This is a genomic window from Nesterenkonia sandarakina, from assembly GCF_014138825.1.
Classification (GTDB): Bacteria; Actinomycetota; Actinomycetes; order Actinomycetales; family Micrococcaceae; genus Nesterenkonia; species Nesterenkonia sandarakina.
On the sequence record NZ_JACJIH010000001.1, the window covers coordinates 1,023,623 to 1,254,308 of the forward strand.

The following is a 230,686-nucleotide window of genomic DNA, read 5'->3' on the forward strand; positions in this document are numbered from 1 at the left end:
CTGGATCCCTCCCCATTCGTCCAGACGAACTTGTTGGGAACCTACACGCTCCTCGAAGCGGCGCGGTCACATGGCACGCGCTTCCACCACATCTCCACCGATGAGGTCTATGGAGACCTACCCCTGGATGATCCATCGAAGTTCACCGCAGACACTCCGTACAACCCCTCTTCTCCGTACTCCTCGACGAAGGCAGGGTCCGACCTGCTGGTGCGCGCTTGGGTCAGATCATTTGGGCTCGAAGCCACCATTTCGAACTGCTCAAACAACTATGGTCCGCGTCAGCATGTCGAGAAATTCATCCCTCGTCAGATCACCAACGTGATCGATGGGGTGCGTCCACGTCTATACGGCAAGGGCGAGAACGTTCGCGACTGGATTCACGCAGACGATCACTCCTCGGCCGTCCTCAGCATCTTGGAGCGAGGCCGGACAGGTGAGACGTATCTCATCGGCGCCGATGGCGAGAAGAACAATAAAGAGGTCATCCGGGCGATCCTCACGGAGATGGGCCAAGACTCCGATGCCTACGACCACGTGGCCGACCGTCCGGGACACGATCTGCGGTACGCGATCGACGCCAGCAAGCTGCGGGACGAACTGGGCTGGACGCCGGAGTTCACCGACTTTGAGGCGGGGCTCAGGGATACGATCAGGTGGTACCGGGAGAACGAGGCCTGGTGGCGAGAACAGAAGGCTCTCGCGGAAGCCAAGTATGCGACCACCGGCCATTGATCTCGCCTGAGCTGAACGAAAGCGTCCACAACATGACTGAATCGCACACACCCAAGCCCTTGTCCGTGCGGGACACCCCTATCCCGGGGTTCAAGGTGATCGACCTCCCAGTACATGGGGACAAACGCGGCTGGTTCAAGGAGAATTGGCAGCGCGAGAAGATGCTGGAACTGGGCCTGCCCGACTTCGGGCCCGTGCAGAACAACATCTCCTTCAACGCTTCTCCCGGGGTGACCCGCGGAATTCACGCTGAGCCCTGGGACAAGTACATCTCGGTGGCTACCGGTCGAGTGTTCGGCGCATGGGTGGACTTGCGCGCAGGCGAGTCCTTTGGAGCGACGTACTGGTGTGAGATCGATCCGTCCGTGGCGGTATACGTTCCCCGTGGGGTTGGGAATGCTTTCCAAGCACTGGAGGAGAACACCGTCTACACGTATCTCGTCAACGACCATTGGTCGGCGGAAGCGCAACGCGAATACACTTTCCTGAACCTGGCCGATGAGACTGTAGCGATTCCTTGGCCGCTCGGCCTGGACTCCGGTGAACTTTCACCGAGGGACCTCTCACATCCGAGGCTAGAGAGCGTCACGCCGATGAAACAGCGCAAGATTCTCGTTATAGGTGCCAATGGTCAGCTCGGCAGAGCCCTGAGAGATAAATGGACCGAGCGCGAAGATGTGGAGTTCGTAGGGCGAGATGCTGTTGACCTGGCTCACCCAGAACACCTTGAGCGAGTCGACTGGTCAACCTACAGCACCATAGTGAATGCTGCTGCCTATACCGCTGTGGACGCTGCAGAGACTCCTGATGGGCGGGCCCAGGCGTGGACAGTCAATGCCGCCGGGCCCTCCAGATTGGCTCGAATCGCCGCAGACCACAACTTGACGTTAATACACATCTCTACGGACTACGTCTTTGACGGGACACAGGCCATCCATACAGAAGACGAGAGCTTCACTCCCCTTGGCGTGTATGGTCAATCCAAAGCTGCCGGCGACTACGCCGTCAGCACCATCAAAAAGCACTATATTCTTCGTACCTCGTGGGTAGTAGGAGAAGGCAAGAACTTCGTGAAAACGATGTCATCTCTCGCAGAACGTGGCATAGACCCAGCCGTAGTCGACGATCAGTACGGAAGACTCAGCTTTGCATCAGAAGTCGCGCGAGCCATTGAGCATGTCTTGACAGTCGGAGCGAAGTATGGAGTGTACAACGTTAGCAACTCAGGGGACATCCTTAGCTGGTGGGAGTTGGCAAAGAGGATCTTTGCATATACAGGTCATGATCCACATCGCGTGAGACCTGTGACGACGGAGAGCTACCACTTAGGGGAAGCGCAAGTTGCCCTGCGCCCCACCAACAGCGTGCTAGATCTACAGAAAATCCAAAAGACTGGATTCCGTCCGTTAGATCAGATGGAAATGCTCAAGGAATATCTCCATTCCTAGCCAACCAGGGAAAGCTATCGAGCAAATGCTCGGGAGTTTACGAGTACTCCGGCGGTGTCCCAGTGACTATGCGGTTACGAGCTGGGAAGGTGCCGCCCATGGGTGGGCCGATCCGCCTCTCGCGCAGACAATCCGAAGGTTGCGTGGGGAACGTCCCGCCCCATGGACATGCCGGGTTCCACCCCCGTGTCTAGACGCCGCGTCCTTTCGTGATCACGAGAGGTTCTGCACAATTCGTGCCGGGACTCTAGGCATCTCGCCGCCACAACTATGGTCGCACCGATCGTCATGCATCTACACGATCGTTTCTCAAAGAGAACGAAATCATGTTCGACATTTCAAGTCATGGGCTCCATCAGCAGACTCGAGTTCGTCGTTGCAGCCCTCAACCGATAGCCCCAATTACACATCGGCCTAGTTTCGCTAACCCAGCCCGCTGCACGTTCGAATCGGCGATCTAGACCTCCCACGAGAGCTAGCCATCCAGAAGTTCCCGCCGGTTTCGTCATTAGCCCGGGGGTGGGGTAGTCTCCAGAACGATTTACCGTAGAGGACTGGCCTAATGCTAACTCTAAAGATTTTCTTCCCAGAGGACCCTAAAGCAATGAATCGAATTTAGGTATCGAATGTACGCAAATGAACCACTAGTACTCGAACTGATGTCACTTCTTAGATCTCACGAAGTTAAACATATTGTTATATCTCCAGGGAGTCGCCACTATGCGTTCACTAGGAGCTTCGAGAATGATGATTACTTCTCCCTATACTCGATAGTTGACGAGCGGTCTGCCGCTTTTTTTGCGCTTGGATTAATCCAAGCGACGGGCGAATCTGCTGCAGTGATATGTACCTCCGGTACCGCCTCGATAAACTATGGTTCTGCCATCGCGGAAGCTTACTACCAAAAACTTCCCCTAGTCGCTATAACAGCGGACAGGCTGCCTGATTTTCTTCATCAAATGGAAGATCAAATGCTCGATCAACGCCAACTCTTTGAAGGTTTTGTACGCCTAACAGTGCAGCTCAGACCCATCACAAGTGAACGCGACAGGTGGTACTGCAACCGAGTGATTAACGAAGCACTACTCGAAGCCCAAGATGAGGGAGGCGGTCCTGTCCACATCAACGTCCCAATCGAGAGTCACACCAACGTGCAGTTCGATACGGTCGCGCTTCCGGACGCACGCGTCATCAAGAGACATCGCCCGGGCGCGGATGAAGGCGCCTGGAGTGATATCGCGTCGCGCCTAACAGGGAAACGAGTACTTCTTTTGTGGGGTCAAACAGCGGAGGTCTCGGAACGAACTCTGACCGCACTAACTTCGTTCGCCAGCATCCTCGATGTGTCAGTATTCGCAGACCATCTATCAAACGTGCACCATCCTATTCGAGTCACTAATCCACTAGGTTTGCTTAAGTCTCTGAGTCCATCATCGACTGATATGAGGCCCGATATAGTAATCACACTTGGTGGAAATATAGTTTTCAAAGAGGAGTCTAAATCATATCTAGCTGGAGTAGATTTTGAGCACTGGAGAGTAGACTCCGACGGCAAGGTGTCAGATCTGTACCGCAAACTTACCGATGTTATCGCAACCAAGCCTTACGTATTTTTTGAACAAGTGGTTGCTGCGAGTGAAAGCGTTGAAGAAGAGCATACATTTGCAAAACGCATGCTCAACGCGGGCTCCTCGATCGACTCTCCTAAAGCTTCATATGGCGAACTGGCAATCATCGGAGAGCTCATGAAGCGCCTGCCAGTAAATAGCGCGCTTCACATTGCAAACAGCGCACCCATTCGCATGACGCAGCTTTACCCCTTGGACAGTTCGATCGCCGTTTTCTGCAACCGAGGGGTGAACGGAATCGATGGCTGCATGTCCACCGCCATAGGGTATGCAGCAGCGCGGCCCGATCGTCAGGTTTTTCTGATTATCGGAGACTTGACGTTCTTCTACGATATGAACTCGCTTTGGAACCGGCACTTGCCAACAAACCTCAGGATTCTCCTCATCAACAATGACGGTGGAGCCATTATGCATTCTCCTTTGCCAAAGGACTACAACGACAGAGCAAGTCGCCACGTATCCGCGGGTCATCACACAAGCGCTCAAGGTTGGATAGAATCCCTAGGTTTAGCCTACTCTTCCGCAAGGACGGCGGGCGACGCAAAGAGTCAGCTCGACTGGCTCGTTAATCCGAGCGCTGACGAATCTCGGGTCGTGGAAGTCTTCACGGAGAAAGTCTCAGACATCCAACAGTTGCGAAGCTACTATGGACGTCTACACGAAGTCACCGGTGCCCAAAGATTCAAGGGACGTGCCAGACGTTCCGTGGGTCGCGTCCTGCGAACGCTCCACTTGCGATAGTTACATACATAATACCGACCGGTTCGAGGATCCTACGATGTTGATTGCACGCCGCCTCCGCGCACGAATTACCTCGCCCATAAAGAGGCGACTGACCAAAGTCTCGATGGCTCGCGTATACGAGGTGAATGTATCACCCAACCGTCGCGAGTTGGATGGGAAAGTGGCATTAGTGACTGGGGCGACAGGCACCATTGGAAGAGCGATAATCCTCAGATTAGTTCTGGAGGGGGCGACAGTTATTGGAATCGGTCGCTCGCTCGAAAAATTGAATTCTCTGTCAGATGAAGTGTCGTCGCTAGGAGGAACTTTCACCCCGATGCAGGTCGACCTTGAGGATGACGCGGCCTTATCGGTCGCTCTCTATAGTGTCGCTCGGATTGACATCCTCGTAAACTGCGCAGGTGGAAGTACCAGAAGCGAGCATGCCCCAGTGTGGGAGCAATCTCTGGATGTCGTTGATCGCATTCTACGAATCAATCTCCGAGCTGCAATTACATGCACCCGTGCCGTAGCTGCCAAGATGGTAGACCAGGGATACGGTCGCATAATCAGTATAGGCTCAATCATCGGCGATCACGGAAAAGCCCGGTTCTCCGAGTACGCGGCTTCTAAGGCGGGACTTCGCGGCTACATGAAGTCTGCCGCTATCGAGCTCGGCGCCCACGGTATTACCGCCAACTTGGTCTCACCCGGAATCGTGCCTCGAGGAGCTCGGTCGCATGACGAACTTGCACGTATACGCGAAACTAACGTGATGGGGGCCATTTGCAGTGAGGAAGACATCGCGGAAGCGGTGTTGTTCTTTGCTAGCGATCGTAGCTCCTTCATAACTGGCCAGGACTTGGCAGTAGATGGCGGTCGTTCTCTAGGGCTTCGTGGAGATGACTGACCTCTCAGTTTCAAGTCTCTGGGACGAAATGAGCTCAACATGAGCACGAGCCCTCTCTCTCGTGGAGCGCGGGGCGCGGGCGTTACCGTAGTCGGGCAGATCGCCACCATCGGCATCCAATTCTTGAGCATCGTAGTCCTATCACGATTACTCACGCCAACGGACTTCGGTCTAGTGGCGATGGTCGTGGTATTCATGGGCGTCGGTGAGCTGCTTCGGGACTTCGGTCTTCCGACGGCCGCACTACAGGCACGCTCGCTAAGTGGGCAACAGGCGTCCAATGTATTCTGGGCTACTGCGGCACTAAGTCTTCTGGCGGCTCTGCTTCTGGTTGTGTCGACCCCGTGGATAGTGGAACTCTATGATGAGCCTCGTCTCGCCTCGATCATCCCAGTGATGGCCGCTGCGTTGGTGATCAGTGGCCTGCAAGCCCAGTATCAGGTGCACCTAGCTCGGGCAATGCGTTTCACGGCACTAGCTGCTACTGCCGTAGTAGCTCGCTTCGCCGGCTTCATTGCTGGCCTAACTGGGGCCTTCTTGGGCTGGGAATATTGGGCTCTGGTCGCCCAGTTAGTAGTCACCGCAGCGGCGACACTGCTCGGAAACGCGATCCAGGCGCGCTGGTTACCAAGCAGGCCCCGCCGTGGGCACGGGTCGCTGGACTTATTTCGTTCTGGAGGACATTTCGGGGCCGCCCAGGTGTTGTCCTTTGGTGCCGACAACGTCGATACGCTTGTAATTGGATCCATGTGGGGTGCCGGGCCGCTTGGGATTTACAACCGGTCCTTTCAGCTGTTCATGGCCCCAATATCCGCAGTGTTAAGCCCCCTGACTCGAGTCGTAGTCCCTACTATCAATAGGGCATCCGAGCATGCCGCCGAAATCGGCTACGCGCACAGCTCTGCTGCGGTGCTGCTCCGACTGCAAACCGCAGTGTCCGGTCTGACCATCTGGATCTTGCTCGTAACGGCAGCGACTGCTGATTGGCTTGTACCTTTACTCCTTGGTGATCAGTGGTTATCTACGGTGCCAATTATCCAGATTCTGGCCCTGGGAGGGGCGATTCGGGCGCTTAGCCAGGTCAACTACTGGTCATACATTGTGAATCAGCAATCGAAGCAACTTTTTTATAGCAATTTGGTTACTAAGCCTTTCCAGATTTTACTTATAATTGGAGGCGTCTTCTTTGGTATCGAGGGAGTTGCTTGGGCATTCGTTGTGGGGCGCGCAGTGACGTGGCCAATAAACTTGGTCTGGCTCTATCGAACGGCTGGACAACCCTGGGGTGTTTTTCTGTGGAATGGGCTGCGTCTCCTCGGTGCCGGCGGGTTGGCATTTTTATTTGTGAATTGGACAATGCACTTGATCGACCTTACTTCACCTCTCGCCACGGTAATCTTGGGGACTGTTTTTGCCACGAGTTCTTATGTCGCAGCCATAGCGGCAACGCCAGGAGGCCTGAAGGAGATCCGAGGGGCGGCATCAATAGCTCGTGCTGTTGCTCGTCGCCGGTGAGGGACGGCCACGCACTTGACTGGCGAACCTTGCGGGGCGAACTGAAACGCTTATCGCAGGCACCGTGCCGTGCGAAGAATTGCCTGTCAGTGCAGGCGGGAGGAGAACCATGTTGAGAAGAATCAAATCCACCATGAGCCTAATGCGGGACCGCCTGTCACCGGCGCTATCGCACCCCGCGCTACTGGACATGTCCCTGAGCGTCGTTACACGCGGTGTTAGACCAACTAGAGCCGGTAAGCACATCCTTGTGGCAGCCCCCGGAAAGGGGAACATCGGCGACGTAGCAATGCTCGAGGCTTTCGTTGAGCGAATCGGCGAGCGGGCCGTGGTTATTCTCGGGGATCGGTCAGACTATCCCGGAATTCCTGACTCTGTCCATGTGGTCGCTCTCCCAGGTCTTATCTATGGCGGTGGACGAAGCATGGTCCACGATGCTTTTTGCTTGGCAAACTTGATGCGTGGGGCAAGTTCATTGTCAGTAGTAGGCGCAGATATTATGGACGGGGCTTACAACTCATCGGCCTCTGCACGTCGATCAATAGTGGCTAAGTGGGCTGCACTCTCAGGACTAAATAGCAGAGTGCTTGGGTTCTCCTGGAACGGATACCCTCATCCTCATGCGATCCGCTACTTGCGCCAGGCCGACGGAGCAGGCACACGGATCCTGGCCAGGGACCCAGAATCTCGTCGTCGCCTAGACCAAGAAGGACTCCGTGCCGTGGAGAGTGTTGCAGACATCGTCTTCACTGCGACGTCAGTTGCCCAACTCCCCAGTTCCATCAAGATGCCGCACGGTGCATACGCGGTGGTAAACGCCAGTGCACTTCTTGGTGGTGACCCTAAGAACACTGAGTCGTATGCAGAACTCGTGACAGAGCTCGTGACTGATGGTGTTCGAGTAGTGCTACTTCCTCATGTTGTTCGCGCGGGCGGCGATCAAGACGAGCTGGTCAAAATCTATGATGCACTTCACGGAGACATCCGAGCGCACGTTCAACTCGTTGAAGAGGAATTGACGCCATCTCAGGTCAGGACCGTGGTCCAGGGTGCCACGTTTGTTGCAACGGCCCGTATGCACCTATCAATTATGGCACTTCGCCAGGGGGTTCCAGCGGTAGTTGTAGCAACCCAGGGGAAAGTTGAAGGTCTTATGACGCTGTTCGGAATTTCGGAATTTTTGGTTCATCCAAGTGATGTGTCGTCTGGAGGACTTAGTCAAGCGGTGAGATCCCTGAGAAAACAGCTTGCTCCTGTGCGTGAAAAAGTGCACGAATCACTGACGGAAGTCTTGGAACTCGCTTCCGATAATTTTGACGGACTGGAACCCCATAACGGTATGTAATCGCGACTATAAATTGGATTGCTACAGTAACTGTCGACGCCAATCATTCCTAGGATACGTGCCGCGACCTGTCGTCTTAGTCGTGTAGATCCAGCAACTCCATTATAACTAACACCCCGTGGGCGACCGTTAGGGTACTGAGAAGTCAGCTGCAGGAGCGTGGCGATCGGCAACCTCCATGGGGATCCATCAGTTGCTTCTTTCCATCAACTGGATGAGAGTCTTGTTAGACCCTCAACCAACCAAAACTGAACTGCAAACCCGCGCGCGACTTTTGATCGATACGTCGCAGAGCGGTTCCATTAGCGAGTTTGCCGCAGCGCACTATTATTAATTCTGGTCTGGCCAAGTCTGCAGGCATCGGCGACCACAAGCTGACTGAGCCGTTTCCTTAGTATCAACTGGTGGATACCCAATTCGTGACTATCAGTTCAAGCTTAGCTCCGACTTCGCGCACAACAGCCAAACGGGTCGACTAGGTACTCAGCGATGTGGGGCTAGGACACGACGGCATCCTCACCGCTGCCGAGAGCGCGCCTGTTCAAATTCACCAACACGAAGGGTCTCAGTGCAGACCGAAATGGCCCACCCAGATCTAGCCTTAGTCCGCTCAACACGCCTGCGGGAGGCAAAAGCCAAGTCATGGCCACGACGTCCCGGCCACAGTTCATCGTACTGAGAATCGGTCGGTCAGACTGCGAACCGGGGTGGGAGTTACAACTTTATAGCGGATCAATCGAACCGCGAGCAGATTCCGAAGCTAATCTGTCATAGAGGTGATCCTGGCAGAAGTCCCCCAGCCAAGTCCTATAGACCCAGAGGTTCAAAATCAACCATGCTTCCCCTTCAGACAAGTGAATCCTCAAAAATTTTTATAGAACAGTTCGCTTAAAACATCCGATACAAACAGAAGTATCGACGTTCCTTAGAATCTCAGAGACTGTATCAAACATGGGAAGAGTCACATCGCGCGACACGCTCATATACCGCAGCCAAAGCCTCGCCAAGCTTGGGCCAATCCCTAGCGGACAAATCCGGCTCGCTGTTACCAGCAAGGGACCCATCTTGTGCCCGCCTGACTGCGTCCGCTAGTTTGGACGGATCAAGAGGAGACTCATACGTGATGATCCACTGGTTACCAAACTCAGACGCAAGTCGTTCCGTAGTTGGGCTGGAAGGACAAACCACGGGACGACCCAAAGATAGTGCAAGGAGCGCAGCGCCAGAGTTGTGGAGCTGGCGATACGGCAATACAACTAGCTCAGCATCCATAATCATGCCCGCCAGCTCAGCGTCCGGGACAAACCTAGTTTGCAGGTCAACTCGATTGTCACCGCGTGCGGCCTCACGAACACTCTCCGCAAGTTGCGGGTCGTCGGCCCTCCCCGCAACACACAACGAGAACTTGCCCGGCATTGACCCGAATACGCGTACAAAGTCATCTATGCCTTTGTACTCCCGAATAAGACCAAACACGATTAGTCGGCCCGATTGAGGCGAGCGAGGGTCGGCTCGATACCAACCACGGTAATGTCCGTGAGGGATCAGGGTTGTTCGTGTGCGGTCAGGTGTCGGAGTTACCTCGTTTAAGACAACCCAGTGCGAAGTCTCAGCACCGAGCATACCAACCAGAGCGGCCGAGACGCCCGACGTAGACTCGTGTGGCTCCAGATTGTGCACTGTGCGTACTACCCGGACGCGGGTGGCGCGTATTCGGAAGATTAGTAGGGCTAGACAAAAGCGTTTGCTCCACCTCTGGAGTCTGCCACTCGCATGAGCGAGCTCATCGGGCCAATGCAAGTGTAGGAGGTCATACCGCCCGAAAATTGCACGTGACCAAGACCAGTAGAGGTTACTCACCCTGTCGCTGGGTAATGACTGAATAGTGAGCTCGAGGTAAGGATTCGCAACCGTACCGTCGGTTGGAACGAGTCTTTTACGCACTGGATGCAACACAGAGACCGTGGAACTAGATCTGCGCATGAATTTAAACCTCAAACCTGTAGTTACCTAAATACGAGAACGTCACCTAGTTGTCCTTTATCGCGTAGCTGAAGTACGTTTGCACGCTTGGATCTGTTTTGGAGCACCAGAGTATAGATGAGTTGATCTAGACAGCCCTCCTGTAGCAACAACTTGCGCGAGCAAGAATGTGTAAGGCGCCCACGACGTGATAGAGACGAAAATGCCAGTAAACAATAGAACAGCCAGCAGGGCCATAGCAGTTAAGTCCGGAGACGACCGTTGACCTGAGAGGGCGGCCCAGACGAAGACAAACAAAAGTATCGTTGTTGGGACCCCATACTCGAAAGCGAGCAGAAGAAAACCATTATCTATACTTTGCGACAGGTCGAGCACCCCATAGATCGAGTCCACAAGAAGAACTCCAGCTGGCACCTGGCCAGGACCAAAGCCGAAGGGATTCTCCGCTATCGCGGCTGTTCCGGAGGTAATTAGGGCCAGTCTATAATTCGCACTAGCTTGTGCCTCATTAGAACCACCGATATAAGTTGTTGCAACGGTGCTTAGAAGGAACGCGACTACTGCAACCCCAGCCAAGACGAGTGCACCGAGGAGGTACCTCCGTCCCGATGGACTTTTCCCCACCCACCGGAGGAGTACCGCAACTGCCAACCCGACCAGCCCAGCGACAAGCGGCCCCCTACTTTGAGTGCTCAATGATCCGCCCAGAGCCACCACAACCAACGCGACGCGCGAGAAGAACGCTAGTCTTGGCGTAATTATTGCCCAAACAGCAACCGTCATACAGATCACACCCGCGACAATCGGATGAGGGAAGAGTCCCTGAGCGCGAATCTCCCCATTCCTATGCGGCGAATGAAAAAAAGCGGACGATTCGGGAATCACTAGTCGTCCAGCTACTACCTCGACGAGCTGTAGGGCAGACGTCAGCAGAACGAGCATCACCCATGGCTTTATGACGTCTCGGAGTCCCAGCCCGTATCGCGGCATAGCAATCAGGTAGACAACTACGGCGCAGATGAACCCTACGGCTAGAGAGCTGATACTACTTATAGAGCCCTCTCTCACGCCGAACGTGAGAAGCGTGGCGAGCAACGCGCAAGACAGCGCCAACAGGGCAAACGTCTGCCGGACACTCAGCCCTCCGCCATCTTGCGACGCCGTTTTACCACCCGCCAGGCGGATTAGGGAAACCAAGATCAGTATATTGAGCGGTGAGGCGACGGTTCCGCCCAAAAGATTCGCGGCGATAGGAGTAATTACCGCCGCAAGCGGAGCTCCCCAGACTAGGATCCACCTGAAGGGAAGAACCAATGCAGCTAGTGCGCAACTAGCGAGGATGACAAGAGTTAGAGTCACTTAGGACCCCTCACATGAGACAGGCCGCAGTCGCGGGACCGCTGAAATTGAACCGTGCTCGATAATTCGTGGAAGCCTCCCTCGGAGGATGCTGTTTGTACTGCTGAAGTCAGCACGCACCATCTCCCAAGCCCATCTGGCTGCGTCGAGAAACCTGGCGTTTCGGAGGCTAAGTGCGAGCGCTGAACGAGACCAGTGCGCTAGGGCTTCCTTGTCTTCGCGGAAATACGACCGATGCTTTTTAATAATCTGAGGGAGTGCGACCGCGTAGAGAGTCGGATTTGTACTAATACTTACCTCCGTCTCGCGACTAATTACAAGCGCACAATCCACCCCCATGAAATCAGCGTCTCCTGTCATGCGAATCCAAGCTTCCCAGTCCTGCAGTCTAGGCAATGACTCGTTAAACCTATGCCTAATAAGGAGAGCACGGCTCGCCAATACAGTTTGGGTGCTGATGAAATTTCCTCGACGCAACTGTTTGGGGACGTCTGTTCCAACCGGAAGTAAGCCGCTAGGCGGGAACTGGAATACACGCCCATCTGCAAGACGTCGCTCAACTGGGCAATAGACAAACGCTTGGTTCGCTCGGGCAGCTGTCGCGGCTCGCAGTTGATGCTCAAGTTTGTGTGGCTGCCAGATGTCATCAGAATCCTGAAAAGCGACGAAGTCCCCAGTCGCCGCAGAAACACCAACGTTACGCGCATGGTTCGCACCACGGCCGGTTTCCAACCGGATAATTCGCAAACCAGCGGAGGAAACACCTCTGGCTTTGAGGCCAGTCGCGACGGGGATAGCGGACCCGTCGTCTACAACGATGACCTCAAGTGGCTGGATCGTCTGGCTGAAGACTGATTGCAAAGACTCCAAAAGAAGCTCTAAACGGTCTTTTACCGGTATTACGACTGAAATAGAGTATCTCATTTTATACCTGCATTTAAGTGAGCAGATAGAGACGCGTCAATTTCGGCAATGAGAGTTTGCTTTCGACGAAGTAGGCCAGCTTCAGTATCGTTGCCCAGAGTTTGCTCAACTGCCGACCCCCAATCAGCGTCTTGCACGGTTCCGGGCCAGGTCTGACCGTAGAGCTGGGCTAGCTGGGGATGTGGCGTTCCAACGACCGGTATTCCTAGTTCGAATGCCCGAACCATCACTCCGCTTTGTTGATAAAACTTGTAAGGTAATAAGACTGCGTCTGCTTCTTGAAGCTCCCGCGTGAATTCGCTCTCAGTTACAAAATCATCGCGAACGTCCCACCCCGGTATTGCAGGCCACCCTCTCCCGACTGCTCGCAATTCAACGCGCCCCCCAATCTTGCGCCCCAATTCCACCATTGGGTCGATGGCGCGCGCCTCCTTGTACTGGCCGAGCACCAGCAGACGCTTGGTGTTCCTCTGCGGAAGGGTCTGACGAGCAGCTTTCGATCGGATGGGATGCGGTATGCACGTCGCATCAACTCCGGTCAACTCCCGTAGGCGGCGGGTTGCGTCCTCCGTGTGTGTAATGGCAGCGATGTTTCTCTTCGAAACTGCGGTCGCGAAAGCCCGCCTCGCCGTCCGCCCGTACCCAAACTGCTTACGAAGGGGATCTACGTCGTGAACAACTATCGATATTGGAGTGTGGCGTGCGTAGTGGGCCCAAGTTGCCGCATCGAAGTAGCCGAACGCCGGCCATGAGACTAGAACGTGGTCTAGCGATACTGGACGCCTCCGACGCCCGATAGCCACCGTGGAAGCTGTCACCAATTTTCGCGGTAGTGTCAATCCCTCGATAGAAACGTCGCCCACCGCTACTGGTTCGCACTCTATGCGCCTCAGGTGCTCCGACAGCGCAGCCTGATAGTACGCGAGCATCTTCGGTAGTGGGTTGACGATTCCTACTGTGTGCGCCATGCTTCAATGCTCCCTTATCAGCGACTGCGGTACATTCAAACGGCCTGTCCATCCGTCTCGAACTCCACTCAACCGCGCAACGGCGGCCTCGCGCCGCGAATGATCACGAACTATTACCTTGGCGAGCGAAAGAACCGTCGCTGCAGCCGCTGCGATATAGCTGCGCCTAGCTCGCCAGTAGACGATGGCATTGCGCGCACCAAAGTACACTGGTGTCCGGGCAGTTTCCTGGATCACACGCACTTCCGGGGTAACTACTAGCGCTCCTAGCTTGGACAGTCGGTGGCCCAGGTCAACATCCTCCCAGTACAAGAAGTAGCGCTCGTCGATTCCAGAGACCTCACGCAAAGCCCATGTGCGAACAAAAATGCAACACCCGTCGAGCCACTGAGCCTCAATGGGCCTATCTGGCACCTTTGTGGTGTGGCGCGGTCCGCGCATGCCGATCGTGCCTCCGGCTGACCATGTCGAATTGTCAACCTCAAGAATCGGACCCACTGCCACTGTCGACGGAACTGCAGCCACGGCGCTCAGCGCACTGGTCGCGGCACCGGATGGCAATAGGATGTCGTGAGTAGCGAGCAGCACCCAAGATGCGTCGCCTAGGGCTGCAACCCCACAGTTCATGCCGCCCGCGTAGCCCTTATTCTCAGACAATTGAATAAGGCGTGCCCCATGCGCTCGTACGTTCTCTGCGTTGAGCGTGCCATCGTGCGACGCGTTATCTACAATCACCACGTCTTTCGGCGGGGGGTCCTGACTAACGATCGAATCGATCGTCTCCCAAATCTCCTCACCTCTACGGTAGTAAAGGACGACTGCCGCCCAATCGGGATTTGGGTGCTGGTATGGTGACGTCACCAATTCATTCCTTGGAGTCGAAGGCGGACGAGTTCACGGCTGGACTCTTCGTACTGGCGGTTAACTCTCGGCCATGTGTAGTTAGCGCGCGCTCTTTTCGTACCGGCGGTCGCCATGATCTCAGCAGTCTTTCTGTCCCGCAACGTCGATCGAAGTGCGTCAACGATCAGTCGCGCTTCCGGCATCACAAAGACCGCGGCTTCACCGAGCACCTCGCGATTAAACACAGTGTCACGTGCAACTACAGGAGCGCCAAGCGCCATGGCTTGAACTAGGGCAGGGTTTGTTCCGCCGACAGAGTGTCCATGGAAATACACTCCTGCGTGCTGCCAAAGCGCATGTAGACGGTTGTCATCGTCCACGTGTCCCAGCCATCGCACCCGGGGGTATCGGTCAGCCAGTTCACAAGCGAGCTCATCGAACGTCCCGCCATACCCGCTCGACCCAACGATCACAACATCCGTATCTTGTGCCAGTTCTTGAACAGCGTCTAAGAATTCGCGGATGGAGTTTTCTGGCACAAATCTAGCAACATACAGTACGTATGACCTTGACTCAAGGTCTTCCTCTAGGGGCAGCTCTTCGCGAAAGTCACCCCCATAGGGAATGACTACTCCTTCACGCTTGAACTCCGTTTGCCAGCGCCTTGCGATCTCGTGCGCATCAAACACCAGTTGGGTTCCAAACCAAGCACAGAACCTAGCGCCGAGCTTAAAAACAAACTTTGCCGTTCGACCCCACTTCGCGCGCTCCCATTCCATCCCGTCGACGTTAACGAGGGTCGGGATACCACGAAGCTTCAATAAGGGCAGAATGAAACCATTCGCGCAGTTCATGACGATGGCGACATCAGGCTTGCGCTTCCAAGCGTCAAGGGCTGAAAAGAAGCCATAAGACAGGGTACTCAGAGACTTAGTTTCAAGCCCTCGAGTAACCACTGAGGTCACTCGAGGGTCGATGTCCGGATCATTCGGGCGACTCGTGCCATCACGCCCATAGACCACGACTTCCCAACCGCTGTTCGTCAAATACGGGGCGAGCTTCCGGACCGCCGTCTCAAATCCCCCGTAGTAGCTGGGATACCCCCGAGTACCAACAATCACGATCGTCTTGGGCTCATGAGGGATCTCATTTATTGGCTTGTCGTTCATTGTAATTAACGGCTCCCTAAGTCGCATGACTATCGGCACCTCAGCTATCGCAACCCATGGACGCTGCGGGCTAAGTTCATATGGCAATGTGATCGGTCGATCAGACCCTGGATCTGTGGGCAAACCTTCCAGAAAGGCTCAGATAAGACCTCAGCCTGATTCGCCTTGGTGAGAGATGCCGTTCCGCAACTGGCCATAGCTACCTCACCACCTTCCGCCCCTCCCCCACACGAGCCCCTCTGCTCAGACTGCAGAAGCCAAGCGGTCTGGTCATCTTTAACGTGCTTGAAAGTTGGGCGTATGTCCAGGATTCAATACGCACCAGAGCCCCGGATGACGACGTTCGCCGTCCGCCAGAGGATGACAAGGTCTGCAGTCATCGACCAGTTCTCCACGTAATACAAGTCCAGCCTGACAGCTTCGTCCCACGGAAGGTCGGAACGACCACTGACTTGCCAGAGCCCAGTAATACCGGGTTTAACCAAGAATCTCCGGTGGACGTGGTGTTCGTATTGGGCAACTTCTCGGGCCAGCGAGGGCCGCGGCCCCACAAGGGACATGCTGCCCGTCAGGACGTTAAACACCTGCGGCAGCTCGTCGATGCTGTATCGACGAATGAACCGACCTACCGCTGTCACGCGGGGGTCATCCTTCATCTTGAACAGAATGTTCCCCGGGTCCATCCGGTCCGCAGCGTCCAGTTGGGCAAGCACCTGCTCTGCATCCCTGCGCATCGACCGGAACTTCCACATCCGGAACTCTTTCCCATCAAGCCCGACTCGATGCTGCTTAAAGAACACCGGACCAGGGGAAGTGGTTTTGACCAGTATCCCGACGATCAACATGGGGATCCACAGGAGGGCAATGATCGTGAGAGAGCCCACGATGTCGAACGAACGCTTCATCGCGGCCCGCAGACCCGTATACCGTGGAGTCTCAACATGCATCAGCGGTAGACCCGCGACTGGCCGGCTGTGTATGCGAGGGCCACTGATGTCGGTCAGGCTCGGCGCCATGACCAGCGAGTACTCGCCCTTCTGAAGTTCCCAGCTCAGCTCTCTCACTCTCTTTGGGTCGAGGTGGTCTGCTCCAGTGATGATGGCTGTATCAGCGCCGATGATGTCCATAGCCTCGCGCACACCGTCGAAATCACTGATGACAGGGATGTTGCCTATCGCAAGGATCCCGCTATCCCTCGGGTCCTGGGCTAAAGCCGCTCCCACAACGTTGTAACCTGCCCAGGGTTGTTTCGCCAATTCGTCCGAAATATGGCGAATCGACGACCGGGACCCCACCAGGACTACCTGGTTTGAATAGTCTCCTCGGGTTCGATGCTTTTTGAGCCACTTGCGCCAGACCATCCGAGCGAAAAGCAATCCAACGGTGCCAAGCGCGAAAGTTAGGAGGAGGTAGCCGCGGGCCACATCAAGCTTGAGCAAGAACATCACGCTGGCTACCCCAGCAAAAAGAGCGATGCCGCTGTCGGTAATCTTTCGGTACTCGGTGTGCCCGACGCCCATCACGCGGGAGTCGACACTTCCGACCGCTATGAGGACCAACATCCAGACGAAGAGTATGGCGCCGGAGACTACGCCGTAACTGACTTCCCCCCCGTACTGATCCCCGCTACTGCTAGGGAATCCAAAGTGCGCGGTATTGTCTATGCCAAGCCACAAAATTTGGATAGCGCCAATAACCAGTGCTAGCACAACAAAGTCAGTGATGAGCAATCGAGTCGCGTACCGCCTCTGCCACTCCTTTCGAGGTAAAACGTCTTTCGTCACAGCCTGGATACCCGTATACGTGGCATGCATGTCTGGAGCTTCTGCAGCTGACATCAGTTGAAGCTTCTTCCAAAGTCTGTGGAGATCATGACCTGGTCCCCCGACCATAGCCAGAGGGCGTTACCCGACAGATCGATGGCAACTTCCGCTGCAGCTTCTGCAGGTGCGCAGGCATAGGACTCGGCGGAGGCATCATCAAATTCGACGAGCCTGAGCCCCTGACAGTCAGCAGATTCAACTGCAGCCATCCATCGACCATCTGAACCGCTCAGCGCCACAGCAGCCTCGATACTAGACTCAGACCAGCCCGTGCTGCCCATTGGAGTAGTCCAAACTGAGCCATCACTGCAAACCGCAGCCGCGACTCCACCTGTAACGGCAACCTGATGCGTGTCATCACATGGCCCCTCAACGGCGTCGCCGCCCCAGATCACGAGAGAAGGATCGCCAGGGTCCACAAGCACGGAATTGGTCACCACCTGATCGTCCTGTGTCCAAGAGGCCCCGGAGTCGTAGGTGCGAATGCCTTGACGCTCACAATCAGGTCCAGAGGCAATTGCCGACTGAACGGCAAGGTAATCAGCCCCCGATAGCCAGAGCGGGCGTCCCAATCTGTCTACCGCGGGGTATGCAGAACCCCAGGTTTGTCCCCCATCCACGGTCAGTTCGATCTCGCTTCGTTCAGCGCAGGCACCTCCTTCGGAACGCCATGCAACGGTCTCACTGACGGCAGAGATCAAGCGTGGTGCAACTCTTGGTTCTTCCGGCGCGGCTGACTGCAGCGGCTCGTCCAAGGTCTCCTCGGAATCATCTTCAGCCTGAAAAGATGATTCAACAGACGCACCCCGCTCGACAACCCGTGGTGCGTCTCGACCCCATCCAAGCGCGAGCGCGATAAGAACGATATCGACGGCGACGAAGACCGCCAGCCCCGCCACAACCCACGCCGTGCGAGGCATCGACCATAGACGCTGGGGCGTTCTCTCCATTCGGCTCATCCGTTAACCCGCCCGGAGATACTCACCGCGGCTCGCTGGGTACGGTCAAGCGCCTGAACGATCTGTTGCGCGGAGTCCTCGTAGACGTCCTTCGAGCGGCGGTATGGGTCGACGACATCGATCAATTCTGAATCTTCTAAGGGCAAATACCCTCGACGCACTGACGCGGACTTCACTGCCGCACGCAGTCTGTCCAACATGGAAAAACTCAAGAAGTTCTCGGTCTGACTCTCGATGTTTTGCTCCGCGTTCTCGAGCAAGGCTGCAAACTCTGTGAGAAGGAATGTGTTCCGCGACGCACGAGGCAGAAGTCGGACGACCGCACTGCGGTGCTCTGCAGCCATCACCAGGACGAGATCTGCCGCTCTCACGTGTTGGACCTCGAGTTGACGAGCGCGGTGAAAGGTGGGGTCGCCACCATTCTGCTGGGAGAGTTCAGCTGCTTCCACGGGCATTCCGGCCCCAACAAGGGCCCCGGTGCCCGCGCTCTCGACCTCTACGACTGGCGCGAGCGCTGGGCACTCCTGAGCAATCCTGGCGCGGATGAGCTGCTCGGCCTGGGCCGAGCGGCATATATTGCCGGTACAGACCACCAGGATCCGAAATGCATCCGACATGGCTACGCCTTTCGGTCGTCTTCGTAGGTGTATGAGTGTCCGTAGCGCCCATACCCGTATGCGTCAGGACCCTTGGTGGGGAGCATGGTGGGAATGAGGCCAAAGAGTTTGGCGCCGACGTTCTCCAGCGAGGTGACAGCGCCCTTAAGCTGGTGCCGATCGGTCTTTCCTGCGGCCACGACGACGATCGCGCCGGTGGCACGTGTAGCCAACACGGCCGCGTCGGTCACGGGAAGCAACGGAGGTGCGTCGATGAGGACCACATCAAACTGGTCCTCCACGAACCGAAGCAGTGCATCCATACTCGGCGACCCGAGAAGCTCACTGGGGTTCGGCGGGATGTCTCCAGCAGGCAGCACGGCGAGATCGTGTGGACCCCAGTACTGGACGACGTCCGCCAGATCCACCTTGCCGATCAGGACGTTAGTCAGACCAACTGCGCCTTCGAGCCCAAAGTAGTCCGCGACCCTGGGCCGGCGAAGGTCGGCGTCGATCACCAGCACGCGCTGGCCAGCTTCCTGCATGGTGATGGCTGTGTTCGCCACCGTGGTGGACTTGCCCTCGCCCTGAATCGAGGAGGTAAACACGAAGCTTCGTTTCGATTCTCCAACCTCGAGGAACTGGAGATTGGTACGCAGAGTCCGGAATGATTCGGCACGGGGGCTCTTCGGGTCCACCTGGACCACGAGCGGCCGCTTCTGCGCCTCAGCGTCATAGACGATCCCGCCAAGAACAGGCGCTTCAGTCACTGCCGAGATGTCATGCTCTCCGCGGATCCGAGTGTCCAGGACTTCACGCAGGACCGCGATACCAACTCCGAAGCTCAAACCAACGAGGAATCCGAGAGCCAGGTTCAACGGCACCCGGGGGGAAACCGGGGTCTCCGGTGCCACGGCCTCTTGAAGGATCTCGACGGAGACCGAGCTGGCGTCATCGTCCGACCCTGGCGTAATCTCACCGACGACTCCGATCAAGCTCTCAGTGACCGAGTTCGCGATCGCGGCCGCACCGCTGGGATCCTCACTGGTTGCCGTCACTTGCATCAGCACGGTGTTCGCCTCCGTAGAGACGGAGATCGACTCCGCCAGCGCTGAAGGTGTCTGCTCCAGCCCCAACTCCTCGATTACGGGCTGCAGGACCCGCGGAGTGGTGGTGACTTCTGCAAAGCTGGCCACGATCTGCTGGGTGTAGCTGGTGCCCTGCCCCAGCTCTGCCACAGTGGAGGCAGAGTCCGTGGAGACGTACACCCTGGTACCCGCTTCATACTGCGGGCTCTGCAGCAGTGAGTAGGTGGCTGCGGCGCCGATACCGGCGAGGGTCGCCAACACGATGATGAGCCATCCGCGATGGACGATCCTTAAATATTCACGCAATTCCACGTACTGATGCCCCTAGACTTCCTCGGATATGACCTAGGCAAGCATAAGGGATTCACAGCAAAAACTCAGAGTTGGCTTGAATGAATTCTTTGTTTCGGACGTAGCGGGACCACCCTCACATCTGGTCGTGCCCGGCGTTTTGCATCTGCCGCAGCTCCTTCTTCAGCTCCCCGATCTCATCGCGCAATCGGGCCGCGACCTCGAAGTTCAGCTCCTCAGCGGCATGGTGCATCTGGTTGGTGAGCTGCCCGATCAGGTCCGTGAGGTCCTTGGCCGGGGTCTGGGATGCAAGCGACTTGCCGGACTTCGTGTCCTCGCTCTCATCCCCCTCCTCGCTCTCGAAGCTGGTGTAGCCGCGGTGTCCCTTGCCGTACTGGAACCCGGTGGCCAGGCCACCCATCCCCTGCAGCAGCTCGGCGGTGTCCGCGTCCTCCCGGGCCAGCTGGTCCGTGATGTCCGCGATCTTCTTCTGCAGCGGGGTGGGGTCGATCCCGTGCTCGGTGTTGTACGCGATCTGGCGGTCCCGGCGGCGGTCGGTCTCATCGATCGCCCGGCGCATGGAGTCGGTGATCCGGTCCGCGTACATGTGCACCTCGCCGAAGACGTTACGCGCGGCACGCCCGATGGTCTGGATCAGCGAGGTGGTGGAGCGCAGGAAGCCTTCCTTGTCCGCATCGAGGATCGCCACCAGGGAGACCTCGGGCAGGTCCAGGCCCTCACGGAGCAGGTTGATCCCCACCACCACGTCGTGGACGCCGCGGCGCAGGTCCCGCAGGATCTCGATCCGCTTCAGCGTGTCCACATCCGAGTGCAGGTACTCCACCTTGATGCCGTTCTCCAGCATGTACTCGGTCAGATCCTCCGCCATCCGCTTAGTCAGCGTGGTGACCAGGACGCGTTCGTTCTTCGCGGTGCGGGTGCGGATCTCCCCCAGCAAGTCATCGATCTGACCCTTGGTCTTCTTGACCACGATCTTCGGATCCACCAGCCCGGTGGGACGGATGATCTGCTCCACATAGCCATCGGCCTGGTCCAGCTCATAGCGGCCCGGGGTGGCGGAGAGGTAGACGGTCTGCCCGATCCGCTCCAGGAATTCATCCCACTTCAACGGCCGGTTATCCATAGCCGAAGGCAGCCGGAACCCGTGATCCACCAGGGTGCGCTTCCGGGACATGTCTCCTTCATACATCCCGCCGATCTGCGGGATGGTCACATGGGACTCATCGACGATCAGCAGGTAGTCATCCGGGAAGTAATCCAGCAGACAGTGCGAGGCGGAACCGGGGCCGCGCCCGTCGATGTGCCGGGAGTAGTTCTCGATGCCGTTGCAGAAGCCCATCTGCTGCATCATCTCGAGGTCGTAGGTGGTGCGCATGCGCAGCCGCTGGGCCTCCAGCAGCTTGTCCTGGGACTCCAGCTCCTCGAGCCGGACCCGCAGCTCATCCTCGATCCGGCTGATCGCGCTGGCCATCCGCTCATCGCCGGCCACGTAGTGGCTGGCGGGGAAGATGTACATTTCTTCCTCCTCCCGGACCACGGTGCCGGTGAGCGGGTGCAGGGTGGAGATGGATTCGATCTCATCGCCGAAGAACTCGATGCGCACCGCGAGCTCCTCATACATCGGGATGATCTCCACGGTGTCCCCGCGCACCCGGAAGGTGCCGCGGTGGAAGTCGGTGTCATTGCGGGCGTACTGCATCCCCACGAAGCGGCGCAGCAGCTCATCGCGCTCGATCTTCTCCCCCACCTTCACCGCGACCATCTGCCGGATGTATTCCTCCGGGGTGCCCAAGCCGTAGATGCAGGAGACCGTGGCGACCACCACCACGTCCCGCCGGGTGAGCAGCGCGTTGGTCGCCGAGTGGCGCAGCCGCTCCACCTCCTCATTGACCGAGGAGTCCTTCTCGATGAAGGTGTCCGTCTGCGGCACGTAGGCCTCGGGCTGGTAGTAGTCGTAGTAGGAGACGAAGTACTCCACCGCGTTATTCGGCAGCAGCTCCCGGAACTCGTTGGCCAGCTGCGCGGCGAGGGTCTTGTTCTGCACCATGATCAGCGTGGGCCGCTGGACCCGTTCGATCAGCCAGGCCGCCGTCGCCGACTTGCCGGTGCCGGTGGCGCCCATGAGCACCACGTCCTTCTCGCCGCCTTCGATCCGCTCGGCCAGCTCCTCGATCGCCTTGGGCTGATCCCCCGAGGGCTGGAAGGGGCTGATGACCTCAAAGGGGGCGACGGTGCGGCTGATCTTCTGAGCGAGACTCATGGATCCATGCTACTGCGCGGCTATGACACGCCTGCGGAGTTTCTCGTACAGCTCATCGACCTGGACGTAGAGCTCTTCCAGGGTCCCGGAGTTCTCCAAGACGACGTCGGCCACGGCCTTGCGCTGCGCCTCGGTGGCCTGGGCGTCGATCCGGGACTGGGCGTCCTCGGGGGTGCTGTTGCGGTGCTCCACCATGCGTTGCAGCCGCTGCTCATCGGGGGCGGAGACCACCACCACGACGTCGAACCGGCCCGCCTGGCCGGTCTCCACCAGCAGGGGGATGTCCTCGACCACCACCGCGCCTTCTGGGGCCTGCTCGCGCAGCGCGTCCCGGGCTTCCCGGACCCGCGGGTGGACGATGGCATTGAGCTGGTTCCGGGCGTCCTCGTCGGCGAAGACGATCTTGCCCAGCGCCTCCCGGTCCAGCGCGCCGGAGGCGGTGAGGACCTCGGGGCCGAAGGTCTGGACCACCTGATCCAGCCCCTCGGTGCCGGGTTCCAGCGCCTGCCGGGCCAGCAGGTCGGCGTCGATGATCAGGGCGCCGTGTTCGGCCAAATGTGCGGAGACCGCGGACTTGCCCGAGGCGATGCCACCGGTCAGGCCCACTGAGAGGATCTGATGCATCCCTTGAGTTTAAGACACCCGCGTTCGGGGCGGTCTGCGTCGCAGCGACTCAGCGCCTCAGACATTCAGCGGCTCAGTCACTCAGCAGCTAGGTCAGCCTCCGGTGCGCCGGGGGTGATCCGGCCGGGTGCTCCGCCATCAGCTCCGCGCCGATGCTGACCAGGTGCTCGGTGACCGTTCCGACGGCGAGCCGTTCGTGGCGGTCGGGCCGGCTCAGTGCGACGATGCTGCGGGCCGCCCGGACCCCGGTGAGCGGGCGCAGCACCACGGCGGGGCCGGGCCGGGTGCTGAACCGCGGGAGCAGGCCGATCCCGGCCCCGGCGCCCACCAGCGACTCCAGCAGGTGATTGTCCCGCAGCCGCAGGGTCCGGTGCACCGGACGCCCGGTGAGCTGCTCGATGGCCACCGGGATGGCGTCGAACGGGTAGCCCTCAGGGACCCCGACCCAGTCTTCGTCGACCACATCGCACGGGCGCAGCTCGGTCTTGGCCGCCAGCGGATGATCCGCCGGGAGCACCACGTCGATGGGCTCCCGGGTGAGCACCGTGGCCACCAGTCCTTCGGCCCCGCCGGGGACCTCACCGCTGAGGCTGTGACTGATCACCAGGTCCGCGTCCAGGGCGCGCGCCGCGAAGTCTGCCTCGGCGATGTCGAAGTCATCCAGGCTCAGCGTGATCGCGGTGCCGCGCAGCCGGTGCAGCAGCTGCGGCAGCAGCACCTGACCGCCACTGGGCAGGGTGCCGATGCTGACCTCCCCGCGGGGTTCCCCAGTGGCAGCGTCCAACCGAGCCTGCACCCGGGCCAGGCTGGAGAAGACCTCATCGGCGCCCTCGGCAAGCAGCTGCCCCGCCGGGGTGAGCCGCACCCCGCGGGAGTCCGGCTCCACCAGCTTCACCCCGAGTTCCCGCTCCGCGGTGCGCAGCTGCTGAGACAGCGCCGAGGGGGTGCGGTGCACGGCCTGCGCGACCGCGGTGAGCGTGCCGCGCGCGGCGATCTCCCGAAGCAGCTGGAGGTGGCGCGGCTGCAGGGTCCGGGTCTGCAGGCTCGGGTTCTTCGTTCCAGGCATCGCCAAAGAATCGTCCATGTAGCCAAGCTACATGCCTAGTGCAGAATCATTCAGTAGACCTGAAGAGTGGATCGGCGCGAGGATGGACCCATGCCGCTGCGTCACACCCTCCTCGCCCTGTTGGTCGCCGTCCTGTGGGGGCTGAACTTCCTGGCCATCCGGATCTCGCTGGATCAGTTCCCGCCGCTGTTCCTGGCCGGGCTGCGCTTCTTGATCCTGGCGCTGCCGGCGCTGTTGTTCGTGCCCTGGCCCGGAGTGAAGGTCCGCTACCTGCTCGGCTACGGGCTCGGCTTCGGGACGCTGCAATTCTTCGGGCTCTACCTGGGGATGTCCGCAGGATTCCCCACCGGGCTGGCATCTTTGGTGCTGCAAGCCTCCGCCCCGTTCACCGTGCTGCTCGGCGCCCTGGTGCTCAAGGAGCACATCACCGGACGGCGGGCGCTCGGCGTCGGCGTCGCCGTGGTGGGCCTGGGACTCGTCGGACTCTCCCGCGGCGTCCTGGACGGATGGACCCCGTTCCTGCTGGTGCTCTTCGGGGCCTTCGGCTGGGCACTGGGGAACCTGGCCTCGCGGAAGGCGCAGACCGACCGGCCGATGGCGCTGGTGCTGTGGATGGCCGTGGTCCCGCCGATCCCGCTGCTCACGGTGGCGTTCCTGGTGGAGGGACCCGAGCAGATCGGGGCGGCCATGGCGGGCTCGTTCAGCCTGGCCGCGGTCCCGGCCTGGCTCGGGCTGAGCTACACGATCCTCTTCGGCACCGTGGTCGGTGCCGGGATCTGGGTCTGGCTGATGCGCCGGCACCCGGCGGGCACCGTGGCGCCGTTCTCCATGCTGGTCCCGGTGGTCGGGATCCTGGCCGCCTGGGCCGCCCTGGGTGAGGTGCCTACCTGGCTGGAGCTCGCCGGCGGGGTGCTGGTGGTCGGTGGAGTCATCTACGCCTCGGTGCGCGGCGCTCCCCCGGCACAGCCCGCGCCAGAACCTGAACTGGAGGCTGGGGCTGAGCCTGGGGCCAGAGACGTTCAGTCATCCGCGGTGGCCTCGCCGTCGAGGTAGTCGGCCACCGCCTCACCGAACTGCTGCTGCGCCTCAGGGGTGAGGTGGATCCCGTCATAAGTCATCCCCTCGCGGAAGCCGCCGTCGGGGCTGCGCACGAACTCGAAGCCGTCGAAGAACTCCCATCCCCTGTCCCGAGCAAGGTCCTGCAGAGACTCGTTGTACTGGCCGCTGGTGGGCCGGAACTCCCGGTCCAGCGGGGGAATGGCCAGCACCAGCACACGATCCGTCGGTGCCTTGGCGACGATCGCGTCGAGGCTGGAGGCGGTCTGTTGGAACGGGACTCCTTGGGCGAGGTCGTTAGTACCGGTCAGCAGGATCAGGGTGTCTGCCCCGGTGACGCCATGGAAGCTCTGCGCCTGGAGATCCGTGGTCGCTCCGGTCACCGCCCACCCGCCGGCGAATAGGTGGCCCTCGGCGAGCAGGGTCGAGACCCAGGAACCATTCCCGATCTGCCCGGCGCCGAAGTCCGGTGAGTTGGCCTGGGTATGGGAATCCCCCACCACGACGACGCCGCCGTCCTCTGCCACGGCAGGGGCCTGCGCGGCAGCCTCAGGCTCCCGCGTGACGGCAAGGATCACCAGCAGCGCACACACGCCGATGGCTAGCAGAAGCACAGATACGGACGTGACGACGCGTGAGGTGCTTCGGGTCCGGCGCTGCTGGTTCACAGGCGCCAGGCTATCGCAGCCGGTGCGGATGACTTGGCCGCAGACACAGCTGCCCGGCTCCTCCGAGGAAGAGCCGGGCAGCTGTGAGCGGATCACACCGGATCAGCGGGTGCTGATCAGCGGGCGTTGATCAGCGCGTGCTGATCAGCGGTTGTTATACGATCCCTCCGGCTGGGTGGGATCCACGGTGGGAACATCCCCGGTGCGGACCCGGTACTCCTCCACGATCGGTGGCTGCTCGGCGTGGTCCACATCCGGGGCGTTCTCCGGCTGGGTGCCCTCGTGGTAATCCGGGGCGACCACGGCTTCGCTGAGCGAACCGTCGGGCTCCTCCATGCGGCGCTCGTACTCCTCCGGGGGCAGCGTGCGCAGCCAGCGGCGGGTGCGCAGGAAGCCGACCTCGCCGGCGTCCTCGCGCATCGCCCGGGAGAGGTTGTACATCATGAAGTAGCCCAGGATGAAGAACGGCAGACCCAGCACCAGGGCCACGTTCTGCAGCGCCTCGAGCCCGCCCTCACCGGTGGCGGTGAGCAGCACCGCGGCGATCAGACCGATGGAGATGGTCCAGAAGGCCCTCTGGTGCAGCGGCGCCTTGCCCTCGTAGCCGTTGCACATGTCGTCGAGGACCAGGGAGCAGGAGTCCATGGAGGTGATGAAGAAGATGCCCACCAGCATGATCGCGATCGAGGAGGTCAGGGTGGCCAGCGGGAACTCCGCGAGGAACGCGAAGAGCGCGCCCTCCACGCCCTCGTCGAGCACGGTGTCCACCACGCCGCCGTCCCCGTTGAGCTCGATATCGAACAGGCCGGTGCCCCAGATCCCGAACCAGATGATGGTGAACAGGGTGGGCAGCCCGAGCACACCGGCGACGAACTGGCGCACCGAGCGGCCGCGGGAGATCCGGGCGATGAAGATGCCGACGAACGGCGCCCAGGCCACGGTCCAGGCCCAGTAGAAGATGGTCCAGCTGTCCTGCCAGCCGGTGTTCGACAGCGTGTCATTCCACAGCGCCAGCTCCGGGAGCATGGTGGCGTAGGTGCCGGCGAACTCGACCACGCCGCGCAGCATGAACACAGTGGGGCCGGTGGCCAGGATGAAGATCAGCAGCAGGATGGCGGTCCAGATGTTGAAATTCGAGAGCCGCTTGATCCCCTTGTCCACACCGAGGACCGCGGAGATCGTGGCAATCAGGGTCACCACCGCGATGATCAGGATGAAGTTCCAGGCCGCGTCGCTGATGCCCAGCAACCTGGCGAGGCCGGCCTGGATCTGCAGGGTGCCCAGACCGATCGAGACGGCGACGCCGAAGATCGTGCCGACCACGGCGAAGATGTCGATGGCCTTGCCGGCGGGGCCGTGGATCTTGTCACCAAGCATCGGCTGGAAGATCGAGGAGACGCGCGGGGGCAGGTTCCTCTTGTAGATGAAGTAGGCGAAGGCCAGCCCGGGCAGCGCGAAGATCGTCCAGGTGTGCAGGCCGAAGTGATACAGCGTGAAGCCCATGGCCTCATTCGCGGCCTCCATGGAGCGCGGTTCGATGCCCTCCTGGGCGCCGCGCGGCGGCTCCGCGAAGTGGTAGGCGGGCTCGGCCACGGCCCAGAACATCAAGATGGTGCCGATGCCGGCGGCGAAGAGCATGCCGAACCAGGCGAGGTCGGAGTGTTCTGGTTCGTCGCCGTCGTTGCCCAGCTTGATCCGGCCGAAGCGGCCGGCGGCCTTATAGACCAGGAAGATCAAGAAGATCGTGACTCCGGAGATGTAGAACCAGCCGAGGTGGTCATAGATCCATCCGGAGCCTGCACCGAAGAACTCGCCCATCCCGGTGGGCATGATCAGGGTCAGGATCACGAATCCGATGACGATCGCGGCGGATCCGAAGAAGACGATCGGGCTGGTTCGCAACCTCAAGAGGTCGTGGAGCCGTTGCAGCATCATTGCCTTTCGTGGGAGTTGTCGCCGCCCACGCCCGCCAGATGCTGCAGCGCCTGGCTCGCCCCAGGAGCACGAGTCTGACGGTCTGACCGCCTGACAGGCGGGATGATCGTCACTACGCTATGGAATTTGCGCCGCCGATGCACACTCATCCCCCGCGGATCGGCGGTATTTCAGGCTCTTCAGCGCGGTTTGCGCGTCCCCGCGGCAGCTTCTCTCCCGGCATGACCAGCATTCACACTGCGGCATCTCATTCCAGTAACGATTCTGTGTAGAACCTGGTGTGGACCTGTTCGGGAGCCTGGATTCGGTCGCTGCGCGCGGCGGCAGCATCGGCGCCGGGTCGCAGAAGGCGCATCCTCTAAGCTTGCTGCATGCCTTATCCCGCGGGTCAGACCCCCGATGTCCAGCCCTCCCCGCTCACGCAGAACTTCGACTTCACCCCGATCAGTCCCCCGCCCGACGCCGCAGACCTGCTGCTGCTCGATACCGCCGCCGCCTGGTGGGCCCAGGGGCACCCGCGGGAGGGTGTGCTGATCCTTGATGACCGCTCCGGGGCGATCACGCTGCCGATTCTTCACTCGCTGATCTCCGAGGCCGGCAAGCCCGGCGCCGCGTGTGCTCGGGCGGAGGACGCGGTCGCTGCGGTGCGGGTGCTCGCCGATGAGCTCGGCGCGGAGCGCGCGCTGCAGGGCAACGCCCGCCGCGCGAACCTGCCCGCTCCGGTCCCTGCTGAACTGCCAGAGCTGACCGAGCAGGCCCCTGACGCGTTCACCGGGGTGCATACGGTGCTGATGCACCTGCCGCGGTCCTTGGAGACGCTCACCGACTGGGCGTGGCTGATCCGCGAGCACGCGGCGGCCGACGTCGTCGTCCTGGCGGTGGGCCGGGACAAGCATATGAACCATTCCATGAACCAGGTGCTGGAGAAGCACTTCCAGGACGTCTCTGCCGGCCGTGGCCGGTCCAAGTCCCGGGTGCTCACCGCGCGGGCACCGCGCGACGGCGTGCCCAGCTCCGCGCCGCGGAAGAACACGCACAAGGTGTCGATCCCCGGGAAGGGCACCACCGAGCTGACCCTGTGCAGCCTGGGCGCCACCTACGGCGGGACCAAGCTGGACCCCGGCACCCGGCTGATGCTCGAGGCGGTGGAGGCCCACCCGGAGTTCCCTGGCGCGGAGTACGTGCTGGACTTCGGCTCCGGCAACGGCACGGTCAGCGCGTTCCTGACTCTGCGCCACCCGCAGCTGCACGTGGTCGCCACGGATCATTCGGCCTCCGCGGTGCAGTCCACCCAGCTCACCGCCGAGGCGAACGGGGTCACGGACCGGGTGGAGACGGTCCGCGATGATGCGCTCTCCCGCTTCGAGTCCGGCTCCGCCGAGGTGATCCTGCTCAACCCGCCGTTCCATCAGGGCAACGCGGTGGATCCTGGTGCGGCGCACCGGCTGATCCGCGCCGCCGGGCGGGTGCTGGCGCCGGGCGGGCGGATCTACAGCGTGTGGAACTCCCACCTGAAGCACCGCAGTGTGCTCTCCAAGGAGGTCGGGCTCACCGAGCAGCTGGCCCGGGACGCACGGTTCACGGTGACGGTCTCCACCAAACGCTGAGGCCGCTGCCGCGCCGGGCATCGGGCGCAGGCGGAACGTCACAGACGCAGAGAAGGCCGGTTCCACCCGAGGGTGGAACCGGCCTTCTTCGTCTCACTCAGGCGGGATCAGTGATCCGCCCGCGTGGTTCAGCTGTTTCCGGTGAGCTTCTCGCGCAGCGCAGCCAGCGCCTCGTCGGAGGCCAGCGTGCCGGCATCCTCAGAGGAGGTGTTCTGCGAGGAGGAGTAGTTCGACGGAGCAGGCTCAGACTTGCTGGAGCTGCTCGAGGAGCTGGAACCGACGGTCGCCTGTGCGGCGGCCTCGGCGTCGGCCTCGACTGCTGCCAGGACCTGCTTCTTGTGAGCTTCCCAACGCTCCTGGGCCTTGGCGTACTGAGCCTCCCAGGTGGAACGCTGCTCGTCGTAGCCTTCCATCCACTCGTTGGTCTCCGGGTCGAAGCCCTCGGGGTACTTGTAGTTGCCGGCGTCGTCGTACTCGGCGTCCATGCCGTAGACGGCCGGATCGAACTCGGCACCCTCGGGATCGACACCCTCGTTGGCCTGCTTCAGCGAGAGGCTGATGCGGCGGCGCTCGAGGTCGATGTCGATGACCTTCACGAAGAGCTCGTCATTGACGGAGACGACCTGCTCGGCGAGATCAACGTGGCGCACTGCCAGCTCGGAGATGTGCACCAGACCCTCGATGCCGTCTTCCACGCGGACGAATGCACCGAAGGGCACCAGCTTGGTGACCTTGCCGGGGACGACCTGGCCCAGCGCATGCGTGCGGGCGAAGGTCTGCCACGGATCCTCCTGGGTGGCCTTCAGGGACAGCGAGACGCGCTCGCGATCCATGTCCACCTCGAGGACCTCCACGGTGACTTCCTGGCCGACCTCGACAACCTCGTTCGGGTGATCGATGTGCTTCCAGGAGAGCTCCGAGACGTGGACCAGACCGTCGACGCCGCCGAGATCCACGAACGCACCGAAGTTCACGATCGAGGAGACGGTGCCGGTGCGGACCTGGCCGCGCTCGAGCTTGTTCAGGAAGGAGGAGCGGACCTCGGACTGGGTCTGCTCCAGCCATGCACGGCGGGAGAGGACCACGTTGTTGCGGTTCTTGTCCAGCTCGATGATCTTGGCTTCGATCTCCTGGCCGATGTACGGCGCGAGATCGCGCACACGGCGCATCTCGACCAGCGATGCGGGCAGGAAGCCGCGCAGGCCGATGTCGAGGATGAGGCCGCCCTTGACGACCTCGATGACGGTGCCCGAGACGACGCCGTCCTCTTCCTTGATGCGCTCGATGTCGCCCCAGGCGCGCTCGTACTGTGCGCGCTTCTTGGAGAGGATCAGGCGGCCTTCTTTGTCCTCCTTGGTGAGGACCAGAGCCTCCACCAGATCGCCGACGGCGACGACCTCGTCCGGGTTCACATCATGCTTGATGGACAGCTCGCGGGACGGGATGACGCCTTCGGTCTTGTACCCGATGTCGAGGAGGACCTCATCGCGGTCGACCTTGACGATGGTGCCCTCAACGAGGTCTCCGTCGTTGAAGTACTTCATAGTCGCGTCTACCGCGGCGAGGAACTCTTCTGCGGTGCCGATGTCATTGACGGCGACCTGTGGGGCAGTGGTGGTGGGGGTCATGTAGTAGGGGCTCCGATATGGATTGTGGCTGGCTTGGTCAGTGCACGGGCTTGCCATGCAAGATGGCACTCTGGTGCACACAGTGCTGGACAGATGAACAGGGGTAGCTCGACTGGTCCCGATTCCGGCGGTGACGCCGAAGGGCGGACCCTCGAGCATGATCTGCATCAGATGTCGGGGTCGACTCTGTGCGTAGAACGCGCTGGTTCAGTTTATACCGGTGATCCAACCCGAATCAACCGAGGTTGCTGGCTTGAGGCCCGCTCAGAAATGCGTGGCGCAGAAGGGCGGTGCCGACAGGTCCATGATCCGGGAGATCCGCTCCACGTCTGCTGCGGTGGTGTCCCCGAGCCGCCCGGCGGCGTGCAGCGTGCGCACCGAGACGTCGCCCAGGTAGAGCGAGCCCAGGGTTTCCACGCTGACCTGGAGCGTCGGCAGTTCCGCTGAGTGATCCTCGGCGGTGGAGCCGGCGGCTGGGGCGACCGGCGCGTCAGCCGCAGCGGCGCGGGTGACGGTGGCCGCGCCGTCGTCGACCTGGACCGTGAAGCTGCCGCCGGTGATGCCCAGTGTGTCCTCAACTTCGAGGCGGAAGGCGCCGTCGACGGACCAGGCGCGACCTTCCAGGGCCTGGACCACGTCGAGGATCCGGACCCAGAGCAGGTCGCGGAGCCCGGTGACCTTGTAGCTGCGCGGGTTCACCAGCGCGTGCTGCAGCGGATCGGCCAGTGGCGCGGTGCGCATGGTTGCCCGGCGGACGATGTCGAGCCCGGCGATGTAGTCCCACAGCGCCAGGTGGCTCTGGTCGTCGGCGGCGATCAGGTCGCCGATGCGGATGGTGCTGGGTTCGGTTTCCCAGCCTTCGTGCCGGTAGGTCACGTAGCCGCCGATGCTGCCGTCCTCGCGGACGTGGACGGCGGCGCGGAGCTTGCGGTTCCAGGAACTGAGGTCCTCGGGGTTCCAGCGCGCTGTGGCGGCCTTCTGGTAAGTCTGCTGCCGACCGATGGAGCCGCGGGTTCGGTTGTGGAAGGCTTCGAAGCTGGTACCGATGACCTCGTCGAGCTTGACCGGGTCTGCGGAGATGACCCGTCCGGCCGGCTCGCGGCGCAGCACGGAGCCCTCACCGTGGCCTTCTCCGAGGTCCACCTGGATGTTGGCCTCGCGGGTGGCGCAGCCGAAGCCGAACCGGCCGTAGATGCCACCCTCGGAGACGGTGAGCGCGGCCACGGGCACGCCGTCCTCCACCGCGCGGGCCAGCGCGGAGGTCATCATGTGCTTGAGGATGCCACGGCGGCGGAAGCTCGGGCTCACCGTGACCACGGTGATCAGCCGGGCAGGCACCGGGCCGGCCGGTCCCCCGGCGTTGAGCGTCTTGTCATAGTCCACGAAGGTGCCCACCGGGTGGGCGGGTTCGAAGCCGACCTCACCCAGCGCGGCACCCCAGGGCTCCTGCGCGGCGGCGTCCTGGTCCACGTAGACCGCGGTGAGGGTCTGCTCGTCCTTGATCAGGACCTGTCCGATGTGGTTGATCTGCTCGTCGCTGAGCCAGGGCTCATAGAACCCCTGCTCGGCGGTCCGGATGAAGGCCGCGATCTTCGCGTTCACCGTTTTGCCGTCCGGGTTCATGGCCACGGGGAAGGTCTCGCTGCGCAGGCCTGCGGCGAGCGGAGCGATCTGGGGCTTCTGGGGGGAGGTATGGTCTGCCACGATTCACCACATTATCGCTACGGTGCGGCCGGGGCCAGATGGAGCTGGTCGTGTGGTCCGGAGGTCTAGTGGCCGCGCTGTCCCCTGAGTGGGACAGGGCGGAGACTCCAGGGCTCCTCGTGCTTCCTGGGGCGGGCGGGCCGAACCTGGGAGTCCCATGCTCCGGACCAGGACTGCACGGTGTCCCCTCGGGCCTCTCCCAACCTGACCCGGGACGGACGGGGCTCCGTGGGGTTCCATGGGGTTCCCGACACAGACTGACTCTCACTCTTTCCCCATGGTCGGAACCACTGCGGCCCTGACTGGCGTTCTCCCCAACCCGTGTTCTTAAGAAGCCACCTTTCCGTTGCGGGCCCACGCTGAGGGGATGGAACCTCACCGTGCGGAGATCACCCTCGTCCGGGCCGAGCTGGATGCCCGGGGCCTGCACACCGGGACATCGCTCTCTCGGAAGGTCAGTCAGGGCAGTCAGCTCCGGATCCGGCGTGGGGTCTACGTGGAGAGTCAATCCTGGTCCGCAGCCCTGCCCTCGCACCGGTACAACGCATCCATGGCGGCTGTTGCGCTCGCCGGCTCTGCTGGGGTCTTCTGTCGCGAATCAGCGCTGATTCTGCACGGGCTTCCGCTGCTGAAGCTGCCTTCGGAGGTGCACCTGCGCACGCTGCATCGCAGTCAGGTGGGAGTGCACCGAACACCTGAGCGGTTGAGTTATCCCACCCGCTTGCATGAGCCACCGCTCCCCCGCGGGGTGACGCGAGCGCAGCTGCGCGCCACGCTCGCTGCGGGGAGCGCAGGGGCACTGGCCTCGGAGAACGCCGGGGTGTTGGGCCCGGGGGTGTTGGGCCAGGGTGCACCTGGCGCTGCGGCATCACCGGGCGAGCCACTCATCGACGGGTCCCCAGCCGGGTTCGCCCGGCAGATCCTCACTCCGGACTGCCTGCGCAGCTTCACTGCGGACCACGCCGGACTGATCGTGTCCGTGGAACCACTGCCCCTGGCACTGTTGGACACCGTTCCCCGGATGCCCTTCGATCAGGCTGTCGTGGTGTTAGATGCAGCGTTGGCACGAATGGCCGAGGCAGGGGTCAGCGTGGATGAGGCGCTGCACTGCTGGTGGCCGTATCTTCGGGGGTCCCGGCTGCAGAAGAACTGGACCCGCGCCGTCGTCTTCGCGGATCCCCGAGCAGCGTCGGTGGGCGAGTCTCTCTCCCGCGTGCGGATCAGCGAGTTCGGATTCCAGGCTCCGGAGCTGCAGAACTGTCTCTGGGTGGAGGGACGCCAGTACTGGGTGGACTTCGAGTGGGACGGCATCGTCGGTGAGTTCGACGGCAGGCACAAGTACCTCCGCTCCCAGGAGCTCTTCGGCATCTCCGCCGAGGAGGCGCTGTACCGAGAAAAGCGGCGCGAGGACGCTATCCGAAGCACCGGTCGACGCGTCGTGCGCTGGAGCTGGGACGACCTGTACCATCCCCACGCGCTGCGCGACCGGTTGACCCGGTTCGGCGTGCCCCGAGCGTAGCCTCGCTCCCCCTCCTCGAATTTGTCGCATGCCGTTGCCATGTCCCACCGTTATTTCCGTCCATAGCGATGGGACATGGCATAGGGATGCGACAGACTGCGGTGGGGGCTGGGCGCGGGGCGGGGCAGGGCGGGGCGGGTCCCTTGCGGGCAGGATTCACGCCGCGAACAGGTGCATCGCCGCGAAGGTCGCTGCGGTGAGTAACAGGGTGCTGCCGGTCATCCAGCACACCCGACCTGGCCCGACGTCCTCCGCTTGCCGCGGCGCCGTCGCCATCACCAGCACCGCGCCCACAGAGATCAGCGCCGCCATGACGATGTACCACGGCGTCTGGTAGAGCCAGGCGTACATCACGAAGTGCATGCTGATGATCGAGGCGAACGCCACGGGCACCAGCGTGTAACGCCGCGTGATGACCAGGTAGATCAGGAAAGGCAGCCCAAGCAGCTGCGAGGTGCCGATCAGAATGGACAGCTCGGTGATGAGGTCGGGAACGGGGCGGGGTTCACCGAGTGCTCCGATCAGGAAAGAGAGTCCGATCGCCGCGGGAAACGCGAGCGCACCTTGGAACAACGTCGCCAGCGCAGCAGTCCGGGGCGTTGCCCTGCGCCAGATCAGCGCGCACACCAGCCACGTCATGCCGTAGGAAACGAGAAAGGCCGCGCCAGAGATGTTCTGCTCGGCCAGCTGCTGCAGGGAGCCCGCGAGGTCCATGGCTGCACGCTCCGTTCGGTGATCAGCGGTCCAGCGGGTACTTGCGTCGTGGGTTTCGCAGCGATGCCTCCCGTGGACCTGCACTCAAGCCCCGGCGCGCTCCCCTACTCAGAACTGTCGCACGCCTTTGCCATGTCCCACCGTTATTTCCGTCCATAGCGATGGGACATGGCATAGGGATGCGACAGACCGAGGGAGCAGGGGTAACGGGGGCCCGGTGGGAGGTGGCGGGTGCCCGAGGGCGGGTGCGGGGCCTTCAGGACTCAGCGGCGTCAGTGCTGTCGGGTGAAGAAGGGGATGCTCAGCGGGTACCGGTAAGGGCGCCGGTTGAAGGCCGCGATGGCGCCGCGGATGGCGAAGATCAATGCCAGGAGCATCAACAGAGCGGTAAGCAGCCACACCACAAGGAAGAGCATCGGGTCGATGAACACGAGCACCGCGCCGACGAAGGCAAGAGGCACCCCTATGACGATGAAGGTGAGGTGCCAGTTCAGAGTGGCCCGCCCGTGGTCATCCAGCATCCGGCTGCGCGAGCGGAAGACCAGCCAGAGCACCAGCGGAGCGAGGAACCATGCGATGAAGCCACCGAGATGGATCCCAACGCCCCACCCCTGCTCCTCCCCTTCGGTCATGGGTTGCGGTGCCGGGGCCGGCGCGGTCGAGTAGTCCACAGTCACTCCAGAATGTTCAGGATGTTTTAGTTTCCCAAGGACACTAACAGGGACTCACATCCCAGAGACAGGGAGCTGCTTGTCAGAGCGGGGTCAGAGACCGGGAAGCTCAGCATGTGCCGGAACATGCAGCAGCGACTGCCGCTCCCCATTGGAGAGCCGCCCCAGACGCCGGAGCCCGGCCCACATGGTGGCCTGATTGGCGGTGACGATGGGCTTGCCCAGTTCAGCCTCCAACGGTGCGATGAGGTCATAAGTGGGCAGATTGGTGCAGCTGACCACGATCGCCTCAGCCTCAGGCGCATCGGCCTGCCGGATCAGCTCCGCCGTCTGGGCGTAGGGCACCTCCCAGATCCGCTGGTCGAGCCCCAGCGCGGCATGACCGGCCATGGTGACGCCGTACTCGTTGAGGAAGGATCCCAGCAGGAGCGAAAGCGCCGAGGTGTAGGGCGTCGCGATCGAGACATGACGAATTCCGAGGACCTCGAGAGCTTCCACGATCGCGCCAGAGGTGGTCACCGCGTCTCGCGAACCGGCAGCAGCCATCGCGCGGACAAGATCTTCCTGCCCTGCCCGGCCATGCACAAAGCTCCCCGAGGCGCAGGCATAGAGCACGGCTTCCGCACGACCGGCGGTGACGCTGCGGACGCCGTCTGTGACCACCCGCGTCTGCGCCACTTCCCGGGCGAACTCCACGGTGACCACGTCGTCGAAGAACGGGGTCCGGGTGACCAGCAGGTCGACGCCGTTCGGCAGCCAGCGCCACAGCTCGGCGTCAAGCTCCATATCGAAGGGCACGACGACACCGAGCGCCCGGCGGGCCGGTGCATGGGGCAGGACTCCCTGAGCCTCCGGTGTCATCTCTGCTCCTCCAAACTCTGGGGCGGTTGGGTGTGGCGAGCCTGGGCGCGTGCCGTGGCCGGGATTCTCAGACCGTCTCGGCGCGGTCGAAGCTGAGCGTCTCCCCGCGAGCGCCGCCCATCCAGATGTCCTGACACGCTTCGGCCAGCTCGGCGAGACCCTCCTCGACCGTGGCGAAGACATTCCCGGGCACCCAGCCGACGTCGCCGTTGATCAGCAGGTTGTTGCGTCCGTAGAAGACGGCGAGATCGATCAGCAGCCGGTTCTCACCGGTGCCTGCAGACGCGTCATACCCGTAGGCGGGGTTCGCGAGGACACCATCGAAGGTGAAGTAGCACAGGTCCCCCGGGATCGGTGTGACCGTCTGATTCTCGGGGCCGGGCTCCTCGGTGGCGAAGGCCGGGAAGAGCGCGTAGATCTCATTGCGCGCGAACTTGCCGTGAAAGACCTGCCCGGACTGGGGTAGGGCCCGCCACACGGCCTCGGCAGTGCGCGGGGCGACGTCGTCGAGCAGGCGAGCCCGGGCCGTGACGCCGCGCCTGCCCAAGGTGATGGTGAGGTATCGAGTCATCAGGAGCCTCCATTCACAGGCAGTGCTGACGCCGGAGACGCGCGCCCTATGATTGTCGACAATCTACCGGTAGTTTCTCTGAAATACACGCACCCCACCTCAGGCGACGCTCCGCAGGTAGGGGCTACAGGCACCGCATCGCAGGCACCGCGCCGTAGGCACCGACCGCAGCCACCAACAGCACCATGAGAGGGCACCCCATGCACACCCTCGCCATCCTCTACCCCGGATACAGCGCGGAGGACGAGTTCCCCGCCTTGGAGAATCTCATCCAGGACGCCTCCTTCCCCGTGATCCACACCTGGGAGGGCAGCACGGAACACGACGTCGACGCGCTGCTGACCCTGGGATCGCGTGAGAACCTGGTGCCCGCCGCCGAGCAGGCTCGCGAGCTCTCCCCCGACGCAGCCATCTGGGCGTGCACCTCAGGCAGCTTCGTCTATGGCCAGGAGGGATCCCGGGACCAGGCCGGATGGATCAGGGATGCCGTGGGTGTCCCCTCCTCCTCCACCTCGCTGGCCTTCGCCGCAGCGGTGCACCACCTGGAACTGAGTAAGGTTGCCGTGGCTGCGACCTACCCACAGGAGGTTGCCGCGCACTTCGTCCGGTTCCTCCAGCAGGACGGGATCGCAGTGACCGCGCTGTCCAGCTACGGGGTTCCCAGCGGTGAGGACGCCGGCCAGCTGGACGCCGAATGGGTGTTGGAGACCGCTCGCGCCGCAGATCTGACCGGGGCGCAGTGTCTGCTGATCCCGGACACCGCGCTGCACACGATCGCCGTGCTACCCCAGCTGGAGCAGGCTCTGGGCGTCCCGGTGCTCACGGCCAATCAGGTCACCGCCTGGCACGGGCTGCGCCTGGCCGGCCACCCGGCGCGCGCGAAACGACTCGGGGCACTGTTCGATCGCTGACTATGCCGCACAGCGGGCCGGCAGGACCTGAGGGCCTCATCCAACGAGCGGCCCCGTGGCGACTCAGGACGGTTCGTGCCGCGGGTCCTGAAGTGGAGCGTTCTGGCGCGGGCGCCGATCCTGGGCGGCGCTCTGGTGCTGGGCCAGGTCGTGATCCTGGTGCTGGGGCTGGTGCCGGCCCTGGTGCTGGACCGGGCGCTGGCCCGCGTCCTGGGCCACAGCGTGGTGGTGGATCTGGTGGTCCACCGCATCGCGCACCTGGCCCTGGCCTTCGGTGAGCCTGCGGCGGTTCAGCGCCTTGGCGACGAGGCTCTTCTCGCCGAAGAACCCGTGACCGGTGGCAGCGGCGGCGATCGCCACCGCCAGGTATCCGATGATGACCCCGACGATGTCATCGACGATGTAGTGCCAGCCGAAGTACAGCGTCGCGAGCACGGTCAGCCCGAAGAACGTCCAGGCGAAGATTCGCACCCCGAGATGCTGTCCGGTGCGCTGCATGAAGTAGGCGGCGGCGAAGGTGATCGAGGTGTGCAGCGAGGCGAAGGCGGCGACGCCGTGGATCACCTCGCTGGCCTCGGGGTCTGAGAGGAACTGCAGGCGGTTGTTCAGCAGTGCATCCTGCAGACCGGCCACGGTGGTGTCGGGGAGGCTGGCGTAGAGGTCCGGCCGGGCGTAGATCGGGCCCAGCGCCGGATAGATGTAGTAGCTGGCGGTTCCGATGACCCAGTTCAGGCTCAGCGTGGTGGCGTACCAGGCACCCACCGCAAGGTTGCGGTTGAGCACCAGGAAGATCCCGAGGGTGATCGGGATCAGCGGCAGGTAGGCCATGTAGACGAAGGAGAGCACCTGGGCGGTGAAGTCGACGCCGAACATGTCGTGGAGCACGATCGCGGGATCCACACCCCCGAACATCCACTTGTCCAGCTCCAGGAGCTCCTGGTCAAACAGGACGCCGTCACGGTGGACCGGCAGGACGTTCTTGAGGTTCCGGTACCCGACGTAGCAGACGTAGAACGTGGCCAGGCCGGTCGCGATGTAGAGGAGTCTCCGAAGGCTCCATTCGTAACGCAGCACGTCGACGACGCCGGGGCCGATGTTCTTCCAGCCGGAGCGTCGAACCGCGGCGGGCACCAGACCCACGGCGAAGAGCAGCAGTCCCAGCAGCGGCAGCCGGACCCAGGCGGGGCCGAGGAATCCATCGGGATCCCGCAGCGCCACATCCACGGACACCGAGGCGATCACCGAGATTGCCCCGATGACCAGGGACACGCTCACCCCCAGGGTGTACGGCCAGGATTTCAGCCAGCTCAGCCAGCGGGCACTTCTGGGATGTTCATCCTGCGTTTGACTACTCGACATCGGCACCACACCTGGGAGAACTAGGATCAGAGCGACATACGCACTGACAACGACAACGCCCCGCCGAGAGCGAGGCCATCACCGCGCGTCGGATTCATTCGGACGCCGACGTGGTCCGGTCCGCCTGGTCGTTGCGCGAATTGCGGGCAAAAGAATTCTATAAAGCGGGGACAATATCACTTGCGTGACCCCTTCACCATACGCCCGCAACCCGGCATTGAACGGTTTTAACGCGAAAACCCACGTGATCAGACCTGCGAGCAGGATGCAGCTCAGCAGCATGACCCACGACGGAACATAGTCCAAGCTCTCACCCAACGGGGCGTTCAGCGCCCGGATGACGAAACCGTGCAAGAGGTAGACGGCCAATGAATGGCGTCCCACGGTGCCCAGATATCCCGGCTTGTTCGACACGAAGGAGCAGAACGCCACGGTGGTCAGGGCGGCACTCAGCCCGACGATCACGCGCGCCGCGGCACCCTCCGGCACTGGGACCTCATGCCATTCAAAGTTCCGGACGCCGTAGAACCAGATCTTGTCCGTGTCGTTGAGGTAGAACAGCAGCATCGGCACTGCCGCCGCGAGCGCCAGACCGACCCTCTGAGGGTTCGTTCGGTCACCGGCCCAGGCCAGGATCCGGGAGCCGTAGAGCTTCCCGACGACGAAGAACGGCCAGAACACCAGGGTCCGCGACAACGAGAGCTCATAGTCGTAGGTGGGGATGATGCCCCCGAACAGCGCCGCGAGCAGCGAGATGCCCAGCAGGGCTCGCGGGAACCGCTCGATCAGCGGGGTGCTGAGGGTCCACCACACCATGGCGAGCAGGAACCAGGTGATCCAGTACGGGACCAGAGGGTCGAAGTCCGGGTTGAGCCCCAACAGGCTCATCCACCCGTAGTAGAGCGGCAGGGCGGTGGCCAGGAGCACCAGGAAGAACGTGACCCTCTGCGGCAGCCGGTCCGACTTCGCTGTGATGCCCGCCAGGAAGACGAAGGCCGGCATGTGGAAGGAGTAGATGACGGTCTGGAACACGCGCAACAGGGCGTCGTCCCACGGTGTGACCGCTGCGAACAGGTGCCCCAGGACGACGAGGTAGACGAGCGCGCCCTTCGCGCGATCTAGCCGATGATTTCGCTGACCCACGCGCTCACCATAAGCACGGTTATTCGGCGCAGACCCGATGCGGCCTGTATGGCCCCTGGGTGTTGGCCTGATTCGCGGCGGCTCAGCTCAGTGCGCGGCCTCGTGCCAGGAGGAGCCCACGCCCACGTGGACGTCCAGCGGGACGTCGAGCTCGGCGGCGGCGCCCATATGGGTGGTCACCAGCTTCTCCAGGGCGTCGCGTTCCCCTGCGGCCACCTCGAAGATGAGCTCATCGTGGACCTGCAGCAGCAGCCGGGACTCCAGGCCCTCGGCGCGCAGCGCGGAGTCCACGCCGATCATCGCTTGCTTGATGATGTCCGCTGCGGAGCCCTGGATCGGGGCGTTGAGCGCGGCGCGTTCCGCCATCTGGCGCAGCTGCCGGTTCTCACTGGAGAGATCCGGCAGGTAGCGGCGCCGCCCGAAGATCGTGGAGGTGAACCCGTCCTGCTTGGCCTGGGTGACCACCTCGCGCAGATAGTCCCGGACACCGCCGAAGCGCTCGAAGTACTCGTTCATCAGGTTCCGAGCCTCGTCGACCCCGATGCCCAGCTGCTTGGAGAGACCGAAGCTGGAGAGCCCGTAGGCCAGCCCGTAGCTCATCGCCTTGACCTTGGAGCGCTGCTCCGGGGTGATCTCGCTGGCCTCGACCCCGAACACCCGCGAGCCCACGAAGTTATGCAGATCCTCCCCGGCCCGGAACGCCTCGATCAGGGCCTGGTCTCCGGAGAGGTGCGCCATGATGCGCATCTCGATCTGGGAGTAGTCCGCGGTGAGCAGGGTCTCGTAGCCGGGACCCACCACGAATGCGTCGCGGATCTTGCGTCCGGCCGCGGTGCGCACCGGGATGTTCTGCAGGTTCGGGTTCAGCGAGGAGAGCCGCCCGGTGGCCGCCACGGTCTGCGCGTAGGTGGTGTGGATCCGGCCGTCCCCATTCACGGCCTCCATCAGCCCGGTGACGGTCTGGCGCAGCTTCGTGGAGTCCCGGTGGTTCATCAGGTGCACCAGGAAATCGTTCTGGGTCTTGATCAGCAGCGCCTGGAGGGTCTCCACATCGGTGGAGTAGCCGGTCTTGTTCTTCTTCACCCCGGCCGTGGGCAGCTCGAGCTCCTCGAAGAGCACCGTCTGCAGCTGCTTGGGCGAGCCCAGCTTCACCTCGTGCCCGACCACCGCGTAGGCCTCCTGCGCGGAGGCCTCGATGGCGGCGGCGAACTCCTCGTCCAGCGAATCCAGCTTCTCCGGGCTCACCGCGATCCCGGTGAGTTCCATCTGCAGCAGGATCTCGGCCAGCGGGATCTCCATCTCGCGCAGCAGCTTCTCCCCGTTGCGCTCGACCAGCTGCTCCCCCAGCGCCTGTGAGAGCTGATGCAGCAGCATCCCATGCAGCGCGGCGGCGTCCAGGTCCTCGGCGGTGACCCCGGGCAGCAGGTCCTGGGAGGAGAACAGGTCCGGACCCTGCGCGCCGGGGGCCTCGGCGTCGTCCTGGTCATGGCCGCCGAGGTAGGAGGCCGGGTCGGTGGAGGCGCCCAGGTACTGCGTGACCAGCTCGGTGAAGGCGAAGTTCCGCCGGTCCGGCTGGATCAGGTAGCCCGAGATCAGGGTGTCCTCCACGGCGCCGCGCAGGTGCAGCCCACGCCAGGCCAGCCGCTTGCCGGCGTCCTTGATGTCATGAACCAGCTTCGGCGCGGCCGGGTCACCCAGCCATTCCGCCAGCACCGCGTCGGCGGCCGAGTCGAGGGAGGCCAGCGAGAGCGCCAGCGCCGGGACGCCGGCCGGCTCGGGAGCCGACTCGTCGTCGTCGTCGTTGTCCTTCTCAGCAGCAGACTCAGCGGCTTCGGTCACGTCACCGGAGGCTGAGGGCACCAGCACGACGGCGAGGGCCTCGGCCACCCGGGCGGCCTCGTCCCGCTTGGGCTTGGTGGTCAGCGATTCGCCGCTGCGGTCCAGGCAGACCGCGATCGCCATCGGCGCGCCGGTGTGGGCCTTGAGAAACTCGGAGAGCTTCTCCGCATCCTCGGTCACGGTGACCTCGGGCAGCGCCTCGGTCGGGGTGGGGGCGACCACGGTCTCCGGGAAGCGCGCGGCGAAGGTCTCGAAGAGTCGCTCGCGGATCTGGTTGAACTGCAGCGCGTCAAAGAGCGGGTCCAACACCTCCCGGTCCGGGACCTGGAGCTCGGCGTCATCGAGCGCGACCGGCAGATCCAGGTCACGCAGCAGCAGGTTCAGCTCCAGGTTGCGCTCGACGTCGGCCAGCGCCTCCCGCAGGTTCTCTCCGGCCTTGCCGCTGATCCGATCCGCGTTCTCGATGATCCCGCGGGTGGAGCCGTACTCGGTGATCCATTTCGCGGCCGTCTTCGGGCCGACCTTGGGCACACCGGGCAGGTTGTCCGCGGACTCCCCCACCAGCGCGGCGAGGTCCGGGTACTTCAGCGGCGGGACCAGGTACTTCTCCTCCACCGCGGCCGGATCCAGCATCGCCACCTTGGAGAGACCGGAGGTGGGGTACATCAAGGTGGTGCGCTCGGTGACCAGCTGCAGGGTGTCCCGGTCTCCGGAGACGATCAGGGTCTCCCAGCCGGCCGTGTCCGCCTTGGTGGCGTAGGTGGCGACGATGTCATCAGCCTCGTAGCCCTCCGAGGTCACCACCGCGATGTTCATGCCCTCAGCGACCTGCTTGATCAGGTCGATCTGGCCGCGGAACTCCTCGGGAGTCTTCGCGCGGCCGCCCTTGTACTCGGCATAGGAGGTGTGCCGGAACGTCGGGGTGTCCAGGTCGAAGGCCAGGATCACGTGGGTGGGCAGCTCCTCACGGATCAGCTTGAGCAGCATGTTCGTGAAGCCGTGCACCGCGTTGGTGTACTGGCCGGAATCCGTCAGGAAGCTCTCGGTGGGCAGGGCGTAGAACGCCCGGAACGCCATGGAGTGACCGTCGATGACCAGGAGTTTATTTGGGCTAGAAGACACGAGCCCCAGCCTATCGCGAGCCCCGGGTTCGCCCCAGACCTGTGCCGCTGCTGGGGCAGCCGGTGGCGGGCTTGGGCCGGGCTTGGGGCGGGGCTCCCGGCGCAGCCGCTCGGGCCGCAACATCTAAGCTGGTCCCCATGACTTCTCAGCATGATGCCCTCAACCACGTCTCTGCCACTCAGGCTCCCGCCGGCCCCACCCCGTTCCCCACTGACGAGGAGCGCCTCGCCCTGATGGACGCCGCCGGGATCCCCAAGGAGTACCAGCAATGGACCGGCCCGCACGGGGTCACCCCGCTGGGCGTGAAGATGGGGCTGCGCTATGTGGAGATGCACCCGGACAAGATGGTCGCGACCCTCCCCGTGGCCGGCAACGAGCAGAACATGGGCCTCTTCCACGGTGGCGCGCATATGGTGCTCGCCGAGACCCTGGGCTCGATCGCCGCAATCCTGCATGCCCGGGTCAACCTGGGAGTGGACAACGCGGTGGTCGGCACCGAGCTCGGCGCCACCCACCACCGCTCGGTCACCGAGGGCCTGGTCACCGCGACCTGCACCCCGATCAACCTGGGCCGTCAGCTGACCAGTCACGAGATCGTGATGACCGACGACGCCGGCCGCCGGCTCTCGACCGCCCGGATGACGAACATGATCTTGCCCAACCGGGGCTGAGTGTCCTCGGGGACGATTTCAGGGGACCTTCTCCGCTGCCACTCAGTTCCCGCTCTCCCCTGCCCTCCCCCTGACCTTCCCGGCGCCCTCCCCCCACGATCTGTCGCATCCCGATGCCATGTCCCATGGCTATGGACGTGCATAGGGATGGGACATGGCACAAGAATGCGACAAGGCATGCTGAGGGAAACGGCGTGAGGCGCTCAGGCACGTGCAGACTTAGACCATGCACATGGAACAGATCCTGTCTGAGGTCCGAAGCTACGACGGCGTCCTCGAACTTGCGCCTGCGCAGGGCAGCGAACACCCGGAGATCTCCTGGGGTGACCACTTCTTCTACTACGCGCCGGATGGCGAAGTGCCCCACAACCGGCAGCCCTACGCGACCATCGTCACGAAGAACTATCCGGACGATGAGGCCTCCCACCTGGACTCCGCTGACCGTTGGCGGCTGAACATCCACGTCGGCCCCACGATCTTCACCGAGCTCCTTGGATACGGTCCCGAGCAGATGGATGAGGCCGATGTGGACTACAGCGTGGTGGACACCTTCACCCCTCACCCGATACATGGCGCCTTCGGGTGGGTATGTGTCGTGAAACCCGGGATCAAGACGGAGGATCAGGCCCGGGCGGCTCTGCGCCCGGCACATCTGGCTGACCGTCGCCGCGTGGAGCGCCGGAGCAGCGGGCCATCGGCGCTGAGTGATTGAGGGGCAGAGCGACTGAACGGCCAGCGGCCAGCGGAGAGCAGTCAGAAGCAGCGGCTAGCGGAGAAAAACGCAGCCTTCAAGAGAGATTAAAACCTCGCGTGATCCCGCATTCCTGGGCGGATCGATGAGCTGAGCAACTTTTTTTGAGATTTCCCCATCCAATCCTGATTCGGCTCCGAACACGGTGTGCGTGGAGTGATCGAGACCACGTTTATACGACACAAGAACACATCACCTTGACGAGGAGTCCACACATGCGTACCTCCAAATTCTTCGCTGTTCCGACCCTGGCCCTGGGAGCGATGCTCCTGAGCGCTGGCCCCGCAATGGCCCACTCCGGCCACGGCCCCGAGACCGACGGCGCCACCACCGCCGATTCCAGCCAGTCCTGGTCCTTCCAGACCAGCCTGGACCCGCTGAACAACTCCGGCACCGTCGGTGACGTGCTCATCGAGGGCCAGGGCAACCAGGCCACCGTCTACATGACCGTCGACGGCGCAGCCGAGACCTTCATGGATGGTCCCTTCCCCCACGCCCAGCACATCCACTTCGGCGCGCAGGGCCTGTGCCCGCCAGCCGATGCTGATCAGAACGGCGACGGCGCGGTCAACGTCGAAGAAGGTGCACCCTTCTACGGCGGCATCGGCACCTCGCTGACCACCGAGGGTGACACCTCGGCTGATTCAGGCCTGGCCGTGGAGCGTTTCCCCGGTGGCAGCAGCTACACCTACGAGCGCAGCCTGGAGATCCCCGATGACGTGCTGGCCTCGATCGTTGATGGCACCGGCGTCGTCGTGGTCCACGGTGTCGATCCCACGCTGCTGACCGAGGAAGCCGCGAACGCTCCCTCGGAGCTCGATGAGTCGCTGCCGCTGGCCGCGACCCTGCCCGCAGCCTGTGGCACGCTGACCGCCTCGCAGATGGACGGCATGCCCGAAGGCGGCGCTGACACCGGCGTGGCCGCTGGCTCCGAAGGTGCCGGGATGGCCCTGGCCGCAGGCGGTGGAGCCCTGGCACTGGGCGCGATCGGTGCCGGTGCCTACATCATGCGCAAGCGCCCCACCGAGTCCTGAACCGGACTCCCCGAGCCCTGGCTCCGCGGTGACGATGTCAGGGATCTGACGCTGAACCTATGAGTCAGACAGCCAAGTCAGCGGCTCTGCAGAACCTCGCTGGTTCTGCAGAGCCGCTCTTGGCTCTACGTTCCCGCGCTGAAATATCTTTCACGGGGACTGTAGATTGTGAGGACCTCCACTTCCGGGCGGGAAGTGGCAGGTTGAATGAGATTGTTGCCGCCCAGAACGTCCAATCTGAAAGGGAGCATCGATGCCTCCGCTCCGCAGCGAACATCGCACACTCATCCCGGCGGTGCCAGGCAGCCCCCGTCGCGGCGGCGTCGTCGCCATCACCGCGGCACTGATGCTGGCTCTCTCGGCATGCTCCCCCGGTCAGGACGGCGAGGCCGGGGCAAGTGAAGATACCGCTCCGGCAGCTGTTGAAACAGAGGCCGGTGCTCCGGGCACCAGCGAAGATGCCGGGACCGACGAGGACGCCTCAGCCGAGGCCTCACCTTCTGATGCGCAGGACTCCTCAGATTCGGAGGATGCCGCAGAAGATGCAGCCGAGGAGGACTCGGAGGCCGAGTCTGAGGCGGGCACCGACGCCGAGAGCGCCGATGAGCCAGCCGAGAGCGCGGCCACCCCGCCGGTCTCCTTTGAGATCCCCGCGATCGGAGCCGGCTCAGAGCTGCTCCACCTGGGCCTTCGGGAGGACAACACGCTGGAGGTCCCGCCCGGTGATCCCGGCTCCCCGGCCAGCTGGTACACCGGGTCCCCGGCCCCTGGCGAGCGGGGACCCGCCGTGCTGTTGGGCCACGTCGATGACTCCCTCGGCCAGCCCGGAGTCTTCGCGGACCTGCCCGATCTTGTCGAAGGAGATGAGATCACCGTGGAGCAGGAAGACGGAAGCACCGCCACCTTCGAAGTCACCAAGGCCGAACAGTACGGGAAGAACACCTTCCCCACCCTTGAGGTCTACGGCAACACCGAGGATGAAGAGCTGCGGCTGATCACCTGCGACGGATACAACCAGGCCACCGGGGAGTACGAAGACAACTACGTGGTCTACGCGACCCTCGTCGGCTGACAAGGGCCCACCCGGCCGGGGGGCAGCCGGTGAGTGGCTGGTCGGAACGCAACGGTGGGGTCCTGAACGACGACTCTGCGTGCCCGATTCCCGCACGTACTCCCGAAATACCCCGTGCGTTCATGTAAAACTAATTCTTTATTTTTATTTTCTGTGGGCAACTTTAATAATATGGTGAGACAGGCGTCACTCTCAGGTTCGGGTGAACGTCTCGTTCCTGCAATGAGGAGTTACCGAAGATGCGTAAGTCAAAGTTCTTTGCTGTTCCGACCCTGGCCCTGGGAGCGATGCTCCTGAGCGCTGGCCCCGCAATGGCCCACTCCGGCCACGGCCCCGAGACCGACGGCGCCACCACCGCCGATTCCAGCCAGTCCTGGTCCTTCCAGACCAGCCTGGACCCGCTGAACAACTCCGGCACCGTCGGTGACGTGCTCATCGAGGGCCAGGGCAACCAGGCCACCGTCTACATGACCGTCGACGGCGCAGCCGAGACCTTCATGGATGGTCCCTTCCCCCACGCCCAGCACATCCACTTCGGCGCGCAGGGCCTGTGCCCGCCAGCCGATGCTGATCAAAACGGCGACGGCGCGGTCAACGTCGAAGAAGGTGCACCCTTCTACGGCGGCATCGGCACCTCGCTGACCACCGAGGGTGACACCTCGGCTGATTCAGGCCTGGCCGTGGAGCGTTTCCCCGGTGGCAGCAGCTACACCTACGAGCGCAGCCTGGAGATCCCCGATGACGTGCTGGCCTCGATCGTTGATGGCACCGGCGTCGTCGTGGTCCACGGTGTCGATCCCACGCTGCTGACCGAGGAAGCCGCGAACGCTCCCTCGGAGCTCGATGAGTCGCTGCCGCTGGCCGCGACCCTGCCCGCAGCCTGTGGCACGCTGACCGCCTCGCAGATGGACGGCATGCCCGAAGGCGGCGCTGACACCGGCGTGGCCGCTGGCTCCGAAGGTGCCGGGATGGCCCTGGCCGCAGGCGGTGGAGCCCTGGCACTGGGCGCGATCGGTGCCGGCGCCTACATCATGCGCAAGCGCCCCACCGAGTCCTGAGCTCGGCGGAACAGGCCTCTGACCTGGCAGGACGGGCACTCCAGCCCCGCACTGACCTAGGCTAAAGACCGCAACCACAGTGGTGGCCCCGCGGAATCCATGCATCTCGCATGCGTTCTGCGGGGCCATTCCTGCATTCCTCGCCAGCCACCAACCACCAGCCACCAGCCGTCCGGCACCAGCCACCAGCACACGCTCGACACGACAGGTCACCCGCCATGCCTCACCCGACGTTCTTCAGCTGGCACCACGAGCTGGATCACCTCAGGTCCTCCGTGGTCTGCAGCACCCCGCACCTCGAGGATGCGCACAAGACCTGGATCTCCGCCCCGGCCTGGCAGATGGTCACACCAGCAGGTGAGGCCGCGACCGAGGCCCTGATCCTCAGCGAACTGAAGCACACCGCGGTCACAGCTGTGCTGATCGGGCCAGAGACGGCGGGCAGGCGGTGGGTGCAGCACGAGATCAATTCCAGCTTGAAGCGCGGGAACGGCCTGTTCGGGATCTACCTGCACAACATTGAAGATGAGTTCGGCAGCACGGTGCCCAAGGGGGCCAACCCGTTGCCGCCGGGCTACCCCACCTATGACTGGGTCCTCGAAGACGGATTCAGCAACCTCAGCCACTGGGTGGACGCCGCATACTTCGCGCCCTGAGCAGGGTCACCGCCGGGAGGCGCGGGAGAGCAGCACGCCCAGGGCGTCCTCGATCGCCGCGGCGTGCTTCTCAGCGGTATAGCGTTCCCGCACGACGCCGAGGCTCGCCTCCCCCAGCTGCCTCAGCTGCGCCGGAGCCGCCAGCAGCTCGGTGAGCACCCTGCGCAGCGAGCCGGCGTCGCCGGTCTGGTAGTACCGGCCAGTCACGCCCTCGATCACGGCCTCGATCTCGGGACTGGAATCGGGATTGCCGTCCTCGGCGAGCACCGGGACACCGAAGCTCATCGCCTGGGTCACGTTCAGCCCGGCACCTCCCACGGAGACCGCGAGATCGGCCCGTGCGTAGAGCCCACGCAGCTGCTCATAGTCGTACACCGCGCCGAGGAACTGCGCGTCCACGCCGTGATCGGCGAACACCTGCTCCAACCGGGGGCGCTCCGCACCCTCCCCCACGATGAGGACCTTGGGCCGTGCCGCATCGGGCATCTCACCCAGGGCCTCAGCGAGCAGGTCCAGACGGTGCCGGGTGGTCAGCCGGGAGCTGTAGATGATCGTGCCAGCTGAGCCGGCGTCGTCCTCGGGGGTTCTACCGGCGTCAGCTGCGGCAGATTCCCGTGCCAGGCAGGTCAGGGCCTCGGGGTAGATGCTGTTGTAGATGACCTGGATCTTCTCGGCGGGGACCCCGTAGGAGCTGCCGAGCTCGCGGGCGCGGTCGCCATAGACCAGCAGCCCGTCGGTGAGCCGGTAGAAGGCCAGCCGGACCTGACGCTTGAGCCCCGCCTCGGGGCGTTTCCAGCCGTGGCCCCACATGATCAGGGTGCGCCCACGCAGAGCGGCCACCGCACAGGCGACCCAGGCGGAGAGTGTGGGGATGCGTCCGGCGATCACGTAGGCGTCATGCTCACCGGCCCAGATCTCCCGGACCTGCCCGTGTTCCCACCAGAACTCGCGGATCGCGGAGAACCGCAGCGGGCGCACCTTCGCGAGGACCTCCTCGGCAGCGGAGTGGATCGTGTCCGCAGCGGTGGCCTCAGAGTTCTTGAACCGCCCCACCAGGTCGAAGTCGTAGCGCGTGGAGTCCAGCAGGCGGCGCAGCAGCGGCTCGCGGTAGTGCGCCACGGTGGGCTGGACCACGAAATACACCCGGGGACGCGCCATGGGTTCCTCTCCCTTGTGAGCCGGTACGGCGGCAGGTAAAGAAAAAGCCCCTCCTGCTGTGAACGGGAGAGGCTGACTGTGATTGGAGGGGATGACGGGAATCGAACCCGCATCGTTGGTTTGGAAGACCAAAGCTTTACCACTAAGCTACATCCCCGAAAACGAGCGGATTTCTGGCCTCTTCAGACCGGTTCTCCGCCGCAACGAGACTTTACTCTAGCAAGCGGGACTGCCTCCTCCAAACCCAACACGCCCCGGGATAGTGTCGAGGGGTGAAACTCCCTGACGACGCCTCCCGCGCAGCCGAAGCACCGCCCGAAACCAGCACCCCCAGCACCCCGGCAGCCCTCGGCTCCGTCTCCGAGCTCACGACGGCGGCGCAGCACGCCGCGCAGGCCCACGAACTCGCCGCCCAGGAACTCTCCAGCTCAGCGCACCATGACCAGCTTTGGGGGCCCCTGGAGCGGGCACACCGGGAGCGCGCTGCGGACCTGCGTGGACGCGCCGAGGCGGGGGTCGAGCCAGGCGCCGAGCACCCCTCCGAAGGGAGCGTGCCGTCCGAGGCGGGGGACGCGTCGCCATCCGCACCGCTGGCCGCACCCCTGGCCGCCCGGTCTGTCCAGGACGCACTCGCCGGGGCGCGCGCCGCCGCCGCGCAGCTGCCCGCCACCGAACCGGGGATCTCCCGGCCCACCCTGGACCTGCGAATCGGCATCATCTGCGACCGATTCCTCTTCGACACCTACTCCGGGGCGGCACACCTGATCCCGATCACCCCGCAGAACTGGCAGGACCATCTCCACGAGGTCGATCTGCTGCTGGTGGCCGCCACCTGGCGCGGACACGACGGCGTCGCGTGGGACAACACTGCCGCAGAAGCCCCGGAGCGCCGTCGGCTGCTGACCCACACCATCATCCCGGCCTACCGCGAGGCGGGCGCCCCGCCGGTCTACTACGGCAAGGAGGACCCGCCGGACTACCGGCAGTTCCTCGACGTGGCCCGGGCCTGTGACCACATCTTCACCACGGCCGCCGAGGTCCTCGAGGACTACCGGCGCGACTGCCCGGAGGCGAAGAGCGTCGAGGTGCTGCCCTTCGGGGTCAACCCGCTGCTGCACTCCCCGATCGGGTCCCGCAGCGCCCCCGCCGAGGCCCGCGAGCTGATCTTCTTCGCCGGGTCCTGGATGGGACGGAAGTATCAGAAGCGGGCCCGCTACGCCGAGTGGATCCTCGACGGGGTGCTCGACGCGGGGAAGCCGCTGGCGATCGTGGACCGCTGGTGGGAGGAGGTGACCGCCCAGCTGGACGCGGAGCAGCCGCTGCTCAGCCCGAATCATCTGATTCCGGTGAAGTACTGGCCCTACCGGGTCCCGGCCATGGACCACCATGAGCTGATGGATCTGCAGCGGGTGGTGGACATCGCGGTGAACCTGAACTCGGTGATCGCCTCGCAGACCATGTTCGCCAACCGGGCGCTGGAGCTGCAGGCCGCCGGCACCCTGGTGCTCTCCAGCTACAACCAGGGCCTGAACTCGTATCACCCGCAGGTGCGCATCGCGAACTCCGCGGCCGATGTCGAAGAGACCCTGCGCGGGCTCGACCTGGAGGAGCTGCGCCGGTCCCAGGGCGACGGCGTCCGGGAGGTCTTCCTGGGCCATCACGTCTCCGACCTGCTCACCCGAGTGGCCCGGACCGCCGGCAAGGACGTGGCCCCGCAGCAGGAGCTGGTGGTCGCCGTGGCTGAGACGCTCACCGCCGAGCTCGCCCAGGACATGGCCGCGCAGCGCCGCACCGGGCTCGCCGCTGCGGGTCAGGGCTCCGACTCCGGCGGGTTCTCCCCGGTGGAGCTGCTCAGCTGGGAGCAGCTGGGCGCCCGCGCCGCGGATCCGCTGGCGAGGCCGATCGACGTGCTGCTGCCGCTCTCTCCGGCGCGCCGCTACGGACCGGACTACGCGGCCGATCATGTCGCCGCGTTCCGCTACCAGTCCGCGACGATCACCGCGAAGCTCCATGGCAGCGCCACGGAGACCGACCCGCAGGCCCACCAGCATCAGCGCGGCTTCGAGGATCTGGACCTCACCGCATGGTGGCGCCCCGAACCGGCCGCCCTGGTCACCCCCGCGGTGCTGGCGGCCTCCGGGCAGGATGCGCGGGTCTACGCCATCGATCATCTGGGACATGCCAGCGCCGAGGCCATCGAAGCGTCCGGCCTCACCCCGGCCGCACTCCCCCACCCCGGGGATGACGTGGATACGGTGAAGGCCGAGGTCCGCCGCACGGCGCAGGCCGAGCAGCTGGAGCTCTCTGTGATCGTGCCGATCTACAACAACGGGGATCACCTGCGGCATAAGGCCTTCGCCTCGCTGCGCCGCTCCCCGCACTTCCCGCAGACCCACGTGCTGCTGATCGACGACGGCTCCACCGACCCGGTCACCGTGGCCACGGTGGAGGAGCTCGCCCGGAGCTACGGAAACGTCTCGGCGTTCCGGCACGGCACCGGGGGGTCCGGCTCGGCCTCGCGTCCGCGCAACACCGGCCTGGAGCTCACCGCCACCGAGTACGTCACCTACCTGGACCCTGATGATCAGGAGCTCGAGGCCGGGTATCACCTGCTGCAGCGGCGCCTGGCTGAGCACCCGGAGGCGAACTTCGCACTGGGCACGCAGGTCACCTGGACCAACCGGCACCAGATCCTTCCGGTTCACGACTGGTACACCGGGATCGAGCGGCGCGATGGGATGTGCTGGCCGACCCGGGACTCGCTGCGCGAAATCCGGTTCCGCCCGGCCTCGATCGAGGGCATCGTGGCGCGCACCGAATGGCTGCAGTGCCTGGGCCTGACCCAACCGGTGGGAGCCACCGGGCAGGACACGTTCTTCTTCCAGCAGATGATGTTCCACGCCCGCGCCTATGTGCCGGTGGACCGTCCGGTCTACACCTACTACGGGGCAGTGGACACCTCGATCGTGAACGTGGTGAGCCCCGGATACTTCAGGAAGTATCTGATCCTGGAAGCCGCCCGCGCCTCCTGGCTGCGCGAGGTGGGTCTGCTGCAGGACTACCTGGACTCCCGCTTCGAGCACTTCTTCGTCACCTGGTACCTCTGGAAGTTCTCCCGAGTGCCCGCCGCCCAGCGGGCCGAGGCCGCGGAGGTGCTCGCCGAGATCGCCGCGTTCTACGTGGAGGATCCGGAGAGCCATGCCTGGCAGACTCCGGAGGCGCTGCGCTTCTTCGGTCAGCATCGGCTGCCCTCCCCGGGCAAGCTGCGGCCCCTGGCGGGACGGCTCAAGCGCCGGGCGCTGAACACTGCGGGCCAGCGGATGGGTCAGTTCAAGCGCACCCGGCTGGGCCGCGGCGCCGGTGCCCTCTACCGGCGCACGCTGAAGCCGAAGTCCAAGACCCTGGATCGTGTCACCGCCCTGCGTGAGGTCTCCGCCGAGATCGAACGGATCCAGCGGCGGCAGACCAGCCATTGGGGGATCACCGCGGCAGAGGCAGCCTACGCACTGGCGGTACAGGATCGGCGCCGGTCCCCCGACGCTGAGTAAGTGGGCGCGGCGGACTTCGAGGTCCGGGGCCCGGCTGCTGCAGAGTCAGGGCCTCCGGGTGGGATCTGGCCGTGGGGAGCGCGTGACGCGAGGCGCCGTGAAATCGGAGTTGTCCACGACGAAGCTGGCGCGTTCCCACGGCCGTGCAGCCGCGAAGTAGAGGCGCTGACCCTCGACGTACCGTCGCATCGAGGGATGTTCTGGGTCCGGGTTGCTGCCGTTCCGAGTGGACATGCGCGCTGCGGTCTCGGTGAAAGGCACGTCTAGGAAGACGGAGGCGTCCCAGCGCCCGGCGAGCTCGTCACGGTGGAGGAACATCCCCTCCAACACCACGAGGGCACCTGATGGACAGGGAACCGCTTCAGGTCTGAGGTGTTGGTCCCTTGACGCCATCGTAGGACGCGGATCTGTACCAGCCGTCACCGGAAGGGCCTAGAGGGCGGAGGACATACTCCTGCAAGGCGGCGTAGTCGTATGTGTCCTCCCAGAAGCCCTTCGGCGAGTGCCGGCCCTGAGCATGCCTGAGCCGGGAGGGATTCAAGAAGTCATCGGCGTGGATGAGGATCACCGGACGGTCGTCAATGGCGTCGGCGAGCCTGGCGGCGAAGCAGGTCTTCCCGCTCCCATCGACACCGTCCACCGCAACTATCCGACCGTTGGCCCCAAGGGCGCTGAGAATCTGCCCCGCCAGGGAACGCATAAAGATGTCCATGGCGCCATCCTGTCAGTAGTTCACCCGCGGGGGCCGTCGATCTGCATGTTGGGGGGTGCTTGAAGTAGCGGCGTGGCCTGCCTGAGAGTCCCGACGGGTCACCAAATCAAGTGAGTTGTATCGGTGGTAAACGGCAGAGCGGTTGATCACGAGTCGGTATCGGTGCGGATAACCCCTTATACGGGGACCGAGGAACTGGATTAGCCTGAAACGAGTGTCCGAATGCGACGCCCGAAACCGAAGGCTGGTATGCGCTTACGCCCCGTCAACGCTGGGATCATCGTCCTGGCGCTCTCTCTCGTTGGCTGTATGGGGGACGGCGCACCTGGCCCCCATGGGCCCTCTCGATCGCTGACCCCCGAGGAGGTGATCGAGGAAAGCCTGGCGACGTGGCAGGTGACCGACGGTTCCGCGGTCAATGGTGATGACACGACGCTGGCGATCGGCGTCACTCGGCTGGGCTGCGCGAACGGCGAAACAGGTGAGATCTCCGACGTCGACGTCCAGCTGGGTGATGACCAAGTGGCTGTCCGCGCACGTGTTGAACCCCCACCCGGGTCCGCCTACAACTGTCTTGGGAATGACATGGTGGAGGTCCAGGTGGATCTCGGGGAGCCCATCGGTGACCGGATGCTCGTGGACGGGGTGTGTGAGCATCCACGCGCTGCCACGACGAGCGCTTGCGACACGGATGTGCGGTGGCCCCTCAGTCGCGACGATGGACCACCAGCTGGGTCATGAGGGATGGGGTTACAAGACAAGGAGTTGACGCGCATGTCAGGAGAGTTCAGATACGTGTCTGATGTGGGGCGTGGTGAATGGCTTCGTCCGCTGGAGGATGAGGCATTCAGCAGCTTCCTGTCGATCGTGCCCCGAGGGTACGAGATGTATGCGCGAGTGCTCCATCCGGTGGTTCGCGACCGGCCACGCGCAACCAAGACATGGCACGGTCTCGACGAGACCACATTCTTCGGCAATGCATCGGATTTTGACGCCGAGATCGAGTCCCAGCGCTCCACCTGGACGGAGGCCGCCTCGGCATTCAACACGACCATCCACCCCGAAGCGCAGTACGCACGTCTTCTGCGGTCTGAACCTGGCGAAGTGCACTCAGCCGTCGGACACGATGGGTGGCGCTATAGGGTTCCAGCCGAAGGCCACCTGGAAGCCAGCGCACTCGCGACCGTCACTGCTGTGCTCGCCCGGCACACTGCTACCCCGGATGCAGGCATTGCCGCGATCTGGGAGGGATGGGGTGGCCTGGTGAGCTCGGCAGGATCGCGACTCGTGATGGTGCAGATGGCCGATGACTCGCCTGACGATGACCACGGCGCGAGGGGCGCATGGCGCGCCACAGCTCGGTCCATCCAGCGGCTTCGAGCTGACCTCCACCGGTTCAGATGGAAGGCCCTGCGCTCAATACAAAGCCGACTCCCCACGCCCGCGTGGAAGGTCCCCAAACCGGGGTCCGGGGTGCTTGATGTCGAGATCGCGACCGGGCCACGCCTCGACCTGCACGGAGGTACCGGGCGGCAGTATTTGCTGTTCGAGGCTGGAGCAGAGGACTTCCGCGATCCCTCCTGGACCGCCCGCGCGCCGTGGACCAATCATGCTGCGTGGGCCCAGTCGCCCAGCATCCTATGGCCCGAGGACCACTCCTGGGTCCTCGCCACCGAGATCGACTACGACTCAACGCTCATCGCGGGAACCCGAGAGCTCATCGGTGAACTCATGAAGACGCCAGACCTTGAGGTGTTTCCGATCGGCACAGACGCGGACCTGACCTGGAACGGTGACGCACTGAATCGACCCAGGTGAAGTCCGCACCGCTTTGGGGAGAGTTCTTCTAGGCCGGGGAGCCTCGGGCGACACCAGTTGGATCAGCGTCCGTATTCCTCGTAGCTCCGACCCGCCGCCGCCTGGAGCATGCCGAGACCTTCGCGGTGGTAGACGCTGTCCACGTAGCGCACCGGCTGGCGTTGCAGCCGGCGGGCCGCGGTCCGCGCGGCCCCATAGCCGAGCCGGCCGACGCCCTCGGCGGCGATCCGCAGCCGCAGCGCCGCGGTGGGCCGCTCCAGGGCGGCGCCTCGGATGAGTTTGGTGGCGCGCACGTGACCGGCGCGGATCCCGCGCTGACGCATCCAGGCCGGGCTGAGCCGCTCGGCAGGCAGGTCTTCCTCCACCCGCGCCTCGGCGCACCACCAGGAGCGCGCTCCTGCGGCCTGCATCCGCCCGAACAGGTCCGAGTCCTCGCCGCCGATGAAGCTGAACGCCTCATCGAAGCGGTACCCGGCGCTGGTGAACCAGTGCGCGCGGACCAGCACATTGTTCGTCGCGGCCCGCAGTCCCCAGGGTCCGGTGGGGAAATCGATCCGGCGGATGAAGCCGCTGTTCTTCAGCCACTCCGGCGGGTTCTCCCCGAAGTGGGTGATCACCGGGCCTGAGACGGTGTCGGCGCCGGAAGAGTTGGCGCAGTCGATCATGGTGCGCAGCCAGTCCGGGGCGGCGCGCTCGTCGTCGTCGAGGAAGAGCACCGCCTCCGCGTCGGCGGGAACAGCCTGGAGCGCGGCGTTGCGCGCGGCGGCGATCCCGGGGCGGGGCTCATGGACGTAGTGCGCGCCCGGATACTGGGCCCGGACCTGGGCCTCGGCGTCGGCCTCGGGGCTGTTGTCCACCACGATCAGCCGCGGCAGCTGACCCGGCTCCCCCAGCTCCTGGGCGCGCAGCGAGTCCAGCAGCTGCCCCAGCGGACCGGGCCGGCGGTAGGTGCAGACACAGATATAGGAGTTGGCCGGGGTGATCACCGGGTGAGTCACCGCGTGTGCTCCTGCAGCAGCTTCCGCAGCAGAGTGGCGTAGCGGCGACCCAGCCCCGGCAGGTCCGCGTACTCGGCCACCCAGGTGCGCCCGTTGCGATCCACCGGGGTGGAGTCGGGATCTGCGGCGAGCGTGGTGAGCGCGGCCGCGATCTCCTCGGCGTCTCCGGAGAGGAAGCTGACGTTTGAGGCGTGGCCCAGCACCCAGGCCGCCTCGCCGGTGACCGCGGCGGTGATGTGTTTGCCCAGGCCCAGCAGCTCGAAGGTCTTCGAGGGCACCGTCCAGGCGAAGGAGGCCCAGTCGGTGCGCAGACTGACCAGCGCGGTGTCCGCCCAGCGGTAGTGCTCCCAGATCTCCTCACCGTGGACGGGATCGAAGAACTCCACCGCCCCGCTCTCAAGCGCGCCGGCCTCGGCCGCGACCTGGCGCAGCTGGTCCTTCTGGGTGCCGGAACCAACCAAGCGGAGCACGACGTCGAGCGCGGGCGCACCCTCGGCACCCGAAGCGTGCGGGCCAGTCTGCCCGCGGGGAATCATCGCGACTGCCGCGATGATCCGCTGCAGCGCCTGGCTCTCACCGTGGTTGCCCAGGTAGGCGATGCGCAGCTGTCCGGCCTCACGCTTCCGGTGCTCCAGCTGCGGCACCTGATCCAGGGCCACGCCGTTGCTGATGGTCTCCACCTTCGAGACCCCCCGTTCGCGCAGCCGCTGGGCGAAGCCCTCGGTCACGGTGACCACCAGTTCGGCGCGACGCTGCACGCTGACCACGGCGGATTCCATCAGTGTGCCCAGCACGCCGGCTTTGACCCCGGCCTCGCGGGCCAGTTCGGGCCAGGCGTCGCGCATGTCGACCACCAGCGGGACCCTGCGGCAGCGGCTGACCATCCACCCGGCGCAGATGGTGGGCAGCGCGGGGACCGTGGCGATGACCAGATCCGGTTTCGGTGCCCCGAGCGCCCGGGGCACCATCAGCACCGAAGAGACCAGATCAGAGGCGAAGCGTCCGGCGCGGGAGTTGCGGAGCAGGACATACGGGGTCCGGTGCAGCCGTTCCCCGGAGGGCCCAGGTGTGGGCCGGAGCCGGAAGCGGCCGGTGGAGCGGACCTCTTCGGGGGTGTGGTGCAGGTTGACCGCGGGGGTGACGACGTCGACCTCCCAGCCGTCCTCGCGCAGCGAGTCCACCAGGCGTTCCCAGCGGCGTTGGGGAGCCGTGCGTTCCGGCCAGTAACTATGGGTGAGCAGCTGGACCCTAGGGGTCACTGCTGCTCCTCCTCGGATTCGCGCAGCTCGACGTATTCGATGAAGCCCTCCATGTTGTCGTTCTTCAGGGAGCGTTGCAGCAGCTCCAGCATCTCTTCGTCCTTGAGGATCACCTGCGCTCCGCTGGCGGTGGTGGCCATCTCCCCGGTGGGGATGGTGAACATCTCGATGTCTCCGGAGCGGATGTCGCGCATCTCCAAGGCGTAGGCGGCGATGGTGTTCGCGTCCAGGCCGTCGTCCACGCTGAGGTAGGGCACGATCCCGTTGACCACGTCCATGACGCGCTGCGGGTTGGTCAGCGTGTCCGCGGAAAGCAGCTGATCCACGATCCCGTTGATCACCAGCTGCTGGTTCTGCACCCGGGTGAAGTCACCGGTGGGGAACGCCTTGCGCTCACGCACGAAGCGCAGCGCGTTGTCCCCTTCGAGCCGGATGGTGCCCTCGGGGTAGAACGCCGGGTTGTGCTGGCCGGCCGAGAAGGGCCGGGGGTTGTCCACGTAGACCCCGCCCAGGGCGCGGGTCAGGTCGGAGAAGCCTTCGAAGTCGATGATCGCCACGTGGTCGATGTGGGTGTTCAGCAGCTCCTCGACGGTGTCGATCACCAGCGAGTAGCCGCCCACACCCAGCGCGGAGTTCACCCGTCCCTGACCCTCGCCGGGGACCTGCACCCAGAGGTCACGCACGATCGACATCACATAGACCCCGGAGCGGTCGGCGGGGATGTGGACGAACATCATGGTGTCCGAGCGTTCCGAGGCGTTGTCCCCGATCTCACCGCGGTACTCCACGTCGTCCTCGCCGCGGCTGTCGGAGCCCAGCAGCAGCATGTTCACCGTGCCGTCCTCGGTGCGCCCGGCGGTGTCATCGCCTTCGAGTTGAAGATCCAGGACGTTGCGCTGGTCATCGAAGGAGCTGCGCAGCTGCTGGACGAAGATCAGTCCGGCGCCCACCGCGACGATCACCAGCACCGCCACGGCGATGAGGCTGTTGCGGATCAGGCGGCGGCGTCGTCGGGGGTCTTTCGGGGTCTGCCCGGTGCCGTCCTCGCCGGACCCAGACCCGGACCCAGACCCGGACCCGCCACCGTCACCAGCGCCGGACCCTGCGCCCGGCCCGGAGGCGACGCTGGGATCGGCAGGGTCGGTGGACTGCGCAGCGGCCGCCGAGTCCGCGGGGAGCCTGGCGGCCCGGCGCGGTCGGTGCGGCTGTGGCTCGGGTGCCCTCTTATCGGCCACAGACCCTCCTTTGCACGTACATCGATCCGATTCATGCTAGCCCACCAGCCTGGGGGCCTGCGCATTCACCTGCGCCGGGAACGCCCCCGGGACGACGACGGCGCGCCTCGCCGACCAGCACCAGCGCGGCTCGGGGCGCAGCTCAGGGCCCGGCTCGAGGCGCAGCTCAGGGCACGACGCCGGGGTCCTCAGGTGGCGCACCGGAGGCTTCGTCCCAGAGCCTGCGGTAATACTCGATGCGGGCAGGGTCCGGCTCGATCCCATAGCCCTCCCAGAAGACAGCCTCCTGGTAGCGCGGAAAGTTCCACCCCAGCGACATCGTCATCACGGCCAGATCGGCCCATCGATCCGCCACGGTGAGCCGGCCCAGGTCCACGTGGGCCAGGAAGGAGCCGTCAGCTGCCAGCAGCGTGTTCGGCGCACAGGGGTCGCCCTGGCTGAGCACGAGCTTGTCGATGCCACCCGGTGGTCCCGACGCGGCGGCGCGGTGCACGGTGTCGTCTCCGTCTGCATCCGGCTCCTGCTGGGGACTCCACTGAGGTGGCAGCTCCGCATAGTCCACCTGGTGCAGCCGGCGCAGCCCGGCGCCCAGCGCTCGCAGCGCGGTATCCGGCTGGTGCTTCCAGCGCTGCGCCACTGCAGACTCACCCGGCAGCGCCCGGGTCAGCAGCACCTCGCCGTGCATATCTGCGACCAGTTCGACGGCCACCGGTGCGGGGTGGCGTCCCTGGAGCCACTGCAGCCGCTGCGCCTCGGCGGTGAGGGACTCCGAGGTCCCGGCCGGGTTCCACTTCACGTAGAAGTCGATCCGCCCGCCGGGGCCGGCGCTGGCCACGGAGAATGTCAGCCCCCCGGCTTGGTTCTTCCAGACCGGACTCAGCTCGGCGTCGCGGAGTCCAAGGGAATCCAGCGCCCGCACCAGATGCGCCGGGGCCTTGGTGTGCCCCGGGGGTGTGCCGGCCAGACCGGACTTCGCGCCCACCGTGCTCACTGAGGCGCCGACCTGGGGGCAGACCCGGGCGCCGACCGGGACGCCGGCTTAGGCGCCGACCGGGGCGCCGACCGGGGCGCGCGCTGACACGTGGGGCAGAAGTGCGAGCCGCGGTTCATGAAGCTCTCCCGGACCACCTCGGTGCCGCACCGCAGGCATGGCCTGCCCTGCTGGCCGTAGACCTGCAGCGAGCGGTCGAAGTAGCCGGAGGCGCCGTTGACGTTGACGTAGAGCGCGTCGAAACTGGTGCCCCCGGCTTCCAGGGCGGCGAGCATCACGACCTTGACCCCGTCCAGCAGCCGGGCAGACTCGGCGCGGGTGATGGTCGCGGTGGGGCGCAGGTAGTGCAGCTTCGCGAGCCAGAGCGCCTCATCGGCGTAGATGTTCCCGATCCCGGAGACCATGCCCTGATCCAGCAGGCCGCGCTTCAGGCCGGTCCTGCGCCGGCGCAGCGTGCGGAAGAAGGTCTCCGCATCCAGGGCCGGCTCCAGCGGGTCCGCCGCAATGTGCGCCGCGGCGGCGGGGACGCTGCCACTGGGATGGGTGGAGGGGACCAGCTCGGAGATCTGCATGCCGCCGAAGATCCGCTGGTCGATGAAGCGCAGCTGGCGCGGGCCGGAGTCTGCTTCTCCAGGGGAGTCATCCTCGGCAGCCTGCAGAGAAAGTGCCGAGCCCTCCGGGGAAAGTTCCGCTGTCTCCGGGGAGGGTGCCACGGCCTCCGACGCCGGCGGCTCCGCGGCCTGCCGGACACCGGCCTCCAGCTCACCGAGTTCGAGCGTGATCTTCAGATGCTTCTGCGTGGGGGCGGCAGGATCATCGATGAGCACCTGCCCGCTCATCCCCAGGTGGATCAGCAGCGACTGCCGCGGCGCCTCCGCGACGGGTGCGGTGTGGTCCTGCAACGGGATCCAGAGGAACTTCCCGCGCCGCTGGGGCGTCAGGAGCCGCTGCTGGTTCAGCGCGGTACTGAAGGAGCCCAGCCGGGCTGCTTCCTCTAGCCCGGCGCCGAGCCCGTGCCGGCGCAGACTGCGTGGATCGTGGATGATCACGGATTCCACGGTGCGCCCGGCGGCCCAGCGGCTGATGCCGCGGCGGACCACTTCGACCTCGGGCAGCTCGGGCATCAGCTGGCGGAGGGCGCTTTGTCCCCGAACCGGTCCAGGACCAGGGTGAGGATGTCGCCCTGCTCTCCGCGACCAGCGGTGAGGGTCTCCACGGTGGCGCGGGCGGCTTCCCGCTCGGCTTCCTTCTTCGACGGTCCGGAGCCGGACCCGTAGGAGGTGCCGCCGATGACCAGGGTCGCGTTGAAGGATTTGTGATGATCCGGGCCGAAGTCGGTGATCATATAGCGGATCTCTCCGAGGTCCCGGGCTGCCGCGATCTCCTGGATGGTGGTCTTCCAGTCCTTGCCGGCGGTCATGGCGTCTTTGTCGCTGAGCAGCGGCACGACCAGACGCAGCACCAGCCGGCGCGCGGTCTCGGTGTCGGTGGAGAGGTAGGCGGCGCCGATGAGCGCCTCCATGGTGTCCGCCAGGATCGAGTCCTTGTCCTGGCCGCGGGTGAGCCGCTCGCCGGCGCCCAGACTGATGTGCGGGCCCACGCCGAGGCTGCGGGCCACCCGGGCCAGGGCGCGGGTGCTCACCAGCGCGGCGCGCAGCTTGGCAAGGTCTCCCTCGGCCAGATCCGGGAAGGTCCGGTAGAGGTAGTCGGTGACCGCCAGTCCCAGGATCGAATCCCCGAGGAACTCCAGCCGCTCATTGGTGGGCAGGTTGGAGTTCTCATAGGCGTAGGAGCGATGGGTCAGCGCAAGACGAAGAGTCCCGGGGGCAATATGCACCCCGAGACTCTTCACCAGCTCTTCGTGATCACTCACGTGCGTCGTCGTCATGTGCCGACGACTCAGGCGTCAGCGACCTTGCGACCCTTGTACTCATAGAACAGCGGGGAACCGGCGGAGTCAGTGACCAGCTTGGCCTGGTGAGGCTGGCTGTAGACGACGCGACCGTTCTCCACGGTCTTCACCAGCTTCGGGACTGAAGCCTTCCACTGCGAGCGGCGGTGACGGGTGTTGGATCGGGACATCTTCCGCTTTGGAACAGCCACGGTGTCTCTTTTCTCTCTAGATGATGGACAGGGTCTTGGACTACGAAGTTCTAGGTGTTCAAATCTCAGGTGCTGGTGCCGGACTCGGGGTCCGGCTCCGGCAGTCCCGCGGCCACGTCCTTCAACGCGGCCCAGCGGGGGTCGAGCTGCTCGTGGTGGTGCTCGAGGTCGTCCTCCATGCGGAATCCGCAGCTGGAGCACAGTCCCGGGCAGTCCTCGCGGCAGACAGGCTGGAACGGCAGTGCCGAGACCATCAGGTCCCGCAGTACCGGCTCCAGGTCGATGGTGAGGTCATTGCCCATCGGGCGGGTGTCCTCATCCTCTTCCTCTGCCGCGTCGGTCCGCGCCTTCTCGGGCCAGCTGAACAGCGTCATGATGTCCACGGTGAGCGGGTACTCCAGCTCGTCGAGGCATCGTCCACACTGTCCAGTGACCTCACCTACGGCAGTGCCTGTCATCAGCACACCTTCGTGCACCGATTCCAGACGCAGATCCACCTGCAGCTCGCTGTCCTTCGGGATCCCGATGAGGACCGTTGCGAAGTCCTCTGGGGCCGGGACAGTTCTGTGAATCTCGTGCTGAGTCCCAGGTTTTCCCCGGAGCTCCTGCACGTCTACGCGTAGAGCAGTCATTGCTGAACCACTCCTTCATGATCTAGACCGACGTGCCACTCTACCAGCCGAGACGGCCGGGGAGCGAACCTGCGATCAGATCTGGCCGACGAACTCCTTGAGCCATTCGCGCAGGTCCGGACCGAGGTCCTCGCGGTCGGCGGCCAGGGTCACCACAGCCTTGATGTAGCTGAGCTTGTCCCCGGTGTCGTAGCGGCGTCCGCGGAAGATCACGGCGTGGACTCCCCCGCCGTCCTCGGCGGGCTTCGACGCCATGGCCTGCAGCGCGTCGGTGAGCTGGATCTCATTGCCGCGCCCGGGCTTGGTCTGCTCCAGCTCGGCGAAGATCGCCGGGTGCAGCACGTAGCGACCGATGATCGCCAGGTTCGACGGCGCCTCCTCCACGGGGGGCTTCTCAACCAGGGCGTGGACCGGGACGACGTCGGCGGGCTTGCCGTCCTCCCCGGTGACCTTGTCCTGACCGTTGGCATCGATGACGCCGTAGGCGCTGATCTTCTCCTGCGGGACCTCCATCACGGCGATGACGGAGCCTCCAAGGCGCTCCTGGGTCTCGAGCATGGTGGAGAGCAGCTCATCGCGCTCGTCGATGAGGTCATCACCGAGCAGCACCGCGAAGGGCTCCTCGCCGACGTGGCGCTTGGCGCAGAGCACCGCGTGGCCCAAGCCCTTGGCCTCGCCCTGGCGGATGTAGTGCAGGTCGCCGAGCTCGGTGGCCTGGCGGACGGCATTGAGCTTATCGGTGTCCCCCTTGGCCTCCAGGGTGGCTTCGAGGTCAGGGACCCGGTCGAAGTGGTTCTCCAGGGAGCGCTTGTTGCGCCCGGTGATCATCAGGATGTCATCCAGCCCGGCCTTCGCGGCCTCGGCGACGACGTACTGGATCGCTGGCTCGTCCACCACGGGAAGCATCTCTTTGGGCATGGCCTTGGTGGCCGGGAGGAATCGTGTGCCCAGCCCTGCGGCGGGGATCACAGCTTTGCGGGTAGACGTAGTTGAACTCATGGACACACCTTATCGTTATCGGGCCGTTTGATCGGACGGTTCTATGGCGTTTCCCGCACCCGTATTGCGGATTTCTGCAGTCCTGGCGGTTCTGCGGAAGGCCGCTGCGGAAACAGGTCAGCGACGTCGGTCCTTGAGTCTGCGCTGGACCGCGCGCGGGATGAACTCCGCGACGTCGCCGCCGAGGGTATGGACTTCCTTCACCAGGGTGGAGGACAAGTGGGTGTAACGGCCGTCGGCGGCGAGGAACACCGTCTCTAATCCGGAGAGGTGCCGGTTCATGGTGGCCATCGGGGACTCGTAGCTCAGATCCTTGGGGTCGCGCAGGCCCTTGACCAGGGCGTTGGCGCCGACCTCCTTGCAGAAATCGGTGAGCAGCCCGGTGCCGAGCGGCTTCACGCTCACTCCCCGGACGTAGGAGAAGGTCTCCCGCGCCATCTCCATGCGTTCCTCAACGGAGAACATCGGGTTCTTGTGCATATTGGATGAGACCGCCACGATCACCTCGTCGAAGAGGTTCGAGGCACGGGCGATGATCTCCACATGTCCGTTGTGCAGGGGGTCGAATGATCCGGGGCACACTGCTAGCTGCATGATCTGACACTACTTCAGGTGGGCAGCAGCCTGCTCCACGGCGCGCAGGAGACCTCGGGCCTGCGCGGGCTGTCTACCATGGAACCCATGTCCTCTCACCCCACCAGCCCCGATCCGCTCTCCTTCGACCAGCCCTGGGCCCGGACCGCGGCCGGCGCCAACACGCTGGGAGTCGGGACGGGCCCGAGCACCCCTGCGGTGATGCCCACCATCTACGAGCGCACGACGGCGGCCGCCCTCGCCCACGGCGCGATCAACCTGGGCCAGGGCTTCCCCGACATGGAAGGACCCGACTGGCTCTTGGAACTGGCGGCCCGCGCGATCATCGAGCCCGAGACCGGGCCCCGGAACCAGTACGCGCCGGGGATGGGCCTGGGCGAGCTGCGTGAGGCGATCAGCGCCGCCGCGGCCCGGCGGCAGCAGGTCACCCTTGATCCGGAGTCCCAGGTGATGGTGACCACCGGGGCGACCGAGGGGATCTCGGCGAGCATCCTGGCCTTCGCCCGCCCCGGCAGCGAGGTGCTCACCTTCGAGCCGCACTATGACTCCTACGGGGCCTGCGTGGCCCTGGCCGGTGCCCGGCTGGTCGGCGTCGCGCTGCGCGGGCCTGAGTTCCGCCCCGATCTGGACGCCTTCGAGGCCGCCATCACCGAGCGCACCTCGATGATCCTGCTGAACACCCCGCACAATCCCACCGGCACGGTCTTCAGCACCGAGGAGCTGACCCGGATCGTGGAGCTGGCCCGCAAGCATGATCTGCGGATCATGTGCGATGAGGTCTATGAACACCTGGTGCTCTCCGATGCCCGGCTGGCGCATCGCAGCATCCTGAGCATCCCCGGAGCCGAGGAGGTAGCGGTCGCGGTGGGCTCGGCGGGGAAGTCGTTCTCGGTCACCGGGTGGAAGATCGGCTGGATCACCGGTGGCGCCGAACTGGTCAGTCAGATTCGCGGGGTCAAGCAGTTCCTGAGCTTCTCCTCCGGCCCGGCCTTCCAATGGGCGGTGGCCCAGGGGCTCGAGGACGACCGCGGATTCTTCGCGCAGAACACCGCCGAATTAGAAGCCGGCCGAGATCTGCTCCGGGACGGCCTTCAGGAGCTGGGCCTTGCCCCGAATCGGGCCGAGGCCGGGTACTTCGTGGTCGGCAATGTCTCGGGGGTCACCTCGCTCTCGGCCGCGGCGTTCTGCCGGGTCCTCGCCGAGGAGGTCGGGGTCGCCGCGATCCCGGTCTCAGCACTGACCATCCAGCACCTGGCCTCCCCGACCGATGAGCTGGAGCACCTGGTGCGCTTCGCGTTCTGCAAGGACCACGCCACGATCGCCGAGGGGCTGCGCCGGATGCGCGAGCACCTGCCCGCCGCGCTGGCTGCCCACCCGCCGCGTGCGAACCCGACAGCTGCCGCCGCAGGGTCCCGCGCCGGGACCGGAAGCCTCTGATGGCTGAGTCTGAGATGCAAGAGGCCGGGACGCCAAATTCAGTGACGCCAGAGACTGACACGCCAATGTCAGCGGCACCGGGCAGCGAGGCCCTGGGACTCCCCCGCAGCCAGCGGCTCTCCTTCTCCGGGCAGCTCGCCGAGCTCACCAAGGATGACCTCACCGAGGACGGGGTGGTGCTGAGCATCGGCGGCGCCGAGCAGTCCCATGTGGAGCTCGGTGATCCCGACTACCTGCTCCACGACTACCTGTTCCGGATGGGTTCGGTGCTGCAGACCTGCGCCCGCGAGCGCCTGGCCCCTGCCGCAGCCGGCTCCCCGGATGCCGCCGCCACCCGGGTCCCGAGCGTGCTGCACCTGGGTGCTGGGGCGCTGACCCTGCCGCGCTGGATCGAGCATCACTGGCCCGAGGTGGAGCAGACCGTGGTGGACATCGAGCCGGAGCTGGTGGACTTCGTGCTTGAGCACCTGCCGATGCGCACCTCACCGCGCAACCTGGTGGCCGATGCCGCCGCCGTGCTGGGAGCCGGCGGCGCCCTGGAGCAGGCGAGCTTCGACGTCGTCGTGGTGGACCTGTTCAACAGCGCGGCAGCACCAGAACATCTGCGCAGCCCCGCATTTCACCGGGCGGTCTTCGAGAAGGTGCTTCCCGGGGGCCTGTTGCTGGTGAACCTCGGGGATGAGCCGCCGATGGACTTCGTCCGCGCGCAGGTTCTCTCGCTGCTCGAGGCGGCGGCCGCGACCGCTCCACAAGCGACGCAGGCGGCACAGGAGCCACAGGCGGCACCCACCCCGGAGGCGGCGGCTGACGCAGCGGCGAGCTGTGCGCTGCTCAGCGCGCCCAATGATGTGCTCGAAGGGCTCACCGAGGGGAACCTGAGCTACGCCGCGCGGCGCGGTGCGGCGCTGGCCCAGACCGAGCTCAACGCGATCTGGGCCGCCGGCCCACACCCCGGGGACGTGCTCAGTGCGGAAGAGCTGCTGGTGTGGGCTCGACCATGAAGATCTGGGTGCTGCCGTAGGACTTCTCGCTGAAGATCTCCAGGCCCTCCGGCAGGGAGGGGGTCCCGCTGCCGGCGTCGCGCTCGATCACCACGGTGGCCGCCTCGTGCAGCTGCTCCCGGGCCGCTCCGAGCACCTTGAGCAGCTCGGAGTCGCCCAGGCTGTAGGGCGGGTCCAGGAAGAGCAGCTCGATGGGCGGGCCGCTGCGTGAGCCCAGGTAGCGCAGCGCGTCGGCCTTGTGCACGGTGACCGGCTTGCGCAGCGCCTGGGGCGCCTCGGACCCGAAGAACTCGGCGTTGCGGCGCAGCGTGCGCACCGCGGCCTCGGCCTTGTCCACCGCCTCCAGGCTGCGAGCGCCGCGGCTGAGCGACTCGAAGCCCAGCGCACCGGAGCCGGCGTAGAGATCGACGACGACGGCGTCGATCAGCGCGTCGAAGCCCTCCAGCCGGGAGAACAGCGACTCCTTGACCCGGTCGCTGGTGGGCCGGGTGGCGTCGGTGGGGACCGCGACCAGGCGGCGCCCCTTATGCGTGCCGGCGATGATCCGTGACATCTCACACTCCTGTCTCGAGGCCCTGGTGTCGGTGGAACGGGGCTCAGCCGCGCTGGATGAACTCGTCCGCGCCCTCATGGAGGTCGCGGTACTCCCCCACCGCCACGCGCAGTCCAGGGTAGCTCTCCCAGCTGGGATCGGCCGTGCTGAGCTCGGTGAGCAGCTCGGAGGCGCGGACGATGATCTTCTCATCTCGGATCGTGCGCAGCAGCTTCAGCGTGGACGCCCGGCCGGCCTGGGCGGCGCCGAGCACGTTGCCCTCCCGCCGGCGTTCCAGGTCCAGCCGGGCCAGGGTCATCCCGTCGGAATGCTCGGCCACCTGTTCCAGCCGCTCCAGAGAGGGATGCCCGTCCGGCAGCCGGGTGACCAGCAGGGCCAGTCCGTGAGCCCCGCCGCGGCCGATCCGTCCGCGCAGCTGGTGCAGCGTGGAGACACCGAAGGCGTCGGCGTCGAGCACGGCCATCACGGTGGCGTTGTGCACGTCCACGCCCACCTCGATCACGGTGGTGCAGACCAGGACATCGATCTCACCGCGCTCGAAGGAGGTCATCACCGCCTCCTTGGCGGCGGCGTCCATCCGGCCGTGCACCTCGGCGCGCCGGGTCTGCCCCAGCAGCGGGTGCTCGGCCAGGCGCTGGGAGATCAGCTCCACCGAGGCGTCCTGGTCGGTCTGCACCCCGGTCTCAGGGTCCTCGCGGGCATCGGCCTCACTGATCTTGGGGCACACCACATAGGCCTGGTGCCCGGCGGCGACCTCCTCGGCGATCCGCTCCCAGACCCGGCCGATGAACCGTGGGCCCTGCACGGTGCGCACCACATGGGTGGTGATCGGCTTCCTCCCCTGGGGCAGACCTTGAAGCGTGGTCAGCTCAAGGTCGCCGAAGACCGTCATCGCCACTGACCGCGGGATCGGGGTGGCGGACATGACCAGCATGTGCGGGGTGAGCTGGTAGCGGCTGCGCAGCGCGTCTCGCTGCTCCACTCCGAAGCGGTGCTGCTCATCGACCACGGCCAGGCCCAGGTCCAGGAAGTGCACCTGCTCGCCGAGCACCGCGTGGGTGCCCACCACCAGTCCGGCGGTGCCCGAGGCGATGTCTAGGAGCGCGCGGCGCCGTTGTGCGGTGTTCAGCGAGCCGGTGAGCAGGGTCAGCCCGACCTCCTCGGCCAGGTCCCCGAGCATCCGGCGCAGCGAGCGTTCGTGCTGGGCGGCGAGCACCTCGGTGGGTGCGATCAGCGCGGCCTGTCCCCCGTTCGAAAGCACCTGCAGGATCGCGCGCAGCGCGACCAGCGTCTTGCCCGAACCGACCTCGCCCTGCAGCAGCCGGTTCATCGGCTGCTCACTCTCCAGCTCGGCGCCGATGAGGTCACCGCAGCGGACCTGGCCCTCGGTGAGCGTGAACTCGAGGCCGGCGTCGAACCGGGAGAGCAGGTCAGCGTGCTGCCGGGGCCGTGGGACCGCGCGGCGCTGCTGCTCCTCGGCGCGGCGCAGGTGCAGCAGCCCCTGGAGCAGGAAGGCCTCGTGATAGCGCATCCTGCGCAGTCCACGCTCCGGATCCTCCAGAGTCTCGGGCCGGTGGATCAGCCGGTAGGCCTCCCCCAGGGCCGGCAGCTTCTCGGCGGTGCGGACGCTCTCGGGCAGCGGCTCAGGCCAGTCGCTGAAGTCGGTGAGGTCCAGCAGGATCTCGATGCAGTCCAGGATCCGGAAGCTGCTGATCCCAGCGGTGGCCGGGTAGAGCGGGACCGGAGTCTTGCCCCGGTTCAGCGCGCGGGGCAGCTCGGCCGCGCCCAGCGGGTCGGTCTCCGGGTCAACGTGGTCGGTGATGGTGCCCGGGTCGGCGTCGACCAGCACCGTGAAGTCGGGGTTGTTCAAGGTGGGCCGGTCCCGGTAGCTGCCCACCTTCCCGTGGAAGATCGCCCGGGCCCCCTGGGTGAGCTGGCGACCCACGGACCAGCCGTTGAAGAAGGCCAGCTTCAGCGAGTTGCCCTCGTCGTCGGCGACCCACACCTCGGCCAGCGAGCCGCGCCGGTTCGCCATCTTGCGCACCGAGACCCCGGTGACCTCTGCGATCAGGCTGACGTGCTCGCCCGGCTCGGGGAGGTCCCGGAAGGAGGAGAGCTGACCGAACTCGATCCAGCGGCGCGGATAGTGCGCCAGCAGCTGCGCAGCGGTGGTGATGCCCAGGCCCTGCTTCAGCGTCTTCGCCGACTCCGCGCCGAGGATCCGGCTCAGTTCGGTGGCGGGGAGCACGTCCACGTGCAGATCACTCCTGATTTCGTGAAGGCTTGTTTCGCGAGGGCTGGTCCCGGTTCGCCTGCTCAGAACCGGAGTGCCCGTGCGGACTGCGGTGCAGCCCGGTGGCGGAGTAGGCCTCCACCGGGCCCGCGGCGTGCACGGCGGCCGCGGTGCGGGGCTCCTCGCGGGTGTGCACGTGGATCCGCCAGCGATAGCTGCCGTCCTGGTCGGCTTCGGCGTCGATGGGGGTCACGATCACCGAGTCCCCGAGGTCATCGAGGGCATGGCGCAGCGAGGCGGCGCCGAGCGGGTCAAGCCGCACGGTGCACATCACCTCCACACCTGAGCCCTCCGGGTCCTGGGAGGTCTCGGAGGCCTGCGAGGACTCTGAGGTCTCCGCGGTTCCAGGCGCGCACGCGGCCTCGGCCTCCGTACCGTGCGAGGCTGCGGCCGCTGCGGCGTCGTCGTTGTGGTTCCAGGCGTCCGCGCCGGTCGGGGCGTCGGAGGGCTGCCAGCCGGGCAGGCTCTCCAAGGGGGCGAAGTCCATCTCGTTGCCGGTGATGGTGGCGTGCAGTGCGATCAGCACCACCAGCAGCCCGGACCCTCCGGAGTCCACCACATTGGCCTGCCGGAGCGCGGGCAGCTGCTCCCGGGTGGCCTGCACGGCGAGGAAGGCGCGGGAGACCACATAGGGCATGGCCGCCTCCAGGGCGGCCCGGCTCTCGGGCTCCTGGGCCTCAGCGGCGCGGTGGCGGACCTCGGCGTGGACCGCGTCGAGCACCGAGAGCATCGTGCCGGCCACGGGATCGGTGAGGGCTGACCAGGAGCGGACCTTCGCGCGTTCCAGCGCCCGGGCGAGCCCGGAGATGGTGAGTCGCTCATGCCCGTGCAGCGGCTCGGCCAGACCGGAGATCAGCACAGCCAGCAGGGTCCCGGAGTTCCCATAGGCCTGGGACATGGCTTCGGAGCCGGCGGCGGCGAAGAGCTCACCGAGGTCCTGGCTCGGGGAATGCTCCACGCTGGCACGGCAGGCCCGGATGGTGGCGAGCATGTTCTCGCCGGTGTCCGAATCCGGGATCGGGAAGACGTTGAGCCGGTTGAGGTTCTCGACGTTGGTCTCCAGGGCGGCCTCGGCCAGGAGGAACCAGCGGTGCACCGCGGCGGCGCCCTTGACCTTGCCTCTCACCTAGGACTCCCCTCCTGAGTTCGCGGCGCGCAGCCTCAGCCGAGCTCGTGGGCGGGGCTCATCGGGACGCGGCATACTCGTCCAAGGTGCTGTCCGCCAGGGCCTCAGAGATATCAGCCATGGCCTGCTCGTCCTGGTAGAAGATCCACTGGCCGTCGTCGGAGTAGCTGCTCTCCCCGGTCGGGACGGTGAAGAAGTCCACGTTGTTCACCGCGCCGCGCAGGTTCCAGCCCAGCGAGGCCACGGCGCCGGAGTCCAGGGTGTCATCGACGATCACATGCGGGGAGAAGGTCTCCACCAGGTCCCGCACCCGGCCCGGGTTGCTCAGGTTCGACGGGGTGACCGTCTGATCGATCACGGCCTGGATGAAGGCCTGCTGGTTGCGCACTCGCTGGAGGTCCCCGTCCGGGAAGCTCTGCCGGTGCCGCACGAAGGAGAGCGCCTCCTCGGAGGTCATCTCCTGCTCTCCCGGCTGGAAGGTGAAGTCCTCCGCAGTGGTGAAGGGCTGGTCATAGCTGGAGTTCACGGTGACTCCGCCGAGTGAGTCCACCAGGCCGGTGAAGCCGAGCATGTCCACCGCGGCGACGTGGTCGATGCGCGCGTCGAAGAGCGACTCGATGGTGTCGATGGTCAGCGGGAGCCCGCCCAGGCTCAGCGCGGCGTTGATCTTGTGCTGGCCCTGCCCGGGGACCTCCACCCAGAGGTCGCGCGGGATCGACATGATCTGCACGCTGTCCCGGTCGCTGGGGACATGCATCAGCATCATGGTGTCCGAGCGTCCGCCCTGGGGCACGCGCGGCAGGTCCTCGGACTCACCGGATCCGCCGTTCTCGTCGGAGCCCAGCAGCAGGATGTTGATCGACTCGTCATCCTCAGCCTTGACCGGGCGGCCCTCCTCTTCGGGGAAGCTCTCCTCGAAGGTCTGCGCATTGTCCTCATAGGCGCTGCTCAGAGAGTTCAGGTACCACATCCCCGCCACCAGGGCCCCGACCACGATGACCGCCACCACGCTGACCAGGGTCAGGACGATGCGACGCCCCCGCCGCTTCGGCCGGGGCTTGCGGTGGTCGACCTCATACGTCATCTGGTGCTCCTGGAATGGGCATGTGCTTCGGACTTCGTACAGAATATGTCATGTGTCTATAAACCCCGCTCATCACCGTGCCCCCGTTCGTGGCGTGCTCACCGCCCTGCTGGGACTCGGGCTGATCAGCGGCTGCGCCTCCACGGCGAGCGTGGAAGCGGCTGAGGACGCGGCGAATCCGGACTGCGCGGAGGTGATGCTCACCGTCCCTGATGTGATCGGCGACCACGAGCTGCGCCCGACCACTTCGCAGGGCACGGCGGTCTGGGGCGATCCCAGCCACGTGGTCATGCGCTGCGGGGTGGTGCCTCCGGGCCCGACCCCGGAGCATTGCGTCGCGGCCGACGGCGTGGACTGGCTGGCCCTGGAGGAGGACGAGCAGACCTGGCGTCTGGTCAGCTATGGCCGGGACCCGGCCGTGGAGGTGCTGCTGAACCTCGATGAGGTCGCATCCTCCACCGCGATGCTCGCACTGGCCCCTGCGGTGCAGCGGGTGGAGCAGACGAGGACCTGCACCACCACCGAGCAGGAGATCGAGCAGACCGAGGACGGCCAGGAGGTCCAGGAGGGATCCACCGAGCCGCAGGGCTGAGTCTCCGACCCCGGACGAGGCCGGCCGGATTCAGCCGGCCCGACGTCGGCCGGTGTCAGCGCAGGCCGGCGGGGCGCTGCAGCGCCAGGGAGAGCAGCTCGGTGATCAGCTCGGTGTAGCCGATCCCGGTGGCCTTCCACATCTGCGGGTACATGCTGATCGGGGTGAAGCCGGGCATGGTGTTGACCTCGTTGATGATCACATCCCCGGCGGTGGTGTAGAAGAAGTCCGCCCGGGAGATGCCCTCGGCGTCCAGCGCCTCGAAGGCGATGACGGCCTGCCGCCGGATCTCCTCGCTGACCTGCTCCGGCAGCTCGGCCGGGCAGGAGAGGTCTGCGGCGTCGGCGTCGGTGTACTTGGCGTTGAAGTCGTAGAACTGGTGCGCCTGGGAGCCGTCGTGGACCGCGATCTCCCCGAGCAGCGAGGCCCGCGCCGGGGCGCTGTCATGGGAGCCCAGCACGCCGCATTCGATCTCGCGGCCGTCGATGCCCTGCTCCACGATGACCTTGGGGTCGTGCTTGCGCGCCTCGGCGATGGCGTCCTGGAGCTGCCCGTGGTCCTCGACCCGGGTGATCCCCATGGATGAGCCTGCGCGGGCCGGCTTGACGAAGACCGGCAGCTCAAGCTGACGGACCCGTTCCAGGGCGGCGTCGGGGTCCTGGGACCATTCCCGGTCGGTGAGCGTCACCCAGGGCCCGACCTGCAGTCCGGCCGCGGCGAAGGCGATCTTCATGAAGTGCTTGTCCATGGCCATCGCGGAGCTGAGCACCCCGGCCCCGACATAGGGCAGCCCGGCCAGCTCCAGGAGACCCTGGAGGGTGCCGTCCTCCCCGAAGGGGCCGTGCAGCAGCGGGAAGACCACGTCGATGCGGCCCAGTGCGGTGGAGCTGCCGTCGGCGTGGACCTCAAGGAGCTCGGCGCTGCGCTCGGAGGAGCCGGCGGCGCCGGAGTGCAGCTGCACGGTGGACTCGGTGGGCAGCACCCGGGGCAGCTCCGCCCCGCCGAAGCCGTGGCTGCGCGGGTCGGTGACCGGGCGGGTCCACTGCCCTGTGGAGGTGATGCCGATGGCGATCACGTCGAAGGCCTCGGTATCGATGGCTCCGAGCACTCCGGCGGCGGTCACGCAGCTCACCGAATGCTCGGAGGACTGGCCGCCGTAGAGCACCAGGACGCGGGGCTTCAGGGCAGGGTCAGTCTCTGGCATGGATCATCTTCCTTCGGCTTTGAGGTCTCGGGCCAGCAGCAGCGAGGCCAGGCGGTCCACCGGCAGCTTCCCGTCGAGCACCGCGACCACGGCCTCGCAGATCGGCATCTCGATCTCGTGCTGGCGGGCCAGCTCCACCACGGCGGAGCCGGACTTCATGCCCTCCGCGGTCTGGGAGAGCTGGGCGGTGGCCTCCTCGGCGGTGAGCCCCTCGCCGAGCAGGCGGCCGGCGCTGCGGTTGCGGGAGAGCGGTGAGGCGCAGGTCGCGACCAGGTCTCCGAGTCCGGCGAGCCCGGAGAAGGTCTCCAGGCGTCCACCGAGCACGGTGGCCAGTCGGGTGGTCTCAGCCAGTCCGCGGGTGATCACCGAGGCCTTGGAGTTGTCCCCGAGCTTCTGGCCGTCGCAGATCCCCACCGCCAGGGCGATCACGTTCTTCACGATCCCGGCGATCTCCACCCCGGTGACGTCGGTGTTGGTGTAGGGCCGGAAGTACTGGTTCTTGCACAGCGCGGCGACCCGCTCCGCGGTCTGCTCGCTGGCGCAGGCCACCACTGAGGCGGTGGGCTCCTCACGGGCGATCTCCATCGCCAGGTTGGGTCCGGAGACCACGGCGATGCGATCCGGGCCTACGCCCAGCTCGGCGGCGATGACCTCGGACATGCGCAGGTCGGTGCCGCGCTCGAGGCCCTTGATCAGGGAGACCAGGACGGTGGAGGACTCGAGGTTCTCCCGGATGATCTGCAGGTGCGAGCGCAGCGACTGGGCCGGTACGGCGAGCACCACGATCTCGGCGCCGTGCACCGCCTCGGCGAGGTCGGTGGTGGCGGTGATCATCTCTGGGAGGCGGGTCTCCCCCAGGTAGGTGGCGTTGCTGTGGGAATCGGTGATCTCGGCGGCCACCTCCTCACGGCGCGCCCAGAGCATGATCGAGGGCAGGTCCCCGCCGAGCACCGCGGCGTCGGCCATGACCTTCGCGAAGGTGGTGCCCCAGCTTCCTGCTCCCAACACGGCGATCTTGGTCATGAGGGACCCTTCTGCTCGTCGTCGGAGGTGGGGTTCTGCGGGGCGCGGCCCGTCTGGCGGCGAGGCACCCGCTGGCGCAGGCTGCGGTCCCAGATCATCTCGGGAGGCTGCTCTCCGCGCAGCGCGGCCACACCTTCGGTGAGCGCGGTCTCGATGCGCTCGGTGGCCTCGCTCAGCACGGACCGGGTCATCGGGCCGGAGCGCAGGTCGGAGAGGTCGATCGGCTCCCCCACTGTGAGCTGGTAGCGCTTGCGCGGGAAGAACTTGGGCAGCTTCGCGTAGGTGCCGAAGAGCTCCTGGACCCCCCAGTGCGTGATCGGGATCAGCGGGGCTCCGGTGCTCAGCGCGAGCCGGGCCGCACCGGTCTTCGCGCGCATCGGCCAGCCCTCGGGATCCCGGGTCAGGGTCCCTTCGGGGTAGATCAGGACCGCGCCGTCGGCGGCGATCACGTCCTTGGCCGCCTCCAGCGAGCGGCCGGCATCGCTGCGGCTGTCCCGGGAGACCGGGATCTGCTTGAGACCGGTGAACACCTTGCCCAGCACCGGGATCCGGACCAGCGAGTCCTTGATCAGGAAGTGGAAGGTGTGGCCGCTGCGATAGACCGCGTGCGCGACGATCAGCGGGTCGATCTCGCTGACATGGTTCGCCACCACGATGAACCCGCCCTCGGGCAGGGTCTCCAGGCCCTTCCAGCGGCGTCCCAGGGCCAGGTTCAGCACCGGGATGCAGACCGCGGCCGCGCCCGAGAACACCAACCGGGTGCCGCGCCCCACGGTGTAGTCGACGGGGTCGACACCCGCGAGGGGGCGCCTGGAGGAGGGGCGGCTCGAGCCAGACCTGCGGCGGCTCGAGCGGCCTCGGCCCTCGACGGGTGCTGGGTCGCTGCTGGAATCGGTCACAGAGACAAACCCTACCGGCCCGACTCAGCGTTCGGACATCACGACATCCGCACCCAGGTCGCCCAGCTTGTCCATGAAGTGCTCGTAGCCGCGGTTGATGACCTCGATGCCGGTGACCCGGGAGGTGCCGTTGGCGGCCAGCGCGGCGATCAGGTGGGAGAAGCCGCCGCGCAGGTCAGGGACGTCGATGTCGGCGCCCTGGAGCTCCACGGGACCTGAGATCACGGCGGAGTGCAGGAAGTTGCGCTGCCCGAAGCGGCAGGGGCTCGAGCCCAGGCACTCGCGGTGCAGCTGGATCGAGGCGCCCATGCGCTTGAGCGCCTCGGTGAAGCCGAACCGGTTCTCATAGACCGTCTCGTGCACGATCGAGACGCCATGGGCCTGGGTGAGCGCGACGACCAGCGGCTGCTGCCAGTCGGTCATGAAGCCCGGGTGCACGTCGGTCTCGAGCACCAGCGGCATCAGGGCGTGGCCTGCGTGCCAGAAGCGGATGCCGTCGTCGTCCACGGCGAACTCGCCGCCGATCTTGCGGTAGGTGTTCAAGAACGCCATCAGGTCGCGCTGCGCGGCGCCCTTGACGTAGATGTCGCCCTGGGTGACCAGCGCCGCGGAGGCCCAGGAGGCGGTCTCGTTGCGGTCGGTGATCGCGCGGTGGCGGTAGCCGGAGAGCCGGTCCACGCCCTCGATGCGGATGGTGCGGTCGGTGTAGACCGTGATGATCGCGCCCATCTGCTGCAGGATCGCGATCAGGTCGTGGATCTCGGGCTCCACGGCGGCGTTCTCGAGCTCGGTGATGCCCTCGGCGAGCACCGCGGTGAGCAGCACCTGCTCGGTGGCGCCCACTGAGGGGTAGGGCAGGGTCAGCTTCGCGCCCTTGAGTCCGCGCGGCGCGGAGATGTGGATGCCGGTGGGCGACTTGTCGACGACGGCGCCGAAGTTGCGCAGCACCTCGAGGTGGTAGTTGATCGGGCGGTCCCCGATCCGGCAGCCGCCGAGGTCCGGGATGAACGCCTCACCGTGCTGGTGCATGAGCGGGCCGCAGAAGAGGATCGGGATGCGGGAATCCCCGGCATAGGCGTCGATCTCGGAATGTGCGGCGCTGTAGGAGTCGCGCGGGTCCAGCGTGAGATCACCGGTGGCCGGATCGGCGTCGACCTTGACGCCGTGGATCTGGAGCAGATTGGTGACGATCTCGACGTCTTTGATCGCCGGGACGTTGCGCAGCTGGGACGGCTCGCTGCCCAGCAGCGCGGCCACCATGGCCTTGGGGACGAGGTTCTTCGCGCCACGGACGTGGACGGATCCCTCGAGTGGCTTTCCACCCTGAACGGTGAGCAGCTTGGCCATTGGACTGGCGTCCCTTCTTCGACAAATGTGAAATGTAGCTTTGCCACTGTAACCACATCTGCTGGGATCCCTTCCCGCTTCCGCCGGTGGCTGAGGCAACGATTCGGTCAAGCCGGGGCCCCCGCGGAGGGCCAGACGGCGAGGTCAGACCTTTGCCGGCAGGGTTTTCGGCTTGAATCCGGGGCGGCTCGCCTCGAAAGCCTCCACGGCCGGGGCCTCGCGCAGTGTGAGCGAGATATCGTCGAGGCCCTCGAGCAGGCGCCACCGGGTGTAGTTGTCGATCTCGAAGCTGGTCTCCACCGAGCCGCAGCGCACGGTGCGGTGGATCAGGTCCACGGTGATCTCAGTCCCGGGATTGTTCTCCAGCTCCTTCCAGATCAGCTCCACATCCGGCTGGGCGACCTTCGCGGCGAGCAGGCCCTGCTTCGCGGAGTTGCCGTAGAAGATGTCCGCGAAGCGGGAGGAGATCACGGCGCGGAAGCCGTAGTCCTTCAGCGCCCAGACGGCATGTTCCCGGGAGGACCCGGTGCCGAAGTCCGAGCCGGCCACGAGCACCGACCCATGCTGATAGGCGGGCTGGTTCAGCACGAAGTCCTGGTTCTTCCGCCAGGAGGAGAACAGCGCGTCCTCGAAGCCGGTCTTGGTGATCCGCTTGAGGTAGACCGCGGGGATGATCTGATCGGTGTCCACGTTCGACTGCTTCAGCGGGACGCCGATGCCGGTGTGGGTGGTGATGGGTTCCATGGATCCTTCTCGGTAATCTGGTGCGGGGCTCAGGCCGGGGCAGCGAGGCTCAGGCCGGGACGAGGATGTCCGCCGGGGCGGAGAGGGTGCCGCGGATCGCGGTCGCGGCGGCCACCACCGGGGAGACCAGGTGGGTCCGTCCGCCCTTGCCCTGGCGGCCCTCGAAGTTGCGGTTCGAGGTGGAGGCGCAGCGCTCCCCCGGGGCCAGCTGATCAGGGTTCATGCCCAGGCACATCGAGCAGCCGGCGAAGCGCCACTCGGCGCCGAACTCCTTGAAGACCTTGTCCAGCCCCTCGGCCTCGGCCTGGAGCCGGACCTTCGCGGAGCCGGGCACCACGATCATCCGGACCTCCGGGTCCTTCTCGCGGCCGGCGAGGATCTCCGCAGCGGCGCGCAGGTCCTCCATCCGGGAGTTGGTGCAGGAGCCCAGGAAGACGGTGTCCACCCGGATATCCTTCATCGGGGTGCCGGGGGTGAGGTCCATGTAGGTCAGCGCCCGCTCGGCGGACTCCCGGGCGACGTCGTCGGTGAAGTCGGTGGGCGCAGGGACCACGCCGTTGAGGCTCACGCCCTGACCGGGGTTCGTTCCCCAGGTCACGAACGGGTCCAGGGTGTCGGCGTCGAGGATCACCTCGGCGTCGAAGCGTGCGCCCTCATCGGTGCGCAGGGACTTCCAGTACTCGACCGCGGCGTCCCAGTCGGCGCCCTCCGGGGCGTGCGGGCGGCCCTTGATGAAGTCGAAGGTGGTCTGATCTGGGGCGATCATGCCCGCCCGGGCGCCGGCCTCGATGGACATGTTGCAGATGGTCATCCGCGCGTCCATGGAGAGCTCCTCGATGGCGGAGCCGCGGTATTCCAGCACGTAGCCCTGGCCGCCGCCGGTGCCGATCTCGGCGATCACCGCCAGGATGATGTCCTTGGAGCTCACGCCCGGGCGCAGCGACCCGTTCACGGTGATCGCCATGGTCTTGAACGGCTTCAGCGGCAGGGTCTGGGTGGCCAGGACATGCTCCACCTCGGAGGTGCCGATGCCCATGGCCAGGGCGCCGAAGGCACCGTGGGTGGAGGTGTGGGAGTCCCCGCAGACCACGGTCATCCCGGGCTGGGTCAGGCCCAGCTGCGGGCCGACCACATGGACGATCCCCTGATCGGCGTCGCCCAGGGAGTGGATCCGCACCCCGAACTCCTCGGCGTTCGCGCGCAGCGTGTCGACCTGCTTGCGCGAGATCGGGTCCGCGATGGGCTTGTCGATCTCCAGCGTGGGAGTGTTGTGGTCCTCGGTGGCGATGGTCAGGTCCGGTCGGCGCACCGGGCGCCCGGCCAGGCGCAGACCTTCGAATGCCTGCGGGCTGGTGACCTCATGGACCAGGTGCAGGTCGATGTAGAGCAGGTCCGGAGACCGCTGACCGTCGGACTCTTCGCCGGCGACGACGACGTGGTCGCGCCAGACCTTTTCAGGCAACGTGAGTGGCGTGTTCGCCATGGGATCCTCCTGATGGGCTCACTCACTACAGAACCACCATTGCGCGGGGGCTTCTATACCCCGCACAGAGGTCTCATTATCTGAGATCGGGGCGGCGATTGCCAGTATCATGGGCTCATGCCAGCATCGCCCTATTCCCCCAGGCCCGGTGAGCAGTACTCCCCGCAGGCTTCCCGTTCCGGCGCCCCCACAGGCGGCCCGCGCCGGATGGTCGCGCAGAAGCTGCCTCCGGCCTCGGGGGACGGCAGACCCGCACCCACGCTGCCCCCGGACCCGCCGCGGCCGCTGCACTCCCCCTCCGGGATCGGGGTGGTGGACAAGTCGGTGATGATCATGGACGCACTCGAGGCCGGACCGGCCTCACTGGCTCAGCTGGTGGAGTGCACCGGCCTGGCCCGGCCCACGGTGCACCGGCTGGCCAGCGCCCTGGTGCACCACCGTTTCCTCAGCCGGGATGTGCGCGGACGCTACGTGATCGGGTCCCGCCTGGCCGAACTGGCCTCCGCCGCCGGGGATGACCGGCTGGTCACCGCGGCCGGCCCGATCCTGCTGCGGCTGCGCGACGCCACCGGGGAGAGCTCCCAGCTCTACCGCCGGCAGGGAGACGCCCGGGTCTGCGTGGCCTCGGCCGAGCGGCCGATCGGTCTGCGGGACTCCATCCCGGTGGGCACCCAGCTCTCCATGAAGGCCGGCTCCGCCGCCCAGGTGCTGCTGGCCTGGGAGGACCATGAGCGCCTGGTCGAGGGACTGCACGGCGCCCGGTTCACCCCCACGGTGCTGGCCGGGGTGCGACGCCGCGGCTGGGGCGAGTCCCTCGGGGAGCGTGAGGCCGGGGTCGCCTCGGTCTCCGCCCCGGTGCGTGGACCCTCCGGGCGGGTCCTGGCGGCCGTGTCGATCTCCGGACCGATCGAGCGGCTGACCCGGCAGCCGGGGAGGCAGTACGCCGGCGTCGTCGTCCAGGCGGCGCACCAGCTGACCGAACTGGTCCGCAAGAATCCCGATGCCGCCGAGCACGGACTGGGCGAGCAGTAGCCGGGGCACACCCATCTGCAGGCATTTCCCAGGAATCTTCAGCAGGCCCTTATGATGAGGGGCGTGATTGAGAATATAAGCGTCATCGGAACTGGCTACCTCGGCGCCACCCATGCGGCATGCATGGCAGAACTGGGCTATAACGTGCTCGGCGTGGACATCGACCCCGAGAAGATCGACTCGCTCTCCCGCGGCGAGCTTCCCTTCCACGAGCCCGGCCTGCCCGAGCTGATCCGCAAGCATGTGGACTCCGGACGGCTGCGCTTCACCACCGACCTCGAAGAGGTCGGCGCCTGGGGCGACGTGCACTTCATCGCTGTGGGCACCCCGCAGCAGGCCGGCGGCACCGGCGCGGACATGACCTTCGTCAACGCCGCGACCCGCTCGCTGGCGCGTGCGATCAGCAAGGACGCGCTGATCGTGGGCAAGTCCACGGTCCCGGTGGGCACCGCACGCCGGCTCGCGGCCCTGGTCGAGGAAGAGTCCGCCGAGGGTGTGCGCGTGAGCCTGGCATGGAACCCGGAGTTCCTGCGCGAGGGCTTCGCCGTGGAGGACACGCTGCGCCCCGACCGTCTGGTGGTGGGCACCGCCGATGAGGCCGACGAGGCCGTGCTGCGCGATGTCTACTCCGAGGCGCTGGGCCGGGACACCCCCTGGATCGCCACCGACTTTGAGACCGCAGAGCTGGTCAAGGTCGCCGCGAACGCATTCCTGGCCACCAAGATCTCCTTCATCAACGCCTTCTCCGAGGTCACCGAGGCCGTGGGCGGGAACATCACCACCCTGGCCGACGCGATCGGCCACGACACCCGGATCGGCCGGAAGTTCCTCAACGCCGGGGTCGGCTTCGGCGGCGGCTGCCTGCCCAAGGACATCCGGGCCCTGCAGACCCGCGTGGGCGAGCTCGGCCTGGACCACACGATGCGCTTCCTCGATGAGATGGACCAGATCAACCTGCGCCGTCGTGACCGGGTGGTCAACCTCGCAGAGCAGATCCTGGACTCCGATCTGGCGGGCAAGCGGATCGCCGTGCTCGGAGTGACCTTCAAGCCGCTCTCCGACGACGTCCGAGACTCCCCTGGCCTGGACGTGGCTGTGCGCCTGTTCAGCTCCGGCGCCGATGTGGCCGTCTACGACCCGGAGGGCAACCGCAACGCGGCCAAGCGCTTCCCGCGACTGGGCTACGTGGATTCACTCACCGAAGCGGTCACCGACGCCGATCTGGTGGTGCTCACCACGGAGTGGAACGAGTTCAAGGCGCTCACCCCGGCCGACCTCGAGCCGCTGGTGGCGCAGAAGCAGTTCATCGACGCCCGCAACGTGCTCAGCGCGAGTCAGTGGGAAGGCTCCGGCTGGCGCTTCGCGCAGCTGGGTCGGATCTTCACCGACGCCTGAGCGAATCCCAGCCACGATCATCGATGGCGCTCGTGAGGATCACCTCGCGGGCGCCATCGGCGTCTGACCTGGCCTCCGCGGCGGGTTCTGCGCCTACCTCTGCGGGCGACGCTGCGGGGAGGATCTCGCCGACCTTCAGAAAGCCCTCCGGCAGCGCGGCCTCGGCCGGGAAGCTCGCCAGCAGCTCATAGTCCTCTCCCCCGGCGGCGACCCAGTGCAGCGCCTGCTCCTGGGCCTGCTGCGGGGCGAGACCCAGGGCGACGGTTGCCGGGTGCAGGGCCGCGGCCTGCTCGGCGAGGTCCGGTTCATGCATCAGCACCCGCACCGCGGAGGCTCGCGCGAGGCGCTGCGCGTCGCGCAGCAGCCCGTCGGAGAGGTCCATCCCGGCGGTGGCACCGGCGGTCACCGCGTCGATGCCGGTTCTCAATCGCGGGGCCGGGGCGATCTGGGCATCGCGGAGCCGGGCCAGCTCTGGTGTGCCGGAGGAGACCCCAGCCTCGAGCAGCGCCAGACCAGCCGCCGCCGCGCCCAGCGGGCCCGAGACGGCAAGCTGGTCACCTGGGCGGGCCCCGGTGCGGCGCAGCGCGGGGCGTCCTGCGGGGAGGCGGCCGACTGCGGTCAGGGTCACCGAGATCCCAGGGCCAGAACCCAGGTCGCCTCCGGCGATCCGGCAGTGCTCCGCCCCGGTGCGGCGCACCGCCTCCGTCAGTCCGCGGTAGAACCCGCGCACCCAGTCCAGCGGGGTGGCCGCAGGCAGGGTGAGGCTGACCAGCAGCGCCACCGGTGTCGCGGCCATGGCGTTGAGATCGGAGAGGTTCTGTGCGGCGGCCTTGAGCCCGACGGCGCGGCCCATGACCGCGGCCTGGTCCTGCCCGCTCCACCAGCCGGCACGAAAGTCTTCATCCTGGCTCAGCGTGTCCGTGGTCAGCACGATCCGGGCAGGGGCGCCGTCCTGGGGCAGCTCCAGCACGGCGGCGTCGTCGCCGGGGGCCAGGGTGAGTTCTGCCAGCTCAGTGGCGGGGCTGCCGAGCTCACCGAGCTCTTGGAGGATCACGGCGAGGACCGCATCCTCCCCGGACTCCCCCACGTTGGCCGGGCCGTCCTGGTTCGGGGTGGGCGTCATTCGACGTCCGGAAGCGCCGCCGCGGTGACCTCGCCGCCGGTCTCGTCGCGGATCTCCAAGCGCTGGACGTCCTCGCGCAGCACCGCACCATTCATCCGGCAGTCCACCGGGACCTCAGAGCCCAGGAAGGAGCCGGACTCGATCTCCTGGCCGTCCTCCCCGATGAGCACCACAGTGAACGCCTCCCCGACGGGGAGTCCGTCGATCAGCAGCACGGTCTCGGTGCCCCAGGTGTGGGCGATCAGGGAGCCGTCGACGACGACGCCGGCGCTGGGGTCGGTGAAGCTCACCGGCTCCTGCGAACCGAGCTCCCCTGGCGGGCCCAGCGGTTCTTCGGCCACCAGGCCACCGGCCTCGTCCGGGTCCTGGGCGTCTGAGTCGGTGTCCAGGATCGCCTGCACGCCGAGGGTCCCCGCCACGCCCAGCGCCACGCAGGCGGCCAGCGCGAGGCTCTGCCGCAGCCGTGACCGGCGGCGCGATGATGCGGCGGCCCCGTGGGCGCCGGGGCGTGTGGGCTGCGGGGTGGGCTGAGCTGACTGTTCCTGAGGGTGCTGCGCAGTGTGCTGCCGCTCGGCGTCGCGCCGCTTGGCGAACCCGGGTTCGGCGTCGTCCGGCTCGGCGCCCTGCGGTGCAGCGGCGGGCGATGCAGCAGCGTGCTCGGCGCCCTGCGGTGCAGCGGCGGGCGATGCAGCGGCGCCCTGCGATGCGGCGTTACGGTCGGGCTGAGCGGGAGCGCGGCCGGCTCCGTCACGCTGCGACTCTCGGGCGGTGACTTCGGCGATCACCCTCTCCCGCAGGGACTCCGGCGGCTGCGCCTGGCTCCAGGCGTCGAGGCTGCCTGGCAGCGCTGCGCTGATCTCGCGCAGCTCGCGAAGCTCCTGGGCGAGCATCGGGTCCTCCGCGCACATCGCGTCGAGTTCCTGACGCTCCGCAGGGCTGAGATCATCGGCCGCCGCCGCGCCGAGCAGCTCCGCGCGCCGCTGCGACGCCGGATCCGGGCCTCCCCTGGGGTCGGTGTCGTCGTGATGTGCACTCATGACTCGCCTTCCATCTCTTCGATCGCGCGGCGAAGGGCCCGCAGGCCATAGTAGGTTCGGGTGCGCAGGGTGGGCATCGGCACCTGCAGCGCCTCTGAGAGTTCCGCGTAGCTGAAGCCCAGCACGTGCACGGCCACGACCATCTCAGCATGCTCGGCGCTGATGGTCCCCAGTGCGTCGATGAGCATCATCGTCTGGGTGGGATCCGCGACCACAGGATCAGGCGCATCGATCTGTGTGATCTCGGGCTCCATCGGGATCGGGATCCGCCGCCGGGCGCGGAACTCATCGCGCACCACGTTGCGCGCGATCGCGAAGAGCCAGTTGCGCAGGCTCGAGCGCTCGGGGTCGAAGCGGTCCAGGGCCTGCCAGGCCCGCACGAAGGTCTCTTGGACGCATTCCTCAGCGGCGTCACGATCCTGCAGCGCCTTGGTCGCGAACCCGAGCAGCGCGGGGGCGTGCTGGTCGTAGGCGGATTCGATGGTGGGGATACCCAGGCCCGTCTGCGGTTCAGTGCGCATCCGCTCAGCCGCCTCCATCACTTCTCATCCGGTCTCTCGACCTGGACGTCGAAAGCGTGACCCTCAAGCTCCACGATACACAGCGCGGACCGGGCCCCGCTGGGAGCAGAAAGTTTATTCCGGAAACCATGAACGCCGAGGCGCTGTGATCAGTATTACGAAGTGGCGGGCCGAAATTCGGCCTCCCACAGTTCTCGAAGGAGTCACCCACGATGACGACATCACGACGCAGAACCATCGGCGCCGGCGCCACCCTGGGCGCAGCGGTCCTGCTGCTCTCCCCCACCATGGCCCACGCCAGCACCGAGGCCGGCAGCGAGGTCGAATGGCCCGAGGAGTTCACCAGCGCCTACACGGTCATGGCAACTCCTGACGAGGTCATCAACTCCGACGGCGAGGTCTCTCCGGGTGAGGAGGGCGCGACGGGCGACTTCATGTTCTGGATCAATTCAGAGGAAGAGGTCATCTGTTACGAGATCACACTCGAAGGGGTCACCGGCGGCTACGAGAGCCCAGCGCTGACTGCCACGCACATCCATGAGGCCGCTGCCGGCGAACCCGGTCCGCCGCGCCTGGCCTTCCCGGATCCAGAGCCCATCGGTGACGAGCCACGCACCTCCACCGGCTGCATGCAGGGTCCCTTCATGACCGGGGTTGAAGGCGACGACGGCGCCGACACCGGCGAAGGATTCAGCCTCGCCGAGATCGAGGCCAACCCGGCCGGCTTCACCGGTGACTCCCACACCGAGGAGTTCACCGACGGTGTGGTCCGCGGACAGCTGATGCAGGTTCCGCTGGACGGCGTGGAGACCGGCGGCGGCGGCATGCAGCAGTCCTCGGCTCCGATCGGCGTCTTCGCCGGGGCCGGCGTGCTGGCACTGGCAGGAGCCAGCGCCTTCATGCTGGTGCGCCGCAGCCAGACCTCGTGACCCGAGGCCTTCAACGGCTCCCTGACGTCAGGGTTCGGCGGCTGCCCCTCGGGGTGGCCGCCGCCCTGGCGCTGGGGCTGGGACTCAGCGCCTGCGGCACGCCGGGGTCCCCGAGCACGTCCTCTGAGCCGGAGCCGGCGAGCTCGACGGTCGATGCGGCGCCGTCGTCGTCGGAAGCAGACTCTTCAGCGTCGAGCTCACCCGCAGCGCCATCGAGCTCAGCTTCCAGTCCCCCCGCGTCGAACAATTCCGCACCGGGCAGCTCGGCGCCGGACAGCGGCTCAGCCGAGTCCGGAGTCCCACCGGCAGAGGTGCGCATCCCCTCGATCGACGTCGACGAGTCTCTGATCGATCTGGGCATCAACCAGGACGGGACCATGGAGGTGCCCGAGGACTACAGCGAGGTGGGCTGGTTCGAGGGCGGCGGCATGCCCGGCGGACGTGGACCCACGGTGATCGCCGGACATCTGGACTCCACCACCGGTCCCGCAGTGTTCCACCGCCTGGTTCAGATGCAGCCCGGGGATGAGGTGGAGGTCACCGACGCCGAGGGCGAGGTCCACCACTACCGGGTGGAGCGCACCGAGGTCTTCCCCAAGGATGACTTCCCCACCCGAGAGGTCTTCGGAGCGATCCCGGAGGATGAGCTGCGCCTGATCACCTGCACCGGGCTCTTCGACGTCGATGCGGGAAGCCATGAGGACAACCACATCGTCTTCGCCGTCCCGGTCGAGAACCCTGGTGGACACTGACCCTGTGAGGTGACAGGGTCGCCCGATGGACATCACTCAATACTGGAACGGGTGGGACCCGATCCTGCACACCGTCATCACCCTGACCGCGGGCTACCTGGCGCTGCTCTTCATCCTCCGGCTCTCCGGGCCGCGCACCATGGCGAACATGACCCCGCTGGACTTCATCGTGGCGGTCACCATCGGTTCGGCCTTCGGGCGCGTGCTCACCGCGGTGGAGGTCCCGCTGGCCCAGGCGCTGCTCACGCTGGCCCTGCTGGTGCTGCTGCAGTGGCTGCTGGCCTGGGTGCGGGGACGCTCGCCGAAGATGCGCCGACTCCTGGATGCACCCCCGGTGCTGATCTACTACCAGGGCAAGTTCCAGCGGAAGGCGCTGCGCAAGCACCAGCTGGTCGAGGATGACGTGCACACCGCGGTGCGGAACTCCTCGCGCGGATCCATGGGCGAGGTCTCTGCCGTGATCCTGGAGCAGAACGGCGGCCTGGTGGTCATCGGAGATGATCAGCTCGGGGACGGCTCCTCGGTGCTCACCTTCACCGGCCGAGCCGAGGACGACTGACCCACCCGCCACGCTTTTCCCATTGAGGGGCGGATTCTACGAGCATTCTGGGCCAAAAAGCCCATGAGATGCACGCAGAATCCGCCCCTCAAGCTGTAGGTGGGGAGTCTGAGCTCTCACGCATCCGGTTCAGGCGCTGCGCAGTCAGCTCAGACTCCGGAACCGACACGAAATACCACTCCGCAAGCTTCTGCCGGCCCTCCACGGTGACCTCTCCCTGAAGGACCTGTCTCCGGAAGTCCGCATTGGTCTTGACCAGCACGTTCTCAGCGCCGGCCAGGTACCCGATTCGACCCGGCCCCAGCCATTTCCACCCCACGTCCATCGCGCCCCCGGTGGGGGCCTTCTCGATGGACTGGATCGCCTCCCAGGGGAGCGTGCGGGAGACGAACGGGCCCACCGAAAGCGTCAGGCCCTCCTCCACGCTGGCCCGCGTGTGCACCACGAGGACTTTGATGACACCCACCAGGAGCACCGCGACCAGCGCCAAGCCGACGACGGCGAGGACCGAGCCCTGCACAGAGGAGTCCTGGGACGTGAAGGAGACCACAACGGTGATCGCGGCCGTCCACCCCATGAGGCCATAGATCAGCCAGTACACGGGCCGCTGCGGGTGACTGACGGTGCGGATGGTCTCATCCATGGTGAAAGCCTCTCTGGGAGCGACTGCTGCGTGACCTTGCGAGCATCGCTGCGGCGAACCAGACTCCCAAGTCAGCGAGGCGTGGCATGTCGTCATGCTACCCACGCTCGCGGCTGCACCAAACCCGTTGAGGGGCGGAATCTGCGAGTAGCTGGGGCCGAAAAGCCCACGAGACGCTCGGAGATTCCGCCGCTCAACGCAAAAAGCAAGCGCCCGGTCTCGTGTGAGACCGGGCGCTTGCTTTATCACCAGTGGTGACCCCAGCGGGATTCGAACCCGCGTTACCGCCGTGAGAGGGCAGCGTACTAGGCCGCTATACGATGGGGCCGTGCTTCAGTTGTACCTCCCGGAATCCGGGAGGGTCTTGCGTGTGGAGTGTCGGGTCCCCGCGCTCCGAGGAGCGCGGGGCCAGACGTCCGTGACCCCAGCGGGATTCGAACCCGCGTTACCGCCGTGAGAGGGCAGCGTACTAGGCCGCTATACGATGGGGCCGTATTCCATAGCTGTGGCCCCCGTCGCCGAGGGCCGGTCGTGCTGTGTAAGAGACCACAAATGGGTCTCCGCTGGGCTACTAGGACTCGAACCTAGAACGACGGTACCAGAAACCGCTGTGTTGCCGATTACACCATAGCCCATTATTTGCTTGTCAACGCCGTCGCATAGGGCAACTTTTCGCCCCCAGCAACGGGAATCAACTATACACATGGGTGGCGCCGAAGCACAAAACGAGCTCGGCGCCACCTGTGCTGGCTGCTCAGCCTCGGGCCGCGAAGAGCTCCCGGAAACGGCGGAGCCTGCTCAGCGAGGACTCGCGTCCCAGCAGCTCCATGGATTCGAACAGCGGCGGAGACACCCGGCGCCCGGAGATCGCCGAGCGCACCGCGCCGAAGGCCTTGCGCGGCTTCAGCTCAAGCCCCTCGAGCAGCGCCTCCCGGAGCGCCGACTCGATGGCCTCGGTGCTCCACTGAGCATCCTCGATCGGGGTGAGCGCCGCGATGGAGGCATCGAGGGTCTCTAGGACCTGATCCCCGAGTCCGCTGAACGCCTTGTCCTCGATGGCCAACTCGGCGTCATCGGTGAACAGGAACGCCATCATGTCTGCGCCCTCATCGAGCAGCGCGATGCGCTCCTGGACCAGCGGGGCCGCGCCGTCGAGCATGGTGGCCTGCGCGGGGTCCAGCTGCTCCCCCAGCAGGCCCCTGGCCTGCAGGTATGGGATGAGGCGGTCGCGGAAGTCGGAGGCCTCCAGACGGCGGATATGGGTGCCGTTGATGGCCTCGGCCTTCTTCACGTCGAAGCGTGCCGGGTTGGCGAGCACATCGGTGATGTCGAAGTGCTCGATGAGCTCATCGACCGTGAAGATGTCCTCGTCGGCCGAGAGCGACCAACCCAGCAGCGCGAGGTAGTTCAGCAGGCCCTCGGGCACGAAGCCGCGGTCTCGATGGTGGAAGAGGTTGGACTCCGGGTCCCGCTTGGAGAGCTTCTTGTTGCCCTCCCCCATCACGTAGGGAAGGTGGCCGAAGATCGGCATGTGCTTGGCCACGCCCACGGCATACAGCGCCCGGTAGAGCGCCACCTGGCGTGGGGTGGAGGAGAGCAGGTCCTCCCCGCGCAGCACGTGGGTGATCTCCATGGCGGCGTCGTCCACCGGGTTCACCAGGGTGTATAGCGGCTGACCGTTCCCGCGGGCCACCACGAAGTCAGGGGTGGATCCGGCGCCGAAGGTGATCTCCCCACGCACCGCGTCGGTGAAGCTGATGTCCTCATCGGGCATCCGGAAGCGCAGCACCGGCTGACGGCCCTCGGCCCGGAACGCCTCGATCTGCTCCTGGCTCAGGGTCCGGTCAAAGCCGTCGTAGCCCAGCTTCGGGTCCCGGCCGGCGGCGAGGTGGCGTGCTTCGACCTCCTCCGGGGTGGAGAAGGCCTCGTAGATGAAACCCGCCTCGAGCAGCTTCGCCAGCACCTCGGCGTAGAACTCGCCGCGCTGGGACTGCCGGTAGGGGGCGTGCGGGCCGCCGGTCTCGGCGCCCTCGTCCCAGTCGATCCCGAGCCAGCGCAGCGCCTCGAGCAGCTGCTGGTAGGACTCCTCGGAGTCCCGGGCGGCGTCGGTGTCTTCGATCCGGAAGATCATCTTCCCGCCGGTGTGCCGGGCGTAGGCCCAGTTGAAAAGGGCGGTGCGGATCAGTCCGACGTGCGGGGTGCCGGTGGGCGAAGGGCAGAACCGGACCCGGACCGGGGCGGAGGGGTCGACGGCGGGGATCTGGTCTGCGGAGGCAGAGGTGAGAGTCATAGGGGGAATCAGTTCCTGAAGTGGTTGACGAGTGTGCCGATGCCTTCGATGTCCGCCTCGAAGCGGTCCCCGGGCCCGAGCAGGCCGACGCCGGCGGGGGTCCCGGTGAGGATGACATCGCCGGGGAGCAGGGTGAAGGCCTGGGAGATGTAGGCGATGAGCTCGGCCACGCCGAAGATCATCTCGGAGGTGGAGCCGTCCTGGACGGTCTCCCCGTTGAGCCGTCCCGAGATCCGCAGCCCCTCGGGCTCGAGGTCGGTCTCGATCCAGGGACCCAGCGGGGTGGACCCGTCGAAGCCCTTGGCGCGGGCCCACTGGCCGTCGGTGCGCTGAGCGTCGCGGGCGGTGAGATCGTTGGCCACCGTGTAGCCGAAGACGACCTCGGGGACCCGTTCCACCGGCACGTCCTTGCAGATCCGTCCGATGACGACGGCCAGCTCGGCCTCGTAGCTGATCTCCTCCGAGAAGGATGGCAGCGTGACCGGCTCGTTGGGGCCCACCACGGCGGTGTTGGGGATCAGGAACAGCAGCGGCGAGACCGGGATCTCCCCGCCCATCTCCTTGACGTGATCGGCATAGTTGCGTCCGACGCCGATCAGCTTGGACCGCGGGATGATCGGGGCGACCAGCCGCACGTCCTCAAGCCGGTGCGTGGTCTCGGTCTGCTGGATCCCCTGATAGAAGGGGTCTCCGTTGAGTTCGATGATGGTTTCTTCGCCCTCTCCCCCGGTGACAAGACCGTAGGAGGGTTCGGCGTCCGTGACAAAACGTGCAATGCGCATGGGCCAACTCTATCGCCCACGCGCATTGCACGTTCTTCAGCTGTGATGTCGTCCTGCTGGCCTGTCCGCCGGCGTGCGGCTCAGGCGAGGCGGCAGGTCAGGCGAGGCGGTGCATCCAGCCGTGCCGGTCCTCACCGGTGCCGGTCTGGATCCCGAGGAGCTCCTCGCGGATCGAGAGCGTGACCTCTCCGGTGCCGGCGGAGGCGATCCGGCGCTCCCCGTCCAGCAGCTCTCCGATGGGTGTGATCACGGCTGCGGTGCCGCAGGCGAAGGCCTCGGTGATGCTGCCGTCGGTGATCCCGGCGTCCCACTCCTCCAAGGTGACCTGGCGCTCCTCGACCTGCATGCCGCGGTCCTTCGCGAGCTGGATCACCGAGGCGCGGGTGATGCCCTCCAGGATGGTGCCGGTCAGCGCGGGGGTGATCAGCCTGTTGTCGGCGGTGACCAGGAAGACGTTCATGCCGCCGAGCTCTTCGATGGCGTTCTCCCGCAGCGGGTCCAGGAAGAGCACCTGGTCGCAGCCCTTGGCGGTGGCCTGCTGCTGGGCGGCCAGCGAGCCGGCGTAGTTTCCGCCGGTCTTGGCGGCTCCGGTCCCGCCGGGTGCGGCGCGGATGTAGTCCCGGGAGACCCAGATGCGCACCGGCTTGAGCTCACCGCCGAAGTAGTTTCCGGCCGGGGAGGCGATCACCCGGTAGGAGACCGCATTCGCCGGCCGCACGCCCAGGAACGCCTCGGAGGCGAACATGAACGGGCGCAGGTAGAGCGCCTCGCCGTCGCCGTCGGGCACCCAGGCCTTATCGGTGGAGACCAGCTCCTCCAGGGACTCGATGAAGAGCTCCTCGGGGAGCTCGGGCAGCGCCATGCGCACCGCCGAGCGGTTCAGCCGCCTGGCGTTCTCCAGCGGGCGGAAGGTGTAGATCCCGCCGTCGGCGTGGCGGTAGGCCTTCATGCCTTCGAAGATCTCCTGGGCGTAGTGCAGCACCGCGGCCGCCGGGTCCAGCGAGATCGGGCCGTAGGGCTCCACGCGGGCGTTGCCCCAGCCACCCTCGACGGTCCAGTCGATCACCGAGGTGTGATCCGTGAAATGGGTCCCGAACCCCGGGCTGGCCAGGATCTCCTGCAGCCGCTCCGGGGAGGTGGGCGTGGAATGGGGGGTGTGATCAAACGTCATGGTGGCCTTTCGGATGTGCCCGCATGGATGCGCCCTGCGGAAGTCAGTCTCCCGCCCTACTCTACGAGACCAGATCCCGAAAGAAAGAGCATGGCCGGTACCGACCTCCCCGATCAAGCGGCCCGACCACGCTAGCCCGGTCCAGCCAGCCGGGTTCAGCCGGAAAGCCGCGCCACGAATGCGTCGCCGCGCTGGCTGGTGCTCAGCCCGGACGTGCCCTCCTGGGCCCACTGGCTCAGCTGCGCGTGGACCGCGGTCTCCAGACGCTCCGCAGCCGCGCTGAGACCCAGGTGGTCCAGCATCAGCCCGGCGGAGAGCACCGCCGCGGTGGGGTCGGCGATCGCCTTCCCGGCGATGTCCGGCGCCGAGCCGTGCACCGGCTCGAACATCGACGGCGCGGTGCCGGCGGTGTTGATCGAGGCCGAGGCGGCCAGGCCGATGCCTCCGCTGATGGCCGGAGCGAGGTCGGTGAGGATGTCGCCGAAGAGGTTGTCGGTGACGATCACGTCGAAGCGCTGCGGGTTGTTGACCATGTGGATGGTAGCGGCGTCCACGTGCATGTAGTCCCAGCGGACCTCGGGGAAGGACTCCGCCACCGCCGCCGTCGTCCGGGTCCAGAGGTCCCCGGAGTAGGTGAGCACGTTGTTCTTGTGCACCAGGGTCAGGTGCTTCCCGCGAGCCTGGGCGCGGTGGAACGCGTCCTCGACCACCCGGCGCACCCCATAGGCGGTGTTGACCGAGACCTCAGTGGCGATCTCCGCCTCGGTGCCGCGGCGCAGCAGCCCGCCGTTGCCGGCGTAGGGACCCTCGGTGCCCTCGCGGACCACCACGAAGTCGATCGGGTTCTCCTGGTCCACGCCGCGCAGCGGGGAGATCACTCCGGGGTAGGAGCGGGTGGGCCGGAGGTTCACGCAGTGATCCAGGTTGAAGCGCAGCCCCAGCAGCAGCTCGCGCTCGATGATCCCGGAGGGCACCCGGGTGTCCAGCGGGTCGGCGCCCACGGCGCCGAAGAGGATCGCGTCATGTCCGCGCAGCGCCTGCAGCGTCTCCTCGGTGAGCGTCTCCCCAGTGCGCAGCCAGTGCTCCGCACCCAGGGAGTACTCGGTGTAGCTGAACTGGGCGCTCTCCGAGGCCAGGGCGGCGTCGAGCACCTTGCGCGCCTCGGCGACCACCTCCGGGCCGATGCCGTCGCCGCCGATTACTGCAATGTCGAATGTGTTCTCAGCCATAGCGTCACTCTATGCGCTCCGGCACAGGCGGCACGAGAGCCCCGACACAGACTCTCAGCATCTGAGACCCCACCGGCGAGGTGCTCGATCAGCTCAGTCGGTCTTCTCCTCGTGGCGGGGGAAGATCGGGGTGGGCTTGACCAGCCGGGTGCCCGGAACCAGCTCGGCGTCGAAGGCGGCGAAGCTGCGCGGTCCCTCCCCGGAGGCGTTGGTCTGCCCGGCGTCTCCGGATGCCTCGACGTTCAGCGCATCCAGCAGCCGGCTGGCAGACTCCGGCATGACCGGCTGCGCCAGGAGCGCGACCTTGCGCAGCACTTCGGCGGTCACGTAGAGCACCGTGTTCATCCTCGAGAGGTCGGTCTTCTTCAGCTTCCAGGGCTCCTGCTCCGCGAAGTAGGCGTTGGCCTCCCCCAGGACGAACCAGGTGCGTTCCAGGGCGCGGTGGAAGTCCTGGGCGTCGTAGGCCTCGCGGCTGATCTCCAGGAGTTCATCGGCCTGAGCCAGGATCCGGCGATCCGCGGCGGTGCGCTCGCCAGGCTGCGGGATCATCTCCTCGCAGTTCTTCACGATCATCGAGAGCGAGCGCTGAGCCAGGTTGCCCAGGTTGTTCGCCAGGTCGGAGTTCTTCCGGACCAGGACCGCCTCGTGGGTGTAGGAGCCGTCCGCGCCGAAGGGGAACTCGCGCAGCAGGAAGAACCGCACGGCGTCGAGCCCGTATTCCGCGACCCAGTCGGCAGGGGCGACCACATTGCCCACGGACTTCGACATCTTCTCCCCGGCGTTGTTGAGGAAGCCGTGGATCATCACCCGCTTGGGCAGCTCGAGCTGCGCGCTCATCAGGAACGCGGGCCAGAAGATGCAGTGGAACCGGGAGATGTCCTTGCCGATGACGTGCACGTCGGCGGGCCAGAACCGGGTGAAGCTCTCCGACTCGGTGTCCGGGAAGCCGACGCCGGTGAGGTAGTTGGTCAGCGCGTCCACCCAGACGTACATCACGTGGTCCAGGCTGGTGTCTTCCGCGGTGAGGTCCTTGGGCACCGGCACGCCCCAGTCGAAGGTGGTCCGGGAGATCGCCAGGTCCTCCAGCCCGCCCTCGACGAACCGGATGACCTCGTTGAACCGGCTGCGCGGCGCGCCGAAGTCGGGGTTCGCCTGGAAGAAGTCCAGCAGCGGCTGCTGGTACTTCGAGAGCCGGAAGAAGTAGGACTCCTCCTCGGTCCAGGTCACCGGGGTCTGGGTCTCCGTGGCCAGGCGATCCCCGGCCGCGTCGAGCTGGGTCTCGTCCTCGGAGTAGAACCGCTCGTCTCGCACCGAGTACCAGCCGGCGTATTTGTCCAGGTAGATGTCCCCGGCCTCGACCATGCGCCGCCAGATCGCGGTGGAGGCCGCGTAGTGATCCTCATCGGTGGTGCGGATGAAGCGGTCATAGGAGATCCCGGCGACCTCATCATCCATGGCCTTGAACACGGCCGCGTTGCGGTCGGCCAGCTCCCGGGTGGAGATCCCCAGGTTCTGGGCGGTCTGCTGCATCTTCTGCCCGTGCTCATCGGTGCCGGTGAGGAAGTAGGTCTCGTAGCCGTCCAGGCGCTTGAAGCGCGCCATCACATCGGAGGCGATGACCTCGTAGGCATGACCGATATGCGGCTCCCCATTGGGGTAGTGGATCGCCGTGGTGATGTAGAACGGGGGCTTGGTAGAAGTCACCCTAGGAATTTACCCCACCCGGTTGCCAACTGCAGTGACACAAGCGGCGCCGACCGGGAGACAGGCAGTGACCCTGGCGGTGACACAGCTGACCCCGGTGCAGGTCTGGGACTCAGATCTGCACCGGGGTCAGCGGCGGTGTGAAGCTGGGCTGTTCAGTCTTCGAGGTCGACCTCTGCGGCCAGGTTGGCCTGGACCTCGGCGTTGATCGCGTCCAGCACCCCGGCGGGCAGCGCGGCGTCGATGGCCAGCACGGCCAGGGCGCGGCCCTGTTTGGTGTTCTGCGAGACCTGCATGCCGGCGATGTTGACCTGGTGCTCCCCCAGGATCCGTCCGAGCGCGCCGACCACGCCGGGGCGGTCGGCGTATTCCAGGACCACCAGGTGCTCGGTGAGCGCGATCTCGAGGTCGTAGCCGTTGATGCCCACGATCTTCTGGATCTGCTTGGGTCCGGTGAGCGTGCCGCGGACCTCCAGGTTGGTCCCGGAGCTGGTGGCCCCGCGCACGGTGAGTGCGTTGCGGTAGTCCTCGACCTCGGTGGTGGTGGTCAGTCGGGTGGAGATCCCGCGCTGCTCGGCGAGCACCGGGGCGTTGACGTAGGAGACCTGCTCCGAGACGACGTCGGTGAACAGGCCCTTCAGCGCGGCCAGCTGCAGCGCGGAGACGTTGAGCTCGGCGATCTCGCCGGCGGCCTCGGTCTCGATGTCGGTGAAGGCGTCGGTGGCCAGGGCGTTGAGGATCCGGCCCAGCTTCTCGATCAGCGGGATGCCGGGGCGGACCAGCTCGTCGATGGCGCCGCCGGCGACGTTGACCGCGTCCGGGACCAGCTCCCCGGCCAGGGCCAGGCGCACGGACTTCGCCACGGAGACCCCGGCCTTCTCCTGGGCCTCGGCGGTGGAGGCGCCCAGGTGCGGGGTGACCACCACGTTCTCGCGGCTGAAGAAGGGCAGGTCGGTGGAGGGCTCGGTGGCGAAGACGTCCACGGCGGCCCCGCCGATCGCACCCTCGGCCAGGGCCTGCTCCAGGTCGGCCTCGTTGATCAGTCCGCCGCGGGCGACGTTGACCACGAACGCGGTGTCCTTCATCTTCGCGAAGGCCTCGGTGTTCAGCATCCCCAGGGTCTCGGGGGTCTTGGGCATATGGATGGTGATCACATCGGACTGCGCGTAGAGCTCGTCCAGTGTGACCAGCTGCGCGCCGAGCTGGTGCGCCCTGGCCGAGGTGACGTAGGGGTCATAGGCGATGACCTCCATGTCGAAGGCCTTCATCCGCTCGGCCACCAGGCCGCCGATGCGGCCCAGGCCGATGACTCCGAGGGTCTTCTCCGCGAGCTCCACGCCGGAGTACTTCGAGCGCTTCCAGGCGCCGTCGCGCAGCGCCTGGTGCGCCGGGGAGATGTGCCGGGCCAGGCCCAGGATGTGCGCGCAGGTCAGCTCCGCCGCGGAGGTGATGTTCGAGGTGGGAGCGTTGACCACCATCACCCCGGCCGCGGTGGCGGCCTTGATGTCCACGTTGTCCAGTCCCACCCCGGCCCGGGCGACGACCTTCAGCGACTTGCCGTGGGAGAGCACCTCGGCGTCGACCTGGGTGGCCGAGCGGACCATGATGGCGTCGGCGTCGGCGAGGTCGGCGAAGAGCCGCTCGCGGTCGGTTCCGTCGGACTGGCGGATCTCGAAGTCCGGTCCCAGCGCCTCGACGGTGGCGGGTGAGAGTTCTTCGGCAAGTACGACGACGGGGCGGTGAGTGCTCACAATGTCCTTCTTCTGCTCGGGGCGCTTCGTGGTTCGTGGGTGGTGCACGCGAAGACGGTGAGCGGGGCGGGCCCTAGGAAGGCCCGCCCCACTCACCGTGCTGACTCATCGGGCAGTGGTGCCCTCGGTGTAGTCATCATCCTGCGGGATCCAGGAGAAGAGCTTGCGCAGCTCGCGCCCGGTGGACTCGATCGGGTGCGACTCGTTCTTCTTGCGCAGCTCGTTGAACTCCTTGCCGCCGTCGCGCTGGTCATCCATGAAGCGCTTGGCGAAGGCTCCGGACTGGATGTCGGCGAGCACGGCCTTCATGTTCTCCTTGACCTCCGGGGAGATCACGCGGGGCCCGGAGACGTAGTCGCCGAACTCGGCGGTGTCGGAGATGGACCAGCGCTGCTTGGTCAGGCCGCCCTCGACCATCAGGTCCACGATCAGCTTGAGCTCGTGGAGCACCTCGAAGTAGGCGATCTCGGGCTTGTAGCCGGCCTCGGTGAGCGTCTCGAAGCCGTACTGCACCAGCTGGGAGGCGCCGCCGCAGAGGACTGCCTGCTCGCCGAAGAGGTCGGTCTCGGTCTCTTCGGTGAAGGTGGTCTCGATGACCCCGGCGCGGGTGCCGCCGATGCCCTTGGCGTAGGCCAGGGCGATGGACTTGGCCTCGCCGGAGGGGTCCTGCTCCACGGCGATCAGGGCCGGGACGCCGCGTCCGGCCTCGTACTCGCGGCGGACCACGTGGCCTGGGCCCTTGGGGGCCACCATGGCGACGCCGACCTCGGTGGGGGCTTCGATGTAGCCGAAGCGGATGTTGAAGCCGTGGGAGAACAGCAGCACGTTGCCCGGCACCAGGTGCGGGGCGATCTCCGCGGAGTACACCGCGGCCTGGTGCTGGTCCGGGACCAGGATCATGATGACATCGGCCTCGGCGGCGGCCTCGGCCACGGTCTTCACGGTCAGGCCCTGCTCCTCGGCCTTGGCCTTGGAGCTGGACTCCGCCTTCAGACCGACGACGACGTCGACGCCTGAGTCGCGCAGGGACAGCGCGTGGGCATGGCCCTGGGATCCGTAGCCGATCACGGCGACCTTCTTGCCGCTGAGCACGGACAGGTCGGCGTCGTCGTCGTAATAGAGGTCAGTCACGGTGAGGTCTCCTCGTGTTGGGGATGGGGTTACAGGTCTGGGGTGCTGCAGGTGTTGCGCAGCGGGTTCTCAGCGCAGCGCCTTATCGGTCATGGACTTCGCGCCGCGGGAGATCGCGAGGGTGCCGGAACGTACGATCTCGCGGACTCCGAAGGGCTCCAGGACCTCCAGGAGGGCGTTGAGCTTGTCAGGGGCGCCGGTGGCCTCAACGGTGAGTGAGTCCACGGAGACGTCCACGATCTTGGCGCGGAAGAGCTCGACGGCCTGAGTGACCTGCAGACGGGTGGGCGCGTCAGCCTTCACCTTGATCAGCAGGTGTTCGCGCTGGACCGAGTTCTCCGGTGCCAGCTCGATGATCTTGATGACATTGATCAGCTTGTTCAGCTGTTTGGTGATCTGCTCGAGCAGCTTGGAGTCGGCGTCGACCACCACGGTGATCCGGCTCAGCCCGGGCAGCTCCGAGGGGCCCACCGCCAGGGAGTGGATGTTGAAGGCCCGGCGGGCGAAGAGCCCGGAGACCTTGGTGAGCACGCCGGGGACGTCCTCGACCAGGACCGAGAGGGTGCGTCGCTGCTCGGGTGCGGCGATGTCATGGGTGCCCATATATCAGTCCTCCTCGTCCCACTGCGGGGTCAGGTTGTGTGCGAACTGGATGTCGCTGTTGGAGACCCCTGCCGGGACCATCGGCCAGACCATCGAATCCCGGGAGACCACGAAGTCGATGACCACCGGACGGTCGTTGATCGCCATGGCCTCGGCGATGACCGCGTCGATATCCTCGGGCCGCTCGCAGCGCAGCCCCACGCAGCCGTAGGCCTCGGCGAGCTTGACGAAGTCAGGGATCCGCACGACCTCCCCACCCTCGGCGGTGACCGAGGTGTTCAGGTGGGTGTTGGAGTAGCGGGACTCATAGAACAGGGTCTGCCACTGGCGGACCATGCCCAGGGAAGAGTTGTTGATCACCGCGACCTTGATCGGGATCTTGTTGATCGCGCAGGTGGCCAGCTCCTGGTTGGTCATCTGGAAGCAGCCGTCGCCGTCGATCGCCCAGACCACCCGGTCCGGGTTGCCCACCTGGGCGCCCATCGCGGCGGGCACCGAGTAGCCCATGGTGCCCAGCCCGCCGGAGTTCAACCACTGCCGGGGGCGTTCGTACTTCACGAACTGGGCGGACCACATCTGGTGCTGACCGACCCCGGCCACGTAGACCGCTTCGGGACCTGAGGCCTGATTGATCTTCTCGATGACCTGCTGCGGGGCGATCTTGCCGTCCTCCGGGGCGGCGTAGCCCAGCGGGTAGGTCTCGCGGAACCGGTTCAGCTGCTTCCACCAGGCGCTGGTGTCGGTGCGACCGTGCTTGGCGACCAGGGACTCGAAGGAGTAGGTCAGCTCCGGGACGATCTCCTTGAGCGAGCCGACGATCGGGACGTCGGCGGTGCGGTTCTTGGAGATCTCCGCCGGGTCGATGTCGGCGTGGATCACCTTGGCGTCCGGGGCGAAGCTCTCCAGCTGCCCGGTGACCCGGTCATCGAAGCGCGCGCCCAGGGTGATCAGCAGGTCTGAGCGCTGCAGCGCGGCGACCGCGGAGACCGTCCCGTGCATCCCGGGCATGCCCAGGTTCTGCTGATGCGAGTCCGGGAAGGCGCCGCGGGCCATCAGCGTGGTGACCACCGGGGCCCCGACGGTCTCGGCCAGGGCGAGGAACTCCTCGGAGGCCTCGGCCTTGATCATGCCGCCGCCGATGTAGAACACCGGCCGGGAGGCGGCCTGGATCAGCTTCGCGGCCTCGCGGATCTGCTTGGAGTGCCCGCGGGTGACCGGGCGGTAGCCGTTGAGCTCGATCTTCGGGGGCCAGGAGAAGGTGGTCTTCGCGACCTGGGCGGATTTGGTGACGTCCACCAGCACCGGGCCGGGCCGGCCGGTGGAGGCCAGGTGGAAGGCCTCGGCCATGACCTTGGGGATCTCATCGGCGTCGGTGACCAGGAAGGAGTGCTTGGTGATCGGGGTGGAGATCCCGACGATGTCGGCTTCCTGGAAGGCGTCGGTGCCGATCACCCCGGCGTTGACCTGCCCGGTGATCGCGACCATGGGCACGGAGTCCATATGGGCGTCGGCCATGGGGGTGACCAGGTTGGTGGCTCCGGGACCGGAGGTGGCGATGCAGACGCCCACCTCGCCGGTGACCATCGCGTAGCCCTGGGCGGCGTGTCCGGCGCCCTGCTCGTGGCGCACCAGGATGTGGTTGACCTGGTCGGAGTCCATCAGCGGGTCATAGGTGGGCAGGATCGCGCCGCCGGGGATGCCGAAGACGTCTGTCACCCCCAGCTCTTCGAGGCTGCGAATGATGGACTGCGAACCTGTGACCTCTACCGGCGCGACGGTGCGGCCGGGGCCGTAGAGGCGCGGGTCTGCGGAGGTCCCAGCGGCGCTGCTGGATGCTTTCGAGGCCAGCATGGCTGGGCTCGTGGCTGTCAGATTGCTCATCTTTTCCTCAGTCTCTGGTTCGGCGAACTGCTGATCCAAGAAGTCTCTGATCCGTGGCGGATCCACACCGGTCAAGAGAAAACCCCGGCTGAAAAGCCTGACGGGCCTTCATGCCGGGGTGAGCGGATGCGTCAGCTCCAGGTCGACCGTTCGGACACCTCGGGTGAGGCGGACGATCGGCCGATCTGAGGCACATGTGTCACTGCACATGTCCCCCGGCGGCGGATACGGGTACTACCGCTAGTAGTTGACGCATGGCGTCCATGCTTCCCTGGCCTGTGATCAGTGTCAACATCCCGGATACCCGTCTCACATGGTGGAAATCGGGTCTGCGGGCGGCTGATCCCGTCCGGCTCAGCCGCAGTAGGCACCCTCCGCGGCGGAGCGGACCAGCTTGGCGTATTTGCCGAGCACACCGGTGGTGATGAACGGCGGCAGCGGGGTCCAGTCCTGCTGCCGGGCGGCGAACTCACCGGCGTCCACGACCAGCTCGATGCTGCGCCCGGCGATGTCGACCCGGATCAGGTCCCCGTCGGCGACGTAGGCGATGGGGCCGCCGTCGACCGCTTCCGGGGCGATATGTCCGATGCACAGTCCGGTGGTGCCTCCGGAGAAGCGCCCGTCGGTGATCAGCAGCACGTCCTTGCCCAGCCCGGCGCCCTTGATGGCGCCGGTGATGGCGAGCATCTCACGCATCCCGGGTCCGCCCTTGGGTCCCTCATACCGGATGACGACGACGTCGCCGGCCTGGATCCGGCCTTCCTCCAGGGCCTTGAGCGCCTGCTGTTCCCGCTCGAACACCCGGGCGGTGCCCTCGAAGACCTCGGCGTCGAAGCCGGCGGACTTCACCACTGCACCCTCCGGGGCCAGCGAGCCGTGGAGAACGGCGATCCCGCCGTTGGGGTGCATCGGGTTGTTCAGCGCGCGGATGATCTTGCCGTCGATGTCCGGCGGGTTGATCGATTCCAGGTTCTCGGCGACCGTCTTGCCGGTCACGGTGAGCGCGTCGCCGTGGAGCAGTCCGGCGTCGAGCAGGGCGCGCATGACCACCGGCACTCCCCCGACCCGGTCGACGTCGGCCATCACGTACTGGCCGAAGGGCTTCAGGTCACCCAGGTGGGGCACCTTGTCCCCGATGCGGTTGAAGTCCTCGAGCTTGAGCTCCACCCCGGCCTCGCGGGCGATGGCCAGCAGGTGCAGCACCGCGTTGGTGGACCCGCCGAAGGCCATGGTGACCGCGATGGCGTTCTCGAAGGCCTTCTTGGTGAGGATGTCACCGGTGGTGATGCCCTTGCGCAGCAGCTCCACCACGGCCTCGCCGGACTTGTGCGCGAAGTGGTCGCGGCGGCGGTCCGCCGAGGGCGGTGCGGCCGAGCCGGGAAGCGACATGCCCAGGGCCTCGCCGATGCAGGCCATGGTGTTGGCGGTGTACATCCCGCCGCAGGCGCCCTCGCCGGGGCAGATGGCGCGTTCGATCACGTCGAGGTCGGCCTCGCTGATGGTGCCGCGGGCGCAGGCGCCGACCCCTTCGAAGGCGTCGATCAGGGTGACCTCCTTCTCGGTGCCGTCGGCGAACCGGGCAACCCCGGGCATGATCGAGCCGGCGTAGAGGAACACGCTGGAGAGGTTCAGCCGGGCCGCTGCCATGAGCATCCCCGGCAGGGACTTGTCACAGCCGGCCAGCAGCACCGAGCCGTCGAGGCGCTCGGCCTGGATCACGGTCTCCACCGAGTCGGCGATGACCTCACGGGAGACCAGCGAGTAGTGCATCCCCTCGTGGCCCATGGAGATGCCGTCGGAGACCGAGATGGTGCCGAACTCCAGCGGGTAGCCGCCGCCGGCGTGCACGCCTTCCTTGGAGGCCTTGGCCAGGCGGTCCAGGGAGAGGTTGCAGGGGGTGATCTCGTTCCAGGAGCTGGCGATGCCGATCTGAGCCTTGGAGAAGTCGTCGTCGCCCATGCCCACCGCGCGCAGCATCCCGCGCGCCGGGGCGCGGGTGTAGCCGTCGGTGACCTCCCAGCTGCGCGGCTTCTCCGGACTGGAGGGTCCGGTGACCGCGGTGGGCGGGGTGAATGGTGCCTTGCCCTCGACGACGTCGGGGGTGTTCTCTGGGGTCTCTGCGGTGCGCTCAGCCATGCTCTGGATTCTATGCCTGCCCACGTGTCCCAGCGCACCCGCACCGCCGGATGTCTCACGATGCAGAATCCCACCGCCCAGCACTGAGCGCCTGGTCACCGTTGCGCTGGGCGCCTGGCCACCCTTGCCTTGAGGGGCGGGCACCCGTTGCGTTGACGTCTAAGCCACCCTTGCACTGGGTGACTGGCCACCCTTGCGTTGAGGGGCTGATTCTGCGACGGGTCTGGGCCGAAATCCGCATGAGATGCTCGGAGAATCAGCCGCTCAACGGCTGGGGTGGGCTAGCCTCGGGGCCATGGATGAACCCCAGGTCCGCGGCGCCACGGTGGATGAGCAGACCCGCTGCCGGCACTATGCCGGACCGCGCGACGTCGTCGCCATCCGGTTCTTCTGCTGCGACCGCTGGTATCCCTGCCTGAGGTGTCACCAGGAGGCAGAGACGCACCGGATCACCCCGTGGCCGCGGGGCCGCCGCGAGGAGCTGGCGCTGCTCTGCGGGGTCTGCCGCACCCGATTCAGCATCGCGGAGTACCTCACCGCTGAGTCCTGCGAGCGCTGCACGGCAGGATTCAACCCGGGCTGCGCGTCGCACCACGAGTTCTACTTCGAGCTCTGAACCCGTTCAGCGATGACCCAGCGGCCGCTGCATCGCGACCGATCACCTCGAGGCCGGTCACATCGAGACGATGAGCAGGGTCGTGCCGAAGACGAGGCCGGAGGCGATGAGCACGATCGTGGTGTAGCTGAGGATGTCGCGCATCTTGAGTCCCGCGATGGCCAGCAGCGGGAGCGCCCAGAACGGCTGGATCATGTTCGTCCACTGGTCCCCGTAGGCCACGGCCATGATGGCCAGCGCCGGATCCACGCTGAGCGTCTCTGCTGCCTCGAGCAGGATCGGGGCCTGCACGGCGATCTGTCCGCCGCCGGAGGGCACGAAGAAGTTCACCAGCCCGGCAGAGAGGAACGCGAAGAGCGCGAAGGTCTGCGGAGTCGAGATCGCCACGAAGGCCTCGGAGATCACGCTCATCAGCCCGGTGCCGGCCATGATGCCCAGGATGCCCGCGTAGAGCGGGAACTGCAGCAGGATCTCGCCCACGTTCGAGGCGGCCTGCTTGGTCAGGGCGATCAGCTCGAAGGGGCTGCGGACCAAGAGCATGATCAGCCCCAGGAAGCTCCAGTTGACCACGTCCAAGGTCAGGCTGAAGTGGATGATCAGATAGGCCACCAGCATCAGCCCGATCAGCGTGGTGGGAATGCGGGAGGCGTCCACCCGATCCGCGGGGGTCTCGACGGCGTCGTCGATCTCGACATCGGCCTCGCGGGCGTCCACCTTCAGCGGGACCACCGTGGCGCTGTCCCGCGGTGCGACCAGGTACAGCGCCAGGGCGACCACGGCGATGGTCACGATGCAGGCGATGATGTTCCAGGTGGAGAAGATGGTCTCCCCCACGGGCAGCGGGGCGCCCAGCTGTTCGGCCACGAAGGAGTCGGGGGTGGCTGCGGTCAGCGGCCCGGAGGCGGAGTAGCCCATATGCCAGACCACGAACCCGGAGAACCCTGCGGCCACCAGCATGGGGAAGTGCACCGGGATCTCACGTTCTCGGAAGACGTGAGCAACCTCGCGCGCCAGCAGCCCGCCGACCACCAGTCCCAGGCCCCAGGTGATCAGGCTTGCCAGGGCGGCGACCAGGAATACGAACAGGTAGGCCTGGATCGCTGTCCTGGGGACTGTGGCCAGTCGGCGCAGCAGTTTTCGCGCGGGTCTCGTGTTGGCCAGGATGTCGCCCAGGAACAGAATCAGGGCCATCTGGGTGATGAACTCCAGCAGCCCGGCCAGTCCGATGCCCCATTCCTCAACGACCTGGATCGGCCCCGCGTCGGTGAAGATCAGCGCCAGGACACCCACGATGAGGGTCAGCGCGATCGCGAAGACCAGGGCTCAGGGGATCAGCTTCTCCACCAGCGAGTTCAGCGGCCGCATCACCCTGCCGAGAACGGCGCTGTTGCCTGCGGCATCCTGCCGCGAAACCGTCATGCCGCACGCCCGGTGGGGATGCGGCGGCGAGCGGAGGTTCCGAGAACACGGGCCACGCCCTCGGACAACTCGTGATGCAACGTTTCAGCGGCAGCGGAAGACCGGACAGACATCAGCGCAGCTCCTTCGGATCGGGGACTTGGAACAGATGACGTCGGACAGAAGACGTCGAGCAGATGATGTGGAACGCGGGAGCCACACGGCACCCGCCGCACCCAAATGTGACGCACGCCACCCCATGATGCAAATCACCTAAACACGCTGCAGACGCCGCAGGGCCACACTCGGCACGGAGCGCGGAGGTGTGCCCAACGGCGAGCCCAGCGGCGAGCGGGCGACGCCGAAGCGGCGCGAAGGAAGATGCCCGAGCGGCGCGAGAGTGCCGCGGGAGCAGCGCGAGAGTGCCGCGGGAGCAGCGCAGCGCAGCCGGTATGGTGAGCCCCATGACAGCGGATGAGCACCCCACCGAGGCCGGCTGGGACCAGCTGCTGGCCACCCTCGAACAGGACGGCAGCATCCTGGAGCAGACCCTCGACACCATTCGCGACACGGTGCCCGGCTACGACGAGGTCCCCACCGCCTCCCTGGAAGCCTCGGTGCGGCGCAACATCGCCCTGAGCATCCGCACCATCCGCGCCGGTTTCGAGCCCTGCCACGACGACGTGGCCGAAGCCGACGCCCTCGCCTCGGAGCGGCATGCCCAGGGAGTGCCGGTGGGAAGCGTGCTGGCCGGCTTCCGGGCCTGCATGTCGGTGATCCTGCACCGGCTGTTGGACCACGCCCCGAACCACGGCATTCCGGCAGATCAGGTCCTGGGCTCCGCCACCCTGCTCTGGGAACTCGGCGACGTGTTCTCCGCCCGGGCGGTCCTGGTGTATCAGGACAGGGACGTCTCGCGGGCCCTGGCTGACTCCACCAGGCGGGTCGCCTGGATCGGCGACGCCGTGACCACCGACCTGGAGCCGGCCGAGCTGACCCGCGGCGCCGCCCTCTACGACGTCCCCACCGCAGCGCCGCTGCGCGCCCTGGCGGCGGACTCGCAGCCAGAGTCGGACCAGGAGTGCCAGCGGCGCCTCCAGGACTGGGCCGAAAGGTCGGGGATCCGAGCGCTGACCGCCGTGCGGGCCGGCACCCTGGTGGGCATCCTGATCGGAGAGCCTCCCCTGGGCTCAGAGCCGGAACGGCTGACCGTCGGGCTCGGCCCGGCGGTGACCCTGGATGAGCTGCCACGGTCCTTCGAGTCCGCCTCCGCCGCGCTGCGCGCCGCCGCCGCCGTGGGACAGACCGGACTGGTGGACCTGGAACGTCTCTCCTGGCGGGCCGCGGTGCACGCGAGCCCCGAGGTCACGGCATTGCTGCAGGAGCGACACCTGCAGCCGCTGCTCGAGGCCCAGGTATTCGGTGAGCATGTGCTCGAGGCGGTGGACGCCTACCTGCGCCACCGGATGAGCATCCCCTCCGCCGCCCGCAGCATCCCGGTGCACGTGAACACGCTGCGGTACCGGCTGCAGAGGTTCCAGGAGATCACCGGGGCGGACCTCGGAGACCTCTACACGCTCGTCGAGCTGTCCTGGGTGCTGGCTGCGCATCACGGCACCCCGCCGCACCGGACACTTTCGTAGCAAGCTACGAAAACGGCGCCGCACTGTTGAACAGGAGAATGTAGCGCGCGTCACATCACTGCGTGGATGCTGGTCTACGACGCCGAGACGGACGTCACTGAAACCACCACTCTCCACGAGGAGATCTCCATGATCCTGGGCATCGTCGGCATCATCGTGTCCCTGCTGCTGCTCATCACGCTCGCCTACCGCGGCGTGCCGGTGATCCTTGCCGCTCCGCTGGCCGCGGTGGTCTGTGTGCTGTTCTCCGGCGCCCCGATCCTGGCCTCCTACACCGAGGTGTTCATGCCGGCGATGGCCGGCTTCGTGGGCAGCTGGTTCCCGGTCTTCCTCGGCGGGGCCATCTTCGGGATCCTGATGACCGTCACCGGCTACGCCGAGTCGATCGCGCGCACCGTGACCGGCTGGATCGGAAGCCGCAGCGCGATCGCGGCCACGGTGATCACCTCCGCGTTGATGACCTACGGCGGGATCAGCCTCTTCGTGGTCGCCTTCGTGATGTATCCGCTGGCCCGCGAGCTGTTCCGCGTGGCCGACATCCCGCGCCGGCTGATCCCGGGCACGATCGCGCTGGGCATCTTCACCTTCACCATGACCGCGCTGCCCGGCTCGCCGCAGGTCCAGAACATCATCCCCGGGCAGTTCTTCGGCACCGGCGCCTACGCGGGTCCGGGGGTGGGCGTCTTCGGCGGCGTCCTGATCTTCGGCCTGGGCCTGCTGTGGCTGGAGCGCCGGCGTCGGGCTCTGATCGCCAAGGGTGAGCACTTCGAGTCCCCGGAGTCCGAGAAGGTCATCGGCGGGTCCTCCGACGACGGCTCCACGGTCACCACCACGCTGGCCCCGCCCAACCGGCTGGTCCCGTTCCTGCCGCTGCTCGCCGTCTTCGCGGTCAACTTCGCCTGCACCCTGGTGATCTTCCCGGCGCTGGACTGGTCCTATCTTCAGGAGGACACCTTCGGGTCCATCACCTATGACTCCCGGGCCGGGCTGTGGGCGGTGACGGTGGCCATCGTGGCGGCCATCGGACTGATCGTGGCGCTGAACTTCGGTCGGTGGAGCACCCTGAAGGTCGGATTCAACGACGGCGTGAAGCGCTCGATGCTGCCGATCTTCTCCACCGCCTCCGAGGTGGGCTACGGCGCCGTCGTCGCGTCGGTGGCCGCCTTCGCGGTGGTCCGTGACTCGGTCTTCGGCATGGGCGCCAACGCCCTGGTGACCTCGGTGGTGACGACCTCGATCACCGCCGGGCTGACCGGCTCCTCCTCCGGGGGCATGACCATCGCCCTGAACGCCCTGGGTGCGGACCTGCGCGCCATGGCCGAGGCCGAAGGCATCAGCCTGGAGATGATGCACCGGCTGACCGCCATGGCCGCAGGCGGCCTGGACACGCTGCCGCACTCGGGCGCCGTCGTCACGCTGCTGATCGTCTGTGGCCTCACCCACCGGCAGTCCTATAAGGACATCGCTATGGTGACACTCGTGATTCCTGTCCTGGTGGTCGTGGCGCTGATCGCTCTGGTCACGGCCGTGGGCGGCTTCTGATCTCCGACCTCGCGTGTCATCCATCCGGCACCCACCGATCCCGACTCGACCCTCCCCAAGGAGCCCGATGAACACCGACACCCTCCGCAGCTCGCCCCTCTCGGCCGGCACGCTCACCGGCCGCCGCGCCGTCGTCACCGGCGGGGCCTCCGGCATCGGTGCCGCCTGCGTGCGGGCCTTCGCCGCCGCCGGCGCCCAGGTGACCGTCTGCGACCGCGACGGCGCAGCCGCTGAGGCTCTGGCGGCAGATATCGGCGGCACCTCCTGGACAGTGGATCTCTCCGAGACCGGGGCGCTGGAAGAGCTCACCGCGGAGAGCGGAGTCCTGGACGCCGACATCCTGGTCAACAACGCCGGCATCCAGCGGGTCGCCCCGCTGCACGAGTTCGACCCCGAGGCGTGGCGGCTCATGCACCGGCTGATGGTCGAGTCTCCGTTCCTGCTGATCCGCGCCGCTCTTCCCGGCATGTACGAGCGCGGCTTCGGCCGGATCCTCAACATCTCCTCGGTCCATGGACTGCGGGCCAGCCCGTACAAGTCCGCTTACGTGAGCGCCAAGCATGCCCTGGAGGGCCTCTCCAAGGTCACCGCCCTGGAGGGCGCCGAGCACGGCGTGACCTCGAACTGCCTGAACCCTGCCTATGTGCGCACCCCGCTGGTGGAGAAGCAGATCGCTGATCAGGCACGCATCCACGGCATCGACGAGGATGAGGTGATCGAGAGGATCATGCTCACCGAGTCTTCGGTGAAACGACTGGTGGAACCCGAGGAGGTCGCCTCCCTGGCCACCTGGCTCGCCTCCGATGCGGCTGGGATGGTGACCGGCACCTCCTACGCCATCGACGGAGGATGGAGCGCACGCTGAGCAGAGCAGCCCGCGGAGAGCCAGGCATCCCGCCGCCTGCCCCGAGCCGCTGGACCCCAGAACCTTGAGTCGTCGAACCTTGGGTCGCTGAAGCTATGAGTCGCTGACCCCCGAATTCCTGAGCCCCCTGAGTCCCTGAGGAGAACCCCATGACCATCGACAAGACCGTGGCGAGCGCCGCCGAGGCCGTCGCCGACATTCCCGACGGCGCCTCCTTGGCGGTGGGAGGCTTCGGCCTCTCCGGCAATCCGATCCAGCTCATCGAGGCGCTGCTGGAGCAGGGCGCCTCCGGGCTCTCCGTCGCGTCGAACAACTGCGGCGTGGACGGCTGGGGGCTGGGCATCCTGCTCGCCGCACGCCGGATCGTGAAGATGACCTCCTCCTACGTCGGGGAGAACAAGGAGTTCGCCCGCCAGTACCTCGAGGGTGAGCTGGAGCTGGAGCTGGTCCCCCAGGGCACGCTGGCAGAGAAGATGCGCGCCGGCGGGGCCGGGATCCCGGGGTTCTACACCCGCTCCGGAGTGGGCACACAGGTCGCCGAGGGCGGCATCCCGATGACCTACGACCGCTCCGGCAACGTGGTGAAGGAGTCTGCGCCCAAGGAGGTTCGGCCCTTCACGATCCACGACGGTCGATCCCTGGAGTTCGTCCTGGAGGAATCGATCGTCACCGATTACTCCCTGGTCCACGCCCAGCGCGGTGACCGGCATGGCAACCTGGTCTTCAACAAGGCCGCCCGGCAGTTCAGCCCCGACGCCGCCATGGCGGGCCGGATCTGCATCGCCCAGGTGGAGGAGCTCGTGGAGCCCGGGGAGATCGACCCCGACGCGGTGCACCTGCCCGGGGTCTTCGTGCACCGGATCGTGCAGGTCGGGCCTGAGATCGAGAAGCCCATCGAGAAGCGCACCGTACGCAGCGAAGACAAGGAGTGATCGCGTCATGACCACCGAGATCCGCGCGGGCTGGACCCGTGAGCAGATGGCGGCCCGTGCCGCCCAGGAGCTTCCCGACGGCGCCTACGTGAACCTAGGCATCGGCATGCCCACCTTGATCCCGAACCACATCCCGGCCGAGCGCACCGTGGTGCTCCAGTCCGAGAACGGCATCTTGGGGGTGGGCCCCTACCCCGCCGAGGATGCGCTCGACCCGGATCTGATCAACGCCGGCAAGGAGACCGTCACCGTGCTCCCCGGGGCGTCGTTCTTCGACTCCTCCACCAGCTTCGGGATGATCCGCGGCGGGAAGATCGACGTCGCCGTGCTGGGCGGCATGCAGGTCGCTCAGAACGGGGACCTGGCCAACTGGATGGTGCCCGGCAAGATGGTCAAGGGGATGGGCGGCGCCATGGACCTGGTCCACGGCGCGGAGCGGGTGATCTGTCTGATGGACCATGTGGCCAGGGACGGATCTCCGAAGATCCTGCCGGCGTGCACCCTGCCGCTGACCGGGAAGTCCGTGGTAGACCGGATCATCACCGACCTTGCCGTGATCGACGTGGTCGGCACCGAGGCCGAGCCTCGCCTGGTGCTGGTGGAGACCGCACCGGGGGTGAGCGAGGAACAGGTGCGCGAAGCCACCGGCGTCGAGCTGCACGGACGCAGCTGACGCATAACCTCACGACACACACCCCGCACGACGTACAACCCGTACCACCACCATCCCCATCTCGAAGGAGCATCTATGGCACCCGGATCCGTCATCCTCGGAGGCAGCCGCACCCCGATCGGCAAGCTGATGGGCGGACTCTCCTCATTCACCGCAGCCCAGCTCGGGTCAGCCGCGATCCGCGATGCCCTGGAGAAGACCGGGGTCCGGCCGGACCAGGTGGACTACGTGATCATGGGCCAGGTGATCCAGGCCGGAGCCGGTCAGAACCCGGCCCGCACCGCCGCGCTGGGGGCCGATATTCCGGCCCAGGTGCCAGCGATCACGGTGAACAAGGTCTGCCTGTCAGGGCTGAGCGCCATCGCCTACGCGGATCAGCTGATCCGCGCCGGCGAGTGTGAACTCGTCGTGGCCGGCGGCATGGAGTCGATGTCCAATGCCCCACACCTGCTGCCGGGCTCCCGAAAGGGCTTCAGCTTCGGGGACACCTCGCTGGTGGATTCCATGGCCTACGACGCGCTCTACGATCAGGCCACCCAGCAGAACATGGGGGCCCTGACCGAGTCCTGCAACACTGCGGAGGTGGAGGTCTCGCGTGCGGACCAGGACCGCTTCGCTGCGCTCTCCCATGAGCGTGCGGCCAAGGCCTGGGAGAGCGGCGTCTTCGAGGAGGAGGTTGTTCCCGTCGAGGTGCCCCAGCGCAAGGGCGACCCGAAACGGGTCCACCGGGATGAAGGCATCCGAGAGGGCACCACGGCGGAATCACTGAGCAGTCTGCGCCCCGCCTTCGGCAAGTCCGGCACCATCACAGCCGCCTCGGCCTCGCAGATCTCGGACGGCGCCTGCGCCGTGATCGTGACGACTCCGGAGAAGGCCCAGGAGCTCGGGCTCACTCCCCTGGCGGAGATCGGCGCCTACGGGATGGTGGCCGGCCCGGATTCATCCCTGCAGCTGCAGCCCGCGCGAGCCATCTCCGAGGCATGCCGCAAGCAGGGCATCAGCCCAGAGGCGCTGGACCTGGTGGAGATCAATGAGGCCTTCGCCGCCGTGGGCGTGGCCTCGGCCCGGGAACTGGGCGTCTCGGAGGAGAAGCTCAACGTCAACGGCGGTGCCATCGCCCTGGGCCACCCGGTGGGGATGTCCGGGGCGCGCCTGGTGCTCCACCTTGCTCTGGAGCTGGCGCGCCGCGGCGGGGGCACCGGAGCTGCCGGGCTGTGCGGCGGCGGCGGCCAGGGCGACGCCCTGCTCCTCACCGTCCGCAGCTGAACCGCTGGCTCCCACCACCCACCCCCACCCACCAACACGTTGAGGGGCGGATTCTGCGAGCATCTGAGGCCGAAAAGGGCCCTAGGTAGTCGGAGAATCCGCCCCTCAACGATGGGAAGAGGCGGGATCCGCCCCTCAACGATGGGGAGATGGGGCTACTTCAGGTAGGGCGGGGAGTCGGTCATCTGGTCGACGACGGTCTCGGCGACTTCGCGCATCGAGAGTCGGCGGTCCATGGAGGTCTTCTGGATCCAGCGGAAGGCCTCGGGCTCAGTGAGTCCCATCTTGGTGGTCAGCAGCGACTTCGCGCGCTCCACCAGCTTGCGGGTCTCGAACTTCTCCGCGAGCGTGGAGACCTCGTCCTCCAGGGCGCGGATCTCGTCGAAGCGCGCCATGGCCACCTCGATCGCCGGGATCAGGTCGTTCTCGGTGAAGGGCTTGACCACATAGGCCATCGCGCCGGCCTCCCGCGCGGATTCCACCAGGTCGCGCTGGGAGAAGGCGGTGAGCATCACCACCGGGGCGATCCGCTCCTCGGCGACCAGCTTCGCGGCGGTGATGCCGTCCATGATCGGCATCTTCACGTCCATCACCACCAGATCCGGCTCGGTCTCCCGGGCCAGCTCCACGGCGCGCTCTCCGTTGTCCGCCTCGCCGACCACGTCGTAACCGGCACCGGTGAGGATCTCGACGATGTCCAGTCGGATCAGCGTCTCATCTTCGGCAACCAGCACCCGGCGCGGCGTGCTCCCGCGCTCGGACAACGCCTCGGGTCCACCTGCTGTGGATCCGGTCTCATGGGCGCCGTGGCCCGGAGTCTGTTCGCTCACCGTTCTCCTTCTGGTCCCTGACCACCGTGCCGGGAGGAGCTCCCGGCGGGGCGGTCCCCCACGCTGGCCTGGTCATCGTCTTGGTGCCCGAAGTGGGACTCGAACCCACACACCAGTGGTACCGCATTTTGAGTGCGGCGCGTCTACCGATTCCGCCATTCGGGCTGAACCGAGGAGGTCAGGGCCTCCCCGGCGGTCATGCCGCCCCCGGCCGGAATCTCTGCAGACTCCGCGACGGGGACGGCACCAGCTTACCCGGACCTGGGCCCGGGGTTGCATCTGCTCGAGGCCCGGTGACTATGCCGGGGTCGAGGCGCTGGCCGCAGGCCAGGGGCCCACCGGCTCCTTGTTCGCCGGGGCGGTGTCGCCGCGGCGCAGGGTCTCGATGTCGCCGGCGTCGTGCAGGTCACCGATCCGGTGGACCTTGACCATGTTGGTGGTTCCGGCCTGCCCGGGAGGGGACCCGGCGGCGATCACGACGAGCTCTCCGAGTTCGGCGGTGCTCTCCTCGAGCAGCAGCTTGTCCACCTGAGCGGTCATGGTGTCGGTGTGGGTGGCGAACTCCACCCAGCGCGGCTGCACGCCCCAGGACAGGGTGAGGATGTTGTGCGTGTGCTCGACATGGGTGAACGCGAAGATGTTCTGCTTCGGGCGCAGCCGGGAGAGCCGGCGCGCGGAGTCACCGGACCGGGTGAACGTGGTCAGATGCGCGATGTCGAGCTGATCCGCGATCTCCTTGGCGGCGCGGGTGATCGCACCGCCGCGGGTCTTCGGCTTGGTGCCCAGCTCCGGGATCCGGCTCAGGCCCTTGTTCTCGGTGGTCTCGATGATCCGGGACATGGTCTCCACGGTCTCCACCGGGAACTGGCCCACCGAGGTCTCGCCGGAGAGCATGACCGCGTCCGCGCCGTCGAGCACCGCGTTGGCGCAGTCGGAGGCCTCCGCGCGGGTGGGGCGGGGGCTCTCGATCATGGATTCCAGCACCTGGGTGGCGACGATGACCGGCTTGGCCCAGCGGCGGGCGAGCTCCACGGCGCGCTTCTGCACCAGCGGGACCTCTTCCAGGGGCAGCTCCACGCCCAGGTCGCCGCGGGCGACCATGATCGCGTCGAAGGCGTCGACGATGTCCTGCAGCGCCTCCACCGCCTGGGGCTTCTCGACCTTGGCGATCACCGGGACCCGGCGACCTTCCTCGTCCATGATCCGGTGCACGGCTTCGATGTCCGCGGCGTCCCGGACGAAGGAGAGCGCGACCATGTCGAACCCGGTGCGCAGCGCCCAGCGCAGATCTTCCTCGTCCTTCTCGGAGAGGGCCGGCACGGAGACCGCGACGCCGGGCAGGTTGATGCCCTTGTTGTTCGAGACCTTGCCGGGCACGGTGACCTCGGTGACGACGTCGGTCTCGGTGACCTCCACGGCGCGCAGCGAGACCTTGCCGTCGTCGATGAGCAGCGTGTCTCCGACCGCGACGTCGCCGGGGAGCCCCTTGAACGTGGTCGAGCAGCGGTCCTTGGTGCCCTGGATGTCCTCGATGGTGATCGTGAAGCGGTCCCCCACGGCCAGGGCATGCTCGCCCTCGATGAACCGGCCCAGCCGGATCTTCGGGCCCTGGAGATCGGCGAAGACGCCGACGGCGCGGCGCAGGTCTTTGGAGACCTCCCGGACCGTGTTGTAGGTCTCCTCGTGGACGCTGTAGTCGCCGTGGCTCATGTTGACCCGGGCGACGTCGACGCCGGCCTCCACGAGCTTGCGGGTCATCTCATAGCCTGCGGTGGCGGGGCCGAACGTGGCGACGATCTTGGCGTGTCTCATGTCTCACCTTGTCCTATCTATAGTGCTGATAAGCGAGTGGCTGGACTGGCACGACACTGGACCAGGATTGAACGGGTTCGAGCCTATAACAGTCAGCCTGTGAGCGAAATCGCACGATCCGAGGGCTTGACCGGGGCCGGAAGCCGGGTCGCGCCTTCGAGGTATTCGTCGACCTTCGCCGCGGCGGCCCGGCCCTCCGCGATGGCCCAGACCACCAGGGAGGCTCCGCGTCCGGCGTCGCCGACGGCGAAGACGCCCTCCACCGAGGTCTGGTAGTCCTCGGCGCGGGTGATGTTGCCCCGACGGTCAAAGTCCATGGCCAGCTGCTCGGTGAGCGTGTCCGACTCCGCCCCGGTGAAGCCCAGCGCGAGCAGCACCAGGTCCGCCGGGATCTCGCGCTCGGTCCCCGGCTTGGGGGAACGCGAGCCGTCCGGGTTGTACTGGGTCTCGGCGACCTTCAGGGCGCGCACATTGCCGTGGCCGTCGCTGAGGAACTCCACGGTGGAGGCCAGGTAGCTGCGCTCCCCGCCCTCCTCATCGGCGCTGGTCAGCTCGAAGACCCGGGGGTCCATCGGCCAGGGCTCGTGATCGGAGCGTTCCGAGGGCAGCTCCTTGCCGATCGCCAGGGTGGTCACCGAGGCGGCGCCGTGGCGGTGGGCGGTGCCGATGCAGTCAGCACCGGTGTCTCCCCCGCCCAGGACGATCACGTGCTTGCCGTCGGCGCGGATCTGATCCGCCATCTCGTCCCCGGAGGTGACCTTGTTGGACTGCACCAGGTATTCCATGGCGAAGTGCACTCCGCCCAGCTCGCGCCCGGTGATGCCCAGGTCGCGCGGGACCATGGCGCCGGTCGCCAGGACGACGGCGTCGTAGCTGGCCTCCAGGGCATCCCAGGTGATGTCGGCGCCGATCTCGGTGGAGGTGTAGAAGCGGGTGCCCTCGGCGCGCATCTGGTCGATGCGGAACTCCACGTGGTGCTTCTCCATCTTGAAGTCCGGGATCCCGTAGCGCAGCAGTCCGCCGAGCCGGTCGTCACGCTCGTAGACGGCCACGGTGTGCCCGGCCCGGGTGAGCTGCTGGGCGGCGGCCAGGCCTGCCGGGCCGGAGCCCACCACGGCCACGGTCTTGCCGGTGAGCCGCTGCGGCAGCACCGGTTCCACGTACCCGCGGGCGATGGCCTCATCGGCGATGGAGACCTCGGACTGCTTGATCGTCACGGCGGGCTGGTTGATCCCCAGCACGCAGGAGGTCTCACACGGGGCCGGGCAGATCCGGCCGGTGAACTCTGGGAAGTTGTTCGTCATGTGCAGCCGGGAGGAGGCCTCCTCCCACTGGTCGCGCCAGATCAGGTCGTTCCACTCCGGGATCAGGTTCCCCAGCGGGCAGCCGGTGTGACAGAACGCGATGCCGCAGTCCATGCAGCGGCTGGCCTGGGTCTGCACCATGCCGCGCTCATTGCGTTCATAGACCTCGTTGAAGTCCATGATGCGCACGGGGACCGGACGCGAGGGCCGGTCCTGGCGCTCTCGATGCTTCATGAATCCACGCGGATCAGCCACGGGTCGCCTCCAGAATCTTCTGCCAGGCTGCGTCGCCGTCGGGATCCAGGCCCTCGTCGAGGGCGCTGGAGCGGGCGCGCAGCACAGCGTCGTAGTCGCGCGGGAGCACCTTGGTGATCCGCGAATAGGTCTTCTCGGGGTCCTGCAGCAGGGCCTCGGCCACGGCGCTGCCGGTCTCCTCGTGATGCCGCTGGAGCAGGTCTGCGATGATCGCGCGGTCCTCCTCGTCGGGCTCGAGCAGCAGCAGGTCCCCGTTGCGCTGGGCCTGGGAGTTCATCCGCCGCTCGTCGAAGTCCAGCAGGAACGCGGTGCCCCCGGACATCCCGGCGCCGAAGTTGCGCCCGGTGGGTCCCAGGATGAGCGCCTGACCGCCGGTCATGTACTCACATCCGTGGTCGCCGATGCCTTCGACCACTGCGGTGGCCCCGGAGTTCCGCACCAGGAAGCGTTCCCCGACCTGGCCGCGCAGGAACATCTCGCCGGCGGTGGCGCCGTAGCCGATCACGTTGCCGGCGATCACGTTCTTCTCCGCCACCAGCGGGGCTGCGACGTCCGGGTGGACGATGATCCGCCCACCGGAGAGCCCCTTGCCGACGTAGTCGTTGGCGTCCCCGGCCAGGTGCAGGGTGATCCCGTGCGGCAGGAACGCCCCGAGGGACTGTCCTGCCTCGCCGGTGAGCTCGACGACGATGGTGTTGTTCTCCAGGGTCTTCAGGCCCTGCGCCTTGGTCACCTCGTGGCCGAGCATGGTGCCCACCGAGCGGTCGGTGTTGATGACCTTCTTCTCGATCGTCACCTTCTCGCCCTGGTCGATGGCGGAGCCGGCGAGCTGGATCAGACCCATGTCGAAGTGCTTCTCCAGCTCGTGGTCCTGCCCGCGGGTGCGGCGCAGCATCGCGGCGGTGACCGGATCGTTGGGGTCGTAGCTGTCCAGCACGGCGCCCAGGTCCAGTCCTGCGGACTTCCAGTGCCGCTTGGCGTCGTCCATGTCGATGGCGTCGACATGTCCGATCGCCTCGTCCAGGCTGCGGAAGCCCAGCTCGGCCAGGTACTCGCGCACCTCCTGGGCGACGAACTCGAAGAAGTTCACCACGTGGTCGGCCTTGCCGGTGTAGCGCTCGCGCAGCACCGGGTTCTGAGTGGCCACGCCCACCGGGCAGGTGTCCAGGTGGCAGACCCGCATCATGATGCAGCCCGAGACCACCAGCGGGGCGGTGGCGAAGCCATACTCCTCCGCGCCGAGCAGCGCGGCGATGACCACATCACGCCCGGTCTTGAGCTGACCGTCCACCTGCACGGTGACGCGTTCGCGCAGCCCGTTGAGCATCAGCGTCTGCTGCGCCTCCGCCAGGCCGAGCTCCCAGGGGGTGCCGGCGTGCTTGAGCGAGTTCAGCGGGGAGGCGCCGGTGCCGCCGTCGTGTCCGGAGATCAGCACGACGTCGGCCTTGGCCTTGGTCACACCGGCGGCCACGGTGCCCACCCCGTGCAGAGAGACCAGCTTCACGTGGACCCGGGCACCGGTGTTCGCGCGCTTGAGGTCGAAGATCAGCTGGGCCAGGTCCTCGATGGAGTAGATGTCGTGGTGCGGCGGGGGCGAGACCAGTGAGACCCCGGGTGTGGCGTGCCGGGTCTCGGCCACCCAGGGGTAGACCTTCTTGCCCATGAGCTGCCCGCCCTCGCCGGGCTTGGCGCCCTGGGCCATCTTGATCTGCAGGTCATCGGCGTGGGTCAGGTACTGGCTGGTGACCCCGAAGCGTCCCGAGGCGATCTGCTTGACCGCCGAGCGGCGCTCCGGGTCTTCCAGCCGAGCCGGGTGCTCCCCGCCCTCACCGGTGTTCGAGCGTCCTCCGAGCCGGTTCATCGCGATCGCGAGGGTCTCATGGGCCTCCTGGGAGATCGAGCCGTAGCTCATCGCCCCGGTGTTGAACCGCTTGACGATCTCAGCCACGGATTCGACCTCTTCGATGGGCACCGGCTGACGCTCGGAGCTCAGCTTGAAGAGCCCGCGCAGGGTCAGCAGCGCCTCGGACTGCTCGTCCACCGCCTGCGAGTACTGCTTGAAGATGTCGTAGCGGCGGGTCTTGGTGGAGTGCTGGAGCTTGAAGACTGTCTGCGGGTTGAACAGGTGCGGCGGGCCTTCCCGGCGCCACTGGTACTCCCCGCCGATCTCGAGCTCGTTGCCGCGCCCGAGGTCGTTGCCGTCGGCCGGGTAGGCGCGGGAGTGCCGCTCCAGGGTCTCGGAGGAGAGCACGTCGAGCCCGACCCCGCCCATGGGTGAGTGGGTGCCGGAGAAGTACTGGTCCACCACGTTCTGCGCCAGGCCCACGGCCTCGAAGGTCTGCGCCCCGCAGTAGGAGGCGACGGTGGAGATGCCCATCTTGGACATGATCTTCAGCACGCCCTTGCCCAGGGCGGTGAGCAGGTTGTGCACCGCCTGCTCCTCGTCCACCGCGGTCAGCTCACCGCGCCGGACCATGTCCTCGGCGGTCTCCATGGCCAGGTAGGGGTTCACCGCGGCGGCGCCGTAGCCGATCAGGCAGGCCACATGGTGGACCTCTCGCACGTCCCCGGCCTCCACGACCAGCGAGACCTTGGTCCGGTTGGCTGACTTCAGCAGGTGGTGGTGGATCGCGGAGAGCATCAGCAGCGACGGGATCGGCGCCCACTGGGCGTTGGAGTCCCGGTCGGAGATCACGATGTAGCTGACCCCGCGGTTCACCGCGGCGGAGACCTTCTCGCAGATCTCGCGGATCCGCTGGCGCAGCTCCTCCTCGCGGGATCCGGCGCGGTAGAGCGCGCGGACCTTCAGGGTGATCTTGGCGCCGTCGTCGTTGCGGATGTTCGCGATCTTGGCGAGCTCGTCGTTGTTGATCACCGGGAAGTCCAGCGCGACCTGCCGGGAGCGGACCTGGGTGTTGCTGAGCAGGTTGCCGTTGGGGCCGATGTGCAGCCCCAGCGAGGTGACCAGCTCCTCACGGATCGCGTCCAGCGGCGGGTTGGTCACCTGGGCGAAGGTCTGCACGAAGTAGTCGAAGAGCAGCCGGGGCCGGTCGGCGAGCACCGCGATGGGGGTGTCGGTGCCCATGGCGCCCAGCGGCTCGGCGCCGGCGGTGGCCATCGGGCCGATGAGCACCCGGAGCTCCTCGTGGGTGTAGCCGAAGGTCTGCTGGCGCAGCCGCACCGACTCCGAGGGGTGGCGCACGTGCAGGCGCTCCGGGAGGTCTGCCAGCTGCACCAGGTTCTCCCGGACCCAGTCCGCCCAGGGCGCGGAGGAGGCCAGATCAGCCTTGATCTCCTCATCCTCGATGATGCGGCCTTCCACGGTGTCCAGCAGCAGCATCATGCCCGGGGCGACGCGGCCCTTGCGCACGATTGAGGAGGGCTCCAGGTCCAGGACGCCGACCTCGGAGGACATCACGACCAGACCGTCGTCGGTGACCCAGTAGCGGGCCGGGCGCAGGCCGTTGCGGTCCAGCATCGCCCCGACCTGCTGGCCATCGGTGAACGCGATCGCTGCCGGGCCGTCCCAGGCCTCCATGAGCTGGGCGTGGTACTGGTAGAACGCCCGCAGATCGGGGTCCATGGTCTCGTGGTTCTCCCAGGCCTCCGGGATCATCATCCGCATCGCCTGGGCGAGCGGGCGCCCGGAGAGCATCAGCAGCTCGGCGGCCTCGTCGAAGCTGGTCGAGTCCGAGGCGCCGGGGGTGCAGATCGGGAACAGCGACTCCGGGTCCTCCCCGAGCAGCTCCGACGCCATCACGGACTGCCGGGCGCGCATCCAGTTCCGGTTGCCCTTGACCGTGTTGATCTCGCCGTTGTGCGCGATGTTGCGCAGCGGCTGGGCCAGCGGCCAGGACGGGAAGGTGTTGGTGGAGAAGCGTGAATGCACGATCCCCAGGGTGGTCTTGTAGCGCTCGTCGGAGAGGTCCGGGAAGAACGGCTCCAGCTGCGCGGTGGTGAGCATGCCCTTATAGGTGATGGTCTTCGAGGACAGCGAGGGAAAGTAGACCCCGAGCCGGTTCTGCCCGCGCTTGCGCAGGCGCCAGCCGCGCTGGTCCAGGGAACCCGAGGCGGATTCCCGGTAGGCCTCCGAGTCCTCCGGGGCGAAGCCGAGGAAGACCTGCCGGAAGTAGGGCATGGACTCCTTGGCCAGGGTGCCGATCATCGAGGCGTCCACCGGCACGTCGCGCCAGCCCAGGACGCTCAGGCCCTGCTCCTCGGCGAGCTCGCCGAAGCTGGCGCACATCGACTCGCGCTCCGCCGGAGACTGCGGGAGGAACGCGGTGCCGGCCAGGTACTCCCCCTGGGCGGGCAGCTCGAAGTCGGTGACGGCGCGGAAGAACTCGTCCGGGATCTGGGTGAGCAGCCCGGCGCCGTCGCCGGTGCCCACATCGCTGCCCACGGCGCCGCGGTGCTCGAGGTTGCGCAGCGCGACCAGCGCGTGGTCCACGATGTCGTGGCCCGGCGTGCCGCGCAGGGTCGCGACCGCCGCCATCCCGCAGTTCTCGTGCTCATTGGCGGGATCGTAGAGTCCCGCCTTGTCAGGGAAGGCGGCAAAGCGCTGATAGGGACTCATGATCTGGGACGCGGCTGCCGTGGCAGCTGCCTCGAACCCTGGGGATCCGGGAGTAGACATGAAGGTCTTCCTTCCTCCGCATGCGGACGTTTCATGGGGAGGGGACATCATCGGCCCCTACTGTGGTGCACGGAGTCTGAACTCATTCTGCCAGGTCTGCGGGATAGTGCGTCCCGGTCTGCGAACAAGTCGTCAGTGTTCCGTCGGTTCTCAGTCCTGCATGACGCGGCCACGCTGTGACCTGCGCGCTCTACGGGGGTGGCCCGGCGCTTGACTGCGACGACGCGGACTTCTCGGCGCGCCGCCGTCGTGGTCCTGGCGCTGACACCAGGGGATGAATTCAATCTTCCAACCCCGACCTGCAGGTTGCAAGTCTGATCTCAAGATCTGGGACTCTCCGGCTCCGTGGCCTCTGGGGTCTCCTCGCCCGGGTCCTGGACCTTGGTCTGCGCCTGGACCGAGTCCGCGTCCTGGTCCTCGGTGGCGTCCAGAGCGACGTCGCCGGTGGTGGCAGCGGCCAGCGCCGCGTGATCCTCGGCGCCGCGCGGACCCTGTCCGGGGCGGTAGATCTCCATCTCCTCGGCCAGGGCGGCCTCAGTGCGCGGGCGGCGGGTCCAGAGGAAGATCATCATGCCCAGGGCGAGCAGGAAGAGGAACACCGACATCCACATGTTCAGCCGCCACTCCAGGCCGAAGAGGTTGATCCACTGGGTGGACTTGTTGATCTCGTCGATGCGCAGCGACTCGATCCAGAACCGGCCCAGCGAGTAGTAGGCCACGTAGGTCCACAGCAGCAGTCCCTGCTTCACGGCGAAGCGGCGGTAGAGCGCGATCAGCAAAAAGAAGCCGATCAGGTTCCAGATGCTCTCGTAGAGGAAGGTCGGGTGGTAGAGGGTGTCCGCACCGGCGCCCAGCGGCGGGGCCTGGTGCCGCTGGGTGGTGTCGATCGCCAGGCCCCAGGGCAGGTTGGTGGGCGCGCCGTAGAGCTCCTGGTTGAAGTAGTTGCCCCAGCGTCCGATGGCCTGGGCCAGGATCACACCGGGCACCAGGGCGTCGGCGAAGGCGTTGAACTTCATCCCATAGCGTCGGCAGGCGAACCAGACGCCGACGGCGCCCAGCGCCACAGCCCCCACGATGCCCAGTCCGCCGAGCCAGACCTGCGGGATCAGCGAGAGGTCACCGTCGGGTCCGAAGTAGGCATCCGGTGAGGTGATCACGTGGTAGAGCCGGCCGCCCACGATGCCCAGCAGCACGGCCCAGATCAGCGCGTCGAAGACGTTCTCCGGGCTGCCGCCGCGGGACTTCCAGAGCCGGCTGGCCACCAGGTACGCCACCAGGATTCCCAGACCGATCGCCAGGCCGTAGAACCCGATCCGCAGCGGTCCGACGATGTCGATTCCGTCGGTGGGCGGGGCGGGAAAGGCTGCGCTGATCTGGGCCGTCGCCGAGGCGGTGGCCTCAGCGGCGGTCTGCAGGACGCTGACCGGACTGGAGGTGTAAGACACGTGGTCCTCTCGCGGTGGTGAGTCGCCCTGACCCGGCTGAGCTGGGGACGGGCTGAATTCGTGATCCGATGCAGTCTATGGCCTGAGCCTGGTCAGTGCGACCGGGACCGCGCCTCGGCTAGGAGCCGTCGGGGTTGCGCCTGAGATGGACGATGGCGGCGGCGAGTCCGCCCCAGACCGTGGTCAGGGCCACGATCATCATGATCAGCGCGTCGGTCTCCATCAGTCTCGGGCTCCCGTCCGGTCGGCGGACTTCTCAGCCTCAGGCGCGTCCTGAAGCGCCTCGGCGTGCAGCGCGGAATTGCTGCGCCAGGGCAGCGCGGTCATCACGACGGCGGCCACCGCCACCAGGGCCAGAGCTCCCCAGCCGAAGGTCAGCACCACCCAGGTGTCGAATCCGCCGTAGCCCTCGGTGGCCTTGGCACGGACGTCCATGACCAGCAGCACACCCAGGACCACCGGAAGGGCCACGCCGATCAGAGACTTCCAGATGACGCCCAGCTTGATCGAGCCGTAGGCGTTCATCCCCTCGGCCAGCACGTCGAGGCGCCGGAAGCCCCAGGTGACTGCTACCACGGCGATGAACGCCGCCGCGACGATCCCGATGTTGTTGGAGAACGCGTCGAGCACGTCGAGCACCGTGAGACCGGAGACCCCGCCGAGCAGCACCACCGAGATCAACGCACTGGAGCCGCCGACCAGCCCGACCGTGACCGGCCTGGACCACCCGGTCTTGTCCTTGACCGAGGAGATCGCCACCTCCAGCACCGAGATCTGCGAGGTGATCCCGGCCAGGGTCAGTGAGCCGAAGAAGAGCACGCCGAGCAGGGCCGAGGCCGGAGCCTCGCTGATGATGGTGGGAAAGGCCACGAAGGCCAGTCCGAGACCCGAGGAGGCGACCTCGTCCACCGCGGTGTTCGCGGCACCGGCGATGAAGCCCAGCGCGGAGAACACTCCGATGGCGGCGAGCAGCTCGAAGGAGGAGTTCGCGAACCCGACCACGAGACCGGATCCGGTGGCGTTGGACTTTCGCTTCAGGTAGGAGGCGTAGGTGACCATGATCCCGAAGCCCACCGAGAGGCTGAAGAAGATCTGGCCGTAGGCCTGGATCCAGACGCTTCCGCTGGTCAGCGCACTCCAGTCCGGGGTGAACAGCGCGTTGAGACCGGTCAGCGCCCCGTGGAGGGTGAGCGAGTAGCCCACCAGGAGCAGGAACATCACGAAGAGCACCGGTATGGCGTAGATCGACACCCGGGCGATCCCGCGCCTCACGCCCAGCGCCAGGGCGATCAGCAGCACCACCCAGACGACGATCAGCGGCCATCCGACCTGGGCGACGAAGTCCACCGAGAATCCAGACCCGGCGGTGCCCGCCTCGTCGTACTGCAGGTACTCGGTGAAGAAGAAGCTCTCTGCGTCATCGCCCCAGGCCTGCGTGAAGGAGTACCAGGTGTACATCGCGGCCCAGGCGATGATCGCCGCATAGTAGATGGAGATCAGGAAGCAGATCCCGACCTGCAGCCAGCCGATCGGCTCGGCGTGCCGGTGCAGCCGCTTGAAGGCCAGCGGCGGGGACCCGCGGAACCGGTGCCCCAGGGCGTAGTCGAAGAGCAGGATCGGCAGCCCGGCGGTGAGCAGCGCGATCAGGTACGGGATCAGGAACGCCCCGCCGCCGTTCTCATAGGTCACATACGGGAACCGCCAGATGTTGCCCAGACCGACGGCGGAGCCGACGGCCGCCAGGATGAAGACGGTCCGGGAGTTGAAGCTCTCCCGGATGCGCGTCCGTGCCGGCGTCCGCTGCGTCATCGAGCGGTCTCGGCCGCTCCGGTGAGCTCCGCGGTCAGTGCGCCCACGGCGGCGGGGCCGCCGTCGCGCAGCGCCGCGACCAGTGCGGTGCCCACGATGACGCCGTCGGCGTAGCGTCCGATCTCCTCGACATGGGCTCGGGTGGAGACGCCCAGTCCCACGCAGACCCGCTCGGCGCCGGCGCTGCGCGCCGCGGTGACGACTCGCTCCGCGGCGTCGGAGACCTGGTCACGGGCCCCGGTCACGCCCATCACGGAGACCCCGTAGACGAAGCCGCGTGAGGCCGTGACGATCTGCGCCACCCGTTCCGGTGAGGAGGTGGGGGCGGTGAGGAACACCCGGTCCAGGCCGTGCCTCTGCGTCGCCTGGATCCATTCTGAGCCCTCGTCCGGGATCAGGTCCGGGGTGATCGCCCCGGCGCCCCCGGCCTCGGCCAGGCGGCGGGCGAACTCGTCGGCGCCCATCCGGTCGATCAGGTTGTAATAGGTCATCACCAGGACCGCGGCGTCGGTGGCCTGAACGACGGCCGCCACGATCTCGAAGACCTCAGGCAGCCGGAACCCACGGGCGAGCACCTCGGTGGTGGCCTGCTGGATCACGGGGCCGTCCATGACCGGATCGGAGTAGGGCACGCCGATCTCGATCACATCCGCCCCGTTGCGGGCCAGTTCGATCGCGGCCGCGATGGAGCTCTCCTTGTCCGGGTACCCGGCGGGCAGGTAGCCGATGAAGGCGGCGCGGCCCTGGGCGCGGGCCGCCTCGATGGCGTCGGCGGTCTTGGACCGCGTGTCCGGGGCCTGGGTCGGCGTCGGCGGTGTGCTCGGTTCTGCCGGTGTGGCTTCGGTGCTCATGACTGGACTCCCGTCTCGGGTGCTGGGGACGGGCTCGCGTCCCCGGTCTTCTCCGCGGTCTCGGTCTCGGCCACCGGGTCGTTGACCTGGCCGGGAAGCATCCGGAACCATTCGGCGGCGGTCTCCACGTCCTTGTCCCCGCGCCCAGAGAGGTTGATGATGATGATCTTGCCCTCGCCCTCGGCGCCCCACTTGCGGGAGAGCCGGGCGGCGCCGGCCAGCGCATGGGCGGATTCGATGGCGGGGATGATGCCCTCGGTGCGGCACAGCGACTCGAAGGAGGCCATGCATTCAGCATCGGTGACCGGTTCGTAGCTGGCACGCCCGATCTCGGCCAGGTAGGCGTGCTCCGGGCCCACCGAGGGGTAGTCCAGGCCGGCGGAGATCGAGTGCGAGTCCACGGTCTGGCCGTCCTCGTCCTGCATCAGGTAGGACCGTGCCCCGTGCAGCACACCGGAGCGGCCCAGGGTGATCGCCGAGGCGTGCCGGCCGGTCTCGACCCCGTCGCCTCCGGCCTCGAAGCCGTAGAGCGCGACCTCCGGGTCATCCAGGAAGCCGTGGAAGAGGCCCATCGCGTTGGAGCCCCCGCCCACGCACGCTGCGACGGCGTCGGGCAGTCGGCCCTCCATGCTGAGGATCTGCTTGCGGGCCTCATCACCGATGACCTGGTGGAACCAGCGGACCATCTCCGGGAACGGGTGCGGTCCGGCGACGGTGCCCAGAAGGTAGTGGGTGTGCTCCACCGAGGCCACCCAGTCCCGCAGCGCCTCGTTGATCGCGTCCTTCAGGGTCTTCGCTCCGTGGTCCACCGGGACCACCTCGGCGCCGAGCAGCCGCATCCGGGCGACGTTGAGCGCCTGCCGGCGGGTGTCCTCGGAGCCCATGTAGACCACGCAGTCCATGCCCATCAGGGCCGCGGCGGTGGCGGTGGCCACACCGTGCTGACCGGCGCCGGTCTCAGCGATCAGCCGGGTCTTGCCCATCCGCTTGGCGATCAGCGCCTGCCCCAGCACATTGTTGATCTTGTGCGAGCCGGTGTGGTTGAGATCCTCGCGCTTGAGGAAGATCCTGGCCCGGCCCGCCTCGGCGGCGAAGCGGGAGACCTCGGTCAGCAGCGAGGGCCGACCGGTGTAGTCCCGCCCGAGCCGGTGGAACTCGGCGAGGAACTCCGGATCCTGCTTGGCCTCGCGGAAGGTCTTCTCCACCTCATCCAGGGCCGCGACGAGCGATTCCGGCATCCAGCGTCCGCCGAAGTTCCCGAAGTAGGGCCCTTCGTGGTCGCGGTACTTCTGTGTCTCGTCAACTGGAGCGCTCATGGTCTCTCCTGAAATGGTCTCCGCCGGTCAGCCTCGGCTGCTCGGCTCAGTGTATGAAGCTCAGATGGTGGGTGCCCAGGGGCGCAGGCTCAGCGCAGGCTCGAGGCGCGGAAGCGGCGCAGCGCGGTCTCCGGCTCGCCGTCCTTGACCAGGGCCTCACCGACCAGGACCGCGTCGGCGCCCTGTGCGGCGTAGTCCGCGACCTCCTTCGCGGAGGTGACCCCGGACTCGGCGATCCGCACCACGTCGGCGGGAAGGTGCGCGGCCATGGTGGCGTAGTGCGCGACATCGACCTCAAGGGTCTTCAGGTTGCGCACGTTGACCCCGACGATCCTCGCGCCGAGTGCGACGGCGCGCGCGATCTCCTCCTCGGTGTGCGCCTCGACCAGGGCCTCCATGCCCAGTTCGTGGGTCAGCGCCAGGAACTCGCGCAGCCTCTGGTCATCCAGGGCCGCGACGATCAGCAGCACCAGGTCCGCCCCGTGGGCGCGGGCCTCGTAGAACTGGTACTCATCGACCATGAAGTCTTTGCGCAGCACCGGGATCTCGACGGCGGCGCGCACCGCGTCCAGGTCCGCCAGGCTCCCGTTGAAGCGCCGGCCTTCGGTGAGCACGCTGATCACGGCGGCTCCGCCGTCCTGATAGGACTCAGCGAGCTTGGCCGGGTCCGCGATCTCGGCCAGCGCACCCTTCGAGGGTGAGGATCGTTTGACCTCGGAGATGATCCGCACACCCTGCGGGTCGTCGCGGCCTGCCAGCAGGGCGGCATGGGCGTCCAGCGCAGGCGGCGCGGCGGCCGCCTGGACCACGATCTGCTCATGCGGGACCGCTGCCCGGCGCTCCTGGAGGTCTTCGCGGACTCCGAGAATGATCGAGTCGAGGACGCTCACCATTCAGTGTGCGGCGGTTTCCGGCCGCCGCTTGTCCTTGCCGCCGCGGGTGTGGTCCGGGCTGGCCGGGCCCTGGTGGGCGCGGGCGCTCTCATGCTTCTTGAGCACTGCAGCGGAGTCCATCTCCACGCCGTAGCCCTTGGCCTTGAGCACCAGGCCCAGGGTGATGGCCAGCGGCAGGAAGAGGATCGAGATCCAGACCAGGATCCAGACCTCGAGCACCATGCCAAGGCCCGCGATGATCGAGCCGACGATGATGGTCAGGCTGAGCGCCCAGGCTGCCGGAGTGGAGCCGTGGCCGATGTGATCGTGATGGATGTACTCATCATCGATCTTCTCGCCGGGGGCCGGCTCGGTGTCGCGCAGAGCAGTGGTGTTGGCCATTCTGGTCCTCTCTAGAACGTGCGGCAGTGCTCGTGGATCTCTGGGGTCCATTCTGCCACGTATGGTCTGAGCCCGTGGTCGGTGACGCCGCAAGGCGGCCCCGGTGCAGACCAGCGCCCTCGCGGCTCGAGCCCGCTCAGCGGCGGGGGTCTGTGGGGTCCTCACCCTCGGAGAGGCCGTCCCAGAGGTCGAACTCGTCCACGGCTCCCCCGTCGCTGGATCCGCCGCGGCCGCCCCGCCCGGTGCCGGGAGCCTCTGCCGAGCCGCGCACGGCTTCGCCAGATGATCCGGCAGTGCCTGCTGATCCGGCAGTGCCTGCTGATCCGGCAGTGCCTGCTGATCCTGCAGTGCCTGCTGATCCGGCAGTACCAGCTGTGCCGGCGGCGTCGGCTGTTCCCGTGCTGTCCTGGGACGGGGCGTCCTGAGACGGGTTGACCTGGTACTTGCGGGAGCGGCGATCCGGCCAGCGATGGGAGACCACCAGCAGCGCCAGCGCGGCCACCAGCAGCAGCAGCGCCCCGGCGAACCCGATCCAGACCGCCATGCTCAGCTCATAGCGCTGGGCCTGCGCGGTGGTGCCGGTGACCTCGCCCAGGGCCGTGGTAGCGAGGTTGGCCGGATCCACCAGCACGGAGCGGATGGCCAGCAGCGCGATCACCGCAGCTCCGAAGAGCACCGCGCCGATGACGACTCGGCCCAGTCGCCGCGCGATCGTCACAGCGACGCCGGCCGCGAGACCCACCAGGCCCATCGCGGTGACGGTCTCGACGAGCTCGGCGCCGGTCAGCGCGACTTCCTGGACGGAGGAGGTGGAGCCCAACCCATAGGCGCGCACCCAGGTCATGGTCGAGGAGATCAGCAGCATCGCCCCGCCCAGCAGCGAGAGCAGCACGACCCCGCGACGGGTCATCATCGCTCGCAGCCGCCGGGTGAGCATGGCCCCTCCCGAGGCAGGCTTCTCTGGCTGCCGGTTCTCAGGCGCCGGGGTGGTCTCGCTCATGTGTGCTCCAGACGATCGGCGGCGAGCACGGCGCGCAGCGGCGCCGCGGCCTTGTTCACGGTCTCCATGCGTTCTGCGTCGTCGTCGGAGTCGGCGACGATCCCGCCGCCGGCCTGGACGTAGGCGCGCCCGTTCTTGAGCAGGGCCGAGCGGATCGCGATGGCCGCGTCCATCCGCCCGGAGAGGTCGAAGTAGCCGACCACTCCCCCGTAGATCCCGCGCCGGGTCGGCTCCCATGCGTCGAGCAGCTGCAGCGCGCGCGGCTTGGGCGCCCCGGAGAGCGTGCCGGCCGGGAAGGTCGCCGAGAGCACGTCGTAGGCGCTGTGCTCCGGGGCGAGTTCCCCTTGGACGTGGCTGGTCAGGTGCATCACGTGGCTGAAGCGCTCCACCGCCATGAACCGGGTGACCTGGACCGAGCCGGGGACGCAGACCTTGGCCAGGTCGTTGCGCGCCAGGTCCACCAGCATGATGTGCTCGGCGCGCTCCTTCTGATCTGCCAGCAGGTCCTCGGCCAGCTCGTCATCCTGCTTCGGGGTGTCCCCGCGGGGGCGGGTGCCGGCGATCGGGTGCGTGATCACGGTGGTGTCCTCCACGGTGACCAGCGCCTCCGGGGAGGCGCCGACCAGCTGGTAGGGCTCACCGTCCGGGGTCTCGAAGTGCATCAGATACATGTAGGGGCTGGGATTCAGCAGCCGCAGCATCCGGTAGACCGCGAGGGCGTCGACCTCGGTCTCCACCTCGAACCTGCGGGAGACCACGATCTGGAAGACCTCGCCGTCGATGATGGCCTGCTTGGCCTTGCCCAGGGTGGCCAGGTACTCGTTCTGGTCCCAGGCGTGGACCACCCGGTCGGTGAGGTCCTGCTGCACCGCGGCGCCCCATTCCGGCTGGGCGGTGGAGACCACCGGGGCGACCGGCTCGGCGAGCTGGGCGCTCATCTGGTGCAGCCGGGCGACGGCGTCGGTGTAGGCGCGCTCGGCGCCGGTGTCCTGGCCGTCGAAGTTGATCGCGTTGGCCACCAGGGTGACGGTGCCGTCGCGGTTGTCGTGCACCGCGAGGTCTGAGACCAGGTTCATCGCCATCTCCGGGACCTGGAGATCATCCACCGGAGGGTGCGGCAGCTTCTCCCAGTGGCGGATGACGTCCCAGCCGGCGTAGCCGACCAGTCCGGAGGTCAGGTGCGGCAGCTCCTCGATGAAGGGGCGCCCGGCTGTGCGCCGGGCCGCCCCTGTGGCGGTGCTGGAGAGGAACTCCAGGGTGTCTCGCAGCACCGCGGCGGTGCTTCCCTGGCGCGGCGTGCCGACCGGGGGCTCACCGATCCAGTGGGCGGCGCCGTCCTTCTCGCTCAGCGTCGCGGAGGTGCGCACCCCGATGAAGGAGTGTCGGGACCAGGCGGCCCCGGGGGCGGCGGATTCCATCAGGAAGGTGCCCGGGCGCGCGGCCCCGGACTCATCGGTGGCCAGCGCGCGGTAGATGCTCAGCGGGGTGTGGGAGTCGGCCAGCAGCGTCATGGTCACCGGGATGACCCGGTGGTCCTGGGCCAGCTGGAGGAACTCCTCACCTCCGGGGACCACAGTGCCGAGGTCATGCATGGGTGATCTCCCGTCCGGTGAAGCAGGTGGTGGTGCCGGTGTGGCAGGCGGGCCCGGACTGCTCGACCCGCATCAGCACCGTGTCGCCGTCGCAGTCCAGCGCCAGCGAGACCACCCGCTGGACGTTGCCCGAGGTGGCCCCCTTGCGCCAGAGCTCCTGGCGGGACCGGGAGTAGTACACCCCGTCGCCGGTGGCCAGGGTGATGCTCAGCGCCTCCGCGTTCATCCAGGCCAGCATGAGCACCTCGGAGGTCGCTGCGTCCTGGGTGATCACCGGGATCAGACCCTCGGCGTTGAAGCGCACGGCGTCTCGGACCGGCTGCGGGAGCTCCGGCGTGGGGGTTTCTGCGCTGCTCATGCGGACCTCATCTCACCGGGTGTCCGGCGGATCGAATGGCGTCTTTGACCTGGGCGATCATGTCATCGGGGCCGAAGTGGAACATCGAGGCGGCGAGGACCGCGTCGGCACCGGCGGCGATCGCGGGCGGGAAGTGGGCCGGGATCCCGGCGCCGCCGGAGGCGATCAGCGGGACCCGGGTCACTGCACGCACCGCGGAGATCATCTCGGTGTCGAAGCCGTCGCGGGTGCCGTCGGCATCGATGGAGTTCAGCAGGATCTCCCCGACCCCGCGCTGGGCGGCTTCACGGCACCAGGTGAGCGCGTCGATCCCGGTTCCGGTGCGGCCGCCGTGGGTGGTGACCTCGAAGCCGGACTCCGTGGCGTCGCTGCGCCGGGCGTCCAGGGAGAGCACCAGGACCTGGTTGCCGAAGCGTCCGACGATCTCGTCGATCACCTCGGGGCGGGAGACCGCCGCGGTGTTGATCGAGACCTTGTCCGCCCCGGTGCGCAGCAGCCGGTCCACATCCTTCGGCGAGCGGACTCCCCCGCCCACGGTCAGCGGGATGAAGACCTCCTCGGCCGTGCGGGTGACCACGTCATAGGTGGTCTCCCGGTCCGCCGAGGAGGCGGTGACGTCGAGGAAGGTCAGCTCATCGGCGCCGGCCCGGTTGTAGCGGTGCGCCAGCTCCACCGGGTCTCCGGCGTCGCGGAGGTTCTCGAAGTTGACCCCCTTGACCACCCGACCGGCGTCGACGTCGAGACAGGGGATGACTCGGACTGCAAGTGTCATCGGCTGCCTCGCGCTCAGATCCGGCAGGCGTGGATGGATGAGACCAGGATCGCTCGGGCGCCCAGGTCGTAGAGCTGATCCATCAGCTGGTTGGTCTTCTTTGCCGGCACCATGGAGCGCACCGCGACCCAGTTCTCATCCGCCAGCGGGGAGATGGTCGGGGACTCCAGCCCGGGGGTGATCGCGGCGGCCTGGGTGAGCAGATCCCGGTGCACGTCGTAGTCCATCATCACGTACTGCGCGGCCACCAGCACGCCCTGCAGGCGGCGGATCAGCCGGTCCAGGCCCTCGGGGTGCTGTCCGCGGCCGGAGATCAGGATCGCCTCGGAGGTCATGATCGGCTCGCCGAAGGTCTCCATCCCGGCGGCCTTGAGCGTGTTGCCGGTCTCCACGACGTCGGCGATGGCGTCGGCCACGCCCAGCCGGACGGCGGTCTCCACGGCACCGTCGAGATGGACCACCTCGACGTCGGGGACGCCCTGGTCCTCGAACCACTGCGCCAGCAGCCCGTCGTAGCTGGTGGCCACCCGGGTGCCGGCGAGGTCGGCGGCGCTGGTGAAGCGCCCGGCGGGTCCTGCGAGGCGGAAGGTGGACTTGCCGAAGCCCAGCCCCAGGACCTCTTCTGCCCCGTGGTCCACCCTGGCGTCCTGGAAGAGGTCGCGGCCGGTGAGGCCGACGTCGAGGGTGCCGGCGCCGACGTAGACGGCGATGTCGCGGGGACGCAGGTAGAAGAACTCCACCCCGTTCTCCTCATCGAGCATGACCAGTTCGCGGCGGTCGCGGCGCTGGACGTAGCCAGCCTCGGAGAGCATCTCCATGGCGGCCTCGGAGAGGGCGCCCTTGTTCGGAACAGCAATGCGCAGCATAGGGATCTCGTCTTTTCGTGTGCAGGTGGGTGCGGTGTCGGTGAACTCGCCCGGGAGGTTCTACAGGTACTTGTAGACGTCCTCGGGGGCGATGCCCTTGGCGATCATCATGACCTGCAGATGGTAAAGCAGCTGGGAGATCTCCTCAGCGGCCTCTTCATCGCTCTGATACTCGGCCGCCATCCAGACCTCGGCGGCCTCCTCGACGATCTTCTTCCCGATCTGATGCACCCCGGCATCCAGGGCGGCGACGGTGCCCGAACCCTCCGGACGGGTCTCGGCCTTCCGGGCAAGTTCGGCGTAGAGCTGGTCGAAGGTTTTCACCGCTTCAGGGTATCTCACCGGTTCAGCGCGGCGATCTCCACGGCGGCGGAGACGGCGGCATGTGCCGCTTCGAAGCCCTTGTCCTCCTTGGATCCCTGCAGGCCGGCCCGATCCAGCGCCTGCGCCTCGTCGTCGCAGGTGAGCAGTCCGAAGCCGACCGGGGTTCCGGTGCTCAGCGCCACCTGTCCCAGTCCGTCGGTGGCTGCGGAGCAGACGTAGTCGAAATGCGGGGTCCCGCCGCGGATCACGACTCCCAGGGCGACCACGACGTCGAAGCTCTTCGCCGCGTGCGAGGCGATCACCGGAAGCTCGAAGGATCCCGGGGCGCGGATCACGGTGACCTCCTGCAGACCGATCTCGGCGCAGAACCGGTGGGCACCGGCGATCAGCCCGTCCATCACCACCTGGTGCCAGCGGGAGGCGACGACGGCGACGCGCAGGTTCTGCTCGGCGGCTGCGGCGCGCAGCGCCTCCAGCTCGGCGGTCTCGATCTGGGGTGTTCCGGTGCCGCTCATGCGGTCTCCTCTGCTGTGCTCATCGGTGTCGTCAGGGTTCTCGGTGTGATCAGTGTCATCATGCGGCCGGTGTCTTCATCCGGCCGGTGTCTTCAGGCTCACTGCTCGTGGAGCTGCAGGTGATCCAGAGTGTGGTTCATCCGGTCCCGCTTGGTCTGCAGGTATCGGCGGTTGGTCTCGTGCACCACTCCGGTGGAGGGGGCGAGCTCGACGTCGAGACCGGCGGCGCGAAGGGTCTGGACCTTCAGCGGGTTGTTGGTCATCAGCCGCAGCCGGCGGATGCCTGCGGCGTAGAGGATGGCGGCGGCGCCGGAGAAGTCGCGCAGCTCCGCGGCCAGGCCGAGCATCTCGTTGGCCTCCACGGTGTCAGCGCCCTGCTCCTGGAGCTTATAGGCGCGCATCTTGTTCGCCAGGCCGATGCCGCGGCCCTCGTGGCCGCGCAGGTAGAGCAGGTGCCCGCCGTCGCGCTGGATGGACTCCAGCGCGGAGGCGAGCTGGGTGCCGCAGTCGCAGCGCCGGGAGCCCAGCACGTCCCCGGTGACGCACTCGGAGTGCATCCGGATCAGCGGGCGCTCGGTGGACTCGTTGCCCTCACCGGGGGCCTGGGCGAGCGCGGAGATGAGCATGTGCTCATGCCCGGTGGCGTGCTCGGTCCAGACCTGGGCGGCAAAGACCCCGTGATCGGTGGGCAGGGTGACCACCGGTCCGGGGGTCACCAGCTTGGAGATCTCATCCCCGGGAGCCTCCCAGCTGGCGGCCACCGCATCCATCGCGGTGCACGGCTTCGGGGTGCCGCCGCGGTAGGTGATGAGGTCGGCGATCGAGATCAGCGCGTACTGGTGGGCGTCGGCGAACTTGCGCAGCGCGGGCAGGCGCATCATCCGTCCGTCGTCGTGGGTGAGCTCGGCGATCACTCCGACTTCGGGAAGCCCGGCCAGCCGGCACAGGTCCACGGCGGCCTCGGTGTGACCGTCGCGTCCGAGCACTCCCCGCGGATCAGCGATCAGCGGGAAGATGTGGCCCGGGCGGCTCAGATCCGCCGCGGTGCTGGCAGAGTCCGCGAGCACCCGCACGGTCAGTGCCCGGTCTGCGGCGCTGATCCCGGTGCTCACACCGGTGGCCGCGTCGCAGCTGATCGTGTACGCGGTGCCCTTGGGGTCCTCGTTGTCGATCACCATCGGGGGCAGCCCCAGGTGCTCAGCTCGCTCGGGGGTCATCGGCGTGCAGATCACCCCGGAGGTGTGGCGCACCGTCAGCGCCATCAGCTCCTGCGTGGCCAGCGCCGCGGGGAAGATGATGTCACCTTCGTTCTCCCGGTCGGCGTCGTCGACGACGATCACCGGTCGGCCTGCCGCCAGCTCGTTGAGCGCGACGTCGATCCGGTCCAGCATCGGGGCCGGCGTGTCCGGCTGCGGCACCGCCGGCACGGACTCGGGCTGCGGGGCCGCCGCGAGCTCCTGGGTCACCGATGGCGCCACATTCGCCGGGGCCGCCACATCTGCTGCCTGGTCAGCGCGCGAGTGCTCCTGGAACTGCAGCATCCGGCGGGCGTACTTCGCGAGCACGTCCACCTCGATGTTGACCTTCGCCCCGACCTCGGTGCTGCCCAGCGTGGTCTCTGCCAGGGTGGTCGGGATCAGACCGACCTCGAACCAGGCCTCGCTGGAGCCGGGCGCGGAGACCGCGCTGATGGTCAGCGAGACCCCGTTGATGGCGATGGAGCCTTTCTCCGCGATATAGGGCGCCAGTTCCGGACTCACCGCGAAACGGTGGCGGCCGTCCCGGAGATCCGCCTCGGTCAGCTGTGCGAGCCCATCCACATGGCCCTGGACCACATGCCCGTCCAACCGGGCACCGGAGGGCAGGCATCGTTCGAGGTTCAGCGGGTCCCCCACCTTCAGCTCCCCCAGTGCCGTGCGTGAGAGGGTCTCCTGGATCAGCTCCACGCTGATCCGTTCTTCCTCGATGGCGACCGCAGAGACACAGACACCGTTGATCGCGATCGAGCCGCCGAGCCCAAGGCCTTCGGTGTGCCCGGGTGCCTGGAAGCTCAGCCGCTCCACACCTTTCGCGGGATCGGGCCGACGCTCGAGGACCTCTCCCAATCCAGTCACGATTCCGGTGAACATGTATCTCCTTTCGGCTGCAGGTGCACACAGACATCGGAGTCCATGATCTGCACCGGCCCGCCCTCAGCGGGGTCAAGGGCGAAGCGGGGCGCCTCGCTCAGGGTTCTCACACCGATGTCACCGACGCTGCCGCGACCCGTGCCGAGCAGCAGCGGCGCCTGGTAGGCGAAGACCTCGTCGACGAGATCGGCGGCGAAGAAGGCCGAGAGCACGCTCTGCCCGCCTTCGACCAGGACGTGTTTGACCGGGTAGCCGCCGTGGGTGGTCTGCGCCAGCTCCTGCAGCGCGGTCAGCGGGTCCCGGGTGCGCAGCTGCACCCAGCCGTCTCCCTCGGGCAGGCCCTGGGTGAGCTGCAGCCCGGGGCGCGCCGGGGTCATCCCCATGACCACGCGCAGCGGCTGGCGGAGACTGAGCTCCCCGGAGGGGGTGCGTGCGGTGAGCCGCGGGTCGTCCACCGCGACCGTGTTGGTGCCGACCAGGATCGCGTCGGCCCGGCTGCGCACCTGGTGGGTATGATCACGCGCCGCCTTGGAGGTGATCCATTGGCTCGTGCCGTCCTCTGCCGCGATCCTCCCATCCATGGTCTGTGCCAGGTGGGCAGTGACGAAGGGGCGGGACTGGCGCGCGGCGGTGACCCAGCGGTGGTTCAGCGCCTGGCACTGCTGGGCCAGCACTCCGGAGACGACGTCGATCCCGGCGCGCCGCAGCACCTCGGCTCCCCCGCCGTTGCTGGAGGGGTCAGAGGCGCCGTGGACCACCCGGCCCACGCCGGCGTCGATGATCAGCTCGGTGCAGGCGGGCTGCCGGCCCTGGTGACGGCACGGCTCCAGCGTGGAGTACAGCGTGGCGGTGCTCAGGTCGGATCCGCCGGGATGGTCACGGCGGAAACGTTCCAGCGCGTCGCGCTCGGCGTGGTGGGTGCCGGCCCCGCGGTGGTGCCCGATGCTGAGCACGTCCCCTGCTTCAGAGACCAGCATCGCCCCGACGAGCGGGTTCGCGCCGCGGACGCCGAGAATCGCGGCGTCCAGCGCCTGCTGCATCAAGGCTTCGTCCTGCACCGCGTCATCCTTCCCCAGCGTGTCGGCGCACTCCGGGGAGGCCGACGCCGTCGTGGCGTCGGTCGAGGCCGCAGGGCCGCCTGAGCGATTCTCAGACACTTTCCCGCGGACTCTCGTGCTTCTCCCATCCAGACTGTGACTGTCGGTACCGGAATTCCACCGGTTCAACCAGTTCCCGCGCAGCGTGCTGGCGTGACCTGGGTCGCGGACTATGACCGCCGGTTCGGACTTTCGCCGATCCCGGAGCACGAAATGTGTAACTACAAGTGTGCCACATGCACGCCGCGGGGCGGGCCGATCCCGCTGTGGGTGAAATCTGAGGACGCACGACCAGGGGCCCGGGCGCAGATAAGCGAAGGGCCCGAGACCTGGTGGTCTCGGGCCCTTCGCTGCGCCGCCTGCCGGGCGGCCCTTCTGAGCGGATGACGAGATTCGAACTCGCGACCCTCACCATGGCAAGGTGATGCTCTAGCCAGCTGAGCTACATCCGCATGAGATCAGGAGGCCCTACCACCGTGAGGTGGTCGCATTTCCTGCTCTCAGTGCGCGATACTGGGATCGAACCAGTGACCTCTTCCGTGTCAGGGAAGCGCGCTACCGCTGCGCTAATCGCGCCTGTACGTGATCCGTGGACCACCGTGGCGTGTTCTGTGCTGCTTCGCTATTCTGTTCTGTTTATTTGCTTCTGCCGCTGTCCCCCGATGACCCGGAGACACCTGCGAGGTGGGGACGGGAATCGAACCCGCGTTGACGGCTTTGCAGGCCGCTGCCTCGCCACTCGGCCACCCCACCGCAGTCCACCACCGACCTCAAGGTCTTTGGTCGACCCTCAGTGGTAAGGCCTTGTCAGGCCCTGACACCGTCGAGGATTCCGTCAAGGATCCTCTCATACTCTCATGCTTGTTTCCTGCGAGCGAATGACGAGATTCGAACTCGCGACCCTCACCATGGCAAGGTGATGCTCTAGCCAGCTGAGCTACATCCGCAGTGCTGTCCCGACCGCATCGTTTCGCGGCGTTTCAACGACTTGAAACGATAGCGCAGGTCTCTGCCGCACGTCCAATCGGGTGCCGGACGGTCCTCGCTGTGGGCGCCGATCGAGTCCCGGCAGGTGACAGACTAGAGGTGATGACACAGCCCAGCCTCGCCCACGCCACCGACTACGGCCGCATGTACTCCCGTGCCATCGGCAGCTCCCCCGAGGTGCCCTCGATCACCACGGTGATCTCCCAGGAGCACAAGGACCTGACCGGCTGGGCCGGGCATATGGCCGCGGCCGAGCTCTCCGGTGACCAGCGTCTGGCCGGCGCAGTCGGCTCCCCCGCCGAGTTGAAGAGACTGGCCCGGGAAGCCTCCTCCGCGGCGGAACGCTTTCGTGACGCCGCCGCGGCGCGCGGAGATCGGGTGCACAACTATGCCGAGCAGATCGCCCTCGAGGCCCTGGGTGTCGCCCAGGAGGCCGGTGCGGCCCGACGGGTGCTCGCGGAACACCGGGAAGCCAGCTATGCGGACCGCTTCGACGAATGGTGGCAGCTCTACGGGGTGGTCCCGCTCGCCGCCGAGGTGACGGTCTGGAACCACACCCAGGGCTACGCCGGGACGCTGGACCTGATCGCCGAGATCGGCGGGCGCACCTGCATCATCGACTTCAAGACCAAGGGACTGACCCGGGACGGACGGGCCAAACCGCTCAGTGACTCGGTGGTGATGCAGCTGGTGGCAGGCATGCAGGCCGAAGAGATGCTCCTCGACGCCAGGACCGGACAGTGGGGCCCCTGGCCCTATGGTGAGGACCCGATCCTGCTGGCGGTGGCGGTCTCGGAGGCCGAGGTGGTCCCGAGTCAGGCAAATCCCGCGGTGCTGAAATCCCACTGGCACAAATTCTGGGCGCTGCGCCAGGTCTGGGAGCACAGCAGGTCGGCACAGGCCGCAGGCACCGCGCTGCGTCCGATCTCGCCGCCTCCGCTGCCCCGCCCACCCGGGGGTGTCCCTGGAGAATGACAGAATGTCCCCCATGACTGTCCTGAGCATCCGCATGATCGGCGACCCGGTGCTGCGCACCCCCGCGACCCCAGTTCCGGCCGTGGATGAGAGCATCCGGGAGCTGATCGCCGACATGTTCGAGACCATGGACGCGGTCGCCGGCATCGGGCTCGCCGCCCCACAGGTCGGCGTCAGCCGCAGGATCTTCACCTTCGACGTGGCCGGTGTCCGCGGCGCCGTGGTCAATCCCGAGCTCACCCTGCGCGGCGAGAGCCGGTTCACCGCGCGGGCGCCCGAACGCGGCGAGGCCGAAGGTGAGAACCTGCTCCGAGAAGGGTGCCTCTCGGTGGCCGAGATCTATGCCCCGGTGGTGCGCGCCCAGCAGGTGACGCTCACCGGCACCGACGCCGAGGGCGAGGAGCTCACCATGGAGGCCAACGGGTTGTTGGCGGCATGTTTCCAGCACGAGGTGGACCACCTCGATGGCCGGCTCTTCGTGGATCGACTCACCGGGCAGGACAAGGTCACCGCGTTCCGGGCCCTGCGCTCCCGCGACTACGGCCAGGCCATCGATCAGACCCGCGGCTCCCGCACGAGCCGCCACAGCAGCTTCTTCGCCTCCTGAAAGGCCCCTGACACATCATGCAGCAGTTCACCGAAGACACCTTGGCCGAGGCGCGCGCGGAGACCCGCGGCAGCAGACCCGGTCCGGGACGGATCATCTTCGCCGGAACCCCGGAGATCGCCGCCATCGCCCTGCGCACCATGCTGCGCGCGGGCGCCGAGGTGGCAGCGGTGCTCACCAGGCCTGATGCTCCCGTGGGGCGACGGCGCAAGCTGACCCCGTCCCCGGTGGCTGCGGTCGCCGAGGAGGCCGGGATCCACGTGATCAAGGCTGACGCCGTGGACGCCGAGATCACCGCGGAGCTCGCCGCGGCGGAGGCCACGCTCGGCGTCGTCGTGGCCTATGGCGCCCTGCTGCCCGGTGCCGCACTCGAGGTCCCCGCCCGCGGCTGGGTGAACCTGCACTACTCCGCCCTCCCGCTGCACCGCGGCGCGGCGCCGGTGCCTCACACCATGCTGGCTGGTCAGACCGAGACCGCGGCCACGGTGTTCCAGCTGGAACGCGGCATGGACACCGGGCCCATCCACGGGATCTGCCGCCACCAGATCGGCGAGGCGACCTCGGCGGGGACGGTCCTCGAGGAGCTCACGGTCCTGGGGTCCTCCCTGCTGATGGTGCTGCTGCCAGACCTGCTCGCCGGCACCTCCACTCCCGAGCCCCAGGTCGGTGAGCCCAGCTACGCTCCGAAGCTGACCGCCGCAGACGCCTTCATCGACCCGCGCCGCCCAGCCGCCGAACTGGTGAATCGGATCAACGCGACCATCCCCGAACCCGGCGCCTGGACCTTGAACGGTGATCAGCGGGTCAAGCTCGGCGTCGCCAGGCTCTACCGGGCCGAGACGGCGCCGGGGACCGAGGAGTCTGCGGCGCAGATCGGCGCGGTGCGAGAGCTTGCCCCGGAACAGCCCGGCGCCACCCCGGTGATCGGGTTCCGTGCCGGCGACGGCGCCGATGTGGTGCTCAGCAGCGTGCAGCCGGCAGGCAAGCAGATGCTCAACGCCGCCGACTGGTACCGCGGCCTGCACGGCGAGGTGCTGCTGGGCGGACCGGAGCAGGACCGTCCCCAGCAGAGCCTGCCTGGGCAGGCGAAGAGCACCGAGACCGCTGAGACTGCCCCGACTGCCACGCACCCCACGGAAGGGCGCGCCCGATGAGCCACGCCGGCCGAGACTCCGCCCAGCAGCCCAGCCGCAGGAATGAGAAGGGCCGGGAACGCAATCGCGGCGCGAAGAGCTCCCCCGGCCAGGGCAGGTCCGATCAGGGCGGGTCAGGTCAGGGCGGGGGCACAGGTGGACGTCGGTTCAGCGCCGCGGCTCCAGCCCAGCGCAAACGCCGGGCGGATCCGGCCCGGCTCACGGCCTACACCGTGCTGCGCGCGGTCAGCCGGGACGACGCCTACGCCAACCTCACGCTGCCCGCCGAGATCCGGCGTCGGCGGCTGGACAAGCGCGACGCCGGCTTCGCCACTGAGCTGACCTACGGCACGCTGCGCGGCACCGGCACCTACGACGCGATTCTCAGCGCCTGCGTGGACCGGCCCCTTCACCAGCTCGACGCCCCGGTGCTGGACGCGCTGCGACTGGGCGCCCACCAGCTGTTGAACATGCGGGTGGAGACCCACGCCGCGGTGGATGAGACCGTGGCGCTGGTGCGCGCCGAGATCGGCGCCGGCCCCAGCGGGCTGGTCAATGCCGTGCTGCGCAAGGTCAGTTCCCGGACTCTCCAGGACTGGACCCGGACGCTCTCAGCCGAGCGCGACCTGAGCGGCGACGACGCCCTCGCGCTCACCCACGCCCACCCGGCCTGGGTGGTGCGTGCCCTGCGGCAGTCGCTGCGCGCCGATGGCCGCGGCGACGAGCTCGAGGAGCTGCTGCGCGCGAACAACGCCGCCCCCGAGGTCCACCTGGTGGAGCTCCCCGGCACCAGCTCGGTCGAGGGTGACCGGCTGCGCAGCGCCCAGGAGGCCGGGGCCGTGGCCTCCAGCGCGCTGACCGGTGCCGCGATCTTCCGCGGCGGTGACATCGCTCGGCTGCCTGGCACCCGGGAAGGTCAGCTGCGGGTCCAGGACATCGGCTCGCAATGGGTCACCCGCGCCCTGGCCGCCGCGGAGCTCCCGGATCCGAGCCAGCGTGCAGAGCGCTGGCTCGACCTGTGCGCCGGCCCGGGCGGCAAGGCGGCACTGCTGGCAGCGCTGGCCGCCCAGCGCGGCGCCACCGTGCTCGCCAACGAACCAGCCGCGCACCGTGCCAAGCTGGTGAGCCAGGCGCTGCAGGCAGTGGACCACCAGGCCTGGACCGTGCGCACCGGCGATGGCCGCACCATCGGCGAGGATCCGACCGGCACCGGCTTCCAGCGGATCCTGGTCGATGCACCCTGCACCGGCCTGGGCGCGCTGCGTCGCCGGCCCGAGGCCCGCTGGCGTCGCACCCCCGGAGACCTCGCCGGCCTGACCGCGCTGCAGCATGAGCTGCTCGACGCGGCCGTCGGGGCACTGGCTCCCGGAGGGCTGCTGGCCTACGTCACCTGCTCACCGCATATGGCCGAGACCGTGATCCAGGTCGATGACCTGCTGCGCCGCCACCCGGAGCTGGAGCTGCTCGACGCCCACGGGCCGATGCGCGCCGCCGCCGAGGACGCCGGTGCCCAGCTGCTGCGCGATGCGCCGGCAGGCGCCGGCAGCCAGACCGCCGCGCGCTGCGTGCAGCTCTGGCCGCATATCCACGGCACCGATGCGATGTTCTTCGCGCTCCTTCAGCGTCCGGTGGACGCGAAGGATGCCTCAGCCTCGCACCAGTCCCAGGAGTCCGAGTCCGACCAGTCCCGGGAGTCCGACGACGTCGCGGAGCACCCCGGCGGTAGGATCGCCCTGTGATCAGCCCGCGCATCCACCCCAGCATCCTCAACGCCGACTTCGCGAACCTGGCCACCGAGCTGTCCCGGATCAGCTCTGCCGATGCGGTGCATGTCGACGTGATGGACAACCATTTCGTGCCGAATCTGACCATCGGCCTGCCGGTGGTGAAGTCCCTGCGCGCGGCCACCGAGCTGCCGCTGGACATCCACCTGATGATCGAGGACCCGGACACCTGGGCACCGCAGTACGCCGAGCTCGGCTGTGAGTCCGTGACCTTCCATGCCGAAGCGGCAGGGGCGCCGATCCGGCTCGCCCGCGAGCTGCGCGCGCAGGGTTCCCGGTCCGCCATGGCGCTGAAGCCTGCCACCGGGATCGAGCCGTACCTGGACATGCTCGGGGAGCTGGACATGCTGCTGCTGATGACCGTGGAGCCCGGGTTCGGCGGACAGAGCTTCCTGGACCTGATCCTGCCCAAGATCCGCCGGGCCCGGAAAGCCGTGGATGATCTGGGCGGGACCGTGGCGCTCCAGGTCGACGGCGGCATCAGCGCCGAGACGATCCAGCGCGCGGCCGAGGCCGGTGCGGACACCTTTGTGGCCGGCTCGGCGGTGTATTCAGCCCCCGACGCCGCCGCGGCGATCGCGCAGCTGCGCAGCCTCGCCGGCTGAGGCCGCCAGAGATCACCTCGGGGCGCGATCCCCGCCGATCAGGCCTCGAAGCTCGCGGCGGGAGTGGATCTTCAGCTTCGTCATCGCGTTGGCCACGTGGTACTCCACGGTGCGCACCGAGAGCACCAGCTGCTCCGCGACCTCGCGGTTGGTCCGGCCCTCGGAGACCAGCAGCGAGACCTGACGTTCGCGCCGGGAGAGTCCATGCAGCGCCTCCTCGGCGCGCGGGCTGAGCACCGGATCGGTCAGCGCCGAGACTCCCCGGGGCGCCCACGCGACCAGGCGCCCACCGGGCTGCGCTGCGCTGCGCGCAGCGGGTTCCGCAGGCACGGCGCCGGAGGTGACGTCTGCGGCGCCGGGCGCAGGCATCCGGCCGGAGGTGGAGAGCTCCGGTGATCCAGGTGCCGAGGTCCCCCGCCCCGCCCGGTTCAACGATGCTCCCGCCACCGACGAGGCGCCCGCCCTCGCCGCGGGACGCGGCGGCCCCTGCATGATCCGGGGACGCAGCATCTCCATGAGCTGGTTGGCGCGGTCCAGCTGCGAACCGGCTCCGCAGGACTGCAGCACCGAGGCCGCCCACACCGCGAGCTCCAAAGCGGTGGCCCGATGCCGGGCCAGCTCCTGCGGGTAGGCCGCCGCCAGTGTGGCGATGTCGATGCTCAGCATCGCCCGGAAGATCCGGAAACCCCCGCCCTCCCCCGGCGGCTGGGTGGGTCGGATGGATCCGGCGGCGTCATAGCCGCGCAGCACCTCCAGGAAGCAGTCCATCGCCTCCCTCGGGGCATCGGCTCCCCAGCGTTCGAAGCCTCTGAGGTACGGGGTGGTCAGATGGCGCTGGAAGTCCACGACGCCGGCGTCGTCCTCGGCACTGCGCAGCAGCGCCGGCAGCATCGCGGCCCACCCGCTGACGTGGAGCGCACGTGCCAACATGCTCACCGCCTGCGGCTCCATCGCCCACCAGGCGGTGCCGTCGTTGCGCATGCTCAGCAGGTTCCGGGCGACCCCTCGAAAGTCGGACTGGGAGGCGGCCAGGCACGCCTCCACCCAGTCGAGGGTCCCGGTGACCAGCGGACCCTTCGCGAACCGGCTCTCGCGCAGCACCTCGAGCCGGGCCCGGACCTTCTCCACCTCTCCCCGCGCCGCCGGCACGACGGCCGAGACCGCGTAGGCCACATGGGAGACGGCGTTCTCGCCGCGGCACAGGGCCTCCCCCGCCGCGCGGTCCGCCATCTGTTCGGCCTCATCCCAATAGGCCGAGCTGAAGAGCAGCAGCGCCAGCTGAGAGCGGGCGTACATCACGTAGCTGTTGGTGCCGTCCTGCGCGGCAGCCACGCTGAGGTCCTGGTAGGCGCAGTCCTCCTGACCGACCTGGCGGTAGAGTGCCCCGCGCACCGCATGCAGCGAGGCGTCGAAACGCTCCACGCCGACCCTGCCACGCAGCTGCTCCAGGGCGGCGCAGACCCGGTCGATCATGGTGAGCGCATCCCCGGGGTCCACTGCCGAGAAGCCGAGCCAGAGGCTGTTCAGGGACGCCATGCCGTGCAGCTGATCCCGGCTCCAGATCTCACCGACCAGGCCCGCCCCCTCGGAGGAGCCCAGCACCTCGGTCAGTGCAGCAGAGACATCATGCGCCAGCGCCGCACCTCGGTCCCGACGCGACTCCGCGTAGAGCCGGGCGTTGACCTCGATGACCGCCTCGGCATAGATGGGCAGCCCAGCGTCAGGCTGGGCCGGCACCGATTCCAGCTCCTGGAGCGCCCCCTCCAGGTCGGACTGCTCCAGCAGCATCAGCGCCAGGATCCCTGAGCGGCCGGTAGACTCCGGCATCGTGCGCATCGGAGACTCCAGGGCGAGCAGAGCCGAGATCCGGTTGGTCCGCACGGCCAGGCCCGCGAGCAGAGCCAGTGACTCCGCATCGAAAGGGGCCATCGCGATCGCTGCCATGATGTGATCGAAGGCTTCCCGGAAGTCGTGCCGCCGGGCGGCCTGGCGCGCGTGGTCCTGCAGCTGAGCGATGACCTGATCCGCCGCACCCCGGGAGGGATCCCGTCGGATCGCTTCGGCCAGGTGGCGCACCGACTCCTCCCCGGTGAGCACCCCGGCAAGAGCGTGCAGCAGCTCCGCCCGCTCCACCTCCGGGGTGCCGCTGAGCACCGCCCGGCTCAGGGAACGCCGTGGCACCGAGTAGCGGCCGGTGAGCTCCTCCCAGCTGAGCAGGGCAGTCCCTAACAGGGCGGCAGGGTCCACCGTGGCGCCCAGTGCCGCCTCGATCTGGCTCCGGCTCAGCGAGGTGTCGGCGGCGGCCAGCAGCGTCACCGCTCGACGATCCGCCTCCTCGAGCCGGTCCATCTGGGTGAGCACGTCCCGGTGCATTCCGCTGTAGTCTGCCGAGCGCACTGTGGCGGCCAGCGCCTGGTCGATGCTGCGCGCCCCGGCGGGCACCCGGCGCAGCCAGCGTCCCACCTGTTCCACCAGGCCGGGGTAGCCGTCGGTCTCGCGCAGCACCGCTCCCGCCACCGACGCCGCGATCGGCAGCTTGGAGTAGGCCTCCAGCAGCTCACCGACCTCTCGCAGGGCGAGCGGCTGCAGGCCGATGTAGGTGCCTCGGGGACTGGCCTGGGCCAGTCGGATGAGCCGCTGGACCTCCGGGCGCGTCGAGCCCTGGGTGCTCAGCACCACCAGCACCGGTCCGTTCTGGAAGATGCTCAGTGCCCGCCAGAGCGCCTCGGCGGAGACCTCATCGACCAGGTGCAGGTTCTTCACGCTCATCAGGTAGGGCCGCTGCAGGTTCCGCGCCGCGTCGAACCCGCTGGCCAGGAGGTCCTCCAGCTCAGTCGGGTCAGGGGATCCCGCCCCGAGCAGGTGGTGGATCGCGGACCCGGCCCGGGGGCTGAAGGACTCATCGAGCAGGATGGTGCGCTCGTTCCAGTCCGGGTAGGCCTCCATCGCCTGGTGCAGCAGCCGGGTCTTTCCGGAGCCGGTGAAGCCTTCGATGACCACGAACTGCGCCTTGCCCTGCCGCGCCCGGTCCGCCGCGCGGCGGATCAGCTCGATCTCCTCAAGCCTGCCCACGAAGGGGTCGCTGCGGTGCACCGGGGCTCCTTGCTCGACGGATCAGGTGCTCGAAACTATACCGGCCCGTACCTTCTACTGGGTTTCTCGGCTCAGACTACGGGGTTTTGCGTCATCTGAACGGCCGGCGGAGCCCGCGGGCGTGTAATGAAAGGGCCTCCTCGGAGGCGCAGGTGGTCCGAAGAGAAAGTTCAGGGGGTTCTCTTCGGACCATCAGTGCGTCCGCCGCCGGCGCCGTCGGCCCCCAGGTCAGCGGCTGCGGCGCGGGTCGGGCCTGCCGTGGTACTCGCACCTCACGGCATGCTCGAAGCCTCCCAGACGTGAAAAGACCGGTGGCGCTCTCAACCTTCCCCAGAAGAGAGCACCACCGGCACGCTGAAAAGTCTATCGGAATCCGAATCTGGGCTGCACCACGGTTGCACCTGAGCTTGAAGGTCCGTGCAGCTCTTCCCGGCGCAGCTCCTCGATGGCGTTCTCGAAGTCCTGCAACGTGTCGAACCCGCGATACACCGAGGCGAAGCGCATATAGGCGACCACATCCAGACGGCGCAGCGGGCCGAGGATCGCCAGACCCACATCATTGGCGTCGACCTCCGCGTTGCCGGCGGCGCGGATGTTCTCCTCCACTTCCTGGGCGAGCACCGCCAGATCATCGTTGGAGACCGGGCGTCCCTGACAGGCCTTGCGCACCCCGTTGATCACCTTGGCACGGTCAAAGGGCTCCGCCGCGCCGGAACGCTTGATCACGTTCAGGCTGGTGGTCTCCATGGTGGTGAAGCGCTTGGAGCACTGGGGGCACTGCCGACGTCGGCGGATGCCGGAACCGTCGTCCAGCATGCGGGAGTCGACCACTCGGGACGAATCATGGCGGCAATAGGGGCAGTACATAAGGCCAGTCTACCCACCACATATAGTGCGCCTCAAATCACCAACCACAAGATGTTGTGGAAATCCCGCCTGCTTCGCGGTCTGCGGCGGGACCCCGGAAGCGGCTCAGAGCTCCAGGCAACCGGGGCCGAGGAGCACCTTGAGATCCCCGAACAGCGCCGGTGACGGGCTGACCTGGTACTCGTGGCCCAGCCGCAGGAGCTCGATCTTGTCCCCGGAGAGCAGCCGCACGTGCACGTCGGAGTTCCCCCGATGCGCGCGCAGGGCCCGTCCCAGCTCCATGACCAGGTGCTCGGAGGCGCGCTGGGCCGAGACCGAGACGACCACCGGCCCGGCGTTGCCGTCCTCATTGATCTCGGGCACCACCACGTCCATCGCCTTGAGCGTGACGCTGCCGTCCTCGCGACGGTCGATCTGACCCTTGACCGAGACCACCAGGTCCTCGGCGAGGATCATCGACACGGCCTGGTAGGTCTTGCCGAAGAACATCACCTCGATGGTGCCGGCCATGTCTTCGATCTCGGCGCGCGCATAGGGGTTCCCGGAGGACTTCGCGACTCGGCGCTGCAGCGAGGTGATCATCCCGGCGATGGTGATCCCGGCGCCGTCGGCCGGGCCGTCCTCCCCCATCACCGAGGAGATCGAGCGGTCGGCGTGGTGGGCCAGGACCCGTTCCAGGCCCTGGAGCGGGTGGTCGGAGACGTAGAGGCCGAGCATCTCGCGTTCGAAGGAGAGCTTGTCCATCTTCTCCCACTCCGGCAGGTCCGGGACGCTGACCGAGAGCGAGTCGCCCAGCTCCATGTTGGCGCTGCCGAAGAGATCGGTCTCGTAGGCCTGGGAGCCCTTCTTCTCTGAGATGGCCTGGTCGATGGCCTGTTCGTGGATGGTCACCAGGGCGCGGCGGGTGTGGCCGAGCTCGTCGAAGCCGCCGGCCTTGATCAGCGATTCGATGGTGCGCTTATTGCACACCTGCATCGGGACCTTCTTGAGGAAGTCGGCGAAGGTCTCATACGGGCCCTTCTCCTCACGCGCGGAGACCATCCCGGCGACCACGTTGGAGCCCACGTTGCGCACCGCGCCCATCCCGAAGCGGATGGTGTCATCGCCGACCGGGGTGAAGGTCAGCGCGGATTCGTTGATGCTCGGGGAGGTCACGGTGACGCCCATGCGCCGACATTCCGAGAGGTAGAGCGCGAGCTTGTCCCGGTTCTCCCCCACGGAGGTGAGCAGGGCCGCCAGGTACTCGGCCGGGTAGTTGGCCTTGAGGAAGGCGGTCCAGTACGCGATCAGTCCGTAGGCTGCGGTGTGGGCCTTGTTGAACGCGTAGTCCGAGAACGGGAGCAGGACGTCCCACAGCGCCTTGATCGCCGCGGCGGAATAGCCGTGAGACTCCATGCCGGAGGAGAAGTTCACATACTGCTTGTCCAGCTCGGACTTCTTCTTCTTGCCCATGGCGCGGCGCAGGATGTCGGCCTGGCCCAGGGAGTACCCGGCGACCTTCTGCGCGATGGCCATGACCTGCTCCTGGTAGACGATCAGCCCGTGCGTGGTGCCCAGGATCTCGCGCAGCGGCTCCTCCAGCTCCGGGTGGATCGGGCTGACCTCCTGGTGCCCGTTCTTGCGCAGCGCGTAGTTGGTGTGCGAGTTCGCGCCCATCGGGCCGGGCCGGTAGAGCGCCAGGGCGGCGGAGATGTCTTCGAAGTTGTCCGGTCGCATCAGGCGCAGCAGCGAGCGCATGCCGCCGCCGTCGAGCTGGAAGACGCCCAGGGTGTCTCCGCGGGCCAGCAGGTCATAGGCGGCACGGTCGGTGAGCTCCAGGGTTTCCAGGTCGATCTCGACGCCCTTGTTCAGCGCGATGTTCTCCAGGCAGTCGGAGATGATCGTGAGGTTGCGCAGACCCAGGAAGTCCATCTTGATCAGGCCGAGGTTCTCGCAGATCGGGTAGTCGAACTGCGTGATGATCGCGCCGTCCTGCTCACGCTTCATGATCGGGATGATGTCGATCAGCGGGTCGCTGGACATGATCACGCCCGCCGCGTGCACGCCCCACTGCCGCTTCAGCCCCTCCAGGCCGGAGGCGAGGTTGAAGATCTCGGTCAGCCGGGGGTCCGCGTCCACGTACTCGCGCATCTCGGCGGCCTCGGAGTAGCGCGAGGACTTGGGGTCATAGATGTCGCCCAGCGGCATCGGCTTGCCCATGGCGTCCGGGGGCATCTTCTTGCTCAGCTGGTCGCCGGTGGCGAAGGGCTCCCCCATGACGCGGGCGGAGTCCTTCAGCGCCTGCTTGGACTTGATCGTGCCGTAGGTGACGATCATCGCCACGCGTTCGTCGCCGTACTTGTTGACCACGTACTGGATGACCTCGGAGCGACGCCGGTCATCGAAGTCGACGTCGAAGTCGGGCATGGAGACGCGGTCGGGGTTCAGGAAGCGCTCGAAGATCAGGCCGTGCTGCAGCGGGTTCAGGTCGGTGATGCGCATCGCGTAGGCCACCATCGAGCCGGGCCCGGAGCCGCGTCCCGGGCCCACCCGGATGCCCTGCTCCTTGGCCCAGGTGATGAAGTCGGCCACCACCAGGAAGTAGCCGGGGAAGCCCATCTGGGTGATCACGCCGATCTCGTACTCGGCCTGCTTGCGGACCTCGTCCGGGATGCCGTTGGGGAACCGGTAGTGCAGCCCCTTCTCGACCTCCTGGATGAACCAGGACTCCTCGGACTCCCCGTCGGGCACCGGGAAGCGGGGCATATAGGAGGCGGATTCGTTGAACTCGACCTGGCAGCGTTCGGCGATGGCCAGGGTGTTGTCGCAGGCGTCGGGGAAGTCGCGGAAGAGATCGCGCATCTCCGCGGCGGACTTGAGGTAGAACTCCTCGGAGCCGAACTTGAACCGGTTCGGGTCATCCAGGGTGGAGTTCGACTGCACGCACAGCAGCGCCCCGTGGGCCTTGTGATCGTGCTGGTGGGTGTAGTGCAGGTCGTTGGTGGCGACCATCGGCAGGTTCAGCTCACGGGCCAGCTTGATCAGGTCGGCTTTGACCTTGCGCTCGATGTCGAGCCCGTGGTCCATCAGCTCGCAGTAGAAGTTCTCCTTCCCGAAGAGGTCCTGGTACTCCCCGGCGGCCTTCTTCGCCTCCTCGTACTGCCCCAGGTGCAGCCTGGTCTGGATCTCCCCGGAGGGGCACCCGGTGGTGGCGATGATCCCCTTGCCGTAGGTCTGCAGCAGCTCCCGGTCCATGCGTGGCTTATAGAAGTAGCCCTCCAGGGAGGCCTTCGAGCCCATCCGGAACAGGTTGTGCATCCCCGCGGTGTTCTCCGCCCACATGGTCATATGGGTGTAGGCGCCGCCGCCGGAGACGTCCTTCTCCCCGATCACACCGTCGCCCCACTTCACCCGGGTGCGGTCGGAGCGGTGCGTGCCGGGTGAGAGGTAGGCCTCGAGCCCGATGATCGGCTTCACGTCATAGTTCTGGGCGGTCTTCCAGAACTCATAGGCGCCGAAGAGGAACCCGTGGTCCGTGGTGGCCACTGCGGGCATCCCGAGGTGCTGGGTCTGCTCGAAGAGCTCCCCGATCTTCGCGGCGCCGTCGAGCATCGAGTACTCGGTGTGGTTGTGCAGGTGGACGAAGTCGCCGGTTCTCGCCATGCTCAGCCGTTCTCCAGGATCTCGAGGGCCTGCGCCAGGTCCGCGGGGTAGTCGGTGCGGTAGCTCACCCATTCTCCGTGGTCGGGGTGGTGGAAGCCGAGCTCCACCGCGTGCAGCCACTGCCGGGTCAGACCGAGGTCAGCGGCCAGCTGCGGGTCGGCCCCGTAGGTCAGATCTCCGGCGCAGGGGTGGCCCAGTGCGGAGAAGTGGACTCGGATCTGATGCGTGCGCCCGGTCTCCAGGTTGATGTCCATCAGGCTGGCCCGGCCATAGGCCTGCTGCAGCCGGTAGTGGGTGCGGGATTCGCGTCCGCCCTCGAGCACCGCGAAGCGCCAGTCATGCCCGGGATGCCGGCCGATGGGAGCGTCGATGGTGCCGTCCACGGGGTCCGGAAGACCCTGGACCAGCGCGTGATAGCTCTTCTGGGTGGTGCGCTGCCGGAAGGCGTCCTTGAGCATGGTGTAGGCGTGTTCGGTCTTGGCCACCACCATCACCCCGGAGGTTCCGACGTCGAGTCGGTGCACGATCCCTCGGCGCTCCTGGGCTCCTGAGGTGGAGATCTCCACCCCCGCGGCGAGCAGGCCCCCGATCACGGTCGGTCCGGTCCAGCCCGGCGAGGGGTGCGCGGCCACGCCCACGGGCTTGTCCACCACCACGATCGCCTCGTCCTGGTGCAGCACGGTCATCTCTTCCACGGCTTCGATCCTCACCTGGAGCGGGTCCTGCTTCTCGGGCACGACGACGGCAAGCTGGGCCCCTGCGGCCAAACGGTCAGACTTCTTCACTGCGCGCCCGGCGGTGCGCCCCTGGGTCCGGTCCTGCGCCCAGGTGACCAGTCCTTCTTTGAGCCACTGCGTGGCCTGAATGCGGGGCACCTGGAAGAGGGCGGCCAGCACGACGTCGGCCCGGCCGCCGTCGAGCGCCTCGGGCACGGCGATCTGCTGGGCGCTCATGTCTCGGTCTCCGCAGCGTCGGTCTTGGCGGTCTCTGTGGTCCCAGCGCTGGGCTTGCCGGCGCTGGGCTTCTCGGAGCTGTGTTCGCTGGAACTGGATCTCGCGGGGCTGTGCTTCTCGGGGCTGGACTTCTCAGGGCTGTGCTTCCCTGAGCTGTGCTCGCGGGTCCCGTCGAGGTTCAGCCCGAAGAGCATCATCGCGCAGATCCCGATGATCGAGCACACGATGAAGGAGTCGGCGATGTTGAAGATCGCGAAGTTCGGCACGGCGATGAAGTCGACGACGTGGCCCTGGCCGAAGCTGCGGATCCCTTCCCCGTTCAGCGAGGGGTCCCGGAAGATCCGGTCGGTGAGGTTGCCTGCCACCCCGCCGGCGAGCCCGCCCAGCCCCAGGGTCCACAGCCAGGATCCGCCGAGCTCACGGCTCTTGAACACCACGTAGCCGAGCACCGTGAGCATGATCAGTGTGAAGATCCAGGTGTAGTCGGTGCCCATGGAGAACGCGGCACCCGGGTTCAGGTGGTAGCGCCAGTACAGCACCGGGGGCAGCACCTCGGTCTGCTCTCCCAGGATCATCGTGGATTCGACCCAGAGCTTGGTTAACTGATCAGCGGCCCAGGCGAACACCGCCAGGGCCGCTGCCACGAGAAGTGCAGTTCGGCGGGACGGGGTGCGCGTGGACCGCTGATGGTCACCTGAGAGCTGTTTCGACACCGTTGGATTCTACAGGCCAAGGTGCCGGGAGGAGCCCCCGGGGACTGTGAGCTGCCTCAGCTGCCGGTGGCTTCCTTCTCGATGGAGCCGCGGCTGTTCAGGTCCGCCAGCTGACCCTCGATGTAGTCCTTCAGACGGGCCCGGTAGTCCCGCTCGAAGCTGGTCAGCTCACCGACCTTGGACTCCAGGTCAGCCTTCTTGCGCTCCAGCGCGTTCAGCGTGCGGGTGGAGGTCAGCTCCGCCTCTTCGATCATGTTCTCGGCGCGGGTCTCGGCCTCGGTGACGATCTCGCTGCGGCGCCGCTCAGCCTCGGCGAGCAGCTGCGCGTGGGTGTTCTCGGCAGTGCCGACCAGGTCATCGCGGCGGGTCTCACCCTCGGTGATGTAGGCGCTGCGAGTGCTCTCACCTTCGGCGATGTAGGCATCCCGGGTCTGCTCACCCTCGGCGATGTAGGCGCTGCGGGTCTGCTCGCCTTCGGCGATGTACTCGCTGCGCTTGGCCTCGCCCTCGGCGATGTAGGCCGCGCGGGTCTGCTCGCCCTCGGAGACGTACTGATCGTGCAGCTTCTGGGCCATGGCGAGCACGCCGGTGGCGGAGGTGGCCTGGTCGCTCGCAGCGGAGTCGACGGCGGGGCGTTCCTGGGCCGGGCGGGTGCCGGGGGCATACTCGGTCTCCGCGGCGTCGGCGCTGAGCTCGTGCTCTTCGGTGATCCGCTCGATGGAACCGGTCATGGTGGAGGTGGTCCCTGCATAGCCGGAGAGCCCTGCGTCCTTGAGCTCATCGGGCTCCAGGTTCGCCGGGTGCTCCTCGAGCTGCTCCTCCAGCCGGGCGACCTTCGCGGTGAGGTCCTCGTTCTCCTGGGTCAGGCGCCGCCATTCGACGACCACCTCGTCAAGGAAGTCATCGACCTCGTCCTTGTCGTAACCGGGACGGAACTTGGTCTCGGGGAATTCCTTGTTCAGGAGATCATCGGGGGTCAGGGCCATGCGGTGTCACCTCATCGAGTGGCTGGGGAAGCTGTGAAGCTGGTCTTGGGTCATCGACCAGGATACCCATTGCGATTCGCTGCCTCGAACTTCAACCTTCAAGTGTGGCTTTCACGGCTCGCAGATCCCTCCAGCGCGCAGTGCCGGCACCGCTGACCCGAGCCGGGATCAGGCGAATCCGCGCAGCACCATCTTCGCGATCACCACGAGCAGGAACACCAGCAGGAAGCCCATGTCCAGGGACACGCCGCCCAGGTTCAGCGGCGGCACCTTGCGCTGGATCCAGCGGATCGGCGGGTCGGTGATGCTGTACACACCGACGGCGATCATCAGCGGCAGGCCCTTGGGCCGCCAGCTGCGGGCGTACTGCTGCGTGAGGTCGAAGATGATGCGGACCACCAGGGCGAACTGGTAGATGGTCAGCAGCAGGTACAGGGGCGCGGTTAAGAGATCCACAGCTGAAAAGACTACTTGGTTCAGCTCTGGTTGAAGAACTGTGCCGAGGACGGAGCCTCCACGGCGGCGCGCTCTTCAGCCAGCACCTCGATGTTCTTCGGGGTCAGCAGGAACACCTTGTTGGTGACCCGCTCGATGGATCCGCCCATGCCGAAGACCAGCCCGGCGGAGAAGTCCACCAGTCGCTTGGCCTCAGCCTCGCCCATATCGGTGACATTCATGATCACCGGGATGTTGTCCCGGAAGGACTCGCCGATGACCTTCGCGTCGTTGTAGGAGCGCGGGTGAACGGTGGTGATTTTTCGCATCGGTGAACTTTCATCCCGGGAGGAGGGGGCGCGCTTGATCGGAGTGACCGGGGCCCGGTAGTCCGGGTCCACGGCCAGGTTGGAGCTGTTGTACTGACCCGTCTGCGCAGTGTCCTCGGCGTGATCGACTCCCAGGGAGACGACCTCGCTGCCGCGGACCGAGGCGGAGGCGCTGGTCGGTGCCGGGGTCTCCCGGACCGAGGCCGAGCTCGAGGAGCTGCGGCTCACCGAGCTGGGCTCGGTGCTGGCGCTCTGGGTGCTGCGGGTCGGGTGGGAGGACTCCTTGGAGAAGTTGTCCTCGCTGTAGTCGTCTCCGTCGGCGAGGCCGAGGTAGATCATGGTCTTCTTGAAGGCACCGGCCATGAGGGGTCTCCTGGAGGGAAGGTTGAATTGTCACTGCGCGGTCTCGAGACTATCGCTGAAGCGGACGCGCACCCAGGACATCTCGGCCAACCCGCAGGTGTGTCGCACCGTGTGCCACGGCTTCCTCCAGGTCACCGCTCATTCCGGCCGAGATCATGTCCGCGCGGGGGTGCCTCTCGCGCAGCTGCGCGGAGAGCTCACGCAGTCTCCGGAAGGCAGGTGCGGCCGGCTCGTCCAGCGGCGCGACCGCCATCAGTCCGCCCAGCGCCAGCCCTGGTGCCGCGGCGATCCGGTCGGCCAGCTCGAGGATCGAGGCCGGGTCAGCTCCTCCCCTGCCGTCGGCGGGCACCGGGTCGCGCAGATCCACCTGGATCAGGCAGGTCAGCGGAGGCTCGTCGGCGCTCGGAGCGACCTTGATCAGCGCCTTCAACAGAGAGGACCGGTCCACAGAGTGCAGATGGTCTGCGTAGCCGGTGACGGAGCGGGCCTTATTGGACTGCAGCTGGCCGATGAAGTGCCAGTGCAGGATCTCTTCATTCGCTGCCGGACCCGACGCCGGGTCCGCAGCTGGATCGTCTCCTGGATCGTCGGCTGGGTCTGATGCTGGATCGTCTGCGGGGCCGGCGGGGGCACCCGTGGATCCCGGCGCTGCGGGGGCTGCAGTGCCTGCGCGCAGCAGCTCGGTGACCTCGGCGGCCTTCGCCGCCGCCTCCCGGTCCCGGTTCTCCCCGACGTCGCGGACTCCCAGCCGGTGCAGCCGGAGAACATCGGCGGCGGGGAAGAACTTGGTGACCACGATCAGCGTGGGTCGATCTTGCCTCCCGGCGGCCTCCATGGCCCGGTCGATCCGAGCATGCACCGCGGCGAGGTTCGCCGCAAGCTCTTCGCTGCGCGGATCCTCAGCGCCGGGATCGGCTGCATCGGGATCGGCTACATCGGGGCTGGCTGCGTCGGGGCTGGCCGGTTCGGGGCTGGTCTGCACAGGGAGAGCCTATCGAACCGAGGGGCCGGGCTGGGAGGCCGCCGTGGGCATCCAGATCACTCCGGCGAAGCGACCCTTCCCCGGCGCTCGGCGGTGGGAGAACAACGACTCATCCTCGATGGTGCAGCCGGCGAGCTCCGCGACACGCACCCCCTGCCCGTCGAGGACCGCGCGGGCCTCGGCGCGCAGGTTCAGCGCACTGGAGCCCCAGCTGGTCTGCGAGACGATGGCGGGCCGCCCCTGAGAGACCTCAGCGACCATCTCCTCCGGGATCTCGTAGCAGTCCCCGCAGGCTCCGGGACCGATCCAGGCGGTGATCGCATCCGCTCCATGGGCACGCATGGCGGCCACGGTGTTCTCCAGGACTCCGGCGAGCAGTCCGGGGCGTCCGGCGTGGGCCGCAGCGGTGACCGGCACATCCCGGTCCGGATCCTGCGCGGCGCGACGTCCGTGGAGCAGCACCGGAAGACAGTCGGCGACCATGATCGCCAGTGGAACGGAGCCATCGGCGCAGACCCAGGCGTCGCCGGTGAGCACCTCAGAGCTGGGTGCGGGTTCGGCCGCAGCGGCGGGCGGCGGCGGAGCGGCGGGCTGCAGCGGCGCCGCGAACTCGGCAGATGCGTCGGGCTCGGCGGGGATCACATCGGCGGAGTGCACCTGGTTCAGAAAACGCAGGGAGCCTGCAGGCACGCCCATGCTGGTCTCGAGAAGCCGACGGTTCTCGGACACCTCGGGCTGGGATCCCACGTGGCGGGCCAGATTGCCGGCCTCCACGGAGGTGAAGCCCAGCTGCACGGTGTCCCCGGCAGTCGTCCCGGACTCGGCCTGGCCCCGCCACCAGAACGGTGACGGGGACGCGGCCGTGCTGGCCCCCGTGTTGCTGGGGGCCATGGTCACTTCAGGAAGTCGGGCACATCGAGGTCATCGTTGCGACCGCCGGTGTAGTCCGACTCGACGATGTCCGGGATGTCCTGCTGCTCCTCGTTCTCATGACGACGACGCGAGTGGTCCATCCGCTGCTGCGGCGCGGTGTCCTGGGACCCGGCGTTGCGCGCGGCCGGTGACCCGCTGATCGGAATCGTGCCGGGCACGGTCCCGGGGACGGGCGGCGCAGTGCGGGCCGCCGGGGCGGCGGACCCGACGCTGCGGGCCGGAGCCTGGTTCTGCATCGGCTGCGCGGGACGGGAGGTGGCGTCGACCTGGTCGAAGCCGGCGGCGATGACGGTGACTCGCGCCTCGTCACCGAGGGCGTCGTCGATGACGGCGCCGAAGATGATGTTGGCCTCCGGGTGGGCGACCTCCTGAACCAGCCGAGCTGCCTCGTTGATCTCGAAGAGTCCGAGATCCGAGCCACCCTGGATGGAGAGCAGCACGCCGTGGGCGCCGTCGATGGACGCTTCCAGCAGCGGAGAGGCGATGGCGAGCTCGGCGGCCTTCACCGCGCGGTCCTCACCATTCGCGGAACCGATGCCCATCAGCGCGGAGCCGGCGCCCTGCATGACCGACTTCACGTCGGCGAAGTCGAGGTTGATCAGGCCCGGTGTGGTGATCAGGTCGGTGATGCCCTGCACGCCGGAGAGCAGCACCTGGTCCGCGGAGCGGAAGGCATCCAGGACCGAGACGTTCTTGTCCGAGATCGAGAGCAGCCGGTCGTTGGGGATCACGATGAGCGTGTCGACCTCGTCGCGGAGCGCCTCGATGCCCTCTTCGGCCGAGCCGGCGCGCCGGCGACCTTCGAAGGTGAACGGGCGGGTGACGACACCGATGGTCAGTGCCCCGAGCGAGCGGGCGATCCGAGCGACCACGGGTGCGCCGCCGGTTCCGGTGCCACCGCCCTCGCCTGCGGTGACGAAGACCATGTCTGCGCCACGGATGACCTCTTCGATCTCCTCGGCGTGGTCCTCGGCGGCCTGTCGGCCGACCTCAGGGTTGGCACCGGCACCCAGTCCACGGGTCAGTTCACGCCCGACGTCGAGCTTCACGTCGGCGTCGCTCATCAGCAGCGCCTGCGCATCGGTGTTGATGGCGATGAATTCCACGCCGCGGAGACCGACGTCGATCATGCGGTTGACGGCGTTGACGCCGCCGCCACCGATGCCGACGACCTTGATCACGGCCAGGTAGTTGTTCGGTGATGCCACGTTGTGTGTCCCTTGCTCGTCTCTGGTCTCAAATGTACGGAGACCCCCGTCGCCGAGTGAGCCGCAGCGCGACTCCTCACTGTCTTCACCCGTCTCGGGCCACCTGATCGTGCCGATGTCATTCGCGGGGACATCGGTCCGGTCATGGGCGGCAGCCCGTGACGTCGCAGCGGCTCATAAGCGGACGGGAGCCTCCGTACCTGACACATTCTTCTGTTGCCTGCGAACCAACAGCAAGGTTCAAGCTTTACTTGAACCTTAGAGGAAGCGCAATGGCTTCCCCTCTCTGATGTTCTCTTCTGCGCCCAGCCTACGCGCCACACGGGTCTAGCGCGTCACCGGCGCGCTAGGAGTCGAGATGTCGAGGACCTCCACGCCGTCGAACTCTCCCGACGGGGAGCCCAGGATCGCCTCCAGCACGGCGGCCTTCTCCGCTCCGCGCTCGTCATTGCCCCAGACCACGGTGCGTCCATCTTCGAGCTCCAGCTGCACCGAGTCTCGGGACTCCGCGGTGGCCGAGTCCAGAGACTCCCGTGCCCCCTCGGGCAGCTGTCCCAGCACCGAGACGATGCTGCGGAACACCGATTCGTTCTCCAGCGCTGCCTCTGACGAGATCACCGGGGTGGCGTATCCCTCGGCGTCGGGACGCTGAGACTCGTCGAAGGTCCTGATCAGCTCGCCCTGCTGGCTGTAGAACAGGATCTCCTCGCCCACATGGACCTCGGCCACGGGAGGGTGTTCGATCACCATGATCTCCAGGCCCTCGGGCAGCGCGGCGGCGACCATCACCTCATCCACGGCGCGTTCATCGGTGAGCAGGCTCTCCACGTCACCCTGACTGACCTGAGCCAGGGGCGTGCCGTGCAGCGGCGCGAGCAGCTCCTGGGCGCGCTCATCGGTGAGCAGATCGTTGTCCTGGACCGTGATCGTGCGCACCACCAGCAGCGGGGAGAAGTACAGCGTGGCGACCACGCCGAGCAGCACCGCCAGACTGATCAGCAGCGTGAGCAGCCGACGACGTCGGCGTCGCCTGCTGCTGACCGAGGCGGGTTCGGGGAAGTCCAGTGGGGACTCATCAGGGAACCCGCAGTGATCGCTGCTCGACTCCCCCTCGGGCTCCTGGTGCGCGGGGGCATCGGTGGACCGGGCCTGATCCGGTGCGGAATCTTCCCGGGTGGTCGTGGCGCGGTCTGAGGTGGGGCGGGGAACCCGCGGCTTCATCGGCCCTCCGTCAGCACGGCGAGGATCTCGGCGCCGAGCGCGGTGACGTCGCCGGCACCCAGGGTCATGATCAGATCCCCGGCCCGTGCGGCCGAGGTGACTGTCTGAACGGCCTCGGCTGCGCTGTACACCGGCTGTCCCAGCAGGGCCGCGGTGACGCCTTCGATGGGCTCCTCCCGCGCCGGGTAGATCTCCAGCACCGCCACGGTGTCCGCCGCGGTCAGCGCGGCCCCGAAGTCTTCTGCGAAGGCTGCGGTGCGGCTGAACAGGTGCGGCTGGAAGATCACGTGGACCTGGCCCTGGTCCTCGGTGAGCGAGGCGCGGGCGGCCTGGAGCACGGCGGAGACTTCCGTGGGGTGGTGAGCGTAGTCGTCGTAGACGCGCACCCCGGAGACCTCGCCGCGCAGCTCGAAGCGGCGCGAGGTGCCCTGGAAGTGGGCGATGGCCTCGACGCTGGCCTGCAGGGAGAGTCCCGCGCAGCGGCCCACGGCGATCGCGGCCAGCGCGTTGAGCTGGTTGTGCACTCCGGGCACGGCAAGTCGCAGGGAGGCCTGCTCGGCACCCTCAGTGATGGTGCCGCCCTCGCGGGTCACCTCGCTCAGGCGCAGCTGCGCGTCTTCTCGCGTGCCGTAGCCGATGATGCGCACGCCGCGCGCACTCAGGGGCTCGCGCACCTTTTCCAGCAGCGCCCGAGCGCCGGCGTCGTCCACGCAGATGATCAGCGCCCCGCCGTCGCTGATCCGGGCGGTGAAGTCCACGAAGACCTGTTCCACCGCCTCCGCGGTGCCGTAGTGGTCCAGATGGTCAGCCTCCACGTTGGTGACCACACCGACCTCCGGGGCATAGTTCAGCAGCGAGCCGTCGGATTCGTCGGCCTCGGCGATGAACCACTCCCCCGTGCCGGCGGCCGCGTTGACCCCGAGCCCGGCGACGTTGGCCCCCACGGCGAAGGTCGGAGAGAGCCCTGCCTGATCCAGCAGCACCGTGGCCATGGAGGAGGTGGTGGTCTTGCCGTGGGTGCCGGCGACGGCGACGGCGCGACGGTCTCGCATCATCGCCGCCAGACCCTGGGAGCGGTGCAGCACCGGCAGGCCGCGGCGGACTGCCTCGTCGTACTCCGGGTTGCCCTCCGCCGCGATGGAGGAGGCGATCACCGCGGTGATCGGTTCTCCGAGCTGCGCCTCTGCCGAGGCCAGGTTCTCGGCCCGGTATCCCACCGTCACGGCGGCACCCGCCCGGCGGAACTCTTCCAGGACCGGTAGGTCCTTGGCGTCGGTGCCGGAGATGGGCACCCCGTCGGCGGCCATCAGCCGGGCGACGGCGGAGACCCCGACGCCGGCGAGTCCCAGGAAATGCACGTGTCCGAGTCCGGCGGTGGGCGCTGCGGCCCCGGCGGCCGCGCCGTGATCTGGTGCGGCAGCGGCGGATTCGGGGGGTGTCCCAGCGGGGGTGGTCTCAGCGGGGCTCATGGGAGGCAGGGTCACTTCTTCTTCTCGGCTTTCTCGATCGGGTGACCCGCTACGGCCAGAGCCGCCCGGGCCATCCGGTCGTCGGCGTCGGTGATCCCGCGGGATGCGGACTGCGCCTGCATCGTGGCCAGCAGCTGCGGGTCCTCGAGCAGCGGGAGGATGTTGCGCCGGATCCAGGCCGTGTTGAAGTGCTCATCCTTGACCAGCAGCGCGCCGCCGGCGGCGACCAGCTCCCGGGCGTTGAGCTCCTGTTCGCCGTTGCCCACCGGCAGCGGGACGAAGATGGCGGGAAGCCCCACCGCCGCGACCTCGCTCACGGTGGCCGCCCCGGCCCGGGCGATGATCAGGTCCGCCGCGGCGTAGGCCAGCTCCATCCCGTCGAGGTACTCCCGCTGGTGGTATCCGGGGTGCTCCAGCAGTGCGCCGTGCTCGCCGATGAGCGCCTTGTCTCGGCCGGTGAGGTGCAGCACCTGGGCTCCGGTGCCCAGCAGGTCGGTCAGCGCGGCCTTGATCGACTCGTTCAGCGAGAGCGCCCCGGAGGAGCCCCCGGTGATCACCAGAGTCACCTTCTCCGGGTCCAGGTTCAGGGCTTCGCGTGCCTGCGCCCGCTGCTTCGATCGGTCGAGCTGGGAGATCTCCCGCGCCATCGGCATGCCCACCCATTCGGAGCCCTTCAGCGGGGTGCCCTCGAAGGCGACGCCGGTGAACGCCGCGAAGCGGTGTCCCAGCTTGTTCGCCAGGCCGGGGCGCGCATTGGCCTCGTGGATGACCACCGGGATGCCCAGGCGGCGCGCCGCGACGTACACCGGGGTGCACACGTACCCGCCGACGCCGAGGACCACATCGGCCTGCTCGGCGCGCAGGATCGCCGCGGCGTCGCGCACGGCCTGTCCGAAGCGGGAGGGGAAGCGCAGCAGGTCTCGGGAGGGCCGGCGCGGCATCGGGACCTTCTCGATGGTCTGCAGCCGGTACCCGGCCTCTGGGACCAGCCGAGTCTCGAGTCCGGCGGCGGTGCCGATGATGCTCTGGCGGACCTCGGGGTGGATCCGGTCCAGGGCGCGGGCGATGGCCAGCATCGGGCTGACATGACCGGCGGTGCCCCCGCCTGCGAGGACCACGGAGGGTGTGCTCATCTGTGTCTCAAACTCCTGAAGCTGGGAGGACCGGTGCGGCCCTCGGTGCAGGTCTCATACTGTTGCAGGTTTGCGGCGGGAGGTCATCCCGGTCTTCTTCCCGGCTTTCTTCCCTGCCTGGTTCCGGCCCGTTGGCTTGCTCGGGCGGGTTCCGGCGCGGCTTCGCGCGTCGACGCGCTGGGCCTGGGCGAAGTTCATGACCACCCCGACCGCGACCAGGTTCGAGGTCAGCGCGGAGCCGCCGGCGGAGATGAACGGCAGCGGCACCCCGATGACCGGGAGCAGCCCGGTGACCATGGCGAGGTTGATGAAGGTCTGCCCGATGACCCAGGCCATGATGCCCACGGTGGTGATCTTGACCCAGGTCTCGGTGGAGCGTGAGGCCACGCGGAACATCCCCAGGGCCAGGGTGGCGAAGAGCAGCAGGACCGTGAGCGCCCCGAGCAGGCCGAGCTCCTCCCCCAGGATCGTGAAGATGAAGTCGTTCTCCGCCTCAGGGATGTAGTTCCACTTCTGCCGCGACTGGCCCAGCCCGACACCCCAGAAGCCGCCTGAGGCCAGGGCGTAGAGGCCCTGCTCGGACTGATAGCAGAAGTCCTGCGGCAGGCTGCAGGCGTCGTTGAGCCCGAGCCAGGCCTGGATCCGCACGGTGCGGTTGGGGCTCATCAGGGCCAGCGCCACAGCGCCGATGATCCCGGTGGCACCGGCGACGAGGAAGTACCGGGCCTTGGTGCCCGAGACGAAGAGCATCGCGGCCAGGAAGAAGCCGAAGATCAGGGCGGTGCCCAGGTCGCGGCCCCACATGATGAAGGCGAAGACCAGGGCGGCACCGGGCATCAGGACCGGCACGATGGTGTGCTGCAGCTCGCTCACCTTATTGCCCTTGCGGGCGAGCACCAGCCCGGTCCAAAGGCACAGCGCCAGCTTGGCGAGTTCCGAGGGCTGGCCGTTGAGCGGCCCGATCCGGATCCAGTTTCGGTTGCCCTGGACCTCATAGCCCAGCGGGGTGAGCACCAGTGCCAGGCCGATGATCGCCAGCACCATGGCCGGCCAGGCGAGCTTCTTCAGCCAGCCGCGCGGCATGAAGGCGACGCTGAACATGCCCACCAGACCGATTCCGGCCCACATGGCCTGACGCATGAACACGCCATAGGCGCCGTCGGGGGTGCCCACCGCCTCGACCGCAGTGGCCGAGAGCACCATCACCAGTCCGAAGATGGTCAGCGCCAGCGCAGAGCCCAGCAGCAGCCAGAAGGTGGTGTACGGGTTGCCCTCCTCCACGAAGTGCCAGAAGCGCTGGACCCGGTCCTTCCTGGTGGTCTCGCGCTGCGCCTTCCAGCTGCGGCCGGCGGAGCCGTCGGCCGCGGCCCCCGGGGTGGTGCGGGTCGTCTCCGGCGCGGTGCGAGCGGACTCCGGCGCGGTGCGAGCGGACTCTGGCGTGGTGCGAGCGGACTCTGACGCGGTGCGCACGGTGCTGTGCTCACCCCGCGCGGCGCGCTGCGAGGGTCGGGTCTGCTGCTGTGGCGAGGTGGGTGTCAGCCCCGCGGGGTGACGCTCGGTGCGCTCCGACTCCTGGTCCTCCACTGCGTGGAGCCGGGGCCGGCGCTGTTCGGGAGAGGCTGGGACGCGAGGTCTCCGCTTGTCCATCCAGTCCTCCTCCTGGTGAAGTCCCGCCTCCGGGCTCCACCGTCACGATCAATCGGTCATCAGCTCTGCCACTGCCTCGATGAAGGCCTCACCGCGGGCTGCGTAGGAGGCGAACTGATCCATCGAGGCCGCCGCCGGTGCCATCAGCACCGTGTGATGCGCCGCGGCTGCCTTGGCGGCCTCGGCCACAGCGGTCCGCATCGCGCGGGCCCCGTCTGCACCCGCCAGCGTCGCGTCCAACTCGGTGCGTGACTCATCCTCCCGCAGGCGTCCACCGATCACCGGGACTCCCGGCGCGTGTCGCTGAAGGCTGGATCTCAGCTGGGAGGAGTCCGTGCCGATCAGGATGACGTGACGCAGCCGAGGCGCGATCTCCTGGATCAGCTCGTCGTAGACCACCCCTTTGGGCAGTCCCCCGGCGATCCAGATCACGTCGGTGAAGCTTCGCAGCGAGGCGGCGGCGGCATGCGGGTTGGTGGCCTTGGAATCGTTGATCCAGAGCACGTCATCGGCCTTAGCCACCGGCTGGATCCGGTGGTCCCCGGCCTCATAGTCCCGTACGGCGGCCCGGATGGCCTCGGGGGCCACCCCGGCGGCGCGGGCCAGGGCGGCGGCGGCCAGGGTGTTGGCGACCAGGTGCTGCGGGGCCAGCGGGCCGAAGTCCTCCAGCCCCGCCAGCTCCAGTGCCTGATGCGCCCGGTTGTCCAGGAACGCCCGGTCCACCAGGAGGTCCTCCACGACGCCGAGCATCGACAGGCCCGGGGACCCGGTGGTGAAGCCGATCGCGCGGCATCCCTCCTGGACGTCGGCCTCGGCGACCATCTCAGCGGTGAGCGGCTGGTCTGCGTTGTAGACACACGCCAGCTCGGTGTTCTCGAAGATCTTCGCCTTGGCCGCGCAGTATTCGGCGAAGCTGCCGTGCCAGTCCACGTGGTCCTCGGCGATGTTCAGCACCGCTGAGGCCACCGGGGAGAGCAGCTCGGTGTATTCGAGCTGGAAGCTGGAGAGCTCCACCGCCAGGGCGTCGTATCCCTGCGGGTCGCGGATCGCGTCGAGCACCGGCACGCCGATGTTGCCGCAGGCGATGGCACGCTGACCGTCCTTGCGCAGCATCGCCTCCAGCAGGGTCGCCGTGGTCGTCTTCCCGTTGGTCCCGGTCAGGACCAGCCACTTGGGCTCGGTGGCACCGGGTCGGGCGCCGAGGCGCCAGGCCAGCTCCACCTCGGAGAGCACCGGGATCTGCGCGGCGCGCGCCTGAGCGATCAGCGCCGAGTCGGGGCGCCACCCCGGGGAGGTGACCAGGATCTCGGGGAGCTCACCGTCGATCAGCGGCAGCTGCTCCAGGTGTTGTTGACCGAGCAGGACCTCTGCGACTCCCACCACGCGCAGCGTCTCGGCCTCGCGTCGTTTCTCTTGCGCATCGGTTCCGTCGACGACGACGACGCGCGCGCCCAGCTCGGCGAGGGTGTCCGCGGCGGCGAATCCGGAGACGCCCAGGCCGGTGACCAGCGCGCGCAGTCCCTTCCAGGGGCCGTCCCAGCCGCGCAGCTCGGGCCGGATGCGGGGCTGCCGCGGCGCTGGAAGCGCGTCGGCAGGGGGCTGGGGCGTGCTCACTGGGTGATCACCCATTCCCCGTAGAAGATGGCGAGCCCGATGCCCACCGCCAGGGCTCCGATGATCCAGAAGCGCACCACCACGGTGACCTCGGCCCAGCCCTTGAGCTCGAAGTGGTGCTGCAGCGGGGCCATCAGGAAGACCCGCTTGCCGCCGGAGAGCTTGAAGTAGCCGACCTGGATGATCACCGAGAGGGTGATCAGCACGAAGAGCCCGCCCAGGATCACGAAGAGCAGCTGGGTGTGGGTCAGGATCGCGAACCCGGCGAGGGCGCCGCCCAGCGCCAGGGACCCGGTGTCGCCCATGAAGATCTTTGCCGGCGAGGTGTTCCACCACAGGAAGCCGATCAGCGCACCGGTGATGATCGCGGCGATCATCGCCATGTCCATCGGGTCCCGCACCTGGTAGCAGACGCTCTCTACCGCGCTGGACCCGCCGCAGGACTGGTTGAACTGCCAGATCGAGATGATCGTGTAGGCCGCGGTCACCATGGCGGTGGCCGCCGTGGCGAGTCCGTCCAGGCCGTCGGTGAGGTTCACCCCGTTGGTGGTCGCGGTGACGATCAGGTTCGCCCAGATCACGAAGAGGATCATGCCGATGACCGGGCCGGCGAAGGCCAGGTCCAGCACGGTCTCACGGACGAAGGAGATGTTCGTCGAGGCCGGGGTCAGACCGTCGGCGTCCGCGAAGTTCAGCGCCAGCACCGCGAAGAGCACACCGATGGCGCCCTGGCCGGCGATCTTGCGCCAGGGGGTCAGTCCCAGGGACTGCTTCTTGCTGATCTTCGCGAAGTCGTCGGCGAAGCCGACGAGTCCCATGCCCACCATCAGCAGCAGGAGCAGCAGCCCGGAGGCGGTGGGTCCGCCGCCGTCGCCGGTCAGGATCATCACCAGGTGGGTGAGCAGATAGGCGGCGACGACGGCCATCATGATGACCGCTCCACCCATGGTGGGGGTGCCGCGCTTCACATGGTGGGTCGTGGGGCCGTCGTCTCGGATGAACTGACCGTATCCTCGCTTCACCAGGAAGCGGATGAACAACGGCGTCCCGACGAGGGTGAGTCCCAGGCCGAGGACGGCACCGATGACTACAGCGATCACAGGGCCCCTTCCTTCGCGGCGATCTTGTCACCCAGGAGTCTAAGCCCTGCGCTGTTGGAGGATTTGAAGAGCACGATGTCCCCGGAGGTGAGCTCCTGCTCGAGGTAGGCCTCGGCCTCCTCGACGGTGGCGACCCAGTGGACCTCCGATCCCCAGCTGCCTTCGGCGATGGCTCCGCGGTAGAGCGGGTAGGCCAGCTCGCCCACCACCAGGGTCTTGTCGATGTTCAGCCGCACCACGGTCTCACCCAGCTGGGTGTGCTTGGGGATCGAGGCGTCGCCGAGCTCGAGCATCGCGCCGAGCACGGCGACCGACCGACGGCTCGGTCGGCCCGCTCCGGGCCGGGTGAGCATCGCCAGGGTGCGCAGGGCCTCCCGCATCGATTCGGGGTTGGCGTTGTAGGCGTCGTTGATCACGGTGACCCCGTCGGCGCGTTCAGTGCGCTCCATCCGCCAGCGGCTGGCCGGACCGAGCCCGTTCAGGCGCGCCGCGATGTCCTGCGGCCGGACGCCGGCGTGCAGCGCGCAGGCGGCTGCGGCGAGGATGTTGGACACGTGATGGGCTCCGGTGAGTCCGGAGACCACGGGAAGGTCTTCTCCGGTCTCGGTGAAGCGCAGCACGAAGCTGGGGTGCCCGGAGGCGTCGAGTCGCAGGTCCGCCGCGCGGACCTGGTCCGGCTGACCCGCAGCATCGGCGTCCTCGGTGGAGTCCATGGTCGCGGCTGTGGCGGTGGTCGTGGCCGTGGCCGTGGCCGGGGCAGACTCCCCTGCGGTGTCCTCGCTGAACCAGGTGATCGGGGCGTGGGCCTTCGGCGCCATGGCGGCGACCTGGGCGTCGTCGCGGTTGAGCACGATCGCGCCGTCGGCTCCGATCTGCTCGACGAGCTCGGCCTTCACCGCGGCGATCTTGTCCGCGCCGCCGAACTTCCCGGCGTGCGCTGAGCCCACCATCAGCACCGCCCCGATGTCGGGGCGGACCATCTGCGCCAGATCGCGGATGTTCCCGGGCGCGTCGGCGCCCATCTCCACGACCACGAACCGGGTGTCCAGCTCAACGGTGAAGATGGTCAGCGGGACGCCGACCTCACCGTTATAGGACCCCTGCGGGGCCACGGTGGGACCCTCGGGCTCCAGGAGCGACTTCAGCAGGTCCTTGGTGGTGGTCTTCCCGGCGGACCCGGTGATCCCGATGACGGTGGTGGTCGAATGCGCGCGCACCCGCTGAAGGATCGCGTGGGCAAGTGCTCCCATGGCGTGCACCACGTCGTCCACGATCACGCTGGGGTGCGGGTCCCCTGCGGGGTCCTGGGTCTCCCGTTGTGCCAGCACCAGGGTCGCGCCCGCGGCGCGGGCGGCGTCGATGAAGTGGTGACCGTCGGTGGTGTCCCCCGGTTTGGCGATGAACAGGGAGTCTGCGCCCATGTTGCGGGAGTCGGTGTCTGCGTGGTGCACGCGCACCGCGGACGGGTCCGGGACGCCGTAGAGGGTCCCTGAGGTGATCTCGGCGATCTCCAGGGCGGAGAGTTCAATCATGCCGTGTCGCCTCCTTCTGCTGGGCTGAGTCTGGTGGTCATCGCGAGGTCCGGGTCAGGTTCGGTGTCCGGGGCATCGGCCGCTGTGGGGAAGCCGCGCAGCCGCAGCGCGCGGGCCAGCTCCACCCGGTCATCGATCGGGTGTCTGGTCCCGGCGAAGTCCTGGTGCACCTCGTGTCCGCGGCCGGCCAGGATGATGGTGTCCTCCGGTCGCGCCACCTCCACAGCGCGCAGGATCGCCTCGCGACGGGGTGAGATCTCTTCCAATGCCGTGGAGCCCAGATCCTCGTTCTGAAGGGCCTCGCGCGCCCCTTCCAGGAGTCCAGCGCGGATCTGTGCCGGGTCTTCCCCGTGCGGGTCGTCGTCGCTGATGATCACGTGGTCCGCCATGCGCACCGCGATGGCGCCCATGAGCGGACGCTTGGCGCTGTCCCGCTCCCCTGCGGCACCGATCACCAGGATCGTCTTGCCCTTTGAGGTGCTCGCGGCGGCCTCCAGGGTGCGGATCATCGCGTCGGGGTTGTGGGCGAAGTCGACGATGGCCGCCGGGGCGGTGCCGATCACCTGCATCCGGCCAGGGACGCTGATGGTGAACGGATCGGCCTGCTCCAGCGCGGCCACGATCTCCCTGCGGCTGACTCCCAGGCCGGTGCTCTCATCTGCGGTGAGCACCATCACCGCGGCCAGGGCGGCGTTGGCCACGTTGAACCGGCCGGGCAGACCGGTGCGGGAACGGATGCTCTCCCGGGTGTGCCGGTTGTACAGCGTGAAGGCGCTGCCCAGCAGGTGGGGGCGCACCTCGGTGACCGCCCAGTCTGCAGCCGGGTCGGGGGTCTCTGCGGTGGCGAGGGTGACCACGTGCCCGGTCGCGGTCTCAGCCATGCGCCAGCCCCACGGATCATCGACGATGACCACGCTGCTGCGGGTCCGACGGCGGGCGAAGAGCGCCGCTTTGGCCGCGAAGTATTCCTCCATCGAACCATGCAGGTCCAGGTGGTCCTGGGTGAGGTTGGTGAACCCGGCCACGGCGTAGAACAGCCCGGAGGTGCGCTGGTAGGAGATGGCGTGGGAGGAGACCTCCATCGCGGCGGCGGCGACGCCGGCCTCGCGGAAGAGCGCCATGAGGCTGTGCAGCTGCACCGCCTCGGGGGTGGTCATCTTCGAGGGGATCCGGTCCTCTCCGGAGGCGATCTCGATGGTCCCGATCAGACCGGTGGCGCGCTGGTGGGGTCGCAGCAGCTCATCCAGCAGGGAGCGCAGGAAGTAGGTGGTGGTGGTCTTCCCGTTGGTGCCGGTCACCCCGAAGAGGGCAGGCCCGGAGCTGGCACTGTTGCCATAGATCAGCGCCGCAGAGGGACCCGCGGCTTCACGCACCCGGCGCACCTCGATGACCGGGATGCGGTAACCCACGCGGTCGCGGACCCGCTCGGAGCCGGCGACGTCGGTGAGGATCGCCGCAGCCCCGGCATCAAGCGCGGTCATCACGAAGTCGGCCCCGTGGGCGCGCGAACCGGCCACGGCGACGAAGAGGTCGCCTGGACCCACGGCCTTGGGGTCCATGGCGGCTCCGGTGAGTCGCACCTCCCCCACGTCGCGGCCCACCGGAGTGACCAGCGGTTCGAAGCCGGTGGCGGTGAGCTCAGCCACGAGCTCCTCCACGCTGGCCCCGACGACTCCTCGTGGTCGGAACACCCGGTCCTGCGCGGCGACGCTCAGCGTCGTCTCTGCCGCGCTCACCAGGGCTGATCCTGGTTCTCGCCTTCGAAGCCGTCGTAGGCCTCGCTCTTTGCCCCCGTGGGCGCGTCGTCATAGCTGCTTAGCACGTAGGACATGATCTCACGGAACGTATCGGTGACCTCCCAATCGCGCCAATATCCCTGCGGGCGGTGCACGGTGACGGCCACCAGGTACTTCGGGTCATCCAGGGGAGCCATGCCGATGAACGACTGGGTGTGCCCGTCGAATCCACCACCTGCGCCTGCGGCCTCGGCGATGCCGGTCTTGCCCCCGACCCGGTAGCCGGCGACGGCGGCGTCCTGTGCGGTTCCGTAGTCGACCACACCTTCGAACATCCGCAGCATCTCCTCGGAGGTCTGCTCTGAGAAGACCCGCTCACCCGGGGCGGTCTGTGCCGGGTGTTCGGTGCCGTCGGCGTCGATATAGGCGTCGACCAGGTTCAGCGGGACGCTGACCCCGTCGTTGGCCAGGGCCTGGAAGGTCTGCAGGTTGTGCAGCACCGAGGTGGTGTAGCCCTGGCCGAACTGGGTGGTCAGGTGCTGGCGGGCGTCCCACTCCTCGGGGGGCCGCAGCACCGAGTTCGCCTCGGTCCCCAGACCGATGTCCAGCGGCTCCCCGATGCCGACCTTCTTCATGTAGTCATACCGGACGTCTTCGGGGATCTCTCCGCCGATCATCACGGTGCCGGTGTTGTAGGAGCGCGCGAAGATGCCGGCCGCGGTCATGTCCAGGGTCGGATGCCGCGTGGCGTCGCTGATGGTCTGACCGTCGACCTCATAGCGGTTGTCCACGGTGAAGCCGTCGGTCGGGTTCAGCGTGCCCTCTTCCAGGGCCATGGCGAAGGTGATGGCCTTGCCGGTGGAGCCGGGTTCGAAGTCCTGGGTCAGCGCAAGGGGCCGACGGAAGAGCTCCTCGGTCTCCCCCGGCTCGGCCGGGTCCACGGTCTGCGAATCGGCCATGGCCAGGATGTCACCGTCGGTGAGATCCACCACGGTGGCGTTGCCCCAGGCGGCGTTGTACTGGTTCGACTTCTTCGCGATCGACTCCTGGGCGAACCACTGCAGATCCTGATCGATGGTGAGTCGGATGTCCTGTCCGTCCTCGGCGGGCAGCTCCTCGAAGGTGGCGATCGGGATCCGAACCCCGTCCCCACCGACCTCGAAGATCCGCTCTCCGTCGCTGCCGCTCAGCGCGTCGTCCTGCGCAGCCTCGATGCCTTCCAGCGGGCCGTCGGATCCCATGAATCCGATGATCGAACCGGCCACCGCTCCAGAGGGGTAGCTGCGCTCGGTCACCGGTTCGGCGTAGAGGCCCGGGATGTTCAGGTCCAGGACCTCCTGGCTCTTCGCCGGGGTCAGCGATCGGGTCACCACCGAGTAGCGGCTCTCACCGATGATCCGATCGGTGAGCTCCTCGGCGTCGATCTCCAGGACCTCGCTGAGCTCTGCGATGCCGGTCTGCACCGGCACCTCCTCACGCAGTCCGGTTCCCTCGTCCAGCCGGACGAAGTCGTCGACCACCTGCTGATCTGCCACGATGTCGTAGCGATCCACGGAGGTCGCGAGCACCCGGTTCTGAGCGTCGAGGATGTCGCCGCGGTGGGCCGGCAGCGGGACGCTGCGCAGCCGTTCGGACACCGCCGCCTGGGCGTGCCCGGCGGGGTCCAGTCCCTGGACATGGAAGAGCCGGCCCCCGAGCAGGAGCAGCATCACCAAGATCATGGTGAGTCCGATGCGCATCCGGAACGAGAGGACCCGTTCTGCGCGTTTCTTCTTCTGAGCGGCTGCCATGGCGTCAGCGTTCTCCCATCACGTCGATCAGTCGAATGAGGGCGCCGGAATGGTCCCGCCGTTGAGTTCAGCGGGGCTGAACTGCTCCTGTGTCCCTGCAGATGTCTGCTCACCATTCTGCCCGCTGGGGGCCTCGATGAGCGTGTTCAACGCGCCTGCTCCGAGAATCCCCGAGGGTGCCCCGGTGACGGTCTCGGAGACGTTCAGCGGAGCCGCCGCGTCGTCACCGGGAGCCGACGGCGCGGAGACGAACCCGGTGGGCCGGTCTCCGCTGTCTGCAGGTTCCGCCGTGCCGGTGACGGCGCCGTCGGCGAGGTCCAGGGCCGCCGCCTCGGCAGGCATGACCATACCGAGGCCGACTGCGGCGCTGGAGAGCGACTGCGGCGATTGAAGGTGCTGAACCTCTTCGGTCAGCGCCTGGTTCGACTGCGAGAGGGCACGGTGTTCGTTCTGCAGCTCCACGAGGGTGTACTGCGAATTCGCGACATGGATGTTCACGGCGAGCACGATGGTCAGCGCGAAGGCGAGCAGCGCGATGATCCCGGCGATGAGGCCCTTCTGTCGCTGCCTCAGCTTCGGCAGCGCCCGCAGCATGGGGCTCCCCGAGCGCGCCGAACTCTCGTCCTGGTCGCGTCCGGGCAGTGAGAGCCGGGCCAGTGACCCACGCGCGGCTGGGGCGAGGGGCTGGGCTTCTGCGCTCATGCGGGGTTTCTCCTGGAATCTGTCAGCTTCTGCGCGGCACGCAGCTTTGCGGATGCCGCGCGCGGGTTCTCTGCGATCTCCGCCTCGTCGGGGAGCTCGGCCCCTCGGGTCAGAGAGCTGAACGTAGGTTTGTGCTCTTCGAGCTCGACGGGCAGCCCCTTCGGGGCCGAGGACTTGGTGCGTCCGGCGAAGGCCTGCTTGACGATCCGGTCCTCCAGCGAGTGATAGCTCATCGCCACGACCACACCGCCCGGGGCCACCGCGTCCAGGGCGTGCGGGATGGTTCGACGCAGCACCTCGAGCTCTTCGTTCACCGCGATCCGCAGCGCCTGGAAGGTTCGCTTGGCGGGGTGTCCGCCGGTGCGCTTGGACGCTGCTGGAACCGCCCTGTCCACCACGGCGGCGAGGTCCGCGGTGCTGGTGAAGGGCTGAGTCTCACGCCGGGAGATGATCGATCTGGCGATGCGTCCGGCGAAGCGCTCCTCGCCATACTCGCGCAGGATCCGGGTCAGCTCTGCAGTCTCGACCCGGGCCAGCAGCTCAGCCACCGACTCGTCGGGGGAATCCGCCGAGGCGTCCATCCGCATGTCGAGGGGCGCGTCATAGGAGTAGGCGAACCCGCGGGAGGCCTCGTCGAGCTGCAGGGAGGAGACCCCGAGGTCCAGCAGCACACCGGCCACGCGCTGATCGGAGCCGAGCTCCTCGACGGCGACCTCGTCCACCCGGTCATAGACCGTGTGGATGCCGCGAAAGCGGTCGCCGAATCGGGTGAGGCGCTCTGCCGCGAGCGCGTGGGCCTGCGGGTCTCGGTCCAGCCCGAGCACGAGCACCTCCGGGTCGGACTCGAGCATCGCCTCGGCATGGCCACCCATGCCCAGCGTGGCGTCGATGACCACGGGGCGGTGACCGGCGGCGCGCACAGTGCCGACTCCGAGAGACAGCAGTCTGATGCAGCGATCTCGCATCACCGGCACGTGCCGGTCCGCTGTCTCTCGTTGCGCCATACTGCCTCCGCTGATAGGGAAGGATCCTTGGACCAGCTCCTCCTCCGCTCCGGCCTGCTGCCTGACATCGGGGAAGATAAGTCAGGAATGCGGCCGGGCGGCGGAAGAACTCACCCAAGGATCCCCTGAAGTGTTCGAAACCGTCTTCACTTGTCGTGCTGTGTTCGTCCCGCGTGTCGGATCGAACGCCCTCGGTGCTCAGAAGAGACCAGGAATGGCTTCCCCATCGGTGGATGAGAACTCCGACTCCTTCGCCTCCAGGTACTCGTTCCAGGCGGTGGTGTCCCAGATCTCGGCGCGGTCTCCCGCTCCGATGACCGTGACATCGCGATCAAGTCCGGCGTATTCCCGAAGCGCGGCGGGGACCGTGATCCTGCCCTGCTTGTCCGGAATCTCGTCTGAGGCTCCGGAGAGGAACACGCGGATGTAATCGCGTGCCTGGCGTGAGGTCAAAGGCGCCTGCCGCATCTGCTGGTGCACGTTCTTGAACTCCTCCGTGCTGAACACATAGATGCAGCGCTCCTGCCCGCGGGTGAGAACCAGGCCGTTGGCCAGCTCCTCGCGATACTTCGCGGGAAGGATCAGACGAGACTTCTCATCCATGCGAGGCGTGTATGTGCCCAGGAACAAGGACACTCACCACCTCACTCGACGAGGAGAATCATTCCTTCTCCCTCTACCGAGCTCCACTTTACCCCACTTCCCCCCACTTGCAACCAAATTCCGAGGTCAGACGCACGGAATTCTCGGCACACCGGCGGCACTGTCCCGCTGACCTGGGAGGATGTCGCTGAGGTGCAGGTGGAGGGCGGTGGGGCGCCTGGTGCGGCACGCGTGTCCAGAGGGGCGCTCTCAGCCGGCTCTGGGCCGGCCGGGCGCGGCGTCACAGGACCTGCCGTGCACCGACTGAACCGGCTGCGAGCACGGGAGAGATCCGCGGAATCACGCGGTTTCCGGGGGTTTCAACGCCCCGGCGGCGGAGGTCCTCGGGGCCGCGCTGGTCAACCCCGCACCATGGAAGCGGTGGGAAGTGGGGGCCGCCGTGGTGGGAAGTGGGGGCCGCCGTGGTGGGAAGTGGGGGCCGCTGTGGTGGGAAGTGGGGGCCGCTGTGGTGGGAAGTGGGGGCCGCTGTGGTGGGAAGTGGGGGCCGCTGTGGTGGGAAGAAGTGGGGCGCCGCTGCTGGGCCCTGGGAAGACGGTGCGCAGACACGAGAAAGGCCCCTCCGGAGAGGGGCCTTTCGAAGCTGTGTTTCGCGGGTGGAGCTCAGTCCTGCCGACGTCGTTCTTCCCAACGCTGTTCAAGTCCGGTCATGAAGGAACCGGACGGGCTTGGAGTGGAGCTGCGGGGTCCGCCGCCGCCACCGCCTCCGCCGTTTCCTCCGCCACCGCCGCCGTTGCGGCGTGAATTCCCGGAGGTGCCCCCGCTGGTGGCGTAGTAGACGCCGGCGCCCATGATCAGGAATCCGATCACCCCGACCGGGATCCACTGGTTGTAGATGCCGAGCAGCAGCACGACGATACCGAGGACCGCGACCAGTGCTCCGAGCACGATATTGCGCACGTTGAGCTTTCCTGCCGGGGAGTCCTGCATGGAGCTTGCGAAGCTCGGATCCTCCGACTGCAGCTGTTCTTCCAGCTGCTTGAGCATGCGCTGTTCACGCTCCGACAGTGGCATCGTGAAGCTCCTCGCGATCGTCGTGTGGCGCGTTGGACGGTAGAGATACGCCTGGGTGTATAGTCTAGCCGTTTCATCAGCGCAGACCTAGCCCGAAGTCAGCACACGGGTGATCTCTGGGCAGACACTCAGGAAGTCTTCAGTCAGGGGTCCTCCCGGCGGGCCCGAAGCAGCGAGGCCGGCGCCGTCTGGATCTGCGGAAACTTCTTGGCGATGGCGTCGAGCGCGGTCTCAGCCTCGAGCCAGTTGGTCTCGGTCTGATCGAAGCTCAGCTGCAGCGAACCGCCCTCATCCACGAGACGCTCGGCCCGGACTCCCACCAGCCGCACCGGCTGCGGTCGCTCCCCCAGCCGCTGCAGCAGCACCACCAGGCGGTTGTAGATCGTGAGCGCGGAATGTGTGGGATGCGGGAGCGTGGTGGAGCGGGTCAGGGTCTCGAAGTCGCTGTACCTCAGCTTCAGACTGATCCCCTCGGCGGAGACTCCGGATTCGCGCAGCCTGGCGGCGACCCGGTGACTGAGCCGCAGCAGCTCAGCCCGCAGCCGTGCCTCATCCTCGAGGTCCTCGGCGAAGGTCTCCTCGGCGCCGATGGACTTCTCGATCCGATGCGGCTGGACCTCCCGGGCGTCCTCCCCCCAGGCGAGCCTGTGCAGCGCGGTGCCGGTGACCCCGAAGCGTCGGCGCAGCGCCGGCTCCGGAGTCTGCGCCAGCTGGAGCACCGTGGTGATCCCGAAGGCCTTCAAGGATTCCCCGGTCTTGCCTCCCACACCCCACATCGCGGTCACCGGCAGCGAGTGCAGGAACTCCAGCCGGCGGTGCGGGGGCACCAGCAGCAGCCCGTCCGGCTTCGCCCGCGTCGAGGCGATCTTGGCGATGAACTTCCGGTCGGCGATTCCCACCGTGGCCGGCAGATCGAACTCCTCGCGGATCTCGCGGCGGATCTTGCGCCCGATCTCCTCGGGCCCGCCCAATCGGCGCCGGGCCCCGGTGAGATCCAGGAAGGCCTCATCCACGCTCAGCTGCTCCACGGCATCGGTGATGGTGTCGAAGTAGCCCATGATGCGCCGGGAGAGGTCGCGGTAGAGCTCCATATGGGGCGAGATCACCAAAGCCTCGGGGCTGAGCTGGCGAGCCCGGGCCAGCGGCATGGCCGAGCGCACCCCGTCGGCGCGGGCCTGGTACGACGCCGAGAGCACCACGGAACGTCCGGAGTCCTGCGCCACGATGATCTTGCGTCCGCGCAGCTCGGGTCGGCTGAGCAGCTCGACCTCCACGTAGTAGGCGTCCATATCCACATGCGCAAGCACGCGCGGATGAGCCGGTGGAGACGGTGCCATACCGATAGGCTATCCGCCATGAAGCGCGAAGAATTCATCAGCGAGGTCAACGCGAGGTGCGCCGGCTTCCTCCAGGCGCGCCACGCCGAGGTCAATGCCGTCTCCGAGCACGCCGTCCCCCTGGTGAACGCGCTGACGTCCCTGACCCGAGGCGGGAAGAAGATGCGCCCCGCGCTGGCGCGTCTGGGCTGGCAGGCTGCTGACGGGCGCGGCGACGCCGTCGTCGAACTGGGCGTCGCCCTGGAGCTGTTCCAGGCCGCGGCGCTGGTCCACGATGACGTGATCGACCGATCAGCGACCCGGCGCGGTCTTCCCAGCGCGCACATCCGCTTCGAGCAGATGCATCGCGAGTCCGGGTTCAGCCGGGACGCCGCACACTTCGGCACCTCCGGGGCGATCCTCTCCGGGGACCTCTCCCTGGCCTGGGCCTCGGAGGCCTTCTTCCATGCCCAGTGCACCGCCATGCAGGATGGGCTGACCAGCAGCCCGCTCGCCGCACGAACCTTCCACCGGATGCACACCGAGGTGATCACCGGGCAGTACCTCGACGTGCTGGAGGAGGTGCGCATCCCTGCCGAGACCGAGGCCGAGGCGGTGCACCGCGCCCGTGGGGTGCTGCGCTATAAGGCGGCGAAGTACTCCACCGAGTACCCGGTGGTCCTCGGCGCCGCGCTGGCCGGCGGCTCCGACGAGCTGTGCCGCGCCTTCGCCGCCGCGGCGCTGCCTGTCGGGGAGGCCTTCCAGCTGCGTGACGATCTCCTGGGTGTCTTCGGTGACCCGGAGACCACCGGCAAACCGGTCGGCGACGATCTGCGTGAGGGCAAGCGCACCGAGCTGATCGCCTACGGACTGTTCCGATCCTCCGCGACCGCTTCCCGTGAGCTGGCTCAGATGCTGGGCGATCCAGGGCTGAGCGAGACACAGGTGGAGCGGGCCCGCGCCATCCTCGTGGAATCAGGCGCCCTGGCCGAGGTGGAGCGCAGCATCGAGGCCCTCACCGAGGACAGCGTCGCCTGTACCCAGGACCTGATCGACCTCGGCGTCTCCGCGGAGGTCCTCGAGGAGTTCGACCAGCTGCGCGGCCACCTGGTGCTGCGCACGGTCTGACTCCGACGTCGCGCCGGGGGCTCCCTGGGCTGGGCAGGTTCGATACCCTGAAGCGGTGAGCCAAGAACAGACTGACCCGTGGATCGGATCCAGGATCGATGACCGCTATGTGATCGAGGAGCGCATCGCGCGCGGCGGCATGTCCACGGTTTACCGAGCCCAGGACCAGCGATTGGGTCGCGAGGTCGCGCTGAAGGTGCTCTTCCCGCATATGGCCGAGGACCGCAAGGTCGTGGACCGCTTCGAGCAGGAGGCACGGAACTCCGCGCTGATCGCCCACCCCAATGTGGTCCAGGTGCTCGATCAGGGTCAGGCCCGGGAGACCGCCTACCTGGTGATGGAATACGTCCCTGGAGCCACGCTGCGCACGCTTCTGAAGCAGGGAGCGATGACGCCCCGGCTGGCGCTGACCTACATGGACGCGATCCTGCAGGGCCTGGCCGCGGCGCACCGTGCCGGCCTGGTCCACCGAGACATCAAGCCCGAGAACGTGCTGGTCTCCCACGACGGGAGGATCAAGCTCGCGGATCTGGGGCTGGCCCGCGCCGCAACGCATCACTCCGGGACCTCCACCCTGATGGGGACCGTGGCGTACATCTCTCCCGAGCTGCTCTCCGGGGAGGGTGCGGACGAGCGCGCTGACATCTACGCGATCGGCATCCTGCTCTATGAGATGCTCACCGGCGTGCAGCCCTTCACCGGGGACTCCCCCGTGCGGGTGGCCTATCAGCATGTGAACTCCACGGTGCCGGTCCCCTCGGCGCAGGTCGCAGGTCTGGCGGCCGAGCTTGATGACCTGGTCAGCATCGCGACCCGCCCGGAGGTGGCGCTGCGGCCGAAGAACGCCGATGAGCTGCTGAAGATGCTGCGTGAGACCCGAGAGCTGCTCAGCGACGCCGAGCTTGACTTCGACAGCGCGCTCACCGGCTCCGCGACACGGCCGATCCCCGGAGCGGGTGCGGCCGCCGGTGCCGCCGCTCAGTCCGGCCAGCGGCACACCACGATGCTGCCCGGTGACTCCGAGGAGCCCTTCCTTCAGACCCAGACGCAGCAGGGTCCGGCCCAGCCGCCAGGGTCCGAGCGGCACCCGCAACCCGGCGATCCGCAGCCCTGGGATGAAGACATCGAAGCGGCCCTGGGCAATGCGCGGACCACGCACCTGGAATCGGGGCACCGTGATGCTGGGCACTCCCGGCTGGCCAGCCTGGCAGAAGAGGACCGCCAGCTGGTCACCGAGGTGCCCACCACCGGTCTGCAGCTGCGCCCGCCCCGGCTCAGCGTCCCGGAGCCGGCCACCGGCGTCCAGCCAGCCGTCGGCAGCCGCTCGCCGGTAGAACGGGTCCGCACCGAGAAGCGCGAGCGGCAGCGTCCCACGGTGGAGCTCATCGGCCCGACCGCGACCAGGGCCTGGCTGATGATTGCCGGAATCATGATCGGCGGGGCGCTGCTGGTGCTCTTCGCCGGATGGATCGGCGGCAGCAGCGCACTGATCCCCAGCCTCGGAGGCTGAGGCTCAGCTGACCGGCCGCAGTCCGCTTGAGGAGGCTATTTGACCGTGGTCAGGGACTCAGCGACCAGGAACGCCAGCTCCAGGGACTGCTTGTGGTTCAGCCTCGGGTCCACCAGGGACTCGTAGCGCTGGTCGAAGGCCGACTCGTCGATCACGTCGGAGCCGCCGAGGCACTCCGCGACGTCGTCGCCGGTCATCTCCACGTGCAGCCCGCCCGGGTAGGTGCCCAGGGAGCGGTGGACCTCGAAGAAGCCGCGGACCTCATCGAGGATGTCGTCGAAGCGTCGGGTCTTGTAGCCGTTGTCGGCGGTGATGGTGTTCCCGTGCATCGGGTCGGTCACCCAGACCACCTTGGCCCCGGCGTCACGCACGGCGCGGACCAGCGGCGGGAGCTTCTCCCGCACGTTGGCGGCCCCCATCCGCACGATGAAGGTCAGCCGACCGGGTTCGCGCTCGGGGTCGAGCTTCTCGATGATCTCCAGGACGGTCTCCGGGGTGGTGGTGGGGCCCAGTTTGACCCCGACCGGGTTCTGCACCCGAGAGAGGTAGTCCATGTGGGCGCCGTCGAGCTCCCGGGTCCGCTCGCCGATCCAGACGAAATGGCCGCTGGTCACGTAGGGCTTGCCGGTGCGGGAGTCGATGCGGGTCAGCGCGCGCTCGTAGTCCAGAAGCAGCGCCTCGTGAGCGGCGTAGAACTCGGTGCGCTTGAGTCCTTCGAAGTCAGCCCCGCAGGCCTCCATGAAGCGCACTGCACGGTCGATCTCCCCCGCGAGCCGTTCGTAGCGGGCGTGGGCAGGGTTCTGCATGAACCCCTTGTTCCACTGCTGGACCGCTCGCAGATCGGCGAAGCCGCCCTCGGTGAAGGCCCGCACCAGGTTCAGCGTGGCCGCAGACTTGTGGTACGCCTTGACCATCCGCTTGGGATCCGGAACGCGGGACTCTTCGGTGAAGTCGAAGCCGTTGACGATCTCGCCACGGAAGGTCGGCAGGGTGACGCCGTCGCGGGTCTCCACATCGGAGGAGCGCGGCTTGGCGTACTGACCGGCCATGCGGCCCATCTTGACCACCGGCAGGGAGGCACCATAGGTGAGCACCACGGCCATCTGCAGGATGGTCTTGACCTTCGCGCTGATCTTATCGGCGGTGACTCCGTCGAAGGTCTCGGCGCAATCGCCGCCTTGAAGCAGGAACGCCTCGCCGTTGGCGACCTTGGCCAGGCGTCGCTTGAGCTTGTCGACCTCGCCGGCGAAGACCAGCGGCGGATGCGCGGAGAGCTCCGCGTAGGCGGAGTCGAAGTCTTCGTGGCCGCGCCAGTCCGGCTGCTGGCTCAGCGGCAGCGAACGCCACTCGTCCAGGCCCGGATAGTCTGCCGCGCCCACATGGAGGATCTCTCCGGGAGCGGTCAGCGGGGCATCAGATCGGGATTCTGGCGTGTTAGTCACCTGTTCAGGGTAGTCCGCCGCGCCCTGGCGCGCCTAATGGCGGTGCGGGCGTCCATTATGCGAAACACCAGGAGCCCGGGGCGCGGTGCGCCGTCGGGCTCCTGGTGCTTCTGGGGCTCCTGAACTCCCCGGTCAGCGTGGCAGGCCGGTGGATGCTCAGGCCTTCTTGGCTGCGGCCTCCGTGTAGAGCGCCTCGACCTCTGCGGCGAAGTCCTTCATCACCAGCGGCCGCTTGATCTTCATCGACTGCGTGAGGTGCCCGGACTCGATGGTGAAGTCGGTGTGCAGCAGCCGGAAGTCACGGATCGATTCGGCGCGGGAGACGGACTCGTTGGCCCGATCCACCACCGTCTGGACGTGGGTGAGGATGGTCTCGTGCTGCGCCAGCTCAGAGATCGGGGTCTTCGGATCCATGCCCTTGCGCTGCAGCCACTGCGGCAGGGTCTCCTCATCCAGGGTGATCAGCGCGGCCACGAAGGGACGGTTGTCCCCGACCACCACGGCCTGGGAGATGATCGCATCGGCGCGCATCAGGTCTTCCAGCTGGGCCGGCGACACGTTCTTCCCGGCCGCGGTGACCAGGATCTCCTTCTTGCGCCCGGTGATGGTCAGGCAGCCATCGGAGTCCAGGGTGCCGACGTCGCCGGTGTGGAACCAGCCGTCGCTGGTGAAGATCTCCTCGTTGAGCTCCGGCCGGTTGTGGTAGCCGCGTAAGACGCAGACCCCGCGGCCCAGGATCTCACCGTCCTCGGCGATCTTCACCGCACAGCCTGGGAGCGGGGCGCCCACAGTGCCGATCTTGCTCAGTTCGGGGGTGTTCACGGTCAGCGGCGCCGTGGTCTCGGTGAGCCCGTAGCCCTCGAGGATCTGGACACCCACGCCGTAGAAGAAGTGGCCCAGCCGCTCCCCCAGCGGTGAGCCGCCGGAGACTGCATGGGCGACCTGTCCGCCCATCCGGGCGCGCAGCTTGGAATAGACCAGCTTGTCGAAGACCGCGTGCTTCAGCCCCAGGGTGAATGGGACCTTGCCATCCTGCTTGGCGCGGGACCAGGCGATGGCGGTGTTCGCGGCCTTCTCGAAGATCGCTCCCTTCCCGTCGCCCTCCGCCTTGAGCATCGCGGCGTTGTAGATCTTCTCGAAGACTCGCGGCACCGCCAGCAGGAAGGTCGGCTCAAAGGTGCCGAGGTCGTCCACGAGCTCCTTGATGTCCGAGGTGTGCCCCACCCGGGAGCCGCCGGCGACGGCGAGCACCGAGATGAAGCGTGCGAACACGTGGGCCAGCGGGATGAACATCACCGTGGAGGCGTCCTTGTTGACCACCGTTCCCAGCGAGGAGCCCAGCGCCTGGAGGGAGAGCTCGGTGAAGTTGGCGTGGGTCAGCTCGCAGCCCTTGGGCCGCCCGGTGGTCCCCGAGGTGTAGATGATGGTCGCCAGGTCGGCGCCCACGGCGACCCCGCGCCGCGCCTCGACCTGCTCCTCGGTCACGTCAGCGCCCTTGGCGCGCAGCTGATCCAGCCCGGAGCCCTCGATGGTGTAGACATCGCCGAGGCCGGTCAGGTTCTCCTGGGCGACGGCGCGCTCGACGATCTTCTGATGCCCCGGAGTCTCGGCGACGAGCAGCTTCACGCTGGCGTCTTCGATGATCCAGGCCACCTGGGAGGGCGAGGAGGTCTCGTAGACGGGAACGGTGACGGCCCCGGCGTAGAAGATCGCGAAGTCCAGCAGCGTCCACTCGTACCGGGTGGGGGCCATGATCGCGACCCGGTCACCGACCTCGATGCCGGAGCCGATGATGCCCTTGGCCAGCTGCACCACCTGGTCTCGGAACTCGGCGGCGCTGACATCGGTCCACTGTCCCGGACTGAGCTGACGGCCGAAGAGGATGTTCTTCGGGTCTGCAGCGACCTGCCGTTCCAGCAGGTCAGTGATGTTCAGCTCGGCTGGGACCTCGACTGCGGGCGGTGTTGCGAATTCCTTCACGGGGGACTCCTCCATCATGTGTGCCATCTCACATCATGGTCTCACAGCCCGTTACTGAACGGTAGCTGGATGTTTCGTGTCTTTGTCGGCGGACCGCTCAGACCTGTGCGCCGTCCCCGGATCCTGAGCGGTTGCGCGGCATCTGCAGGAACAGGATGACCAGACCCGCGAGCACCACTCCGATCAGCGCCGGCACGGTCCAGCTGGGGGTGTTCAGCGGGAGGAAGGGCACGATGATCAGCGCCAGGATCGCGCCGATGCTCAGCACCGCACCGAGCACCACGGCTGGCTTCGCGCCGGCCAGCGGGTTCTTCGGGTTCGGGGGCTCGAAGTCATCGATGTCTTCCAGCACGGAGTCGTCCACGCTGTGATCCCGGGGCCCCTGTCCGGGGCCGGGAAGTGGTCGCGAACGCCCCTCTCGGCCGAAGACTCTGCTGGGTTCATCGTCGCGATAGGTGCTCATGGCGCCTTCCTCTCAAGGGTCTCGGCGGCGAGGTGCCGTCGGTGCAGAAAACTGATCAGCTGCTCGTGGATGGTCTCCGCCTCGTGGTCCAGCGTCGCCACGTGCTGGCTGCGGGTGAGCTCGACGGTCTCGAGCTGGTCCGCGCGGAGCAGCCGAGACAGCGTCTCGGCCGAGGACGGCGGCAGGACGTTGTCCACCGATGAGCGGAAGAGCAGCACCGGGGTCCGCCGGCGGGCCAGCTCGGGGAGCTCGCGGCGGACCTGCGCGAAGAGCCGATCCAGCTCCACGACGGCGCGCAGCGGAGTCTGCGCGTAGGCCTCCTCCACCACGTCGGGCTTGGCGATGTCCCCGGCGATGCTGGCCACCGAGGGACGGATCCGGCCCATGGCCCAGGCTTTGGGACCGGTCAGCGGGGCCAGCCGGAGTCCGGGATTGATCACCGAGACCGCCTCCACCCGCCGATGGGCAGCCACATGCAGCGCCAGCGATCCCCCCATGGAGAGCCCCACGGTGGCCACTCGGGGGCAGCGAGCGGCGAGCCGGTCATAGCTGGCCAGCGCGGCCCGCATGATCTCGCTTCGCGAAGTCGTGGCCAGCTGTTCCCAGCTTGTACCGTGACCGGGCAGCAGCGGCAGATCCACCGTGAAGCCGGCGCCCTGAAGGGCATCGGCGAGCGCGCGCATCGAGGCGGGCGTGGAGGTGAATCCGTGAAAGACCGAAACTCCGAAGCCGGACATGTCCATTCCTCTACTGTATTGCCTCTACAGTGGTCACGAAGCTCAGCCCCCTGAAAGGACCCCCTCACACCGTGTCGTTCTATAGCGTCGCCAAGAACTTCGTCGTGGCCCCGGTGGTCAACACGGTGTTCCGCCCCTGGGTCCGCGGTCTGCACAACATTCCCAGCGAGGGTCCCGCGATCCTCGCCTCGAACCACCTGTCCTTCTCCGATTCGGTGTTCATGCCGGTGAATGTGCCCCGGCAGGTGCACTTCATGGCGAAGGACGACTACTGGAGCAGGCAGGGCGCCTCCGGGTGGGTGATGCGGAAGTTCTTCGACCTCTCCGGGCAGATCCCGATGGACCGCTCCGGCGGGAAGGCGAGCCAGCATTCGCTCAACGCCGGAGAGCAGGCGCTGCGTGATGGAGGGGTGCTGGGCATCTACCCGGAAGGCACCCGCAGCCCCGACGGTCGGCTCTATCGCGGCAAGCTCGGCATCGCGCGGCTGGCCCTGAACACCCAGGCCCCGGTGATCCCGATCGCGCTGATCGGCACCGACAAGGTGCAGCCGATCGGGAAGAACATCCCCCGGCTGGGCCGGGTCGGGATGATCGTCGGTGAGCCGATGACCTTCGAGTCCTACTACGCCAATGCCGAGGATCGCTTCGCCCAGCGTGCCGTGGCGGATGAGATCATGTACCGGATCATGCGGCTCTCCGGACAGGAATACGTCGACGTCTACGCCTCTGACGTCAAGCGGGCGCTGGAAGCGGAGAAATCCGAGGCCAAGGCGGCACGCAAGTCGCTGCGCCAGGGCCATCGTCACCGCGCCAAGGACCCCGAGACGCCGTAGCCGATGGTCCCGCGGGCAGGGATCACCGAGCTCCCTCGAGGGGCCTGCCCGCAGAGCCCGAATCTGTGAGCCGCGTGAGTCTGCGGCATGCAACCGGCACGCACCCGGCACGCACAGCGCAGGCATGAAAAAGGCCCTGCCGCAGATGATGTGATCATCTGCGGCAGGGCCTCTTCCCTGCTTCCGCATCCTGTGCGCGAGGGGGGACTTGAACCCCCACGCCCGTGAAGGCACTGGCACCTGAAGCCAGCGCGTCTACCTATTCCGCCACTCGCGCATACCTGCTGTTCAGGCCGTTTCTGGCCCGTCTCGCAACCGGCGATCGCTCCCCGGCAGCGAGAATAATAGTACCCATATCCCGGACGGTATGCCTAATCGTGGACGTCGTGCCGGGCCTGAGCGCATCTCATCGGGGAGCGCCTGCTCAGCGGTGCACCCAGGGCGGCACCGCAACCCTAGTATTGGAGGGTTATGTCTGAGCCCAGAACAGCCCGCCGTGAGACCTTCTCCGCGCAAGACCTCGCCTATCCCCCGGCACTGCCGGTCAGCGGCGAGCGCGACCGCATCCTCGAGGCCCTGGCTGAGCACCAGGTCATCGTGGTCGCCGGGGAGACCGGCTCGGGCAAGACCACGCAGCTGCCGAAGATGGCTCTGGAGCTGGGTCTGCACAACCAGGGGATGATCGGGCACACCCAGCCGCGCCGTCTGGCCGCCCGGACGGTGGCCGAACGTCTGGCCGAGGAGCTCGGCACCTCGGTGGGCCGCGACATCGGCTACCAGGTCAGGTTCAACGCTGAGGTCTCCGGGGCCACCGCGGTGAAGCTGATGACCGACGGGATCCTGCTCGCCGAGATCCAGCGCGACCCGTCACTGCGGCGCTACTCCGCGATCATCATCGATGAGGCCCATGAGCGGAGCCTGAACATCGACGTGATCCTGGGCTACCTGCGCCGGCTGCTGCCCAGCCGGCCTGACCTGAAGGTCATCGTCACCTCCGCCACGATCGATCCCGAGCGCTTCGCCCGGCACTTCAGCAGCGACCCGGAGAACTGGAGCCGGGAGACCTCGGATGTGCCGATCATCGAGGTCTCTGGGCGCACCTACCCCGTGGAGATCCGCTACCGACCGGTGAACCCGGAGGCGCAGCTCGAGGACTTCGACGAGTCCGAACACTTCGGGGAGGCCGAGGACGGAGGCTCCGGACCGGCCGCGCCTCTCGCGAGCCAGGCCCCGGCTTCCCGTCCCGGGGGCAGGAGCACGCCTGGCTCTGGGGTCGCGGAGGAGGAGCGGGATCTGCTCGACGCGGTCAGCGACGCGGTGCTCGAGCTCGCCGCCGAGCCCGAGGGCGACGTGCTGATCTTCTTCCCCGGCGAGCGCGAGATCCGTGACGCCGCGGAGGCGCTGACCGAGACCGTCTCCGGTGACCGGCGGCTGCGCGGCTCGGAGATCCTCCCGCTCTTCGGTCGGCTCTCCATGGCCGAGCAGAAGCGGGTCTTCTCCCCCGGCGGTCGGCGTCGGATCGTGCTGGCCACCAACGTCGCGGAGACCTCGCTGACCGTGCCGGGGATCAAGTATGTGATCGACACCGGCACCGCGAGGATCTCTCGATATTCCACCCGCACCAAGGTGCAGCGGCTGCCCATCGAGGCGATCTCCCAGGCCAGCGCGAATCAGCGCTCCGGTCGGTCCGGGCGCACCAGCGACGGCATCGCGATCCGGCTGTACTCCCAGGAGGACTTCGACTCCCGGCCGGCCTTCACCGACCCCGAGATCCTGCGCACCTCGCTGGCCTCGGTGCTGCTGCAGATGTCCTCCATGGGCATCACGCGCAGCCCCGAGGAGCTGCTGGACTTCCCCTTCGTGCAGAAGCCCGATTCCAAGGCGGTCAACGACGCCGTCCGGCTGCTCACCGAGCTCGGTGCGCTGAGCCTGAGATCAGGATCCGGCGGGAAGGACCAGGAGCGCCGGAAGGGGCCGGGCACCAGCTCGGTGACACCGGTGGGACGCATGCTCTCCCAGCTGCCGGTGGACCCACGGATGGCGCGGATGATGGTCGAGGCCGCGCGCCGGGACTGCCTGCCTGAGGTCACCGTGCTCACCGCGGCACTCTCCATCCAGGACCCTCGGGAGCGACCGGCGGAGAAACGGGCGCAGGCCGATGAGCTGCACTCCCGGTTCAAGGACGAGAACTCCGACTTCTCGGCGCTGCTGAACCTCTGGCGCTACCTGCAGGAGAAGCAGGCCGAGCTCTCTGGCAACCAGTTCCGGAAGCTCTGCCACCGCGAACACCTGAACTACCTGCGGGTCCGGGAATGGCAGGAGCTGGTCGCCCAGCTCACCGAGATCGCCGACCAGGTGGAGTTCAGCGGCAAGGGCTCGGCTCGTCGTCGCAGCTCCTCGGGGCGGCGAGGCAAGAAGCTGCCCGGGGTGGACCCGGCGGCCAAGCACGACGCGATCCACCAGTCGCTGCTCTCCGGGCTGCTCAGCCACGTGGGTCTCTACAACCCTCGCACCCGGGACTACCAGGGCGCCCGCGGAACTCGATTCGCGGTCTTCCCCGGTTCTCACCTGTTCAAGAAGAACCACGACTGGGTGATGGCCAGCGAACTGGTGGAGACCTCCCGGCTCTGGGCCCGCTCGGTGGCGAAGATCGACCCGGCATGGGTCGAGGAGCTCGCCCCGCACCTGGTCAAGACCTCTCATTCGGAGCCGCGCTGGTCCGCGCGCCAGGGCGCCGTGGTCGCCACCGAGAAGGTCACGCTCTTCGGGGTCCCCGTCGTGGCTGACCGTCAGGTCCTCTACTCCAAGGTGGACCCGGAATACAGCCGCGAGCTGTTCATCCAGCGCGCCCTTGTCGACGGCGACTGGTCCACCCGGCACCACTTCGACCGGCGCAACAGGGAACGCTTCGCCGAACTCGACGAACTCGAGAACCGCACCCGCAGGAAGGACCTGCGCGCCTCCGACGAGGAGCTGTTCAACTTCTTCGACGCCCGGATCCCGGAGAACATCGTCTCGCAACGGCACTTCGACTCCTGGTGGAAGAACCAGCGGCACGAGACCCCGGAGCTGTTGGACCTCACCGAGGTCGAGCTGATGGCGCAGGCCGCCGAGGAGCTGGACATCGATGCCTATCCGGAGCACTTCGACCACGACGGGCTCGCTCTGGAGCTGCAGTACGAGTTCAATCCCACCCGGTACACCGCTGAGTCCGGCTCTTCCCGGAGCGCCGCCGCCGACGGCGTCACGGTCCGGGTTCCGGTGCTGTTCTTGAACCAGTTGCAGCCCGAACGCTTCGACTGGCTGATCCCGGGGCTGCGCACCGAGCTGATCACCGCACTGATCCGGAACATGCCCAAGCCGGTCCGGAAGAACTTCGTGCCGGCTCCCGACGTCGCCGCGAAGGCCCGGGATCTCCTGGAGCAGGACTTCACCCCCGGCGTCGACTCGCTGACCGAGTCGCTGGCCACGGTGCTGCGCCGGCTCAAGGGCCACGTCCTGGACCCGGAGGTCTTCGACACCAGCGCCCTGCCGGAGCATCTGCGGTTCACCTTCGCGGTGGTCAGTGACCGCGGCCGGATCCTGGAGAGCGGATTCGACCTGCGTGAGCTGCAGATCCGATTCTCCCGAGAGAACCGCGACGCCATCGGACGCAGCCTCACGGAGGATCCGAACACCGAAGGGGCCCATCCCGGATCGCCGCAGGCGGGTGGACCGTCCGCGCGACCCGGCAAGGGCGCCGGTGCAGGCAAGGGTCGCGGTGAGGGCTCCGGCAAGGGGGCAGGCAAGGCTCAGCACAACGGGCGCGGCACGGTGTCGCAGCCCGCTGCCGAAGGGTCCTCGGCGGGGAAGCAGCGCCAGAGAACCTGGAGCTTCGGGGAGCTCCCGCAGGAGATCACCACAGTGGTCGCCGGGCAGGCGATCACCGGCTACCCCGCGCTGGCTCCCGCCGAGAAGGGCGTCTCCTACACGATCCAGGACTCCGCGGCAGAACAGTCCAGGGTGCACCGAGCCGGCGTCGTCGCCCTGCTGCGCGAGGTGCTGCCCTCCCCGCAGCGCTACGTGGTGGACCATCTGAGCAACCGAGAGCGCCTGGCGTTCGGCCAGTCGCCGCACGGCACCGTGGAGTCGCTGGTCTCCGACGCGACGACGGCAGCGCTGGCCCACCTGGTGCCGGCACAGCTGCCCTACAGCGAGGCGGAGTTCCAGGTGCTCGCCCGGCACTGCCGGGCCGAGCTGATCGAGACGGTGCTGCGACTCACCGATGTGCTGGCCCAGATCCTGAGCCTCTCCACGGAACTCGGCTCCCGCCTGAACCGGGTGAGGTCCACGGCGCTGAAGGCCGCCCGCAGCGACATGACTGCCCAGCTCGAGCAGCTGGTCCACCCCGGCTTCGTCACCGCGACGGGTCAGGCTCAGCTGCAGCATCTGCCTCGCTACCTCAAGGCGATGCAGACCCGGCTGGACCGGCTCGAATCCGGGCAGGCGCTGACCCGCGACGCCGCGGACATGGCCTCGGTGCAGGAGCTGGAGGACGAATACGATGCGGCCCTGGAGGCGGTGCCCGCCCAGCTTCCGGTGCCCGCCGATCTGGCCGCCGTGAAGTGGATGATCGAGGAGTTCCGGGTGAACCTCTTCGCGCAACAGCTGGGGACCGCGCAGACGGTCTCGATGAAGCGGATCCGGCGGGCGATCAAGACCTCCCGCATCTGAGAGCGGCGCTCCCCACCAACTGTCGGATCAGCGGGCGGGTCAGCAGGCGGGTCAGCGGGTGCGCCAGTGCTGCTCGGCGGGTGGATCAGCCGGTGCGTCAGTCCTGCTCGGCAGGGACGTGCTCGGCGTCGCCCATCAGCCGCAGCGCGACGCGCAGCTTCTCGGCGGACTCATCCATCCGGGACTGATCCGGGTCATCATCAGCCTGGGCGAAGCTGTGGTCGGCCATGGAGTTTGAGGGCCAGACGTGCAGGTGCATGTGTGGCACCTCATAGCCGGCGATGCTCAGCCCGGCACGCTGCGAGCCGAAGGCCTCAACCTGGGCCTTGCCGATGCGGTGAGCGACCTGGAACAGGTGCGTCATCAGCGGAGCCTCGGCCTCGGTCCACCGGTCCACCTCTTGGCGCGGCACGACCAGGGTGTGGCCGTAGGCCAGCGGGGCGATGGAGAGGAACCCGACGCAGGTCTCGTCCTGCCACACGAAGCGGCCTGGGATCTCACCGGCGATGATCTTGCTGAAGACTGTGCTCATGCCCCCACTCTAAGGGCGACTGCTAGTCTGGAGCGAGCATGAACGAGAACACCTCCACGCCCCCGGCCCGCGGCCGATCCACCCGTCAGAAGCGCGCCGTCTGGGCCGCGCTGCATTCCTTGGATGACTTTGTCAGCGCCCAGGATCTGCACAAGATCCTCGATGGACGCGGCGAGAAGGTCTCTCTGGCCACGGTCTACCGGGTGCTGCAGTCTCACCAGGAGGAGGGCCTCGTCGATGTGCTGCGCCCCGACGACGGTGAGGCGATCTTCCGGCTCTGTGAGCGCGAGGAGCACCACCACCACCTGGTGTGCCGCTCCTGCGGGCTGACCGTGGAGTTCGAAGCACCCGCCATCGAGGAATGGGCGACCAAGCTCGCGCAGGAGCAGGACTTCACCGAGGTCCGGCACACCCTGGAGATCTTCGGCCTCTGCGCCAGCTGCGCCGCGATCGCCCGCGGCTGACTCCGGTCAGCCCTTGGCGACGCGAGAGCGGATGAGCGCGAACCCTCAGGCGGCCAGCGCCGCGGCGGCCTCCCGGCGACGGTTGCGGCCCCCGCGGCCGATGAGCACGCAGACCACATAGATCACGAAGGAGATCGTGGTGATGTAGGGACTGATCGGCACCGTGCCGGTGATCGCGAGCATGATCCCGCCCACCGAGGAGATCAGCGCGAAGAGCATCGAGAGCAGCACCGCCAGATACGGCCGCACCGTGACCTTCAGCGCCGCCGCCGCCGGGACCACCAGCAGCGCCAGCACCAGCAGCGCCCCGACCACCTGCACCGACATCGCCACAGCAATGCCCAACAGCACCATGAACACCATGGAGAGCAGATTCACGTGGACCCCGCGCGCGCGGGCCAGCTGCGGATCCACCGAGGCGAACATCAGCGGTCGCCAGATCAGCAGCAGCACGATGCTGATCACCACCGCGCCGGTGACCAGGGTCTGGGTCTGGATGTCATCCACGCCCACGATCTGTCCGGTGAGCAGCCCGAACTTGTTCGCGCTGCGGCCCTGATAGAGCGAGAGGAAGAGGATCCCCAGGCCGAGGCCGAAGGGCATCAGCACCCCGGTCACCGCGGAGGTGTCCCGGTCCTTCAGACTCAGCACCCCGATCAGCACCGAGGCGGCGACGGCGCCCAGTGCGGAGCCTGCGACCACGTCGACGCCGATCAGCAGCGCCAGCGCCGCACCGGCGAAGGAGATCTCGGCGATGCCGTGCACCACCAGGGCGGTCCGGCGCAGCATGATGAACACCCCGATCAGGCCGCCCATCAGGCCCAGCACGCCGGCGGTGATCACCGAGTTCCGGACCAGGGAGAAGAGCTCCCAGTAGCCTTCGGTGGTGAACGAGCTGGTCAGCGTCTCCATCATGGCAGCGCCAGCTCCTCTGGGTGATAGTGGCAGCTCTCGTCGTGGGTGGACATCACCAGCAGTCGCCCCTTGTGCTCGATGACGTCCACGTTCGAGCCGTAGAGCTCGGAGAGCACCTGCGAGCGCATCACCTCGGCGGTGGTCCCGATCCGGTACTGGCCGCGGGCGAAGTAGAGCACCCGGTCCACGTGCTCGATCACCGGGTTGATCTCGTGGGTCACGAAGACCACCGCGGAGCCGCGCTCCACGGCCTGGCGCCGAATGAGCTCGGTGACCGCCTGCTGATGGTTCAGGTCCAGGGAGTGCAAGGGCTCGTCGCAGAGCAGCACGGCGGGGTTCGAGGCCAGCGCCTGGGCGGCGCGCAGTCGCTGCTGCTCCCCGCCGGAGAGCAGACCCACCGGCATGTCGGCGTAGGCGGTGGCGCCCACCGCCTCGAGCAGCTCATCCACCCTGTGGCGCAGCCGGCGGGGGTGCAGCCGGATGCCGAATCGGTGCCCGTCCAGACCCAGCGCCACCATGTCGCGGGCCCGCATCGGGGTCTCCTCCGGCATGGTCTGCTGCTGCGGGATATATCCCACCCGGCTGCTGCCGCGGCGCACGGGGGCACCGGCGATCGCCGCCGTCCCCGAGCTGAGCCGGGTCAGCCCGAGCAGCACCTTGAGAAACGTGGACTTGCCGGCCCCATTGGGGCCCAGCACCGCGAGGAACTCCCCCGGCGCGAGGTCAAGGTCAAGCCCTTCCCAGAGTGTGCGCCCGCTGAATCCCACGCTCGCCTGGCGCAGCGCCACCAGTGGCTGGGCGGGTGAGAGCCCATCTGCCGAGGAATCAGTCACGCGACTCCCCCACGATGGCCTCCACCGCGGCGATATTGGCCTCCATCCACTGCTGGAAGGAATCGTGCTCCTCAGGGATGGTCTCGTTGAAGTCCAGCACGGCGACGTCGGCGCCTTCGGCTGCCTCCCGGATCTGCGCGGACTGGTTGGTCTCGGTCTGCGGGTTGTAGGAGAGCAGGTCGATCTCCTGATCCGCTGCGGCGTTGAGCGCCTGCTGGTAGAGCCGAGCCGAGACGTCGTCGCCGTGTTCGACTGCGGCCAGGAACTGCTGGTCCGTGGCGTCCTCGAAGCCGGCGTCGGTGAGCAGGAACTGGGAGACCGCCTCGGTGGCCAGGAAGCTCATGCCTTCGGCCTCGATGGCTCGGTTGCGCTCGTCCAGGGCGTCGATCTCTTCGGCCAGGGCAGCAGCATTGTCCTGATACAGCTCGGCGTTCTCCGGGGAGATCTCGGCCATGTGCTCGCTGAAGTCCTCCACGAAGTCGCTCATCGCGGCGAGGTCGTACCAGATGTGCTCATTGACGAAGTCCCCGGAATGGTCGTGGCCCTCGTGGGCGTCCTCGGCGTGCCCGTCGTGATCCTCGTGCTCCTCCTCGGAGTGCCCATCGTGATCCTCGTGCTCCTCTTCGGAGTGCTCGTCCCCAGCCGCCTCCGATTCCTCGGCATGGGCGTGCGCGTTCTCGCCCTCGATGAGCTGGTAGACCGCGTCCTCCTTGCCCGAGGTCGCGGCCAGCCGGGTGATGAACGGGTCGTAGCCACCGCCGTTGGCCACGATCACATCCGCGCCGTTCACGGTGAGACGGTCCTGCGGGGTGGCCTCGTAGGAGTGCGGATCCGCGGCCGCATTGTCCACCAAGGGGGTGACCTCGGCGGTGTCACCCAGGATCTGCTCAGCCAGGTCCGAATAGACGTCGGTGGAGGTGACCACGCTGATCTGCTCGCCCTCTGCGGCGGGGGCGCCGGTCTCCTCGGTGGAGTCCGCCGGGCCGGTGCATGCGCTGAGCAGCAGGGCGGTTGCGCCGAGCAGGGCGACGGGGGGAAGCAGACGGGGCGCGGGCATGGTCGTACCTTCTTCGTGGGGGATGCTGCGGGGTCACGGACAGCTGGAACCAGCGTACGGCCAGACATTGTTGAGAACAAATCTCAACTAGACCGGGTGGTCCGCCCGGTCGCTTGACTCAGCTCTGGTCCTGATCGGCGACGCGTCGACCTTGGGGCGTGCCCGGGGTGCATCGCATCGTGAATCTCTCCTGCACCCGGCTCCCGCACCCGGCGCGCACCCCCGAGGCCCGTGGCCAGATGCTCGGTGATCCGAGAGACCCCAGGGCCTACCGCGGGTTCACCAGGATCCGGAGAGCGGCTTGCCCTCGTCGTATCCGGCAGCAGACTGCACCCCGGCGACGGCGCGCTGACGGAACTCATGCAGCGAGTCCGCGCCGGCGTAGGTCATCGCGGACCGGACCCCGGCCGTGATCGAGTCCAGCAGGTCCTCCACCCCGGGCTTGGCGGGATCCAGGTACATCTGAGAGGTGGAGATGCCCTCTTCGAAGATCGACTTCCGGGCGCGGGCGAAGGCGCTCTCCGCCGCGGTGCGATTCTGCACCGCACGGGAGGAGGCCATCCCGAAGCTCTCCTTATAACGCCGCCCGTCGACGCCGGTGAGCATGTCCCCGGGAGACTCATAGGTGCCGGCGAACCATGAGCCGACCATCACCTGCGAGGCCCCGGCCGCCAGGGCGAGGGCGATATCGCGCGGGTAGCGCACTCCCCCGTCGGCCCAGACATGGGCGCCCAGCTCGCGGGCCGCCGCTGCGCATTCGAGCACGGCGGAGAACTGCGGGCGGCCCACCGCGGTCATCATCCGGGTGGTGCACATCGCGCCCGGTCCCACACCGACCTTCGCGATGTCGGCGCCGCCCTCGATGAGCTCACGCACGCCATCGGCGGTGACCACGTTGCCGGCCACGATCGGAACACCCAGCCCGGCCGACTCAACTCTCTGGCGCACGGTGCGCAGAGCTTCGAACATCTTCTGCTGGTGCCCGTGGGCGGTGTCGACCACGAGCACGTCGACCCCCGCGCCCAGCAGCGCATCGGTCTTCCCGGCCACGTCGCCGTTGATCCCCACCGCCGCCGCGACCTTGAGTCGAGACTGGGCGTCGAGGTTCGGCCGGTAGAGCGTGGAGCGCAGCGCTCCGCGCGGGGTGAGCACCCCGGCGAGCACGCCGTCCGAGGTGGTCACCGGGGCATAGTCCGCACCGGCAGCATCCATCGCCGTGAAGGCCTGCTCCAGACCCGCGTCGGTGAGCACCTCCTCGGCGGTGAAGCGCAGCGGGGGCATGCGCATCACGGAGGCCACCGAGGAGAATCGATCCACCCCGAGCCCGTCGCTGGCCGTGACCACCCCCGCCAGGCGGAGATCCTCATCGACCACACACACGGCGTCGTGGTTGCGCTTGTCCAGCAGGTGCAGCACGTCGAGCAGGGAGTCCGTGGGCTGGACCTTCAGAGCGGTCTCCAACACCGGGTGACAGGACTTGACCCAATCGGTGACCTGACGGATGACCTCGAGCGGGACGTCCTGCGGGAGCACCCCCAGCCCGCCGCGACGCGCCATGGTCTCCACCATGCGACGGCCTGTCACCGCGGTCATGTTCGCCGAGACCACCGGGATGGTGGAGCCGGTCGCATCCTCCGCAGAGAGGTCCACCGCCATCCGGGACTGGGTGTGGGAGCGCGAAGGGACGAGGAACACATCCGAGTAGGTCAGGTCGGTGGTCGGTTCATTCAGAAATCTCACGGGGATCCGCGCCCTTCATAGTGCTGGTGATGATGCTCACGACCGATTCGACCCGGTCGCGTGCGTGCCCTGCGGGGCCCCTGACACGATACCGTGGCTGGTGGCGACACGGTACACAAAGTCACTATGCTTGGACGAGGTGAAGATCCAGGTGCACGAAGCTGTGCAGGATAACTACACAACACAATGGAAGAGGCGTATCCACAGTGCCAGAGCTAACGTCCAGCCGTCTTGCCGAGGAATTCCCGGGGAACGAATGGCTGGTCGCCGACATATACGACAAGTTCAAGGACGATCCGGACTCGGTGGATCGGAAGTGGGCTGAGATCTTCCGCCAGCTCGAGGGTGACGGTGATTCCCGTTCATCCGGCACGTCCTCCGCCCCCGCCCCCTCGGCGAACACTCCCGTGGAGCCCAAGACTCGCTCGGATTCCGGCAAGGATGCCGGGGCCAGCAGCAACGGGGCCGCGAAGAACGGGGCGGGATCCGAGAACAGCCCCGCGAAGTCCCCGGCCAAGCCGAAGGCGGACTCCACCCCGAGCGCGGAGAACCAGCGTGACTCCGCCACTGAGACCACCCCGGCCACCGCCACCCCCGCCGAGCCGGAGAAGTCGCAGAAGCCCGAGGGTGAGAAGAGCTCCTCCGGGGGGAAGCCGGTGGCCCCGCGGAACCCGACGACGAAGAAGTCCGGCGGCTCCTCCAGCACCCCGATCCCCTCCGAGCCCTCCTCCGCGAAGTCCGACTCCTCGAAGAAGGAGGAGAAGGAGGACAAGGTGATGCCGCTGAAGGGCATCTCCAAGGCCATCGCGGCCAACATGGACGCCTCGCTGACCGTTCCCACCGCCACCACGGTGCGCGCCGTGCCGGCGAAGCTGCTGATCGACAACCGCACGGTGATCAACAACCACCTCAAGCGGACCCGCGGCGGCAAGGTCTCCTTCACCCACGTGATCGGCTATGCCCTGCTCAAGGCGCTGCGCCAGCACCCGGCGATGAACGTCACCTACGACGTCCAGGACAACAAGCCGGTGGCAGTGCACCCGGCACATGTGAACTTCGGGCTGGCCATCGACATGCCCCGCCCGGACGGCACCCGCGCTCTGGTGGTGCCGAACATGAAGGCCGCCGAGGAGATGAACTTCACCGAGTTCTGGGCCGCCTACGACGACGTCGTCAAGCGCGCCCGGGACAATAAGCTCACCCCCGGTGACTACGCCGGGACCACCGTCTCACTGACCAACCCCGGCGGCATCGGCACCGTGCACTCGGTGCCCCGGCTCTCCAAGGGCCAGGCCGTGATCGTCGGTGTCGGCGCGCTCGAGTACCCCGCCGAGTTCCAGGGCGCCTCGGAGAAGACGCTGAACAACCTGGCGGTCTCCAAGGTCATCACCCTGACCTCCACCTATGATCACCGGGTGATCCAGGGCGCCGGGTCAGGAGAGTTCCTCAAGACCATCCACGAGTACCTGCTCGGGAAGAACGGGTTCTACGAGGAGATCTTCGAGGCGCTGCGGATCCCCTACGAACCCATCCAGTGGTCCGCCGACATCCAGGTCAATCCTGAGGATCAGATCAACAAGGTCGCCCGGATCCAGCAGCTGATCCACTCCTACCGGGTCCGCGGTCACCTGATGGCCTCGGTGGATCCGCTGGAGTACCAGATGCGCAGCCACCCGGACCTGGACATCGAGTCCCACGGGCTGACCCTGTGGGACCTGGACCGGGAGTGGCCCACCGGGGGCTTCGGCGGCAAGTCGATGCTGCCGCTGCGCAACATCCTCGGGGTGCTGCGCGACACCTACTGCCGCAGCACCGGTGTGGAGTACATGCACATCCAGTCCCCTGAGGAGCGGCAGTGGTTCCAGGACGAGATCGAGCACCCCTACGAGAAGCCCAACCGGGACGAGCAGTTCCGGATCCTGGGACGACTCAACGCCGCTGAGGCGTTCGAGACCTTCCTGCAGACCAAGTTCGTGGGGCAGAAGCGGTTCTCCCTCGAAGGCGGAGAGTCGCTGATCCCGCTGCTGGACACGATCCTCTCCGAGGCGGCGGACGAGGGCCTCGACGAGGTCGCGATCGGCATGGCGCACCGTGGTCGCATCAACGTGCTGACCAACATCGCCGGCAAGACCCACGCCCAGGTGTTCCGTGAGTTCGAAGGCCGCGAGGCCGGGACCGGCTCGGGAGATGTGAAGTACCACCTGGGCACCCGTGGCTCCTTCACCTCCGACCGCGGCAACTCGACCAGCGTCTACCTCGCCGCGAACCCGTCCCACCTGGAGGCGGTGAACCCCGTCCTGGAGGGCGTGGTGCGCGCCATGCAGGACCGGATCAACCAGGGAGCGGACTCGCTGAACTCGTTCTCCGTGATGCCGCTGCTGGTCCACGGCGACGCGGCCTTCGCCGGCCAGGGCGTCGTGGCGGAGACGCTGAACATGTCTCAGCTGCGCGGCTACCGCACCGGCGGCACCGTGCACGTGGTCGTGAACAACCAGGTCGGCTTCACCACCGCACCTTCGGCTGCGCGCTCGATGACGTACTCCACGGACATGGCCAAGGCCATCCAGGCGCCGATCTTCCACGTCAACGCCGATGACCCGGAATCCGTGGCGCGCGTGGCGCAGCTTTCCTTCCGCTACCGCCAGCGGTTCAACAAGGACGTCGTGATCGACCTGGTCTGCTACCGCCGGCGTGGGCACAACGAGGGTGACGATCCCTCGATGACCCAGCCCAAGATGTACAACCTGGTGGAGGCCAAGCGCACCACGCGTCGGCTCTACACCGAGGCGCTGGTCGGACGTGGTGACATCACCCAGGAAGAGGCCGATCAGGCGCTGCGCGACTTCCGACAGCGGCTGGAGCGGGTCTTCACCGAGACCCACGCCGCTCAGACCCAGCCGGTCTCCACGGCTGATCCCGAAGCCTCCGGCACCCGGGGGATGGCACCGACCGCCTCTGAGGATGAGACCAGCACTCCGGAGCGCGAAGGCACCGACACCAAGATCAGCGAGGACGCGCTCGCGCACATCGGTGAGGTGCACACCAACATCCCGGAGAGCTTCACCCCGCACCCGAAGCTGAAGTCCCTGCTGGAGAAGCGGGCCAAGATGGCCCGTGAAGGCGGCATCGACTGGGGCTTCGCGGAGATCGCGGCGTTCGGCTCGCTGCTCATGGAGGGCACCGAGGTCCGCCTGGCCGGTCAGGACTCGCGCCGCGGCACCTTCGTGCAGCGCCACGCGGTCTTCCACGACCGGGTCAACGGTGATGAGTGGTACCCGCTGAAGAACCTGACCGAGGATCAGGCCCGGTTCTTCATCTACGACTCGCTGCTCTCCGAGTACGGGGCACTGGGCTTCGAGTACGGCTATTCGGTGGAGAATCCGAATGCGCTGGTGCTCTGGGAGGCCCAGTTCGGCGACTTCGTCAACGGCGCCCAGATCATCATTGACGAGTTCATAGCGACGGCTGAGCAGAAGTGGGGACAGAAGTCCTCCGTGGTGATGCTGCTCCCGCACGGCTATGAAGGTCAGGGACCGGATCATTCCTCAGGCCGCCCGGAACGGTTCCTGCAGCTGTGCGCCGAGGACAACATGACCGTGGTCCTGCCCTCCTCGGGTGCCAACTACTTCCACCTGCTCCGGCGCCAGGCGGTGGCCCGTCCGCGGCGTCCGCTGATCGTCTTCTCCCCGAAGCAGCTGCTCCGGCTGAAGGCGGCGGCGAACTCGGTGGAGGACTTCACCACCGGCACCTTCCAGGAGGTGATCCCGGATCGCGAGGTGGACGCCGCGAAGGTCAAGCGCGTGCTGATCGTCTCGGGCCGGCTCTACTACGACCTGATCGCCACTCGGAACAAGCACAAGGATGAGACCACCGCGATCGTCCGGCTCGAGCAGCTCTATCCGATGCCGGTCGAGGAGCTGCAGGCCGAGCTGGACCGATACTCCTCGGCTGAGGAGGTCGTCTACGCGCAGGACGAGCCGATCAACCAGGGACCTTGGCCGTTCCTGGGCATGAACCTGCGTCCGCTGCTGAAGCAGGAGCTGAAGCTGGTCTCCCGCGCTGAGTCTGCCGCCACCTCCGTGGGGCAGGCCAAGCGTCACGCCAAGGAGCTGGAAGGCCTGCTGAGCAAGGCCTTCCCGCACCTGGACCTGTGACCTGATGGAACAGTCCACTCAGGATCTCAGAGCCGCAGCCTCCGGTCACCGGCGCCACGTGCGCATCGTCGCCCTGGGCGACGAGCTGCTCAGCGGCGTCGGTGACCCCCGCGCCCTGGGGTGGTTCGGTCGGGTCATCTCCAAGACCCCGATCGAGGGAATCACCCTGGAGCACTACGCCCTCGCCATGCCCGGCGAGGGCACCGAGGCGCTCTCCGAGCGCTGGCAGGACGAGGCGGTCGCCCGATTCTCCGCGGTGACCGCCGACGGCGGGACACCGGAGCGCCATCTGGTCGTCGCACTGAACGACACGGACCTCTACAGCGCCACCTCCTCCGCCAGGTCCCGGCTGAACCTGGCCAACATCCTGGACCGAGCCTCACAGGAGGGCATCCGCTGCCTGGTGCTGGGCCCGGTCCCGACCCTGGACGCCGAGCGCAACCAGCGGATCTCCGAGCTCAACGCCGCCTACCGGGACGTGGCCTCGCGCCGGTCCCATGTCTATGTGGACGCCTATGCCCCGCTGGTCGGCCATGAGCAGTGGCGCAGTGACCTCGCGGCGAACGGCGGACTCCCCGGCCAGGCCGGCTACGGCCTGCTCGCCTGGCTGGTGCTGCACCGCGGCTGGTATCCGTGGTTAGGGCTCCAGGAGCCGGTGGCCTAGAATTATCCCAGCCGACGAAAGGAGTTCATCATGAGCAAGCGTGGACGCAAGCGCAGCGCTCGTCGCAAGAAGAACGCCAACCACGGCAAGCGCCCCAACTCCTGATTTCAGTGACGCACGGGTCTTGCTGCGGCTGACGTGATTCTCCCGGCAGCGCAGACGACAGAACCCCCTGCAGAGATGCTCTGCAGGGGGTTCTCTCGTCTCGGACCAGGGATGGGCGGTGCAGGGTTCAGCCCGGCTGAAGCCCAGCATTCGCCGGGCTGATCAGCCCGGGGACTCAGCGGGCGGCGTCGTCCTGCTGGTGTCCGGCCTCGATGCGGATCTGGCTGATCCGCTCCAGGATGGTGACCTTCAGCGTCTCCGGGGCCCGCTCGGCGCAGGAGCGGCGGACCACGGTGCGGATGATGCACTCGAGGTCGTAGTCATTGGCGCACTCCGGGCAGGCATGCAGGTGGGCTTCGACCTCACCGATGTCTTCCCGGCTCAGCGCGCCATCGGCGTACTCATAGATGCGTTCCATGCGGGTCTGCTGCTCGGTGCAGTCCCCGTCCTTGCAATTCTCGTCGAGCCATTTCCCGGGGCGGACCTCGGTGGCCTGAGTGGGGTCTTGGTCGTTCATGGTTTGGCCTCCTGCTTCTTGAAGCCACGTTCACGGGCATAGTCACTGAGAAGTTCGCGCAGCAGCTTCCTGCCGCGGTGCAGTCGAGACATCACCGTGCCGATGGGAATGTTCATGATCTCGGCGACCTCTTTATAGGCGAATCCCTCGACATCGGAGAAGTAGACCGCGAGCCGGAACTCCTCGGGGATCTGCTGCAGCGCGCTCTTGACGTCGGAGTCCGGGAGGTGATCCAGCGCCTCCGCCTCGGCCGAGCGCAGTCCGGAGGAGGTGTGCTCTGCGGCCTGAGCCATCTGCCAGTCCTCCACGGTGTCCGTGTTGGCCTGCAGCGGCTGGCGCTGCTTCTTCCGGTAGATGTTGATGTAGGTGTTGGTCAGGATCCGATAGAGCCAAGCCTTGAGGTTCGTTCCCGGCTTGTACTGGTGGAACGACGAGTACGCCTTGGTATAGGCCTCTTGAACCAGGTCCTCGGCGTCCTGCGGGTTGCGCGTCATCCGCATGGCAGCTGAATAGAGCTGGTCCACGTACTGCAGCGCCTCGCTCTCGAAACGCACGCGACGCTGCTGTTCGGTCTCTTCGGCGACGACGACGCTGCTGGGATCTGCATCTGGGCCGGTGGCTGCGGGCTTTTCCATCACCTCTGAGTCTACTCGCACAGCGCACACCTGGCGTCGGAGGTCGCGCGTGCTGTCACGGACGCGCCTCGGGGTCAGAGTCGGTGTGGTCATACCGGGCACAACGACGACGCCGCGCTCCGCATTCCTGTCCAGACGCCAGTCTGGTGGGACGGCCTCGAGGAAGGCGCCACAGCCGCGCCCGGGGTGCGTTCTGATCCCCGGGATCCGGGTGCTGATTCCCGTGACAGCCCTGATTGGGTAGATTGGACCTTGAACGATGCCTCAGCGCCACACTCCTACAGGAGGACACTATGTCTCTGCTTCGTAAATTCGCCCGCCCACTGCTGGGCGCAAGCTTCATCGCCGGCGGTGTCGACCGTCTGCGCAACACCGATGAGGCCTCGGCGAGGATCGAGTCCACCCTCGAGGAGATCGGCTCACTTCTCCCCCAGGCCGAGCCGCTGGTGTCCAACGCCAAGCTCACCACCCAGGTCCTGGGCGGGGTCGAGGTCGTCGCCGGCGTCGCACTGGCCGTCGGCCGGTTCCCCCGCGCCTCTGCGCTGATGCTGGCGGGGGTGCACAAGTTCAACAGCTACGCCGAGTACCGCAACGCGGAGATCGAGAACGACTCCGACGTCACGGCTCAGCGCAAGACGCTGCTGAAGAACGCCTCGATCCTCGGCGGCCTGACCCTGGCCCTGGTGGACCTCGACGGCAAGCCCTCGCTGTCCTGGCGCGCCGAGCACCTGGCGAAGACCACCCGGAAGAAGGGCGCCAAGTTCGGCGACAAGACCTTCAAGTGGGCCGACGATCTCGGCAGCGATGCGACCAAGAAGGTCCGCAACTTCGAGAAGAACGCCAAGAAGAACTTCCAGCGCGCCGAGAAGGACGCTCTGAAGGCCATCAGCGACGCCTCCAAGGGTGCCAAGAAGAAGACACAGGCCACCAAGAAGAAGGTCGGAGCCTAGAGCCCCACGACGTGAGCACTACATCTACACCTGCTGCACAGATGCCCCCGCAGCCGTGGCCCGCGCCACGCGCGGGGGCATCTCTGCGCGCAGAGGTCACCGTCCCAGGATCGAAGTCTCTGACCAACCGGTATCTGCTGCTCGCGGCGCTGGCCGACGCGCCCTCGGTGGTGATCAATCCGCTGCGCTCCCGCGACTCCCGACTGATGCTCGACGCGCTCACGGCACTCGGCAGCACCGTCGAGCACCTTCCGGACTGGGAGGGCTCCGGGGTCCCCGCCGTGCGGATCTCCCCGCTCCCCGGACTGCCCAAGAGTCCCAGCGGCCCTGAGGACCTCGGTGCCGCTGACGGCACAGAGCAGGCGGCTCCGCCCCCGCACGGCTCGGCTGCTGAGCTCGCAGCAGAGACCGCAGCGGCCCCGGAGTCCCCCGAGGAGCTGCACATCGACTGCGGACTGGCCGGAACCGTGATGCGTTTCCTGCCCGCAGTCGCCGCGCTGACCGGGCGAGCAGTTCATTTCGACGGCGACCCCGAGGCGCGGCTGCGCCCGATGGGAGCCGTCCAGCATGGCCTGCGCGAGCTCGGGGTACAGATCACCGGAGCAGGTGCACCGGCCCCGGGAGGCGAAGGCCACCTGCCCTTCACCGTGCACGCACCACAGGGCCTGCACGGCGATGAGATCACCGTCGACGCCTCAGCCTCCTCCCAGTTCATCTCCGGGTTGCTGCTCACCGCCGCGCGGATGCCGCGCGGACTCACGCTGCGCCACGTCGGGGACGCCGTGCCGTCCCTGGAACACGTGGAGATGACCTCCCAGGTGCTCGCCGAACTCGGAGTCCAGGTGAGCAGCCCCGCACTGCACACCTGGCGGGTGGAGCCCGGCTCGATCCCCGGCTTCACGGTGCGCGTGGAGCCTGACCTCTCCAACGCCGGACCGTTCCTCTGCGCGGCGGCCGTGACGGGCGGCGAGGTGACCATGCGCGGCTGGCCCCTGACCTCCACCCAGATCGGACGCCGCTGGACCGAGCTGCTTCCGGCCTTCGGCGCCGAGGTCCAGCACCAGCCCGAGACCTCGACCACGGTGACCCTGCAGGTGCGCGGCACCGGGCTGCGCAGTCCAGGCAGCGTCGACGGCACCGCCGAGCTCACGCCGACTGTGGCCGCACTCGCCGCGCTGTGCCCGGAGCCCACCGTGTTCACCTCGGTGGGGCATCTGCGCGGCCACGAGACCGACCGGATCGCCGCCCTGGTCACCGAGATCCGCCGGCTCGGCGGCACCGCGACAGAGACCGAGGACGGCTTCAAGATCACTGCACCGGTGACCCACGGCGGTCTGGTGCACAGCTACGCCGATCACCGGATGGCGACCTTCGGCGCCGTGCTGGGACTGGCCCTCGACGACGTCGAGGTCGAAGACATCGCCTGCACGGCCAAGACCATGCCCGACTTCCCGCAGCTCTGGAAGGCGATGGTCGCGCTCGAGCATGAGACGGAGGACGGCGCAGAGCCCGGACCCGGAGATGCACCGCTGCCGGAGCATCGCACCGAGTCGGGACGGCGCCGATGAGCCGCTGGGCGGACTGGGACGAGTCACATGTACGGGTGCGCCCGAACAAGAAGGGCTCGCGTCCCCGGACCAAGGAGTCCCCCGACTACGCCGACGCCGAGCTGGGCCGGGTGGTCACTGTGGACCGCGGCCGGTACACCGTGCGTCTGGAGGATTCCGACGGCGTCGAGCGGATCGTCTCGGCAGTGCGTGCCCGCGCGATGCGCCGCACCCCGGTGGTCCCCGGTGACATCGTCGGCCTGGTCGGTGACACCAGCGGGGACGACGGCTCGCTGGCACGGCTGATCCGGATCGAGGAGCGCTCCACACTGCTGCGCCGCAGCGCCGAGGACACCGACGACGCGGAGCGGGTGATCGTCGCCAACGCAGATCAGCTGCTGATCGTCGTGGCGGCCGCCGATCCGGCCCCGCGCACCGGATTCATCGACCGTGCCCTGGTCGCGGCCTACGACGCGGGGATCACCCCGATCCTCCTGGTCACCAAGGCCGACCTGGTCGAGGACGCGGCAGACCCGGCCGGACTGGTCAGCCACTACGCCGAGCTGGATCTGCAGACCGTGATCTCCCAGCAGGCCACAGGTGCGGCCTCGGGGTCACCGAGCCTGGACGCGGCCGCAGTCACTGCGCTGCGCAGCGCGCTCACCGAACGCGTCACCGCGATGATCGGTCACTCCGGTGTGGGGAAGTCCACCATGGTCAACGCGCTGACCGGCGCGGACCGGGCCACCAGCGGGGTCAACGCGGTCACCGGGCGGGGCCGGCACACCTCATCCTCCGCAGTGGCGCTGAACCTGGAGCCTGCAGAGTCCCTGAGCGCCCGCGCGGCGCGGAACTCCTGGGTGATCGACACCCCGGGGGTGCGCACCTTCGGTCTGGCCCATGTCGCCCCCGACGACGTGCTCGGCGCATTCTCCGATCTGGTCGAGGGCTCCACCCAGTGCGAACCCGGGTGTGCCCACATCTCCCCGGAGGGCGGCTGCGCCCTGGACGCCTGGGTGGCCGATGGCCACGCCGGTGACCACGGCTCCGCCCGACTGGCCTCGCTGCGCGGGCTGATCAGTTCGATGGCGGGCACCGAAGATGGCCCCTCGGAGAAGCGCCTCGGCGCGTAAGGCCGTGAATGCGGTGGGTGTCGCCCGGTGATTGCTAGCGTGGCGCTATGAGCCTTAGCACCAGCGCCTACACCGATGACCTGCGCCTGGCGCATATCATCGCCGACTCCGTGGATGCGAAGACGATGTCCTACTTCTCCTCCATGGACTTCGAGGTCGAGACCAAGCCCGACCTCACCCCGGTCACCGAGGCGGATCGTCAGGCCGAGGAGCTCATCCGCGGCCAGCTCGGCCGGGCACGCGGCCGGGACGCGATCCTGGGTGAGGAGTTCGGCTCCACCGGGTCGGGTCCGCGCCAGTGGATCATCGACCCGATCGATGGGACCAAGAACTTCATCCGCGGCGTGCCCGCCTGGGCCACACTGATCGCCCTGGTCGACGACGGAGAGCCGGTGATCGGGCTGGTGAGTGCACCAGCGCTGGGCCGGCGCTGGTGGGCGGCCAAGGACGGCGGAGCCTATACCGGGAAGTCCCTGGCCTCGGCCAAGCGGCTCCAGGTCTCCAAGGTCAGCCGGCTCGAGGATGCTTTCTTCTCCTACTCCTCGCTGGCCGGATGGCGGAAGCTCGGCCGAAGCCAGAACTTCCTCGAGCTCACCGAGACGGTCTGGCGCACCCGCGCCTTCGGGGACTTCTGGTCCTACTGCATGGTCGCCGAGGGCCAGGTGGACATGGCGGCTGAACCCGAGCTGAACCTGCATGACATGGCGGCACTGGTGCCGATCATCCGCGAGGCCGGGGGCATCTTCACCTCGCTCGACGGGGAACCCGGCTGCACCGGAAGCAACGGGCTGGCCACCAACGGGCTGCTCCACGACGCCGCCCTAGGTGCACTGGCCGCAGACCGACCCGCCCCTTTCTGAGCCTGCCTGTCCGGAGCCCCGCCGAACTCTGAGATCTGCTTCGTCCTGAGCTCCCTCCCGCATTCGCTTGCAGTTTTAGGTGTGCCTAAATCATACTGTGGGCATGCATCGCCGTAGGACTGACTTCCTCGCCGCCGGGCTCGCCTGCGCCCTGGGCCTGAGCGGATGTGCTGCTGCAGGCCCCGACTCTGCGGATGCTCCCGGGGAGTCGCAGCTGCCTGTGGTGTTGACCAGCTTCTCGGTATTGGCGGATATGACCCGCGCAGTGGGCGGGGAGCTGGTGGACACCCGCTCGATCACCCCGCCCGGGGCGGAGATCCACGAGTACTCCCCCACCCCCGGGGACCTCCGCGATGCCGCCGCAGCAGACCTGATCTTCTTCAACGGACTCGGCCTGGAGGCCTGGTACGAGCAGTTCCTCAGCCATTCCGAGGTCGAGGTGGTGCTGCTCTCGGACTCGGTCGAGACCTTGCCGGTGACACGCCTCCCCGGGGACTCCCCCGGCGGAGACGTCGAAGCGGGGACGCTTGAGGACGATGCGAGCGCCGAGCTGCCGATCAACCCGCATGCCTGGATGTCGCCGGCCCAGGCCATGGTGTACGTGGAGAACATCGAAGCCGCCCTGACTCAGCTCGCACCAGAACATGCCGAGGAGTTCTCCGCCAACGCCACCGCGTACCGGGAGGAGATCCAGGCCATCTGGGACCGGGCCGAGGAGCAGCTGGAGTCGCTGCGAGAGGACACTGACGTGCACCTGGTGACCTGTGAGGGCGCCTTCAGCTACCTGGCGGAGGATCTGGACCTCGGCGAGCACTACCTGTGGCCGCTGAACGCCGAGGACGAGGGCAGCCCGCAACAGGTCCAGGCGCAGATCCGTTACGTCGAGGAGCACCAGGTGCCCACGATCTTCTGCGAGTCCACCGTCAACGACTCCGCGCAGCGCCAGGTGGCCGAGACCACCGGGGCCACTTTGAGTGAACCCCTGCATGTGGACTCGATCACCGAGTCCGACGGCCCGGCGCCGAGCTACCTCGAGCTCTTGGAACACGACCTGGACCTGATCCTAGAAGGAGCCCGACCGTGAGCACCTCCGTGCACTCAGAGACGAACCCAGGGCGCAGCGCCGACCAGCCGGAGGCAGCGCGCGCCGCCGTCGTCGTCGACCGGCTCAGCGCCGGATACCCCGGCGTCCGGGCCCTGGAGGAGGTCAGCCTGACCGTGGCGCCGAGCAGCATCTGTGCCCTGCTGGGCGCCAACGGCTCGGGGAAGTCCACGCTGTTCCGGGCGCTGCTGGGACTGCATCGGCCCACCTCAGGGGGCGTGCGGCTCTTCGGGCTGGACCCGGCCAGGGCCCGACGTCGCAACCAGGTCAGCTATGTGCCGCAGCATGAGCAGGTCGACACGAGCTTCCCGGTCAGCGTGGAGCAGGTGGTCATGATGGGACGCTACGGGCATATGGGTCTCACCCGTCGGCCCCGACCGAGCGACCGCCATGCGTGTGATCAGGCCTTGGAAGAGGTGGGTCTGAGCCAGTTGCGCCGGCGCGGGATCGGTGAGCTCTCCGGAGGGCAGCGCAAGCGGGCCTTCTTGGCCCGGGCGATCGCCCAGCAGGCACCCCTGATGCTCCTGGATGAGCCCTTCGCCGGCGTGGACCGGGGCTCCGAGGAGCTGATCATCAGGGTGCTCAAGTCGCTGCGAGACACGGCCGGGACCACGGTGCTGGTCTCCACCCACCATCTGGCCGGGGTCGAGGACCTCGCCGATGAGGTGGTGCTGCTGCATCAGCGGGTGCTCGCCTCCGGCAGTCCCGCCGATGTGCTCACCGAGGATCAGCTGGGCCGCAGCTTCGGCGCCGTGCTGCGGGAGACCCCCTGATGTGGGAGCTGCTCGTCCCGCCGATGGAGTTTCCCTTCATGCAGCATGCCCTGGCGGCTGCGGTCATCTCTTCGGTGGTCTGCGCGATGCTCTCCTGCTGGCTGGTGCTCATGGGGTGGTCGCTGATGGGCGAAGCAGTGGCGCACTCGATCCTGCCGGGGATCGTGCTGGCGCACATCTTCGGGGTGCCCATGGCACTGGGGGCCTTCGTGTTCGGGATGCTCGCGGTGCTGCTCATCGGGGGGATCAGCGGGGGGTCCACGCTGAAGCACGACACCTCCATCGGAGTGGTGTTCACCTCGCTCTTCGCGCTGGGGCTGGTCCTGGTCTCCCGGACCCCGAGCGAGACGCATCTGACCCACATCCTCTTCGGCAATGTGCTGGGCATCTCGCAGCAGGACCTGCTGCAGACCGCCGGCCTGGGGCTCGCCACGGTCGCGGTGCTGCTGACCCTTCGGCACAGCTTCGTGCTGCTGGCCTTCGACAAGATCCACGCGCACACCATCGGACTCTCCACCGGGGCACTCTCGGTCCTGCTGCTGGCTCTGCTCGCGCTGACCACGGTGACCTCGCTGCAGACCCTGGGAATCCTGCTGGTGGTCGCTATGCTGGTGGTGCCGGGCGCCACCGCGCTGCTGCTGTGCCGCCGCTTCGGCCCGATGCTCGCAGTGGCCGCGTCCAGCGCGGCCGCGTCGGCGGTGATCGGTGTCTACGCGAGCTATTGGCTGGACATCTCCACCGGCGGCTCGATCGTGCTGGCACAGTCGGGTCAGTTCGCACTCGCCTATCTCTTCGCCCCGGTGAAGGGGATGGTCCCGCGGCTGCGGCGGCGCAGACAGCGCCCCACCTCCGAGCGTGGAGAGCCTGCCCGTCCGATCCACAAGCTCCTCGATGTGAAGGACCCCGCCTAGATGACTCCCCGCACCTCAGCACAGGGCCGCTCCACCGCGATCGACGCCGCCACCACCTCGGTGGAGGACTACGCGAAGACGATCTACGGCCTCTCCGAGTGGGATGGCGCCTCGGTGACCGCCTCAGCGCTGGCCAAGACGCTGGGCGTCTCGAACCCGTCGGTCTCGTTGATGGTGCGCAAGATGGCAGACCTCGGCCTGGTGGAGCACCGCCCATATGCCCCTATCGCGCTGACCAGTGCCGGGCGCGAGCTCGCGCTGGCCATGGTCCGGCGCCATCGACTGATCGAGACCTGGTTGGTGCGCGAGCTCGGATACGACTGGGGTGAGGTCCATGATGAGGCCGAACGCCTCGAGCACGCGGTCTCGGAGACCTTCGTGGACCGTCTTGATGTGCGGCTGGGACAGCCCCGGGTGGACCCGCACGGCGATCCGATCCCGGGCCCCGATCTGCAGCTGCACTACCCCGAGACCCTGCTGCTGTGCCGCGTCCAGGCCATGGCCCAGGTCCGGTTGGAACAGGTCGACGACGCCGTGCCCGATGCGCTCTCCGCCCTCGACGCCCACCGGGTTCCCATCGGTGCGCAGGTCACGGTGCAGGCCACCGAGGGCGGCGCCGTCGTGCTGACCCCGGCCGGGACCACCGCCCAGGAGGCCGCTGTGACCTCGACCTCCGCGGTGACCTCCGCCGCAGCACCGGCACCCAGCAGCATCCGGCTGGCTCATGAGGTGGCCCACGCCATGCGCGTGAGCGTCATCCGCTGAGGACAGGTCTCGCGACGTATCCTGTCATGGTGTCTTCCTCCGCCTCCACTGCCGCTCACCGGCGGCCGCGCCCCAAACGGCCGGCCACCTCGCTGACGGTGCTGGTCCTGCTGGTCGCCCTTGCCGGTGCAGGCGGGGCGCTGCTGCGTCTGGTCGTCGGGGAGCTGATCCCGGAGCAGGGGATGAAGTTCCCCTGGACCACCTTGGCGATCAACCTCAGCGGCTCAGGGCTGCTGGGGCTGCTGATCGGGGCTGCCCGGGCCCGCCCGAGCACACCAGACTGGGTGGTGCCCACTTTCGGCACGGGTCTGCTGGCCTCCTACACGACCTTCTCTGCGGTGATCCTGGCGGTGATGCCCTCGATGCCCGGGGCGGCCTACGACGGGCTCCGCGTGGTGACCTATGTGAGCCCCGGTGCCATGGAGATGCTCACCTACCTCTTCATCAGCGTCCTGGGCAGCACCGCCGCCGCTGCGGCGGGACTGACCATCAGCCGGGCGCTGTTCGGTCAGCTCGGCGCCGAATCCGCCGATCTCGGTGTGAGCAGCGAGGGTTCCCATGGATCCTGAGATGAGCCTGCGCGTGGTCCTGGGGGTCGCCGCGGGCGGCGCCGTCGGGGCGGTGCTGCGCTTCCTGCTCGACCGCTACCTGCGCGCCGGGATCCTGCTGGCCAACGTGCTGGGCTGCCTGGTCCTGGGGTACCTCTTCGGGGAACTGACCTGGCTCGCCGAGAACGGCGGAGCGCCCGGCGGCGCAGTGCTCACGGCGCTGCTCTCCGAGACCGGCTCCACGGTCCTGGCGATCGGGGCCCTCGGCGCGCTGAGCACCTTCGCGACAGTCTCGGTCCGGGTGGCACAGACCTGGATGGCTGGCCGGCAGCTGCGCGCAGCTGGGATCTGGGTCGCGCACGTGGGTCTGGGCTTCGCGGCGGCGGCAGCAGGCATTGCACTGTCCCGAATCTCGGGTCTATACTGAAAAGTCCGCTCGCGAGCTGCTGGTGAGTGGGAAGAGTTCTTCGGGACTCGTTGATAACAACATAAGGGGACGATCGGTTTCGACGATCTGAGTTGATCATGGTGAAGCGGGTCGAGGATGCAGAGTGACCTCGTAAATACTTCTCTGCAAAACAATAAGTGCCGAAACTAAGCGCACTGACTTCGCCCTCGCTGCCTAAGCAGCGACGCGAGTCTGTCAGCCTGGGTCTGCTATCGACCCAGATCCTGGCATCAGCTAGATAGCCACTGGTTCCAACTCCTCGTCGTGGGGAGTTGGGTCGACAATTCACACGACTGGGCCCGTCAGCTGCTTGTCTGCGTGACGGCTGGGGCCGAGAAAATCTATCAGCAGACTGCACCCGGAGAAGCCCATGTGAATCCAGATCGGACGCGGGTTCGATTCCCGCCGTCTCCACTTCTCAGCCCGAGCAGGCCCAGCCTGCTCGGGCTTTTTTTGTGCCTGGCGTCGCTGAGGCGGGCCGGTGCCCCAGTGTGCTGGCGCCCTGGCGCCCCGGTGTGCGCGTGTTCCCGTGGGGCTCAGAAGTCCCGGGCAGACTCCGGCATCGAGCTGCTCACTCTGATCAGGTGGGTTCGCCGGATCAGCCGGATGGTGGGGCGCACCATGAGCAGCACACTGCCGAGAAGGAACAGCCACGTGCCTGCGGTCATCGTGGACTCGCTGAAGAAGAAGACGCTGCCCACGGTGAAGGCCAGCGCGATCAGGAAGTCGTTGACGATGCTGAGCGTCTCGTAGCGACGCCGGATCACCAGTTCCTCGTGCCCCAGGTGCAGGACCAGATCAGGATCAGTCATGGAGCCAGGGTAGCCGCGCGCGCCAGGTGCCGGGCAGACCTGATTCCGCGCTGCATCTTCGATGGACCCGGGCGAGTCGGCGTAGTATCCGCAGGGTCCCTGATTCTTCCTTGAAGGAGCCCGATGAGCACCCCCTTCTACCGCCCGCTCTCCCCCACCTGCGGCCTGCGCGTCTCTCCGCTCGCGCTGGGCACGCTGCCTTTCGGCGGCGCCAACGGCATGAGCCATATGGGCAACCTCGGCCCCGACGACGCCGCGGTCCTGCTGGATCGCTCCCTCGACGCCGGGGTCAATCTCTTGGACACGGCCAACCTCTATTCTCTTGGCGTGGCCGAGGAGGTGCTGGGCGAGACCCTGGCCCGCAGTGGCCGCTATGACCAGTTCCTGGTCACCACCAAGGCCCGGATGGTGATCGGAGACGGACCCAACGACGGCGGCGCCTCCCGCTGGCATCTGCTCCAGGAGGTCGAGAGCTCGCTGCGTCGTCTCCGACGGGATCACATCGACCTGTTCTACCTCCACCACTGGGACGGCGAGACACCCCTGGAGGAGACGCTGCAGACCATGGACGGGCTGGTCCGCGCGGGCAAGATCCGGTACTACGGGGTGTCGAACTACACTGCCTGGCAGCTGATGAAGGCCCTGAAGGTCTGTGAGGTCAACGGGTTCATCAAGCCTGTGATCCAGCAGATCCACTACTCGCCGCTCTCTCGAGAGGCGGAGTACGAGATGATCCCCGCCGGGATCGATCAGGGCATCGGCACCCAGGCGTGGAGTCCGCTGGGCATGGGGCTGCTCACCGGCAAGTTCCGCCGCGACCGCCGCCCCGAGTCGGGTGCGCGGATGGTCGACGGTGACGGCTCTGAGCTCCGGGTCGCGGACTGGGAGAAGCTCTACCGCGTCGTCGACGTCCTCGATGAGGTCGCCCAGCGCAGGAACGCCACCATTCCTCAGGTGGTGCTCGCCTGGCTGCTGACCCGCCCGGGAGTGACCAACCTTGCCGTGGGAGCACGCACCCTGGAGCAGTACGAGGACCTGCTGGGCAGCCTCGAGCTCACTCTGGACGAGCAGGACCGCCGCGCGATCGACGACGCCGGCCGTCCGGCCCTCGCCTACCCGTTCTGGCACCAGGCGGACATGGCCAGCGAGCGGATGAGCCCGGCGGATGAGTCGATCATGGCCACCACGAAACGTGAACTCGCTGAGACGATCGGCGAGTAGTCAGCTGACGTCCAGCTCCTGCGGACAGGATCCAAGGGTGCCCTGACTAGTGTGAACTCTAAAGATCTCAACAGAGAGGCAGCAGATGACGACGAATGAGAACGATCCTGGGAACAATAGGCCGCAGGCCGAGGGGCACGGCCCGGCCGGCACAGACGATGCCGCGCCGCTGGAGACTCCCCCGCACCAGCGCGGTGGCGGGAACCAGAACACCCACGGTGAGCACCACCGCGACGAGGCGGCTCGCAATCCGGGGCTGGATCCGGAACCCACCGAGACTCCGGGATTGGAGGACGGCGGCAGCGTGAAACCCGGTGACACCCCGCCGGATTCGAACTCGGCCACGGCCTCCCCCAAGCAGGACGCACCGACCAAACCGCCGAAGTCGAATCTGGTGATGACGGCTGTCATCATTGCGATCGTCGTGGTGGTGCTGCTGATCTTCGTGGGCTACATCGCGGGGCTGCTCGACTGAGACGGCCGCTGACTCACGGGAGTGTCAGGACGACCGCAGGTTTCGGTAGCGCATTGCGCGTTGGGCCTCGCGGTTGTCCTGTTTCTCTCGGAGGGTCTGCCGCTTGTCGAATTCGCGCTTGCCGCGCGCGATGCCGATCTCGACCTTGGCCCGGCCGTCCTTGAAGTAGAGCGAGAGCGGCACGATGGTCAGGCCCGGATCCTCGATCTGACGCGAGATCTTCACGAGCTCCTTGTGATGGAGCAGCAGTTTGCGCTTGCGCCGCGCTGAGTGGTTGGTCCAGGTGCCGTTGAGATATTCCGGGATGTTGACCTGTTCAAGCCAGAGCTCCCCGCCGCTGGAGAATCCGGCGAACCCATCGGTGAGGTTGGCTGTGCCTTCGCGCAGCGACTTCACCTCGGTGCCGCTGAGCACCATTCCGGCCTCGTACTTGTCGAGGATCTCGTAATCGTGTCGCGCGCGGCGGTTCGTGGCCACGATGCTGTTGTTCGGATCGCGCTCTTTCTTCGCGCCCTTCTTCTTCGCCACCGTGTCACCTCCGCCATGAATCGCTGATCTCGGCGTTCTTCTGCAGTGGCCAGAAGAGCCGACCTTCGATCATACACGCAGGTATCGGCGCACTGTGACCCAGGAGGCGATGATCGCCAGGACCACGGCGATCCCCAGCAGCCCCGGCATGATCACCCAGGACTGCCCCGAGTCGATGAAGCGGATGCTCGGGACCTGCTGCGCCATCCACTGGCCCAGCACGAACTCGGCGACCACCCAGGTGGCCGCGCAGGCCAGGAGCCCGCCCAACAACGCTGCGATGACGCCCTCAAAGACGAAGGGCATCCGGATCATGGACTTGGAGGCACCGACCAGGCGCATGATGCCCGTCTCTCGGCGCCGGCTGAAGGCAGAGAGTCTGATGGTGGTGGCCACCAGCAGCAGCGCACAGACGATCATCACCCCCGCGATGATCAGCGCCACCAGGGTCAGCCCGTTCAGGATGCCGAAGATCTGGTCCAGCACCTCCTGCTGATCCGCCACAGACTCCACTCCGGGGGCGGACCCGAAGAGCTCGGTGACCACTGGGAACTCTTCCGGATCCTCGAGCAGCACCCGGTAGGACTCCGGCATGTCTGAGGCGGTCAGGGACGCGGTCTGGGAACTCTCCCCCCGGCTCTCCAGAAGGTCATCGAGGGCTTCCTGCTGGGTCTCGTGGCGGTAGCTGGCCACGTACTGACTGGCCGCACCGTCGCTGAGTGTGTGCTCCAGAGAATCTCGCTGATCTGCGCTCACGGCACCCGTGGGGCAGGCCGACTGCGGGGAGTTCTCGGTGCAGAGGAACACCGAAAGCTCCAGACGATCGTAGAAATCGTCGGTCATCTGACTGACCTGGGTCTGCATCAGTGCCGCGGAGCCCACGAAGGTCAGCGAGATGAAGGTGACCAGGATGACGGAGGCGACCATGGCGACATTGCGTCGCAGCGAACTGAAGGTCTCGCTGAGCATGTAGAGAAGGCGGTTCATCCGTCCCTCCTCAGGCGGCGCATGATCGATCGGCGCGACCGAGGTATGCCGAGGTGTTCGGCGGTTCGACGCGCGTCGGTGTAGGTGGACTGGGAAGCAGAGGACATGGGCTTGGGCACCGGGCGCTCCTCCGGGACGGGGTACACCTCAGGTCCACTCTCCGATGCGGCGGGGTGTTCAGCCGCGTCTTGGGACTGCAGGTCCTGTTCGGGGGCCGGATCTTGCTCCTGAGCAAGATGATGGTCGCGCTCTGGGCCTTGCGAGAGCTCAGGGTCCTGGTTGAGCTCAGGGTCTTCTGCGATTACTGGGTCTTGCTCGAGCCCTGGGTCCTGCTCGAGCACAGGATCGCGGCCGTCTGCTGGATCCCCATCGAGCACCGGGTCCTCAGCAGGCACCGGGTCGAGTCGGGACTCTGGTGCGCGCGGTGGGCGAGGTGAGGGCGGGTCCAGGGTGAAGATGGGGCGGGCAGGTGCCTGCGTCTCCGCGGGCCGGTGGTCCGGTCGCTGCGGGCTCTCTTCTTCGGCGTGCGCGAGCCAGGACAGCCGAGGCCTGGGCTGCGCAGGGGTCGCGGGCGTGAGCGGAACACCGGAGGGCTCCGGACCCTGCGGGCCTGATCGCGACGAGTCCTGGTCCGAACCCGAACGGTCGCCATTGGCATGGTCGGGCTCTGCGCCGAGGTCGCTGCGGAGGTCCTGATCCGGGTCTGGGTACTGCTCCGGGTCTGGATCCTGCTCCGCGCCTAGATCCTGCTCCGCGTCAGTGAACTTGTCCGGGTCCAGGTCTTGGTCCAGGTCCTGGTCCGGGTCGAGGTCCTGATCGTGGTGCCGAAGATCGGTCTCGACGGCCTGCGGGATCGGCATGATCTCCCCCGTGAGCGGCTCCTCGAGCTCAGGCTCCTCCTCCGCCTCGGTGAAGCCGTCCTGGTCCAGGTCCGGCAGCTCGGTGCCGTCGAAGTCTCCATGCGGCTCGGGCACGTCGTGGCCGTGGACGTCCTCGCGGAGATGATCCGGCCAGGTGACGCTGAAACCGGTCTCCGGCACGAACTCGGACTCGTCCTCGTTGACGTCCGGGGCGGTGTCTGCGGCGTCATGGAACTCGTCATCGGGCTCCTGCTCGGTCTCCCCCTCGACCCCACGGTGCCGGCTCGACTCATCGGCCGGACCTTCCGAGAAGGGTTCGTCCAAGATTGCGGCCTCCGACATCGGGGCGTCCCGGGTCGGTTCGTCGAGGACCGGTTCGTCGAGGATCGGGGCGTCCAGGGGCCAGGCGTCATGCCGCTCATCGCGCATACCCGGATGCTCGTGCTGCGCAGCGCCGGCGTCGTCGATGTGCACGTCGTTGCCGCCGTGGTGATCGAAGTCCAGTTCACGGAGCGCGGGACTGGACTCAGCCGTCTCCTGGAGCACCGGATCCTCGTCGAAGGCGAGCACCGAGGGGTCCTCCCCGGGCGCCATGACCTGGTCCTCGGGGTGGTCACCGACATGATCGATGGACTCGTCACGGGATTCCACGAAGTGATGGTCCTGAGTGTCAGGCTCCCAGGTGTGGTGCTCCCCGTCCTGGAACGAGTCGTGCTCGGCAGCGCCATCAGCCGCGGCGCTGCCCAGGGCCGGGGCCACCGCGGTCTTCAGCGGTGCGGGGTCGTGGGCGCGCAGTCCGGATTCACTCTCCTCCTGGGCGAGCACGTCCCAGGCTTCGGAGCCTTCCGGTGCGTCGTAGAAGCCATGGGCCTCGTCGCGGACCAGGCGGCCGCGGTGCAGCTGCACGACTCGGGTCTGTGCGTGATCGACGATGGCGCGGTCGTGGGTGGCCATGATCACGGTGGTGCCCGAGGCGTTGATCCAGCGCAGGACCTTCATGACCTCCGCGGAGGCGCGCGGATCGAGGTTGCCGGTGGGCTCATCGGCGAGCAGGATCGCCGGGTCATTGACGATGGCGCGGGCGATGGCGGCACGCTGCTGCTCACCGCCAGAGATCTCATGCGGGTAGCGCTTGGCGAGGTGGGCGAGCTCGACCTTCTCCAGGACCTTGGTGACGCGCTTGCGGATCGCCCCGCGCTTGGCGCCGAGGACTCGCATCGCGAAGGCGACGTTGTCGAACACGGTCTTATCCGGCAGCAGACGGAAGTCCTGGAAGACCATGCCGATGCTGCGGCGGAAGTCTGGGACCCGGCGGTCGAGCATCAGTCCGAGGTTCTGTCCGGCCACGGTGACCTTCCCGCGCTGGGGCAGACCTTCCCGCAGGATCATTCGCAGCAGGGTGGACTTGCCCGAGCCGGAGGCGCCGATCAGGAACGCGAAGTCACCACGGTAGAACTCCACGGTGACGTCATCGAGCGCCGGTCGCCCGCCTGCTTCATATCGACGGGTGACCTCTTCGAATCGGATCATTGATCAGTCGTCCTCGGCCGCGGTCTCGTTGCGCCAGCGGATCCCGGTGTCGATGAAGCCGTCGAGGTCTCCATCGAGCACGGACTGGGTGTTGCCGACCTCGTGCTCGGTGCGCAGGTCCTTGACCATCTGATACGGGTGCAGCACGTAGGAGCGGATCTGATCACCCCAGGATGCCTTGATGTCCCCGGCGAGCGCCTTCTTCTCGGCGGACTCCTCGGCCTTCTTCAGCACCAGCAGGCGGGCCTGCAGCACGCGCATGGCGGCGGCGCGGTTCTGGATCTGGGACTTCTCATTCTGCATCGAGACCACGGTGCCGGTGGGCAGGTGGGTGATGCGCACCGCGGAGTCGGTGGTGTTCACCGACTGTCCCCCGGGCCCGGAGGAGCGGAACACGTCGATCTTGAGGTCGTTCTCGTCGATGTCGACGCTCTCGGTGTCTTCGAGCAGCGGGATGATCTCCACTGCGGCGAAGGAGGTCTGCCGGCGCCCCTGGTTGTCGAAGGGGCTGATCCGCACCAGACGGTGCGTGCCGGCCTCGACCGAGAGGGTGCCGAAGGCGTAGGGAGCGTTGATCTCGATGGTCGCGGACTTCAGCCCGGCCTCCTCCGCATAGGAGGTGTCGAGCACCTTCACGTTCCAGCCGCGGCGCTCGGCCCAGCGGGTGTACATGCGCAGCAGCATCTCGGCGAAGTCAGCGGCGTCCACACCGCCGGCGCCGGAGCGGATGGTCATCACGGCGTCGTACTCGTCGTACTCCCCGGAGAGCAGGGTGACGATCTCCAGAGACTCCAGCGCCTTGTGGATCGAGGCGACCTCGGCGGTGGCGTCGGCGAGGACCTCGTCGTCGCCCTCCTCCTTGGCCATCTCGACCATCATCTCGACGTCGTCGATCCGGGTCTCCAGGCGCTCCAGCCGCTCCAGCTCGGTCTGCGCATGGCTGAGCTGGGAGGTGACCTTCTGGGCGTTGGCCTGGTCGTCCCAGAGATCGGGCGCGACAGCCATATCACTGAGCTCCACGATCTTCGCCTTGAGCTTTTCAACGTCGGTGACCTCCGTGATGCGGCGCAGGGTATTGCGCAGGTCACGGATTGCGGTGGGGAAATCAGTCTCAGCCATAACAGCACTACAGTACCGTCGTCTGGGACTTCACCGGTTGAGACTCACCCGGGCATGGGACTCCACGCTGATCGGCACCCGGGCCGGCAGGATCACCGAGACCAGCGGCAGGTCGACGACGGCGGCCAGCTCCACGTGCGCGGTCTCCCCCGCGTCGCTCACCCAGGCACGGGAGACCGAAAGGTCACCGAACCGGCTGTGCGCACCGGAGACGGTGAGGTATTCCTGAGCCTGTGCGCGCACCTGGTCGCCGCTGACCCTCGGGGTGGGCCCGTCGGGACCCTGTTCAGCAGCCTGGGCGGCGGCTGATGCTGCGCCGTCGGCGGCTGAGAGCAGCTTGCGCGCCTCCAGGTTCACCGCAGTCGCCCCGGCCATCACGGAGACCAGCAGCAGGACCATGAGCAGCAGCCCCAGGATCAGGACGCTGGCCTGTCCGGCTTCCTCGGCCTGCAGCTGGCGCGTGCGGGAGCCTCTGTGGTGCGGCCGGGGCCGGCGCCGTGGAACCGTCCGGGGAGCCACCGGCTCAGCCCGCCCTGACCTGGGCGGAGGTTGCGGAGACCGTGACCAAGGTCGACCGCCAGCTCCCGATCTCCGGGACCAGCGGCACGGGCACCTGAACTTGCACGGTGAAGGCGACCACGTCGCCGTCGTCCTCGCAGCCCCCGGAGGGACAGGACATGGTGATCCGCGCCTGGTCGGGACTGATCCCGAAATCGGCGAGCGCCGCCGACGCCGCTGCCTGGCTCCTCGCTGAACGCTCCCCCGCCCCCAGGTCCTCGCCGCCCAGAACGTACATCTTGGCGGCCTGGTCCGACGCTCCGAGGCTGGCGTAGGCAGCGGACTGGACCGCTGCGACCCCCAGGATCAGGTAGATCACCGGGATCAGCACCAGCACGGTGAGCATGACGAACTCGACCAGCGTGGATCCTGACTCGTCTTCCATCAGCCGCAGCCTGCGCTGCGGCCGCACTCCGCGAAGCACGGTCCTCGACTCATTCGAAGTCATAGGCGCTGCCTGTCACCTCGAGCTGGCCGACCCCGGGGAAGAGTCCCAGCACCGGGACCTGAGCCTGGACCGTGATCCGCAGCGTTTGACCCTCGGCTTGGGCCACATATTCGTAGCCCACAGCTTCGGCGTAGCGAGCGGAGATCGAGGATTCGATCAGGGCCTGGGTGCGCTGGACCCCGTCCTCGGCGGTGCGGTCCTCAAGCACGCCGAAACGTGCTCCGGTGGATGCCGCATCGATCAGGGTGTTGCGCACGTGGATCATCAGGGTCAGCTGCAGCAGCGCAAAGCTCAGCAGCACCAGCAGCGCGGAGACCATGGCGAACTCTGCCGTGGCGGCACCGCGGTCGTCCAGCGCACTGTGTCCTGGCACCGCCGCATGGCGTCCTGCCGACTCAGCGTGAGACCTGGTTGATGGCATCGTTGAACAGCCCCTGCAGTGCCGGTTGCGCGATGGCCAACAACCCCGCCACCAGCACTGCGCTCATCAGGGTGATCATCACCCAGCCGGGCACGTCCCCGCGCTCTTCCTCCCGGATGCATGCTGCGGCCCTCGCCGTGTGCTGGGCGATTCTCTCTTCATGCGACATGTTCTTCCCCTTCTCCTGTGGTGTCTTTGTTGGTGCCTGTGCAATGAGCTTCTGTGTTGGACGCCTGGTGGTTCGCAGTTCAGATGCCGATCTCCAACAGCGAGAGTCCCGGGTAGATCGCGAAGAGCACCGTCAGTGGCAGCACTCCGAAGACCAACGGAATCAACATCCCGATCTCCTTCTTCCCCGCCGTTTCGATGAGCTCACGCCTGGCCAGCTCACGGACATCGTGGGCCTGAGCGTGCATGACCTCCGCCAGAGGTGTTCCCCGCTCCATCGCGACGATGATCCCTTCCAGGAATCGCGAGATCGGCGCGGACCCCACCCGAGTCGACATGTGCTTCAACGCCGTGGAGAAGCTGGTGCCGGCTTGGGTCTGGTGCAGCACTCGGATCAGCTCCAGGGCCAGCTCTCCTCGTGCCAGTCGTCCCACACGCGAGAAAGCCCCGGGAGCCCCTTCCCCGGCGCTGACGGCCAGCGCGATCATCTCCGCGATGGTCGGGAACTCCGCGAGCATGCGCGCCTGTCGACGCCGGACCTGGCCGGTGAGCAGATTGTCGCGCAGCGCCACACCGGCCCCGGCAAGTCCCAGCACGATGACGGCCGCGGAGATCCCGTTGACACTGCCCGCCCAGGCCCCGAGCAGACTCAGCACGGTGCCGAGCAGCGCCCCGAGGACTCCGAGGCCCAGTTGTTGGAGGCGATAGTCGCTGGGGCTCAGTCGCGAGTTCGCCTGACCGAGGCGGTGACGCAGCTCTTCGGCGTCGAGGCCGAAGCGATCCAGGTGCCGACCCGCCTGGCGGATCGGCGGTGTGAGCATCCTGGCCAGAGCTCCGAGCGCCAAGGTGGACTCCACGCCGGGTTCGGTGAGCGCGAACCGCGCGTCTGTGAAGCGCAGATAGGGGGCCACCCGGTTGGAGAAGCTGGGCCGGTTGTTCACTGGAAGGGCTCGGAAGATCATGAGCAGCCCGACCCCCAGGAGCATCCCGCAGATCAGCACCCAGCCGAACACCGCATGATTCACGCCAGCACCCTGACTTCCTGGGGCAGAGCACCGATCCGCAGCATCAGGCGGTAGCACACCAGGGACACGAGAAGTCCCGCACCGAGCACGAACATGCCGGTGGCCCCGCGGTAGGCCTCGGCTGCCTCTTGCTGAAGGCAGAGCAGCAGCACCACGATCCAGGGCGCGGCCACAGCGAGCTTGGCTGCGTTCACGGTCCACGACTGGCGCGCCTCCAGCTCGCTGCGCGTCCTCGCGTTCTCTCGGAGGAACTCAGCCAAGGTGCTCAGCAGCCTGCCCAGATCCGAGCCTCCCACTTCGCGGGTGATCAGCAGGGCAGCCACGATCCGATCCCCCACCGGATCAGCGAGGCGCTGCTTGAGCCTCTCCAGCGCAACTCTCAGCGTCTGTCCCGCCCGGTAGTCCTTGGCGAACTCCTCGAACGGGGCGCGCAGCGGTTCCGGGCCTGTGATGCCGAGCTGGATCAGCCCTTCGGGCAGCGACATCCCCGACCTGACCGCTGAGCGAAGATGATCCACGGCATCTGGCCATATGCTGCGCAGCACCTCTCGACGCTTCCCTGCCTGCCAGCGCAGGGCCACCACCGGCAGCATCCCCGCGAAGACGGCGAAGCACAGCGCCAGGGGGATCGCGGCGGTCAGCACCAAGACGACCAGGAATGCCGAACTCGCGCAGACCAGGACCCCGGTGAAGACCCCCGTGACCGGGATTCTGGGGTGTCCGGCCTCGTCGAGAAGCTTGCGGACTCTCTTCTTCCGCACTCGAGGAGCTGCGACCTTCGCGGTGCGGGCCCAGAAAGAGGCATAGATCAGCAGCAGGCCGAATCCCAGTCCCAGTCCGAGCAGCAGGCTCATGCCCGCGTCTCCGCCCGAGCGAATCGTGCCTGGTGTCTCGGCGAGAGCTTGGGGAGATCGAAGACCGCTGAGTCTGTGACCGTGAGCTCACCGTCGGTCATGTCGAAGAGCAAGGTCGCCTCGATGGTCTCGGCCTCTACCCTGCTCCCCACAGCAAGGATCTGGGCGACATGACGGCTGCCGTCGCGCTCACGCACGCAGTGCACCACGAGATCCAGGCAGGACGCCACGGTGGGCAGGATGAAGCTGCGAGAGATGTTCTCCCCTGCCAGCAGCGGCAGCGTACAGATCTTGGTGAGCGCGTCCTGGGCGCTGTTGGCGTGGACCGTCGCCATCCCTGGCAGGCCTGCGTTCAGCGCAATCAGCATGTCGAGACTCTCGGCTTCTCGGACCTCCCCGACGATGAGCCGATCAGGACGCATGCGCAGCGCCTCCTTCACGAGGCGACGCAGGTGGATCTCCCCTTCGCCCTCGAGATTGGACTGACGACATTGCATGCCCACCACGTCGCGAAGCGGCAGCTGCAGCTCGAAGATCTCCTCCACCGTGACGACACGCTCCCGCGGCCCGATGGCGGCCGAGAGGCAGTTCAAGAGGGTCGTCTTGCCGGACTGCGTGGCACCGGAGACCAAGATGTTCAGGCCACTGTCGACGCAGGCCTCCAGGAACTCCGCGGCCAAGGTGCTCAGGGAGCCCCGCCGGACCAGGTCCTGGAGCGTCTGGGCGCGCGCGATGAACTTTCGGATATTGACAGCCCAGTGGCGGCGGGTGATGTCCGGAATGACGACGTGCAGACGGGAGCCGTCCGGCAGCGTGGCGTCCACGAACGGGGAAGACAGGTCCAGACGGCGCCCTGAACTCTTGAGCATGCGCTCCACGAGATCGCGGACGCGAGATTCACTCAGTGAGATGGAGGTGAGCTCAGAGCGTCCAGCCCTGGCAACGAACACCGCGCTGGGCCCATTGATCCAGATCTCCTCGACCGAGGGGTCTTCCAGGAGCGGCTGGAGCTCTCCGAAACCGGCCACGGCCGCGACCACGTGCTTCACAGCCTGCTGGACGGGGCCGATGAGCGGCAGGGCGGTCACCATGGAGCGTCGGTCGTATTCCACGACGGCCGCCTCGACCAGCTCCTGGACTCCGAGCGGATTCTCAGCAGGGTCCAGCCCACGGTGGCGGATCTGTTCCCGCACCTCATCTTCAACGATCGTCAAAGCATCCACAGGCTAGGCCTCATCTTTGATTCCAATGTGGTGAGATCACGATAGCCAGCCCGGCACAAACTGACCAGAGATTGTTCAATATCTGTGGAAATCACGCCACGATCACGGGTTCTCCACAGCTGGCCGCCCACCGTGGGACCACCGGGTCCCGAGTCATAACCTCGGTGCAGCATCCCGCCCGCCGCCTGGGGTGTGAAGGCGCAGCTTCAGGACGGGAAGGATCTCAGGTGATCGCGACACCTTCAACAGCCCTGGCCTGCACCCTTGTGCATGCTCCCGGGGCGGTCCCGGAGTCGTTCTGGAACCTGCTGCACCGGGAGGCGGGCGGTGCCCATCCGCATGAGGTGAGGATCTTGCTGGAGGGCTCGGCCACTCCTTCCGGGGTGCAGATCTATGAAGCACTGTCTGCATGGATCCGCAGCGTCCAGGCACGCCATCCCTCGACCTCGCCAGGGCGGTCGGTCAGTAGTGCCCCGAGCTGGATCGCGACCCTGGATCGAGTTCCGCTACAGGATCACGGGACGGGGTCCGCAGCCATCCATTCCGGAATGGTCGTGACGCTGCACCCGCGCGCCGGTCGACGCCCCACGGGTCGGCATGGACCCTCTCGGCTGCGCCTGTGCGTCGGCGCGGGCCCGGACTCAGGGTGGTTGGTGAACCTCCCGCGGGGCGTCCATGTGTTGGGTCGAGGCACTGGGCAGCGCGGCGCGGCAGATATCCGCATCAATGACCCTCTGCTGGAACCCTCCCATGCCAGGATCATGGTCAGCTCGTCTGAGGTGACGCTGACTCGCCCGGAGGCAGCGGTGAAGCTGAGGATGAGCACCGATGCACTAGTCGACCTCGGCAGCTCTCGCGTCCAGCTGGCCCAAGAACCGCCGACGCCGACACCGGACGCCGCGTGGCCCCTGCCACCGATGACCATCACGGAGGAGCCACCCTCAGGGCGCCACCGCAGAATTCTGCTGATGTCCCTTGCACCGTTGGTCATCGGGATAGTGCTCGTCCTGGTCACCGGCATGTGGTTCTTCCTTCTCTTCAGCGTCCTGTCGGCGGTCATCGCGGGAAGCACGGTCGTCGACGGACATCGGAAGCGGCGCCGATTCCGCCGCGCGGTTCGCGCCGCGGCCGCCCAATGGGCGCATCGACGCAAGGCGCTCCTGCCCACTCCGGGACACGCCGTGCGCGCGCTGCGCGCCGGGGGCCGCCCCCGCGGGGCGTTCACAGCCGCCGGCGGCATCGTCGTCGCCGTGGGCGAGGCGAGGATCGAGGTCGACCTGGACTGCAAGGTTGAGCCCGGACCAGATCTGCCCGAGGCGCGCGTCGCCACCGCAACGGCGATGTCGCTCCTCGGGTCGGAGTGCACGGTCTTCCTGGGACCGAAACGTGAGCAGCTCAGTGTGCTGCGCTGGGTTCTGGCTCAGCTGACGCACCATCTTCATCCCGGCCCTGAGCTGCTGCTCACCGCAGGTCCTGCGGAAAGCACCGACGCTCGGCTGGCTGACCTGGTAGATCTGACGGAACTGCGCGACTACCCCCGCGTCACCATGGCCTCCGGGGACAACCTGCAGGCGTCGCTGCAGCTTCGAGAGTCACGCTCGGCCATGGATCCAGCGTCGGTTCTGCTCAGTCTGACTGGGCTGGAACCGGCCCAGCTCAGGGCGGCGCTCGCCGCGGGCTGGCACGTCATCCTGCTCAGCACCCCTGCCGGCACCCAAGCGCTGCGGACACCGGGGGGCTGGCCACAGCTGCCTGCACCGCTGGACGGCGGATGGCAGGTGAACCTCACCTCCGGGGAAATTCACCGGATCGAGGCAGGCACCGCACGGAGCATCGCCACTGATCTGCTCCCCGATGGACTCTCCAGGAGAACCCTGCACGAGCACCTCAGGCTGGGGCTGCGGCACAGCGCGAGGCCGACCGACGACGGCGGCATCCCCCTGCACTACGCCACGCCCCTGCCCTTTCCCCTCATGACGCACAGCGCCCAGCTGAGTCTGCGAACGCTGCTGGGCCGCAGCGCCTCCGAGGATGAGTTCCTTGACCTGGTGGAGGACGGGCCGCATATCCTGCTCGCCGGAACCACGGGGGCCGGGAAATCGGAGCTCCTGAAGTCCATGCTGCTCGGCTGGGTGGCGAGATACGGCCCCGAAGAGCTGAACCTCCTGCTCTTCGACTTCAAAGGTGGATCCACCTTCCAACCGCTGGTGGGACTGGAACACACCTTGGGACTGGTCACGGACCTCACGCAGGCCCAGTCGGAGCGTGCGCTGGAAGGCGTACGGTCCGAGCTGACCCGTCGCGAACAGCTGTTCTTGGAATCCGGTGCCACAGACTTCGCCGATTACCGGAAATCGCATCCGGATGCCCCACTGGCCCGGCTCCTTGTCGTCATCGACGAGTTCCGGGTCTTCACGCAGGAACTTCCGGCCGCCATGGACGAACTGATGCGACTGGCGACCCTGGGGCGATCACTCGGCCTGCACCTGATCCTCGCCACCCAGCGTCCGCAGGGGGTCGTGACCGCAGACATCCGTGCGAACATCGGCTCCATCATCTGCCTGCGGCTGCGCAGCGAGGACGAGGCACGTGATCTGGTGGGAACCCCCGAGCCAGGACGTATCCCACGCCAGATCCCTGGGCGTGGGGTGATCCAGCGCCCAGGTGAACCCCCGGTGGGGTTCCAGGGGGTGCAGCTGCTGGACGCTTCGGTGAAACTCCGGGCACGACCGGAGAAGTCACCGGCGTCATCCGCGCCAGGGTGGCGGGAGACCACGCCGGACCTGGTCAAGGTCTTGGACGGGCATATGCTCGAACAGCTCCGTCGCCGACCGCACACGCCGATCTGTCCGGGACTGCCAGAGACTCTGAGTGCACCACTGCCTGCTGTAGAGGTCCAGTTCGGTCTGATCGATGATCCGGGGCATCAGAAACAGCACCTGCTCCGCCTAGACCTGGGGGAAGGCCAGGGCACCGCCCTGCTGGGAGAGGCCGGATCTGGGGGCACTGCGGCTCTGCAGTGCCTGGTGCGCCAGCTCCTGGAACTCACCCATGAGGTCCACGTCTATCTGTTGGACGGCGATCACAGCCTCGAGAAGTTCCGCAGACACCCCCGCGTCGGCTCCTGGGTCACCACCGATCACCCGCAAGAGGCCCAGCACCTGGTCCAGGAACTGCACCGCAGGGTCACTCGCCGGCGGATCGCCCTGCCCCCGGGGCAAGTCCCGATGATCCTGGTGATGTCGGGGCATTCACGGTGGCACGGGGTGGACCTCACGATCGGCGGCAGTGGGTTCGAACAAGGACTCGGGGCGCTGATCACTGAGGGCGCTGGCTTCGGATTCAGCGCCCTGATCAGCGGTGGCCGTGACCTGGCGCTCGGCAAGCTGGGCTCGCGGCTCCCTCGCCGGGTCTACCTTCCCTACGGCGTGTCCGAGGAGATCCGCTACCTCTGGCCGAAGCTTCGCGTCACAGACCGCCTGCCCGGTCGCGGTGTGCTCGTCAGCCCCGATCACCCACCGCCAGGTCTCGCGATCCAGCTTGTGACCGACGTCCTTGATCACCGACAGAGGAGGACGCCGCCCAGAGTTGCCGAGTCAGGGCGCGCGTCCATGCTCACGGTGCACCCCCTCCCGGGGTCGGTCGAGCTCCCGGCGTCAGATCCTCCGTCGGGGGCGCTGACGCTGGGGCTTCGGCAGTTCACCCACGCGCACGCCCTGCTGGAGGATCGCTCATGGCAGGTCGGACTGATCCTCGGGGCGGCACAGACCGGGAAGACCAACGCACTGCGCGTGATCGCCGCCCAGCGGCACTGCTGGACTCTGAAGCAGTTGGCCGAGGCCACGGCCTCAGAGATCAGCCGTCCCGAGATTCCGAAGCTCCTGCTGGTCGACGACGCAGACCGCTGCACCCCGGTCGAGCACCGGAGCATCGAAGAGTGGCTCAGCTCCGGAGGCAAGGTGCTGGCCACGGCGGCACCTCACTTCAATGTCTTCAGCCAACTTCCCTGGGCCTACCGAGCTCGAGGGGCAGCGGCGAACTTCCTGCTCAGCCCGATGAGCAGGGCACAGGGAGACGCCTTCGGAGCCTCGGTCCCCGTCCTGACCCGACTGACCCCCGGACGCGCAGCCTGGATCGGGGTGGAGGGGGTTCAGATCATCCAGTGGTGGAAGCACCAGGATCTCTCGGTTCCCTGAGCGGCGAAAGTCGCAGGGCGCTGCTTCTCTGCACTCTCGACACATCGGTCTCGCGGATCCGATGTGGCTTTCCAGCATTCACGCAGGTGGGGGGACTATCAATGAGGAGCACGACACAGCCACTGGCCCCACTGGAACGAAGGAACCACCATGAACTCCCGTTGGAACAACTCCTCGGCCCTGCTCTCCGTCGCCGCTGTCTCCGCTCTCGCCCTGACCTCCTGCGCCAGCGACGAGCTGGGCACCGAGGACGACGACGCGCAGCCCACCGCCACCGTGACCGAGACCGTCGAGGCCGAACCGACCGAGGAGAGCACCGACGACGCCTCGGACGCGGCGGAGCCCACTGGGGAGCCTACGGACACGGACGATGCCACCGAGACCGATGATGCAGCCACCGATGAACCCACCAGCGATGACTCGGCCACCGATGACTCAACCGCCTCCGATGAGGACGCGATCTATCAGGCGGTGGACGCGGTGGAGCAGGAGTACCCCGACGCCGTCGTCCTGGATCTCGACACCGAGTCCAGCTACTACGAGTTCACGATCTTCGAGGGTGGATCCGAGTGGGACCTCGAGGTGGACCGGGAGAGCTTCGAGATCAGCAACACCGAAGAAGACGACATCGACTCCGACGATCAGCGCAACGCCGAGGCGGTTGAGATCGAGTTCGCCGACGCGCTGCGCACCGCCGCAGAGGAGGCCGACGGGACCCCGGAGCAGGCAGAGCTCGATGATGAGAACGGCACGGTGACCTGGGAGATCGAACTGGACAACGGCAGCGAGGTCCACGTGGACGTCGCCAGCGGGGAGGTCGTCAACCCGGGCAGCTGACATAGACTGGGCTGATCGAAGCTTCAGTCGATCAGGGCAGAGAAGGGGTGGCGTCGTGACGGCAGGACCCACAGACTCCACTGGCGCGCACCCTCATGAGACGGTAGCTGCTGCCCCCGATGAGCCCGCAGTGGCCTCCTCAGAGGAGACCGCGGCGACCCGCTCGGAGGAGACCGCAGCGCCCCGCGCCGCAGGGCCGGCACCAGAGACACCGGGGGCCAGCTCTGAGCGTGAGCCGCGCGGGCGCCACGACCTCACCGGCTCCTCCCCCAAGGCCCGGGCCTGGCGGTCCTTCTTCGAGACCTCAGCGATCATCAGCGATCGGATGGAGAAGCGGCTGCACTCCAGCACCGGGCTGCGACTGACCGATTACAACCTGATGCTGCTGCTCGCCGAGGCGGAGGGCAACCAGCTGCGCATGGGAGAACTCGCCGCCGGGATGGTCTTTTCTCCCTCCCGGCTCTCCTACCAGGTCAAGTCGCTGCAGAAGCGGGGGCTGATCGATCGTTTCGCCGACACCGAGGACCGGCGCGGCATGACGGCCCAGCTCACCGAAGAGGGGCACCGAGTCTTCGAGCAGGCTTCCCGGCTGCACGCCACGCACATCAAGCAGCTCTTTCACCCCGCCGTGGACGACGCCGAGGCGGAGGCGCTGCGGGAGATCTGCGAGCAGATCAAAGACACCGTGGCAGCGGCCGACAAGTCCTGACCGGACCTGATCACAGCACGTCTGCCGGGGCCGACAGTGTGGCTCAGCGCGCCAGCTTGACCTGGACCGAGTCCGCGCGCTCACGCAACATCTGCACCTCACCCAGGGCGGCCTGCACGCTGGCCAACGCCAGCCGAGCATCCACATCATCGGCTCCTGGCACCAGCACCACCCCGATGCTCAGCTCCGGCCCGCTGCCGCCACCGGGTACCGCGTCTCCCGCCGCGGTGCGGGTCCCCACGCCGTCGCCGGGCTGCAGCTGCAGCTGGACCACCCCTGGGCAGAGGTCCAAGATGCCGCCCAGCGCCTCGGCCAGCTCAGGGTCCTGATAGGAGGGCACCCAACCGGTGGCCTGCGCGAGGGCTTCCACCGCCGGGCGGCGCAGCACGAAGCTCAGCTCGGATCCGGGGTCGAGCACCGCCAGCTCGGCTCCCTCGGCCAGGGCGGCGAGCATGATCCGCTCGGTCTCAGCCGCCACCGGCCGGGCCTTGTCATGCCAGGCGGTGAGCGCCTCCACGGAGCTGAAGACCGGCATGGTCTGGCGTCCGTCGCGGCTGGTGATGCTGATCAGGGTGATATCCGCCTGCTTGTCCCCCACCGGTGCGTTCTGCTCCCCGGGCCCACTCGGGACGGGCTCGGCCTCCTCGGCCAGCTCCGCGAGGACCGGCACGAAGAGTCGCTGTCCGGCCAGGGCGTTGACGAACCCGGCTTCGTCGAGCTCCCCGGCGAGCAGCCGCTCGCGGGCGGAACGGACCGCCTCGGTGGCTAGGCCGTCGTCGCCGTCGAAGGTGTGCAGCGGATTGCCATCTCCGGAGAGGTCCCGATTCTCCCAGGGCACGCCCGCAGAGTCCGCCGGTCGGCCGTGTTCATCCCGGGCCTGCCGCTGCAGCAGGGCAGCGATATGACCGGGCAGATCCCTGCTGGCGGCGTCGTTCTGGCTCATGCGGAGGCTGCGGCCACCTTCAGGGCATCCGGGAACTCGAACTTCCCGGCGTAGAGCGCCTTGCCCATGATGGCACCCTCCACCCCGAGGGAGACCATCTTCGCCAGGGCCTCGATGTCCTCCAAGGACGAGATGCCGCCGGAGGCGACCACGGGCTTCTTGGTCTTGGCGCAGACCTGGGCCAGCAGCTCGGTGTTGGGGCCGCGCAGCGTGCCGTCCTTGGTGACGTCGGTGACCACATAGCGCGGGCAGCCGGAATCTTCCAGGCGCTGCAGCACCTCCCAGATGTTGCCGCCCTCGCGGGTCCAGCCGCGGGCGGCGAGGGTCTCTCCGCGCACGTCCAGGCCCACGGCGATCGCGTCGCCGTGGCGTTCGATGGCGCGGGCGGTCCATTCCGGGTCCTCCAGCGCGGCGGTGCCCAGGTTGACCCGGGTGGCGCCGAGTTCCAGGGCGCGGTCCAGGGATTCGTCGTCGCGGATGCCGCCGGAGAGTTCGATCTTCACGCCGAGCTCCTTGACCACGCGGGCCATGATGTCGCGGTTGTCACCCCGTCCGAACGCTGCGTCGAGATCCACCAGGTGGATCCACTCCGCGCCCTGCTGCTGCCAGTTCAAGGCGGCTTCCAGCGGGTCGCCGTAGCCGGTCTCCGAACCGGCCTCGCCCTGGACCAGGCGGACAGCCTGACCATCGGCGACGTCGACGGCGGGCAGGAGTTCCAGCGCGGGAACGGTGGCGGTGGACGCGGAGGGCTCAGTCATGGATCGTGATCTACTTTCGGCTGGGTGGATGGCTGGAGGAATCGGTGCGGAGTATCAGACGGCGGTTCAAGCGTGGCAGAGCCCCGGGGGGTCCGGCGCTCAGAGTCTCAGCAGCTGGGTGGCCCAGGGTCAGAGGCTCAGGATCCAGTTGCGCAGCAGCTGCATCCCGGCGTCCCCGGACTTCTCCGGGTGGAACTGGGTGGCGGAGAGCGGCCCGTTCTCCACTGCGGCGATGAAGTCAGTGCCGTGGTGACTCCAGGTCACCTTCGGCGGGTTCATCGACTCGATGGACTGATCGAAGTCCCAGGACTGCACGGCGTAGGAGTGCACGAAGTAGAACCGTTCATCCTTCAGCCCCTCGAAGAGCACGCTGTCCTCGGGAGGGCGTACGGTGTTCCACCCCATATGCGGCACCACGGCGTCCTCAGGCAGGGCGGTGACCTCACCGGGCCACTCCCCCAGGCCCTCCGCGGGGATGCCGTGTTCCACGCCGCGGTCGAACATCACCTGATGGCCCACGCAGATGCCGAGCACCGGGCGTGACCCGGCGATCCTGCGCCCGATCCAGCGCGGACCGTCGATCTCCCGCAGCGCCGACATCACCGCCGCGAAGGCGCCCACCCCGGGGACCACGAGGCCGGAGGCGTTGAGCACCGACTCGGTGTCCTTGGTCAGGGTGACCTGCGCACCGGCGCGCTCCAGGGCCCTGACCGCGGAGTGGATGTTTCCGGAGCCGTAGTCCAGGACGACGACGTCGGGCTTGCCGCTCACAGGGCACCCTTGGTGGAGGGGATCTCATCGGTGCGCGGGTCAGACTCCATGGCCTCGCGCAGCGCCCTGGCGAAGGCCTTGAACTGGGCCTCCACGATGTGGTGCGGGTCGCGACCGCCGAGCAGCGTCATGTGCAGGCAGATCCCGGAGTGGTAGGTGATCGCCTCGAAGACGTGGCGGGTCATGGACCCGGTGAAGTGTCCCCCGATGAGGTGGTACTGCTGACCTTCGGGCTCCCCGGAATGCACCAGGTATGGCCGGCCGGAGACGTCGACCACGGCCTGGGCCAGCGCCTCGTCGAGCGGGATCGTGGCGTTGCCGAAGCGGCGGATCCCGCGCTTGTCCCCCAGCGCGACGCGCAGCACCTCGCCCAGGACGATCGCGGTGTCCTCCACGGTGTGGTGCACGTCGATGTGGGTGTCTCCGGAGGCCTCGACATCAAGGTCGATCAGGGAGTGCCGGGACAGCGCGGTGAGCATGTGGTCGTAGAACGGCACGCCGGTGCTGATGTTCGAGGTGCCGGTCCCATCGAGGTCCATCCGGACCTTGACGCTGGACTCGCTGGTGACACGTTCCATCTGGGCGATGCGCCCAGAGATCAATTCTGCTCCCATAACTCCTGCTTGGTGGTGGGGTACGCCAACTCTTGAGTCTACGCGGTGGTGCTGGTGATGAATCGCTGCAACGAGGCCAGGAAGTCAGAGGTCTCCTCCGCGGTGCCTGCCGTGACGCGCAGGTGCCCGGGGATGCCGACATCGCGGATCAGGATGCCGTCGTCCAGGAGGTGCTGCCAGGCGGCCTTCTCGTCGGCGAGCCCTCCGAAGAAGACGAAGTTCGCATCCGAGGGCGCCGGGTGCAGCCCCATCTGTTCCAGACTGCTCACGATCCGGTCGCGCTGCTCCTTGATCCGTTCCACGTTGGCCATCAGCGTGGCCGAGTGGTCCAGGGCAGCGACGGCGGTCGCCTGCGTCACCGCGGAGAGGTGATAGGGCAACCGGACCAGTCGCATGGCGTCGGTGACCTCAGGGGCGGCGGCCAGGTACCCCAGTCGACCCCCCGCCAGGGCGAAGGCCTTGCTCATGGTGCGCGAGACGATCAGCTTCTCCCGCCCGGGCAGCAAGGCCAGCGCCGACCCGGTGCCGGACTGGCGGAACTCGCCGTAAGCCTCGTCCACGACCACCATGGTCTGTGACTCCTCGGCCGCGGCGTAGGCCGCTTCCACGGTCTCCAGGGAGAGCGCCGTGCCGGTGGGGTTGTTCGGAGAACACAGGATCACCACATTCGGGCGGTGCTCCCGGATCTGCGCGGCGACATCCTCGGGGGTCTGCGTGAAGTCTGCAGCGCGGGTGCCCGCGATGTACTCGCTGTAGGTGCCGCGCGCATAGAGCGGGTACATGGAGTACGTGGGCGGGAAGGCCAGCACCGAGCGGCCGGGACCGGCGAAGGCCTGCAGGATGTGCTGCATGATCTCGTTGGAGCCATTGGCGGCCCAGATGCGCTCGGCCGTCAGCTCAGCAGGCTGGGCTTCTGAAGCGAGATCTCTATTGAGGTACTCGGCCAGCTTGTCCCGCAGAGCCGAGAATTCCCGGTCCGGGTAGCGGTTGAGATGGGCGGCCGCGGCGCGAACCTCTTTGCCGATCGCGTCCACGACGTCGGCGGGGACGTCGTAGGTGGTCTCGTTGACATTGAGCATCGCCTTCACGCTCAGCTGCGGCGCCCCGTAGGGTTCTTGACCCTGGAGCTCCTCGCGCAGCGGCAGACGGGACAGGTTCCGGGAGCGAGATGAAGTCACCGCAATATTCTAGCGGGGTGCGCCGCTCCGACCTCCGGGACAGGAAACCTTCTCAGTCCACCGGGACGAAAAGCTCCTGGCCGGGGGTGAGCTCGGAGCCGCTGAGGTCGTTGAGCTCAGCGATCTGTCCGATGAGGACCTGGGTGCGTTCGTCTGACTCCACGGAGGCCGCCACGCTCCAGAGCGTGTCCCCCGCTCCAACGGTGACCACCTGGGCCTCCACGCCGGGGGCCTCACTCGAGGAGGCCTGCGCCTGGTTCATCCATGAGGCTGCCAGGATCAGCGCCCCGAGGAGCGCCATCGTCAGGGCGGCCAGGACAGGAAGGCCCAACAGGAGGAAGCGACCGCGACGGGTCAGGTGCACGCCCGAGGCAGGAGCAGAGTCGGCGGGTGCGAATCCAAGCTGTGCTGTACTCATGGTAAAGAACCTCTCATTCGAACGTGTGTACTATTTCTAGCACATAGTTTCGAAACTTGGCCAGACTCGCCGCAGATTTGATGGAATCTCTCTACGATTTCGAGTAACCTGAGCGCCATGTTCGAAGTGATCTTCGAAGCGAATCTCACTGTGAACAGTCCATCAGCAGGGTCTGACATGGATGCTGACACGGGGCCGGCACAACTACGGAGGCAGCAATGGCGCGCAACACCCAGGACTCATCAGCAGCGCCGCGATTGACGGATCGGCAGCGGCAGATCGTCGACGTCATCCAGGAATCGCTGGCCGAGCGCAGCTATCCGCCCTCCATGCGGGAGATCGGTGACGCCTGCGGGCTGGCTTCGCTCTCCTCGGTGACGCATCAGCTGGCTCGTCTGCAGGAGATGGGATACCTCATGCGGGTCCCCGGACGCCCCCGGGCCATGGAGGTCCTGCGCGACTCAAGCGGCGCGCTGGTGCTCGGCGAACCTTCCCAGGAATCAGACTCACCCACCCATGACGCCGTGGTGGACCTCCACGGCTACCGGGAGGAGTCGGACAGTCGGATCGCGGAGATCCCTGTGGTGGGAC

The 230,686-nt window shown here is 67.1% G+C and carries 200 protein-coding genes, 10 tRNA genes, 1 other RNA gene and 1 riboswitch (2 of these 212 cut by a window edge); of the genes, 64 read left to right on the top strand and 147 right to left on the bottom strand.

All coding sequences use genetic code 11. The annotated features are described in order from the left end of the window. From rfbB to HNR24_RS04680, 6 genes are all read left to right on the top strand, one after another. On the top strand, positions 1-735 hold the 3' portion of the coding sequence (gene rfbB / locus HNR24_RS04655) for a dTDP-glucose 4,6-dehydratase (protein ID WP_182495143.1). It extends 264 nt beyond the left edge of the window; the window shows 735 of its 999 coding nt (coding positions 265-999); its start codon lies beyond the left edge, outside the window; the stop codon is at positions 733-735. A 32-nt stretch (positions 736-767) separates the two neighbouring features. Then, entirely contained in the window at positions 768-2,183 is a 1,416-nt protein-coding gene (gene rfbD / locus HNR24_RS04660) for a dTDP-4-dehydrorhamnose reductase (protein WP_182495144.1), read from the top strand. Positions 2,184-2,809: 626 nt separating this feature from the next. Further along, on the top strand, positions 2,810-4,552 hold the full coding sequence (gene menD, locus HNR24_RS04665) for a 2-succinyl-5-enolpyruvyl-6-hydroxy-3-cyclohexene-1-carboxylic-acid synthase (protein ID WP_182495145.1): 1,743 nt from the start codon (positions 2,810-2,812) through the stop codon (positions 4,550-4,552). Between the two features lie 37 nt (positions 4,553-4,589). Then, entirely contained in the window at positions 4,590-5,444 is an 855-nt protein-coding gene (locus HNR24_RS04670) for an SDR family NAD(P)-dependent oxidoreductase (RefSeq protein WP_182495146.1), read from the top strand. A 39-nt stretch (positions 5,445-5,483) separates the two neighbouring features. After that, the gene (locus HNR24_RS04675; protein ID WP_182495147.1) at positions 5,484-6,959 is read left to right on the top strand and encodes a lipopolysaccharide biosynthesis protein; all 1,476 of its coding nucleotides are present in this window, start codon (positions 5,484-5,486) and stop codon (positions 6,957-6,959) included. Between the two features lie 190 nt (positions 6,960-7,149). Beyond that, complete coding sequence (locus tag HNR24_RS04680; protein ID WP_259392535.1) at positions 7,150-8,304, top strand: polysaccharide pyruvyl transferase family protein; 1,155 nt, start codon at positions 7,150-7,152, stop codon at positions 8,302-8,304. Positions 8,305-9,249: 945 nt separating this feature from the next. Here HNR24_RS04680 and HNR24_RS14350 read toward each other — a convergent pair. From HNR24_RS14350 to HNR24_RS04740, 13 genes are all read right to left on the bottom strand, one after another. Next, positions 9,250-10,287: a glycosyltransferase gene (locus tag HNR24_RS14350; protein ID WP_375139261.1), complete on the bottom strand. Its 1,038-nt coding sequence runs from the start codon at positions 10,285-10,287 to the stop codon at positions 9,250-9,252. A 57-nt stretch (positions 10,288-10,344) separates the two neighbouring features. Beyond that, positions 10,345-11,277: an O-antigen ligase family protein gene (locus HNR24_RS14355; RefSeq protein ID WP_375139290.1), complete on the bottom strand. Its 933-nt coding sequence runs from the start codon at positions 11,275-11,277 to the stop codon at positions 10,345-10,347. Between the two features lie 369 nt (positions 11,278-11,646). Further along, complete coding sequence (locus tag HNR24_RS14360) at positions 11,647-12,570, bottom strand: glycosyltransferase family 2 protein (RefSeq protein WP_182495150.1); 924 nt, start codon at positions 12,568-12,570, stop codon at positions 11,647-11,649. Then, positions 12,567-13,019: a hypothetical protein gene (locus HNR24_RS04695; RefSeq protein WP_182495151.1), complete on the bottom strand. Its 453-nt coding sequence runs from the start codon at positions 13,017-13,019 to the stop codon at positions 12,567-12,569. Before HNR24_RS04695 ends, HNR24_RS14360 begins: the two co-directional genes overlap by 4 nt. A gap of 522 nt (positions 13,020-13,541) precedes the next feature. Then, the gene (locus HNR24_RS04700; RefSeq protein ID WP_182495152.1) at positions 13,542-14,399 is read right to left on the bottom strand and encodes a glycosyltransferase family 2 protein; all 858 of its coding nucleotides are present in this window, start codon (positions 14,397-14,399) and stop codon (positions 13,542-13,544) included. Then, positions 14,396-15,550 (bottom strand): glycosyltransferase, encoded by a 1,155-nt coding sequence (locus HNR24_RS04705; protein WP_182495153.1) that lies wholly within the window; start codon positions 15,548-15,550, stop codon positions 14,396-14,398. The genes HNR24_RS04700 and HNR24_RS04705 overlap by 4 nt, the downstream gene beginning before the upstream one ends. Before the next feature lie 311 nt (positions 15,551-15,861). Further along, complete coding sequence (locus HNR24_RS04710) at positions 15,862-17,388, bottom strand: sugar transferase (protein WP_182495154.1); 1,527 nt, start codon at positions 17,386-17,388, stop codon at positions 15,862-15,864. Continuing rightward, positions 17,388-18,323, bottom strand: coding sequence for a hypothetical protein (locus HNR24_RS04715; protein WP_182495155.1), 936 nt, complete (start codon positions 18,321-18,323; stop codon positions 17,388-17,390). The genes HNR24_RS04710 and HNR24_RS04715 overlap by 1 nt, the downstream gene beginning before the upstream one ends. Before the next feature lie 5 nt (positions 18,324-18,328). Then, positions 18,329-18,949, bottom strand: coding sequence for an arsenate reductase/protein-tyrosine-phosphatase family protein (locus HNR24_RS04720; protein WP_182495156.1), 621 nt, complete (start codon positions 18,947-18,949; stop codon positions 18,329-18,331). A 2-nt stretch (positions 18,950-18,951) separates the two neighbouring features. After that, positions 18,952-20,328: a tyrosine-protein kinase domain-containing protein gene (locus tag HNR24_RS04725; protein ID WP_182495157.1), complete on the bottom strand. Its 1,377-nt coding sequence runs from the start codon at positions 20,326-20,328 to the stop codon at positions 18,952-18,954. A gap of 115 nt (positions 20,329-20,443) precedes the next feature. Next, positions 20,444-22,588, bottom strand: coding sequence for an excinuclease ABC subunit UvrB (gene uvrB, locus HNR24_RS04730; RefSeq protein WP_182495158.1), 2,145 nt, complete (start codon positions 22,586-22,588; stop codon positions 20,444-20,446). 9 nt (positions 22,589-22,597) lie between these two features. Next, the gene (gene coaE / locus HNR24_RS04735) at positions 22,598-23,212 is read right to left on the bottom strand and encodes a dephospho-CoA kinase (RefSeq protein ID WP_220477162.1); all 615 of its coding nucleotides are present in this window, start codon (positions 23,210-23,212) and stop codon (positions 22,598-22,600) included. 88 nt (positions 23,213-23,300) lie between these two features. Continuing rightward, a complete protein-coding gene (locus HNR24_RS04740; protein WP_259392405.1) occupies positions 23,301-24,296 on the bottom strand; it encodes a LysR family transcriptional regulator in 996 nt (331 codons plus the stop codon). 72 nt (positions 24,297-24,368) lie between these two features. On the opposite strand from HNR24_RS04740, the gene HNR24_RS04745 reads away from it, so the two are divergent. Then, positions 24,369-25,331, top strand: a complete 963-nt coding sequence (locus HNR24_RS04745) for an EamA family transporter (RefSeq protein WP_182495159.1) — start codon at positions 24,369-24,371, stop codon at positions 25,329-25,331. Here the strand turns inward: HNR24_RS04745 and HNR24_RS04750 are convergent. Together HNR24_RS04750 and HNR24_RS04755 are read right to left on the bottom strand one after the other, a co-directional pair. Continuing rightward, positions 25,298-26,002, bottom strand: a complete 705-nt coding sequence (locus HNR24_RS04750; RefSeq protein WP_182495160.1) for an SGNH/GDSL hydrolase family protein — start codon at positions 26,000-26,002, stop codon at positions 25,298-25,300. The genes HNR24_RS04745 and HNR24_RS04750 overlap by 34 nt on opposite strands. Before the next feature lie 144 nt (positions 26,003-26,146). Then, a complete protein-coding gene (locus HNR24_RS04755) occupies positions 26,147-27,934 on the bottom strand; it encodes a BCCT family transporter (protein WP_182496099.1) in 1,788 nt (595 codons plus the stop codon). Between the two features lie 374 nt (positions 27,935-28,308). Here HNR24_RS04755 and HNR24_RS04760 point away from each other — a divergent pair, with 374 nt between their 5' ends. Then, positions 28,309-29,544, top strand: a complete 1,236-nt coding sequence (locus HNR24_RS04760) for a class I SAM-dependent methyltransferase (protein ID WP_182495161.1) — start codon at positions 28,309-28,311, stop codon at positions 29,542-29,544. 128 nt (positions 29,545-29,672) lie between these two features. Here the strand turns inward: HNR24_RS04760 and rpsA are convergent, their stop codons facing one another. Both rpsA and HNR24_RS04770 read right to left on the bottom strand, forming a co-directional pair. Continuing rightward, complete coding sequence (rpsA, locus tag HNR24_RS04765; protein WP_058889434.1) at positions 29,673-31,172, bottom strand: 30S ribosomal protein S1; 1,500 nt, start codon at positions 31,170-31,172, stop codon at positions 29,673-29,675. Between the two features lie 264 nt (positions 31,173-31,436). After that, on the bottom strand, positions 31,437-32,876 hold the full coding sequence (locus HNR24_RS04770) for a GNAT family N-acetyltransferase (protein ID WP_182495162.1): 1,440 nt from the start codon (positions 32,874-32,876) through the stop codon (positions 31,437-31,439). Positions 32,877-33,243: 367 nt separating this feature from the next. On the opposite strand from HNR24_RS04770, the gene HNR24_RS04775 reads away from it, so the two are divergent. Beyond that, positions 33,244-34,395, top strand: a complete 1,152-nt coding sequence (locus HNR24_RS04775; RefSeq protein ID WP_182495163.1) for a hypothetical protein — start codon at positions 33,244-33,246, stop codon at positions 34,393-34,395. 156 nt (positions 34,396-34,551) lie between these two features. Here the strand turns inward: HNR24_RS04775 and HNR24_RS04780 are convergent, their stop codons facing one another. From HNR24_RS04780 to HNR24_RS04795, 4 genes are all read right to left on the bottom strand, one after another. Further along, positions 34,552-35,109, bottom strand: coding sequence for a DUF7010 family protein (locus HNR24_RS04780; RefSeq protein WP_182495164.1), 558 nt, complete (start codon positions 35,107-35,109; stop codon positions 34,552-34,554). Between the two features lie 272 nt (positions 35,110-35,381). Beyond that, a complete protein-coding gene (locus tag HNR24_RS04785) occupies positions 35,382-35,780 on the bottom strand; it encodes a DUF4870 domain-containing protein (RefSeq protein ID WP_182495165.1) in 399 nt (132 codons plus the stop codon). 93 nt (positions 35,781-35,873) lie between these two features. Continuing rightward, on the bottom strand, positions 35,874-36,641 hold the full coding sequence (locus tag HNR24_RS04790; protein WP_182495166.1) for a maleate cis-trans isomerase family protein: 768 nt from the start codon (positions 36,639-36,641) through the stop codon (positions 35,874-35,876). Positions 36,642-36,708: 67 nt separating this feature from the next. Beyond that, the gene (locus HNR24_RS04795) at positions 36,709-37,212 is read right to left on the bottom strand and encodes a DUF3830 family protein (RefSeq protein WP_182495167.1); all 504 of its coding nucleotides are present in this window, start codon (positions 37,210-37,212) and stop codon (positions 36,709-36,711) included. Between the two features lie 200 nt (positions 37,213-37,412). Between HNR24_RS04795 and HNR24_RS04800 the strand changes: the two genes are divergently transcribed. Further along, positions 37,413-38,123, top strand: a complete 711-nt coding sequence (locus tag HNR24_RS04800) for a maleate cis-trans isomerase family protein (RefSeq protein WP_182495168.1) — start codon at positions 37,413-37,415, stop codon at positions 38,121-38,123. A 63-nt stretch (positions 38,124-38,186) separates the two neighbouring features. Here the strand turns inward: HNR24_RS04800 and HNR24_RS04805 are convergent, their stop codons facing one another. The 3 genes from HNR24_RS04805 to polA all read right to left on the bottom strand — a co-directional run bounded on the left by HNR24_RS04805 (position 38,187) and on the right by polA (position 43,541). Next, positions 38,187-39,398: a phosphatase PAP2 family protein gene (locus tag HNR24_RS04805; RefSeq protein WP_310735389.1), complete on the bottom strand. Its 1,212-nt coding sequence runs from the start codon at positions 39,396-39,398 to the stop codon at positions 38,187-38,189. 162 nt (positions 39,399-39,560) lie between these two features. Further along, the gene (locus HNR24_RS04810) at positions 39,561-40,625 is read right to left on the bottom strand and encodes an acyltransferase family protein (RefSeq protein ID WP_182495169.1); all 1,065 of its coding nucleotides are present in this window, start codon (positions 40,623-40,625) and stop codon (positions 39,561-39,563) included. 87 nt (positions 40,626-40,712) lie between these two features. Continuing rightward, on the bottom strand, positions 40,713-43,541 hold the full coding sequence (gene polA, locus HNR24_RS04815; RefSeq protein WP_375139291.1) for a DNA polymerase I: 2,829 nt from the start codon (positions 43,539-43,541) through the stop codon (positions 40,713-40,715). Between the two features lie 182 nt (positions 43,542-43,723). Here polA and HNR24_RS04820 point away from each other — a divergent pair, with 182 nt between their 5' ends. From HNR24_RS04820 to HNR24_RS04845, 6 genes are all read left to right on the top strand, one after another. Then, positions 43,724-44,257, top strand: a complete 534-nt coding sequence (locus HNR24_RS04820) for a hotdog fold thioesterase (protein WP_182495171.1) — start codon at positions 43,724-43,726, stop codon at positions 44,255-44,257. Positions 44,258-44,489: 232 nt separating this feature from the next. After that, positions 44,490-44,969 (top strand): DUF6194 family protein, encoded by a 480-nt coding sequence (locus HNR24_RS04825; RefSeq protein WP_259392407.1) that lies wholly within the window; start codon positions 44,490-44,492, stop codon positions 44,967-44,969. A gap of 254 nt (positions 44,970-45,223) precedes the next feature. After that, entirely contained in the window at positions 45,224-46,042 is an 819-nt protein-coding gene (locus tag HNR24_RS04830; RefSeq protein WP_182495173.1) for a hypothetical protein, read from the top strand. 253 nt (positions 46,043-46,295) lie between these two features. Further along, on the top strand, positions 46,296-47,114 hold the full coding sequence (locus HNR24_RS04835; protein ID WP_259392408.1) for a class F sortase: 819 nt from the start codon (positions 46,296-46,298) through the stop codon (positions 47,112-47,114). A gap of 239 nt (positions 47,115-47,353) precedes the next feature. Further along, positions 47,354-48,172, top strand: coding sequence for a hypothetical protein (locus tag HNR24_RS04840; protein ID WP_182495174.1), 819 nt, complete (start codon positions 47,354-47,356; stop codon positions 48,170-48,172). A gap of 218 nt (positions 48,173-48,390) precedes the next feature. Beyond that, on the top strand, positions 48,391-48,828 hold the full coding sequence (locus HNR24_RS04845) for a TIR domain-containing protein (protein ID WP_182495175.1): 438 nt from the start codon (positions 48,391-48,393) through the stop codon (positions 48,826-48,828). A gap of 6 nt (positions 48,829-48,834) precedes the next feature. Here HNR24_RS04845 and HNR24_RS04850 read toward each other — a convergent pair whose 3' ends face one another. Continuing rightward, positions 48,835-49,986, bottom strand: coding sequence for a glycosyltransferase family 4 protein (locus tag HNR24_RS04850; RefSeq protein ID WP_182495176.1), 1,152 nt, complete (start codon positions 49,984-49,986; stop codon positions 48,835-48,837). Between the two features lie 83 nt (positions 49,987-50,069). Beyond that, positions 50,070-50,143 (bottom strand) — tRNA-Gly (locus HNR24_RS04855). 115 nt (positions 50,144-50,258) lie between these two features. Here HNR24_RS04855 and HNR24_RS14225 point away from each other — a divergent pair. Then, entirely contained in the window at positions 50,259-53,534 is a 3,276-nt protein-coding gene (locus HNR24_RS14225) for a glycosyltransferase (RefSeq protein WP_182495177.1), read from the top strand. A 45-nt stretch (positions 53,535-53,579) separates the two neighbouring features. Here HNR24_RS14225 and HNR24_RS13950 read toward each other — a convergent pair whose 3' ends face one another. Both HNR24_RS13950 and HNR24_RS13955 read right to left on the bottom strand, forming a co-directional pair. Beyond that, positions 53,580-53,852: a nucleoside/nucleotide kinase family protein gene (locus tag HNR24_RS13950; RefSeq protein ID WP_232301769.1), complete on the bottom strand. Its 273-nt coding sequence runs from the start codon at positions 53,850-53,852 to the stop codon at positions 53,580-53,582. Between the two features lie 43 nt (positions 53,853-53,895). Then, on the bottom strand, positions 53,896-54,246 hold the full coding sequence (locus HNR24_RS13955; protein WP_232301768.1) for a nucleoside/nucleotide kinase family protein: 351 nt from the start codon (positions 54,244-54,246) through the stop codon (positions 53,896-53,898). A gap of 366 nt (positions 54,247-54,612) precedes the next feature. Between HNR24_RS13955 and HNR24_RS04870 the strand changes: the two genes are divergently transcribed. Together HNR24_RS04870 and HNR24_RS04875 are read left to right on the top strand one after the other, a co-directional pair. Further along, on the top strand, positions 54,613-54,987 hold the full coding sequence (locus tag HNR24_RS04870) for a hypothetical protein (protein WP_182495178.1): 375 nt from the start codon (positions 54,613-54,615) through the stop codon (positions 54,985-54,987). 33 nt (positions 54,988-55,020) lie between these two features. After that, positions 55,021-56,064, top strand: a complete 1,044-nt coding sequence (locus HNR24_RS04875; RefSeq protein WP_182495179.1) for a hypothetical protein — start codon at positions 55,021-55,023, stop codon at positions 56,062-56,064. 62 nt (positions 56,065-56,126) lie between these two features. Here HNR24_RS04875 and HNR24_RS04880 read toward each other — a convergent pair whose 3' ends face one another. The 10 genes from HNR24_RS04880 to coaD form a co-directional block, all read right to left on the bottom strand. Beyond that, entirely contained in the window at positions 56,127-57,062 is a 936-nt protein-coding gene (locus HNR24_RS04880) for a glycosyltransferase family 2 protein (protein ID WP_182495180.1), read from the bottom strand. Next, positions 57,059-58,321: a glycosyltransferase family 4 protein gene (locus HNR24_RS04885; protein ID WP_182495181.1), complete on the bottom strand. Its 1,263-nt coding sequence runs from the start codon at positions 58,319-58,321 to the stop codon at positions 57,059-57,061. Before HNR24_RS04885 ends, HNR24_RS04880 begins: the two co-directional genes overlap by 4 nt. Next, positions 58,318-59,556 (bottom strand): LCP family protein, encoded by a 1,239-nt coding sequence (locus HNR24_RS14230; protein ID WP_182495182.1) that lies wholly within the window; start codon positions 59,554-59,556, stop codon positions 58,318-58,320. The genes HNR24_RS04885 and HNR24_RS14230 overlap by 4 nt, the downstream gene beginning before the upstream one ends. A gap of 166 nt (positions 59,557-59,722) precedes the next feature. Further along, a complete protein-coding gene (locus tag HNR24_RS04895; protein WP_058888792.1) occupies positions 59,723-60,547 on the bottom strand; it encodes a phosphotransferase in 825 nt (274 codons plus the stop codon). After that, the gene (locus HNR24_RS04900) at positions 60,544-61,671 is read right to left on the bottom strand and encodes an Fpg/Nei family DNA glycosylase (RefSeq protein WP_182495183.1); all 1,128 of its coding nucleotides are present in this window, start codon (positions 61,669-61,671) and stop codon (positions 60,544-60,546) included. The genes HNR24_RS04895 and HNR24_RS04900 overlap by 4 nt, the downstream gene beginning before the upstream one ends. Beyond that, complete coding sequence (gene rnc / locus HNR24_RS04905; RefSeq protein WP_198144715.1) at positions 61,671-62,420, bottom strand: ribonuclease III; 750 nt, start codon at positions 62,418-62,420, stop codon at positions 61,671-61,673. The genes HNR24_RS04900 and rnc overlap by 1 nt, the downstream gene beginning before the upstream one ends. Before the next feature lie 26 nt (positions 62,421-62,446). After that, positions 62,447-62,650, bottom strand: a complete 204-nt coding sequence (gene rpmF, locus HNR24_RS04910) for a 50S ribosomal protein L32 (RefSeq protein ID WP_058888791.1) — start codon at positions 62,648-62,650, stop codon at positions 62,447-62,449. Positions 62,651-62,715: 65 nt separating this feature from the next. After that, a complete protein-coding gene (locus HNR24_RS04915) occupies positions 62,716-63,282 on the bottom strand; it encodes a YceD family protein (RefSeq protein WP_182495184.1) in 567 nt (188 codons plus the stop codon). Between the two features lie 75 nt (positions 63,283-63,357). Then, entirely contained in the window at positions 63,358-64,281 is a 924-nt protein-coding gene (gene galU / locus HNR24_RS04920; RefSeq protein ID WP_058888789.1) for a UTP--glucose-1-phosphate uridylyltransferase GalU, read from the bottom strand. Between the two features lie 117 nt (positions 64,282-64,398). After that, positions 64,399-64,875: a pantetheine-phosphate adenylyltransferase gene (coaD, locus tag HNR24_RS04925; RefSeq protein WP_058888788.1), complete on the bottom strand. Its 477-nt coding sequence runs from the start codon at positions 64,873-64,875 to the stop codon at positions 64,399-64,401. Positions 64,876-64,962: 87 nt separating this feature from the next. Here coaD and HNR24_RS04930 point away from each other — a divergent pair, with 87 nt between their 5' ends. Next, a complete protein-coding gene (locus tag HNR24_RS04930) occupies positions 64,963-66,312 on the top strand; it encodes an aminotransferase class I/II-fold pyridoxal phosphate-dependent enzyme (protein WP_259392409.1) in 1,350 nt (449 codons plus the stop codon). A 65-nt stretch (positions 66,313-66,377) separates the two neighbouring features. Then, positions 66,378-67,313, top strand: coding sequence for a spermidine synthase (locus HNR24_RS04935; RefSeq protein WP_182495185.1), 936 nt, complete (start codon positions 66,378-66,380; stop codon positions 67,311-67,313). Here the strand turns inward: HNR24_RS04935 and rsmD are convergent. The 4 genes from rsmD to HNR24_RS04955 are packed head-to-tail and all read right to left on the bottom strand — an operon-like array spanning position 67,276 to position 72,369. Continuing rightward, complete coding sequence (gene rsmD, locus HNR24_RS04940; RefSeq protein ID WP_259392410.1) at positions 67,276-67,944, bottom strand: 16S rRNA (guanine(966)-N(2))-methyltransferase RsmD; 669 nt, start codon at positions 67,942-67,944, stop codon at positions 67,276-67,278. The two genes, HNR24_RS04935 and rsmD, sit on opposite strands and share 38 nt — an antisense overlap. Further along, on the bottom strand, positions 67,910-70,120 hold the full coding sequence (locus tag HNR24_RS04945; protein ID WP_058888784.1) for an ATP-dependent DNA helicase RecG: 2,211 nt from the start codon (positions 70,118-70,120) through the stop codon (positions 67,910-67,912). Before HNR24_RS04945 ends, rsmD begins: the two co-directional genes overlap by 35 nt. Before the next feature lie 7 nt (positions 70,121-70,127). Further along, complete coding sequence (locus HNR24_RS04950) at positions 70,128-71,285, bottom strand: DAK2 domain-containing protein (protein WP_058888783.1); 1,158 nt, start codon at positions 71,283-71,285, stop codon at positions 70,128-70,130. Positions 71,286-71,343: 58 nt separating this feature from the next. Next, the gene (locus HNR24_RS04955; RefSeq protein ID WP_058888782.1) at positions 71,344-72,369 is read right to left on the bottom strand and encodes an LCP family protein; all 1,026 of its coding nucleotides are present in this window, start codon (positions 72,367-72,369) and stop codon (positions 71,344-71,346) included. 52 nt (positions 72,370-72,421) lie between these two features. On the opposite strand from HNR24_RS04955, the gene HNR24_RS04960 reads away from it, so the two are divergent. After that, positions 72,422-72,961 (top strand): DUF3515 family protein, encoded by a 540-nt coding sequence (locus HNR24_RS04960; RefSeq protein WP_232301766.1) that lies wholly within the window; start codon positions 72,422-72,424, stop codon positions 72,959-72,961. A 55-nt stretch (positions 72,962-73,016) separates the two neighbouring features. Here the strand turns inward: HNR24_RS04960 and HNR24_RS04965 are convergent, their stop codons facing one another. The 6 genes from HNR24_RS04965 to leuC form a co-directional block, all read right to left on the bottom strand. Further along, positions 73,017-74,165, bottom strand: coding sequence for a D-alanine--D-alanine ligase family protein (locus HNR24_RS04965; RefSeq protein ID WP_058888780.1), 1,149 nt, complete (start codon positions 74,163-74,165; stop codon positions 73,017-73,019). A gap of 3 nt (positions 74,166-74,168) precedes the next feature. Next, the gene (locus HNR24_RS04970) at positions 74,169-75,188 is read right to left on the bottom strand and encodes an NAD(P)H-dependent glycerol-3-phosphate dehydrogenase (RefSeq protein WP_182495187.1); all 1,020 of its coding nucleotides are present in this window, start codon (positions 75,186-75,188) and stop codon (positions 74,169-74,171) included. Next, a complete protein-coding gene (locus HNR24_RS04975; RefSeq protein WP_232301765.1) occupies positions 75,185-76,087 on the bottom strand; it encodes a lysophospholipid acyltransferase family protein in 903 nt (300 codons plus the stop codon). Before HNR24_RS04975 ends, HNR24_RS04970 begins: the two co-directional genes overlap by 4 nt. Positions 76,088-76,111: 24 nt before the next feature. Further along, positions 76,112-77,434, bottom strand: coding sequence for a UDP-N-acetylglucosamine 1-carboxyvinyltransferase (murA, locus tag HNR24_RS04980; protein ID WP_058888777.1), 1,323 nt, complete (start codon positions 77,432-77,434; stop codon positions 76,112-76,114). A gap of 144 nt (positions 77,435-77,578) precedes the next feature. Continuing rightward, positions 77,579-78,178: a 3-isopropylmalate dehydratase small subunit gene (gene leuD, locus HNR24_RS04985; RefSeq protein WP_058888776.1), complete on the bottom strand. Its 600-nt coding sequence runs from the start codon at positions 78,176-78,178 to the stop codon at positions 77,579-77,581. A gap of 49 nt (positions 78,179-78,227) precedes the next feature. After that, positions 78,228-79,661, bottom strand: coding sequence for a 3-isopropylmalate dehydratase large subunit (gene leuC / locus HNR24_RS04990; protein ID WP_058888775.1), 1,434 nt, complete (start codon positions 79,659-79,661; stop codon positions 78,228-78,230). A gap of 117 nt (positions 79,662-79,778) precedes the next feature. Here leuC and HNR24_RS04995 point away from each other — a divergent pair, with 117 nt between their 5' ends. Both HNR24_RS04995 and HNR24_RS05000 read left to right on the top strand, forming a co-directional pair. Continuing rightward, positions 79,779-80,693, top strand: a complete 915-nt coding sequence (locus HNR24_RS04995; RefSeq protein ID WP_375139262.1) for an IclR family transcriptional regulator — start codon at positions 79,779-79,781, stop codon at positions 80,691-80,693. A 54-nt stretch (positions 80,694-80,747) separates the two neighbouring features. Next, the gene (locus HNR24_RS05000; RefSeq protein ID WP_232301764.1) at positions 80,748-82,088 is read left to right on the top strand and encodes a UDP-glucose dehydrogenase family protein; all 1,341 of its coding nucleotides are present in this window, start codon (positions 80,748-80,750) and stop codon (positions 82,086-82,088) included. On the opposite strand, the gene thiL is transcribed toward HNR24_RS05000, so the two are convergent. The 3 genes from thiL to HNR24_RS05015 are packed head-to-tail and all read right to left on the bottom strand — an operon-like array spanning position 82,075 to position 84,769. Next, positions 82,075-83,211 carry a thiamine-phosphate kinase gene (thiL, locus tag HNR24_RS05005; protein ID WP_182495188.1) on the bottom strand — a complete coding sequence of 379 codons (1,137 nt, stop codon included), beginning with the start codon at positions 83,209-83,211 and terminating at the stop codon, positions 82,075-82,077. The genes HNR24_RS05000 and thiL overlap by 14 nt on opposite strands. Further along, the gene (locus HNR24_RS05010; RefSeq protein ID WP_182495189.1) at positions 83,208-84,248 is read right to left on the bottom strand and encodes a hypothetical protein; all 1,041 of its coding nucleotides are present in this window, start codon (positions 84,246-84,248) and stop codon (positions 83,208-83,210) included. The genes thiL and HNR24_RS05010 overlap by 4 nt, the downstream gene beginning before the upstream one ends. Further along, positions 84,245-84,769, bottom strand: coding sequence for a sigma-70 family RNA polymerase sigma factor (locus HNR24_RS05015; protein WP_182495190.1), 525 nt, complete (start codon positions 84,767-84,769; stop codon positions 84,245-84,247). The genes HNR24_RS05010 and HNR24_RS05015 overlap by 4 nt, the downstream gene beginning before the upstream one ends. Positions 84,770-84,981: 212 nt before the next feature. Here HNR24_RS05015 and HNR24_RS05020 point away from each other — a divergent pair, with 212 nt between their 5' ends. Then, complete coding sequence (locus HNR24_RS05020) at positions 84,982-85,698, top strand: CHRD domain-containing protein (protein WP_058888770.1); 717 nt, start codon at positions 84,982-84,984, stop codon at positions 85,696-85,698. Between the two features lie 10 nt (positions 85,699-85,708). Here HNR24_RS05020 and HNR24_RS13965 read toward each other — a convergent pair whose 3' ends face one another. Beyond that, positions 85,709-86,017 (bottom strand): hypothetical protein, encoded by a 309-nt coding sequence (locus HNR24_RS13965; protein ID WP_259392411.1) that lies wholly within the window; start codon positions 86,015-86,017, stop codon positions 85,709-85,711. Here HNR24_RS13965 and HNR24_RS13970 point away from each other — a divergent pair. Beyond that, positions 86,010-86,450 (top strand): class F sortase, encoded by a 441-nt coding sequence (locus HNR24_RS13970; protein ID WP_232301762.1) that lies wholly within the window; start codon positions 86,010-86,012, stop codon positions 86,448-86,450. The two genes, HNR24_RS13965 and HNR24_RS13970, sit on opposite strands and share 8 nt — an antisense overlap. Positions 86,451-86,475: 25 nt before the next feature. Continuing rightward, positions 86,476-87,009 carry a DUF421 domain-containing protein gene (locus HNR24_RS05030; RefSeq protein WP_182495191.1) on the top strand — a complete coding sequence of 178 codons (534 nt, stop codon included), beginning with the start codon at positions 86,476-86,478 and terminating at the stop codon, positions 87,007-87,009. 88 nt (positions 87,010-87,097) lie between these two features. Here the strand turns inward: HNR24_RS05030 and HNR24_RS05035 are convergent, their stop codons facing one another. The 14 genes from HNR24_RS05035 to ilvD form a co-directional block, all read right to left on the bottom strand. Beyond that, positions 87,098-87,652: a hypothetical protein gene (locus tag HNR24_RS05035; RefSeq protein ID WP_182495192.1), complete on the bottom strand. Its 555-nt coding sequence runs from the start codon at positions 87,650-87,652 to the stop codon at positions 87,098-87,100. Between the two features lie 252 nt (positions 87,653-87,904). Next, positions 87,905-87,980, bottom strand: a tRNA-Glu gene (locus HNR24_RS05040). Positions 87,981-88,071: 91 nt separating this feature from the next. Then, positions 88,072-88,144: transfer RNA gene (locus tag HNR24_RS05045), tRNA-Glu, on the bottom strand. 71 nt (positions 88,145-88,215) lie between these two features. Then, positions 88,216-88,287: transfer RNA gene (locus HNR24_RS05050), tRNA-Gln, on the bottom strand. Between the two features lie 119 nt (positions 88,288-88,406). Continuing rightward, a complete protein-coding gene (gltX, locus tag HNR24_RS05055; RefSeq protein ID WP_182495193.1) occupies positions 88,407-89,942 on the bottom strand; it encodes a glutamate--tRNA ligase in 1,536 nt (511 codons plus the stop codon). Between the two features lie 8 nt (positions 89,943-89,950). Next, positions 89,951-90,724, bottom strand: coding sequence for a fumarylacetoacetate hydrolase family protein (locus HNR24_RS05060; RefSeq protein ID WP_182495194.1), 774 nt, complete (start codon positions 90,722-90,724; stop codon positions 89,951-89,953). Between the two features lie 97 nt (positions 90,725-90,821). Further along, positions 90,822-91,895: a branched-chain amino acid aminotransferase gene (locus HNR24_RS05065; RefSeq protein ID WP_182495195.1), complete on the bottom strand. Its 1,074-nt coding sequence runs from the start codon at positions 91,893-91,895 to the stop codon at positions 90,822-90,824. A gap of 155 nt (positions 91,896-92,050) precedes the next feature. Further along, a complete protein-coding gene (locus tag HNR24_RS05070; protein WP_058888763.1) occupies positions 92,051-93,124 on the bottom strand; it encodes a 3-isopropylmalate dehydrogenase in 1,074 nt (357 codons plus the stop codon). Between the two features lie 93 nt (positions 93,125-93,217). Next, positions 93,218-94,828, bottom strand: a complete 1,611-nt coding sequence (gene metG, locus HNR24_RS05075) for a methionine--tRNA ligase (RefSeq protein WP_182495196.1) — start codon at positions 94,826-94,828, stop codon at positions 93,218-93,220. Between the two features lie 155 nt (positions 94,829-94,983). Beyond that, positions 94,984-96,579: a phosphoglycerate dehydrogenase gene (serA, locus tag HNR24_RS05080; RefSeq protein ID WP_058888761.1), complete on the bottom strand. Its 1,596-nt coding sequence runs from the start codon at positions 96,577-96,579 to the stop codon at positions 94,984-94,986. A gap of 105 nt (positions 96,580-96,684) precedes the next feature. Further along, positions 96,685-97,710 carry a ketol-acid reductoisomerase gene (ilvC, locus tag HNR24_RS05085; RefSeq protein WP_058888760.1) on the bottom strand — a complete coding sequence of 342 codons (1,026 nt, stop codon included), beginning with the start codon at positions 97,708-97,710 and terminating at the stop codon, positions 96,685-96,687. Between the two features lie 69 nt (positions 97,711-97,779). Continuing rightward, positions 97,780-98,313: an acetolactate synthase small subunit gene (gene ilvN, locus HNR24_RS05090; RefSeq protein ID WP_179442092.1), complete on the bottom strand. Its 534-nt coding sequence runs from the start codon at positions 98,311-98,313 to the stop codon at positions 97,780-97,782. 3 nt (positions 98,314-98,316) lie between these two features. Beyond that, positions 98,317-100,194 carry an acetolactate synthase large subunit gene (locus tag HNR24_RS05095; RefSeq protein WP_179442091.1) on the bottom strand — a complete coding sequence of 626 codons (1,878 nt, stop codon included), beginning with the start codon at positions 100,192-100,194 and terminating at the stop codon, positions 98,317-98,319. 354 nt (positions 100,195-100,548) lie between these two features. Next, on the bottom strand, positions 100,549-102,330 hold the full coding sequence (gene ilvD, locus HNR24_RS05100; RefSeq protein ID WP_182495197.1) for a dihydroxy-acid dehydratase: 1,782 nt from the start codon (positions 102,328-102,330) through the stop codon (positions 100,549-100,551). Positions 102,331-102,625: 295 nt separating this feature from the next. On the opposite strand from ilvD, the gene HNR24_RS05105 reads away from it, so the two are divergent. Beyond that, positions 102,626-102,946: a CHY zinc finger protein gene (locus HNR24_RS05105; protein ID WP_182495198.1), complete on the top strand. Its 321-nt coding sequence runs from the start codon at positions 102,626-102,628 to the stop codon at positions 102,944-102,946. Positions 102,947-103,003: 57 nt separating this feature from the next. Here HNR24_RS05105 and HNR24_RS05110 read toward each other — a convergent pair whose 3' ends face one another. Continuing rightward, positions 103,004-104,266, bottom strand: a complete 1,263-nt coding sequence (locus tag HNR24_RS05110; RefSeq protein WP_259392549.1) for a short-chain fatty acid transporter — start codon at positions 104,264-104,266, stop codon at positions 103,004-103,006. A 542-nt stretch (positions 104,267-104,808) separates the two neighbouring features. Here HNR24_RS05110 and HNR24_RS05115 point away from each other — a divergent pair. From HNR24_RS05115 to HNR24_RS05140, 6 genes are all read left to right on the top strand, one after another. Then, the gene (locus tag HNR24_RS05115; protein ID WP_182495199.1) at positions 104,809-105,987 is read left to right on the top strand and encodes a PucR family transcriptional regulator; all 1,179 of its coding nucleotides are present in this window, start codon (positions 104,809-104,811) and stop codon (positions 105,985-105,987) included. 66 nt (positions 105,988-106,053) lie between these two features. Beyond that, positions 106,054-107,529, top strand: coding sequence for a GntP family permease (locus tag HNR24_RS05120; RefSeq protein WP_259392412.1), 1,476 nt, complete (start codon positions 106,054-106,056; stop codon positions 107,527-107,529). Positions 107,530-107,596: 67 nt separating this feature from the next. Continuing rightward, positions 107,597-108,394, top strand: coding sequence for a 3-hydroxybutyrate dehydrogenase (locus HNR24_RS05125; protein WP_182495200.1), 798 nt, complete (start codon positions 107,597-107,599; stop codon positions 108,392-108,394). Positions 108,395-108,543: 149 nt separating this feature from the next. Beyond that, complete coding sequence (locus tag HNR24_RS05130) at positions 108,544-109,326, top strand: CoA transferase subunit A (RefSeq protein WP_058888890.1); 783 nt, start codon at positions 108,544-108,546, stop codon at positions 109,324-109,326. A 7-nt stretch (positions 109,327-109,333) separates the two neighbouring features. Then, positions 109,334-109,999 carry a CoA transferase subunit B gene (locus HNR24_RS05135; protein WP_182495201.1) on the top strand — a complete coding sequence of 222 codons (666 nt, stop codon included), beginning with the start codon at positions 109,334-109,336 and terminating at the stop codon, positions 109,997-109,999. 75 nt (positions 110,000-110,074) lie between these two features. After that, entirely contained in the window at positions 110,075-111,265 is a 1,191-nt protein-coding gene (locus HNR24_RS05140; RefSeq protein ID WP_182495202.1) for an acetyl-CoA C-acetyltransferase, read from the top strand. A 155-nt stretch (positions 111,266-111,420) separates the two neighbouring features. Here the strand turns inward: HNR24_RS05140 and HNR24_RS05145 are convergent, their stop codons facing one another. From HNR24_RS05145 to HNR24_RS05265, 25 genes are all read right to left on the bottom strand, one after another. Beyond that, a complete protein-coding gene (locus HNR24_RS05145) occupies positions 111,421-112,029 on the bottom strand; it encodes an ANTAR domain-containing response regulator (RefSeq protein ID WP_058888889.1) in 609 nt (202 codons plus the stop codon). Between the two features lie 147 nt (positions 112,030-112,176). Then, a tRNA-Leu gene (locus HNR24_RS05150) sits at positions 112,177-112,260 on the bottom strand. 132 nt (positions 112,261-112,392) lie between these two features. Further along, positions 112,393-113,907, bottom strand: coding sequence for a pyruvate kinase (gene pyk / locus HNR24_RS05155; RefSeq protein WP_058888754.1), 1,515 nt, complete (start codon positions 113,905-113,907; stop codon positions 112,393-112,395). 92 nt (positions 113,908-113,999) lie between these two features. Then, complete coding sequence (locus tag HNR24_RS05160) at positions 114,000-115,466, bottom strand: glutamate synthase subunit beta (RefSeq protein WP_182495203.1); 1,467 nt, start codon at positions 115,464-115,466, stop codon at positions 114,000-114,002. Next, positions 115,459-120,102 (bottom strand): glutamate synthase large subunit, encoded by a 4,644-nt coding sequence (gene gltB / locus HNR24_RS05165; protein WP_259392413.1) that lies wholly within the window; start codon positions 120,100-120,102, stop codon positions 115,459-115,461. Before gltB ends, HNR24_RS05160 begins: the two co-directional genes overlap by 8 nt. 320 nt (positions 120,103-120,422) lie before the next feature. Then, positions 120,423-121,547, bottom strand: coding sequence for a prolipoprotein diacylglyceryl transferase (gene lgt, locus HNR24_RS05170; RefSeq protein WP_310735391.1), 1,125 nt, complete (start codon positions 121,545-121,547; stop codon positions 120,423-120,425). A gap of 118 nt (positions 121,548-121,665) precedes the next feature. Next, positions 121,666-121,770: a methionine/alanine import family NSS transporter small subunit gene (locus HNR24_RS05175; protein ID WP_083504843.1), complete on the bottom strand. Its 105-nt coding sequence runs from the start codon at positions 121,768-121,770 to the stop codon at positions 121,666-121,668. Beyond that, on the bottom strand, positions 121,770-123,356 hold the full coding sequence (locus tag HNR24_RS05180) for a sodium-dependent transporter (protein ID WP_182495204.1): 1,587 nt from the start codon (positions 123,354-123,356) through the stop codon (positions 121,770-121,772). The genes HNR24_RS05175 and HNR24_RS05180 overlap by 1 nt, the downstream gene beginning before the upstream one ends. Then, entirely contained in the window at positions 123,353-124,207 is an 855-nt protein-coding gene (gene trpA, locus HNR24_RS05185) for a tryptophan synthase subunit alpha (RefSeq protein ID WP_179442083.1), read from the bottom strand. The genes HNR24_RS05180 and trpA overlap by 4 nt, the downstream gene beginning before the upstream one ends. Beyond that, positions 124,204-125,523, bottom strand: a complete 1,320-nt coding sequence (gene trpB / locus HNR24_RS05190) for a tryptophan synthase subunit beta (protein ID WP_182495205.1) — start codon at positions 125,521-125,523, stop codon at positions 124,204-124,206. Before trpB ends, trpA begins: the two co-directional genes overlap by 4 nt. Positions 125,524-125,612: 89 nt before the next feature. Then, positions 125,613-126,416, bottom strand: coding sequence for an indole-3-glycerol phosphate synthase TrpC (trpC, locus tag HNR24_RS05195; RefSeq protein ID WP_182495206.1), 804 nt, complete (start codon positions 126,414-126,416; stop codon positions 125,613-125,615). After that, entirely contained in the window at positions 126,417-126,797 is a 381-nt protein-coding gene (locus HNR24_RS05200) for an HGxxPAAW family protein (protein WP_182495207.1), read from the bottom strand. A gap of 136 nt (positions 126,798-126,933) precedes the next feature. Beyond that, a complete protein-coding gene (locus HNR24_RS05205) occupies positions 126,934-127,797 on the bottom strand; it encodes a Trp biosynthesis-associated membrane protein (RefSeq protein WP_182495208.1) in 864 nt (287 codons plus the stop codon). Continuing rightward, the gene (locus HNR24_RS05210; RefSeq protein ID WP_058888746.1) at positions 127,794-129,389 is read right to left on the bottom strand and encodes an anthranilate synthase component I; all 1,596 of its coding nucleotides are present in this window, start codon (positions 129,387-129,389) and stop codon (positions 127,794-127,796) included. Before HNR24_RS05210 ends, HNR24_RS05205 begins: the two co-directional genes overlap by 4 nt. Further along, positions 129,382-129,747, bottom strand: coding sequence for a phosphoribosyl-AMP cyclohydrolase (gene hisI, locus HNR24_RS05215; protein WP_182495209.1), 366 nt, complete (start codon positions 129,745-129,747; stop codon positions 129,382-129,384). Before hisI ends, HNR24_RS05210 begins: the two co-directional genes overlap by 8 nt. Positions 129,748-129,754: 7 nt before the next feature. Continuing rightward, a complete protein-coding gene (gene hisF, locus HNR24_RS05220) occupies positions 129,755-130,519 on the bottom strand; it encodes an imidazole glycerol phosphate synthase subunit HisF (RefSeq protein WP_058888744.1) in 765 nt (254 codons plus the stop codon). A 14-nt stretch (positions 130,520-130,533) separates the two neighbouring features. Next, the gene (gene hisG, locus HNR24_RS05225; protein ID WP_058888743.1) at positions 130,534-131,385 is read right to left on the bottom strand and encodes an ATP phosphoribosyltransferase; all 852 of its coding nucleotides are present in this window, start codon (positions 131,383-131,385) and stop codon (positions 130,534-130,536) included. A 60-nt stretch (positions 131,386-131,445) separates the two neighbouring features. Continuing rightward, the gene (locus tag HNR24_RS05230) at positions 131,446-131,709 is read right to left on the bottom strand and encodes a phosphoribosyl-ATP diphosphatase (protein ID WP_058888742.1); all 264 of its coding nucleotides are present in this window, start codon (positions 131,707-131,709) and stop codon (positions 131,446-131,448) included. 14 nt (positions 131,710-131,723) lie between these two features. Then, positions 131,724-132,224, bottom strand: a complete 501-nt coding sequence (ribH, locus tag HNR24_RS05235; protein ID WP_058888741.1) for a 6,7-dimethyl-8-ribityllumazine synthase — start codon at positions 132,222-132,224, stop codon at positions 131,724-131,726. 98 nt (positions 132,225-132,322) lie between these two features. Beyond that, positions 132,323-134,353 (bottom strand): 3,4-dihydroxy-2-butanone-4-phosphate synthase, encoded by a 2,031-nt coding sequence (ribB, locus tag HNR24_RS14235; RefSeq protein WP_182495210.1) that lies wholly within the window; start codon positions 134,351-134,353, stop codon positions 132,323-132,325. After that, entirely contained in the window at positions 134,335-135,510 is a 1,176-nt protein-coding gene (gene ribD, locus HNR24_RS05245) for a bifunctional diaminohydroxyphosphoribosylaminopyrimidine deaminase/5-amino-6-(5-phosphoribosylamino)uracil reductase RibD (RefSeq protein ID WP_232301761.1), read from the bottom strand. The genes ribB and ribD overlap by 19 nt, the downstream gene beginning before the upstream one ends. A 12-nt stretch (positions 135,511-135,522) precedes the next feature. Then, positions 135,523-135,664, bottom strand: a riboswitch (FMN riboswitch). Between the two features lie 164 nt (positions 135,665-135,828). After that, positions 135,829-135,902: transfer RNA gene (locus HNR24_RS05250), tRNA-Gly, on the bottom strand. A gap of 52 nt (positions 135,903-135,954) precedes the next feature. Further along, positions 135,955-136,026 (bottom strand) — tRNA-Val (locus HNR24_RS05255). Positions 136,027-136,132: 106 nt separating this feature from the next. Further along, a tRNA-Cys gene (locus HNR24_RS05260) sits at positions 136,133-136,203 on the bottom strand. 120 nt (positions 136,204-136,323) lie between these two features. Then, positions 136,324-136,397, bottom strand: a tRNA-Gly gene (locus HNR24_RS05265). A 142-nt stretch (positions 136,398-136,539) separates the two neighbouring features. Between HNR24_RS05265 and HNR24_RS05270 the strand changes: the two genes are divergently transcribed. Genes HNR24_RS05270 through rpe form a run of 5 tightly spaced genes read left to right on the top strand, consistent with a single transcriptional unit; the run spans position 136,540 to position 141,541 of the window. Further along, on the top strand, positions 136,540-137,412 hold the full coding sequence (locus HNR24_RS05270) for a PD-(D/E)XK nuclease family protein (protein ID WP_182495211.1): 873 nt from the start codon (positions 136,540-136,542) through the stop codon (positions 137,410-137,412). A gap of 13 nt (positions 137,413-137,425) precedes the next feature. Continuing rightward, on the top strand, positions 137,426-138,019 hold the full coding sequence (gene def / locus HNR24_RS05275; protein ID WP_182495212.1) for a peptide deformylase: 594 nt from the start codon (positions 137,426-137,428) through the stop codon (positions 138,017-138,019). Between the two features lie 17 nt (positions 138,020-138,036). Then, on the top strand, positions 138,037-139,173 hold the full coding sequence (locus HNR24_RS05280; RefSeq protein ID WP_182495213.1) for a methionyl-tRNA formyltransferase: 1,137 nt from the start codon (positions 138,037-138,039) through the stop codon (positions 139,171-139,173). Next, entirely contained in the window at positions 139,170-140,891 is a 1,722-nt protein-coding gene (locus HNR24_RS05285) for an RsmB/NOP family class I SAM-dependent RNA methyltransferase (protein WP_182495214.1), read from the top strand. The genes HNR24_RS05280 and HNR24_RS05285 overlap by 4 nt, the downstream gene beginning before the upstream one ends. Then, positions 140,888-141,541, top strand: a complete 654-nt coding sequence (gene rpe, locus HNR24_RS05290; protein ID WP_182495215.1) for a ribulose-phosphate 3-epimerase — start codon at positions 140,888-140,890, stop codon at positions 141,539-141,541. Before HNR24_RS05285 ends, rpe begins: the two co-directional genes overlap by 4 nt. A 12-nt stretch (positions 141,542-141,553) precedes the next feature. Here the strand turns inward: rpe and HNR24_RS14240 are convergent, their stop codons facing one another. From HNR24_RS14240 to dinB, 25 genes are all read right to left on the bottom strand, one after another. Further along, positions 141,554-144,634 carry a helix-turn-helix transcriptional regulator gene (locus HNR24_RS14240; RefSeq protein WP_182495216.1) on the bottom strand — a complete coding sequence of 1,027 codons (3,081 nt, stop codon included), beginning with the start codon at positions 144,632-144,634 and terminating at the stop codon, positions 141,554-141,556. A 363-nt stretch (positions 144,635-144,997) separates the two neighbouring features. Further along, on the bottom strand, positions 144,998-145,501 hold the full coding sequence (gene nrdR, locus HNR24_RS05300) for a transcriptional regulator NrdR (protein WP_058888735.1): 504 nt from the start codon (positions 145,499-145,501) through the stop codon (positions 144,998-145,000). A gap of 105 nt (positions 145,502-145,606) precedes the next feature. Continuing rightward, positions 145,607-149,143 (bottom strand): DNA polymerase III subunit alpha, encoded by a 3,537-nt coding sequence (dnaE, locus tag HNR24_RS05305; RefSeq protein WP_058888734.1) that lies wholly within the window; start codon positions 149,141-149,143, stop codon positions 145,607-145,609. A gap of 2 nt (positions 149,144-149,145) precedes the next feature. Further along, on the bottom strand, positions 149,146-150,096 hold the full coding sequence (locus tag HNR24_RS05310; protein WP_058888733.1) for an RluA family pseudouridine synthase: 951 nt from the start codon (positions 150,094-150,096) through the stop codon (positions 149,146-149,148). Beyond that, on the bottom strand, positions 150,093-150,809 hold the full coding sequence (locus HNR24_RS05315) for a signal peptidase II (RefSeq protein ID WP_182495217.1): 717 nt from the start codon (positions 150,807-150,809) through the stop codon (positions 150,093-150,095). The genes HNR24_RS05310 and HNR24_RS05315 overlap by 4 nt, the downstream gene beginning before the upstream one ends. A 56-nt stretch (positions 150,810-150,865) precedes the next feature. Continuing rightward, on the bottom strand, positions 150,866-151,795 hold the full coding sequence (locus HNR24_RS05320) for a DivIVA domain-containing protein (RefSeq protein ID WP_182495218.1): 930 nt from the start codon (positions 151,793-151,795) through the stop codon (positions 150,866-150,868). A 168-nt stretch (positions 151,796-151,963) separates the two neighbouring features. Beyond that, positions 151,964-152,251 carry a YggT family protein gene (locus HNR24_RS05325; RefSeq protein ID WP_058888731.1) on the bottom strand — a complete coding sequence of 96 codons (288 nt, stop codon included), beginning with the start codon at positions 152,249-152,251 and terminating at the stop codon, positions 151,964-151,966. A gap of 20 nt (positions 152,252-152,271) precedes the next feature. Beyond that, positions 152,272-152,922: a cell division protein SepF gene (locus HNR24_RS05330; RefSeq protein ID WP_058888730.1), complete on the bottom strand. Its 651-nt coding sequence runs from the start codon at positions 152,920-152,922 to the stop codon at positions 152,272-152,274. Between the two features lie 49 nt (positions 152,923-152,971). Then, the gene (locus HNR24_RS05335) at positions 152,972-153,904 is read right to left on the bottom strand and encodes a YggS family pyridoxal phosphate enzyme (protein WP_182495219.1); all 933 of its coding nucleotides are present in this window, start codon (positions 153,902-153,904) and stop codon (positions 152,972-152,974) included. 9 nt (positions 153,905-153,913) lie between these two features. Next, positions 153,914-154,795 (bottom strand): purine nucleoside phosphorylase YfiH/LACC1 family protein, encoded by an 882-nt coding sequence (locus HNR24_RS05340; RefSeq protein ID WP_182495220.1) that lies wholly within the window; start codon positions 154,793-154,795, stop codon positions 153,914-153,916. Between the two features lie 2 nt (positions 154,796-154,797). After that, on the bottom strand, positions 154,798-156,045 hold the full coding sequence (gene ftsZ / locus HNR24_RS05345; RefSeq protein ID WP_179442060.1) for a cell division protein FtsZ: 1,248 nt from the start codon (positions 156,043-156,045) through the stop codon (positions 154,798-154,800). 327 nt (positions 156,046-156,372) lie between these two features. Beyond that, a complete protein-coding gene (locus HNR24_RS05350) occupies positions 156,373-157,266 on the bottom strand; it encodes a cell division protein FtsQ/DivIB (protein WP_182495221.1) in 894 nt (297 codons plus the stop codon). Then, entirely contained in the window at positions 157,263-158,735 is a 1,473-nt protein-coding gene (gene murC, locus HNR24_RS05355) for a UDP-N-acetylmuramate--L-alanine ligase (protein WP_182495222.1), read from the bottom strand. Before murC ends, HNR24_RS05350 begins: the two co-directional genes overlap by 4 nt. Positions 158,736-158,746: 11 nt before the next feature. Beyond that, complete coding sequence (gene murG, locus HNR24_RS05360; protein ID WP_182495223.1) at positions 158,747-159,868, bottom strand: undecaprenyldiphospho-muramoylpentapeptide beta-N-acetylglucosaminyltransferase; 1,122 nt, start codon at positions 159,866-159,868, stop codon at positions 158,747-158,749. A 54-nt stretch (positions 159,869-159,922) separates the two neighbouring features. Next, a complete protein-coding gene (locus HNR24_RS05365) occupies positions 159,923-161,515 on the bottom strand; it encodes an FtsW/RodA/SpoVE family cell cycle protein (protein WP_182495224.1) in 1,593 nt (530 codons plus the stop codon). Positions 161,516-161,563: 48 nt separating this feature from the next. Beyond that, positions 161,564-163,144: a UDP-N-acetylmuramoyl-L-alanine--D-glutamate ligase gene (gene murD / locus HNR24_RS05370; RefSeq protein ID WP_182495225.1), complete on the bottom strand. Its 1,581-nt coding sequence runs from the start codon at positions 163,142-163,144 to the stop codon at positions 161,564-161,566. Next, positions 163,126-164,229: a phospho-N-acetylmuramoyl-pentapeptide-transferase gene (mraY, locus tag HNR24_RS05375; protein ID WP_058888724.1), complete on the bottom strand. Its 1,104-nt coding sequence runs from the start codon at positions 164,227-164,229 to the stop codon at positions 163,126-163,128. The genes murD and mraY overlap by 19 nt, the downstream gene beginning before the upstream one ends. Then, positions 164,226-165,761, bottom strand: a complete 1,536-nt coding sequence (locus HNR24_RS05380; protein ID WP_182495226.1) for a UDP-N-acetylmuramoyl-tripeptide--D-alanyl-D-alanine ligase — start codon at positions 165,759-165,761, stop codon at positions 164,226-164,228. The genes mraY and HNR24_RS05380 overlap by 4 nt, the downstream gene beginning before the upstream one ends. Beyond that, positions 165,758-167,497 (bottom strand): Mur ligase family protein, encoded by a 1,740-nt coding sequence (locus HNR24_RS05385; RefSeq protein WP_182495227.1) that lies wholly within the window; start codon positions 167,495-167,497, stop codon positions 165,758-165,760. Before HNR24_RS05385 ends, HNR24_RS05380 begins: the two co-directional genes overlap by 4 nt. Further along, positions 167,494-169,287, bottom strand: a complete 1,794-nt coding sequence (locus HNR24_RS05390) for a peptidoglycan D,D-transpeptidase FtsI family protein (protein ID WP_182495228.1) — start codon at positions 169,285-169,287, stop codon at positions 167,494-167,496. The genes HNR24_RS05385 and HNR24_RS05390 overlap by 4 nt, the downstream gene beginning before the upstream one ends. Before the next feature lie 27 nt (positions 169,288-169,314). Continuing rightward, positions 169,315-169,989, bottom strand: a complete 675-nt coding sequence (gene ftsL / locus HNR24_RS05395) for a cell division protein FtsL (protein WP_182495229.1) — start codon at positions 169,987-169,989, stop codon at positions 169,315-169,317. After that, positions 169,986-170,993 (bottom strand): 16S rRNA (cytosine(1402)-N(4))-methyltransferase RsmH, encoded by a 1,008-nt coding sequence (gene rsmH, locus HNR24_RS05400; protein WP_182495230.1) that lies wholly within the window; start codon positions 170,991-170,993, stop codon positions 169,986-169,988. The genes ftsL and rsmH overlap by 4 nt, the downstream gene beginning before the upstream one ends. Positions 170,994-171,191: 198 nt before the next feature. Further along, on the bottom strand, positions 171,192-171,623 hold the full coding sequence (gene mraZ, locus HNR24_RS05405) for a division/cell wall cluster transcriptional repressor MraZ (RefSeq protein ID WP_058888882.1): 432 nt from the start codon (positions 171,621-171,623) through the stop codon (positions 171,192-171,194). 633 nt (positions 171,624-172,256) lie between these two features. Continuing rightward, the gene (locus HNR24_RS05410) at positions 172,257-172,667 is read right to left on the bottom strand and encodes an SCO2097 family morphological protein (protein WP_182495231.1); all 411 of its coding nucleotides are present in this window, start codon (positions 172,665-172,667) and stop codon (positions 172,257-172,259) included. A gap of 143 nt (positions 172,668-172,810) precedes the next feature. Continuing rightward, positions 172,811-174,004: a DNA polymerase IV gene (gene dinB, locus HNR24_RS05415; RefSeq protein ID WP_182495232.1), complete on the bottom strand. Its 1,194-nt coding sequence runs from the start codon at positions 174,002-174,004 to the stop codon at positions 172,811-172,813. Positions 174,005-174,022: 18 nt separating this feature from the next. Between dinB and HNR24_RS05420 the strand changes: the two genes are divergently transcribed. Both HNR24_RS05420 and HNR24_RS13785 read left to right on the top strand, forming a co-directional pair. After that, complete coding sequence (locus HNR24_RS05420) at positions 174,023-175,111, top strand: polyprenyl synthetase family protein (RefSeq protein ID WP_182495233.1); 1,089 nt, start codon at positions 174,023-174,025, stop codon at positions 175,109-175,111. Between the two features lie 55 nt (positions 175,112-175,166). Next, positions 175,167-176,621, top strand: a complete 1,455-nt coding sequence (locus HNR24_RS13785) for a protein kinase domain-containing protein (RefSeq protein ID WP_058888716.1) — start codon at positions 175,167-175,169, stop codon at positions 176,619-176,621. Between the two features lie 35 nt (positions 176,622-176,656). On the opposite strand, the gene HNR24_RS05430 is transcribed toward HNR24_RS13785, so the two are convergent. From HNR24_RS05430 to HNR24_RS05445, 4 genes are all read right to left on the bottom strand, one after another. Further along, positions 176,657-178,027 carry a class II 3-deoxy-7-phosphoheptulonate synthase gene (locus HNR24_RS05430; RefSeq protein WP_058888881.1) on the bottom strand — a complete coding sequence of 457 codons (1,371 nt, stop codon included), beginning with the start codon at positions 178,025-178,027 and terminating at the stop codon, positions 176,657-176,659. A gap of 192 nt (positions 178,028-178,219) precedes the next feature. After that, positions 178,220-180,043 (bottom strand): AMP-dependent synthetase/ligase, encoded by a 1,824-nt coding sequence (locus HNR24_RS05435; RefSeq protein WP_182495234.1) that lies wholly within the window; start codon positions 180,041-180,043, stop codon positions 178,220-178,222. Positions 180,044-180,140: 97 nt separating this feature from the next. Further along, entirely contained in the window at positions 180,141-180,506 is a 366-nt protein-coding gene (locus tag HNR24_RS05440) for a hypothetical protein (RefSeq protein WP_106123351.1), read from the bottom strand. After that, entirely contained in the window at positions 180,503-181,243 is a 741-nt protein-coding gene (locus tag HNR24_RS05445) for an alpha/beta hydrolase (protein ID WP_182495235.1), read from the bottom strand. The genes HNR24_RS05440 and HNR24_RS05445 overlap by 4 nt, the downstream gene beginning before the upstream one ends. A gap of 71 nt (positions 181,244-181,314) precedes the next feature. Between HNR24_RS05445 and HNR24_RS05450 the strand changes: the two genes are divergently transcribed. Next, on the top strand, positions 181,315-182,076 hold the full coding sequence (locus HNR24_RS05450; protein WP_182495236.1) for a lysophospholipid acyltransferase family protein: 762 nt from the start codon (positions 181,315-181,317) through the stop codon (positions 182,074-182,076). Positions 182,077-182,269: 193 nt separating this feature from the next. Here the strand turns inward: HNR24_RS05450 and HNR24_RS05455 are convergent. Beyond that, positions 182,270-182,353: transfer RNA gene (locus HNR24_RS05455), tRNA-Leu, on the bottom strand. Positions 182,354-182,547: 194 nt separating this feature from the next. Between HNR24_RS05455 and hrpA the strand changes: the two genes are divergently transcribed. Next, positions 182,548-186,789: an ATP-dependent RNA helicase HrpA gene (gene hrpA, locus HNR24_RS05460; RefSeq protein WP_182495237.1), complete on the top strand. Its 4,242-nt coding sequence runs from the start codon at positions 182,548-182,550 to the stop codon at positions 186,787-186,789. A gap of 97 nt (positions 186,790-186,886) precedes the next feature. On the opposite strand, the gene HNR24_RS05465 is transcribed toward hrpA, so the two are convergent. Then, complete coding sequence (locus tag HNR24_RS05465) at positions 186,887-187,321, bottom strand: HIT family protein (RefSeq protein WP_182495238.1); 435 nt, start codon at positions 187,319-187,321, stop codon at positions 186,887-186,889. A gap of 38 nt (positions 187,322-187,359) precedes the next feature. On the opposite strand from HNR24_RS05465, the gene HNR24_RS05470 reads away from it, so the two are divergent. Then, entirely contained in the window at positions 187,360-187,785 is a 426-nt protein-coding gene (locus HNR24_RS05470) for a Fur family transcriptional regulator (RefSeq protein WP_058888710.1), read from the top strand. Positions 187,786-187,830: 45 nt separating this feature from the next. On the opposite strand, the gene HNR24_RS05475 is transcribed toward HNR24_RS05470, so the two are convergent. The 4 genes from HNR24_RS05475 to guaB1 form a co-directional block, all read right to left on the bottom strand. Then, a complete protein-coding gene (locus HNR24_RS05475; protein ID WP_058888880.1) occupies positions 187,831-188,697 on the bottom strand; it encodes a metal ABC transporter permease in 867 nt (288 codons plus the stop codon). Then, positions 188,697-189,533, bottom strand: a complete 837-nt coding sequence (locus HNR24_RS05480) for a metal ABC transporter ATP-binding protein (RefSeq protein WP_310735392.1) — start codon at positions 189,531-189,533, stop codon at positions 188,697-188,699. The genes HNR24_RS05475 and HNR24_RS05480 overlap by 1 nt, the downstream gene beginning before the upstream one ends. After that, positions 189,526-190,590: a metal ABC transporter substrate-binding protein gene (locus tag HNR24_RS05485; RefSeq protein WP_182495239.1), complete on the bottom strand. Its 1,065-nt coding sequence runs from the start codon at positions 190,588-190,590 to the stop codon at positions 189,526-189,528. Before HNR24_RS05485 ends, HNR24_RS05480 begins: the two co-directional genes overlap by 8 nt. Before the next feature lie 279 nt (positions 190,591-190,869). Then, positions 190,870-192,330, bottom strand: coding sequence for a GMP reductase (guaB1, locus tag HNR24_RS05490; protein WP_182495240.1), 1,461 nt, complete (start codon positions 192,328-192,330; stop codon positions 190,870-190,872). A gap of 206 nt (positions 192,331-192,536) precedes the next feature. On the opposite strand from guaB1, the gene HNR24_RS05495 reads away from it, so the two are divergent. Genes HNR24_RS05495 through HNR24_RS14365 form a run of 3 tightly spaced genes read left to right on the top strand, consistent with a single transcriptional unit; the run spans position 192,537 to position 197,253 of the window. Then, a complete protein-coding gene (locus tag HNR24_RS05495; RefSeq protein ID WP_182495241.1) occupies positions 192,537-196,484 on the top strand; it encodes a multifunctional oxoglutarate decarboxylase/oxoglutarate dehydrogenase thiamine pyrophosphate-binding subunit/dihydrolipoyllysine-residue succinyltransferase subunit in 3,948 nt (1,315 codons plus the stop codon). 4 nt (positions 196,485-196,488) lie between these two features. Then, positions 196,489-197,148: a GDSL-type esterase/lipase family protein gene (locus HNR24_RS05500; RefSeq protein WP_058888706.1), complete on the top strand. Its 660-nt coding sequence runs from the start codon at positions 196,489-196,491 to the stop codon at positions 197,146-197,148. A 30-nt stretch (positions 197,149-197,178) separates the two neighbouring features. After that, on the top strand, positions 197,179-197,253 hold the full coding sequence (locus HNR24_RS14365) for a 50S ribosomal protein bL37 (RefSeq protein WP_369699669.1): 75 nt from the start codon (positions 197,179-197,181) through the stop codon (positions 197,251-197,253). A gap of 175 nt (positions 197,254-197,428) precedes the next feature. On the opposite strand, the gene rsrA is transcribed toward HNR24_RS14365, so the two are convergent. Both rsrA and HNR24_RS05510 read right to left on the bottom strand, forming a co-directional pair. Then, a complete protein-coding gene (rsrA, locus tag HNR24_RS05505) occupies positions 197,429-197,671 on the bottom strand; it encodes a mycothiol system anti-sigma-R factor (protein WP_246310602.1) in 243 nt (80 codons plus the stop codon). Between the two features lie 95 nt (positions 197,672-197,766). Then, positions 197,767-198,405, bottom strand: coding sequence for a sigma-70 family RNA polymerase sigma factor (locus tag HNR24_RS05510; protein WP_182495242.1), 639 nt, complete (start codon positions 198,403-198,405; stop codon positions 197,767-197,769). 293 nt (positions 198,406-198,698) lie between these two features. Here HNR24_RS05510 and HNR24_RS05515 point away from each other — a divergent pair, with 293 nt between their 5' ends. From HNR24_RS05515 to ssrA, 11 genes are all read left to right on the top strand, one after another. Next, entirely contained in the window at positions 198,699-199,355 is a 657-nt protein-coding gene (locus HNR24_RS05515; RefSeq protein WP_058888703.1) for a DoxX family protein, read from the top strand. A gap of 11 nt (positions 199,356-199,366) precedes the next feature. Then, the gene (locus HNR24_RS05520) at positions 199,367-200,923 is read left to right on the top strand and encodes a 3-phosphoshikimate 1-carboxyvinyltransferase (RefSeq protein WP_310735393.1); all 1,557 of its coding nucleotides are present in this window, start codon (positions 199,367-199,369) and stop codon (positions 200,921-200,923) included. Further along, positions 200,920-202,035 (top strand): ribosome small subunit-dependent GTPase A, encoded by a 1,116-nt coding sequence (rsgA, locus tag HNR24_RS05525; RefSeq protein WP_182495243.1) that lies wholly within the window; start codon positions 200,920-200,922, stop codon positions 202,033-202,035. The genes HNR24_RS05520 and rsgA overlap by 4 nt, the downstream gene beginning before the upstream one ends. Before the next feature lie 47 nt (positions 202,036-202,082). Continuing rightward, positions 202,083-202,895 (top strand): histidinol-phosphatase, encoded by an 813-nt coding sequence (hisN, locus tag HNR24_RS05530; protein ID WP_182495244.1) that lies wholly within the window; start codon positions 202,083-202,085, stop codon positions 202,893-202,895. A 103-nt stretch (positions 202,896-202,998) separates the two neighbouring features. Further along, positions 202,999-203,979: a metal ABC transporter solute-binding protein, Zn/Mn family gene (locus HNR24_RS05535; protein WP_083504828.1), complete on the top strand. Its 981-nt coding sequence runs from the start codon at positions 202,999-203,001 to the stop codon at positions 203,977-203,979. Beyond that, complete coding sequence (locus tag HNR24_RS05540; RefSeq protein WP_310735394.1) at positions 203,976-204,770, top strand: metal ABC transporter ATP-binding protein; 795 nt, start codon at positions 203,976-203,978, stop codon at positions 204,768-204,770. Before HNR24_RS05535 ends, HNR24_RS05540 begins: the two co-directional genes overlap by 4 nt. Further along, positions 204,770-205,681 (top strand): metal ABC transporter permease, encoded by a 912-nt coding sequence (locus tag HNR24_RS05545; protein WP_182495245.1) that lies wholly within the window; start codon positions 204,770-204,772, stop codon positions 205,679-205,681. Before HNR24_RS05540 ends, HNR24_RS05545 begins: the two co-directional genes overlap by 1 nt. Beyond that, positions 205,682-206,446 carry a metal-dependent transcriptional regulator gene (locus tag HNR24_RS05550; protein WP_182495246.1) on the top strand — a complete coding sequence of 255 codons (765 nt, stop codon included), beginning with the start codon at positions 205,682-205,684 and terminating at the stop codon, positions 206,444-206,446. A gap of 26 nt (positions 206,447-206,472) precedes the next feature. Next, positions 206,473-207,015: a fluoride efflux transporter FluC gene (locus HNR24_RS05555; RefSeq protein WP_182495247.1), complete on the top strand. Its 543-nt coding sequence runs from the start codon at positions 206,473-206,475 to the stop codon at positions 207,013-207,015. Beyond that, positions 207,005-207,421, top strand: a complete 417-nt coding sequence (locus HNR24_RS05560) for a fluoride efflux transporter FluC (RefSeq protein WP_083504827.1) — start codon at positions 207,005-207,007, stop codon at positions 207,419-207,421. The genes HNR24_RS05555 and HNR24_RS05560 overlap by 11 nt, the downstream gene beginning before the upstream one ends. A gap of 65 nt (positions 207,422-207,486) precedes the next feature. Further along, positions 207,487-207,859: a transfer-messenger RNA gene (gene ssrA / locus HNR24_RS05565) on the top strand. Positions 207,860-207,978: 119 nt separating this feature from the next. Here the strand turns inward: ssrA and HNR24_RS05570 are convergent. After that, a complete protein-coding gene (locus tag HNR24_RS05570; RefSeq protein WP_182495248.1) occupies positions 207,979-208,254 on the bottom strand; it encodes a YrhK family protein in 276 nt (91 codons plus the stop codon). Between the two features lie 123 nt (positions 208,255-208,377). Here HNR24_RS05570 and HNR24_RS05575 point away from each other — a divergent pair, with 123 nt between their 5' ends. Next, on the top strand, positions 208,378-209,475 hold the full coding sequence (locus HNR24_RS05575) for an aldo/keto reductase (protein ID WP_182495249.1): 1,098 nt from the start codon (positions 208,378-208,380) through the stop codon (positions 209,473-209,475). An 85-nt stretch (positions 209,476-209,560) separates the two neighbouring features. After that, entirely contained in the window at positions 209,561-209,950 is a 390-nt protein-coding gene (locus HNR24_RS13790) for a DUF6480 family protein (RefSeq protein WP_220477163.1), read from the top strand. A 24-nt stretch (positions 209,951-209,974) separates the two neighbouring features. Here HNR24_RS13790 and smpB read toward each other — a convergent pair whose 3' ends face one another. From smpB to HNR24_RS05635, 11 genes are all read right to left on the bottom strand, one after another. Next, positions 209,975-210,478 (bottom strand): SsrA-binding protein SmpB, encoded by a 504-nt coding sequence (smpB, locus tag HNR24_RS05585; protein ID WP_058888691.1) that lies wholly within the window; start codon positions 210,476-210,478, stop codon positions 209,975-209,977. 69 nt (positions 210,479-210,547) lie between these two features. Further along, entirely contained in the window at positions 210,548-211,465 is a 918-nt protein-coding gene (gene ftsX / locus HNR24_RS05590; RefSeq protein WP_058888690.1) for a permease-like cell division protein FtsX, read from the bottom strand. Then, the gene (gene ftsE, locus HNR24_RS13795; RefSeq protein WP_220477164.1) at positions 211,462-213,855 is read right to left on the bottom strand and encodes a cell division ATP-binding protein FtsE; all 2,394 of its coding nucleotides are present in this window, start codon (positions 213,853-213,855) and stop codon (positions 211,462-211,464) included. Before ftsE ends, ftsX begins: the two co-directional genes overlap by 4 nt. Before the next feature lie 3 nt (positions 213,856-213,858). After that, positions 213,859-214,974, bottom strand: coding sequence for a peptide chain release factor 2 (gene prfB / locus HNR24_RS05600; RefSeq protein WP_058888689.1), 1,116 nt, complete (start codon positions 214,972-214,974; stop codon positions 213,859-213,861). A gap of 30 nt (positions 214,975-215,004) precedes the next feature. Next, positions 215,005-215,493, bottom strand: coding sequence for a hypothetical protein (locus HNR24_RS05605; protein ID WP_182495250.1), 489 nt, complete (start codon positions 215,491-215,493; stop codon positions 215,005-215,007). 4 nt (positions 215,494-215,497) lie between these two features. Beyond that, positions 215,498-215,980 (bottom strand): hypothetical protein, encoded by a 483-nt coding sequence (locus tag HNR24_RS05610; RefSeq protein WP_157075439.1) that lies wholly within the window; start codon positions 215,978-215,980, stop codon positions 215,498-215,500. Further along, positions 215,967-216,353, bottom strand: coding sequence for a TadE/TadG family type IV pilus assembly protein (locus HNR24_RS05615; RefSeq protein ID WP_058888686.1), 387 nt, complete (start codon positions 216,351-216,353; stop codon positions 215,967-215,969). The genes HNR24_RS05610 and HNR24_RS05615 overlap by 14 nt, the downstream gene beginning before the upstream one ends. A gap of 22 nt (positions 216,354-216,375) precedes the next feature. Beyond that, on the bottom strand, positions 216,376-216,570 hold the full coding sequence (locus tag HNR24_RS05620) for a hypothetical protein (RefSeq protein WP_182495251.1): 195 nt from the start codon (positions 216,568-216,570) through the stop codon (positions 216,376-216,378). Positions 216,571-216,649: 79 nt separating this feature from the next. Continuing rightward, positions 216,650-217,594, bottom strand: a complete 945-nt coding sequence (locus HNR24_RS14245) for a type II secretion system F family protein (protein WP_182495252.1) — start codon at positions 217,592-217,594, stop codon at positions 216,650-216,652. Next, complete coding sequence (locus HNR24_RS05630) at positions 217,591-218,448, bottom strand: type II secretion system F family protein (protein WP_058888619.1); 858 nt, start codon at positions 218,446-218,448, stop codon at positions 217,591-217,593. The genes HNR24_RS14245 and HNR24_RS05630 overlap by 4 nt, the downstream gene beginning before the upstream one ends. Next, positions 218,445-219,671 (bottom strand): TadA family conjugal transfer-associated ATPase, encoded by a 1,227-nt coding sequence (locus tag HNR24_RS05635; protein WP_058888618.1) that lies wholly within the window; start codon positions 219,669-219,671, stop codon positions 218,445-218,447. Before HNR24_RS05635 ends, HNR24_RS05630 begins: the two co-directional genes overlap by 4 nt. Positions 219,672-220,639: 968 nt before the next feature. Between HNR24_RS05635 and HNR24_RS05640 the strand changes: the two genes are divergently transcribed. The 3 genes from HNR24_RS05640 to HNR24_RS05650 all read left to right on the top strand — a co-directional run bounded on the left by HNR24_RS05640 (position 220,640) and on the right by HNR24_RS05650 (position 225,413). After that, positions 220,640-223,867 carry an FtsK/SpoIIIE domain-containing protein gene (locus HNR24_RS05640; protein WP_182495253.1) on the top strand — a complete coding sequence of 1,076 codons (3,228 nt, stop codon included), beginning with the start codon at positions 220,640-220,642 and terminating at the stop codon, positions 223,865-223,867. Positions 223,868-224,017: 150 nt separating this feature from the next. Next, positions 224,018-224,704, top strand: a complete 687-nt coding sequence (locus HNR24_RS05645) for a PepSY domain-containing protein (protein WP_182495254.1) — start codon at positions 224,018-224,020, stop codon at positions 224,702-224,704. A 130-nt stretch (positions 224,705-224,834) separates the two neighbouring features. Next, complete coding sequence (locus HNR24_RS05650; protein WP_310735395.1) at positions 224,835-225,413, top strand: MarR family winged helix-turn-helix transcriptional regulator; 579 nt, start codon at positions 224,835-224,837, stop codon at positions 225,411-225,413. A 43-nt stretch (positions 225,414-225,456) separates the two neighbouring features. Here HNR24_RS05650 and HNR24_RS05655 read toward each other — a convergent pair whose 3' ends face one another. The 6 genes from HNR24_RS05655 to HNR24_RS05680 form a co-directional block, all read right to left on the bottom strand. Continuing rightward, positions 225,457-226,356, bottom strand: coding sequence for an SseB family protein (locus HNR24_RS05655; RefSeq protein WP_182495255.1), 900 nt, complete (start codon positions 226,354-226,356; stop codon positions 225,457-225,459). Continuing rightward, entirely contained in the window at positions 226,353-227,114 is a 762-nt protein-coding gene (gene priA, locus HNR24_RS05660) for a bifunctional 1-(5-phosphoribosyl)-5-((5-phosphoribosylamino)methylideneamino)imidazole-4-carboxamide isomerase/phosphoribosylanthranilate isomerase PriA (protein WP_182495256.1), read from the bottom strand. The genes HNR24_RS05655 and priA overlap by 4 nt, the downstream gene beginning before the upstream one ends. Before the next feature lie 129 nt (positions 227,115-227,243). Beyond that, complete coding sequence (gene hisH / locus HNR24_RS05665; protein ID WP_058888613.1) at positions 227,244-227,885, bottom strand: imidazole glycerol phosphate synthase subunit HisH; 642 nt, start codon at positions 227,883-227,885, stop codon at positions 227,244-227,246. Continuing rightward, positions 227,882-228,499, bottom strand: coding sequence for an imidazoleglycerol-phosphate dehydratase HisB (hisB, locus tag HNR24_RS05670; protein ID WP_182495257.1), 618 nt, complete (start codon positions 228,497-228,499; stop codon positions 227,882-227,884). Before hisB ends, hisH begins: the two co-directional genes overlap by 4 nt. Before the next feature lie 38 nt (positions 228,500-228,537). Continuing rightward, positions 228,538-229,677 carry a histidinol-phosphate transaminase gene (locus HNR24_RS05675; protein ID WP_182495258.1) on the bottom strand — a complete coding sequence of 380 codons (1,140 nt, stop codon included), beginning with the start codon at positions 229,675-229,677 and terminating at the stop codon, positions 228,538-228,540. A 52-nt stretch (positions 229,678-229,729) separates the two neighbouring features. Next, the gene (locus HNR24_RS05680; RefSeq protein ID WP_182495259.1) at positions 229,730-230,095 is read right to left on the bottom strand and encodes a LysM peptidoglycan-binding domain-containing protein; all 366 of its coding nucleotides are present in this window, start codon (positions 230,093-230,095) and stop codon (positions 229,730-229,732) included. A 218-nt stretch (positions 230,096-230,313) separates the two neighbouring features. On the opposite strand from HNR24_RS05680, the gene lexA reads away from it, so the two are divergent. Next, positions 230,314-230,686, top strand: the 5' portion of a protein-coding gene (gene lexA / locus HNR24_RS05685) for a transcriptional repressor LexA (RefSeq protein WP_182495260.1). 347 nt of this gene lie beyond the right edge of the window; only the first 373 of its 720 coding nucleotides appear in the window; the start codon lies at positions 230,314-230,316; its stop codon lies beyond the right edge, outside the window.

Coding starts and splice junctions, on each gene's coding strand:
- HNR24_RS05645 (WP_182495254.1), top strand. CDS start 224,018: ATGAACTCCCGTTGGAACAACTCCTCGGCCCTGCTCTCCGTCGCCGCT.
- HNR24_RS04930 (WP_259392409.1), top strand. CDS start 64,963: ATGTCCTCTCACCCCACCAGCCCCGATCCGCTCTCCTTCGACCAGCCC.
- HNR24_RS05465 (WP_182495238.1), bottom strand. CDS start 187,321: ATGAGCACAGTCTTCAGCAAGATCATCGCCGGTGAGATCCCAGGCCGC.
- HNR24_RS04875 (WP_182495179.1), top strand. CDS start 55,021: ATGTCAGGAGAGTTCAGATACGTGTCTGATGTGGGGCGTGGTGAATGG.
- HNR24_RS05410 (WP_182495231.1), bottom strand. CDS start 172,667: ATGCCACTGTCGGAGCGTGAACAGCGCATGCTCAAGCAGCTGGAAGAA.
- HNR24_RS05475 (WP_058888880.1), bottom strand. CDS start 188,697: ATGGAGACGCTGACCAGCTCGTTCACCACCGAAGGCTACTGGGAGCTC.
- HNR24_RS05485 (WP_182495239.1), bottom strand. CDS start 190,590: ATGCCCGCGCCCCGTCTGCTTCCCCCCGTCGCCCTGCTCGGCGCAACC.
- murA (WP_058888777.1), bottom strand. CDS start 77,434: ATGGCCAAGCTGCTCACCGTTCAGGGTGGAAAGCCACTCGAGGGATCC.
- HNR24_RS04720 (WP_182495156.1), bottom strand. CDS start 18,949: ATGTCGGATGCATTTCGGATCCTGGTGGTCTGTACCGGCAATATATGC.
- trpB (WP_182495205.1), bottom strand. CDS start 125,523: ATGAGCGCTCCAGTTGACGAGACACAGAAGTACCGCGACCACGAAGGG.
- HNR24_RS05285 (WP_182495214.1), top strand. CDS start 139,170: ATGAGCCACGCCGGCCGAGACTCCGCCCAGCAGCCCAGCCGCAGGAAT.
- HNR24_RS05500 (WP_058888706.1), top strand. CDS start 196,489: ATGGAACAGTCCACTCAGGATCTCAGAGCCGCAGCCTCCGGTCACCGG.
- rfbD (WP_182495144.1), top strand. CDS start 768: ATGACTGAATCGCACACACCCAAGCCCTTGTCCGTGCGGGACACCCCT.
- rsmH (WP_182495230.1), bottom strand. CDS start 170,993: ATGGCGCAACGAGAGACAGCGGACCGGCACGTGCCGGTGATGCGAGAT.
- HNR24_RS05070 (WP_058888763.1), bottom strand. CDS start 93,124: ATGGCTGAGAACACATTCGACATTGCAGTAATCGGCGGCGACGGCATC.
- HNR24_RS05105 (WP_182495198.1), top strand. CDS start 102,626: ATGGATGAACCCCAGGTCCGCGGCGCCACGGTGGATGAGCAGACCCGC.
- trpA (WP_179442083.1), bottom strand. CDS start 124,207: ATGAGCACCGAAGCCACACCGGCAGAACCGAGCACACCGCCGACGCCG.
- HNR24_RS04775 (WP_182495163.1), top strand. CDS start 33,244: ATGGAACCTCACCGTGCGGAGATCACCCTCGTCCGGGCCGAGCTGGAT.
- uvrB (WP_182495158.1), bottom strand. CDS start 22,588: ATGAGTCTCGCTCAGAAGATCAGCCGCACCGTCGCCCCCTTTGAGGTC.
- HNR24_RS14360 (WP_182495150.1), bottom strand. CDS start 12,570: ATGAGATACTCTATTTCAGTCGTAATACCGGTAAAAGACCGTTTAGAG.
- HNR24_RS04745 (WP_182495159.1), top strand. CDS start 24,369: ATGCCGCTGCGTCACACCCTCCTCGCCCTGTTGGTCGCCGTCCTGTGG.
- HNR24_RS05545 (WP_182495245.1), top strand. CDS start 204,770: ATGTGGGAGCTGCTCGTCCCGCCGATGGAGTTTCCCTTCATGCAGCAT.
- HNR24_RS05125 (WP_182495200.1), top strand. CDS start 107,597: ATGAACACCGACACCCTCCGCAGCTCGCCCCTCTCGGCCGGCACGCTC.
- ilvN (WP_179442092.1), bottom strand. CDS start 98,313: ATGGGCACCCATGACATCGCCGCACCCGAGCAGCGACGCACCCTCTCG.
- HNR24_RS04710 (WP_182495154.1), bottom strand. CDS start 17,388: ATGTCAGCTGCAGAAGCTCCAGACATGCATGCCACGTATACGGGTATC.
- HNR24_RS04675 (WP_182495147.1), top strand. CDS start 5,484: ATGAGCACGAGCCCTCTCTCTCGTGGAGCGCGGGGCGCGGGCGTTACC.
- HNR24_RS05180 (WP_182495204.1), bottom strand. CDS start 123,356: ATGACGCAGCGGACGCCGGCACGGACGCGCATCCGGGAGAGCTTCAAC.
- HNR24_RS04900 (WP_182495183.1), bottom strand. CDS start 61,671: ATGCCCGAGCTGCCCGAGGTCGAAGTGGTCCGCCGCGGCATCAGCCGC.
- HNR24_RS04850 (WP_182495176.1), bottom strand. CDS start 49,986: ATGGCGCGTCCCCGGGTGTATTTCGTGGTCCAGCCCACCGTGGCGCAC.
- rsgA (WP_182495243.1), top strand. CDS start 200,920: ATGAGCCGCTGGGCGGACTGGGACGAGTCACATGTACGGGTGCGCCCG.
- HNR24_RS05620 (WP_182495251.1), bottom strand. CDS start 216,570: ATGTCGCATGAAGAGAGAATCGCCCAGCACACGGCGAGGGCCGCAGCA.
- HNR24_RS05510 (WP_182495242.1), bottom strand. CDS start 198,405: ATGGAAAAGCCCGCAGCCACCGGCCCAGATGCAGATCCCAGCAGCGTC.
- gltX (WP_182495193.1), bottom strand. CDS start 89,942: ATGACTCTCACCTCTGCCTCCGCAGACCAGATCCCCGCCGTCGACCCC.
- HNR24_RS05630 (WP_058888619.1), bottom strand. CDS start 218,448: ATGAGCCTGCTGCTCGGACTGGGACTGGGATTCGGCCTGCTGCTGATC.
- HNR24_RS05210 (WP_058888746.1), bottom strand. CDS start 129,389: ATGCATGACCTCGGCACTGTGGTCCCCGGAGGTGAGGAGTTCCTCCAG.
- hisG (WP_058888743.1), bottom strand. CDS start 131,385: ATGCTGCGCATTGCTGTTCCGAACAAGGGCGCCCTCTCCGAGGCCGCC.
- HNR24_RS04995 (WP_375139262.1), top strand. CDS start 79,779: ATGCCAGCATCGCCCTATTCCCCCAGGCCCGGTGAGCAGTACTCCCCG.
- HNR24_RS04705 (WP_182495153.1), bottom strand. CDS start 15,550: ATGAACGACAAGCCAATAAATGAGATCCCTCATGAGCCCAAGACGATC.
- HNR24_RS05680 (WP_182495259.1), bottom strand. CDS start 230,095: ATGAGTACAGCACAGCTTGGATTCGCACCCGCCGACTCTGCTCCTGCC.
- HNR24_RS05000 (WP_232301764.1), top strand. CDS start 80,748: ATGAGGGGCGTGATTGAGAATATAAGCGTCATCGGAACTGGCTACCTC.
- HNR24_RS05310 (WP_058888733.1), bottom strand. CDS start 150,096: ATGAGCGCCCAGCAGATCGCCGTGCCCGAGGCGCTCGACGGCGGCCGG.
- HNR24_RS04790 (WP_182495166.1), bottom strand. CDS start 36,641: ATGACACCGGAGGCTCAGGGAGTCCTGCCCCATGCACCGGCCCGCCGG.
- HNR24_RS04780 (WP_182495164.1), bottom strand. CDS start 35,109: ATGGACCTCGCGGGCTCCCTGCAGCAGCTGGCCGAGCAGAACATCTCT.
- HNR24_RS05365 (WP_182495224.1), bottom strand. CDS start 161,515: ATGGACAAGCGGAGACCTCGCGTCCCAGCCTCTCCCGAACAGCGCCGG.
- HNR24_RS05200 (WP_182495207.1), bottom strand. CDS start 126,797: ATGGCCAACACCACTGCTCTGCGCGACACCGAGCCGGCCCCCGGCGAG.
- nrdR (WP_058888735.1), bottom strand. CDS start 145,501: ATGTACTGCCCCTATTGCCGCCATGATTCGTCCCGAGTGGTCGACTCC.
- HNR24_RS04955 (WP_058888782.1), bottom strand. CDS start 72,369: ATGACGTATGAGGTCGACCACCGCAAGCCCCGGCCGAAGCGGCGGGGG.
- HNR24_RS05445 (WP_182495235.1), bottom strand. CDS start 181,243: ATGTCCGGCTTCGGAGTTTCGGTCTTTCACGGATTCACCTCCACGCCC.
- HNR24_RS05535 (WP_083504828.1), top strand. CDS start 202,999: ATGCATCGCCGTAGGACTGACTTCCTCGCCGCCGGGCTCGCCTGCGCC.
- HNR24_RS05515 (WP_058888703.1), top strand. CDS start 198,699: ATGTCTCTGCTTCGTAAATTCGCCCGCCCACTGCTGGGCGCAAGCTTC.
- HNR24_RS04820 (WP_182495171.1), top strand. CDS start 43,724: ATGACTTCTCAGCATGATGCCCTCAACCACGTCTCTGCCACTCAGGCT.
- murC (WP_182495222.1), bottom strand. CDS start 158,735: ATGAGCCCCGCTGAGACCACCCCCGCTGGGACACCCCCCGAATCCGCC.
- HNR24_RS05015 (WP_182495190.1), bottom strand. CDS start 84,769: ATGCGCACTGAACCGCAGACGGGCCTGGGTATCCCCACCATCGAATCC.
- HNR24_RS05060 (WP_182495194.1), bottom strand. CDS start 90,724: ATGCGCATTGCACGTTTTGTCACGGACGCCGAACCCTCCTACGGTCTT.
- HNR24_RS05115 (WP_182495199.1), top strand. CDS start 104,809: ATGACAGCGGATGAGCACCCCACCGAGGCCGGCTGGGACCAGCTGCTG.
- HNR24_RS05095 (WP_179442091.1), bottom strand. CDS start 100,194: ATGAGCAATCTGACAGCCACGAGCCCAGCCATGCTGGCCTCGAAAGCA.
- HNR24_RS04800 (WP_182495168.1), top strand. CDS start 37,413: ATGCACACCCTCGCCATCCTCTACCCCGGATACAGCGCGGAGGACGAG.
- HNR24_RS05420 (WP_182495233.1), top strand. CDS start 174,023: ATGAAGCGCGAAGAATTCATCAGCGAGGTCAACGCGAGGTGCGCCGGC.
- HNR24_RS05205 (WP_182495208.1), bottom strand. CDS start 127,797: ATGAGCGAGACCACCCCGGCGCCTGAGAACCGGCAGCCAGAGAAGCCT.
- HNR24_RS05120 (WP_259392412.1), top strand. CDS start 106,054: ATGCTGGTCTACGACGCCGAGACGGACGTCACTGAAACCACCACTCTC.
- HNR24_RS14350 (WP_375139261.1), bottom strand. CDS start 10,287: ATGCGCAGATCTAGTTCCACGGTCTCTGTGTTGCATCCAGTGCGTAAA.
- pyk (WP_058888754.1), bottom strand. CDS start 113,907: ATGAGACACGCCAAGATCGTCGCCACGTTCGGCCCCGCCACCGCAGGC.
- HNR24_RS04760 (WP_182495161.1), top strand. CDS start 28,309: ATGCCTTATCCCGCGGGTCAGACCCCCGATGTCCAGCCCTCCCCGCTC.
- HNR24_RS05560 (WP_083504827.1), top strand. CDS start 207,005: ATGGATCCTGAGATGAGCCTGCGCGTGGTCCTGGGGGTCGCCGCGGGC.
- HNR24_RS05380 (WP_182495226.1), bottom strand. CDS start 165,761: ATGATTGAACTCTCCGCCCTGGAGATCGCCGAGATCACCTCAGGGACC.
- HNR24_RS05030 (WP_182495191.1), top strand. CDS start 86,476: ATGGACATCACTCAATACTGGAACGGGTGGGACCCGATCCTGCACACC.
- hisF (WP_058888744.1), bottom strand. CDS start 130,519: ATGACACTTGCAGTCCGAGTCATCCCCTGTCTCGACGTCGACGCCGGT.
- HNR24_RS05655 (WP_182495255.1), bottom strand. CDS start 226,356: ATGAGCCAGAACGACGCCGCCAGCAGGGATCTGCCCGGTCATATCGCT.
- ftsE (WP_220477164.1), bottom strand. CDS start 213,855: ATGATCCGATTCGAAGAGGTCACCCGTCGATATGAAGCAGGCGGGCGA.
- murG (WP_182495223.1), bottom strand. CDS start 159,868: ATGAGCACACCCTCCGTGGTCCTCGCAGGCGGGGGCACCGCCGGTCAT.
- ftsX (WP_058888690.1), bottom strand. CDS start 211,465: ATGAACCGCCTTCTCTACATGCTCAGCGAGACCTTCAGTTCGCTGCGA.
- polA (WP_375139291.1), bottom strand. CDS start 43,541: ATGGCGTTCCGGGCGTTCTACGCCCTGCCCACCGAGAGCTTCCTGACG.
- HNR24_RS04970 (WP_182495187.1), bottom strand. CDS start 75,188: ATGACCAAGATCGCCGTGTTGGGAGCAGGAAGCTGGGGCACCACCTTC.
- HNR24_RS05010 (WP_182495189.1), bottom strand. CDS start 84,248: ATGAGTGCACATCACGACGACACCGACCCCAGGGGAGGCCCGGATCCG.
- leuC (WP_058888775.1), bottom strand. CDS start 79,661: ATGGCGAACACGCCACTCACGTTGCCTGAAAAGGTCTGGCGCGACCAC.
- HNR24_RS05550 (WP_182495246.1), top strand. CDS start 205,682: ATGACTCCCCGCACCTCAGCACAGGGCCGCTCCACCGCGATCGACGCC.
- murD (WP_182495225.1), bottom strand. CDS start 163,144: ATGGGTGATCACCCAGTGAGCACGCCCCAGCCCCCTGCCGACGCGCTT.
- HNR24_RS05575 (WP_182495249.1), top strand. CDS start 208,378: ATGAGCACCCCCTTCTACCGCCCGCTCTCCCCCACCTGCGGCCTGCGC.
- HNR24_RS05035 (WP_182495192.1), bottom strand. CDS start 87,652: ATGGATGAGACCATCCGCACCGTCAGTCACCCGCAGCGGCCCGTGTAC.
- rsmD (WP_259392410.1), bottom strand. CDS start 67,944: ATGAGGGCGCGGACGAGTTCATCCAGCGCGGCTGAGCCCCGTTCCACC.
- HNR24_RS04740 (WP_259392405.1), bottom strand. CDS start 24,296: ATGGACGATTCTTTGGCGATGCCTGGAACGAAGAACCCGAGCCTGCAG.
- def (WP_182495212.1), top strand. CDS start 137,426: ATGACTGTCCTGAGCATCCGCATGATCGGCGACCCGGTGCTGCGCACC.
- HNR24_RS05270 (WP_182495211.1), top strand. CDS start 136,540: ATGACACAGCCCAGCCTCGCCCACGCCACCGACTACGGCCGCATGTAC.
- HNR24_RS13965 (WP_259392411.1), bottom strand. CDS start 86,017: ATGCGCACCTCTGCCGGTGGGACTCCGGACTCGGCTGAGCCGCTGTCC.
- HNR24_RS13955 (WP_232301768.1), bottom strand. CDS start 54,246: ATGGACATCTTTATGCGTTCCCTGGCGGGGCAGATTCTCAGCGCCCTT.
- galU (WP_058888789.1), bottom strand. CDS start 64,281: ATGAGTTCAACTACGTCTACCCGCAAAGCTGTGATCCCCGCCGCAGGG.
- rpsA (WP_058889434.1), bottom strand. CDS start 31,172: ATGACCCCCACCACCACTGCCCCACAGGTCGCCGTCAATGACATCGGC.
- HNR24_RS05135 (WP_182495201.1), top strand. CDS start 109,334: ATGACCACCGAGATCCGCGCGGGCTGGACCCGTGAGCAGATGGCGGCC.
- HNR24_RS13950 (WP_232301769.1), bottom strand. CDS start 53,852: ATGTTCCTCCACCGTGACGAGCTCGCCGGGCGCTGGGACGCCTCCGTC.
- HNR24_RS04830 (WP_182495173.1), top strand. CDS start 45,224: ATGCGTACCTCCAAATTCTTCGCTGTTCCGACCCTGGCCCTGGGAGCG.
- HNR24_RS04835 (WP_259392408.1), top strand. CDS start 46,296: ATGCCTCCGCTCCGCAGCGAACATCGCACACTCATCCCGGCGGTGCCA.
- HNR24_RS05020 (WP_058888770.1), top strand. CDS start 84,982: ATGACGACATCACGACGCAGAACCATCGGCGCCGGCGCCACCCTGGGC.
- coaD (WP_058888788.1), bottom strand. CDS start 64,875: ATGCAGCTAGCAGTGTGCCCCGGATCATTCGACCCCCTGCACAACGGA.
- hisB (WP_182495257.1), bottom strand. CDS start 228,499: ATGGGAGCAGAATTGATCTCTGGGCGCATCGCCCAGATGGAACGTGTC.
- HNR24_RS05280 (WP_182495213.1), top strand. CDS start 138,037: ATGCAGCAGTTCACCGAAGACACCTTGGCCGAGGCGCGCGCGGAGACC.
- thiL (WP_182495188.1), bottom strand. CDS start 83,211: ATGACGCCCACCCCGAACCAGGACGGCCCGGCCAACGTGGGGGAGTCC.
- ribH (WP_058888741.1), bottom strand. CDS start 132,224: ATGAGCGGCACCGGAACACCCCAGATCGAGACCGCCGAGCTGGAGGCG.
- HNR24_RS05320 (WP_182495218.1), bottom strand. CDS start 151,795: ATGGCCCTGACCCCCGATGATCTCCTGAACAAGGAATTCCCCGAGACC.
- HNR24_RS04965 (WP_058888780.1), bottom strand. CDS start 74,165: ATGCCAGAGACTGACCCTGCCCTGAAGCCCCGCGTCCTGGTGCTCTAC.
- HNR24_RS05340 (WP_182495220.1), bottom strand. CDS start 154,795: ATGGCCCCCAGCAACACGGGGGCCAGCACGGCCGCGTCCCCGTCACCG.
- prfB (WP_058888689.1), bottom strand. CDS start 214,974: ATGGCTGAGACTGATTTCCCCACCGCAATCCGTGACCTGCGCAATACC.
- HNR24_RS05440 (WP_106123351.1), bottom strand. CDS start 180,506: ATGAGCACCTATCGCGACGATGAACCCAGCAGAGTCTTCGGCCGAGAG.
- ribB (WP_182495210.1), bottom strand. CDS start 134,353: ATGTTCACCGGAATCGTGACTGGATTGGGAGAGGTCCTCGAGCGTCGG.
- gltB (WP_259392413.1), bottom strand. CDS start 120,102: ATGTCTACTCCCGGATCCCCAGGGTTCGAGGCAGCTGCCACGGCAGCC.
- HNR24_RS05640 (WP_182495253.1), top strand. CDS start 220,640: ATGTCCCTTGCACCGTTGGTCATCGGGATAGTGCTCGTCCTGGTCACC.
- hisI (WP_182495209.1), bottom strand. CDS start 129,747: ATGAGCAGCGCAGAAACCCCCACGCCGGAGCTCCCGCAGCCGGTCCGA.
- HNR24_RS04915 (WP_182495184.1), bottom strand. CDS start 63,282: ATGACTGCTCTACGCGTAGACGTGCAGGAGCTCCGGGGAAAACCTGGG.
- ilvD (WP_182495197.1), bottom strand. CDS start 102,330: ATGGCTGAGCGCACCGCAGAGACCCCAGAGAACACCCCCGACGTCGTC.
- HNR24_RS05570 (WP_182495248.1), bottom strand. CDS start 208,254: ATGACTGATCCTGATCTGGTCCTGCACCTGGGGCACGAGGAACTGGTG.
- HNR24_RS04840 (WP_182495174.1), top strand. CDS start 47,354: ATGCGTAAGTCAAAGTTCTTTGCTGTTCCGACCCTGGCCCTGGGAGCG.
- HNR24_RS04795 (WP_182495167.1), bottom strand. CDS start 37,212: ATGACTCGATACCTCACCATCACCTTGGGCAGGCGCGGCGTCACGGCC.
- coaE (WP_220477162.1), bottom strand. CDS start 23,212: ATGCATCAGATCCTCTCAGTGGGCCTGACCGGTGGCATCGCCTCGGGC.
- HNR24_RS05065 (WP_182495195.1), bottom strand. CDS start 91,895: ATGACGTTTGATCACACCCCCCATTCCACGCCCACCTCCCCGGAGCGG.
- menD (WP_182495145.1), top strand. CDS start 2,810: ATGTACGCAAATGAACCACTAGTACTCGAACTGATGTCACTTCTTAGA.
- HNR24_RS04845 (WP_182495175.1), top strand. CDS start 48,391: ATGCCTCACCCGACGTTCTTCAGCTGGCACCACGAGCTGGATCACCTC.
- HNR24_RS04935 (WP_182495185.1), top strand. CDS start 66,378: ATGTCAGCGGCACCGGGCAGCGAGGCCCTGGGACTCCCCCGCAGCCAG.
- HNR24_RS05175 (WP_083504843.1), bottom strand. CDS start 121,770: ATGGAGACCGACGCGCTGATCATGATGATCGTGGCCCTGACCACGGTC.
- HNR24_RS14355 (WP_375139290.1), bottom strand. CDS start 11,277: ATGCCGCGATACGGGCTGGGACTCCGAGACGTCATAAAGCCATGGGTG.
- trpC (WP_182495206.1), bottom strand. CDS start 126,416: ATGGTGAGCGTCCTCGACTCGATCATTCTCGGAGTCCGCGAAGACCTC.
- dinB (WP_182495232.1), bottom strand. CDS start 174,004: ATGGCACCGTCTCCACCGGCTCATCCGCGCGTGCTTGCGCATGTGGAT.
- ftsL (WP_182495229.1), bottom strand. CDS start 169,989: ATGAGCGCAGAAGCCCAGCCCCTCGCCCCAGCCGCGCGTGGGTCACTG.
- rsrA (WP_246310602.1), bottom strand. CDS start 197,671: ATGGAACGCATCTATGAGTACGCCGATGGCGCGCTGAGCCGGGAAGAC.
- HNR24_RS04680 (WP_259392535.1), top strand. CDS start 7,150: ATGTCCCTGAGCGTCGTTACACGCGGTGTTAGACCAACTAGAGCCGGT.
- HNR24_RS04825 (WP_259392407.1), top strand. CDS start 44,490: ATGGAACAGATCCTGTCTGAGGTCCGAAGCTACGACGGCGTCCTCGAA.
- HNR24_RS05350 (WP_182495221.1), bottom strand. CDS start 157,266: ATGAAGCCGCGGGTTCCCCGCCCCACCTCAGACCGCGCCACGACCACC.
- HNR24_RS05330 (WP_058888730.1), bottom strand. CDS start 152,922: ATGGCCGGTGCCTTCAAGAAGACCATGATCTACCTCGGCCTCGCCGAC.
- HNR24_RS13790 (WP_220477163.1), top strand. CDS start 209,561: ATGACGACGAATGAGAACGATCCTGGGAACAATAGGCCGCAGGCCGAG.
- hisN (WP_182495244.1), top strand. CDS start 202,083: ATGAGCCTTAGCACCAGCGCCTACACCGATGACCTGCGCCTGGCGCAT.
- HNR24_RS05555 (WP_182495247.1), top strand. CDS start 206,473: ATGGTGTCTTCCTCCGCCTCCACTGCCGCTCACCGGCGGCCGCGCCCC.
- HNR24_RS05130 (WP_058888890.1), top strand. CDS start 108,544: ATGACCATCGACAAGACCGTGGCGAGCGCCGCCGAGGCCGTCGCCGAC.
- HNR24_RS05390 (WP_182495228.1), bottom strand. CDS start 169,287: ATGGCAGCCGCTCAGAAGAAGAAACGCGCAGAACGGGTCCTCTCGTTC.
- hrpA (WP_182495237.1), top strand. CDS start 182,548: ATGTCTGAGCCCAGAACAGCCCGCCGTGAGACCTTCTCCGCGCAAGAC.
- dnaE (WP_058888734.1), bottom strand. CDS start 149,143: ATGGCGAGAACCGGCGACTTCGTCCACCTGCACAACCACACCGAGTAC.
- leuD (WP_058888776.1), bottom strand. CDS start 78,178: ATGGAACCCATCACCACCCACACCGGCATCGGCGTCCCGCTGAAGCAG.
- HNR24_RS04715 (WP_182495155.1), bottom strand. CDS start 18,323: ATGGAGAGAACGCCCCAGCGTCTATGGTCGATGCCTCGCACGGCGTGG.
- HNR24_RS05470 (WP_058888710.1), top strand. CDS start 187,360: ATGAACGAGAACACCTCCACGCCCCCGGCCCGCGGCCGATCCACCCGT.
- HNR24_RS05610 (WP_157075439.1), bottom strand. CDS start 215,980: ATGACTTCGAATGAGTCGAGGACCGTGCTTCGCGGAGTGCGGCCGCAG.
- HNR24_RS04670 (WP_182495146.1), top strand. CDS start 4,590: ATGTTGATTGCACGCCGCCTCCGCGCACGAATTACCTCGCCCATAAAG.
- HNR24_RS04755 (WP_182496099.1), bottom strand. CDS start 27,934: ATGCTGCAACGGCTCCACGACCTCTTGAGGTTGCGAACCAGCCCGATC.
- HNR24_RS05140 (WP_182495202.1), top strand. CDS start 110,075: ATGGCACCCGGATCCGTCATCCTCGGAGGCAGCCGCACCCCGATCGGC.
- priA (WP_182495256.1), bottom strand. CDS start 227,114: ATGACTGAGCCCTCCGCGTCCACCGCCACCGTTCCCGCGCTGGAACTC.